At 66.0% G+C, this 228,155-nt stretch carries 209 protein-coding genes and 11 pseudogenes (2 of these 220 cut by a window edge); 105 read left to right on the top strand and 115 right to left on the bottom strand.

The window, feature by feature from the left end:
* The 6 genes from ACLIVD_RS22475 to ACLIVD_RS22450 all read left to right on the top strand — a co-directional run.
* Positions 1-276: the end of an MFS transporter gene (locus ACLIVD_RS22475; RefSeq protein WP_283335062.1), read on the top strand. The gene continues 366 nt to the left of window position 1, outside the view; the window shows 276 of its 642 coding nt (coding positions 367-642); its start codon lies off the left edge, out of view; its stop codon occupies positions 274-276.
* Between the two features lie 70 nt (positions 277-346).
* Positions 347-1,366: a fumarylacetoacetate hydrolase family protein gene (locus ACLIVD_RS22470; RefSeq protein WP_095869852.1), complete on the top strand. Its 1,020-nt coding sequence runs from the start codon at positions 347-349 to the stop codon at positions 1,364-1,366.
* A 174-nt stretch (positions 1,367-1,540) separates the two neighbouring features.
* Complete coding sequence (locus tag ACLIVD_RS22465; protein ID WP_283335061.1) at positions 1,541-2,734, top strand: thiolase family protein; 1,194 nt, start codon at positions 1,541-1,543, stop codon at positions 2,732-2,734.
* A 227-nt stretch (positions 2,735-2,961) separates the two neighbouring features.
* Positions 2,962-3,942, top strand: a complete 981-nt coding sequence (locus ACLIVD_RS22460) for an ornithine cyclodeaminase family protein (protein ID WP_283335060.1) — start codon at positions 2,962-2,964, stop codon at positions 3,940-3,942.
* Between the two features lie 10 nt (positions 3,943-3,952).
* Positions 3,953-5,437, top strand: coding sequence for an NAD-dependent succinate-semialdehyde dehydrogenase (locus tag ACLIVD_RS22455; protein ID WP_283335059.1), 1,485 nt, complete (start codon positions 3,953-3,955; stop codon positions 5,435-5,437).
* A gap of 69 nt (positions 5,438-5,506) precedes the next feature.
* Positions 5,507-6,526, top strand: a complete 1,020-nt coding sequence (locus tag ACLIVD_RS22450) for a dihydrodipicolinate synthase family protein (protein WP_283335058.1) — start codon at positions 5,507-5,509, stop codon at positions 6,524-6,526.
* Positions 6,527-7,802: 1,276 nt separating this feature from the next.
* Here the strand turns inward: ACLIVD_RS22450 and ACLIVD_RS22445 are convergent.
* Positions 7,803-8,597 (bottom strand): SDR family NAD(P)-dependent oxidoreductase, encoded by a 795-nt coding sequence (locus ACLIVD_RS22445; protein ID WP_491930706.1) that lies wholly within the window; start codon positions 8,595-8,597, stop codon positions 7,803-7,805.
* Between the two features lie 1,583 nt (positions 8,598-10,180).
* On the opposite strand from ACLIVD_RS22445, the gene ACLIVD_RS22440 reads away from it, so the two are divergent.
* Together ACLIVD_RS22440 and ACLIVD_RS22435 are read left to right on the top strand one after the other, a co-directional pair.
* A complete protein-coding gene (locus ACLIVD_RS22440; RefSeq protein WP_491930705.1) occupies positions 10,181-10,540 on the top strand; it encodes a 2Fe-2S iron-sulfur cluster-binding protein in 360 nt (119 codons plus the stop codon).
* The gene (locus tag ACLIVD_RS22435) at positions 10,540-10,974 is read left to right on the top strand and encodes an FAD-dependent oxidoreductase (RefSeq protein ID WP_491930704.1); all 435 of its coding nucleotides are present in this window, start codon (positions 10,540-10,542) and stop codon (positions 10,972-10,974) included. The genes ACLIVD_RS22440 and ACLIVD_RS22435 overlap by 1 nt, the downstream gene beginning before the upstream one ends.
* Before the next feature lie 420 nt (positions 10,975-11,394).
* Here the strand turns inward: ACLIVD_RS22435 and ACLIVD_RS22430 are convergent, their stop codons facing one another.
* Entirely contained in the window at positions 11,395-12,144 is a 750-nt protein-coding gene (locus ACLIVD_RS22430) for an IclR family transcriptional regulator (protein ID WP_283335053.1), read from the bottom strand.
* Between the two features lie 259 nt (positions 12,145-12,403).
* Here ACLIVD_RS22430 and ACLIVD_RS22425 point away from each other — a divergent pair, with 259 nt between their 5' ends.
* From ACLIVD_RS22425 to ACLIVD_RS22390, 8 genes are read left to right on the top strand one after another with little or no spacing between them, the layout of a single operon-like run.
* Positions 12,404-13,438 (top strand): NrtA/SsuA/CpmA family ABC transporter substrate-binding protein, encoded by a 1,035-nt coding sequence (locus ACLIVD_RS22425; RefSeq protein WP_280780093.1) that lies wholly within the window; start codon positions 12,404-12,406, stop codon positions 13,436-13,438.
* A complete protein-coding gene (locus tag ACLIVD_RS22420) occupies positions 13,435-14,295 on the top strand; it encodes an ABC transporter permease (protein WP_411194594.1) in 861 nt (286 codons plus the stop codon). The genes ACLIVD_RS22425 and ACLIVD_RS22420 overlap by 4 nt, the downstream gene beginning before the upstream one ends.
* Entirely contained in the window at positions 14,292-15,098 is an 807-nt protein-coding gene (locus ACLIVD_RS22415; protein WP_283335052.1) for an ABC transporter ATP-binding protein, read from the top strand. The genes ACLIVD_RS22420 and ACLIVD_RS22415 overlap by 4 nt, the downstream gene beginning before the upstream one ends.
* Positions 15,095-16,138 (top strand): ABC transporter substrate-binding protein, encoded by a 1,044-nt coding sequence (locus tag ACLIVD_RS22410; protein WP_491930703.1) that lies wholly within the window; start codon positions 15,095-15,097, stop codon positions 16,136-16,138. The genes ACLIVD_RS22415 and ACLIVD_RS22410 overlap by 4 nt, the downstream gene beginning before the upstream one ends.
* Positions 16,135-17,241 (top strand): LLM class flavin-dependent oxidoreductase, encoded by a 1,107-nt coding sequence (locus ACLIVD_RS22405; protein ID WP_491930702.1) that lies wholly within the window; start codon positions 16,135-16,137, stop codon positions 17,239-17,241. The genes ACLIVD_RS22410 and ACLIVD_RS22405 overlap by 4 nt, the downstream gene beginning before the upstream one ends.
* Positions 17,238-18,392, top strand: coding sequence for an LLM class flavin-dependent oxidoreductase (locus ACLIVD_RS22400; protein WP_491930701.1), 1,155 nt, complete (start codon positions 17,238-17,240; stop codon positions 18,390-18,392). The genes ACLIVD_RS22405 and ACLIVD_RS22400 overlap by 4 nt, the downstream gene beginning before the upstream one ends.
* Positions 18,389-19,096: a class II aldolase/adducin family protein gene (locus ACLIVD_RS22395; RefSeq protein ID WP_283335048.1), complete on the top strand. Its 708-nt coding sequence runs from the start codon at positions 18,389-18,391 to the stop codon at positions 19,094-19,096. The genes ACLIVD_RS22400 and ACLIVD_RS22395 overlap by 4 nt, the downstream gene beginning before the upstream one ends.
* A gap of 51 nt (positions 19,097-19,147) precedes the next feature.
* A complete protein-coding gene (locus ACLIVD_RS22390; RefSeq protein ID WP_491930700.1) occupies positions 19,148-20,089 on the top strand; it encodes an ABC transporter substrate-binding protein in 942 nt (313 codons plus the stop codon).
* A 678-nt stretch (positions 20,090-20,767) separates the two neighbouring features.
* Here the strand turns inward: ACLIVD_RS22390 and ACLIVD_RS22385 are convergent.
* From ACLIVD_RS22385 to ACLIVD_RS22370, 4 genes are all read right to left on the bottom strand, one after another.
* A complete protein-coding gene (locus tag ACLIVD_RS22385) occupies positions 20,768-21,715 on the bottom strand; it encodes a carbohydrate kinase family protein (RefSeq protein ID WP_491930699.1) in 948 nt (315 codons plus the stop codon).
* Positions 21,715-23,118, bottom strand: coding sequence for a sugar porter family MFS transporter (locus ACLIVD_RS22380; RefSeq protein WP_491930698.1), 1,404 nt, complete (start codon positions 23,116-23,118; stop codon positions 21,715-21,717). Before ACLIVD_RS22380 ends, ACLIVD_RS22385 begins: the two co-directional genes overlap by 1 nt.
* Positions 23,115-23,348, bottom strand: a complete 234-nt coding sequence (locus ACLIVD_RS22375) for a hypothetical protein (protein ID WP_477954350.1) — start codon at positions 23,346-23,348, stop codon at positions 23,115-23,117. The genes ACLIVD_RS22380 and ACLIVD_RS22375 overlap by 4 nt, the downstream gene beginning before the upstream one ends.
* Before the next feature lie 839 nt (positions 23,349-24,187).
* Positions 24,188-25,057 (bottom strand): LysR family transcriptional regulator, encoded by an 870-nt coding sequence (locus ACLIVD_RS22370; protein ID WP_283335045.1) that lies wholly within the window; start codon positions 25,055-25,057, stop codon positions 24,188-24,190.
* Between the two features lie 104 nt (positions 25,058-25,161).
* On the opposite strand from ACLIVD_RS22370, the gene ACLIVD_RS22365 reads away from it, so the two are divergent.
* From ACLIVD_RS22365 to ACLIVD_RS22350, 4 genes and pseudogenes are all read left to right on the top strand, one after another.
* Entirely contained in the window at positions 25,162-26,190 is a 1,029-nt protein-coding gene (locus ACLIVD_RS22365; protein WP_491930697.1) for an NAD(P)H-dependent flavin oxidoreductase, read from the top strand.
* Positions 26,191-26,195: 5 nt separating this feature from the next.
* Positions 26,196-26,639: pseudogene (locus tag ACLIVD_RS22360) on the top strand (LysR family transcriptional regulator); the annotation flags it as partial.
* Positions 26,640-26,736: 97 nt separating this feature from the next.
* Positions 26,737-27,096, top strand: coding sequence for a LysR substrate-binding domain-containing protein (locus tag ACLIVD_RS22355; RefSeq protein ID WP_491930696.1), 360 nt, complete (start codon positions 26,737-26,739; stop codon positions 27,094-27,096).
* 42 nt (positions 27,097-27,138) lie between these two features.
* Positions 27,139-28,329, top strand: coding sequence for a YbfB/YjiJ family MFS transporter (locus ACLIVD_RS22350; RefSeq protein ID WP_491930695.1), 1,191 nt, complete (start codon positions 27,139-27,141; stop codon positions 28,327-28,329).
* A 54-nt stretch (positions 28,330-28,383) separates the two neighbouring features.
* Here ACLIVD_RS22350 and ACLIVD_RS22345 read toward each other — a convergent pair whose 3' ends face one another.
* A complete protein-coding gene (locus tag ACLIVD_RS22345) occupies positions 28,384-28,701 on the bottom strand; it encodes a helix-turn-helix domain-containing protein (RefSeq protein ID WP_491930694.1) in 318 nt (105 codons plus the stop codon).
* A 637-nt stretch (positions 28,702-29,338) separates the two neighbouring features.
* Between ACLIVD_RS22345 and ACLIVD_RS22340 the strand changes: the two genes are divergently transcribed.
* Positions 29,339-30,589 (top strand): reverse transcriptase family protein, encoded by a 1,251-nt coding sequence (locus tag ACLIVD_RS22340; RefSeq protein ID WP_491930693.1) that lies wholly within the window; start codon positions 29,339-29,341, stop codon positions 30,587-30,589.
* A gap of 12 nt (positions 30,590-30,601) precedes the next feature.
* Here ACLIVD_RS22340 and ACLIVD_RS22335 read toward each other — a convergent pair whose 3' ends face one another.
* The 4 genes and pseudogenes from ACLIVD_RS22335 to ACLIVD_RS22320 all read right to left on the bottom strand — a co-directional run.
* Positions 30,602-31,228, bottom strand: a complete 627-nt coding sequence (locus ACLIVD_RS22335) for an SDR family oxidoreductase (RefSeq protein WP_491930692.1) — start codon at positions 31,226-31,228, stop codon at positions 30,602-30,604.
* A 127-nt stretch (positions 31,229-31,355) separates the two neighbouring features.
* Complete coding sequence (gene istB / locus ACLIVD_RS22330; protein ID WP_005241291.1) at positions 31,356-32,135, bottom strand: IS21-like element helper ATPase IstB; 780 nt, start codon at positions 32,133-32,135, stop codon at positions 31,356-31,358.
* An 89-nt stretch (positions 32,136-32,224) separates the two neighbouring features.
* Positions 32,225-33,760 (bottom strand): IS21 family transposase, encoded by a 1,536-nt coding sequence (istA, locus tag ACLIVD_RS22325; protein WP_491930691.1) that lies wholly within the window; start codon positions 33,758-33,760, stop codon positions 32,225-32,227.
* A 246-nt stretch (positions 33,761-34,006) separates the two neighbouring features.
* Positions 34,007-34,138: pseudogene (locus tag ACLIVD_RS22320) on the bottom strand (SDR family NAD(P)-dependent oxidoreductase); the annotation flags it as partial.
* A gap of 180 nt (positions 34,139-34,318) precedes the next feature.
* Here ACLIVD_RS22320 and ACLIVD_RS22315 point away from each other — a divergent pair.
* From ACLIVD_RS22315 to ACLIVD_RS22305, 3 genes are all read left to right on the top strand, one after another.
* Positions 34,319-35,146, top strand: coding sequence for an NADPH-dependent oxidoreductase (locus ACLIVD_RS22315; RefSeq protein WP_491932914.1), 828 nt, complete (start codon positions 34,319-34,321; stop codon positions 35,144-35,146).
* 155 nt (positions 35,147-35,301) lie between these two features.
* Positions 35,302-35,994 (top strand): MFS transporter, encoded by a 693-nt coding sequence (locus tag ACLIVD_RS22310; protein WP_491930690.1) that lies wholly within the window; start codon positions 35,302-35,304, stop codon positions 35,992-35,994.
* A gap of 309 nt (positions 35,995-36,303) precedes the next feature.
* A complete protein-coding gene (locus tag ACLIVD_RS22305) occupies positions 36,304-36,858 on the top strand; it encodes a TIGR03086 family metal-binding protein (RefSeq protein ID WP_283335037.1) in 555 nt (184 codons plus the stop codon).
* Between the two features lie 286 nt (positions 36,859-37,144).
* Here ACLIVD_RS22305 and ACLIVD_RS22300 read toward each other — a convergent pair whose 3' ends face one another.
* Complete coding sequence (locus ACLIVD_RS22300; protein WP_283335036.1) at positions 37,145-37,789, bottom strand: dihydrofolate reductase family protein; 645 nt, start codon at positions 37,787-37,789, stop codon at positions 37,145-37,147.
* A 292-nt stretch (positions 37,790-38,081) separates the two neighbouring features.
* Between ACLIVD_RS22300 and ACLIVD_RS22295 the strand changes: the two genes are divergently transcribed.
* On the top strand, positions 38,082-38,384 hold the full coding sequence (locus ACLIVD_RS22295; protein WP_283335035.1) for a hypothetical protein: 303 nt from the start codon (positions 38,082-38,084) through the stop codon (positions 38,382-38,384).
* 130 nt (positions 38,385-38,514) lie between these two features.
* On the opposite strand, the gene ACLIVD_RS22290 is transcribed toward ACLIVD_RS22295, so the two are convergent.
* Positions 38,515-39,600, bottom strand: a complete 1,086-nt coding sequence (locus tag ACLIVD_RS22290; protein WP_283335034.1) for an anti-sigma-D factor RsdA — start codon at positions 39,598-39,600, stop codon at positions 38,515-38,517.
* 637 nt (positions 39,601-40,237) lie between these two features.
* Between ACLIVD_RS22290 and ACLIVD_RS22285 the strand changes: the two genes are divergently transcribed.
* Positions 40,238-42,559, top strand: coding sequence for an ATP-binding protein (locus ACLIVD_RS22285; protein ID WP_283335033.1), 2,322 nt, complete (start codon positions 40,238-40,240; stop codon positions 42,557-42,559).
* Positions 42,560-43,068: 509 nt separating this feature from the next.
* Here ACLIVD_RS22285 and ACLIVD_RS22280 read toward each other — a convergent pair.
* The gene (locus ACLIVD_RS22280; RefSeq protein WP_283335087.1) at positions 43,069-43,602 is read right to left on the bottom strand and encodes a CGNR zinc finger domain-containing protein; all 534 of its coding nucleotides are present in this window, start codon (positions 43,600-43,602) and stop codon (positions 43,069-43,071) included.
* A gap of 212 nt (positions 43,603-43,814) precedes the next feature.
* On the opposite strand from ACLIVD_RS22280, the gene ACLIVD_RS22275 reads away from it, so the two are divergent.
* A complete protein-coding gene (locus ACLIVD_RS22275; protein WP_283335086.1) occupies positions 43,815-44,429 on the top strand; it encodes a maleylpyruvate isomerase family mycothiol-dependent enzyme in 615 nt (204 codons plus the stop codon).
* Positions 44,430-44,633: 204 nt separating this feature from the next.
* Here ACLIVD_RS22275 and ACLIVD_RS22270 read toward each other — a convergent pair whose 3' ends face one another.
* The 3 genes and pseudogenes from ACLIVD_RS22270 to ACLIVD_RS22260 form a co-directional block, all read right to left on the bottom strand.
* Positions 44,634-45,596, bottom strand: a complete 963-nt coding sequence (locus ACLIVD_RS22270) for an NADP-dependent oxidoreductase (protein WP_283335032.1) — start codon at positions 45,594-45,596, stop codon at positions 44,634-44,636.
* A gap of 308 nt (positions 45,597-45,904) precedes the next feature.
* Positions 45,905-46,411, bottom strand: coding sequence for a cupin domain-containing protein (locus ACLIVD_RS22265; RefSeq protein ID WP_283335031.1), 507 nt, complete (start codon positions 46,409-46,411; stop codon positions 45,905-45,907).
* Between the two features lie 315 nt (positions 46,412-46,726).
* Positions 46,727-46,984 (bottom strand): annotated as a pseudogene (locus ACLIVD_RS22260) (PLP-dependent transferase); the annotation flags it as partial.
* 162 nt (positions 46,985-47,146) lie between these two features.
* Here ACLIVD_RS22260 and ACLIVD_RS22255 point away from each other — a divergent pair.
* Positions 47,147-47,434: an AraC family transcriptional regulator gene (locus ACLIVD_RS22255; protein WP_283335030.1), complete on the top strand. Its 288-nt coding sequence runs from the start codon at positions 47,147-47,149 to the stop codon at positions 47,432-47,434.
* A 252-nt stretch (positions 47,435-47,686) separates the two neighbouring features.
* On the opposite strand, the gene ACLIVD_RS22250 is transcribed toward ACLIVD_RS22255, so the two are convergent.
* Positions 47,687-48,478, bottom strand: coding sequence for an HpcH/HpaI aldolase/citrate lyase family protein (locus tag ACLIVD_RS22250; RefSeq protein WP_491930688.1), 792 nt, complete (start codon positions 48,476-48,478; stop codon positions 47,687-47,689).
* Positions 48,478-49,749 carry a CaiB/BaiF CoA transferase family protein gene (locus tag ACLIVD_RS22245; protein ID WP_283335028.1) on the bottom strand — a complete coding sequence of 424 codons (1,272 nt, stop codon included), beginning with the start codon at positions 49,747-49,749 and terminating at the stop codon, positions 48,478-48,480. The genes ACLIVD_RS22250 and ACLIVD_RS22245 overlap by 1 nt, the downstream gene beginning before the upstream one ends.
* 213 nt (positions 49,750-49,962) lie before the next feature.
* Between ACLIVD_RS22245 and ACLIVD_RS22240 the strand changes: the two genes are divergently transcribed.
* Positions 49,963-50,883 (top strand): LysR family transcriptional regulator, encoded by a 921-nt coding sequence (locus ACLIVD_RS22240; protein WP_283335027.1) that lies wholly within the window; start codon positions 49,963-49,965, stop codon positions 50,881-50,883.
* Between the two features lie 6 nt (positions 50,884-50,889).
* Here ACLIVD_RS22240 and ACLIVD_RS22235 read toward each other — a convergent pair whose 3' ends face one another.
* The 3 genes from ACLIVD_RS22235 to ACLIVD_RS22225 all read right to left on the bottom strand — a co-directional run bounded on the left by ACLIVD_RS22235 (position 50,890) and on the right by ACLIVD_RS22225 (position 54,465).
* Positions 50,890-51,747, bottom strand: a complete 858-nt coding sequence (locus ACLIVD_RS22235; protein ID WP_491930687.1) for an HpcH/HpaI aldolase/citrate lyase family protein — start codon at positions 51,745-51,747, stop codon at positions 50,890-50,892.
* Positions 51,744-52,862: a PrpF domain-containing protein gene (locus ACLIVD_RS22230; RefSeq protein ID WP_283335085.1), complete on the bottom strand. Its 1,119-nt coding sequence runs from the start codon at positions 52,860-52,862 to the stop codon at positions 51,744-51,746. The genes ACLIVD_RS22235 and ACLIVD_RS22230 overlap by 4 nt, the downstream gene beginning before the upstream one ends.
* A 208-nt stretch (positions 52,863-53,070) precedes the next feature.
* Entirely contained in the window at positions 53,071-54,465 is a 1,395-nt protein-coding gene (locus ACLIVD_RS22225) for an SLC13 family permease (protein ID WP_283335025.1), read from the bottom strand.
* Positions 54,466-54,897: 432 nt separating this feature from the next.
* Here ACLIVD_RS22225 and ACLIVD_RS22220 point away from each other — a divergent pair, with 432 nt between their 5' ends.
* Positions 54,898-55,818, top strand: a complete 921-nt coding sequence (locus ACLIVD_RS22220; RefSeq protein ID WP_283335024.1) for a LysR family transcriptional regulator — start codon at positions 54,898-54,900, stop codon at positions 55,816-55,818.
* Between the two features lie 179 nt (positions 55,819-55,997).
* A pseudogene (locus ACLIVD_RS22215) lies at positions 55,998-56,165 on the top strand (ABC transporter ATP-binding protein); the annotation flags it as partial.
* Between the two features lie 5 nt (positions 56,166-56,170).
* On the opposite strand, the gene ACLIVD_RS22210 reads toward ACLIVD_RS22215, so the two are convergent.
* Complete coding sequence (locus ACLIVD_RS22210; protein WP_283335023.1) at positions 56,171-57,412, bottom strand: UPF0158 family protein; 1,242 nt, start codon at positions 57,410-57,412, stop codon at positions 56,171-56,173.
* Positions 57,413-57,636: 224 nt separating this feature from the next.
* On the opposite strand from ACLIVD_RS22210, the gene ACLIVD_RS22205 reads away from it, so the two are divergent.
* The 5 genes and pseudogenes from ACLIVD_RS22205 to ACLIVD_RS22185 form a co-directional block, all read left to right on the top strand.
* Positions 57,637-57,951, top strand: coding sequence for a hypothetical protein (locus tag ACLIVD_RS22205; RefSeq protein WP_283335022.1), 315 nt, complete (start codon positions 57,637-57,639; stop codon positions 57,949-57,951).
* 73 nt (positions 57,952-58,024) lie between these two features.
* Positions 58,025-58,882 carry a response regulator transcription factor gene (locus ACLIVD_RS22200; protein WP_283335021.1) on the top strand — a complete coding sequence of 286 codons (858 nt, stop codon included), beginning with the start codon at positions 58,025-58,027 and terminating at the stop codon, positions 58,880-58,882.
* Between the two features lie 106 nt (positions 58,883-58,988).
* The gene (locus ACLIVD_RS22195; RefSeq protein WP_164061463.1) at positions 58,989-60,260 is read left to right on the top strand and encodes an ATP-grasp domain-containing protein; all 1,272 of its coding nucleotides are present in this window, start codon (positions 58,989-58,991) and stop codon (positions 60,258-60,260) included.
* A 35-nt stretch (positions 60,261-60,295) separates the two neighbouring features.
* Complete coding sequence (locus ACLIVD_RS22190; protein ID WP_283335020.1) at positions 60,296-62,311, top strand: hypothetical protein; 2,016 nt, start codon at positions 60,296-60,298, stop codon at positions 62,309-62,311.
* A gap of 151 nt (positions 62,312-62,462) precedes the next feature.
* A pseudogene (locus ACLIVD_RS22185) lies at positions 62,463-62,636 on the top strand (YidH family protein); the annotation flags it as partial.
* A 157-nt stretch (positions 62,637-62,793) separates the two neighbouring features.
* Here the strand turns inward: ACLIVD_RS22185 and ACLIVD_RS22180 are convergent.
* On the bottom strand, positions 62,794-63,369 hold the full coding sequence (locus ACLIVD_RS22180) for a hypothetical protein (RefSeq protein ID WP_491930686.1): 576 nt from the start codon (positions 63,367-63,369) through the stop codon (positions 62,794-62,796).
* Positions 63,370-63,523: 154 nt separating this feature from the next.
* On the opposite strand from ACLIVD_RS22180, the gene ACLIVD_RS22175 reads away from it, so the two are divergent.
* A complete protein-coding gene (locus ACLIVD_RS22175) occupies positions 63,524-64,150 on the top strand; it encodes a hypothetical protein (RefSeq protein ID WP_491930685.1) in 627 nt (208 codons plus the stop codon).
* On the top strand, positions 64,151-64,795 hold the full coding sequence (locus ACLIVD_RS22170) for an RES family NAD+ phosphorylase (RefSeq protein WP_477956734.1): 645 nt from the start codon (positions 64,151-64,153) through the stop codon (positions 64,793-64,795).
* A 392-nt stretch (positions 64,796-65,187) separates the two neighbouring features.
* On the opposite strand, the gene ACLIVD_RS22165 is transcribed toward ACLIVD_RS22170, so the two are convergent.
* Positions 65,188-66,792 carry a carboxylesterase/lipase family protein gene (locus tag ACLIVD_RS22165; RefSeq protein WP_477956736.1) on the bottom strand — a complete coding sequence of 535 codons (1,605 nt, stop codon included), beginning with the start codon at positions 66,790-66,792 and terminating at the stop codon, positions 65,188-65,190.
* 532 nt (positions 66,793-67,324) lie between these two features.
* Here ACLIVD_RS22165 and ACLIVD_RS22160 point away from each other — a divergent pair.
* From ACLIVD_RS22160 to ACLIVD_RS22140, 5 genes are all read left to right on the top strand, one after another.
* The gene (locus tag ACLIVD_RS22160; protein WP_491930684.1) at positions 67,325-68,116 is read left to right on the top strand and encodes an enoyl-CoA hydratase/isomerase family protein; all 792 of its coding nucleotides are present in this window, start codon (positions 67,325-67,327) and stop codon (positions 68,114-68,116) included.
* A 31-nt stretch (positions 68,117-68,147) separates the two neighbouring features.
* Positions 68,148-69,128, top strand: a complete 981-nt coding sequence (locus ACLIVD_RS22155) for an ABC transporter substrate-binding protein (RefSeq protein WP_491930683.1) — start codon at positions 68,148-68,150, stop codon at positions 69,126-69,128.
* Between the two features lie 132 nt (positions 69,129-69,260).
* Positions 69,261-71,603, top strand: coding sequence for a CaiB/BaiF CoA-transferase family protein (locus ACLIVD_RS22150; RefSeq protein ID WP_491930682.1), 2,343 nt, complete (start codon positions 69,261-69,263; stop codon positions 71,601-71,603).
* Between the two features lie 54 nt (positions 71,604-71,657).
* Positions 71,658-72,602 carry a quinone oxidoreductase family protein gene (locus tag ACLIVD_RS22145; protein WP_317568894.1) on the top strand — a complete coding sequence of 315 codons (945 nt, stop codon included), beginning with the start codon at positions 71,658-71,660 and terminating at the stop codon, positions 72,600-72,602.
* Between the two features lie 40 nt (positions 72,603-72,642).
* Complete coding sequence (locus ACLIVD_RS22140; protein ID WP_491930680.1) at positions 72,643-74,187, top strand: AMP-binding protein; 1,545 nt, start codon at positions 72,643-72,645, stop codon at positions 74,185-74,187.
* Positions 74,188-74,211: 24 nt separating this feature from the next.
* On the opposite strand, the gene ACLIVD_RS22135 is transcribed toward ACLIVD_RS22140, so the two are convergent.
* The 13 genes from ACLIVD_RS22135 to ACLIVD_RS22075 form a co-directional block, all read right to left on the bottom strand.
* The gene (locus ACLIVD_RS22135; protein ID WP_283335011.1) at positions 74,212-75,105 is read right to left on the bottom strand and encodes an IclR family transcriptional regulator; all 894 of its coding nucleotides are present in this window, start codon (positions 75,103-75,105) and stop codon (positions 74,212-74,214) included.
* Positions 75,106-75,194: 89 nt separating this feature from the next.
* Complete coding sequence (locus tag ACLIVD_RS22130) at positions 75,195-76,034, bottom strand: alpha/beta fold hydrolase (protein WP_283335010.1); 840 nt, start codon at positions 76,032-76,034, stop codon at positions 75,195-75,197.
* A complete protein-coding gene (locus ACLIVD_RS22125; protein WP_280780158.1) occupies positions 76,034-76,354 on the bottom strand; it encodes a DUF362 domain-containing protein in 321 nt (106 codons plus the stop codon). The genes ACLIVD_RS22130 and ACLIVD_RS22125 overlap by 1 nt, the downstream gene beginning before the upstream one ends.
* Before the next feature lie 2 nt (positions 76,355-76,356).
* Positions 76,357-77,367, bottom strand: a complete 1,011-nt coding sequence (locus ACLIVD_RS22120) for an NAD(P)/FAD-dependent oxidoreductase (RefSeq protein WP_317568891.1) — start codon at positions 77,365-77,367, stop codon at positions 76,357-76,359.
* Positions 77,368-77,593: 226 nt separating this feature from the next.
* Positions 77,594-78,427, bottom strand: a complete 834-nt coding sequence (locus ACLIVD_RS22115) for an ABC transporter permease (RefSeq protein WP_491930679.1) — start codon at positions 78,425-78,427, stop codon at positions 77,594-77,596.
* On the bottom strand, positions 78,424-79,314 hold the full coding sequence (locus ACLIVD_RS22110) for an ABC transporter ATP-binding protein (RefSeq protein ID WP_280780161.1): 891 nt from the start codon (positions 79,312-79,314) through the stop codon (positions 78,424-78,426). The genes ACLIVD_RS22115 and ACLIVD_RS22110 overlap by 4 nt, the downstream gene beginning before the upstream one ends.
* Positions 79,311-80,291: an ABC transporter substrate-binding protein gene (locus ACLIVD_RS22105; RefSeq protein WP_491930678.1), complete on the bottom strand. Its 981-nt coding sequence runs from the start codon at positions 80,289-80,291 to the stop codon at positions 79,311-79,313. Before ACLIVD_RS22105 ends, ACLIVD_RS22110 begins: the two co-directional genes overlap by 4 nt.
* Before the next feature lie 332 nt (positions 80,292-80,623).
* A complete protein-coding gene (locus ACLIVD_RS22100; RefSeq protein ID WP_491930677.1) occupies positions 80,624-81,496 on the bottom strand; it encodes an alpha/beta fold hydrolase in 873 nt (290 codons plus the stop codon).
* Between the two features lie 36 nt (positions 81,497-81,532).
* Entirely contained in the window at positions 81,533-82,486 is a 954-nt protein-coding gene (locus tag ACLIVD_RS22095; protein ID WP_054246825.1) for a DODA-type extradiol aromatic ring-opening family dioxygenase, read from the bottom strand.
* Entirely contained in the window at positions 82,486-83,829 is a 1,344-nt protein-coding gene (locus ACLIVD_RS22090; RefSeq protein WP_491930676.1) for a M20 family metallopeptidase, read from the bottom strand. Before ACLIVD_RS22090 ends, ACLIVD_RS22095 begins: the two co-directional genes overlap by 1 nt.
* 125 nt (positions 83,830-83,954) lie before the next feature.
* Positions 83,955-85,271 (bottom strand): Rieske 2Fe-2S domain-containing protein, encoded by a 1,317-nt coding sequence (locus tag ACLIVD_RS22085; protein ID WP_491930675.1) that lies wholly within the window; start codon positions 85,269-85,271, stop codon positions 83,955-83,957.
* A 95-nt stretch (positions 85,272-85,366) separates the two neighbouring features.
* Positions 85,367-85,786 (bottom strand): hotdog family protein, encoded by a 420-nt coding sequence (locus ACLIVD_RS22080; protein ID WP_491930674.1) that lies wholly within the window; start codon positions 85,784-85,786, stop codon positions 85,367-85,369.
* Positions 85,783-86,172 (bottom strand): hypothetical protein, encoded by a 390-nt coding sequence (locus tag ACLIVD_RS22075; RefSeq protein WP_491930673.1) that lies wholly within the window; start codon positions 86,170-86,172, stop codon positions 85,783-85,785. Before ACLIVD_RS22075 ends, ACLIVD_RS22080 begins: the two co-directional genes overlap by 4 nt.
* 197 nt (positions 86,173-86,369) lie before the next feature.
* On the opposite strand from ACLIVD_RS22075, the gene ACLIVD_RS22070 reads away from it, so the two are divergent.
* Positions 86,370-87,221 carry an alpha/beta fold hydrolase gene (locus ACLIVD_RS22070; protein ID WP_477954870.1) on the top strand — a complete coding sequence of 284 codons (852 nt, stop codon included), beginning with the start codon at positions 86,370-86,372 and terminating at the stop codon, positions 87,219-87,221.
* Positions 87,218-88,462, top strand: coding sequence for a multidrug effflux MFS transporter (locus ACLIVD_RS22065; protein WP_491930672.1), 1,245 nt, complete (start codon positions 87,218-87,220; stop codon positions 88,460-88,462). Before ACLIVD_RS22070 ends, ACLIVD_RS22065 begins: the two co-directional genes overlap by 4 nt.
* Here the strand turns inward: ACLIVD_RS22065 and ACLIVD_RS22060 are convergent.
* Positions 88,425-89,168: an IclR family transcriptional regulator gene (locus ACLIVD_RS22060; protein ID WP_491930671.1), complete on the bottom strand. Its 744-nt coding sequence runs from the start codon at positions 89,166-89,168 to the stop codon at positions 88,425-88,427. The genes ACLIVD_RS22065 and ACLIVD_RS22060 overlap by 38 nt on opposite strands.
* A gap of 61 nt (positions 89,169-89,229) precedes the next feature.
* A complete protein-coding gene (locus ACLIVD_RS22055) occupies positions 89,230-89,997 on the bottom strand; it encodes an IclR family transcriptional regulator (RefSeq protein ID WP_283351905.1) in 768 nt (255 codons plus the stop codon).
* 147 nt (positions 89,998-90,144) lie between these two features.
* Between ACLIVD_RS22055 and ACLIVD_RS22050 the strand changes: the two genes are divergently transcribed.
* From ACLIVD_RS22050 to dmpG, 3 genes are read left to right on the top strand one after another with little or no spacing between them, the layout of a single operon-like run.
* Positions 90,145-90,975: a 2-keto-4-pentenoate hydratase gene (locus ACLIVD_RS22050; protein ID WP_491930669.1), complete on the top strand. Its 831-nt coding sequence runs from the start codon at positions 90,145-90,147 to the stop codon at positions 90,973-90,975.
* Between the two features lie 5 nt (positions 90,976-90,980).
* Entirely contained in the window at positions 90,981-91,964 is a 984-nt protein-coding gene (locus ACLIVD_RS22045; protein ID WP_491930668.1) for an acetaldehyde dehydrogenase (acetylating), read from the top strand.
* Positions 91,961-92,989 (top strand): 4-hydroxy-2-oxovalerate aldolase, encoded by a 1,029-nt coding sequence (gene dmpG, locus ACLIVD_RS22040; RefSeq protein ID WP_491930667.1) that lies wholly within the window; start codon positions 91,961-91,963, stop codon positions 92,987-92,989. The genes ACLIVD_RS22045 and dmpG overlap by 4 nt, the downstream gene beginning before the upstream one ends.
* Positions 92,990-93,237: 248 nt before the next feature.
* On the opposite strand, the gene ACLIVD_RS22035 is transcribed toward dmpG, so the two are convergent.
* Positions 93,238-94,401 (bottom strand): MFS transporter, encoded by a 1,164-nt coding sequence (locus ACLIVD_RS22035; protein ID WP_491930666.1) that lies wholly within the window; start codon positions 94,399-94,401, stop codon positions 93,238-93,240.
* A gap of 33 nt (positions 94,402-94,434) precedes the next feature.
* The gene (locus tag ACLIVD_RS22030; protein ID WP_491930665.1) at positions 94,435-95,142 is read right to left on the bottom strand and encodes a GntR family transcriptional regulator; all 708 of its coding nucleotides are present in this window, start codon (positions 95,140-95,142) and stop codon (positions 94,435-94,437) included.
* Positions 95,143-95,368: 226 nt separating this feature from the next.
* Between ACLIVD_RS22030 and ACLIVD_RS22025 the strand changes: the two genes are divergently transcribed.
* The 6 genes from ACLIVD_RS22025 to ACLIVD_RS22000 all read left to right on the top strand — a co-directional run bounded on the left by ACLIVD_RS22025 (position 95,369) and on the right by ACLIVD_RS22000 (position 104,173).
* Positions 95,369-96,757, top strand: coding sequence for an MmgE/PrpD family protein (locus ACLIVD_RS22025; RefSeq protein WP_491930664.1), 1,389 nt, complete (start codon positions 95,369-95,371; stop codon positions 96,755-96,757).
* Positions 96,758-96,800: 43 nt separating this feature from the next.
* Positions 96,801-97,931, top strand: coding sequence for an ABC transporter ATP-binding protein (locus ACLIVD_RS22020; RefSeq protein ID WP_491930663.1), 1,131 nt, complete (start codon positions 96,801-96,803; stop codon positions 97,929-97,931).
* Positions 97,928-99,703, top strand: coding sequence for an ABC transporter permease (locus ACLIVD_RS22015; protein WP_491930662.1), 1,776 nt, complete (start codon positions 97,928-97,930; stop codon positions 99,701-99,703). Before ACLIVD_RS22020 ends, ACLIVD_RS22015 begins: the two co-directional genes overlap by 4 nt.
* Positions 99,704-99,734: 31 nt before the next feature.
* On the top strand, positions 99,735-100,877 hold the full coding sequence (locus tag ACLIVD_RS22010; protein ID WP_491930661.1) for an ABC transporter substrate-binding protein: 1,143 nt from the start codon (positions 99,735-99,737) through the stop codon (positions 100,875-100,877).
* A 72-nt stretch (positions 100,878-100,949) separates the two neighbouring features.
* A complete protein-coding gene (locus ACLIVD_RS22005) occupies positions 100,950-102,092 on the top strand; it encodes an acyl-CoA dehydrogenase family protein (protein WP_491930660.1) in 1,143 nt (380 codons plus the stop codon).
* A 17-nt stretch (positions 102,093-102,109) separates the two neighbouring features.
* On the top strand, positions 102,110-104,173 hold the full coding sequence (locus ACLIVD_RS22000; RefSeq protein ID WP_491930659.1) for a 3-hydroxyacyl-CoA dehydrogenase NAD-binding domain-containing protein: 2,064 nt from the start codon (positions 102,110-102,112) through the stop codon (positions 104,171-104,173).
* Positions 104,174-104,715: 542 nt separating this feature from the next.
* Here ACLIVD_RS22000 and ACLIVD_RS21995 read toward each other — a convergent pair.
* The 5 genes and pseudogenes from ACLIVD_RS21995 to ACLIVD_RS21975 form a co-directional block, all read right to left on the bottom strand.
* Positions 104,716-106,224, bottom strand: a complete 1,509-nt coding sequence (locus ACLIVD_RS21995) for a tripartite tricarboxylate transporter permease (protein ID WP_491930658.1) — start codon at positions 106,222-106,224, stop codon at positions 104,716-104,718.
* Positions 106,224-106,844: a tripartite tricarboxylate transporter TctB family protein gene (locus ACLIVD_RS21990; RefSeq protein ID WP_491930657.1), complete on the bottom strand. Its 621-nt coding sequence runs from the start codon at positions 106,842-106,844 to the stop codon at positions 106,224-106,226. The genes ACLIVD_RS21995 and ACLIVD_RS21990 overlap by 1 nt, the downstream gene beginning before the upstream one ends.
* Positions 106,841-107,818, bottom strand: a complete 978-nt coding sequence (locus ACLIVD_RS21985; protein ID WP_491932913.1) for a Bug family tripartite tricarboxylate transporter substrate binding protein — start codon at positions 107,816-107,818, stop codon at positions 106,841-106,843. Before ACLIVD_RS21985 ends, ACLIVD_RS21990 begins: the two co-directional genes overlap by 4 nt.
* 77 nt (positions 107,819-107,895) lie before the next feature.
* Positions 107,896-108,342, bottom strand: coding sequence for an alpha/beta fold hydrolase (locus tag ACLIVD_RS21980; protein WP_491932977.1), 447 nt, complete (start codon positions 108,340-108,342; stop codon positions 107,896-107,898).
* Between the two features lie 67 nt (positions 108,343-108,409).
* Positions 108,410-108,628, bottom strand: a pseudogene (locus tag ACLIVD_RS21975) (alpha/beta fold hydrolase); the annotation flags it as partial.
* Between the two features lie 500 nt (positions 108,629-109,128).
* Here ACLIVD_RS21975 and ACLIVD_RS21970 point away from each other — a divergent pair.
* The 4 genes from ACLIVD_RS21970 to ACLIVD_RS21955 are packed head-to-tail and all read left to right on the top strand — an operon-like array spanning position 109,129 to position 112,783.
* A complete protein-coding gene (locus tag ACLIVD_RS21970) occupies positions 109,129-110,490 on the top strand; it encodes a cation:dicarboxylate symporter family transporter (RefSeq protein ID WP_491930656.1) in 1,362 nt (453 codons plus the stop codon).
* 46 nt (positions 110,491-110,536) lie between these two features.
* Positions 110,537-111,073 (top strand): carboxymuconolactone decarboxylase family protein, encoded by a 537-nt coding sequence (locus ACLIVD_RS21965; RefSeq protein ID WP_491930655.1) that lies wholly within the window; start codon positions 110,537-110,539, stop codon positions 111,071-111,073.
* Entirely contained in the window at positions 111,070-111,870 is an 801-nt protein-coding gene (locus ACLIVD_RS21960) for an SDR family NAD(P)-dependent oxidoreductase (RefSeq protein ID WP_491930654.1), read from the top strand. Before ACLIVD_RS21965 ends, ACLIVD_RS21960 begins: the two co-directional genes overlap by 4 nt.
* A 31-nt stretch (positions 111,871-111,901) precedes the next feature.
* The gene (locus tag ACLIVD_RS21955) at positions 111,902-112,783 is read left to right on the top strand and encodes an amidohydrolase family protein (RefSeq protein WP_491930652.1); all 882 of its coding nucleotides are present in this window, start codon (positions 111,902-111,904) and stop codon (positions 112,781-112,783) included.
* A gap of 67 nt (positions 112,784-112,850) precedes the next feature.
* Here ACLIVD_RS21955 and ACLIVD_RS21950 read toward each other — a convergent pair whose 3' ends face one another.
* Together ACLIVD_RS21950 and ACLIVD_RS21945 are read right to left on the bottom strand one after the other, a co-directional pair.
* Complete coding sequence (locus ACLIVD_RS21950; protein ID WP_491930651.1) at positions 112,851-113,642, bottom strand: IclR family transcriptional regulator domain-containing protein; 792 nt, start codon at positions 113,640-113,642, stop codon at positions 112,851-112,853.
* 176 nt (positions 113,643-113,818) lie between these two features.
* Entirely contained in the window at positions 113,819-115,963 is a 2,145-nt protein-coding gene (locus ACLIVD_RS21945; protein WP_491930650.1) for an acetate--CoA ligase family protein, read from the bottom strand.
* A 145-nt stretch (positions 115,964-116,108) separates the two neighbouring features.
* Between ACLIVD_RS21945 and ACLIVD_RS21940 the strand changes: the two genes are divergently transcribed.
* Entirely contained in the window at positions 116,109-117,050 is a 942-nt protein-coding gene (locus ACLIVD_RS21940; protein ID WP_491930649.1) for an acyl-CoA thioesterase, read from the top strand.
* Positions 117,051-117,347: 297 nt separating this feature from the next.
* Here the strand turns inward: ACLIVD_RS21940 and ACLIVD_RS21935 are convergent.
* The 3 genes and pseudogenes from ACLIVD_RS21935 to ACLIVD_RS21925 all read right to left on the bottom strand — a co-directional run.
* Positions 117,348-117,572 (bottom strand): annotated as a pseudogene (locus ACLIVD_RS21935) (RNA degradosome polyphosphate kinase); the annotation flags it as partial.
* Positions 117,569-118,006: an extracellular solute-binding protein gene (locus ACLIVD_RS21930; protein ID WP_491930648.1), complete on the bottom strand. Its 438-nt coding sequence runs from the start codon at positions 118,004-118,006 to the stop codon at positions 117,569-117,571. The gene ACLIVD_RS21930 and the pseudogene ACLIVD_RS21935, both read right to left, overlap by 4 nt.
* A 191-nt stretch (positions 118,007-118,197) precedes the next feature.
* Complete coding sequence (locus ACLIVD_RS21925) at positions 118,198-118,509, bottom strand: ATP-binding cassette domain-containing protein (RefSeq protein ID WP_491932912.1); 312 nt, start codon at positions 118,507-118,509, stop codon at positions 118,198-118,200.
* 612 nt (positions 118,510-119,121) lie between these two features.
* Here ACLIVD_RS21925 and ACLIVD_RS21920 point away from each other — a divergent pair.
* Entirely contained in the window at positions 119,122-119,292 is a 171-nt protein-coding gene (locus ACLIVD_RS21920) for a three-helix bundle dimerization domain-containing protein (protein ID WP_491930647.1), read from the top strand.
* Between the two features lie 78 nt (positions 119,293-119,370).
* Here the strand turns inward: ACLIVD_RS21920 and ACLIVD_RS21915 are convergent, their stop codons facing one another.
* The 7 genes from ACLIVD_RS21915 to ACLIVD_RS21885 form a co-directional block, all read right to left on the bottom strand.
* Positions 119,371-120,072: an MspA family porin gene (locus ACLIVD_RS21915; RefSeq protein WP_280780176.1), complete on the bottom strand. Its 702-nt coding sequence runs from the start codon at positions 120,070-120,072 to the stop codon at positions 119,371-119,373.
* A gap of 266 nt (positions 120,073-120,338) precedes the next feature.
* Entirely contained in the window at positions 120,339-121,574 is a 1,236-nt protein-coding gene (locus tag ACLIVD_RS21910) for a fatty acid desaturase family protein (RefSeq protein ID WP_491930646.1), read from the bottom strand.
* A 198-nt stretch (positions 121,575-121,772) separates the two neighbouring features.
* Positions 121,773-123,314: a bifunctional 3-(3-hydroxy-phenyl)propionate/3-hydroxycinnamic acid hydroxylase MhpA gene (mhpA, locus tag ACLIVD_RS21905; RefSeq protein ID WP_491930645.1), complete on the bottom strand. Its 1,542-nt coding sequence runs from the start codon at positions 123,312-123,314 to the stop codon at positions 121,773-121,775.
* A complete protein-coding gene (locus ACLIVD_RS21900) occupies positions 123,311-123,667 on the bottom strand; it encodes a DoxX family protein (protein WP_280780179.1) in 357 nt (118 codons plus the stop codon). The genes mhpA and ACLIVD_RS21900 overlap by 4 nt, the downstream gene beginning before the upstream one ends.
* On the bottom strand, positions 123,664-125,553 hold the full coding sequence (locus ACLIVD_RS21895) for an acyl-CoA synthetase (RefSeq protein ID WP_283351909.1): 1,890 nt from the start codon (positions 125,551-125,553) through the stop codon (positions 123,664-123,666). The genes ACLIVD_RS21900 and ACLIVD_RS21895 overlap by 4 nt, the downstream gene beginning before the upstream one ends.
* On the bottom strand, positions 125,550-126,488 hold the full coding sequence (locus tag ACLIVD_RS21890; RefSeq protein ID WP_283334989.1) for a fumarylacetoacetate hydrolase family protein: 939 nt from the start codon (positions 126,486-126,488) through the stop codon (positions 125,550-125,552). Before ACLIVD_RS21890 ends, ACLIVD_RS21895 begins: the two co-directional genes overlap by 4 nt.
* Positions 126,485-127,618 (bottom strand): VOC family protein, encoded by a 1,134-nt coding sequence (locus tag ACLIVD_RS21885; protein WP_283351911.1) that lies wholly within the window; start codon positions 127,616-127,618, stop codon positions 126,485-126,487. Before ACLIVD_RS21885 ends, ACLIVD_RS21890 begins: the two co-directional genes overlap by 4 nt.
* A 293-nt stretch (positions 127,619-127,911) precedes the next feature.
* Between ACLIVD_RS21885 and ACLIVD_RS21880 the strand changes: the two genes are divergently transcribed.
* The 3 genes from ACLIVD_RS21880 (at position 127,912) to ACLIVD_RS21870 (ending at position 130,905) form a co-directional block, all read left to right on the top strand.
* Positions 127,912-128,499, top strand: coding sequence for a hypothetical protein (locus ACLIVD_RS21880; RefSeq protein WP_491932911.1), 588 nt, complete (start codon positions 127,912-127,914; stop codon positions 128,497-128,499).
* Between the two features lie 125 nt (positions 128,500-128,624).
* The gene (locus ACLIVD_RS21875; protein WP_280780184.1) at positions 128,625-129,287 is read left to right on the top strand and encodes a TetR/AcrR family transcriptional regulator; all 663 of its coding nucleotides are present in this window, start codon (positions 128,625-128,627) and stop codon (positions 129,285-129,287) included.
* Between the two features lie 226 nt (positions 129,288-129,513).
* Positions 129,514-130,905: a DUF2252 domain-containing protein gene (locus tag ACLIVD_RS21870; RefSeq protein WP_283351912.1), complete on the top strand. Its 1,392-nt coding sequence runs from the start codon at positions 129,514-129,516 to the stop codon at positions 130,903-130,905.
* A 326-nt stretch (positions 130,906-131,231) separates the two neighbouring features.
* Here ACLIVD_RS21870 and ACLIVD_RS21865 read toward each other — a convergent pair whose 3' ends face one another.
* The 8 genes and pseudogenes from ACLIVD_RS21865 to ACLIVD_RS21830 all read right to left on the bottom strand — a co-directional run bounded on the left by ACLIVD_RS21865 (position 131,232) and on the right by ACLIVD_RS21830 (position 139,477).
* Entirely contained in the window at positions 131,232-131,345 is a 114-nt protein-coding gene (locus tag ACLIVD_RS21865; protein WP_280780186.1) for a carotenoid oxygenase family protein, read from the bottom strand.
* Positions 131,346-131,561: 216 nt separating this feature from the next.
* Positions 131,562-132,053, bottom strand: a complete 492-nt coding sequence (locus ACLIVD_RS21860; RefSeq protein WP_283351913.1) for an SRPBCC family protein — start codon at positions 132,051-132,053, stop codon at positions 131,562-131,564.
* A 1,811-nt stretch (positions 132,054-133,864) separates the two neighbouring features.
* Positions 133,865-134,583: pseudogene (locus ACLIVD_RS21855) on the bottom strand (cyclase family protein).
* Between the two features lie 69 nt (positions 134,584-134,652).
* Positions 134,653-135,501, bottom strand: a complete 849-nt coding sequence (locus ACLIVD_RS21850) for an HpcH/HpaI aldolase/citrate lyase family protein (protein WP_283351914.1) — start codon at positions 135,499-135,501, stop codon at positions 134,653-134,655.
* 28 nt (positions 135,502-135,529) lie between these two features.
* Positions 135,530-136,318: an SDR family oxidoreductase gene (locus ACLIVD_RS21845; RefSeq protein ID WP_280780189.1), complete on the bottom strand. Its 789-nt coding sequence runs from the start codon at positions 136,316-136,318 to the stop codon at positions 135,530-135,532.
* An 86-nt stretch (positions 136,319-136,404) separates the two neighbouring features.
* Positions 136,405-137,766, bottom strand: a complete 1,362-nt coding sequence (locus ACLIVD_RS21840; RefSeq protein ID WP_283351915.1) for an MFS transporter — start codon at positions 137,764-137,766, stop codon at positions 136,405-136,407.
* 38 nt (positions 137,767-137,804) lie between these two features.
* The gene (locus ACLIVD_RS21835) at positions 137,805-138,809 is read right to left on the bottom strand and encodes an alcohol dehydrogenase catalytic domain-containing protein (protein WP_283334984.1); all 1,005 of its coding nucleotides are present in this window, start codon (positions 138,807-138,809) and stop codon (positions 137,805-137,807) included.
* Between the two features lie 131 nt (positions 138,810-138,940).
* A complete protein-coding gene (locus tag ACLIVD_RS21830) occupies positions 138,941-139,477 on the bottom strand; it encodes a 2,4'-dihydroxyacetophenone dioxygenase family protein (protein WP_280780192.1) in 537 nt (178 codons plus the stop codon).
* Between the two features lie 250 nt (positions 139,478-139,727).
* Between ACLIVD_RS21830 and ACLIVD_RS21825 the strand changes: the two genes are divergently transcribed.
* On the top strand, positions 139,728-140,786 hold the full coding sequence (locus ACLIVD_RS21825) for a LacI family DNA-binding transcriptional regulator (protein ID WP_283351916.1): 1,059 nt from the start codon (positions 139,728-139,730) through the stop codon (positions 140,784-140,786).
* A gap of 183 nt (positions 140,787-140,969) precedes the next feature.
* Here the strand turns inward: ACLIVD_RS21825 and ACLIVD_RS21820 are convergent, their stop codons facing one another.
* From ACLIVD_RS21820 to ACLIVD_RS21790, 7 genes and pseudogenes are all read right to left on the bottom strand, one after another.
* Entirely contained in the window at positions 140,970-141,545 is a 576-nt protein-coding gene (locus ACLIVD_RS21820) for a gamma carbonic anhydrase family protein (protein ID WP_491930644.1), read from the bottom strand.
* Positions 141,542-143,088 (bottom strand): annotated as a pseudogene (gene pyk, locus ACLIVD_RS21815) (pyruvate kinase). Before pyk ends, ACLIVD_RS21820 begins: the two are co-directional and overlap by 4 nt.
* Before the next feature lie 21 nt (positions 143,089-143,109).
* Entirely contained in the window at positions 143,110-144,333 is a 1,224-nt protein-coding gene (locus ACLIVD_RS21810; protein ID WP_491930643.1) for a glycerate kinase, read from the bottom strand.
* Between the two features lie 43 nt (positions 144,334-144,376).
* On the bottom strand, positions 144,377-145,303 hold the full coding sequence (locus ACLIVD_RS21805; protein WP_491930642.1) for a beta-keto acid cleavage family enzyme: 927 nt from the start codon (positions 145,301-145,303) through the stop codon (positions 144,377-144,379).
* A gap of 52 nt (positions 145,304-145,355) precedes the next feature.
* Positions 145,356-146,369: a ketopantoate reductase family protein gene (locus ACLIVD_RS21800; RefSeq protein ID WP_491930641.1), complete on the bottom strand. Its 1,014-nt coding sequence runs from the start codon at positions 146,367-146,369 to the stop codon at positions 145,356-145,358.
* Entirely contained in the window at positions 146,366-147,700 is a 1,335-nt protein-coding gene (locus ACLIVD_RS21795; RefSeq protein ID WP_491930640.1) for an MFS transporter, read from the bottom strand. The genes ACLIVD_RS21800 and ACLIVD_RS21795 overlap by 4 nt, the downstream gene beginning before the upstream one ends.
* 152 nt (positions 147,701-147,852) lie before the next feature.
* Positions 147,853-148,920, bottom strand: a complete 1,068-nt coding sequence (locus tag ACLIVD_RS21790; RefSeq protein ID WP_283351923.1) for a LacI family DNA-binding transcriptional regulator — start codon at positions 148,918-148,920, stop codon at positions 147,853-147,855.
* A 333-nt stretch (positions 148,921-149,253) separates the two neighbouring features.
* Between ACLIVD_RS21790 and ACLIVD_RS21785 the strand changes: the two genes are divergently transcribed.
* The 5 genes from ACLIVD_RS21785 to ACLIVD_RS21765 all read left to right on the top strand — a co-directional run bounded on the left by ACLIVD_RS21785 (position 149,254) and on the right by ACLIVD_RS21765 (position 153,293).
* The gene (locus tag ACLIVD_RS21785) at positions 149,254-150,144 is read left to right on the top strand and encodes an SMP-30/gluconolactonase/LRE family protein (protein ID WP_491930639.1); all 891 of its coding nucleotides are present in this window, start codon (positions 149,254-149,256) and stop codon (positions 150,142-150,144) included.
* Positions 150,145-150,174: 30 nt separating this feature from the next.
* Entirely contained in the window at positions 150,175-151,086 is a 912-nt protein-coding gene (locus ACLIVD_RS21780; protein WP_491930638.1) for an MFS transporter, read from the top strand.
* 48 nt (positions 151,087-151,134) lie between these two features.
* On the top strand, positions 151,135-152,400 hold the full coding sequence (locus ACLIVD_RS21775) for an IS256 family transposase (protein ID WP_095870919.1): 1,266 nt from the start codon (positions 151,135-151,137) through the stop codon (positions 152,398-152,400).
* Between the two features lie 51 nt (positions 152,401-152,451).
* Positions 152,452-152,916 carry an MFS transporter gene (locus ACLIVD_RS21770; RefSeq protein ID WP_491932910.1) on the top strand — a complete coding sequence of 155 codons (465 nt, stop codon included), beginning with the start codon at positions 152,452-152,454 and terminating at the stop codon, positions 152,914-152,916.
* Positions 152,917-153,125: 209 nt separating this feature from the next.
* A complete protein-coding gene (locus ACLIVD_RS21765) occupies positions 153,126-153,293 on the top strand; it encodes a hypothetical protein (protein WP_283352186.1) in 168 nt (55 codons plus the stop codon).
* Between the two features lie 73 nt (positions 153,294-153,366).
* Here ACLIVD_RS21765 and ACLIVD_RS21760 read toward each other — a convergent pair whose 3' ends face one another.
* Positions 153,367-154,407 (bottom strand): NAD(P)-dependent alcohol dehydrogenase, encoded by a 1,041-nt coding sequence (locus tag ACLIVD_RS21760; RefSeq protein WP_283351926.1) that lies wholly within the window; start codon positions 154,405-154,407, stop codon positions 153,367-153,369.
* Positions 154,408-154,513: 106 nt separating this feature from the next.
* On the bottom strand, positions 154,514-154,975 hold the full coding sequence (locus ACLIVD_RS21755; RefSeq protein ID WP_491930637.1) for a MerR family transcriptional regulator: 462 nt from the start codon (positions 154,973-154,975) through the stop codon (positions 154,514-154,516).
* Between the two features lie 719 nt (positions 154,976-155,694).
* On the opposite strand from ACLIVD_RS21755, the gene ACLIVD_RS21750 reads away from it, so the two are divergent.
* From ACLIVD_RS21750 to ACLIVD_RS21740, 3 genes are all read left to right on the top strand, one after another.
* A complete protein-coding gene (locus ACLIVD_RS21750; protein ID WP_283334969.1) occupies positions 155,695-156,135 on the top strand; it encodes a VOC family protein in 441 nt (146 codons plus the stop codon).
* A gap of 108 nt (positions 156,136-156,243) precedes the next feature.
* A complete protein-coding gene (locus ACLIVD_RS21745) occupies positions 156,244-156,582 on the top strand; it encodes a YciI family protein (protein WP_283334968.1) in 339 nt (112 codons plus the stop codon).
* Positions 156,583-157,507: 925 nt separating this feature from the next.
* Complete coding sequence (locus tag ACLIVD_RS21740; protein WP_283336754.1) at positions 157,508-158,014, top strand: polyketide cyclase; 507 nt, start codon at positions 157,508-157,510, stop codon at positions 158,012-158,014.
* A 215-nt stretch (positions 158,015-158,229) separates the two neighbouring features.
* Here ACLIVD_RS21740 and ACLIVD_RS21735 read toward each other — a convergent pair whose 3' ends face one another.
* From ACLIVD_RS21735 to ACLIVD_RS21720, 4 genes are all read right to left on the bottom strand, one after another.
* On the bottom strand, positions 158,230-158,997 hold the full coding sequence (locus ACLIVD_RS21735; RefSeq protein WP_491930635.1) for an AraC family transcriptional regulator: 768 nt from the start codon (positions 158,995-158,997) through the stop codon (positions 158,230-158,232).
* A gap of 59 nt (positions 158,998-159,056) precedes the next feature.
* Positions 159,057-159,200, bottom strand: coding sequence for a cupin domain-containing protein (locus ACLIVD_RS21730; RefSeq protein ID WP_280780205.1), 144 nt, complete (start codon positions 159,198-159,200; stop codon positions 159,057-159,059).
* 537 nt (positions 159,201-159,737) lie between these two features.
* Positions 159,738-159,938: a hypothetical protein gene (locus ACLIVD_RS21725; RefSeq protein WP_349307468.1), complete on the bottom strand. Its 201-nt coding sequence runs from the start codon at positions 159,936-159,938 to the stop codon at positions 159,738-159,740.
* Positions 159,939-159,948: 10 nt separating this feature from the next.
* A complete protein-coding gene (locus ACLIVD_RS21720) occupies positions 159,949-161,409 on the bottom strand; it encodes an FAD-dependent oxidoreductase (RefSeq protein ID WP_283336756.1) in 1,461 nt (486 codons plus the stop codon).
* Between the two features lie 149 nt (positions 161,410-161,558).
* On the opposite strand from ACLIVD_RS21720, the gene ACLIVD_RS21715 reads away from it, so the two are divergent.
* Together ACLIVD_RS21715 and ACLIVD_RS21710 are read left to right on the top strand one after the other, a co-directional pair.
* On the top strand, positions 161,559-162,176 hold the full coding sequence (locus ACLIVD_RS21715; RefSeq protein ID WP_283336757.1) for a TetR/AcrR family transcriptional regulator: 618 nt from the start codon (positions 161,559-161,561) through the stop codon (positions 162,174-162,176).
* 336 nt (positions 162,177-162,512) lie between these two features.
* Positions 162,513-163,433, top strand: coding sequence for a S1C family serine protease (locus tag ACLIVD_RS21710; protein ID WP_283336758.1), 921 nt, complete (start codon positions 162,513-162,515; stop codon positions 163,431-163,433).
* Positions 163,434-163,466: 33 nt separating this feature from the next.
* Here ACLIVD_RS21710 and ACLIVD_RS21705 read toward each other — a convergent pair whose 3' ends face one another.
* The 3 genes from ACLIVD_RS21705 to ACLIVD_RS21695 form a co-directional block, all read right to left on the bottom strand.
* Positions 163,467-163,964, bottom strand: a complete 498-nt coding sequence (locus tag ACLIVD_RS21705) for a hypothetical protein (protein WP_283336759.1) — start codon at positions 163,962-163,964, stop codon at positions 163,467-163,469.
* Between the two features lie 70 nt (positions 163,965-164,034).
* Positions 164,035-165,507, bottom strand: coding sequence for an aldehyde dehydrogenase family protein (locus ACLIVD_RS21700; RefSeq protein ID WP_283336760.1), 1,473 nt, complete (start codon positions 165,505-165,507; stop codon positions 164,035-164,037).
* Positions 165,508-165,967: 460 nt separating this feature from the next.
* Positions 165,968-166,915 carry a hypothetical protein gene (locus tag ACLIVD_RS21695; protein ID WP_283336761.1) on the bottom strand — a complete coding sequence of 316 codons (948 nt, stop codon included), beginning with the start codon at positions 166,913-166,915 and terminating at the stop codon, positions 165,968-165,970.
* A gap of 475 nt (positions 166,916-167,390) precedes the next feature.
* Here ACLIVD_RS21695 and ACLIVD_RS21690 point away from each other — a divergent pair, with 475 nt between their 5' ends.
* The 3 genes from ACLIVD_RS21690 to ACLIVD_RS21680 all read left to right on the top strand — a co-directional run bounded on the left by ACLIVD_RS21690 (position 167,391) and on the right by ACLIVD_RS21680 (position 169,739).
* Positions 167,391-168,620, top strand: coding sequence for a DDE-type integrase/transposase/recombinase (locus tag ACLIVD_RS21690; protein WP_164060291.1), 1,230 nt, complete (start codon positions 167,391-167,393; stop codon positions 168,618-168,620).
* Positions 168,621-169,158: 538 nt separating this feature from the next.
* The gene (locus ACLIVD_RS21685; protein WP_283336762.1) at positions 169,159-169,299 is read left to right on the top strand and encodes a hypothetical protein; all 141 of its coding nucleotides are present in this window, start codon (positions 169,159-169,161) and stop codon (positions 169,297-169,299) included.
* A gap of 161 nt (positions 169,300-169,460) precedes the next feature.
* Positions 169,461-169,739 carry a hypothetical protein gene (locus ACLIVD_RS21680; protein WP_283335276.1) on the top strand — a complete coding sequence of 93 codons (279 nt, stop codon included), beginning with the start codon at positions 169,461-169,463 and terminating at the stop codon, positions 169,737-169,739.
* 448 nt (positions 169,740-170,187) lie between these two features.
* Here ACLIVD_RS21680 and ACLIVD_RS21675 read toward each other — a convergent pair whose 3' ends face one another.
* Positions 170,188-170,787, bottom strand: a complete 600-nt coding sequence (locus tag ACLIVD_RS21675) for a VOC family protein (protein WP_283335277.1) — start codon at positions 170,785-170,787, stop codon at positions 170,188-170,190.
* A gap of 512 nt (positions 170,788-171,299) precedes the next feature.
* Positions 171,300-171,827 (bottom strand): Rv2253 family sensor-like surface protein, encoded by a 528-nt coding sequence (locus ACLIVD_RS21670; RefSeq protein ID WP_283335279.1) that lies wholly within the window; start codon positions 171,825-171,827, stop codon positions 171,300-171,302.
* Between the two features lie 1,038 nt (positions 171,828-172,865).
* Between ACLIVD_RS21670 and ACLIVD_RS21665 the strand changes: the two genes are divergently transcribed.
* Together ACLIVD_RS21665 and ACLIVD_RS21660 are read left to right on the top strand one after the other, a co-directional pair.
* Positions 172,866-173,738 (top strand): LLM class F420-dependent oxidoreductase, encoded by an 873-nt coding sequence (locus tag ACLIVD_RS21665; RefSeq protein ID WP_283335280.1) that lies wholly within the window; start codon positions 172,866-172,868, stop codon positions 173,736-173,738.
* Positions 173,739-174,063: 325 nt separating this feature from the next.
* Positions 174,064-176,304: an NADP-dependent isocitrate dehydrogenase gene (locus tag ACLIVD_RS21660; RefSeq protein WP_283335282.1), complete on the top strand. Its 2,241-nt coding sequence runs from the start codon at positions 174,064-174,066 to the stop codon at positions 176,302-176,304.
* Between the two features lie 80 nt (positions 176,305-176,384).
* Here the strand turns inward: ACLIVD_RS21660 and ACLIVD_RS21655 are convergent, their stop codons facing one another.
* From ACLIVD_RS21655 to ACLIVD_RS21645, 3 genes are all read right to left on the bottom strand, one after another.
* The gene (locus ACLIVD_RS21655) at positions 176,385-177,017 is read right to left on the bottom strand and encodes a hypothetical protein (RefSeq protein WP_283335283.1); all 633 of its coding nucleotides are present in this window, start codon (positions 177,015-177,017) and stop codon (positions 176,385-176,387) included.
* Positions 177,018-177,444: 427 nt separating this feature from the next.
* A complete protein-coding gene (locus tag ACLIVD_RS21650; protein ID WP_491930634.1) occupies positions 177,445-177,726 on the bottom strand; it encodes a hypothetical protein in 282 nt (93 codons plus the stop codon).
* Between the two features lie 86 nt (positions 177,727-177,812).
* Positions 177,813-178,730 (bottom strand): helix-turn-helix transcriptional regulator, encoded by a 918-nt coding sequence (locus ACLIVD_RS21645; protein WP_491930633.1) that lies wholly within the window; start codon positions 178,728-178,730, stop codon positions 177,813-177,815.
* A gap of 169 nt (positions 178,731-178,899) precedes the next feature.
* Here ACLIVD_RS21645 and ACLIVD_RS21640 point away from each other — a divergent pair, with 169 nt between their 5' ends.
* Genes ACLIVD_RS21640 through ACLIVD_RS21625 form a run of 4 tightly spaced genes read left to right on the top strand, consistent with a single transcriptional unit; the run spans position 178,900 to position 182,949 of the window.
* Positions 178,900-180,165, top strand: a complete 1,266-nt coding sequence (locus ACLIVD_RS21640) for an MFS transporter (protein WP_491930632.1) — start codon at positions 178,900-178,902, stop codon at positions 180,163-180,165.
* 33 nt (positions 180,166-180,198) lie between these two features.
* Positions 180,199-180,717 carry a cyclophilin-like fold protein gene (locus ACLIVD_RS21635; protein ID WP_283351934.1) on the top strand — a complete coding sequence of 173 codons (519 nt, stop codon included), beginning with the start codon at positions 180,199-180,201 and terminating at the stop codon, positions 180,715-180,717.
* 27 nt (positions 180,718-180,744) lie between these two features.
* Positions 180,745-181,770, top strand: coding sequence for a zinc-dependent alcohol dehydrogenase family protein (locus ACLIVD_RS21630; protein WP_491930631.1), 1,026 nt, complete (start codon positions 180,745-180,747; stop codon positions 181,768-181,770).
* A gap of 42 nt (positions 181,771-181,812) precedes the next feature.
* The gene (locus ACLIVD_RS21625) at positions 181,813-182,949 is read left to right on the top strand and encodes an alpha/beta hydrolase (protein ID WP_491930630.1); all 1,137 of its coding nucleotides are present in this window, start codon (positions 181,813-181,815) and stop codon (positions 182,947-182,949) included.
* Positions 182,950-183,894: 945 nt separating this feature from the next.
* Here ACLIVD_RS21625 and ACLIVD_RS21620 read toward each other — a convergent pair.
* Positions 183,895-184,433 (bottom strand): annotated as a pseudogene (locus ACLIVD_RS21620) (hypothetical protein).
* Between the two features lie 258 nt (positions 184,434-184,691).
* Here ACLIVD_RS21620 and ACLIVD_RS21615 point away from each other — a divergent pair.
* Together ACLIVD_RS21615 and dapA are read left to right on the top strand one after the other, a co-directional pair.
* Positions 184,692-184,844 carry a hypothetical protein gene (locus ACLIVD_RS21615; RefSeq protein WP_280780224.1) on the top strand — a complete coding sequence of 51 codons (153 nt, stop codon included), beginning with the start codon at positions 184,692-184,694 and terminating at the stop codon, positions 184,842-184,844.
* A 54-nt stretch (positions 184,845-184,898) separates the two neighbouring features.
* On the top strand, positions 184,899-185,804 hold the full coding sequence (gene dapA, locus ACLIVD_RS21610; protein ID WP_491930629.1) for a 4-hydroxy-tetrahydrodipicolinate synthase: 906 nt from the start codon (positions 184,899-184,901) through the stop codon (positions 185,802-185,804).
* Between the two features lie 29 nt (positions 185,805-185,833).
* Here dapA and ACLIVD_RS21605 read toward each other — a convergent pair whose 3' ends face one another.
* The 5 genes from ACLIVD_RS21605 to ACLIVD_RS21585 all read right to left on the bottom strand — a co-directional run bounded on the left by ACLIVD_RS21605 (position 185,834) and on the right by ACLIVD_RS21585 (position 188,780).
* Positions 185,834-186,469, bottom strand: a complete 636-nt coding sequence (locus ACLIVD_RS21605; RefSeq protein ID WP_283335291.1) for a GyrI-like domain-containing protein — start codon at positions 186,467-186,469, stop codon at positions 185,834-185,836.
* 190 nt (positions 186,470-186,659) lie between these two features.
* On the bottom strand, positions 186,660-187,067 hold the full coding sequence (locus tag ACLIVD_RS21600; protein ID WP_280780227.1) for a YciI family protein: 408 nt from the start codon (positions 187,065-187,067) through the stop codon (positions 186,660-186,662).
* 178 nt (positions 187,068-187,245) lie between these two features.
* Positions 187,246-187,950, bottom strand: a complete 705-nt coding sequence (locus ACLIVD_RS21595) for a hypothetical protein (protein ID WP_283351940.1) — start codon at positions 187,948-187,950, stop codon at positions 187,246-187,248.
* Between the two features lie 94 nt (positions 187,951-188,044).
* Positions 188,045-188,437, bottom strand: coding sequence for an NAD(P)/FAD-dependent oxidoreductase (locus ACLIVD_RS21590; RefSeq protein ID WP_491930628.1), 393 nt, complete (start codon positions 188,435-188,437; stop codon positions 188,045-188,047).
* 193 nt (positions 188,438-188,630) lie between these two features.
* On the bottom strand, positions 188,631-188,780 hold the full coding sequence (locus ACLIVD_RS21585; protein ID WP_198602318.1) for a hypothetical protein: 150 nt from the start codon (positions 188,778-188,780) through the stop codon (positions 188,631-188,633).
* A 339-nt stretch (positions 188,781-189,119) separates the two neighbouring features.
* On the opposite strand from ACLIVD_RS21585, the gene ACLIVD_RS21580 reads away from it, so the two are divergent.
* A complete protein-coding gene (locus ACLIVD_RS21580) occupies positions 189,120-190,004 on the top strand; it encodes a class I SAM-dependent methyltransferase (RefSeq protein WP_317568858.1) in 885 nt (294 codons plus the stop codon).
* A gap of 55 nt (positions 190,005-190,059) precedes the next feature.
* Here the strand turns inward: ACLIVD_RS21580 and ACLIVD_RS21575 are convergent, their stop codons facing one another.
* The 4 genes from ACLIVD_RS21575 to ACLIVD_RS21560 all read right to left on the bottom strand — a co-directional run bounded on the left by ACLIVD_RS21575 (position 190,060) and on the right by ACLIVD_RS21560 (position 193,805).
* Positions 190,060-191,289 carry a DDE-type integrase/transposase/recombinase gene (locus ACLIVD_RS21575; protein ID WP_164060291.1) on the bottom strand — a complete coding sequence of 410 codons (1,230 nt, stop codon included), beginning with the start codon at positions 191,287-191,289 and terminating at the stop codon, positions 190,060-190,062.
* A gap of 342 nt (positions 191,290-191,631) precedes the next feature.
* On the bottom strand, positions 191,632-192,255 hold the full coding sequence (locus tag ACLIVD_RS21570) for a cytochrome b (RefSeq protein ID WP_477956772.1): 624 nt from the start codon (positions 192,253-192,255) through the stop codon (positions 191,632-191,634).
* Positions 192,245-193,351, bottom strand: coding sequence for a catalase family peroxidase (locus tag ACLIVD_RS21565; protein ID WP_491930627.1), 1,107 nt, complete (start codon positions 193,349-193,351; stop codon positions 192,245-192,247). The genes ACLIVD_RS21570 and ACLIVD_RS21565 overlap by 11 nt, the downstream gene beginning before the upstream one ends.
* On the bottom strand, positions 193,344-193,805 hold the full coding sequence (locus tag ACLIVD_RS21560) for a COG4315 family predicted lipoprotein (RefSeq protein WP_283335298.1): 462 nt from the start codon (positions 193,803-193,805) through the stop codon (positions 193,344-193,346). Before ACLIVD_RS21560 ends, ACLIVD_RS21565 begins: the two co-directional genes overlap by 8 nt.
* 199 nt (positions 193,806-194,004) lie before the next feature.
* Here ACLIVD_RS21560 and ACLIVD_RS21555 point away from each other — a divergent pair, with 199 nt between their 5' ends.
* Positions 194,005-194,562, top strand: a complete 558-nt coding sequence (locus tag ACLIVD_RS21555) for a sigma-70 family RNA polymerase sigma factor (protein ID WP_169695577.1) — start codon at positions 194,005-194,007, stop codon at positions 194,560-194,562.
* A complete protein-coding gene (locus ACLIVD_RS21550) occupies positions 194,549-195,217 on the top strand; it encodes a zf-HC2 domain-containing protein (protein ID WP_491930626.1) in 669 nt (222 codons plus the stop codon). Before ACLIVD_RS21555 ends, ACLIVD_RS21550 begins: the two co-directional genes overlap by 14 nt.
* A gap of 24 nt (positions 195,218-195,241) precedes the next feature.
* Here the strand turns inward: ACLIVD_RS21550 and ACLIVD_RS21545 are convergent, their stop codons facing one another.
* On the bottom strand, positions 195,242-195,622 hold the full coding sequence (locus tag ACLIVD_RS21545) for a hypothetical protein (protein WP_491930625.1): 381 nt from the start codon (positions 195,620-195,622) through the stop codon (positions 195,242-195,244).
* A gap of 141 nt (positions 195,623-195,763) precedes the next feature.
* Positions 195,764-196,024, bottom strand: a complete 261-nt coding sequence (locus tag ACLIVD_RS21540) for a WhiB family transcriptional regulator (protein WP_283335302.1) — start codon at positions 196,022-196,024, stop codon at positions 195,764-195,766.
* Between the two features lie 232 nt (positions 196,025-196,256).
* On the opposite strand from ACLIVD_RS21540, the gene ACLIVD_RS21535 reads away from it, so the two are divergent.
* Positions 196,257-197,669: a PLP-dependent cysteine synthase family protein gene (locus tag ACLIVD_RS21535; protein ID WP_491930624.1), complete on the top strand. Its 1,413-nt coding sequence runs from the start codon at positions 196,257-196,259 to the stop codon at positions 197,667-197,669.
* A 14-nt stretch (positions 197,670-197,683) separates the two neighbouring features.
* On the opposite strand, the gene ACLIVD_RS21530 is transcribed toward ACLIVD_RS21535, so the two are convergent.
* On the bottom strand, positions 197,684-198,193 hold the full coding sequence (locus ACLIVD_RS21530; RefSeq protein ID WP_283335304.1) for a GNAT family N-acetyltransferase: 510 nt from the start codon (positions 198,191-198,193) through the stop codon (positions 197,684-197,686).
* Between the two features lie 443 nt (positions 198,194-198,636).
* Between ACLIVD_RS21530 and ACLIVD_RS21525 the strand changes: the two genes are divergently transcribed.
* The gene (locus ACLIVD_RS21525) at positions 198,637-199,701 is read left to right on the top strand and encodes an LLM class flavin-dependent oxidoreductase (protein ID WP_491930623.1); all 1,065 of its coding nucleotides are present in this window, start codon (positions 198,637-198,639) and stop codon (positions 199,699-199,701) included.
* A gap of 95 nt (positions 199,702-199,796) precedes the next feature.
* On the opposite strand, the gene ACLIVD_RS21520 is transcribed toward ACLIVD_RS21525, so the two are convergent.
* Positions 199,797-200,828, bottom strand: coding sequence for an aldo/keto reductase (locus ACLIVD_RS21520; RefSeq protein WP_491930622.1), 1,032 nt, complete (start codon positions 200,826-200,828; stop codon positions 199,797-199,799).
* Positions 200,829-201,159: 331 nt separating this feature from the next.
* Here ACLIVD_RS21520 and ACLIVD_RS21515 point away from each other — a divergent pair, with 331 nt between their 5' ends.
* A complete protein-coding gene (locus ACLIVD_RS21515) occupies positions 201,160-201,954 on the top strand; it encodes a class I SAM-dependent methyltransferase (RefSeq protein WP_283351948.1) in 795 nt (264 codons plus the stop codon).
* Positions 201,955-202,121: 167 nt separating this feature from the next.
* Positions 202,122-202,325, top strand: a complete 204-nt coding sequence (locus ACLIVD_RS21510; RefSeq protein WP_005242781.1) for a cold-shock protein — start codon at positions 202,122-202,124, stop codon at positions 202,323-202,325.
* A 124-nt stretch (positions 202,326-202,449) separates the two neighbouring features.
* Here ACLIVD_RS21510 and ACLIVD_RS21505 read toward each other — a convergent pair whose 3' ends face one another.
* Complete coding sequence (locus ACLIVD_RS21505) at positions 202,450-203,793, bottom strand: NAD-dependent succinate-semialdehyde dehydrogenase (RefSeq protein ID WP_283335308.1); 1,344 nt, start codon at positions 203,791-203,793, stop codon at positions 202,450-202,452.
* A 540-nt stretch (positions 203,794-204,333) separates the two neighbouring features.
* Here ACLIVD_RS21505 and ACLIVD_RS21500 point away from each other — a divergent pair.
* On the top strand, positions 204,334-204,492 hold the full coding sequence (locus ACLIVD_RS21500) for a hypothetical protein (protein WP_016880869.1): 159 nt from the start codon (positions 204,334-204,336) through the stop codon (positions 204,490-204,492).
* A gap of 80 nt (positions 204,493-204,572) precedes the next feature.
* Here the strand turns inward: ACLIVD_RS21500 and ACLIVD_RS21495 are convergent, their stop codons facing one another.
* Positions 204,573-204,944, bottom strand: a complete 372-nt coding sequence (locus ACLIVD_RS21495) for a thioesterase family protein (protein ID WP_283335309.1) — start codon at positions 204,942-204,944, stop codon at positions 204,573-204,575.
* Between the two features lie 272 nt (positions 204,945-205,216).
* Here ACLIVD_RS21495 and ACLIVD_RS21490 point away from each other — a divergent pair, with 272 nt between their 5' ends.
* Both ACLIVD_RS21490 and ACLIVD_RS21485 read left to right on the top strand, forming a co-directional pair.
* Positions 205,217-206,863 carry an alpha/beta hydrolase gene (locus tag ACLIVD_RS21490; protein WP_349307440.1) on the top strand — a complete coding sequence of 549 codons (1,647 nt, stop codon included), beginning with the start codon at positions 205,217-205,219 and terminating at the stop codon, positions 206,861-206,863.
* 118 nt (positions 206,864-206,981) lie between these two features.
* Positions 206,982-208,274 (top strand): wax ester/triacylglycerol synthase domain-containing protein, encoded by a 1,293-nt coding sequence (locus ACLIVD_RS21485; protein ID WP_283351949.1) that lies wholly within the window; start codon positions 206,982-206,984, stop codon positions 208,272-208,274.
* A 53-nt stretch (positions 208,275-208,327) separates the two neighbouring features.
* On the opposite strand, the gene ACLIVD_RS21480 is transcribed toward ACLIVD_RS21485, so the two are convergent.
* The 3 genes from ACLIVD_RS21480 to ACLIVD_RS21470 form a co-directional block, all read right to left on the bottom strand.
* Positions 208,328-208,771: a DoxX family protein gene (locus ACLIVD_RS21480; RefSeq protein ID WP_317568843.1), complete on the bottom strand. Its 444-nt coding sequence runs from the start codon at positions 208,769-208,771 to the stop codon at positions 208,328-208,330.
* A 180-nt stretch (positions 208,772-208,951) separates the two neighbouring features.
* Complete coding sequence (locus ACLIVD_RS21475) at positions 208,952-209,506, bottom strand: alcohol dehydrogenase catalytic domain-containing protein (RefSeq protein WP_491930620.1); 555 nt, start codon at positions 209,504-209,506, stop codon at positions 208,952-208,954.
* A 181-nt stretch (positions 209,507-209,687) separates the two neighbouring features.
* Complete coding sequence (locus tag ACLIVD_RS21470) at positions 209,688-209,954, bottom strand: YdeI/OmpD-associated family protein (protein WP_083849701.1); 267 nt, start codon at positions 209,952-209,954, stop codon at positions 209,688-209,690.
* Positions 209,955-210,137: 183 nt separating this feature from the next.
* On the opposite strand from ACLIVD_RS21470, the gene ACLIVD_RS21465 reads away from it, so the two are divergent.
* Positions 210,138-210,575, top strand: a complete 438-nt coding sequence (locus tag ACLIVD_RS21465) for a hypothetical protein (RefSeq protein ID WP_491930619.1) — start codon at positions 210,138-210,140, stop codon at positions 210,573-210,575.
* Positions 210,576-210,873: 298 nt separating this feature from the next.
* Positions 210,874-211,215 (top strand): YciI family protein, encoded by a 342-nt coding sequence (locus ACLIVD_RS21460; RefSeq protein ID WP_283335316.1) that lies wholly within the window; start codon positions 210,874-210,876, stop codon positions 211,213-211,215.
* A 235-nt stretch (positions 211,216-211,450) separates the two neighbouring features.
* Here the strand turns inward: ACLIVD_RS21460 and ACLIVD_RS21455 are convergent, their stop codons facing one another.
* Together ACLIVD_RS21455 and ACLIVD_RS21450 are read right to left on the bottom strand one after the other, a co-directional pair.
* Positions 211,451-212,959 (bottom strand): protein adenylyltransferase SelO, encoded by a 1,509-nt coding sequence (locus ACLIVD_RS21455; RefSeq protein ID WP_491930618.1) that lies wholly within the window; start codon positions 212,957-212,959, stop codon positions 211,451-211,453.
* Between the two features lie 76 nt (positions 212,960-213,035).
* Positions 213,036-213,506, bottom strand: coding sequence for an NAD(P)/FAD-dependent oxidoreductase (locus ACLIVD_RS21450; protein WP_491930617.1), 471 nt, complete (start codon positions 213,504-213,506; stop codon positions 213,036-213,038).
* A gap of 15 nt (positions 213,507-213,521) precedes the next feature.
* Between ACLIVD_RS21450 and ACLIVD_RS21445 the strand changes: the two genes are divergently transcribed.
* Positions 213,522-214,103, top strand: coding sequence for an LLM class flavin-dependent oxidoreductase (locus ACLIVD_RS21445; protein WP_491930616.1), 582 nt, complete (start codon positions 213,522-213,524; stop codon positions 214,101-214,103).
* Positions 214,104-214,368: 265 nt separating this feature from the next.
* Here the strand turns inward: ACLIVD_RS21445 and ACLIVD_RS21440 are convergent, their stop codons facing one another.
* Positions 214,369-215,292, bottom strand: a complete 924-nt coding sequence (locus ACLIVD_RS21440; protein ID WP_491930615.1) for a LysR family transcriptional regulator — start codon at positions 215,290-215,292, stop codon at positions 214,369-214,371.
* Between the two features lie 186 nt (positions 215,293-215,478).
* On the opposite strand from ACLIVD_RS21440, the gene ACLIVD_RS21435 reads away from it, so the two are divergent.
* The 3 genes from ACLIVD_RS21435 (at position 215,479) to ACLIVD_RS21425 (ending at position 218,774) form a co-directional block, all read left to right on the top strand.
* On the top strand, positions 215,479-216,768 hold the full coding sequence (locus ACLIVD_RS21435) for a glutamate dehydrogenase (RefSeq protein ID WP_491930614.1): 1,290 nt from the start codon (positions 215,479-215,481) through the stop codon (positions 216,766-216,768).
* Between the two features lie 392 nt (positions 216,769-217,160).
* A complete protein-coding gene (lexA, locus tag ACLIVD_RS21430) occupies positions 217,161-217,823 on the top strand; it encodes a transcriptional repressor LexA (protein ID WP_283335321.1) in 663 nt (220 codons plus the stop codon).
* A 126-nt stretch (positions 217,824-217,949) separates the two neighbouring features.
* Positions 217,950-218,774 (top strand): bifunctional allantoicase/(S)-ureidoglycine aminohydrolase, encoded by an 825-nt coding sequence (locus ACLIVD_RS21425; protein ID WP_317568834.1) that lies wholly within the window; start codon positions 217,950-217,952, stop codon positions 218,772-218,774.
* Between the two features lie 73 nt (positions 218,775-218,847).
* Here the strand turns inward: ACLIVD_RS21425 and ACLIVD_RS21420 are convergent, their stop codons facing one another.
* Complete coding sequence (locus ACLIVD_RS21420) at positions 218,848-219,747, bottom strand: helix-turn-helix transcriptional regulator (RefSeq protein WP_283335323.1); 900 nt, start codon at positions 219,745-219,747, stop codon at positions 218,848-218,850.
* A 101-nt stretch (positions 219,748-219,848) separates the two neighbouring features.
* Here ACLIVD_RS21420 and ACLIVD_RS21415 point away from each other — a divergent pair, with 101 nt between their 5' ends.
* From ACLIVD_RS21415 to ACLIVD_RS21400, 4 genes are all read left to right on the top strand, one after another.
* Complete coding sequence (locus ACLIVD_RS21415) at positions 219,849-220,898, top strand: alcohol dehydrogenase catalytic domain-containing protein (RefSeq protein ID WP_491930613.1); 1,050 nt, start codon at positions 219,849-219,851, stop codon at positions 220,896-220,898.
* A complete protein-coding gene (locus tag ACLIVD_RS21410) occupies positions 220,895-222,301 on the top strand; it encodes an MFS transporter (protein WP_491930612.1) in 1,407 nt (468 codons plus the stop codon). Before ACLIVD_RS21415 ends, ACLIVD_RS21410 begins: the two co-directional genes overlap by 4 nt.
* An 83-nt stretch (positions 222,302-222,384) precedes the next feature.
* On the top strand, positions 222,385-223,269 hold the full coding sequence (locus ACLIVD_RS21405; RefSeq protein ID WP_283335327.1) for an aldo/keto reductase: 885 nt from the start codon (positions 222,385-222,387) through the stop codon (positions 223,267-223,269).
* Between the two features lie 11 nt (positions 223,270-223,280).
* Positions 223,281-223,682 (top strand): (R)-mandelonitrile lyase, encoded by a 402-nt coding sequence (locus tag ACLIVD_RS21400; protein WP_283335328.1) that lies wholly within the window; start codon positions 223,281-223,283, stop codon positions 223,680-223,682.
* 438 nt (positions 223,683-224,120) lie between these two features.
* Here ACLIVD_RS21400 and ACLIVD_RS21395 read toward each other — a convergent pair.
* The 4 genes and pseudogenes from ACLIVD_RS21395 to ACLIVD_RS21380 form a co-directional block, all read right to left on the bottom strand.
* Positions 224,121-224,549 (bottom strand): annotated as a pseudogene (locus tag ACLIVD_RS21395) (serine/threonine-protein kinase); the annotation flags it as partial.
* 533 nt (positions 224,550-225,082) lie between these two features.
* Positions 225,083-226,039 (bottom strand): ABC transporter substrate-binding protein, encoded by a 957-nt coding sequence (locus tag ACLIVD_RS21390; protein ID WP_491930611.1) that lies wholly within the window; start codon positions 226,037-226,039, stop codon positions 225,083-225,085.
* A 49-nt stretch (positions 226,040-226,088) separates the two neighbouring features.
* Positions 226,089-227,849 carry an ABC transporter permease gene (locus ACLIVD_RS21385; protein WP_182624954.1) on the bottom strand — a complete coding sequence of 587 codons (1,761 nt, stop codon included), beginning with the start codon at positions 227,847-227,849 and terminating at the stop codon, positions 226,089-226,091.
* On the bottom strand, positions 227,846-228,155 hold the 3' end of the coding sequence (locus ACLIVD_RS21380) for an ABC transporter ATP-binding protein (RefSeq protein WP_491930610.1). Its footprint extends 935 nt past the window's final position; 310 of the gene's 1,245 nt are visible here — the last part of the coding sequence; its start codon lies off the right edge, out of view — the gene reads right to left on this strand; the stop codon is at positions 227,846-227,848. Before ACLIVD_RS21380 ends, ACLIVD_RS21385 begins: the two co-directional genes overlap by 4 nt.

Below are 228,155 nucleotides of genomic sequence, written 5' to 3'. Positions count from 1 at the left end.
ATCGACATGATCGGCTTCTTCACCGCTCGGTACTTCGCACTCGCGGGATACGCCCGAGCATATTCCTGGATGTACACGGGCTTCGTCATCGCGGCAGGCATCTCGCCATTGCTCATCGGGATGTTGTTCGATGCCCTCGGCACGTACTCAGCAGCACTCATCCCGTGCGCAGCATTGGCCGCCATGTGTGCATGTGCCTTCGCCACACTGCCGACGCCCACTCCGCGGACTTCGCCGGCTTCTCTCATCCCGCAACCCGCCGAAACGGAGTTGTAGATGATGTCATCAAACCTATCGCGGTTCGAGACGTATCGTATAGAATTACGGAACAAACTAGGAGGCCACAATGAAGCTAGGCAGGGTGGTGCGACCGACCCCGGACGGTCCGCGCGCACGAATCGTCGCGGTGCAGCCCGATACCGAAAGGGTGATCGACCTGGCGCAGGCATATGCGCTGACGCTGCAACGCTCGGGTGCGGAGCCGGAGCGCGCGTCGAAGATTGCCCGCTCCATCTTTCCGTCCAGCATGGCCGCCGCGATCGGTGGCGGCGATGTCTTTCTGGATGCTGCGCACGAGGCACTCGGAGCCGCGGACGACGCATCACTGCCGTTACTCGAGGTCCAGTGGTGTGCAGCGGTGGATTCCCCGGTGATCCGGGATGGGCTGACCTTCAGTCAGCACATTGTCAACTTCAGTGAGAAGGTCGCACACGCGCTGCCCAATCCGAACATCTACAAAATTCCGGGGTACTTCAAGGGCTCGACCGCGACGGTGTACGGGCACAACGAAGAGATTCCCTACCCGGACTTCACGGACGCGTTCGATTACGAGCTCGAGATCGGCTACATCGTCGGCCGGAGAGGACGGAATCTGACGCCGGACGATGCGTTCGACCACGTCTTCGGCATCACGATCTTCAACGATTTCAGCGCGCGAGACGTGCAGGGCGCAGAGATGGCGATCGGCATGGGCCCGCAGAAATGTAAGGACTTCGCCTACGGCATCGGCCCATGGATCACCACCATGGATGAGGTCTCGTCCATCGAAGGATTGACGGGATCCGTGCGGGTCAACGGCGAACTATGGTCCTCCTGCGTCGCCGAGGACATGGTGTACACCCCCGCCGAATTGGTCGCATATGTCTCGATCGCCGACTACCTCCAGCCCGGCGACATAATCGGTTCCGGCACTCTGGGATTCGGGTCTGGACTCGAACTCGGCAAGACACTCTCACCCGGTGACGTAGTGGAACTCGAACTCGAATCCGTTGGCACATTGCGGTCACCGATCAGTAAGACCCGCGAGAAGGCCCCGTGGTGGCCTGAGCCGCGGCCGTATCCCTTCGAGGTCCAGGACGTCAACTAAACGACGTACGCGGTGCCGAGCCGGAGGCCGGGGTGCTGGCAGGGAGCGCGGTACCTTCCGCCAGACTCTTACGAGCCCTCGGCCTCCGGCAGGGCCCACGCCCAATCGGGGCACATGTCCCGGCCGACATCTATGCCGACGCCAACGCACGATTACGGCGCGAAAGGAAGTTTCATGACCAACGCTGTCATCGTGGACGTCGTCCGCCTCGCCTCCGGTAAGGGCAAGCCCGGCGGTGCGCTGTCCGGCACGCACCCGGTCGAACTGCTGGCACACGTGCTCCGCAGCATCGTCGAACGCAACGGCATCGACCCCGCACAGGTCGACGACGTCATCGGCGGCTGCGTCGGGCAGGCCGGCGAGCAGGCCCTCAACATCTCCCGGACAGCGGTGCTGTCGGCCGGATTCCCGGATTCGGTTCCGGCCACCACCGTCGACCGCCAGTGCGGCTCGAGCCAGCAGGCGGCGCACTTCGCCGCGCAGGGCGTGATCGCCGGCGCCTACGACATCGTGATCGCCTGCGGTGTGGAGTCGATGTCCCGCGTCCCGATGGGCACGACGACCATCGGTCAGGACGCGTCCGGCCCGGGCATCGCCGCCCGCTACCCCGAGGGACTCGTCAACCAGGGCATCTCCGCCGAACTGATCGCCGCCAAGTGGAAGTTCGACCGCGACACCCTCGACGCGTTCTCCGCGCAGTCGCATCAGCGTGCCGCCGACGCCCTGTCGAAGGGCCTGTTCGACAAGGAAATTGTCCCGATCTCGGTCACCAACGCCGCCGGTGAGACGGTGACCCACACCGCCGACGAGACCGTGCGCGCCTCCACCACCGCCGAGGGACTGTCCGGGCTGAAGTCGTCGTTCTACTCCGAGAAGTACGCGGCCCGGTTCCCCGAGGCGCAGTGGCACATCACCCCGGGCAACTCGTCGCCGCTGACCGACGGCGCGTCCGCGGCGCTGATCATGAGCGAGGAGATGGCGTCGAAGCTGGGGCTGACCCCGCGGGCACGGTTCCACTCGTTCGCCGTTGCCGGTGACGACCCGGTCTTCATGCTCACCGCGCCGATCCCGGCGACCAAGAAGATCCTCGCGAAGTCGGGGCTGAGCATCGACGACATCGACGCCTACGAGGTCAACGAGGCGTTCGCGCCGGTGCCGCTGGCGTGGGCGCACGAGTTCGGGGCCGACCCGGCCAAGCTCAACCCGTGGGGCGGCGCCATCGCGCTCGGGCACGCACTCGGCTCGTCGGGCACCCGCCTGCTGAGCACCCTGGTCAACAACCTCGAGGCCACCGGCGGACGCTACGGCCTGCAGACCATGTGCGAGGGCGCGGGCATGGCCAACACCACCATCATCGAACGCATCTGAGCCGAGCCGGGGACCACTCCCGCACCGTCCGATCCTCGACAGGGCTGTGCGCTACCACGGACAACTCCACCCCGAAGCCCGGTACCTCCTTGCTACGTCTCGGTCGGTGGACGTCTCGGGCCTCTCATAGTTCAGCGGACCGGGACGAGCTCTGGGCTAGAAACCCGCAACCCAATCCGATACGATCCGTATAGTATCGAAACCTTCTGGAAAGGAAGGGGAGAAGATTGACACTCCTGCTGGACGACGCCGCGGTGCAATCGGCCTTCGACTGGGCCCCGGCCATCGCCGCGTTGCGCGACGCCTATGCGGCGGCTCCCGACGATGCTCGATTCCCGGCCCGGACCATCGCGCGCGGCGGCACCTCGTTCCTGCGGTTGATGAGCGGCGCGCCGGGCAGCGGCGGCTTGATGGGCGTAAAGACCATCGCCGGCGCGATCGGCGTGCGCCAGTTCTCCTACCTCATCTCCCTGTTCGATCAGGAATCCGCGGAACTGGTGGCGCTGCTCGACGGCAATTCGATCACCGGCTACCGCACCGCGGCCACATCGGCGCTGGCGGTCGACCTGCTGGCTGCACCCGGACCGGTCACGGTTGCCGTCATCGGCTCGGGCTTCGAGGCGAAGAAACATGTTCGTGCCCTTGCGGCAGTGCGCAGGCTCGAAGCCGTGCGTGTGTACAGCCCGCGAGCGGAGAGTCGGGCGCGCTTCGCCGACGAACTCGCCGATCTGGACACGTCGATCATCGCCGCCGAGTCACCTCAGGCGGCGGTTGCAATCGCGTCAGTGGTGATCTGCGCGGCGCGATCTTATGACGAGTCGCCGATCTTGCTGGGCGCGTGGCTCGAACCGGGAATGACCGTCGTCTCGATCGGATCGACCGTGCGGGAGCAGCGCGAGGTCGATCCGGAGGTGATCGCGCGCGCCGACGTCGTCATCGCCGACGTCCTGGAAGAAGTACTGCACGACAGTGGCGATCTCATCGCCGCGACGCAGGCGGGCATCGACGTCACCGACCGGATTGCCGCGCTGTCCGACCTCGTGTCCGGAACGCACCCTGGGCGCACGACCACCGAACAGATCGTCGTGTACAAGTCCGTTGGCTCCGCCGTTCAGGACTTGGCCGTCGCCGCTATGTGCGCGGACGCCGCCCGCAAGTCCGGGCTCGGGTCCGAACTGCCCATCCGCATCCCACCGGTTCACAAGTAAAGGACCCACCATGAGCACTGCTGCCACCGAGAGCCGAACGGTCGCGGACCACACCCTGTTCCGCCACGCGGCGTACATCGACGGACAGTGGATCGAGAACGGCGAATCCGGGCGTTTCACTATCGCCAACCCATCGACCGGTGAACAGCTGGCCGATCTCCCGTCGCTCAGCCGCCCGCAGGTCGCCGCGGCCATCGACGCAGCACACCGCGCCCTGCCCGGCTGGCGGGCCAAGTCGGCCAAGCAACGCGCCCAGATCCTCCGGCGCTGGTTCGACCTCGTCAACGAGCACGCCGAGGATCTGGCGCGGTTGATCGTCCTTGAGGAGGGCAAGCCGGTAACCGAGGCGCGCGGTGAAATCGCATATGCAGCATCGTTCATCGAATGGTTCGCCGAAGAGGCTAAACGTGTGCGCGGCGATGTCTTCCCGGCACCCGATCCCGCGAACCGCGTCCTGGTGCTCAAGGAGCCGATCGGGGTGTGCGCCGCGATCACACCGTGGAACTTTCCCGCCGCGATGATCACCCGCAAGGTCGCACCTGCGCTGGCCGCGGGATGCACGATGGTCGTCAAGCCTGCCGGCCAGACCCCGCTCACCGCCCTGGCTCTCGCGGAGCTGGCCACTCGTGCCGGGGTGCCGGCGGGCGTGTTCAGTGTGGTGCTCGGGAAGGCGAGCGAAGTCGGCGCAGAACTCACCGGCAACCCGCTGGTGCGGAAGGTGAGCTTCACCGGTTCGACGGAGGTCGGGCGGCTGCTGCTCCAGCAGTCCGCGGCGACGGTGAAGAAGTCATCGATGGAACTCGGAGGGAACGCGGCGGTACTCGTCTTCGACGACGCGGATCTCGAGACCGCCGTGTCGGGTGTGGTCGCCGCGAAATACCGCAACACCGGACAGGCGTGCATCAGCGCCAACCGGGTATACGTGCAATCCGGCATCTACGAACGGTTCACCGCGGAGCTGGCCAACCGGGTCGCCGACCTTCCGGTCGGTGACGGTTTCGAGCCGGGCGTCATGCTGGGCCCGCTGATCGACCAGTCTGCTGTCGCCAAAGTCGAAGAACATGTGGCCGACGCCATCGGACAGGGCGCACGTGTGGTGTGCGGTGGTGCGCGACATGACCGGGGCGGGCAGTTCTACCAGCCGACGGTGTTGGCCGATGTCGGCGCCGGTATGAAGGTTACCCGCGAAGAGACCTTCGGCCCGATCACCCCGCTGATACCGTTCACCCACGAGGCGGATGCAATCCGGCAGGCAAACGACACCGAATTCGGCTTGGCCGCCTATGTTTTCAGCCGAGACGCCGAGAGAATCTGGCGTGTCGCGGCAGCTCTCGAGGCTGGCATGGTTGGAATCAACTCCGGCCTGATCTCCAACGAAACCGCGCCCTTCGGCGGCATCAAGCAGTCCGGCCTGGGACGGGAAGGGTCGATCTACGGGATCGACGAGTACATGGAGATGAAGTACCTCGCGTGGGCGGGCAGCGGCGCGAACTGACCGGAGCGATTCAACCGGCCAACACATCGAAACACGTCAACTAATCGAAAACCGAAAGGAACGCCCGTCATGGCTGTTTACACACGCTCCGAAGCCCGGGAATGGGCCCGCGAGAAGCTCGTCGGAGCCGTCAACTGCACCATTCCCTCATTCACGAACGACCTCCGCCGCATCAACGAAAAAGCAATTCGCCACGACATCCGCCTCGCCAAAGAACACGGATTCATCGGCAGCCTCGGAATCTCGGAAATCAGCATCACACTGCCGGAATACCTGGACTTCCTGCGGATATCCAAGGACGAGGCCGGCGACGACTTCTACATCGTCCACCACGCCAGCTGGAACGACCTCGAGCAGAACATCGAAGCCGTCCGGGGCGCAGAGGATGCCGGCGCCGATCTAGTCCTGCTGTCCTACCCGCCGAACTTCTACCCGGAGACCGAACAGGAGATCTTCGACTACACCAAGGCCGTCGCGGACGCGACGAACCTGGGTATCATCCTGTTCCCGATGGTGATCTGGGGTTTCAGCGGCCGCATTCACCCCTCCGATATCCCTACCCGTCTCATACGACGCATGATCGACGAGATCCCCAATGTCGCTGTGGTAAAAGCCGAAGGCGGATTCCCGAGTATCCAGAGCGCGATCGAATGCCATCGCCTCTTCGGTGAGGAGGTCGTCATCTCGATCCCCATCGAAGGCGAGTTGATCCCGCTCTCACAAGTGATCCCCATTCAGCTCTCGGCTACCAGTGATCACGAATACTTCGGCCCCGTGATTCCGCGTGTGATGCAGCTGCTGCGCGACGGCAAATACGATGACGCCACGGAAATTTACTGGCAGTTGCATCCGGCCCGCAAGATCAAGGCGGGACTGTTCAACGGAATGCACGGAGGATCTTTCCTCAACCGCCAGGCGTGGAAGTTCCAGGGCTGGTTGCAGGGCTACAATGGCGGGCCCCTGCGGCAACCTACTCAGCGTATCCATGACCACCAGATGGCCGCGCTGCGCAAGGGTTTGATCGACGCCGGACTGGAGCCGAGCATGGATCCGTTTCGAGAGTTCTTCATCGGCCGCAACCCAGCCTGAACGGAACCAACAAAGGAAGTGTCTCCTGGACAGTCCTGGATCAGCGTGGGTAGTAATTCGGCGCAGTCCGGGGCGATCGACTAGTCGCCTTGGTTGGATGAACAGCCTTTTGGCCGGCGATGGCGTCACCGTCCTGGTCGGTGACCTCATCGCCTGCAAGTTCACTCGACCGATCAGTTACATCCCAACCGCTAGCCGCACTGTTCACGAGGCGTTTCGGGTCCGGGCAGCACATCAGGTCCCTGGAAGATGCTCGAAACGAACATCCGCAGCTACCCAGCGTCGAGACCGATTTGCCCAGAATGGGTTTCACCCGACCTTAGAACTGTTGTTCCAGGCTTCATAGTGACTGGGAGTAGTCGACGTATCGAATCGGGAACTCGCGACCTTGAAGGTCTTCGAAATGCTCTTGCTTGTCATCCATTCTGCGATTGCATGCGTCAGCCGCACCGCATCGATCAAACAAATCCTCACGAGTATTGCCATCGCGCGAGCCAATGCGCGGTGGTTAGTCATCGCAGCGAGCGCGCAACAAGAGCCCTCTTGCCACTCCACTTGGGAGCAGGCTTAGCCGAGGCGAACGGCGTGACCCTCTCGTGGCGGCCCCGTAAGTCTCTGTTTGGGGGTAAGCCCAGCGGGCTCAACAAAGTGCGTAATCAGAAGTATGAGGTGTGTAACGGCATAGCAGCGTCGCCGCCCGGGCACCGCTCCTCCGAGCGTACGGACGGAAAGTGTTGCAGCAACTACAGATCGCCGAGTTGAGCAGACAGGATCTACACCCCAACTTTCAGGAAGGGAAGTTGACGAAGTCTCCCAACAGGTGTGGATTGTCAGAGGGTGGCCCCGATAGCTTTCTCGAGCCACCTTCGTCCGAAGATCGATAACAGCGCCATCGAGCGCCCGTCACGTTGTCGCGGCGCCGCTGCTTCGTCGATGAGACGCCCCGATCGCGTCGGTCGAAGGCGCTTAGCGTCGCCGACAACCCCGATCGCGGCCGGAGTAGGCGTTCCGAACTCGTTCCCGGCGTCGGCTGCGATCCTCGCGGACTAATCGTCGTCGAGGTCGACAAACGACTATCGCCGAGTCCTCTTCGGTTTATTGCCGGGTCGCACGCTGCCGTCCAGAAATAGTCTCCTAAGAAAGCTCCATGCCGGTGGCGCCAACGCCACGTCCTCGTACGACTGCCATGCACCAGGTCGCTCGTTCCCACCAGTGGCCCTGGGACGACGAGCCCGCACCTGCTGCCGAACTCGACGGCAGGCGCGGGACTTATGGGTTAGACGAGGCTGTAGCCGCCATCCACGACGAAGGTCTGGCCGATGATACCGGGAGCGGCATTCGAGACGGCGAAGACGGCAGCCGACGCGATCTCGTCCGGATGGACAATCCGCTTCTGCATACTGGTTTCAATCTGGCGCTGTGCCTCGGCATCGCGCGATTCCTCGTCTGGAAACAGCGAAAGCCAGCTGTTAAACATCCCGGTGGGCCCGGTGATCCCCGGCGCGACGCTATTCACGCGGATGTTCTCTGCCGCGAAGTCAGCGGCCATACAGCGGACCAGGTGGATCGCGGCGGCTTTGGCCGCACAATAGGCGGCGTTCCCCTTCTGTGCGACGATGCCGACCTGCGAGGTAAGGACCACGATCGCACCGCCACCGGACTTCCGAAGATGGGGAAGCGCCGCGCGAGCCGATGCGTAGGGGCCGAACGCGTTGACGGCAAACTGTCGGTTCCACTCCTCCGGCTCGGTTTCATCGATCGTCCCGAGACCATTGATACCAACGCAGCAGACGATCGCCTCAATACCGTCGAGCGCCTCGGCGGCCTCGTCGATCGCGCGTTTGATGTCCACGGCGTCCGTGACGTCACCCACTGTGTTGAACTCCGCAGGTGAATCGAGGACCACCTTGTTGATATCGACGCCGGCAACCCTGCGACCGCTCTCAAGCAACTTCCGAACCGTTGCGGAACCCATGCCGGTCGCGGCACCGATCACGACCACCTTCTGGGGGTCAATGAACGGACCAAGCGGTGGGAGGTTCATCTTTTCAGGGGAATACGCAGTGGTCACTTTCGCCTCGCAAATAGAGTCGGAATGGAAGTTGGGTGTTATGACAGGCGATGGCAACGCCCGGAATCACTCAACACCGGCAAGCATCCACAACGATTGGCGGATCGACCAGATCCACTCGTGCGGGCCGCGCGGTACCGGTGGACAGTAGGTGTCCGGTGCCGCGAGCTCAGTCGGGTCACAACGGAAATAGCGACGGAAGCCGCCCGGTCGCGTGCTGGAGGAGGGGCGGGAACGTCCCGCAGCAGAATCAGGCGTATGTCGCGAGAGGTGGAGTGGCGACGGTGTCCGTGCGGGTTCGATCGCCACTCAAACCCCAGGAACCGCAAAAACTAGCTGCGAGACCTTTATCCACCTCGAAGACCAGGTGGGCCGATATTCTGATCGATTCAGAAACATCCCTGGGTTGGGTGAGAGCAACCTTGAGTTCGGCGGAGTCCGTTCCGAAGTGGGCGCCCAGTAGTTGCATCTACCTGCTCGTGCGCGACGCGGGCGGGTCCGCTGGTCCGCGTGCGTGGTTCATAGATCCACCAGCAAGGGGGCGAGCGAGATCGTGGAGGCAATGATGCCTCCGATCCCGGCGACGACTCCCAGTAGGGCCCACAGCGACGCCGCTTCGTCCTCGGCTATATCGGACTGTGATGTGGCGAGGGTGCCATAGGCAACCGCACTCAACCCTAAGACAAACCCGACTCCGGACATCCAGAACGACGCGATTGACAAGGTTCCCATAATTATCGACGCGCGGGGAAGTCGCGAGCAGTGTGGTCGGCCTTGCGGCGCGGAGCCGGAGTAACCGGCGGCGTCCACTTCGCGAGGAATTGTGGCAGGCATGATCCTCCTCCGGGGTATCAATGGCACGCGGCGATGGGGACGGAGTTTCGCAGCGACATTATGAGCGCTGATCCTGACGTCATCGTATGAGCACCCCGGCACGTCGTCCTATGTCCTACGTGGACAACACTTCTGCATCAGCTGTCCACCTCGGCGATCTCGACGTGTCTCCCTCATCGACAGTGAGCGTCGGTCAGGAGGGACGAATTCAGTCACGGGCATCGCTACCGGTATTTCCCGTTGAATCCGACATAGGGTCAGGAGCCGAACCTCCGCGCTGCCCACCGGGTAGTCGCAGATGGGATGAATTCCTCACAACTATTTGTCCCTGATGCTGCGCGCGATGTCCTGCCCGTACCAACTCACGTGAGTTCCATGACCACATTGGGTGTCGAGTATGTCCTTGGCGATCGAAAGTATAGTGATTGTCCTTGCTGAACGCGTCGCGACGCCGCTTCGCTCTGACGCGTGTCGCGGCCAGTGTGTTCGGACCCTCTGGTGAATTCGGGACGACCATGCTCTTGCTGAGGTTTGACCCGCTTTGCGGCGTCGCTTCGTCGATCCTTTGATAACGAACGCGGTCCGGCATGCAGTGGACCACTAGCCCCCAGATCGAGGAACCACTGAACTTTGACGTCGAGGTTTGCATCCCGCAGCAAGTGGTTCCTCGGTATCGACGCGACCGGCACTTCAGCTCCGATCCGCAAAAGCCTAGCGTTCGGCAACTACGGACACGCTGGAGATCCCTGGTGCCCTTGAACGCGACAGAAAGAGTGAGACAGATGCCCAAAGTTACTTACGTCGGGGCTGACGGCGGCACAACAACCACGCTTGACGTCCAGGACGGGACCAGCGTCATGAAGGCCGCGGTACTCAATGGCGTCGACGGGATCGTGGGGGAGTGTGGCGGGAACCTGATGTGCGCCACTTGTCACGTGTATGTCGCTCCCGAATGGACCGGCCGACTGAGTGAGCGTGACGAAGTCGAGGAGGAGATGCTCGAGGAGGCGTCCGCACCGGTGAGGGAGGAAAGCCGCCTGTCGTGCCAGGTCTTGGCTAAGCAGGACCTCGATGGTCTGGTTGTGCACCTCCCGGAGAGCCAGATCTGATGACACGAACCGTGATCGTCGGTGCCGGCGTAGCGGGAGTCCAGACCGCTCTCGAGCTGCGGCACCGCGGGTATGCCGGCGATATCACCCTCATCAGCGAAGACATGGAAGAACCGTACGATCGGCCGGCACTGTCCAAGGAGTTTCTCAAAGGCTCGGTCGGCCGCGACACCCTCGGCCTGCTTCCGGCGCAGACCGCGAGCGAGCGAGCGATCACCATGCGCCTGGGAAGCCAGGTCAGCGACCTCCGGACCTCGGAGCAGCAGGTCGTACTCTCAGACGGTTCAAGCGCCAGTTACGACTACCTCGTTCTCGCGACGGGCGCACACAATCGCCCGTTGCCGGTACCAGGTGCGGACCTACCGGGCGTGTGGTCCCTTCGAGGGCTCGATGAGGCGGAAGGGCTACGCAGCGCACTCGCTGAAAGGGCATAGACCTCATCGAAGGAACTACCGACATGGAGGAAGAGCGCGATCCCATCGGCGCGTGATCGGGAAGAGATGGCCGAGTTCAGTGGGCGCCGGTGCACAGGTGGGCGGTCCCGCTTACGACGGGCGACTGATCTTCATCGACACCGAAGACTTGACAATCGATCCGAGCCCCCCGCTCCGATCCGGATCCGGATCCGGAAGTGCGCACACCCGGCAGACACCGGAGAGATAATCGGCGGCAGACGGCGCCGCCGCAGATGCGTGCCGACCTAAGTGATTTCGGGGCGCGGGGTCACTGTGTTGCGAGGAGTCCGGATACATCCGAGGCTCTCGGATCTATCGACGTGCCTAGATGCAGTGTCGGCGGTCACCCATGGGGCGCCGGGGTGGCCTCGTGTCCGAACACCACTAAGCTCGGTCGCCTCAGAGCAGGACTGCGGCGATCTCGTCGGCGGTGACGCGGGCGAGGTCGACGAAGAATGGAATGCGCGCGTCGATCATGAGTTCGGTGGGCCCGCGCAGGCCGAGTGCGAAGCGAACGACTCCGTCGGAGTCGCGGATCGGCAGTCCGATCGTGCGGAAGTCGGGAGTCAACTCCTCGTCGTTGAAACCGTATCCGCGTTCGCGGGTGCGGACGAGTTCTTCCCGGATGCCGGCCACGTCGGTGATGGCGCGTGGGGTGGTCGCCGCTCGGGGCAGTGATGCGATGTCTTCGTCGTCGGTGTCGGACCACGCGAGGAAGACCTTGCCGAGTGCGCTGGCGTGCAGCGGTAGCCGCACCCCTTGCAGTACGTGTCCGTCTGACTCTCTCCAGCGGCTGAACCCGAGGAGGACGACGTCGTGGCCGTGTCGCATGGCGAGCGACGCGGACGCACCCGTCGTCGCGGCCAGCTGCTCGAGATAGGGCTCGGAGAGGTAGATGCGGTGCTGGCGGTACGAGATCTGCCCGTAGGCGGCCAGCGCGCTGCCGAGCCGGTAGCGGTTGGACGTCTTGTCCTTGTCGAGGAAGCCGGCATCGACCAACGATTGGAGTAGGCGGTGGGTTGTGCTCACCGCCAGGTCCTGACGCTTGGCGATTTCCGATACGCCCAGCTCCTCGCCTCCGTCGAAGCAGGTGAGCATCGTCAGTGCCCGTGTCACCGTCTGCACTCCCGTGGCACGTGAGTCGGTCACGAGCAATCCTTCCTGTGGAGGCCGTCGGCCGAATGTGGGGGCGCTCTCACGCCCGGATGTTGGAGACCCTACTTTCCATCAACTGGAAAATGAAGGTCCGGTCCAACCGGGATTTTCGGGGAAAACTCGGCGAACTGCGTTTCTGTACGTTGTCAAGGTTTCCGATCTGCAGAAAACAAACCGGAGGAATTCGGACGCGGAGAACATAGCGTCAACGGTCGTCACAGCTGACGATTCATCCGTTGAAGGAGCTACCCACATGTCCCGCATTCGCCGATTGCCACGAGCCGCCGCAGCGCTCGCCCTGATCCCGCTTGCCGGGTTGGCGGTGGCGTGTGGATCCTCCGATTCCTCGGGAGGCGCCAGTTCCGGCGCCGAATTCACGCTGAAGGTTTTCGATCCGGGCAACTCCGGTGCGATCGCCGTCGGTAAGCGTGACGGAACCTATGACGAGGCGTTGGCTCCGCTGGGTGCCAAGATCGAATGGGTAAAGACCACACCGGGATTCAGTTCCAACCTCAAACTATTCAACACCGGTGAACTCGACATCCAGACCGGCGCCTACAGTCCTGTGGTCGGTGCCCTCTCCAAGGATGTCGGTGTCCGCATCTTCGCCACGTCCGACCCCTACAACAAGGATCAGGCAGGCATCATCGCCAGACCGGAGTCCGGGATCACGTCGGTGGCGGATCTGCCCGGCAAGCGGATCGCGGTCAACCCGGCCGGTAAGGGTGAGTACATCACCCTGAAGGCCTTGACCCAGGCCGGAATTCCTGTGGACTCCGTCGAGCGTGTGCCACTGCAGCAGGCGGATGCCGCCTCGGCGTTCTCCACCGGTCAGGTCGACGCCTGGGCGTCATTTTTGATCCCGTACCAGGAGGCGAAGGCGAAGGGCGCGGTCGAGATCGCCACCGAAGCGAGCATCGGTTCGGTGGACAGCACCATCATCGCCGGCCGAACGAAGGTCCTCGAGGAGCATCCTGACGTGGTCGAGAAGTTCCTCGAAGTGACGCAGCAGCTCACGGAAAAGCAGCAGCAGGATCCGGCCGCATTCGAGAACGTCTTCGAGAAGACCGGCCCCAGGGCACTGTCGGGTCAGCGACTCGACGACGCGATTGCGCTCGGTGGCCAGATCACGAACTTTCGGTACCCGACCGCAGCCGATGCCCTCGACCTGGAGTCCATCTCGGCGCTGTTCGCCGAGAACGGTGTGATTCAACAGCCGCTGAAGGGCAGTGACGTGATCTTCGATCTCCCGGCGGCGCTCGACACCACCTCGGCCGAGGGCAAGTGACTGCGGTGGTGACCCTGTCGAGTTCGGTGCGCAGCGACGCGCCCGCGGCTCCGAAGCTGGAGACGCCCCGCTATCGCCGAACCCGTGAGCGGCCTCGATGGATCTCGATTCCCCTGCGGTTCCTCGTACCTGCCTTGCTCGTCGCCGCCTGGTCGGTCGGGTCGTCGTCGGGGCTGTTGAGCCCGGAGATCCTCGCCGGGCCGCCCGCGGTGTGGCAGGCGTTCGTGGAGCTGTATCAGTCGGGTCAGTTGCTCGACTTCGGCCTCGCTTCGCTGCAGCGGGCCGCACTGGGCGTGGGATGCGGTGTCCTGATCGGGCTCGTCCTCGGTGTGTTGTCCGGCCTCTCCGCACTCGGGGAGGAGTTGATCGACTCGACGATGCAGATCAACCGCGCCGTACCCTTCCTGGCGCTCGTTCCGCTGTTCATCGCCTGGTTCGGTATCGACGAAACGTTCAAGGTTGTCCTCATCACGGTCGCCACCCTCGCCCCGATGTACGCGTACACCTACCTCGGAGTGCGGGGAGTCGACCGCAAGATGGTCGAGGCCGCCCGCGGGTTCGGGCTCATCGGCTGGCGACTGGTCTTCGGCGCGATCCTGCCGACCGCACTACCGGGGGTGTTGATGGGTCTGCGAATCTGCCTGTCGCTGAGCATCACCGGCCTGATCGCGGCAGAGCAGGTGGGTACCCGGGAAGGGATCGGTTACCTCGTGACGCTCGCGCAGGAGTACAACCGCACCGACTACATGGTCCTGTGCATCGTCATGTACGCGATCCTCGGCCTGGTCTTCGACGCGGTGGTTCGCGTGATCGAGAAGTTCGCGATGCCGTGGCGGCAGCTGTCGGTGACCCGATGAGCGCCGCAGAGGCACCGTTGCCACCGTTGGCGCCGCGCGAACGCACCGCGACGACCGCGGCGGAACGACGAACCGGGTCGCCCCTCGCGGTGTCGCTGTCGGGAGTGCGGAAGTCGTTCGGCGACAAGACCGTACTCTCCGGAATCGACCTGGAGATCACTCGCGGCGAGTTCGTCGTCCTGCTCGGCCCGAGCGGCACCGGAAAGACGACCCTGCTGCGACTGCTCTCGGGACTCGAACCGCCGGACGGCGGCGACGTCCTGGTCCCGAGACAACGCACGGTCGTGTACCAGGAGCCGAGGCTGATCCCGTCCAAGCGTGTTCTGGCGAATGTGTCGGTGGGGCAGAAGCGTGCACAGCTGACCCGCGACAACGCGCGGCGCGCGCTGGCCGAGGTGAACCTCGCGGACAAGGAACGTGCGTGGCCCGCCACCCTCTCCGGTGGCGAAGCGCAGCGGGTCGCGCTCGCCCGTGCGCTCGTTCGTGAACCGGAACTGCTGCTGCTGGACGAGCCGTTCGCGGCGCTGGACGCCCTCACGCGGCTGCAGATGCAAGATCTCGTCGGCGACCTCGTCGCCCGCCACCGCCCCGCCGTTCTGCTCGTCACCCACGACGTGGACGAAGCCGTCCGGCTGGCCGACCGCGTCCTGATCCTCGACAACGGCGGCTTCGCGGTGGATGTCGACATCGACCTCCCGCGCCCACGGGACCGCAACGACCCCGAGGCGCTGCGCTACCGAGCGACCTTCCTCGCCCAGCTGGGCGTAGGTCGCCATTCCTCTACCAGACAGGACATTTCATGACGGTGACAACTGGCAGTGCCATCGACACGCTCTGGTACACCCGCTGCCCGGTGCCCACCGCGAGCGGCCTCGCGAACAACCTCGGGTGGCTGGGGCGCACCGCGGAGACGGCCGGGGTGCAATTCGGTGTGCTGCAGGACGCGGGCCCCGAACTGGCAGTGCGGCATTTCGATCACCAGCTGCCGGGCCTGATCCGTGAAGGCGGCAACGTCCCCGCTCTCGCCGCGCGGGCGGAAGGATCCCCGACCCGGCTGATAGGTCTCACCTGGATCGACGAGGCCCAGGCCATCCTGGTGCGCGGCGATTCGGAGGTCCGCGACGCCACCGGGCTGCGAGGACTCCGCATCGGGATCCCCGCCTGGGCCGCCGATCGTGCACGCAGCTTCCCGCGCGCCATGGCGCTGCACGGTCTTGCCTCCGCTCTGCGACTCGGCGGTCTCACGTTCGCCGACGTGCGCCTCGTCGAGGTCCCGACGACGCCGGCCCCGCACGTACGCACCGCCAATCCCGACCGCAACACCACCTGGGGCGTCGAGCCGTTGCTGGCCGGTGACGTCGACGCGATCTACGTCAAGGGCGCCCGGGCGCAGGAGGTGGCACGACAGCATGGACTGGCGGTGGCCGTGGACCTCGATTCCACCGACGCCCTTCGCGACCGGGTCAACAATGGAACCCCGCGACCGGTCACCGTGCACGAAGACCTTCTTCAGCAGCGGCCGGACATCGTGATCGGGTTTCTCGCCGAGAGTCTGCGCGCCGCCGACTGGGCGGCCGCGAATGTCGAACAGGTCCGTGCGGTGTTCCAGACCGAAACCCAGTCCGGACCCGAAGGCGTCGTCGCCGCATACGGCGAGAACTTTCACACCGGCCTTCACTTGAGCCTGTCCGATGAGCGGGTGGATCTGCTGGGTGTGCAGAAGCAGTTCCTCTACGCCCACGGCTTCCTCGCCCACGATTTCGACCTCGCCTCGTGGGTTGCGCACGAACCGCTCCGGCAGGCGCGCGCGCAGCTCCACGCTGAGACGGCGGCAGCGCAGTGACCGACTTCTACTGGGAACTTCCGACTCGCGGTGACGGACGCAGGGTCGCCACCGAACTCGGCACCCGCGGTGGTTTCGGGGTCGGGACCGCGCACAGCGTCGCCACCGATCTGCGTCCCGGCAGATTCGGCCCCTTCGACGAACTCGCCCAGGTGATCCACGCCGCGGAACTGTCGGGCGTCGACGGTGTGGTCGCGGGATACGACCCCTCGGGCGAGGAATCCTGGATCGTGGCCGCGGCCGCACTCCGGCAGACACGTCACGCACGGGTCGCCGTGGAATTCCACCCCGCCTTCGGAACCCCGGTCTACGCGTCGAAGATGTCGGCCACTCTGCAACGGCTCTCGGGTGGACGGCTGGAGTGGCGCCTCGCGGTGGAGACGGATCCCGCAGACGCGCGCTCGCGCGGCGATCGGGTCACCGGCCGCGACCGCTACGCCCGCGCCGCCGAATTCCTCACGGTCGCCCGCGGGGTGTGGAACGACGAGGAGATCCTTCCTGGTGGGTTCGGAGGCACCGGGTACGAGTTCGCAGGCGACTACTACGACGTGATCGACGGCGGCTTCCGGGGGATCCTGTCCGGACTGCCGTTCCCCGTCGTTCATCTCACCGGGGACTCCGAGGACGCCCTCGCGTTGTCGGCCCGCCACGGTGACGTGCATCAGTTCGCGCTGACCGAATCCGGCTTCGAGGGTCCCGCGCGGACCCTGGCGGCCCTGGCACGTGAGCACGGGCGATCGGTGCGGACGCTGCTGCGGGTACCGGTCATCGCGCGGGAGACATCCGACGAGGCGTGGGCACGCGTCGAGCGCCTGTGGCGGGAAGTCCACCCCGGCCCAGGCATCGACGATCCCCGCGCCCTCGACCGGGGCGAGTCCCGGTGGGCGGGCTTCGACCGCCTCGGCCACCCGCAGAGCATCGGACTCGTCGGCAGCTACGAGGACGTCGCACGGCAACTGTCGTCGCTGCGCGAGCGCGGCGCCGACGGCTTCGTCCTGGTCGGACGCCCGCACATCGAGGAACTCCATCGCGCGGGTGAGCACCTTCTGCATCTGGTCGATCCCACCGGACGCACCCTCGCCACACAGGAGGCGCACTCATGAGCGTCGACTTCTACTGGCGCATCGGGATGGAAGGGGATCACGCGTCGTTGCGCACGCCGCGGCGCTACAACCGCGGCGACGCGGGTGGGCACCGACCCGGCAATATCGCTCCGGCGATCCGGGGCGGGGAACTCGACGGCTACGGGTACATCGACCACATGGCCGCGGTGGCGAAGGCGTCCGAGTCGGCCGGGTTCCTGGGCGGTCTGCTGCCGTCCTTCCCGATGACGGAAGACCCCTGGGCCACCGCGGCCGCGCTGGCCGCCGAGACCACCACGTACCGATTCATGGTCGCCTTCCAGCCCGGGTTCCTGCACCCGGTGCAGGCGGCCAGGATGTCCGCGAGCCTGCAACGCGCCACCGGAGGCCGGCTGGTCTACAACATCATCAGCGGCGGCGGCGGTGCCCCTCAGCTGTGGTGGGGAGACAAAGTCGATCACGACGACCGCTACGCCCGCACGTCCGAGTTCCTCGACGTCCTCCGAGGGGTCTGGGACGGAGAGCCATTCGACTTCGACGGCCGGTTCTTCCGCACCGCCGGTGCGGCCCTGGCTCCTGGTCTGGCCGGACAACCGTTCCCCGAGGTGTACTTCTCCGGCTCGTCCGCGGCAGCCGTCGCCGCCGCGGGCACGCACTCGGACTACTACCTGTCCTGGCTCGAGCCGTACGCAGACCTGCGGAAAAAATTCGACGGCGTACGAGAGCAGTCCGCGAAACTCGGGCGCACCCCCAAGTTCGCAGTGCGGATCGACATCGTCGCCCGCCACACCGAAGAAGCGGCCTGGGCGGAGATCGAGAAGGGCTGGGCCTTCGTCGACAAGGATGCCGCAAACCGGGCGGCGCAGGGCGATTCCGTCGGGGCGGCTCGCATCAAGGGCTGGGTACCCGAACACATCACCGGCTACCGGGACCTCGAAGTTCAGCCCAATGTCTGGTGCGGCTTCAGCCTGATCCGAGGCGGCCCCGCATTCGGCCTGGTCGGCAATTACGAGCAGGTCGCCGAACGTCTCGACGAACTACGCGCACTCGGCGTGGACGCCTTCGTCCTCGCCGGCAATCCCCACCTCGAGGGGGCGTACCGCGTCGGCGAAGAAGTACTTCCCCTGCTGCAACGCACATCACCCATCACCTCCGGACAGGACACGCTGTGACTACCACCGAGAACCGACTGGACCCGCAGATCGCCACGTTCGTCGACGCCGCGCGCCGCGACGCCGACAAGGCGTTCACCGTCTTCCGGAGCACCGGCACCGTGTCGGCCAACGGCACGGTCAACTTCGTCGAACGCGTGCCGGGCACCGAGATCGCGGTCGCGCTCAACGACCCCGGCCCGTGGGCAGACGATCCGGGTGTGTCACCAGTGGTCGCGACGTTCGACGGTGAGGTGCTCTCGGGCAACGGCTCTGCGGGATTCGTCACCGGTTACGCCGCCGTCTTCCGGCAGCACCCCGAGATCACCAGCGTCGTGCACATTCACACCCCGTGGCTGGGCGGGTGGGCGCAGACCCACCGCACTCTGCCGATCCGGTACGCGGCCTCGCAGCGCCTGACGCTCTCCCGCGAGATACACCCCCACATCGACCGGTCCCGGTCGGCGGGCGAGTTCATTCTCGAACGCCTGCAACACGACCCGGATCTGGTTGCCATCTTCGAAGCGAACGGCGGGGTCAACGTGATCGGCCGGAGCGGACTGCTGGACCTCGCGAAGTTCGTCGTACTGCTCGAGGAAGGCGCCCAGTTCCAGGCGATCGCGGAGTCGCTCGGCGGATCCGTCGAATTCGATCCGTCGAATCTCGCGGTGCAGTGGGGGCGCTCGGGTCTGGCCGACGAGGCACGCCGCCGCGGTCTCATCTAACACCATCGTCCCCCGTCCCCATAGGCAACCAAAACAGAACAGGTAGAGATCATGACAGTGCGCGTCGGATACTTCCCGCACAACAATTCGCTCTTCGTGCTCCGGCACACCGGAATACTCGAACGCCGGCTACCGGACATCGAATGGGTCGACCTTCGTGAACTCCCGTCGAAGCCGTCCGTCGATCCCGTCAATGCCCTTCCGACCCTGCATTCGGACTGGCTGTTCGACGACGGCGGATACGACGTGATCGGCACCGGTTTCACCCCGCCGATCACCGGCCTGGCCCAAGGTCGTGACGTCGTCTACATCGGCATCTCCGGTCCCCGCGTCGAGAACGGCCGACTCGTCGTGAAGGCGGACTCGGGCATCGAGTCCGCAGCCGATCTGCGGGGGAAACGGGTCGGGATCGCCCATGGGTCCTGGCAGACCACGCTGCTGCTGTTCGCGCTCGACCGGGTGGGACTGACCTGGTCCGACATCGTGCCCGTCGACACGGACGTGCGCGACGGCGGAGCCGAACTCGTCGGCGGCGCCATCGATGCCTGGGTCGGCGCCTACCCGGGACTGACGGAGATCGAAGCGGATACCGAGCTGCGCACTCTCGTCGAGACCGAGGGACTGTTCAGCCATCCATCGCTGTGGTTCACGCGCCGAGATTTCGCGGAGAACAACCCGGAACAACTGCGCGCGATCATCGAGGCGCTGCAGGAATCGGACGAACGGATCGAGCGGAATCCCCGCGCTGCCGCGCAGTACTTCGTCGACGACGTGGAGCGGCGAGGTGGCACAGCAAGTCTCGACGCGTGGGAGGCGGCGCTGCGCGGACGGCCGTTCGGCATCAACCCGGTCACCGACGAATTCCTGGATGAACAGCAACGCGCCGCCGACCTGCTGCTGTCGAACGGGTTGCTCGCACGACCGATTCAGGTGCGCGACGCGGTGGTTCCGTGGATCGGCGAGTTCGTCGGCACCGCACGCTCGACCGTCTAGGTAGCTCGCGGCGTCAGGTTCCGGGCGGCGAACTCGCCCGGCACCTCACGTGGCGCGACGCTCAAACCCGTACGAGGCGGCGGATCGACGGGTTGCGCTGACCTGGTTCGACTCGCCGACACTCAACCAGGAGCGGTGGAACAAAGCCTATGCCCTGTGGGTGTCGGGCATCGTGTACCTTCACCTCGGCGCACGGAGTTCGCGCTCGAAGTCGCGAAGTCCTCGCTCAGTATCCAACTCGCCGTCGAAGACAGAATCTGCACCGCACTCGCAATCGAAGTTCTTGCCTGAACCGCAGAGGCCATGGGCGATATCGTTCGCAGTTCTCGGGCGGTGACCCGGTCGTAGAGGGCCTTGCGTTGCGGGTTGGCCGCTGCCCATGAGTCGAATGCGAGTTGCCACTGCGCCCGTGCGACGGCGCCGCGCTCGCACGCGTTGCGGGTGTGGGCGATCACCTCAGATTCGACCTGCAAGGTCAGCTTCGGGGTCGACGCCGAGCTTCGCCTTGACTGCGGCCCCAGGCCGGGAACGTGGGTGCCGAGTTCGCCGCGGATGGTGGCGGGGGTGTGGCTGTGCCGGATAAACAGCCGTTGCACGTCGGGTGATTCCTCTCGTGAATAGGGTTGTGCATCAACGCCGGTGGCCACGCATGGTGTCCTCGGTGCCCGCGACAATCGTTCAGGTGAGGGCCGGGTCGAGCGTATGAAGGGCGTGCACTTCCGCCCGGGAGGGCGCGTACGCGCCGGAGCGGCTGACCGTCAACGCACTCGTGTGTATCGCGCGGAGCAGTGCGGGTTGGACATCGGGCCAGTCCACAGCCGCGAGTCGATCCCGTGCTTGGGGTGAGCCGAGCAGGCCCGTGTCGAGTAGTCCGGAGAGTAGTCCGGCCATGAAGGAGTCCCCGGCGCCGACGGTGTCGCCCACGGTGACCGGTGTCTGGTCGATGTGGAGCATGTCCCGGTTGTGAGCCAGTCGCGCGTAGGCGCCCCAGGATCCGCGGGTGACGACCACCATTGCTGGTCCTGTCTTCACCCACCGCCGCATGATGTTCTCGACCGGCACGCCCGGGTAGAGCCAGTCGAGGTCCTCGTCGCTGGTCTTTACCACGTCGGACAGTGAGACCAGGTGCTCGACGCGGTCGACGACGGTGTCGGGCGAATGCATCAGTGCGGGACGGATGTTCGGGTCGTATGACACGGTACCGAGGAGCCGCATCCGTTCGGCGGCGACGACCACCGTCGAGCCGCCTGGTTCGACGGTGGCGGCGATGCTGCCGGTGTGCAGATGCCCGAACGGTTCCAGGTCCGGCAGTTGCGGGACCGCCCAGTTCAGGTCGAACTCGTAGTTTGCGTGTCCGTCCGCGTCGATCCGGGCGAACGCGACCGACGTCTTGTGTGCGGAGTCGGTTCCGGGCGTGATCTGCACGCCGGCGGACTCTGCCCACTGTCTGAGCAGATTTCCCCGGGGGTCTTTGCCCCAGTGGGAGCAGATGCTGGCCGGGTGGCCGAGTGCGCCGAGTCCGACTGCGACGTTGAGCAGGCTGCCGCCGACGTGTTCCTGAGTGAATCCGGGCCTGGTGACGACGTCGATCAGTGCTTCGCCGAGGCTGAGTACGCGGCTGGTCATCAGTGCGCCCGTACCGCGGTCGGCTGGTCCGGGCCGTGGTCGAGTGCGACGCCGAGCTTGGCCTCCATCTCCTCGAGCGGCACACCCTTGGTCTCGGGCATCACCTTCAGCACCCAGATCAGCTGACCGACCATGGCGAGGAAGAAGATGCTGAACGCGGCGCCGGCACCGAGGGCACCGATGATCGGCGGGAAGGCGAACGAGGTGATCGCGGCGAACACCCAGTGGGTCAGGCTGCCCAGCGACTGCCCCTGACCACGGATCCGATTCGGGAAGATCTCCGAGAGGAATACCCAGATCACCGAGCCCTGGCCGACGGCGTGGGCGGCGATGAATCCCATCAGCCCGATCAGCACCAGTATCGACGAGGTAGAGGTGAACTCGCCACCGCGCGCATTTTCGTAGTAGAACATCACGGCGGCAAGGAATCCCAGGGACATCAGGTAGCCGATCGAGCCGACGATCATCAGCTTGCGCCGGCCGAGCCGGTCGATCAGGCTCAGCCCGACCATGGTGGCGACCAAGTTCATCGCGCCCACCCCGACGCTCATCAGGAACGCGGCGTTCGTGCTGGCGCCGGCCTCCTGCATGACCCGTGGCGCGTAGTACAGGACCGCGTTGATGCCCGACAACTGGTTGAAGACGGCGATCGCGACGGCGAGCAGGATCACCTTGCGGTGCCCGCGCGTGAAGAACGGCACCTTCGTCATGTTCGCGGTGGCCGCCAGCGACTCCCGGATCTCACTCATCTGGAAGTCGACGTCGGCTTGGGTGGCGCACAGGCGCTTGCTCGTTGCGGTCGCGTCGTCCCATCGACCGTTGGCGGCCAGCCAGCGTGGCGTTTCGGGAACGGTCGGCAGCATGAGGACGAATACCAGTGCCGGAACGATCATGACGCCGAGCATCCAGCGCCAAGCATTGTCGCCGGGGACCGCCGCGCGGATGACGGCGTTGGATGCATAGGCGATGAGGATGCCGAGCACGATGTTGAATTGCACCAACCCGACCAGGCGTCCTCGGTTGGCCGCGGGGGCGATCTCGGCGGTGTAGATCGGTGCACAGACGCTGGCACCACCCACGCCGATGCCACCAATGAACCGGAACAGCATCAGAATTTCGACGTTCGGGGCCAGGGCAGACCCGAGGGCGCCAAGAACGAAGAGGACGCCGATCACGTAGAGCGCCTTCTTGCGGCCGTACCGGTCTGCCGGCCGGCCGGCGACCAGAGCGCCGAGGATCGTCCCGATGAGTGCGGTGGTGACGGTGAAGCCCAGCTTGGCATCGCTGAGCGCGAACACCTGCTGGATCTGTTCCTCCGCACCGGAGATGACGGCGGTGTCGAATCCGAAGAGCAGCCCGCCGGTCGCGGCGACTATGGCACTGCGAACAACTATGGGTTTCACGAGATGTCTACTTCCTCTTGCGGTTGAAATATCTTGGAAAAGAAGGATTTCCGCGCACAGTGCGATGGGTTGGGCACCCACGCGCGGGGTCGAGTGGCTCGGAGCCAGAAGCGCCCTGCGTCTCGACGGATGTCGTGACCGCTGCGGGCGGCACCCTGCTCCAGCGATTCCGCCGCCAGGTATGTGTGTGCGATGCCCGTAGGGCACGAGGTTGTGGCTACGAACTTCATGTCACGCGCCTTTCCTAGCGGTTCGCTGTCGTAGCCGAGGCGGCGACCGATCGAGGCGGCCCTGCCTGATCCTGCGTCGCTGTATCGATGAGCCTGCGGACAGTTATAGCTGTGACGTGGCTCTCATGTCAACATATACGGGCCTAAACACATACATTCGGACACCAATAAGCAGATCAAAACAACACGCCGAAGTGGCTTGGCGGCCTGCAGTGCGATCACCTCCACGCCGGGGCGAGCCGGAGTTCCGGGCGCGCGCTGCCTGGAGGGACGGAGTCTGCGGGGGCGCGACTGTCTCCACGAAAGCGTCAGGCGTGCGCGTGAAACTGTTGGCCCGGAACTGGATGCGGCCGGCGGGGCGGCCACCACCCCACAGCCTCAGCCCGCACAACTCGTTGGTGTTGGCGACGGCACTCTCAGCGCGTCCCGATGCAGATCTCGCCGGTCGTGACGCCGTCTTCGAGCACCTCGAGGGAACGGCCCCGCGTTTCGGCACCTTCGTCCACACCAACACAAGCGCCGCCACGCCGACGACGAACGTGAACAACGACCCGGCGATGCCGATTTCCTTGACGAGCGACGGAAGCCGGACTGACGGTGCCTCTCGCGTCTGTCGTGCGGCGCGCTCTGATTCCCGCCCACTCGGGCAGGATGAGACAGTGGGCGATCGAACCGCAGCAGACCTCGAACGTGAACTCGCCATGCTCGTCTACGTACGCGGATGCAGGAGTCGCTCGCGTGGCCCGCAATGGTTTACGAAAGGAGATCGATGTCCTGCGATCCCGCAATGCAGAACTGGAGCGGGGAGTCGCCCGGCTTCGCCTGCTCACCGGCGACGGTCAGTCGTGTTGACCGACGGCGGCACTGCCGGGTGGCGGAGAGTGCCGGATCGCGGCGTCCCGCAGTGCCCGCAGCAGCGGTGTCACCCGGTTGCGGCGGTACACGAACCTCACGACCGCGGGCGGCGCACCGACCAGCGGGATGAACTGGACGTTCCGATGGGTTACCCGCCGGCGGGCAACTTCGGGAACCGTGCCGACACCCCGATCGGCGGCGATCAACTCGAGCCAGTCGTCGAAGTTCGAGCACGTCACCACCGGGCCGTCGTGGTTCGGCCACAGATCTTCGGATGTGGTGCCGCTGAGGGTATTGATGACCAGGGGAAGCGTTCCGAACTCAGCCCAGTCGATCGATTCTCGGGTCGCGAGCGGCGACGCCGTCGAGACCGCCGCAATCCGCTGCTCCTCGAACAGCGGATGCTGCACGAACTCGTCGCCGGGAACATCCCGGCGGACGACGGCGGCGTCCACGGTGGCGTTGTTCAGTGCGGCGATGGGGTCGTCGTAGCGACGCGGAACGACGGTGGCGCGGGAATTCTTCTCGACGTCGTCGATCACCTGCTGCGCCCACGGATCGGGCAGGAGCCAACTGAAGCCGAGGACGAGGGATCGGTTGGTGTACAGCGCAACCGCGGAATCGAGATCGCCGAGGATGACGCGTACCTTCTCGACGAACCCGGCACCGTCCTCGGTGAGGGCAAGTGCCCGCGAGGTCCGGTCGAACAATCGCACGCCGAGCGAGGTCTCGAGCTGCTGCACCGTCCGGGTGAGCGCCGGCTGAGTGATGTGGAGTGCGTTCGCCGCCGCGGTGAACGAGCCTGCCTCGGCGATCGCAACGGCCGCCCGCAGATGCCGCAGTTCGATGGACATAACTCCCAAGCATAGATCCGGCCGAAGAGGCATTTCCGCTCCGCAATGCGGCGGTGCACGATGAGAACGGAAAGACCACGCACACATCGACCGAAAGGATCCTGGTGTTCGATCTCGAGGACGGCCTCCGAATTCCCATCATCGGGGCGCCCATGGCAGGAGGACCGAGCACGCCCGAGCTCGTTGCCGCGGTCTCGTCCGCCGGTGGCCTCGGTTTCCTTGCGGCCGGGTACAAGACCGTCGACGCGGTTCGGCGTGAGGTCGACGCGGTCCGCGCGCTGACGAGCGCACCGTTCGGACTCAATATTTTCGTCCCCGGCCGCCCCCTGGCCGACCGTGCCGCGGTGGAGGCCTACCGGTCGTTGCTGCAGCCGCTCGCGGAGCGCAGGCAGGTGTCGCTGCCGGCGGTCGTCGACTTCGACGACGACGCCTTCGACGCCAAGGTCGACCTCGCGGTCGAGCGTACCGTTCCCGTGGTGTCGTTCACCTTCGGCCTTCCGCCGCGCGACGTCGTCGATCGGTTACACGAGGCCGGCAGCGCCGTGGTGGCCACGGTGTCCGATGTCGACGAGGCGCGCTCGGCCGCTCGGGTGGGCGTCGACGCGATAGGTCTGCAAGGAGTGGACGCGGGCGGGCACCGAGCGACGCTCGACCCCGACGCCGAGCCGGACCCACGTTCGACGAGGGACTTGGTCGAGGCGGCCCGCTCAGCGATCGACCTTCCGATCATCGCGGCGGGTGGGATAGCCACCGGATCCGACGTCGCGACGGCACTCGCGGCCGGTGCCACCGCCGTCCAGATCGGTACCGCTCTCCTCGACGCCGACGAGGCAGGGACCAAACCCGCGCACCGCGCCGCGTTGCACGACGCCCGCTTCACCGACACCGTCGTCACTCGCGCGTTCTCCGGTCGTCCCGCGCGTGGCCTGGTCAATGATTTCATCACCGACTTCGATGCTCACGCGGTGGCGGCATATCCGCAGGTACACCTGCTGACCAGTGGGTTGCGTGCCGCAGCAGGCGCAGCCGGTGACCCGCACGGCCTCGCCCTGTGGGCCGGTGTCGGCTATCGCAGTGCCCGTTCGGCCCCCGCAGGGGAGATCGTTCGGGACCTGTGGAGTGAAGCACGGTAATTCCCGTGGATATCGGCGATCTGAACTTCTTCCTGGCCGTGGCCCGCGCAGGCGGAATCTCCCGGGCATCGAAGGAGCTTCTGACGGTTCAGTCGAACATCAGCTCACGGATCCGCGCGCTCGAAGACGAACTGGGAGTGGAACTGTTCCGCCGCGATGCCCGTGGCGTGACCCTGACGAACTCCGGCGAACGTCTCCTGCCCTATGCCGAGCAGATCACTCAGCTCGTGCGGGAAGTGAGGCAGGTCGTCAGCGACGATCGAGATCCGGGCGGACGATTGGCGATCGGCTCCATGGAGACCACCGCGGGATCGCGGCTTCCCGGTGTGCTGGCAGCGTTCGGCGAAGAGTGTCCCCGAGTCGACTTCACCCTGGTGACCGACACCACGGACGCGCTGACCACCCAGGTGATCGAGCATCGACTCGACGGTGCGTTCGTCTGCGGGCCGGTGCGGCACCCGGACCTGGTGTCCGAGCAGGTCTTCATCGAGCAACTCGTGCTGGTGAGCGGCGTTCGCGTGGCCGATCTGGACTCCGTCATGACCGATGGCCGGCGGCACAGGGTTTCTCGTCTTCCGGGCCGGCTGCGCCTACCGGGCCCGCCGGGAGCGGCTCTTCGAGCAGCACGGAGTGCCGAGCCCGGATGTCCTCGAGTTCGGAACTCTCGAGGGCATCCGCGGGTGTGCGGCTGCGGGGATGGGCGTGACCCTGCTGCCGCTGGGCGTGGTGACCACGTCGCCGTTGGCGGCGGCCTTGAAGGTGCATCACCTCGCGCCGGCCGACTCGCGCGCAGAAACCCTGTTCATTCGCCGCACGGACTCCACCATGACCCCTGCCATGTCGCGATTCCTGTTCCATACTCACGAGTCCAGCCGCCCGGCCTCCCTGAAATCCGTGGCTCGTTAGCGGGGGCCTGCGCGCCAACCGAATGTTGTTGAAAGAGAATGCATGAACGCAATAGACAGCGCCGGCGAGCTGACCGCATACCGCACGCCGACATCGCCGTGGGTCACGGTCGGCCAGGTCGGGGCCGCATTGGCGGCCAGCATGGGCATCGGACGCTTCGTCTACACACCTGTGCTCCCACTGATGGAGGCCCAGGCAGGATTGACACCGTCGGCGGGCGCCGCTCTGGCGACGGCGAACTATCTCGGATACCTCGTCGGGGCACTGGCCGGAATCGTCCTACCCGCCTTGGTGCGCTCGGCGGCAGTCATGCGTGTCTCGCTGCTGATCCTGACCGCCACGCTGGCGCTCATGCCGGTGACGTCGAACGAAACCGCCTGGGCCGTACTGCGCTGTGTTGCGGGTGCTACCAGTGCGATGGTCTTCGTCATCGCTGTCAGCGCCATGCACTCCACTCTGAGTGGGCACGCGGCACACCTGTCGGGTTGGGCGTTCGGCGGAATCGGAGCAGGTATTGCCCTCTCCGGGCTCGTCGTCCTCGTCTTGCGATCGATGAGCACGTGGGGATCCGTGTGGTGGGCGGCCGCACTGCTGACCCTGATCTGCACCCTCGCGGCGTGGACTCTCACACCGGAACGCGCTCCGACGGCGCCGGCGGCCGAGCGCAGAAGATCGCACAAGCAGGGGCACCGCCGGTTCGGTGCGCTCTTCATCAGCTATTCCCTCGAGGGTGTCGGATACATCATCGCCGGCACCTTTCTCGTCGCAGCGATCGACCACACTGCAGGCAGCTTCGCCGGCAGTGGCGCCTGGGTGCTCGTCGGGCTGGCGGCGCTACCGTCCGGTCCACTCTGGGCGTCGCTCGGCCGACGATGGTCTCGCCCGATCCTGCTGGTGATCGCCCTCGTCGTTCAGGCCGCCGGCATCGCGCTGCCCGCGGTGGCAGACGGCCTCTGGCCCGCCCTGATCTCCGCATTTCTGTTCGGGGGAACATTCCTCGGCATCAGTCAGATGTCGCTGACGATCGGCGCTCACCTCCAGTTCCCACGCGCGGTCGCGATCCTGACAACCGGATACAGCCTCGGTCAGATCGCGGGCCCGCTCATCGTCGCGCCACTGCTTTCCGATGGCTACCACCTGGCATTGCTCGTCGCTTCGGGCATCGTCCTGGCGGCAGCACTCGCCGCCGCGTTACTGACCACCCGGTTTCGTCAGCGAGCGACGGTCGAATGAGCAGGGCGCCGAAAGCAGTTGTGCGAGGCGGGGACCCGGCCCGCATGCGTCCACTCACATCAGGTCTGTCGAAACGAGTCGGAGCCACAGCCATAGCCGCGTGGTCGGATTGTCGAAGTCGATCTGGAACTCTTCGGCGAGGCGGGTGATCCGGTACCGAATGGTATTGCCGTGGACATGCATTCGGTCCGCCGCTTTGGACACGTTCGCGTTGGAATCGAAGTACGCACGCAGGGTGATCAGAAAGTCGGTGTGATGGGTTGCGTCGTACGCCCGGATCGCATCGATGACGTCGAACTTGTCGAGATGCTTGTCGGCTATGTACCTGCCGATTTCGAGTAGGTTGAGCTCGGTCCAATAGTCTTCGAACACAGCCGCTGCCGGGGTGTCCGCTCCTGCAGGGTCAGAGTCGTCTCGCGCCGTAGGTCGTCGATCGGCTGGCCCGGCACCGTGGAGTATCCGAGGATGCGGCCCGAAGGATCGACGATGCTGGCGGCTCCATTGGCTATCGAGGCTACGGCGTTGGCGAAGGCGAACAGATCGCCCAGACGCACGCCCGATACCGAATCGACCGCAGCACCCGCGACCGCTGTGCGTGCCATCGCGATCAGTCGTGTCCAATCCGCGTCGTCGTCGCCGACGACGAGCACGGGAACGTCGTGACGACTGGACGCGGCCCGCAGGCCCTCGATCGGTGTTCCTCGTGTTTTGACGATCACGGCGGCAGCCTCGCTGACTGGGTCGATTGCGCACTCCGACCAGCGGAGTCGCTCGATTCGACCTCGCGACCGATAGGGCCCCGCACGGCAGAGATCATGTGGCATTCTCACGAGGTGCGACGGTGCAGAGGTGAGAGTGGTGTGGCCGGTTCGCCGGCCTCGACCACGTCAGGGGTAACCCCTGGCTCGACAGTGTTCATCGGAGACACCATCCGACGCGCGACCGTATGCTCCGCGTGCTTCGGCGCGCCGCAGACGACAGATATCGGTCACCTCGCACCGTCGCACACATGACAACCGGCCGGGCCCTGCGGCCTGAAATTGCCCGTCGCCTCGCGGAAGTGGCGACCGCCGGAGCGTGGACCAGGGCCGGCCTGATGCTCCGCTTCGAGGAAGCCGGTGCACCCGACGCCGGACGGATCGCGACACGGCTCCACGACCTGATGCCCACGCCGCCGGTCGACGGCGCCGACAGCGTCTATCGGCTGCTGTCGGATCTCCCGCAGATCGAGCCTACGGACACGGTCGTCGAGGTGTCCGGCAGTGACTGGAAGTTCGACGTCCCACGGTGGTCGCGCACGACGGGGGTCGCCGAGGCGGTCGGTCTCACCCCTGCCGAACTCGACTGGTTCGCAGACCCCGGCGGATGGCTGCGCACGAAAGCGACTCCGCTGCAGCACTACCGCTATCGGATCCGATCGGACCACCGGCTGCTCGAGGCACCCAAGGAACGCCTTCGAGAGGTGCAGCGCCGGATTCTGCGTTCGGTCCTCGACCGCGTCCCACCCCACGCCGCGGCGCACGGATTCGTCCGAGGTCGCAGCGTCCACACCTTCGCCGCTCCCCATGCCGGGCACGACGTCGTGGTGCGCATCGACCTCCGTGCCTTCTTTCCCTCCGTCTCCCAGACGCGGGTGAGGGCGGTCTTCGATGCCCTCGGCTACCCGACCCCGGTGTCACGCGTGCTCGCCGGACTCTGCACCACGGCCACCCCGCCGGGTGTCCTCGCGCAGCTTCCCTTCGATGCGGCCAGTCGACTCCGGGGTGCGCACCTGCCGCAGGGCGCACCGACCTCGCCGGCGCTCGCCAATCTCGTCGCCTACCGACTCGACCGCAGACTGACCGGCCTCGCGAGAACCCATCGGGCCTGCTACACGAGATATGCCGACGACCTTGCGTTCTCCGGCACGGAACTGGCGGTGGACCGACTGATCCACGCCGTCGGCCGGATCGTTGCGGACGAAGGCTTCTCGGTGCACCCGGCCAAGACCCGGATCATGCGGGCGCACCGACGCCAGCACCTGGCCGGGCTGGTGGTCAACACCCGTCCGCAGGCGGCGCGCGCCGACTACGACGACCTGAGAGCGCTGCTCTTCAATTGCGCTCGCTACGGACCCGATTCGCAGAATCGTGACGGCAGAACGCATTTCCGTGAATACGTCTACGGACGCATCGCCTGGGTCGGGGAATCCAACGCGAGCAGGAAACGGTCGCTGCACGCACTGGCCGCCCGGGTCGACTGGGCAGACCCGCGTCGCTGATCGGCCGCGCGGTCAGCCGCGGCCGATGTACGGCATGCCGGTGGCCATGATCGTCATCGTCGGCACGGTGACGTCCAAGGGGAGTTCGACCAGTCGGGTCACTGCGTCCGCGACGTACCGCGGGTCGAAGGTGGGTTCCGCTCGCATTGATCCGTCCGGTTGGCGGGCGGATTGACCGATGCCTTCGGTCATGGCGGTTGCGGCGTTCCCGATGTCGATCTGGGTGCAGCAGATGTCGTGGTGGCGTCCGTCGAGCGCGATCGACTTGGTCAACCCCGACACCCCGTGTTTGGTTGCCGTGTAGGCGACGCTCGCGGGTCGCGGCGTGTGGGCGGACAGTGAGCCGTTGTTGATGATGCGTCCGCCGCGCGGTGTCTGGGCTTTCATCATCCGCACGGCCTCCCGGGAGCAGAGGAAGACGCCGGTCAGATTTGTGGCGACTGTTCGGTCCCAGTCCTCCGGTTCGATCTCGTCCACCGCGCCGGAGGGGCCGAAGGTGCCCGCATTGTTGACGAGTACGTCGAGGCGGCCGAATCGTTCGGCCACGGCGGCGAAGAGGCTGTGCACCGACTGTGGTGACGAGACGTCGGCCGGCACCACGACGGCGTGTTCGTGACCGTGCGCTGTCTCGTCTGTCAACGGACATTCGTTCCCGCCCACTGACGGACACGAAACCTGCCCATAGGCGGACACGTTTCTGCCCACTGGCGGACATCCGTTTCTGCCCACTGGCGGACACGAAACTGCCCACGGTGTTGTGTTGTGGTCAGGTGAGTGGGTCGACGCCGGTGCCGGCGAGGGCTTGGCTCATCCGGATCGATTTACCGCTGGTCTGACACAGGTGGGCGTGGTGCATGAGCCGATCGACGGTGGCGGTGGCCAGAGTCTTGGGCATCAGCTCGTCGAATCCGGCCGGATGAAGATTCGACGACAGCGCCAGGGCGCGTTTCTCATAGGCGGCGTCGACCAGCCGGTAGAGGCCCTCGGCGGCGTCGGCGGCCACCGGCAACAGGCCGATGTCATCAATGACCACGAGATCGGCGCGCAGCAGCTTGGTCAGGGCACCCGAGACCGAGTCGTCGGCGCGGTGCCGGCGGATCAGCGCGCCGAGGTCTTCGAGGGTGAACCACAACACCTTCCGTCCTCGTTCGACGGCGTGCTGGCCGAGGGCCTCGAGGAAGAATGTCTTCCCGGTTCCCGAGGGTCCGCAGACCACGAGGTTCTCGCGCCGCTCGATCCATTCCAGGGTGCGTAGCGCCTGCTGGGTCGGGGCCGGGATGGACGACAGTTCCGGTTTCCAGGCGTCGAAGGTCTTGCCGGTGGGAAACGCGGCGGCGGCGCGGCGGGTGGCCAGTGCCGAGCGTTCCCGGCCGGCGGCCTCCTCGGTGAGCAGCGCCTTGAGGACCTCGGCGGGTTCCCACCGTTGGGCGCGGGCGGTGGCCAGCACGTCGGGAGCGGCGCGGCGGATGTGCGGCAGCCGCAGCCGGTGCAGCAGGGTTTCCAGGTCGGTCGGCAGCGGCGGCGCCGCCGGTGGTGCGGTGGTCACGAGGGTCTCCTTCGGGTGCCGGTTGAATCGGACGGTGAACTCGATTAGTCTGCGGTGCAGAGTTTTTCGCGTCAGCGTGGGCGGTGTTCCTAGAGTTCGGTGGCACCGTCGACGGGAACCTCGCCACCGAGGGCGGCCCAGCCGCTGGTGCCCTGGGCCAGGGACCGGGATTCGTCGGCCCGGTGGGTGCGATCCGAGGCGGCGCCGGCGGGGTGGGCGTCGAGGATCGCCATGAGGTCGCCCTCGGCGAAGCGGCCGTAGGCGGCGGCGTGCCCGAGCGCCCAGTCGACCCGGCCGGCGCCGAGCAGTTTCGCCAGCGACACCGCGTGGTCCATCTTTACGCGGATCTTCCCGGTGCCGGCCTCGGCGGCCTCACACAACCACAGCCGGGCACCGGCACCGATGTCGCAGAAGGCGCGTTCGGCGTCGGTTCGCGGGATCGGCTGACGGTCGAGGATCCCGGCCGGGGGCGGCGGGAAGTGCTCGTCGCAGATCTGCGGGGAGCCGGGGCGGGCCCGCCGGTGCCGGGCGACCTCGACCGGGCCGGTGTCGCCGTGGTGGACGAAGATGATCCGCTCACCGGCACCGGCGCCGTGTGCGCGGACGAACACCGTCTGCCCGCGCAGGGTGTGCGGCACCGAGTACTGGCCGTTCTCGAACGCGACCATCGGGGTGTTGTCCGGGACGATGCGGGTCACTCCCCAGGTGACGGTGTGTGCGGCGGCGGGAACCGGATGCAGGTGGAGGCGTTCTTCGGCGAGCATCTCGGCCGGGATGCGGCGGGTGGTGCGGTGGGTGCGGGTGTTGACCTGCTCGCAGAACTGCGTGCAGGCGGCCTCGAGGTCCTCGAAACTGTCGTACTCGGCGGCGAGGTTGTGGTCGGTGGGCACCAGGTCGGCCTTGGCCAGCTTGACGGTGTTCTCCACCCCGCCCTTGGTGGCCGGGTCCGCGGGCAGGCAGGTCTTGACGACCAGGCCGTAGAACCGGGCGAAGGAGACCACACCCGGGTTGCGGACGGCGACCGAGGCGATGTGTTCGGTGGTGACCATCTTCTCGTTGTCGGTGAGCAGATACGTCGGGACACCACCGATCCGCCGGAAGGTCCGGTCCAGGCCCGCGTAGACGGACGGGGCGGTGCGGTCGCGCAACGGGATCACCACCCGGTGCCGGCACCAGGCCAGCCACGCGCACAGCAGCACCGTCTTGGTGCCGTCGACGACCGGGCCGTCACCGAAGTCGTACTGCAACCAGAGGCCGGGTTCGGTGACCCACGGCCTGTGCACCCTGGTGTGGCCGAGCCGGTAGGCGCGTTTGATCCGGGCGACGGCGCGGCGGGTGGTGCGTTCGGTGCCGGTGAATCCGAGGGCCAGCAGCTTGTCGTGGGCGATGTCGGCGCGGACTCGGCCCTTCGAATGTTCGACCCATTCTTCGATTTTCGGTAGATATTCGTCGATCAGCATCGGTCTCTTCTCCCGCGGTGGGGTCGGCGCATCGGCGGTGTCGCGTTCGGCGACGAGGCGGGCGACGGTGTGATGGGAGCACCCCGCCAGTGCGGCGGCGGCACGGTAGGACTTCGTCAGGTCGTAGGCAGCAAGAATTTCCATGACTTCCTTGGCAGACTTCACGGTGGCCTCTCCTCGGTGGCTCGCATTTTCGGCGTGGTAGCACCGTCGAGCGAACCCGAGGAGAGGCCCCGATCCGGGGAGGCGATCGGGAAGAAAATCGAACGTGCCGTATCAGGCGGACAGACCCGGGTGGGCAGTTTCGTGTCCGCCAGTGGGCAGAAACCCGTGTCCGCCAGTGGGCAGTTTCACGTCCGCCTGTGGGCGTTTTCGTGTCCGCCTATGGGCAGTTTTTCATGTCCGCCGACACTCGTCCAGCTTTTCCCGCGCCCGCCCTGTCAGCACCACGTGATGCCCGGCGTCGAGCAGTCCGGTCGCCATGGACCGCCCGATTCCCGAACCGGCACCCGTCACCACGATCACCCGTTCCGTCACGTCCACTCCCTTGCATTACTAGTCCCGAACAGCTGTCGGTGGCCCCCGAATTGTCGCCGATCGGCGGCGTCGCTGCGGCTGTTCACCCGTTCCGTTCGCGGGCGTCGACGAGAACGCGGGGGGATCTCAGGAATCACGGTGCGCCTAACACTGGAGTGGGGGACGGCGGTCGGCTTTCCTGTCCGGGTGACCATCGCAGACATCGCACCCCGCACGGCGCTGCAGCAGCGCTACTGGGACCCCGCCCTCACCGAACCCGCGCAGTGGAATCCGGTTCTGGAAGCCCTGCACTCGCACCGGTCGGTCCGCCGCTACCTGCCCGATCCGCTGACCGACGAGACACTCGACGTGCTCGTGTCGGCTGCGCAGTCGGCCGCCACGTCGTCGAACCTCCAGGCGTGGAGTGTCGTCGCGGTCCGCGACCCCGACAGCAAGGCTCGTCTGGCCGCACTGGCGGGCGACCAGGCCCACATCATCGAGGCCCCCGTCCTGCTGGTCTGGCTCGCCGACTTCGCCCGTGTCCGCCAGCTCGCCGGCGACCGCGGCGCGCCGATCGAGGGCGCCGACTATCTCGAGAGCAGTTATATCGGGTTCATCGATGCCGCCCTGGCGGCGCAGAACGCCGTGACCGCGGCGGAGTCGCTCGGGCTGGGAACGGTGTTCATCGGGGCGCTGCGCAACAAGCCCGAGGAAGTCGCGGCGGAACTCGGCCTGCCGCCCCACGTGTTCGCGGTGTTCGGGCTCGTCGTCGGGCAGCCGCATCCGGACGCCGACGCCCAGATCAAGCCGCGCCTGCCCCGAGCTGCGGTATTGCACCACGAGAAGTACGACCTGCCTGCCCAGCGCGACCACGTCGACGCCTACGAGGGGCGGATCGCTGCCTTCTACTCGGCGCAGCAGCTCGAACATTCCTGGATCGACAGGGTTCTGGACCGACTCGCGTCCGCGACACGGTTGAACGGGCGGGATCGGCTGAAGGAATCGCTCATCCGTCTCGGGTTCCCCCTTCGCTAGAGGTGTGACGCGGCCACCGGTGCACGGTGGCCGTTCGAAGTCCGAAACCCGGTGAGTGGCTCTGCGGGACCACCCACCGGGTCTTCTGCCGCGGAGGCCCTTCGTGAGCGCTTCCACTGGAACTGACTTCATGGCGCGGATCCATAGGGGACGCCGTGGACAGTGCCCGGTTCGGTGACGTCGAACTGACCTATCAGCTGCGCGAGGGCGGTGAGCGCGTCGTGCTCGTACCCGCCAGTGCCTTCGTCTCGTGGTACGACCCACGCTCGTCGCGCTCCAGCTTGCGCTGGAAACGCCCGAGCGAGTCGGCTCGGTGGCACTGCTCGACCCGCTGTCCGTGGGATCAATTCAAAAGCTGGGTTCCGACGATCGTCGGCTTGCTGGGAGCACCGTCACGCGTCGTTATCGCCTCGACCGGCTTGACCACGATCGGCGGGATTCTGGCAGCAATCATCATCGGTCCCGCGGTGGACAAGACCAACCCGTTCCGCACTCTCGGCATTGTCTATCTCGGCGGTGCGGCCTTCGTCGCGGCATTGGGGTGGGTGATCGGTGGCGGCAGCACCTGGGCGCTTCTCGGAACTGCATTCCGGACGGGCACGTGTGTGACGGGCGGGCAGATGAGCGTCATCGCCCTGGCGACTGTGCTGTATCCACCCGGCATGCGGTCCACCGGAGTCGGCTGGGCCCTCGGGATCGGGCGCCTCGGTGGAATCGCAGGCCCGTTGATCGTCGGGTCTGCCCTCGGCACCGGCTTCCTCCCACGCGACGTCTTCTTCGCGCTGGCGGTGGTTCTGGTCGTGGCGAGTATCAGCGTCCTGATGCTCGAACGACGCTCTCGCGCCTGACGACGTGCGTGAGCGGGAGCCAGAGAATTTCGATCGACAGCGGGAAGCCACCGGCGCTTCCCGTTCCGCTCGACGGACGAGTCTGGATTAGTGATCCGGGTGCTGCAGGACGGGCGCGCCTGTCGACAGATTCAGTATGTCGTGGGGGCCGTGGCCGGGAACGCTCGGCGATCTGCGCCCACGACATGCCCGCCGCGAGAGACTCGGTCACCGCCCTGGTGAGGAGAATCGCCGTACGCCGTTCCCGAGAAGGGCATCCGCCACGACGTACCTGTCCGGAGCCAGTCCACGACCGCTACCGTGCGAGAGGTGGAACTCATTCTCGCTGCCTCGGCCGAATTCGAGCGCGTGGTGCGCCAACTGCCGGTGGACTCATGGGACCTGCCCACGCCGTCACAGATTTCGGTGCGCGACCTGGTCGAGCACGTCGTGGTGGGAAACCGCTTCACTGCGCTCCTGCTTGCCGGCGTCGGTCGTGAGCAGGCCCGGAACATGCTCTCGGATGACCAGCTCGGAGTCGACCCGGTTGCCGCGGTGGCCGAATCGTCACGACACCAGGCCGAGGCCTTCGCCGCCGCACCACCGGAACAGCCGGTTCCCGGCCCGAACGGCGACGTCCCCGCCGAGGCGTTCCTACGCTTCCGGCTCGTCGACCTGGTCGTCCACGCGTGGGACCTCCTCCGCGCGGCGGGTCTCGATGAAACTCTTGATCCGCCTGTGGTCGCCGGGCTGTCGCGCGTGGTGGAACCATATCTGGAGGACATGCTCGCCTTCGGTGCGTATGGCGAGGGCCCGAGTGGCACATTGCCTCCCGACGCTTCGCAGCAGGCCCGACTCCTCGACTGGTTCGGACGGCGGCCCTAGCGCAACGCCAAGCGATCGAGGGCCTCCCGCCGAGGATCCGCTTGCGGAACCGCCCGTCCCTCGGCGCGCTGTCGGCTACTCCAACGCGTCCCCGTCCTCATCGTCGATCCACTCCGGGACCGCTGAGGGTCAGACCTGCAACTTCGGTGAGGTTTTCGCCAACTATCCAGCGATCCTCGAACACCTTGCTCGTCAACGGCTCCTGCCGTGCTCCTTGTGTTCGACTCCGTGCCGCTCCACCTCGATCCCTTAGTAGGTGGATCCCCGACTGGCCGAAGAACCGGGTTCAGTCATGGCCGTTCTTGTTCCAGAGCTGATGGGTGAGACCGCTGGGTGAGGTGACGGTCTCGACGGTGAAGCGGTCTTCGATGCCGTTCAATCCCTCCCAGAGGGATACGCCTCGCCCGAGGGTGATGGGCACGATCACCAGGTGCATGAAGTCGATCAGGTCGGCTTGCAGAAACTGCCGCACGGTCGAGGGTCCTCCGCCGATACGGACGTCCTGGCCGTTCGCTGCTTCCTGGGCCCTGCGCAGCACCTCACGGGGTGGCGCGTCGACGAAGTGGAAGCTGGTTCCGTTGGCAAAGTCGATGCTCGGGTGTGGGTAGTGGCTCATGACGAACACTGGTGTGTGAAATGGCGGTTCGTCGCCCCACCAGCCCCGCCACCCGTCGTCGGGCCAATCGCCGCTGTGGGGCCCGAACTTGCGGCGCCCCATGATCTCCGCGCCGATGCCCTGGCCCCACAGGCTGGTCACGGCGCGGTCCAGAGTGATCGGGGCGTCTACCCGGTCCACCCCGTGGATGACGCGTCCGTCGAACCAGTCGAATAGCCGTTGCGCACCGCCGATCGGGGCGTCGAACGTCACGTGCTCGCCGGCGGCGTAGCCGTCGAGGGAGATGTTCATGTTGTGGATGCGGGTGCGGGGCATGGGCGCCTCCTCCAATGATCGGATGGACCGGGATACAAATAGACAGACCGGAAGAGATGGCTGGACTCATCGCGAACGTCGAAAATCGTGTTCCGTCGGCCGATCCGCTTCCGAATGGTGCAGTGCCGCCAAAGGCAGTAGTCCAGTCTGGCATTCCTGCACTCATGGATGACACCACTACGCACCAAACAGTCGCAGCCTAGTTCGACATCGACGTCGATATCGACAGCGCTGATCGGGGCGATCGCCGCGGTTCGCGCAGTAGACTGACGGCCCCGACAAGGAGGACTCGATGCTGGTCTTCGGCGAGCCGTACGAGGCGAGTAACGGCACGGTGATCATTACTGTGTCGCGGACAGCTTGGGGCCGACGAGGTGAGCGTCCGGTCGGTATATACACAGTCGGTGCGGAGGGTGCTACGTGGACGCCTGCCGTCGATGCGAGCTTGCACGCGTTGATCGGGGTCTGCACGGGTTTCGCGGCGGCCGTCATCGGCACGATCGCGGTGTTGCGGCGACCGCCATGGCCGGAAATGACCGAGCGGGTGATGACCGCGCTTGCTCAGGCGCGGATCGCCGAAAGCCGACATAAGTAGGAAATCGATCCGCCGCCGGTAGGGGAACAGCCGTTGTCCCCGACCCTGGGCGGTGGGGTACACGAACAGCTGGTACTCGTCGCCCAGGCCTCAGACGATCAGGATGTGGGTCAGCGTGATGCTGCCCGTCTCAGCTGGTCGGGGCGGGCGGCGGGAGCGGCGCAAAGGAAGGCTCCTGCGGCAGCTGCTGGATGGGCGGTTGCGTGGTCGGGTCGTCTGACGGCGGAGGTGGGGGTGGCTGTGTGGTCGGGATGTCGGACGGCGGGGGCGGGGGCGGTTGCGTGGTCGGGTTGTCCGACGGAACAGGCAGGGGCGGCTGCGGAGGCGGGACCATCGTGATGGTGGGGTCAGGGCTGGTGGACGGCAATGTCTCGGGCGGGACCGTGAGCGTCGTCGTGGGTAGCGGCGGCAGTGACGTGGGCGGCAGTCCCGGAAGCTGCAAATCCGGCGGCAGGGTTCCCGGCAACGGCTCGATTCCCGGTGCCGTCGTGGAACCGGGTGTGGCCGGCAGTTCGATGGTCTGCGTCGGCGTGTCGGTGGTGGTGGTACCGGGCGTCGTCGTCGCAGGCGGCGTGGTGGGAGCGATCTTCTCGAGTTCCGCGGCGAGCTTCGCCCGCCACACGTCGAGTTCGTTGCGCATGTCGGCGTCGCGTACCCCGCCGGAACGGTCGGCGGCGCCCTCGAGCAGGTTCTTCGCCGCCTCCGCGTCGCCCGCGGCGATCAGCCGCTCGGCCTCCTGCAGCTGCGACGCGGTGTCGATCTGCGCGACGGTCGAATCGGCCTGCTGGCTGAACACGACCGACTTGACGCTCCACAGCGGATCGCCGGGTGCGGCGTTGTACGAGAAGATGGTGGCGCCACCCATGACGACCGCGATCGCGGCGGCAGCGCCTGCGATGGGTCGCAACAAGCGGAGCTTGCTGCGGGCAGCGCTGCGTGCGGAACGGGCGTCCGAGGCGTCGATCGCCGCGATCACGTCGTCCAGCAGCGGCCCGGTCGGCATCGGCGTCGCCACGATGTCGGCGCGCCAATTGGTCAGCAGAAGCGCGAGCTCGTACTGCTCCGGCGAATCCGTTGCGACGGGACCGCCGCCGGCGATCGCGTCGATCAAAGCGTCGTCACGGCGCACTGCCGCGACGTCCACCGGTGCGTCGTCTCCTGGGAGATCGGCATCGGGATTGCCGTTGCGCTTGATGCCCCTAGCCAAACCTCTCACCTGCCCTCGTCACCCGCGCCGGCTCGTGTCGAGCCGCGCGGACAGCTCCCGTGGTACTACCCACGGCCGGGGCCGACCCACAGCCGGGGCCGTTTTCTCGGCTGACGTACCGACCACGAGGCGGTGGATCAAGCAGTTCGTTCATCTGCCTGCCCGCCTTTCGAGTCCAGCGCCCGCTGTTCGGGTCCGTCATCGTTGACTACGACATCTAGTACGTCGGTAACGGGCTCCGACTTGTTACCGCATGGCAGGGAAGAGCGACACAAAATCGGAACCATGCGCGTCGGTTGTGGGTTCCCCGGTGTTTCCGCACGCCGAAGGTTGCCGGACCACACCCGTCCTCTGCGGGCCGACCCCGGCGCACTCGGGCGGTCCTGAGGCCCTGGGCCGGGGTCGACGTTTCTGCAAGGACATCGTCTTCGGGGTGGACGATCCTCCTAGGTGGATTATCCCACCGGTGGCCGGTACTCGGCGAGGCCCAGCTCTCGGTGGCGAGGATCCCCTGGGGCGCTCAGCACGGTGATCACCCGTGCAGAGCCACGAGAGGGTAGCGAGGGGGTGGTCGCGGACCGGATCGCGTCGTGGCGGCGAAGGTACCGTGGTCGGCAAGGGGATGTGAGATGAAAGTGACGGTTTCATGCCTTCCGGCGGCACGGCGAACGTGGGGAACCTTCCCTACGAATTGACGAGTTTCGTCGGCCGCCGTCATGAGATCGCCGAGATCCGCCGCCTGCTTTCCGTGTCGCGGCTCGTGACGTTGACCGGTGTGGGGGGTGTGGGAAAGACCAGGCTCGCGCTGCGGGTCGCCGCCGATTCGTCTCGTGCGTTTGACGACGGTGTGTGGTCGGTCGGGTTGGGGGAACTGTACGACCCGGGCGCGGTCGTCGACGCGGTGCTGTCGGCGTTGAACCTGCGCGAGGGGCCCGGCGCCCCGGAAACGCAGCTCGTCGAGTATCTGACGGAGCGGAAGCTGTTGCTCGTGCTGGACAACTGCGAGCACCTCGTCGGTCCGGTCGCAAACCTCGCGGAAACCCTTCTGCGCAGTTGTCCGGACGTGCGGATTCTCGCGACCAGCCGGGAGCCGTTCGGAATCGGGGGAGAGGCCGTGCTGCGGGTGCCGCCACTGACGCTGCCGGAGGCGAGGCAGCGGTCGGTGGCCGGCGGGGGGCTCGGCCATTACGAGGCGATGACCCTGTTCACCGAACGCGCGGCGACGGCGGTGCCGGGCTTCGAGATCACCGAGAGCAACGAGGGCGTGGTCGCGGCGATCTGCCGGCGTCTGGACGGTCTGCCGCTGGCGATCGAGTTGGCGGCGGTGCGGCTGCGGGTGATGTCGGTCGAGCAGATCCTGCACCGATTGACCGACCGCTTCACCTTGCTGACGACGGGTAGCCGCGGGGCGCCGTCCCGCCAGCAGACTCTCCTGGGGAGTATCGACTGGAGCTACGACTTGTGCACCCGGGTGGAGCGGGAGATGTGGGGACGGCTGACGGTGTTTGCCGGCGGCTTCGAGCTCGACGCGGCGGAAGGGATCTGTTCCGGCGGTATGACGCCGGAACAGGTTGTCGACGTGGTGGCGTCGCTGATCGACAAATCGATCCTGCTCCGGGAGGAGACGGGAGGTGCGGCGCGGTACCGGATGCTCGAGACGCTGCGTGACTACGGGGTGGAACGGTTGCAGGAGACCGGCGAATTCGCATCGTTGCTGCGGCGGCACCGGGACTGGTACGCACACCTGGTGCTGCGGGCGGAGTCCGATTGGATCAGTTCGCGGCAGCTGTCCTGGACCCTGCGCCTCGACGCTGAGCAGTCCAACATCGTTGCGGGTCTGCAGTTCTGCCTGACCGGCCCGCACGAGGCGAACGCGGGGATTCGGATGGCGGGCGCGATGTACCCGTACTGGCGGGGGCGGGGCAAGCTGCGCGAGGGGATGCGGTGGCTGGCGCAGCTTCTCGCGGTGCGCGGCGACGAACCCGGGCTCGAACAGATCACGGCGTTGTACGTGCTCAGTGTGCTGTCCGGGCTGCACGGCGACGCGGACGCGTCGGCAATCTATGTTCAGCGCGGCAGTGCCCTGGCGGCGCAGCTCGGCGATCGCACCGCCGCGGCACTGATGGACGATGCCGCCGGCCAGCACGCACTGATCACCCTGGATGCCCGGGCAGCGTGTGAGCACTTCGAATCCTCGCTCGCAGTATTCCGAGACGACGGCAACGTGCTGTACATGATCTGGTCCCTGTCCGGGCTCGCGGCGGCCAGTGACGCGGCCGAAGACTGGGCGCGGAGCGAGGAGTGTCAGCGGGAGATGCTTGCGCTGACCGAATCGCGCGGCGAGTTCATGTACCGGGGCTGGGCGCTGTGGGGTGCCGGGATGGGGGCGTGGCGGCGCGGCGAGTATTCCGGGGCGAAAGAGCTTGTCATGCAGGGGCTGCAGCTCGCCCGGTCGGTGGATGACCGCACCGGCGGCGCGGGGTGCATCGAGGTCCTGTCGTGGATCGCGGTGGATGAGGGTGCTCCTCGGCGGGCGGCCACGCTGATGGGTGCCGCTGAGGGCCTCGCGCGGGCCGGCTGCAGCCCCAGCATCCTCTACCCGAGGCTGCTCGTCCACCACGACCGGTACGAGGAGAAGGCCCGCGGGGCGATCGGTGACCGCGCGTTCGAGGCGGAGTTCGGGCGCGGTCTCGGGATGCGGTTCGAGGAGGCCGCCGGGTACGCCCTCGACGAGAGAGGTACGACCGCCGCGGCGGTCGGACCGGGGTCGACGACTCTCACGCGGCGGGAGCGGCAGGTCGCCGAGCTCGTCGCCGAGGGACTGACCAACAGGGCGATCGCCGACAAACTCGTCATTTCCCAGCGCACCGCTCAGGGCCACGTCGAGCACATTCTGTCCAAACTGGGGTTCACCTCCCGGACTCAGATCGCGGCCTGGGTCATCGAGCGCAGGCAGGGCGAGCCCTGATCGTTCACGCCACCCGGGTCCACGGAACAGGTTCCGGCGCAGGTCGTTCGGCCTCGCATGGAGGGCGGGGTCTTACCGCGGGGCTCCGGTGGGGTGGGTCAGGGGTTGACGGGCTCGGGCTCGGGTGGAGCTGCTAGTGCGGTGCAGGGGAGCCGCCACTTTGGTAATCACGCGTAAGAGGGGCTTGCTTCTCACCACCCCGATTTCATTTGCCCGGGCACGTTGCGCACCACTGGCGAACGGTGGTGTTGCTGCAGATCGCTCTGGTGGGCGCTGAGCGTCACGAGTCGCGTTTTCATTTGGGTTCTCAATCCGACTGGCAGGGCCCGATGCGATAGCGCCCCAGCGCTGGGGCGCGAGTCGCCGGCTGTCGGACTCGCTGCGAACTTGGGATTGGCGGAGACGTGACACGGAGGGGCAGCGGACAGTATGTGACGGTTTGAGCATTGGCGACGCGGCTGGGCTTCCGGGCGAGTGCGACGGTGAGAACCGGATGCTGGACATACTCATCACGGGTGGGTGGAGCGGTAGCGGGCGGCTTTGGCTTGGTTGCCGCAGGTCTTCATGCTGCACCAGCGGTGACGGCGGCTGCGGGAGAAGTCGATGAAGAACCAGCCGCAGCTGTCGCAGGCGCGCACTCCTTGCGGTGGTGGGGCGAGTACGAGGGTGATGGCGCGCAGCGCCAGGATCGTGAACACGCCCTCAGCGGCCAGTGGAGTCATGGAGCCGTCAAACGAAACGGTGATGGTGTCGCTGCCGCGACGGGCGGTGCCGAGTAGCCGTGCGAAGGCGTCCGCGGGGATGTTGTGGCCGTCCTTCTGCGCGTCGAAGACTGTCCAGAACAGCGCACGCAAAGCGCGAGCCTCCTTCAGGGCGGCCGCGATGTCGGCGAAGGCGCGTTCCGGAGGACCCATCGCAGGTAGCAGGTGGGCCCGGTCGAGCCAGGTGGCGAGTGCTTCGGCGTTGGTGAATAGGTCGGCGCCGAGTTCGGGCGTGCGGCGGTAGACGGTGTTGGCGAAGTCGAGCGCGGCGTCACCGGCGATGAAGTGGTCCTCGACCCAGGCCGTGGCGGTGGTCGCGGCAGCTCGTAGCGCAGGACAGGGCGGTCGTGCTTAGGCCTGGCAACCTCGGTGAACCCGGCTGCGGTGAAGGCGCTGGCTATGCCGGTCATCGCCGCGTCCGGTCCCGCCCTGCGCCCGGCCAGGCGTCGGGCCCGATCCAGTCGGTGACGGGCAGAGTTTGTCACACTGGCTTCATGAATGATGTCTGGCCGATCGTCCACGCGGAGCGTGCGGCGCTGATCGATGACCTCACCGACCTCACCGACGACCAGTGGGACCACCCCTCACTCTGTGGTGACTGGACCGTGCACGACGTCGCCGCACACTTGATCAACAACGCGAAGACCACCCGCCTCGGCATCGTGCGCAACATGGCCCGGGCGCGCTTCAACTTCGATCGCCAAACCGCCCAAGGCGTCGAACGCGAACGCGGCGCCACACCCCGCCAAACGCTCGCCCGGCTTCAGCAGGTCGCAACACGTACGTCGACGCCGCCGGCACCGCTCGACAGCAGACTGGTCGAAGAGGTCGTCCATGGCGAAGACATCCGACGGCCGCTGGGCATCATCCGTGTATATCCGTTGGAGGCGGTCGTGAGACCGTTGCGGTATCAGGCGCGCACCCCGGTATCCCTGGGCGGTGCGAAGCAGCTCATTGCCCCGGTCCAGTTGCGGGCCACCGACGCAGACGTATCGATCGGTGATGGCCCAGAAGTCTGCGGCCCGGCACTATCACTGCTCATGGCGATATCGGGGCGCAAGTCGGCGTTGGGTGATCTCGACGGACCCGGAGTATCTGCGCTGAAGTGACGGTCTGGCCGACAGCGCCCCGATGGCCTGTGACAGGTCCGCGCTGCGGTCCGCGATCGCCTCCAGCGCCGAACGTGTCGACAGGCACGCATCAATTGTCTGTTGCTCGTCCCGCAGTTGTCCGCACGCCGAACCGTCACCGGGGCGAGACAGGCGCCCAGCGCATTGCGGGCAGCAGGCGGCGCCCGTCCCGTAGCACGCCGGTCAGGAAGCGACCGTGGTCGCGTCGAGGACCAGCTTCCCTCGGACGTGTCCTGCCCGGCCCTCTTCGTGGGCAGCTTGCGCCTCGGCGAGGGGATATACCGAGCTGACCGTGGGCCGCACCCTGCCGTCATCGATGAGCCGGGAGATCTTGGTGAGCGTGTCGGTGTTCGGTTCGACGCTGAAGTGTCGCGTTCGTATACCGCGTCGCTCGGCTTCGGCCTTGACGTCGTCCGGGACCTCTGCTGGCAGGGCGACGAGAACCCCGGCTCGCTTCAGCACGTCGAGGGACCGCTGTTGGACTTTGCCGCCGACCGTGTCGATCACGGCATGCACCGGAGCCACCGTCGTCTCGAACCGCTGCTCGCGGTAGTCGACGAACTCGTCTGCGCCGAGCGAGTTCACGTACTCCCGGTTGGAGCCGGACGCGGTTGCGACCACGTGCGCTCCCGCGGCCTTCGCAAATTGCACGGCCAGATGGCCGACACCGCCCGAGGCGGCATGGATCAACACGCGCTGCCCTCGTTGTAGACCGGCCTCGTCGAAGAGGGCACGCCACGCCGTCAATCCGGTCATCGGCACCGCCGCCGCGTGCATGTGGTCCAGGATGGGCGGCTTGGCGACGACCTGACTGGCGGGGACTGCCGTGTACTCGGCGTAGGCGTTGCCGGGTTCGGGCAGCCGAACCATTCCGTAGACGCTGTCGCCCTGCTGGAACCCGCTGACGCCGTTACCGACCACTTCCACTACTCCCGAGATGTCCCACCCCGGAATCCACGGCAGCGGAACATCGGGAAAGTGTTCAAACCCGCCTTCGCCCAGCAACCAGTCCAACACGTTGACTCCCGCGCCGTGCACCCGCACCACGAGTTCGTCCCCGGCAGGCTCCGGACGGGGCGCTTCCTCGTAGACCAGATTCTCCGGTCCGCCGTAGGCGTGGAGCCGCACCGCTTTCATTTCTTCCATGTTCCTCTACCTCTCCGGCCTCTGTCACGCCGGTGACGACAGAAGAGATGTCAGGAATTTCAGACAGAATGCGGTGGCCAAACCGTGAGACAAACCAGAACCACTTCCGACCCGCGGGCGCGCGTTGACCCTTCCTTGCGCACGACGAGAACGCCTCGACCACAAACGAATCCACTGTTCTCCGGTACCGGGCACCTTCAGGAGGCTGTGGCGGTCCTACTCCGAAGCTGTCTTCGGCTCACCGACTGGCCGAGCTGAGCCTCCCCGACCTGTGAACGACACCGCATGCGTCGAGGCTCGAGCGGGGCTCACGGCGGTGTCAGGGCGTATCGGGCGATCACGTCGGGCAACCAGTCGGGTTCGCCGAATTGCAGACCGTAGCGCTCGGCAACTGCGGCGATCTGGGTGACATCCGGTTCGCCGGCGGCGATCAGTTCGGACACTTCCAGGAAGCAATGTTCGAAGCCGGCCGGACTGATGATCTCGATCATGCGCGCGGGGACGGTGCCGGCGTTCCACATGGCGTGCATCTCACCCCGCGGCTTTGTGATGTATCCGCCGGGTTCGAGAACGGCCTCCCGGTCGCCGGAGCGGAATCCGATCACACCCTGCGTAACTATCGAGAATTCGTCCTCCCGCGTATGCAGGTGCGGCGGCACCAGCGCACCGACCGGGAACGGGTGCTCGACGACCGACAGCACCCCACCGGTGTCACGGCCCCAGAGCTTGAATTCGACCCCAATCGGGCCCAGGTCGCCGGTCTGCCCGGTCCCCGGCGGCACGACGACCAGCGGTGGGGGATCGGTTGCGCTCACGCCTCTCACCTACTCACCGACGTTGACAGATCAGGTCACAAGTTCCCTGCTCAACTTTCCGCCGACGGCGCACGCATTGTCAACGTTCTCGGGGCGCTCCATCGGGTGCGCTCAGCCCCAACGGTTGCGCGGCGATCCGTCTCGCTTCAGGCGCGAAGTCCGCCATCCATCACCAACCGGCGATCGGGTCCTCCGAACCGTCTCCACAGAATAAAAAGCTAGGTCGGACAGGGGTTTCGCTGGAGACGCTGCGTGGATGTTTTACGGCAGTCACCCCGCGCAAGTCATGAGTGACACGGACCTTCGCTCTGGACGGAACGCGCGACCGTAGGTGCCCGACTCGAGGGCGGCGAGGTTGGCCTCGAGCGGTCGTCGGGTGGGGGTGCCGGTGCGGGCGTATTCGAATCCGTTACGCATGCCGCCGACGCCGTCCTGCGCGAACGTCGAACTCGCGTAGATCGGGACGTTGACGGCACCCGTCTGCGGGTCCGGGTCGAATCCTGCGTGCACGGCCTTGGTGGAGAAGCCCTCCCAGCTACTGCTTTCCACAATTGTCTCCTCTTCTAACCGCATTCGTGTTGGGCAGGCGTGACCGGATTTGACATGCCGGATGAACGTCGACGAGCGACGGCTTCCGAAGCACGTTCTTCTCCTTGTTCACCGGCAATGCCGTGCAGATTCCTCCTCGTTCTTCGCGACGGACGAGGATCCGCTGGCTGATCGCGCGATTCCGGGATGAAAGAATTCGAACGACTACTTCTCAGTCAACTTATTGTGGCCCAACCCAATAACTACACAGAGGCGTTGCAGCGGCCAGTGCCGGCGGCGCCTCGAACTATTCGCCGCGCGGTCGAAATACTCGAACACCACGCTGACGAACTGCTCACTGTCGAGGATGTCGCATCGGCTACGGGGAAGTACTACGGCACCACTCCGATGGGCTATCTGCGCGAGGTCCGGATGAAAGCTGTACGCGCCTGGCTACTCGAAGCCGATCCGTCGATGAAGGTCGGCTGCCCGTAATTCACCGACGGCCTGAGGGCGCTGCACAATCTGTAGGAACAGTGCCCACCCAAGCCAAATCGACGAAGCTGTCCATGTCGCGGTGTTCGGCGTCACCGATGCTCCGGGATCGAGGTTCGGTACAGGGAGTCGGTGTGCACGATGCATCGCGGCGGGGCTGGTGATCCGACTCGGCCGCCGGGCTCACCTCAGCACACAATTTGTCCTGCCGTGAAGTCCGGCGGCACGCAGGCTGGGGTGCCGCCCGGTTCGTCAGGCGTGGGCGGAAGCAAGGATCTTCCGTGCCCGGTCCGCGACGGGGAGGTCGACGAACTCGCCACTGGGTAGTCGCACCGCAGCGCCGCCAGCGTGCTCGAATGCCTCGACGACCTTTCGAGCCCAGTCGATGTCGTTCTGTCGCGGACTGAAGGTGGTGTGGATGGCCGGAAGCTGAGCGGGGTGGATGGCGGACTTGCCGAACAGACCGAGGTCACGGCTGTGGGTGGCCTGGCGGACGAGTCCGTCGGTGTCGTGGATGTGCGGGTAGACGCTGTCGATCGGTGGTGCGATGCCCGCCGCGCGGGCGGCGACGACGAGGTGGGAGCGCACGTACTGCATGGGTGCGTCCCCTTCCCCGGTGCCGAGGTCTTTCTGCAGGTCGATACCGCCGAGGGCGATGTGCGTGACTGCGGGGTGCTCGGCGATCGCGAAGGCGTTGGCGACGCCTTTCGCGGTCTCGATAGCGCAGATCAAGGGCTTTCCGGGGGCCCGGTCCGTGACCCTGCGGATGTCGTCGAGTGTTTCGACCTTGGGGATGCGGATGCCGTGCGCGGATGTGGCGACGGCGCCTAGATCAGCGTCCGCCAATTCGGTCCCCGGCGCGTTGATCCGCACCCATGCGGTGTGGGTGGTGACGGCGGATGCGACATTGTCTCGGGCTGTGGCCTTCTCGGCGGGCGGCACTGCGTCTTCGAGGTCGAGGATGACGGCGTCCGCGCCGGCGTCGAATACCTTGCCGAGCAGTTTTCGGTTGTGGCCGGGCGCGAACAGGTAGCTGCGGTCCATCAGAGGACCCCCTTCTCGGTGAGTGCGGTCAGTCGGTCCGGGTCGATGCCGAGAGTGTCCTGGTAGAACTGCTCGTTGTCCTGGCCGAGTCGGCGGCCGGCGAAGTTGATCGCACCGGGTGTTCCGAGCATGCGGAGCATGAGGTTTTGCATCTTGATCGGGCCGAGGTCCTCGTCGTCGACGGTGGTGATGCAGTGGCGGTCGAGGACGTGCGGGTCGTTCATCAGTTGCGCGACGTCGTAGATCGGTGCCAGTGCGGCGCCGACGCGTTCGAATTCGGCCGTGACTTCGTGCAGCTGTCTGTCGGCGATCCATTTCGCGACCGCTTCGTCGAGCAGGTCACCGTTGCGGCTGCGTTCGCCGGCGGAGTCGAACCAGGGTTGTTCGACGATGTCGGGTCGGCCGACCAGGCGCATGACGCGCGCGGCGACGGAGGTGGCGCTCGCGGAGATGGCGACCCACTGCCCGTCCTTGGTGAGGTAGGTGTTGCGTGGGGCGTTGTTGGGGGAGCGGTTGCCGTTGCGGCCGGCGATGGTGCCGAGTTGGTCGTACGCGGTGGGTCCGGGACCGAGGATCCCCAGCAGCGGTTCGAGCAGAGATAGGTCGATGACCTGACCCTTGCCGTCGCCGGCCGGACTGTTGCGGTGCAGCAGCGCGGTTACCACGCCGAAGGCGCCGGCAAGTCCGGCGACACCGTCGGCGAGACCGAACGGCGGCAGCGTTGGCGGACCGTCCTCGCTTCCGGTTTGGTGGGCAAATCCGCTCATTGCCTCGGCGAGGGTGCCGAATGCTCGCCGTTCGGCGTAGGGTCCGGACTGACCGAAGCCGGTGACCCGCAGCATGACCAGTCCTGGGTTGAGGTCACGGAGCCGGTCCGGGCCGAGGCCCCACTTCTCGAGTACGCCGGGTCGGAAGTTCTCCACCAGCACGTCGGCATCGACGACGAGATCGCGGAGCATCTGCTGGCCCTCGGCCGTGCCGAGGTTGAGGGTGATGCATGTCTTGTTCCGGGAGATGACCTTCCACCACAGTCCGTGGCCATTCTTGCGTGCTCCGTGTGTGCGGGCGGGATCGCCGGTGGGGTGCTCGATCTTGATGACGTCGGCGCCGTAGTCACCGAGCATCATCGCAGTGATCGGTGCCGCATAGACGGTACTGATGTCGAGGACGCGGATGCCGTGCAAGGGACCGCGCGCCGGAGTAGAGCCGGCGCCCGTGCTCTCGTCGGCCTGGTCGTCGGGCGAGTGGATGTCGCTCGGGTGTGCAGTCATAGGCTGTCCTCGCGTGGTGGGGGGAGGCGATATGGGTGCGGCGCTCGCCGCGGACGAGTGCCGCCCGATAGGCGGGTGCCAGGTGTCCCGGCGCGGCCGAAAAATTGTCAGGGCGCCGCTTCCGCCACTTCAGACTGGCACCCACACGGTTCAACTACAATAGCGGGTATGTCGACAGGCATTAACTTCTTCTAAAGTCAGGAGGTGGGTCGGGTGCTGGACACGACCAGGATGTTCACGCTGCGCGAGGTCGCCGAGCACGGCTCGATCACCGCGGCAGCGGCGGCGCTTGGGTACACCACTTCGGCTGTCTCCCAACAAATCGCCAAGCTGGAGAAGGAGGCCGGGCAACCACTCCTCGAGCGGCACGCGCGCGGCATCGTGCTGACCGAGGCGGGGCGATCGGTGGTCAAGCACACCGAACGCATCCTGATCGAACTCGAGGCCGCCGATGCCGAACTCGCCGAGATCAAAGGACTGCGCGCGGGTGTGCTGGCGCTCGGCACGTTCCCCACGGCTGGGTCGTCACTGCTGCCACTCGTGGTCAAGGAGTTCAAGACCCGGCACCCGGGGGTCGAGCTGAAGGTGCTCAGTGGCCGGTTTGCGTATTTGGTCGATGCGCTTCGCCGCCGGGAGACCGAACTGTCGCTGCTGTGGGACTACGAGTGGAACCGGGTGGATGACCCCACGTTGACGTACCACCACGTGATGAACGATCCGACCGTGCTGCTGGTGTCGGAACGGCACCGACTGGCCGACCGCGACTCGATCCGGATCGCCGAATTGCGCGACGAGTCGTGGGTGGTCCGCGCCGACGATCATCCGGTCGCGCAAACCCTCGAAAAACTTTGTCAGCAAGGTGGTTTCACGCCACGCACGAGTGTCTTCGCGCACGACTACGGTGAGGTGCAGGCGATGGTCGCCGTCGACCTCGGCGTGGCTATTGCTCCGCGACTGGCCGTGCTCAACCTTCGGCCCGACGTCCGGTCGATTCCCCTCGCTACCCGTCCGCCGCAACGGCGGATCCTGGTCGCGCATCTGACCGAGCGGCGGCTGAGCCCGGCCGCGCAGGAAGGAATCGCGGTGTGCGCTGCCGCCGCCCACCAGCTGCAGGAGGGCTTCGAAACCGGATAGGACCGGTCAGCTTCGGCCGATTCCGAAACAGTCGGCAAGGTGGGTGATCTTCTCGGCGCGACCGAGCCGGGGCAGGTCGCTGCCGTCGCGAACAATCCGGCCGCGGGCTTCGAAATCAGCGAGAAACTCCCGCGCCCAGGTCACGTCCGAGGGGGTGGGGCTGACGGTTTCGTTAATTGCCGGCAGTTGTTCGGTGTCCAGACACAGCTTCCCGGTCAACCCGAGGGACACGGACACGGCGGACTGCTCGCGCAGCACGGTGTGACTGTTGCTGACGGTGGGGCCGTCGATCGGTCCGGGCAGGTTGCCGATTCGGCTGGCGACCACCAGCCGGGAGCGGGGGTAGGCCATGGCGAGGTCGTCGGCGCTGGTGCCGGTGTCGCGGCGATAGTCGCCGCTGCCGAAGGCGAGCCGGAAGACGCCGCGGGCGCGGGCGATATCACCGGCCTGGTCGATTCCGAGGGCGGATTCGACCAACGCGAGTACCGGGGTGGATCTGCCGAGTCGGTCGAAAGTTTCGGTGATATGTTCGGCGGCTTCGGTTTTCGCGAGCATCACGCCCGCCAGTCCGGGAAGCCCGGTGAGGCGATCGACGTCATCGCTCCAGTAGGCCGAGGAGCGGTCGTTGATCCGCACCCAGGCCGAGGTGTTCTCGAGCCAGGCGGCGACCTCTTCCCGTGCGTCGGACTTGAGTTGGGGGTCGACGGCGTCCTCGACGTCTAGGACGATTTGGTCCGCGCAGGAGCGGTAAGCCTGGTCGAACAGGTCGGTGCGGGTGCCGTTGACCAGGAGCCAGGATCGGGCGATCCGAGCATCGATTTCCCGACGTGCGATCGCCACGTTCTCCGGTGTTCGGATCCTCATCGCGCGGAGCCGACCAGTGCCGGGGCCGGCGCCGGGGCGGTGACGAACAGTTCCGCCGATGCGATGCGGCGGGCCGCCCGGTGCAGGGTGACCGATTCGAGTACCCCGTCGAGGGAAACGGAGAGGTCGACATCGAGTACCCCGGCGGGTGTTCCCACCCGAAGCGATCCCGGCCACCGGACCTGTGTGTTGTCGGTGACGACACCTCCGGTCACGGTGGAGGCCGCGGCGACAGCGACCGCGGAGGTGAGCCCAATCGCCGGGTGCGGGGCGAGCATCGACAGCATCCGGACCGAGATGTCGTAGTCCTCGGCGCGGATGTCGACGCCGGCGCTGGTGCGGTAGTCCGCCGGCGGACCCACGACACCGACTTTCGGAATCGCATGGGAGATAGGATCTCCCGGCTTGCTCAACCCCATCCGCAACGAGGACTCCCGACGTAGCGACAGCAGCAGCGGCAGGTGTTCGGCGATCGTCTGGTTGTCCTCCGCACCGGTGAGGCCGAGATCGGCGGCGTTGAACAACGCAGCCGGGGCTCCGGCGACGACCATCGTGGCGCGGTACGTGTGGTCGGCAATCGAGATCTGATCGGCGGCGGCGCCGGTGGGCAGCAGGGTGGCCGCACCGGCGGCGAGACCGGTGAAGGTGAGCCCCACCGGGACACCCAACGCGCTGGTACCGGGCACGGCCGCGTCGCCTTCGGTGGGGATCATCCCGCCCGGAGTGGCAATCTGGGCGTCCAGGATCGCGCCGGTGTTCTGGTTCCGCATCCGCACGGTCGTCGTCGCGGAGTCCACCGGAACGAACCCGGACTGCAGCGCGTACAGCCCGATCGCCGTGGCGCAGTTTCCGCAGTTGCTGCCCCATTCGACCTGGCGGTCACCAATCGCGACCTGAGCGAACAGGTAGTCGACGTCGATTTCGGGCGCGCTGGAGCGGCACACGATCGCCGCCTTCGAGGTGGTCGAGCTGCCGCCGCCGACACCGTCGAGCTGACGCGGATCACCCGAGCCGAATGCCGACGTCAAGATGGCATCGAGGCCGCCGGCCTGAGCAATGAGCGGATCGACGTCGAATGCGTTGAACAGCCAGCACTTGCTGGTTCCTCCCCGCATCCAGGTTCCATGAAGTGTGAACACGGTCCGGCCCACCTTTCGGGTTCGAAGAGTTTGTGAGGCACCGCTGGAGGCTCTGATCGGATGGGGAGCGTGCTTCCCAGCGGTGTCCCACTGCCCACCCTGACCTACATCAGGGTGGAGAACAATGGCGAATAAGTCGATGAGGGTTAACTTCAGTTAAACCCTCGCGGGTGCGGTCTGCGCGTCAGACCAGTGTCGGGACGGCCACCAGCACCAGCCAGCACAGGGCCGGCGCGATCGCGACCACGATGCCCGCGTTGAGGAGCAGTTGCCGGTAGAACCGGGGCCGCTCGATGTTCTGGGCGTTGGCGAGGACGAGTGCGCCGTTGGTCGAGAACGGGGAGACGTCGACCACGGTGGCGGAGATGGCGAGTGCTGCCACGACTCCGACGACCGGCAGCGCCCCGGTCTGCAGCAGAGGAAGCGCGAGCGGGATGACGGCGGTGAGTAGCGCCGTCGACGATGCGAACGCCGAGGTGACGCCGATGACGTAGCAGAGGACGACGGCGACCAGCAGCGGTGCGCCGATGGTGATCGCCATCTCGGCGAGGTGGTCGATCGTGCCGATCTCTTCCATGAGCGAGATGTAGGTGACCATGCCGGCGACGAGCAGCACGGTGGACCAGCTGATACCGGCGATAGCCTCACTCTGCTTGGACAGGTCGGTGAAGGCGAGGATCGCACCGGCAGCGATGGCGACGAAGCTGATCGGCATATGCAGCACCAGGACCAGCACCAACACCGCGGCAATCAGGACGAGGGTGAGCTTCTGGACCCCGGTGACCGGCTGCACGTCGTGGTCGGTGACGACCTCGGTGCGCGGCGTCCGGATGAGGACCTGAGTGCCGCCCCCACCGGACGATTCGCCGGCCGGCGTTCCCCCGGGTCCCGCGGTGGGGGTGCTCAGCGCGCTCCCACCACCGTCGGAGTCGATGCCGGCGCTCGAGCCGGTGGCGGAGAACTCGAGGTTCCGTACCCGGGCAAGGACGGCGTAGCCGACCACTGTGAGGACCGAGAGCAGCAAATTGATGCCGTAGCTGGCGAAGAACAGGGTCCAGGGGGCGATCGTCAGGCCGCTCGACTCGACGATGTCGCGGACGAGGACACCGGAGACCGAGATTGGGGAGAACGCTCCGGCGTGCGCGCCGTTGATGGTCATGATGCCCATTACCAGCGGACTCATCCGGGTCCGGGCGGCGAACGACATCGCCGCCGGGGAGATCAATGCGACGGCCGCCGGGCTGAACGTGCCCAGGGCCGTGAGCACGGAGGCGCAGAAGAAGAACACCCACGGGACGATCGTCACTCGTCCGCGAACGCCGCGTATGCAGGCGTTGACCAGGAGGTCGATGGTCCCGTTCTTCTTCGCCATACCGAAGAAGTAGGTGACGCCGATGATCGTCAGCACGATCGAACTGGGGAACTCGGCGAGGATTTCCTTGTCGTCGTAGCCGAGGAGGAACGCCCCCACGACGAAAGCGCCGATGAACCCCAATATGCCGATGTTGATGGGGAAGAAGGTGGCTATCACGAACATTGCCACCAACGCGATCAGTGGCAGTATCTCGATGGAAGTCATGGGCGTTCTTTCGGTTCGCTGCGGGGCGGATCGAACGGCGCCTGGTCGGCGGCCGGTCGCGACGGACAGACGTGAATATGGGGCGGAGTCACGCGATGTAGATCGGGAGTTGTCACTCCCGCAGGCGCTGTACGCGGTGCACGACGCCGCTCGAGGTGACTGTCGACGGCGTCGGCCGCCCACCCCGCACCGGGTTGCAGTACCTCATCGATGCCGGCCGACGGGAGCCGCAGTGAGCGCACTGGGCGACCGACGGGATCGACAGGGCGATTCGGTGCCGTGATCCCGGGTGGTGAGGGAGTTGCGATCGTCTGCATGTCACATCCTTCGCTTGATCATTACCCAGATCACACTATGAGCGGGTTATGTTTATGACAATGTCGTATTTCTACGGCGGGGTTTAGCAGGATTAAAGGCTTGTGAGAGGTATCGATGCGCAACTCGTTCGATGTGGTGACACTGTTCCTGCTCCTCGACATCGCCGAGGCCGGATCCCTCACCGGCGGCGCCGAACGCGCCAACGTCACGCCATCCGCCGCGTCGCAACGCATCGCCAGGTTGGAACAGGAGATCCGGCAGCCGGTACTGACCCGCCTGCCTCGCGGCGTCCGGTTGACGGAGGCCGGTGAAATTCTCGTCACGCGTGCGCGGCTGTTCCGTCAGGAAATGCGCGCTGCCCGTGGTGACTTGGAAGCTCTGCTGGGGCTCGAGCGCGGCACCGTCCGACTCGGCTCCTTCCCGACCGTCAGCGCCTCACTACTCTCGGACGCGCTGAAGGACTATCACGCCCACTGGCCCGGCATCGACGTGCGGGTCCAATCCGCGGTCCGCCCGCGACTGCTGGAAATGCTCCATTCGAGCGAGGTCGAAATGGCGTTGCTCTGGAGTTACGACTGGACCGAGGAGACCGAGAAATCCCTGGCCCTCATACCGCTGATGGAGGACGAAACGGTCCTGCTCGTCCCTCTCGACGGGCCATACATCGACAATGTCGCGGTGGCATCGCTGCGATCGGCGAAGTGGATCATCCGCAACGCAGACCACCCCGCCGCCGAAGTGCTCTACCGTAGCTGCGAGACGGCAGGGTTCACCCCGAACGTCGTCTACGAGGCCCATGACTACCAAGAGATCGAAGCGATGGTCGCCGCGGGGGTGGGCATCGCCATGGTTCCGCGTCTGGCCGTCGCACACCATCGCCCGGACGTCCGCGCTGTGCGGTTTCTTCCCACCGACCGGGTTCCGACACGATCGATTTACATCGCTTCGCTTGCGCGTCGGCAGTACACCCCGAGCATGCATGCCGTCTCCCGGGCGCTGCACGACGCCGCCGACACCATCACCGCGCGACGCTGACTTTCGTCTCCGCCCTGGAGTGAGGACAGCTATAGATGCAGCATCGACCAGCCGAGCCAGTCCAGCCGGGATCACCAGGACGTCGTCCGCGTTGTATACCTGCGCGCCAGCGCACGAGAATCTGGAGCGAACTCGCCCCTGCCCGAGATCCTACGAGTTCTCGCCCGATCTTGCGGACCGCCGCCGAGATCGACGAGACGATCCTGATCGTCTCGCACAACATCAACCTCGCGCGGACGGTGCCGGACAACATCGGCATGCTGTTCCGTCGTCATCTGGTGATGTTCGGTCCGCGGGAGGTGCTGCTCACCAGTGAGGAGCCGGTGGTCAAGCAGTTCCTGTGTGGTGCCCGTCAGCCCACGCGGATGCCGTTGTCGGCGAGGAACTCGCGGGCACGACCCAGTTGACGGTCGGTGGCGAAGGTGTACCACTGGTCGGTGAGGCTCTCCTGGTGGACGAGGTCGCGGAATAGGCCGAACGCGCCCTTGCCCTCGATCGCCCGCTCCAGCCGCTCCCGTAGCGCCGAATCGTGTTGCCGCTCGGCGAAGGCCGCCATGTCCCGCCAGCCATCCCGCGAGCCGGTGCGGTCGAACCGGAGCCAACGGTCGGGCTCGGTCTCCACGTCGACGGCGGCGTCCTCGCCGACCATCATCGGATCAGTGCTGCTGGCGTCGTACACCTGTCCGGTGCGCAGGTCGAGGTAGCCACCGGTGGACATGCCCAGATCCCCCTCCAATTCGGCACCGAGCATCTCGAGGTCGACTGGCACCACCCGCCCGGCCAGCGGCTCGCCGCGCAGACACGCGAGCAGGTCCTCGGCCAGCACCCCGTCACCCGCGCCGGCGCGCCAGGTCAGCCGGTTGATGACCGACACCGCCACCGGCTCGGCCTGCTCCCGTCGCTGCTTCAGTGCCATCGGTATTCCGGCCCCTACCTGTTGCAGCGCGTCGTCGACGTCATGTCCCCGCACCGCGGCGAGGAACCGGGCGGCATCTGCTGCCGCGATAGCGGCGCGCAGCTCGGACACATCGAGTGCGGGCACCTGGTCCTGTGCGGGCCACGCGTGCAGCAGCATCGGGTGCGGATGGCTCGGTCTGCGCGGTGCTCGGCTCTGCCCGTCGTCGTCGGACCACCGGCGCCCGTACTGATCCGGGATGGCGCCCCACCCCCAGTACGGCAGAGGCTTCCCTGGCGTGATCCCCAGCACTTCCAGGGGGTCGACCTTGTCGCCGCTGATCAGACAGCGGTGGGTCCAGTCATCACCCAGGTCGAAGGTGAACTGGAACTCCGCCCCGGGCTTCAGGAGCCGGGCGACTTTGGCCGACTCGATGTTCACCGCCTCGGTGATGGGCCCGCCGAGCGACTCCACCATCTCGGCCCCAGTCTCCGTGTCGGTGACCATTCGTCCATCGGCAAGGGTGAACATCGACAGGTGCGAGCGGTCCCACCGGGCGAAGGCGTCGTTGATCGCATTCGCGAGATCCAGGAAGGTATGCGACGGTCCGACCGCGAAGACGCGGCCGGGCCATGGCCACAATTCCTCGCCGCGCCCGCCGAGCAGCTCCACCGTCACCGACCACCACGTTCGTGCCATTCCTCGAGGATGCCATGCGGGCCGCGGCGCCGCCTGCTCACAGCCGCAAACCGCGCACAGCGCTTCACCGCTAACGGATCCGCTTACGGAACGAAGGCGGACTGCCGCCAGCATGCTCTGGGACGTCACTTCGTCCCGGTGCGGGTTCCTGCAAACACGTGTGGTGATTCGGCCGCCCGCGGAGACTGGCTGTATGGCAAGCGAATGGCAGGATTCGGAACGACATGCCAGCTGGGTACTGGGTTCGCGACGGAGTCGAGGTGATGCGGAAGACCACGGTGGTCTCACTCGTGCCCGCCCGGTTCGAAGCTTATGGCCGCGTGCTGCACCCGGTGCAGTCGGTCGACGACAGCGGGCATACGCGGTGGCTGCGCTGGTCGGACATCGCCCGTGTCACGGGCGCGATGGCTCATCCTTCGATGGAGCTGGAGACAACGCTCGAATTCGCCCCGAAGGGATACTTCCAGTCGACCCCCATCGTCCCGGAGTGTCGGTCGACGTGTGGCGACGCGGCGATCGTGAACGAGGCGTCCAGCTAGTCGAACAGGCGCTGCAAATCGACCTCAAAGTGAACGACCGGTTCAACGCAAGCCTGTGTCTGCAAGCGCTGGCATGGATCTGGCATCGGAGAAGCTCAGCTGGTCTGTGGGAAGCGCGATTGTCGTACTGCCCAATTTGAGTGAGTACCAGAAAGCCTGTGAAGGCGCGACGCAGCGTGCCTCGAGTACGGAGGCTTATGCATCTGCGCATCGTGACGGCGCGGCGTTAGGTTTCGACGCCGCGGTCGCCTACGCATTGGGTGAGCAACTTCATCCTCCGGAGTCGATCCCTTGCGGTCCCGCCGCACACCTGACAAAGCGTGAGCTGGAGGTTGCTGATCTGATTGCCGAGGGCCTGACGAATAAGGAGATCGCTGCTCGCTTGGAAACTTCCCCTCGCACCGCTCAGGGGCATGTCGAACACCTACTTACGAAGTTGGGATTCACTTCACACGCACAGGTCGCGGCATGGGTCGTCGAAACACGCAGAGAAAATTCTGTGCCCCACGTCGCGGCGTTGGTGGCGGTGATGATGGCCGCTGCCTCCTGCAGGACCGCACCGCAGTACACGGATGCGAACATCGAAACACTGCCCTCGAATGCAGTAGGAACCGTGTCGCTCGGCGACCGCGCGGTCGAAACCTTCCGTGGTCGGACCCTGGTGTTCGTCTTCGACGAGAGCGGAAACGTCCTCGGCCGTTGGAAAACGGACGCATCGGCGGCAACCAGGTGGTGCCTTACACCACAACGTAGTCACCGCCTGCTGCCATGCAGTGACCACACACACCGACACCGCCGCATCGATACCCCTCTCACCGAGCACACCCCGTGCATCGATCTGAAACAACCCAAACGACGTCTCGGCTGGTCAGGCCGGTGTGAGACGGCACTGAACCGGTGTGGGAACGGGCCGAAAACCGCCTGCAGGTAGCCTTCACTGCATGGATGCGGTGAAGATCGACGCAATCGAGCGTTACCGCGCTGTCAACGACGCTGCGGCCACGCCCGAATTTCGTCTGCCCGCTCATGCGTTCCGAATGCCTTTCGAGAGGAGCAGAGAGTTGTCGGTATCGAAGCCCGAATCGAAAACCAGAAACCCGGAGAAAGGGTATGTCGCCCTTCTGGGTTGGAGTTTGAATGCTATCGAAGCTGTTGACCGTTTCGACAGGCGATATCTCGTCGTCGCGCCCGATTGGGCCGAAGATTATTGCAAGGAACACGGAATTCCGTATGTGCCGTGGAATTTCGAGCGATTGAACGATCGTTCCATGGAGATCGCCGAGACGCTGAAGGCGAAAGGTGTCGACGTCGCGATCCCACTGTTCGAGGAGACCGTCGAGTGGGCGGGCGCGATCAACTCCGTTCTTCTCGACAATCCACGACTCTTCGGCCAGTCTCTGCTGCTGCGCGACAAGGCCTTGATGAAACGTCGCGCCCAACTCGGCGGCATCCGCGTGGGAATCTTCGAGGAAGCCCACGAACGCGACGACGTCATCCGATTCCTCAAGCGAGTCAACCAGACATTGCTCAAGTTGGACGGCGACCCGAACGATCCGATCCATCTCAAAGCCTTCGACAAGGCCGGCAGTCTCGGGCACCGGGTGATCCGCACCCCGGATGAGGTCGACACCATCCCGGACGAGGAGTTCCCGGTCTTGATGGAGTCTCATCTGGACGGGTGGGAGTTCGCAGTCGAGGCATGGATTCACAACGGAAAGATCCGCTTCCTCAACATCTCGGAGTACGTGACCCTCGGATACTCCGTGTTCGTCCCGGCCACACCGGAGTTGGAGAAGTACCGTCCGGAGATCACTCGTCAGATCGAGAAACTGATCAAGACCTTCGACATCGAATTCGGGTTCGTTCATCCCGAGTACTTCGTCACCAGCGACGGAGAGATGTACTTCGGAGAGGTCGCGTACCGTCCGCCGGGCTTCAAGGTGTTCGAGTTGCTGGAACGTGCCTACGGGTTCAACGCATATCAGGGCCTGGTGCTGGCATTCGATCCCAAGACGACGGAAGAAGAAATCGAGGACTTCTTCCCGAAGGAAGTGGTGGACGCCAAGGGGCATGCCGGCTGTTTCGGTGTCTATCCACGACGACGCGTCGTCAGCCAACTGTGTATGCCAGAGGAGACCGAGGACCACATCTATTTCGAATCCCACGAGCTCACAGCGCCATTGGAAGAGACGGTCACCAAGCGAACTGCATTCGGCACGCATTGGGGACTCCTCCACTTCTTCGGTGACGATCCCTACGAGATGCGTGATCTACTGAAGAAACAGGAAGAACTCGACTTCTACGTTTGAGTCGAGCAGGTCCGTTCATACGTGAGGATCCCCGGTTGAAATCGACCAGCAGCGATACGAATACCGACAGCACGACGTTGGAGAAACGTCTGGCCGGGCTCGACGATGCCACCCGATCGTTGGCAGTGACCCGCGATTTCGGTAAACACGTCAAGCTACGCCCGGTGCTGGACGCCCTGCGTCTGGTTCTATTGCAGCCGGGGGGCGCCGCAGCGGTGCAGGCCCGCGCGGCGGACCTGGACGAAGCGGGCCTGTTCGTCGGCACCGACTGGGCCGAACCACAGATTCTCATCCCGGCGCTGAGCACCGGAGCATTGAGCAGCGCCAATGCGGACACGGTGGTACTGGAGGCCGTCAACGAATTGCGCCTGCTGGCCGTCGCCAAGGGCGAGTATGCGCACCCGTTGATCTCCGCCGAGCAAGCCAGGCACCATCTTTCGCAAGTCCTGGCCGTCAACATGTCGCTGTTGTTGACGCCCCCCAGCGAAGCGGAGCGTGAACAACAGGGACGCCTGGCGCAGGCGACCCGGGCACTGTTCCGTCATCTGGGACAGGGCGTCGGGTACGACAACATCCTCGAACACCTCGTGGAGGAGATCTGGAGGATCCTGCGGCAGCGGCCAATACAGGTCGATCAGGTCAAGCAGATGATCACACAGATCGCCGTATACAGGAACAGTCCGGACATCGAACCGGGTGCCAGCGGGGTCGGCGCCGATCGTCTGATCAGCAGTCTTTTCGGCACAACGGATGCCTGCCGGGAAGACCCGGGCGTCGATGTCTACCGCAGTCGCCTGGAAGCAATGGACAGCAGCGGCCTCCAGTACGAAGCGGCCGGATTCGCGCGCGCAATGCACGACACCGGACTGGTCTCGCCGTACCACGCCGTACTGCTGCGGTACCTGCTCGAAAAAGGGGAGTACCTGATCGGGGAAGCCCTGGGGCTGTCCAGCACCGGCCGCGACTGCCTGCTCTGCTACCACGACCTGGTGCGCAGCCTCATCGACAATGCGGTCCATATCGAGACCGCCCAATGCATCTACGGTCTCGCGTTGATGCTGGAACGGGGCATTCTCTATCAACCGGCCGTCGCCCCCGCCATGTGGCGCCAACTGGCGCAACCACTGTCGGAGTATTCGCGGCAACGCCTGACCCGGACCTTCGGGCCGACGCTGGACGCTCGGGCTTGGCTGTTGTCCGGAATGCTGTCGATCCTGGGCTTGCCGCTGGGAGTGGGACAAGGCGACAACCCGACGTGCCAGTCGGCGAGGGCGCTGTCTATGTGGGCGTACAACGATCCGGACTACCTGCTCCAAACCCTGGTGTGGGCGGCACGGGACGACGAGATCGTCATGCATTTCGAAGGGCAACCGATTTCGTCTCGCGACAGTGCGTCCGGTGTTGCGACCGTGCTGCCAGTCGACCTCGACCCGGTATCGCTGCTCGTCGTGCCGCACCTCGACCGCATCTACGCGGAGATGGGGAGGCGGTGCGCCGACCGCGAAGGCGACCCGCACCGCTGGGTCAACCCGGAGTTCCACGGCTGGTGGTCGGGCCGCGGGTTCCGTATCAACGTGGACGTGCCAACCGGCAAACTGACCGAACTCGACGAGTTCCTTCGTCATTTTTATGCCAGCTATCACCCCTTCTACAACGGCAACCAACCGCTCATTCACCCCCAACCGGCCGGTATCGCTGTCACCGACAGCGCCGCCCGATTCATCGGCTGGCATGCGATCACCGTGCTGCGGGTCAATTTGGACCCGCAAGAGGTGATGCGCGTTTACTTCTACAACCCCAACAATGACAGCGGACAGGACTGGGGTGACGGCGTCGTCGTGAGCACCGCAGGTCAAGGCGAAAGATTCGGCGAATCTTCGCTACCGTTCGAGCAGTTTGCCTCCCGGCTGTACATATTCCACTTCGATCCACTGGAGCCAGGCGAAGTAGCTGGGGTCACCCGAGGCGAGCTCGATCGCGTGGTGGGGCACATCCACCGCAGTTGGGGTGCGGATCGGCTGCCGGAACTCGAGACACACGCAGACTGTTGACTCGACTTCACGCCGCAATCATGGTGCCGGTCCGGACGATGCCCGGGCGTGCACGGATCAGCCTCTTTGGCGTGCGCTCACCGGCCTGCTGACGCCGTGTCTGTTCTCGAGTTAGGTTCGTGCGGGCAGATGGCGACCCCGAGCCTTCCGCGTGGGTACAGATCCGGATCCACGTTTCACCCTCGCGAACGAGCGGACGTTTCTGGCCTGGATCCGGACGTCGCTAGGGCTTCTCGCGGCCGCCGTAGGGTTCCAAGCCTTTGGGGCCGAGTTGGTCGGCCCGACGGTCCACACGGTGCTGGTGATCGGAATGCTCGCGGGTTCCGCTGCGCACGGTGACGCATGGTCCGAGCAGGAGGATCGATGTCGCATCTGCTGGCGGTGCGGGGCGGCGGCTCCCACAGTTGGGTGGGCGCCGCCGGGTCCGCCGGCTCCCACAGTTGGGTGGGCGCCGCCGGGTCCGCCGGCTCGGGCAGGTGAGCTCAACTGCCGAAGAGGGTGCCTAGTTCGCTGAGGTCAGGGACGAGTGCGGCGGCGGGTGGTGCGGGGTCGACGCTGGGCACGGTGACGACGGTGGAGGCTTGTTGCACGGTGTAGGCGGTCATCGGGAACTGGACCAGGTATTGCTCGATGCCGGGGTAGTTGGAGACCCACATGGCGGGGTCGGTTCCTTCGCGTCCGCAGGAGGCGAGGGCGACGTAGGAGCCGTCGGGGACGTCGGTGACCGATTGGGTTGTGGTGCCAGGTGGTATGTCGTCCTGCTGGTATAGGGACTGCCCGCTGCGCATGATGTCGTCGAGCGGTGGGAGTACGCCGCCGGGTGCGGCGGCGAGGGAGGTGGTGCAGCCGATGGTGGCGCCGGTGTTGTTGGTGATTGTGTTGGTCACGGTCGATCCGGTGACGCTGAAGGCGTAGGTGACGTCGGTGGCTTCGGCCGCTGATGCCGGTGCGGCGGTTGCGATGGCGAGGGGGATGGCCGCGGCGGCGAGGAGTGTGGTGTGCGGGCGGTCGTGCGCATGTGGTGGTCCTGTTCGTCGGGTGGGTGGTGCTGGGTGCATCGTGCAGGAAAAACCGACTGATTGGCATTGTTTTGGTGACATCGGGTCGACTTCGTACCCGAGGGCTCCGCCGCGGGGCGCGGTAGCGACCCCAACCAGTTCCCGCTATCATGAATTTGTGCCCGATAATCGGTGAAAGTGAAGGGTGGGTGTGATGAACGAGCCCGCCGATGCCAGCACCGAAGCCCGCTACCTGCGCGGCGATCTCGGTTTCGAGGATGCGCTGCGGGAGGTGACCGGTACCGACCTCGGACGCCAGTTCTTCGCCCAGATACTGCACAGCCTGTCCGGCCGGAACCCGGCAGCACCGCCGCTGTCCGACCACGACACAGCCCTGCTCGATCGGGCCGGGTTCGTCGACGACCCGGCCGCGGCGACGACCGCACGGGTGGACCGCGACATTCGCATGCAGGAACTGGTCCGCCACTCCCTGTCGATCGCGGATGCCGCGGACCGTCTCGGGGTGACCGCGGCCCGGATCCGGCAACGCCTCGGCGAGGGCACCCTGTGGGCGTTCCAGTCGGGCCGCAACCGATTGCTGCCGCCCGCCCAGTTCACCGACACCGGTGCGGTGCCGCACCTCGACCGGGTGATGCCGTTGCTGGCGAAGGATCTGCACCCGCTGACCGTGCAGGCATTGCTGACCCTCCCGCAACCGTCCCTGACCGTGGAGGGCCGGCCGGTGTCGATCGTGGCGTGGCTGACCGGCAGCGCCGGAACCGCCGCCGATATCGAACAGGTTCAAGACGTGATCACCGCCGCCGAATGGGAATCGGCATAGATGGGGTCGATGCTGCCGACGCCCCCCACCATCGCCGACCTTCGTGATGCGGGCCTGCGCGGCGAGGAAGTGATCGACTGGCAACCGGCCGAGGTGGTGTGGCGGGTGCATCGCACCACCGGCACCCACGTGCTGCCGTGGAATGGATTGCGCACGTTCGGGCCGATCCTGCGGTTCGACCACCACCCACCCCCGCGGGCCGAGCATCCCGGTTACGGCATCTGGTACGGCGCCTCCAGTCCCCGCGGCGGGTTGGCCGAGGCGTTTCAGAGTTCCCGGGTGATCGACCGGCACCGCGGCGACCCGTATCTGACCGGGCTGCGATTTATCCGCCCGGTGAGACTGCTCGATGTGTCCGGCATCGGGGAGGGGGCGTGGGTGACCCGGGTCGGCGGCAACCACGCCCTCGACTCCGCCGCGCACGGCCGAACCCAGCACTGGGCCCGCACCATTCACCGGGCCCATGACGATCTCGATGGGATCGCCTACCGCGGCCGGTTCGCCGGCGGTGTCTGCATCGCGATCACCGAACGCGCCGCCGACGCGTTTCCTGCGCTGCCGGCGTTGTCGCTGCCGTTGTCGCATCCCGGGTTGTCCGGGCCGATCGACAGCGCGGCCTATCAGCTCGGCTACACCATCACCTGACGCTGCGACGCACGTGGGCGAACCGGTTGGGCACGCGGCGCATGTCCCGTGACGGAACGACATCGATTGCAGGACGCGCTTCCGTCGGCGGAGGGAAGTGATCGGTACACGTCCGGTCGGACTGTATGTCGGTGTCCCGTGTCGGTGTCCGCAACTCATCATTCGGATGGTGTATTGACAACCGGAAACCCTGCATCTGAGTCCACTACGGATGATGTGGGTTTCCGCCCCGGCCGCGCACGGTTGTAGCGGCCTCTATGAGGTGGATCCACCCGCCGGTGACCCACGACGACGCTCCCGGTGCTGGCCTGCGTCCTTCCATGGCAAGACCCGGTACGTGTGAGAACGCTGCGGGCCTCGGCGTGACGGTAACCAGAGTGTTGTTACGAACCTCAGGCGGTGGGAGTGGTGGGGAGCCAGTTGTAGTTCTGCTCGTTCCAGAATCCACACCGGTGGTCCGCTGCGTACTGCTCCGTGCTGACGGTGCGTGTGTTGGGGCCTGAATCCAGAACCATGATTTTGCCCTCACCGATCGCTGACCATTCGGGCTGAGTGGGAGCAGTGGGACTGCCGTGCGCGGCGAATCCTGCCCAATAGGCCATCATCGTTTGCGACAATTGCTGCTGTTCTGGAGTGAACCGCGTCGCCAATTCCCCGCCCCACAGGTACGGCAGCTGGGTGGAATGCGCTGCTCCTACGTTGAAATCGGGGAGTTTGGTTTCGCGTGTTGGCGCGTGCTCGTCGTCGAACCTGTAGAAGAAGACTCGTGGCTGGTGGACAGCCATTTCGTTCGCCAGCGTCAGGTATTGGCATCCTCCGAGCCCGTAGAACACACTGCTGTCATTCCATATCGTACTGAGTGCGTAGGCTGCACCGTACGGACTCGGGAATGACGAGTATGGGTACTGGTCGGCGACAGCGTGTGCAAGTGGTCCGAATTCTTCTTGCAGTTCCTGCTTGTATCGGTCCTCGGTCACGTCTGCGAAAGGGATTGCCCAGCCTCGGGTTTCATCACGTGTCTCTCCGATCATGATGGGGACGTTGTTGAACGAACCAGACTTGATCGCCGCGTCTGGTGCAATCGGAAGTTCGGGGCCCCCAACGATGGGCAGAGGGCCTGTGAGGATTCCCCCGAAATTCGTGCTCGCTGCGAGAAGTTCGTCACCAGATCTGGAACGTAGACACTGGGCCATGTCGCCGGGTTCGGAGCAGCCTGTCGAAACAGCGAACGAGGCGGCGTCGGCCTGGGCTTCTTCAGTTGAGTGGCTGGGGCATCCGCCGCTTTGGATGATCGCGCCCTGGAACAGACCGCTCGCTGTCGGCGACGCGAGTTGGGCGCAAACCGAGTGTCCTCCGGCAGATTGGCCCACAATTGTGACTTGACTGGGGTCGCCGCCAAAGCCTGCGATGTTCTCTTGAACCCAGTGCAGGGCTGCTTGCTGATCCAGGAGTCCGAAGTTGCCTGTGGTGCCGTCATCGGCCCCAGGTAGCTGGAGGAAGCCGAAGGCGCCGAGTCGGTAATTGATGGTGACAACGACTGTGTTGAACTTTTCCGCGATTCGTGACCCATCTGACTGGCTTCCCGAACCACTCATGAAGCCACCTCCGTGAATCCAGAACAGGACCGGGAGGGGCCCTCTAGTTCGTTCGGACGGTGTATATACGTTCAGATACAGACAATCTTCGCCATAAGACACATCGTTGCTGCCACTGCTCACCGGTTGATAGCACCTCGGGCCGAATTCCGCTGCTGAACGGATGTCGTCCCACGTCGGCGTCGGTGCGGGTGGCTCCCACCGCAGGGTGCCGACGGGTGGGGCCGCATAAGGCATGCCGAGGAACTGGTCCACCTGTCCAGCTGATATCCCCTCTACGTCACCAGTTTTCGTTGTGACGACCAACGAATGACTGTCCGATTCTGCTTGTGAGCGTGAAGCTGCATGCTCGGGCCCCGCATGTGTGCCGCAACCTGTCAGGGCCGCCGTCAATGCCAGCACGATAGTTGTTTTCGCGAACAGTCGCGTTCTAACGCTCACCCAAATCTCCTTGGATTGTCAGATGATTGCCTGGTCGAACGAAATGAAGGCGCCGATGTCGCCACGGGCGAGTAGGGCGGATTGCTCGGGAATGCTGGTACCGATCGTTTTCACGGCGGCAGGCTCACCCCGAGACTTCGCAGGTACAGGAAGGCTTGAAGCCCTCGCCGCTGGCAGCCAAGTATCTGCAGGTGGAGGCATACGGCGCAACAAGGCCGTCCCGGTAGACGGACCCGAAAGGCTGACCTGAATGAATGTGGGAGATCTGCGAAAGACATAGTCGGCGTTGACTACCGGACGCCAGCGCCCCGGCGACACATCCCCGTTTCTCAGGCGTCGAGACGGAGAGTCCATGCGATTCGGCGAAATGCTTCGCGTCCCCGGCCCGGTTTCGTGTTGCGGGTTCGCCTACCGGACCGTTGGAGGTGTGCCGGGGCGCGCGGGTACCGATACTCGAATTCTCAGTTCCAGTCGACCGACCCATGGAGTACAGATGACGCCTTCCTTCCCTCCGCTCGCCGCGTCGGTCCATGCCGCTGTGGCCGACGCCGTGGCGGTCGTGCGCATCGAGCGCCCGCCTGCCAACGCTTTCGATCCTGCGCTGATAGCGGAATTGCTCGACACCCTGAAGCCGCTGGCGGCGAACACCGACGTGCGGTGCATCGTGCTGCGCGGAACGGGACGCTTCTTCGTGGCCGGCGCCGACATCCGAGTGATGCGCGAACTGTCGGAGGAGACGCAGCACGCGATGCGGCCCTGGATCGAGGTGCAGCAGGTCCTCGAGACCGCTCCGAAACCCGTGCTGGCAGCCCTCAACGGGCACGCACTCGGCGGCGGAGCGGAGTTGTCACTGGCCTGTGACGTGCGGGTGATGGCGGCGTCGGCGTCGATCGGGTTCCCGGAAATCGGCCTCGGACTGTTTCCCGGGGCCGGCGGCAGTCAGCGCTTGCCCCGCTTGCTCGGCGCGCATCGAGCGAAGCTCCTCATGATGGAGGGTCGGCGCCTGTCCGCCGACGAGGCCAGGCGGATCGGCTTGGTGGACGAGGTGGTACCCGACGACGAATTCGACGCGCGAATAGACCGTCTCGCCGCCGAGTGGGCGGCGAGACCGACGGCCGCTGTCGGCCTGCTCAAGCGGGTGGTCGAAGCGGGGCGGACACTCCCACTCGATCAGGCACTGGACGCGGAGTTTGCGGGTGTTCTCGACCTCATTCGCACGGCCGACGCCGCCGAGGGTCTACAAGCCTTCCTCGACAAGCGACCGCCGCATTTCACTGGTCGCTGACCCTGCTCGTCACCTCACCCGAAGGATGCTCATGACACACTCGATCGGACGGCGAGCGTTTCTCGCCGTCGCGGCACTGGCGGCCCTCACCGTCGCCTCGACGTCCTGTACCCGGCCCGCGACCGAAGCAGCGCAGGGGAGCGGGCTGATCCGCATCTCCGTGGGCGTCGACCCGTCGTACGCGCCGATTTTCCTGGCCGACGCCGAGGGCATGTTCGACGACGCCGGACTGGACGTTCAGGTGATGCAGACCGAAGGCGGAGCGGCCGGCGCGCAGAACGTGGTGGCAGGGACTTCGGAATTGTCCGGAAACGCCGACTCCACGGCGCTCACCGTCATGGCCGCGAATCCGTCGCTGCGCGCGCTCGGTGTGTTCGAGGATTCCGACCGCTACTTCCAGGTGGTCCTGCGCGAGGGTGTGGAGCCGAAGGACATCGAGACGATGGGTGTGTTCCCCGGTATCGGGCTCTACTTCACCGACTTGTATCTGCGGAGCCTCGGACGAGATCCGGCATCGGTCAAGCTCGTGAACACCAGTCCACCCGAGCAACCGGCGCTGCTCGCTCGCGGTGACATCGACGGATTCCTGTCGTTCGATCCGTGGGTCGAGCAGGCCGTGGGGACAGGCGGTCGTGTCGTCGCGACGACCGGTGACTACGGCGCCAAGTATTCACAGTGGATCCTGGCGTCCGATTCGTGGTTGTCGGCGAACGAGGACGTCGCGGCCCGGGTCTTCGACGTGATCGCCGAGGCTGCTGCAATTACCGATGCCGACCCGGACCGGGCTGCCAAGGCGATCTCCGACTCGATCCAGATGGATCCGGCCGAGGCCCGTCGGACCGTCTCCCAGATCGATTTCGGAGTGCGCGACTTCACCGACGACGACGTGGCACGGGCGAATCAACTGGTCACCTTCTTCCGAGGCCAGGGCAAGATCACAGGAGAAGTCGATACCTCGCGCGTTCTGCTCCGTGGGTGGGTCACAGCCCACGTGAACCAACCCCCGGCATGACCCTCGGCGACGGCGCGTCCGTCCGGTTCGGTCAGCAGAACAGATCGATTCACTGGTACGAGAACGCGACGTAGGTTCGGTTCCAGTGAACGGGCGGACGCCCGCTGGGAACAATGAAACGGAGTCCTTCTGGTGGAAAGCGCAATTCGCGTGGTGGAGTTGTCCAGCCCGCTGAGCCGATTCGCCGGCCGCATCCTGGTCGGACTGGGATACGAGGTCGTTCTGATCGAACCGCCGGAGGGCGATCCGACCCGACGGGAACTGGACGGCCACGCATTCACGCACTGGCACGCCGGAAAGAAATCCGTCACGATCGACGTCGAGACAGCCGTGGGCCGTGCGGAACTGGCGCACCTGGTGGCCGGGGCGGACGTTTACCTCGATGGCAGCGCCGTCGGCGACGAGCCGATCGAGCTGGCACCGGGATCGGTCGTTCACGTACGAGTCACACCTTTCGGCGTCGACGGTCCGCGCCGCCAGTGGTGCGCCACCGACCTGACGCTCGCGGCCCTCGGCGGAATGCTCGCTCAAGTGGGTGAACCTGCTGGGCCCCCGCTGTCTCTACCTCAGGGCCAAGCCGAACAGCTGGCAGGGGTGAACGCCGCGATCGCGGTGTTGCTCGGACTCCGGTCGCGGCGTCAGGGCCCGGTCCCCCTGATCGACGTCTCCGCACAGGAATGTGTGGCGGCAGGCCTCGAGGCCGGCGCCCTGGCCTATCTCCACGAGGATCGCGTCCCGGACCGACCCGGCCGGGTGCACCCGTTGGTACCGCACGGCCTGTTCCGGGCCGCCGACGGCTATGTCGGTGGCGGGCTCGGCGGAAGTCCCCGAATGTGGGACGCGCTGGTCTCCTGGCTGGTCGAGGAGGGTGCCCAGGAGGATCTGGACGACCCGAAATGGGCTGACCCCGTCGAGCGGAAAGAGCACCAGGACCACATCTTCGCCGTGCTGCAGGGTTTCCTCGACAAGTGGCCGAAGGAGGACTTCGCGCGGGCGGCGCAACAACGCAAGCTGCCGTGGTCCGCCGTCGTCCGACCGGACGAACTGTTGTCCAACCCCCAACTCCAGGCCCGCGACTTCTTCGTCGACGTCGACGAGCCCGGGTCCACCGTACGAGATCTGGGCTTCTCCTTCCCCTTCCCGGAAGGAGGGAGGACCCGGGCCCTGCCGGTCCCGCCGATCGGTGCGCACCAGTTCCTCCTCTACGAGCCGGAACCCGAAGTCCTCGAACCGACCGTGACCGCATCCGGGCCTGACCTGCTGCCCCTGTCGGGCGTCCGGGTCCTGGACCTCACCTGGGTTCTCGCCGGTCCCTACTGCACTCAGATCCTGGCGGACCACGGCGCCGACGTCATCAAAGTCGAGTCGTCGGGCCGACCCGACCCGACACGGTTCGCGCCGTTCATGCACCTGTCCCGCGGACCACACGACGATCCGAACACCAGCGGGTACTTCAATGACGTCAACAGGAACAAGCGCAGCATCACCCTGGACACTCGTTCCGAGGCAGGACTGGCCGTGCTCGCCGACCTCGTGGCGCAGTCCGACGTGGTGGTCGAGAACTTCAGTTCCTCGGTGATGGAGAAGATGGGCTTCGGGTACGAACGACTGCGGTCCTTACGTCCGGACATCGTGTACGTCTCCATGTCGGGGACCGGCCACACCGGACCGCGACGCGATTGGGTCACCTACGCGGACATCGTCTCCGCGGCCACCGGACTGACCGCTCTCACCGGGTGGAGTGCCGATGACGTCGTGGGAGTGATCTACGGTCATGGCGACATCGTTGCAGGATTACACGGCGCCGCAGCGGTTCTCGCCGCCCTCGAGCACCGAGGCCGCACGGGCCGCGGTCAGCACGTCGATCTCTCCCAACTGGAGGCGATGGCGTCACACATGGGCACCAGTGTCGTGCAGGCGACGGGCGCCGGACAGCTTCCCGTTCCGCTCGGCAATGCTCATCCCGACATGTCACCGCACGGTGTCTTCCGCTGCCTCGGACCCGACCGCTGGTGCGCGGTCACCGTTCGTGACGACGCGGACTGGACCAGATTGTGCGCGGTGATCGGCCGCTCGCGATGGGCCACGGACGAGCGTTTCCGCACGCCCGGGGCGCGACGGGCGCACGAAGCCGACATCGCGGCAGCGATCACGGCATGGACGTCGCCGCGGCCTGCCGATCTCGTCGCTGAGCAACTCCAGCAGGCGGGCGTCCCCGCCGGGTCCGTGCAGAACGGGCGGGACCTCGTCGAAGCCGATCCGCATCTGCGTGCCCGCGGTTATTACGTGCCCGCAGTCCATCCCCGTGCGGGAGCCTTTCTCCACCAGGGCGCTCCGATCCGGGTCGGGAAAGCCGTCACGATCCGGCAACCGGCGCCGGTGCTGGGCGCGGACACCGATGCCGTGCTCCGCGAGGTCACCGGTTACTCCGCGGAGACCGTTGCGCGGCTGCGAGCCGACTCGGTCCTCACCTGAGCCGGTCACTTCGATCAGGCTTTTCCACTCGACAGCACTCCCGAAGGACAGAACATGCGTGCAGCCCGCTTTCACACATTCGGACACGACCCGATCATCGACGACGTCGAGGTGCCGACCCGGAAACCCGGACAGACCCTCGTCCGGATCGACGCGGCGGCGCTGGGGCACCTCGACCTCACCGTCGGCAGCGGGAACTTCGACATCAAGCCGGCCCTGCCACACGTCGGAGGCACCGACGGGGCCGGCACCGTGATCGAATCGGATACTTTCGACGCCGGTACTCGGGTGCTGGTCCGGGGTGGCGGAGTCGGCCTCTTCAAGCCCGGATGCTGGGCCGAATACCTCGTGGCCGCCGACAAGGTGTTCACCCCGTTCGATTCGGCCCTCGAACCGGCGATCGCGGCCACGTTCTTTCTCCCGAGCACAACCGGTTTCGTCGCGGTCCACGACATCGCCCGCGTCGCCGCCGGTGAGCGGGTCGTCGTGTCCGGCGCCGCCGGCGCGGTCGGGTCCATGGCTGCACAGTTCGCGCTCCTCGCCGGCGCCGACGTGATCGGTGTGGTGCCGCGAGCCGACCAGGTACCACTCGTCCCCGACGGCGTCCGACCGGTTGTCGGCCGTGGATCTGAACTGGCCGACACGCTGGGGCCCGATCCAGTGGCGGACGTGCTCGTCGATACCCTCGGCGGCGACTCGCTGCCGTACCTGCTCGAGCGCGTCGTACCTGGCGGGCGGGCCGCACTGATCGGCTACACGCTGGGGACCGAACTCACGATCGATTTGCCGAACTGGCTGCTCAAAGATGTACAGTTGCTGCCGGTCAACATGATTCGCAAGAGTGCGCGACAGGCAGAACTCGCACCCGACCTCATTCGGCGCCTCGTCGACGGCGAGATCGGCATGGCGGTTCAGGAGTTTCCGCTCGACGACATCGCGTTTGCGCTGCAGATGATGCGTGAAGGGAAGGTCGCCGGCCGCGCGGTCGTCGTACCGTGACCGGCCGCCATCGCTCGTTCGCCGAAAGAAGGTGACAACCGTGACGCCCGAATCCGATTCTCTGCCGCTGCCGGCGGCGATGACGATTCCGTCCCTGCTCGTTCAGCGTGCCACCGAGCGGGGCGATCATCTCGCCGTCCGGGCCGGGGACGTGGAGGTGTCCTATCGCGAACTCGTGCAGCGAGCCGCAACGTCGGCCGAGGCGCTGTCCAGACATGGGATCGGCCGGGGTGACGCGGTGGCCGCGATGTGCGCCAACCGCATCGAATTGATCGATCTGCTGCTCGGCTGTAGTTGGCTCGGAGCGGTCACGGTGCCATTGAACACAGCACTGCGTGGCGCCGCCCTCGACAGCGTGCTCGAGCAGTCCGGGGCGGGCCACCTGTTGATCGAGCCCACCTTTTTGCCCCGGCTCCGGCAGACGCGATTCACTGGTGAATCCTGGATACTCGGCACTTCGTCCGTTCCCGGGCCGGGAGACAGCCGAACCCCCGGACGAGCGGCCGACCCCGCGGTGACCGCGCTCGACACGGCGGCGGTGTTGTTCACATCCGGGACGACCGGGCAACCGAAAGGGGTCCGCTGCCCTCATGCTCAATCACTGTGGTGGGGCGCAGGAGTGGGAGCCTCCCTGGGGCTGGGACCCGACGACGTTCTGTACAACGGCCTTCCGCTGTTCCACACGAATGCGCTCAACACACTGTTCCAGGCGCTGGTTGCGGGAGGAACATTTGTGCTCGGTGAACATTTCTCGGTGCGGCGATACTGGGCGCAGGTGGCCGACAGCGACGCCACGGTGATCTACCTGCTCGGTGCGATGGTCGCGATGCTCACCGGCCGGGAACCCGCCGTGGAAGACAAGAAGCACCGCGCCACCCGCGCCCTGGCGCCGGCGACTCCGGCCCGCCTGTGGGCTCCCTTCCGTGAGCGTTTCGGCGTCGAACTCGTCGACGGCTACGGCACCACCGAGACGAATCTCGTTCTCGGAACTGTGCCCGGCGATCGCCGACCCGGCTATCTCGGAACGGTGCGCGACGGCTACGACGCGAAGGTCGTCGACGACGCCGGCGCCACCGTCCTGGACGGCCTGCCCGGCGAACTCGTCGTCCGCACAGACCTTCCCGGAGGATTTGCCACGGGATACCTGTCCGAGCCTCCCCGCATGGCGGGCGACTGGATCTACACCGGCGATCGGGTGGTCCGGGAACCCGACGGGTGGTATCGGTTCGTCGATCGGGTCCGCGACGTCATCCGGCGGCGCGGCGAGAACACCTCCTCCGCCGAGGTCGAGGAGGCCCTGGCGCGGCATCCGGCGGTCGCGCAGGTCGCGGTCTTTCCGGTGCCGTCGGAACTCGCCGAGGACGAAGTGATGGCCGCCGTGGTACTCCGGGAAGGAATGCAGTCGAGCCCCGAGGACCTACGGCACCATGCGGCAATACAACTGGCGTATTTTGCTCTGCCGCGGTTCATCGATTTCGTCAGTGAACTGCCGTTGACCGAGACCGGCAAGGTCCGCAAGGAGGTACTCCGTTCGCGTGGGGTCGGCCGCGGCACCTGGGATGCCGACGCCGTCCCGCCCCGGTGACCGGCAGCCGCCTCGAACCACCGGTTACCGGCCGCACCCGTTGAACGAGCACATCGCGGGCGTACATGCCTCGGCGCCGGCCATGTCGGTCGCCGAGTATGCGCAGCGCATCGCGTGAAGTGCTCGGGAGATCCCGATGCCCGCGGTTCGTAGGGCGCCGGCAACCCGGCTGACGTTGAGCCGCGCCGTCGGACCCGTTACCGACAGGGCTCCGGCGAGGGTCCGGGGTCCGCTGAACACCGGCACGGCAACACTCATGTAGCCGATGCGGGTCTCTTCGACTTCGACTGCGAGTTGCTCGTTGCGCATGCGGTGGAGTTGCTGGCGCAGGACGGCGACCGACATCGTGGTGCGGGCGGTGAGAGCGGTGAATCCTTGCTCGATCACTTCGTCGAACACCGCCTGCGGCGAGAACGCCAGGATCATCTTCCCGGTCGCGGTGCAGTACAGCGGCAACCGGCCCGCCACCCGCGACTGCTGTTGCAATCCGCGGTGACCGACGATCTTCTCGATGTAGAGCACGTCGATGCCGTCCCGAACCGCGAAGTGCACCGTCTCCTGCGTTGCAAGGAGCAGGTCTTCCATGAAGGGCAGGGCGGCGTCACGCAGGATGCGCTGCCGGGGGACGAGCTGCCCGAGTTCGAACAACCGCAGGCCCAAACGGTACTTCGTGCCCGCCCGCTCGAGGAGTCCCCATTCGACGAGTTCGCCGGCCAACCGGTGCACGGACGCCTTCGCGACACCACTTCGACGTGCGAGCTCGGTGAGCGAGAGGTCGCTGTGCTCGCTCCCGAACGCGTCGAGAATGAGCCGGGCCTTGCCGAGAACGGACGACATGTCCTGTCCCGCAACGCGGTGTGCCGGGGGGATCGGTACGACCGGGCCGAGGCCGGCCGAATGCTGCGCCTCTGTAGTCACTGCTGCCTCCTGGCTGTTGGCGGGGCATTCGTCCCGATCACAGCCACGCTAGGGCTGAACAATGGCGAGACGCACGCCACAGGGTTCGGTCACCGGACCCGTCCCAAATTTTCGGACGCGACCCGCACGGCCGGTGAGTTCAGAAAGGACTGGACCACCGCGGCTACCCGCGGTGCCTCTCGCTCGATCAACGCAACGGTCCCGTCCTCGATCACCTCCTCGAGCACCACCCGCGCTCCGGTGAACTGTTTCCTCAACGTCGGTAGGTGGGGCATCGAGAACGGGTCTGCGCCGGCAGCGAGCAGCAGCACCGGCGCCGTCACCGCTTCGATGCGGTCCGCCATGTGGTAACGAGCGCAGGCACGGTGTCCCTCGGCGGGGTCGACACCGTGCGCGAGGGCGTCGCGCAGGAAGCGGTCGAGCAAATCCGTTGCCGAGGAAGGGTAATACGGTCGTCTCAGGTTCCACAGGGTCTGCAGGTGGCTGCCGTCGGGTTCGCGGACGGCGCGGTCCACGACTCCCGAATCCGGTTCGCCGTTGCGGTTGTTACCCTCCGTCCACGGGCAGGAGGACAGCACCACAGCATCGACTTCACCGGGGCGGCCGGCGGCCATCTCCATCGCCACCGCGGCGCCGGTGTGATGTCCGAGGACCGCCACCGGTCCGGCGTTCACGGCGTCGAGGAACTCCCAGGCGGCGTCGGCGAACGACTCGATCGTCTGCGGCGGAGCGAGTGGCGCACTCGCTCCGAACCCCACCATGTCCAGGGCGAGAACCCGGAACTCGTCGTCCAGGAGCGGGATCAACTCGCGGAACTCGTCCCAGGACCGCGGGGTCTGATGCAGCAGGAGGAGCGGCCGGCCGCTGCCCGATTCCGCATAGTGCAGTTGTCCGAACGTCGTGTCGGCGTAGCCGAACCGTATCGCCATCAGTAGGCCGTGACCATGGGGGTGTCCACGCCGATGACGTCGATCTTCGCGGCGCCGCCCGGATTGCCGACCGGCTCCGCCCGGGTCGGCAGGACCTCGAGGAAGAAACGTTTCGCGTCCTCCTTGAAATCGGGGTCTGCCTTCCGATCCACCGTGATCGCCTCGACCGGGCAGGCGAGTTCGCAGGCGCCGCAGTCGATGCACTCGTTCGGATTGATGTAGAGCTTGCGCTCACCCTCGTAGATGCAGTCGACCGGGCACTCCTCCATGCAGGAGCGGTCCATGTAGTCGATGCACGCTTCGCCTATGACGAATGCCATTGTCAGCTCTCCTTTTCGGTGGAATGGCCCGGGAAGATTTCCGCATCCGGGTCGAGGACGGCCGCGGCGTTGTTGACCGCGGTCGCGGCCTCACCGAATCCGACGGCGATGAGCCGGACCTTTCCCGGGTAGTCGGTGATGTCGCCGGCCGCATATACGCGCGGCACGGTGGTCTCCATTCGGGTATTGACGACGATGTTGCGCGAATCGATCTCGAGTCCCCACTCGGTCATCGGCCCGAGGTCGGCGGTGAATCCTAGAGCGGCGATGATAGTTTGTGCCGGCAACGTCGTGGTGGTCTCGTCGAGTTTGTGCGCGACGTCCACCTCTGCGACCCAACCGTTGCCACGGACCTCGGCAATGTCCGCGTTGACCAGCATCCGCACAGTGCTCTCACGGACCTTCGTCACCGTCGCCGCGTGTGCACGGAACTTGTCGCGACGATGCACCAGGGTCACCGACGATGCGATCGGCTCGAGGTGGACCGCCCAGTCGAAGGCGCTGTCGCCGCCGCCCACGATTACCACGTCCTTACCGGTGTGCGCGGACAGGTCGGGCACGAAGTAGCTGAGACCGCGGTCGACGAAATCGAGCCCCTTCACCAGAGGGCGTGGCGTGAATGTCCCGATCCCACCGGTGATCACGACCGCGCCGGCGGTGACGGTGCGTCCCTTGCTCGTCCCGATCATGACACGTCCGTCCTCGGCGTGATCCAGCGTCCGGGCCTGCTCGCCGAGCAGATATGCCGGATCGAACGGTGCGGCTTGCGCCAGCAATCCATTCACGAGATCTCGCCCTTTCACGGATGGAAAACCCGCGATGTCGAGGATCGCCTTCTCCGGGTACATCGCGCTCACCTGGCCACCGGGCTCGGACAGAGCGTCGAGAACGGCGACCCGGAGCCCGCGGAATCCGGCGTAGTACGCAGCATAGAGACCGGCCGGGCCGGCACCGATAATGAGAATGTCGACGTCGAGGTCCGTGCCGGTCGACGCGTTGAGCGAAGCGTTCATGCCGGCAACGCTAATCATGTTGCCGCGACGGATAAATGAAACCGGTCCGGTCAGCAGACTGTGTTCATTCCTGCCGCTGACAGGAACGGACACGAACACGGAAAAGGCGGGTCCACCGGCGAAGGAGAAACGCCGGTGGACCCGCCTGTAGTTCTGTTCCATCGACGCCGGAGTTGTCCGACGACTCGTTACCCGGTGCTCTGTGCACAGGCAGGCACGAGGACTACTACTTGACGCCGTACCGCGCCAGGTACCGGCCCGACAACACCCTCAGGACACGGTCGAACAGAAAGCCCATGATCCCGAGCACGAAGATGCCCACGAATGTCCAGTCGATGCGCCCGTAGTTCCGGGCCTGCCAGATCATCGAGCCGATGCCGTGGTCGGCCGCCACGATCTCGGCGGAGACGATGGTCAGGAAGCTGTTGCCCATCGCAAGACGGGCGCCGGTGACGATGCCCGGCACCGACGACGGCAGCACCACGGTTTTCATGATCTGCAGTTTGCCTGCCCCCAGGTTGGCGGCGGCCTGCAGCTTGTTCTCGCTGATCGCGACGGTCGCGGCGATCGTGCTCACGGTGACGATGAACACCGACGTGTAGAAGATCAGCACTATCTTGGACGTCTCACCGATGCCGAACCACACCACCGCCAATGTCACGAACGCGATCGGGGGGATGAAACGGAAGAATTCGATATACGGGTCGAGCAGTTGACGCACGAGGTTGACGCGGCCCATGAGAATGCCGACGGGGGCACCGATCACGACGCCGAGACTCCACCCGACCAGAATGCGCTGGGCCGACGCCCAGATCGATGTCCAGAGGACACCGCTTTCCGCCAGTTCCCCTGCTGCTGTGACGACTTGAGCGGGGGAGGCGATGGTCGTCGGTCCGTACCACCAGGCGAGGAATGACCACACCCCTAGGCCGATGACCGCGGAAGCGACCCACAGCGCCGCCGTGCGCAGGGCGGCCCCACCTGCGCTCGAGCGTCTCGTTCGGGCCGGTTGCGCTCGTTCGCCGCGGGTGGGGACGGTGTTCTGTACCGCTGCGGTCATAGCTGGTCCTCCTCGATGCCCTGATTGCGGAGCGAGGCCACGACCTCGGCGCGGATGTCGTCACGCAACTTCTCGTACATATCGATCACGTCGGGGTGCGCCCTGTCCCGTGGGCGCTGTGCGTGCACCTCGTAGATGCTCTTGATTCGCGCCTTGGGTCCGGCCGACATCACAACGACACGGTCGGCGAGCGTCAAGGCCTCGTCGATGTCATGTGTGACGAACACGACGGTGCACCCGGTGTGCCGCCAGATTCGGTCGAGCTCGACCTGCAGGACCTGCCGGGTCTGGGCGTCGAGTGCGCCGAAGGGTTCGTCCATCAACACCAGAGACGGTTGGTTGGCCAGGACTCTCGCGATCTGTACGCGTTGCCGCATACCGCCCGACAGCTGTGCCGGAAATTTCTTGCCGGCGTGTGGGAGACCGACCATCGCGAGGTACTCGGCGGCGATGCGCGCCTGGTCGGCCTTGCCGGCCCCGTGCATCCGGGGTCCGTAGGCGACATTCTGGGTCACGGTCATCCACTCGAACAGGGCCTCGGAACTCTGGAAGACCATGCCGGCGTGTGGGTTGCTTCCGTTCACCTCGTCGCCGTCGCACCTGATCTCGCCGGCGCGGGGCTCGATGAAGCCGGCCATCGCGGACAACAGTGTCGACTTGCCGCACCCCGACGGGCCGAGCAGGCACACGAACTCGCCCGGTCGCACCTCGAGGTCGATTCCCGACACGATCTCGGCGGCTCCGAAACTGATGCCCAGATCGCGGATCTGGATAGGGACGCCGGTGACGGTTCTGGCCGGACTGGGCGCGGCGGCTGGGCCGCCCGATGCAACGGCGGTCGTGCCGCCGCTGGGGACGGCGGTTGTGCCGCGTGTGGGGACGGTCATTTATTTTCCTCCTGGTACCAATCGAGCAGCATGGCCGAGGCCAGATCCGGCTGCTCGGAGAGAACGCCGATCTTCTTGTAGAAGTCGACGATCGACTGTGCGGTCTCGATGCTCTTGTCGGTCAGGTTCTCGACGCCGAAGTTGATCTCGTCGACCGCGGTGACGGTCTGGTCGTCGGCTACGTTGACGGCAGTCCTGGTCGCGGCGGCTGCGGTTCGAGGATCGGACTCCACCCGCGCGGTGGCGTCGACGAGCACTCGGGCAACCGCACGGGCGGTGCCCTCGTTCTGGTCGAGCCAGGGCTCGGTCGTGATCGCCCAGTGGTGGTAGAACCAGTCGAAGTCACCGGTGACTGCTGTGATGTGCCCGCTGCCCTGCGCGAGCGCGGTGGCCGGCCACGGTTCCCACAGGACGTATCCGTCGATGTCACCCCGGTCGAGGAGCGCCGGCATGTCCGTGGGGGTGGCGGAGACCGTCTCGACCGACCCGGCAGGAACTCCGTTGGCCTGGAGGTATCTGTCGGTCGAGATCTGGCTCAGCCCCGGGACGATGCCCATCTTGCGGATGTCAGCGGCCGAGTCGACCCCGTTACGCAACACCACCTTGAGGTAGTCGCCGGACACCTCGTACGAGTACATCGCCCGCAGGGACGGATTCTGGCGTAGCTGCGCGATCGTCGTGGTGTCCGAACTGCCGGCCAGCTGGACCTGGCCGGTCGCGAGCGCGTCGACGGCTTCGCCACCCCGGCCGAACTGGACCAGCTCGACGTCGAGGCCGGCATCGGCGAACATGCCCTCCTGGTCAGCGACGAAGAAGGGCGCGTACGACGCGTCGATGCCCACGGCGATCCGGAGCGGACCGCCGGCGGAATCGGCGGTGGTCTGCGTGGCGGGGCGGCTGCACGCCCCGGTCGAAATCGTGAGAACCACCGCCGCTGAGGCAAGTGTCACCTTGCCGAGTATCGATCGCCAGGCCATGTTTGTACACCTCCTATTGTGATCTGGACCTCATTTGTGGGGTTGTGGTGAAAACTTAACGGCACCTCGGTGGGGCGTGAATCAACCGGGTCCACCGTGCGGACCAGGCCGCAGAACTTACCCGCGCGGGAACATCGTGGCTGGTAGGTGCGGCTTGTTCGAAACGCAAAGGAAACACATCGGCGTTTCCGGCGAGTGCGGTCGCCGGGCGGGGACTGAACTACATGGCACGGTCGGTCAGGCCGCCGAAGGCGCTGACCGACTTTCGATGCACGAAGCCGGCCGCGCTCGAGGACGCGGCCGGCTTCACGGTTTCGTGCTGTCGGCTCCGGTCAGACGACGCTCTTCACGCGCTCGGACGCCTTCGCCAGGAACTCCAGACTCAGCGGGTTGTACAGTGCCGCCTGCTCGTGCTGGGGCCAGTGGCCGCATTCCGGATACAGCTGCAGCTGCGCACCGGCGATGTCTGCGGCCATCTTCTCGGCCTCCGGCACGTCCCCGAAGGGGTTCTCGTGGCCCCATACGACCAGTGTCGGTGCCTGGATGCGTGCGAGCCGATCGGGCCGGAGCAGGTTTCGCTGACGCGTGTCCATGTCCTGCAGCGACAGCAGGTTGTGAATGTTGGCGACGAAATCGGGCTGGTGGTAGATCCGGTGCCGCGCCTCCACCAGTTCCTCGGTGGCGTTGACCGGGTCGTGCATCAGCAGGTGCAGCCGGGCACGGGTGAGTTCGATGTCCTTGCTCTGGACGGCCTTGGTGGTCGAAGTGCGAATGCGCTGCATCACGTCGGGGTTTGCGACGGTGCCTCCGGCGGCGAGCAGTTGCAGCGACAGCACTCGCTCGGGCTGCTCACTTGCGAGGTACGCGGCAACCCAGCCGCCCAGCGATTCTCCGACGAGGTGGACCTTGTCCAGCCCGACCGCATCGAGGTAATTCACGAGATGGTCTACATAGCGCGCAATTTCGTACGGGTAATCCGGTTTGCCCGTGTAGCCGTGGCCCAGCATGTCGATCGCGTGGCACTCGTAGTACGGAGCATGTGCGGCGATGTTACGCGCGAAGGCTTCCAGGTGACCGCTGGTGCCGTGGAGGAAGATCACTGCCTCCTCGCCCGCGCCGGCCTGTAGCGACCGGGTGGGAACTCCGGCTGCGTCCACCGTCTTGACCGCGAAGTCGAGTCCGGCGAGTTCGTTCCAGATTGTCATGTGTTCGTCCTTTGTCGGGTGTGAAGGGTTGACGAGTCACGGCGCGAGCGGCCGAGTGGTGGGATCGAGGACGACGACGCCCATCCCCGTGAGCCATTCCGGCATGGGCTCGTAGGCAAGGCGTTCCGCGGGAACGTAGTTCACCATCGCGGCCATCATGAGCCAGGTGCGGAGTTCCTGCGCACCGTTACCTGCCTCGGTGTCGACCTCGTCGGTCGAGAACTCCGCGAGTTCGGCCGCCTTGCCGGTCTCGAAAAGATCGAGGATCCGGTCGTCGAACTCCGGTGAGATGGCCGCCTCGGCTGCGCGGATGATCTCCCGCCGGCGCACGTCGTAGTCCGACCAGTTCTCGCGACCGTCGAGCCAGGCCTGCACCATGAAGTCGTCGTCCTCACCGTGCGGATCACGCCAGTCCGGCCATGGCAGCCGGTGCGACAGACCACCGGACGCGATCACGACCACCCGCTTGTCCTCCGGATACGAGTCGAGCGCCGCGCGGAGCGCGTGTGCGAGCGCCTCACAGCGCCCGAAGGTCGGCAGCGGTGGTGCGAAGACATTGACGACCAGAGGCACGATGGGCACGTCGAGGTCCGCCAGCAGGTACTGGATGGCATGCGACTGCCCGTGGTCGATCTGCAGGCGGGCGGAGAATGCGAGATCGAACCGTCCGCTCTCCACCACCTGCGCGGCGAGGTGGCCGGCCAGGTGCGCGTCGACACGCTGCGGGCCCTTCGGGGTACCCGACTCGCCGCTCGCGATGCACTCGCCCACGCCGAGCGTGAAGGGCGGAACGAGATCGAGCCAGAACCCTCTGAAGTGATTCGACCCCAGCAGGATCACCACGTCTGGCCGCGCCGCGGCGATCCGCTCCCGCGCAGTGACCAGCGCCTCCCGGAAGCGTTCCGCCTCGGCTTTGTGTGTCGTTTCCTCCCAATGGGTGTTCATGAGGGTGCTGTGCGACGCACCCACCCCCAAGACGATCTCGGCCATCAGCCTGCTCCTACTTCCTCGAGTGTGCGGGTCGCCGTATCGACGGCAACACGGATCAGGTATCGGGTCAGCTTCTCGGCCTCGGCCAGATCGACGGTGTTCATGCCCATGGCGAAGTCCACCTCGAACGGTGCGTCCACGACCTTGGGCATGCCGACCCGGACAGTCGGGATTCCCCGGTTGCGCAGGATGTTCGCGTCCGTGGCGCCGCTGCCGTCGCGGACCGGGCGGTGCGGTTGACCCTCGACCGCCTCCCAAGCCGCTACGGCGCTGCGGCAGAGCCACATCCGCTCGTCGGACGACTCGCCCGGGATCGATAGGATCTGCTCCACGTCGATGCGGGCGTCCAGTTCGGTGGCTATCCGCCGCACAGCGTCGACCAGCTCGCGTTTGGCGGCGGTCGGTGTGGTCCGTGGGCTCAGGCGCAGATCCACCATCATCCGCACCTGAGCAGGGGTGAACGAGGCGGTCCGCTCGCACCCACCCCGGATGTTCGCGACCATGCCCTGGGGAAGCACCAGGCCGTTCCGGTGCGCCTGCGAGTACTGCGGGAACCATTGCTCCAGGCGTACTGCCACCTCGCCCGCCAGCGCGACGGGGTTGCGGTACGGCAGTCGGTGCCGGGATCCGACGTAAGTGTGGGTGCCGTGCACGGTGACCTCGAACCAGGCCAGGCCCACCTCCTCCCAGGAGACCGTCCACCCGGGCTTGGCGATGAGCGCGAAATCTGCGCAGACTCCCTGTTCGAGGAGAAACGAACAGCCCACGCCCTGGCCGGTGTTGCGGCGCGGGTTTCCCACGCCCGGGCGAGGATTCGTCGGCATTCCGCCGGCCCCGAAAGCCGCGACCAGGTCACCGGTGAGCGGTATCCCCGCAGCATGCACTGCTTCGATCGCCGCCATTACGCAGGCGGCATGTCCCTTGGGATTCGACGCACCGAGGCCGATGACGTAGTCATCCTGGCTGTGGGCCCGCGGCGTCATGTCGGGACGGAGAGTCTCCGCCGCCCAGGGCAGGTCTTCCTCGCTGTTGCCACTGGTGACCGTGTCGATCGGGGCGTACAGCATGAGGTCCGGCCCCGACCCGTCACCGCGCAACCGTGCCCACGAGTTGGCTTGGCGGTCGTCGAGATCCATCGTGTGCGCTTCGATGCCGCTGGCCGTGAACGTCTCTGTGATGTGTTGTGCGAGTGGCGCTTCGTCGCCGGTCGGGCTGGCAATGTCCACCAGGCCGATGATCAACTCCCGCAATCGCGCACGATCGACCGTCGCCGACGCCTGTTCGGTCCAGGTACGGCGCTGCTCGTCGAGGCCCGCGAGCGGGGTTGCGGTTGCGGCCGTCACGAGTTGATCCGGTGAACCTGGGTGTTGCTGCGTGCGGCGACGAAACGCCATGCCCTCGGCACGCCGGTGGCGAGCAGGACGCCGAACGTCACGCCGGTCAGAGTCTTGAACATCGAAATTCTCCTCTAGTCGGCGTCGGCCGCAGTGGGTGCGCTCGCCCCATTGGCCGACTCGGTGGATGTCGCCGGCTGCGCAGTCTTCCGCGCCGCGGAGGCACGGCGCTCACGAACCGGTCGATCGGATGTTGCCGGCGCGAAAGCGACTGCAGCCGCGATCTTCTCCCCATATTCCTCTTCGGCGAGATTGCGCCACGTGGTGAGCGAGACGTCGGGTCGGTACAGCTTCTCCGGCGGAGCGTCGGTGACGCGGACCATCCACTCGTCCTGGCCCGAGAACTGGCCGTGGAACAGCCACCGCACGGCACCGAGGTATTTGGCGTGGAAGCCGAGCCTCCTCACCCCGGTCTCGAAGTTGGCCATGAGTCCCACGTACTGGTGGTGATCCTCGTCGACCGGAACATAGAACTCGTAGTGAATGAAGTTGGGATAGGCGATCCGCAGCACACCCGGCATCGACAACGAGGCAAAGCCCGGGAAGTTCTGGGCTGCGATCACCGGATTCACCTTCACGCCGGCGCCGACGTTGCCGATCTGCGAGATCTGGCTCTCGTCGGGCTTCTTCTTCCACCAGCGCTTGTTCGTCCACTTCCCGACGCCAGGAAATTCGGCCTCCCAGTAGACCTCCTCTTGGACCCGGTAGATCCACCGGCCTTCGGGGACGATGCTGGTGATGTTCCACGTCGGCATCGGCTTGAACAACCGCCACAACGCGGTGCGGTGCAGGTACTTCGCATGCCCTTCGTCGAATCCGTTCTCGCAGGCGAAGCGCCAATTGCCGCCCCGCGGTTGGATCCGGCCCCCGACGACACCTTCGTTCTCGACGAGCTCACGGGGCAACTGCTCGTCGATCGACGGCACGGGCTCGTTGCCGATCGGGATGTACACCCAGACCAGGCCCAGGCGTTCTTCCACCGAGTAGGTCTGCACGGACAGTTTGCCGCAGATCTTCGAATCCGGCCCGTCGGTGATGACGGCGGCCAGTTTGCCGTCGGTGAGCCGGAACGTCCACCCGTGATAGGGACAGCTGACGGTCCCCGGGAACTGTTGATCGCCCTCCGACAGCGGGACGCCACGATGGGGGCAGCGGTCATGCAGTGCGTAGACCTTGCCCGCGTCGCGAATGAGCGCGAGCTTCTCGCCGCAGATGGTGTAGCTCGTCGGCTCACCTGTTACATGGTTCGCCCACGTCACCGGGTACCAGTATCCGCGGTAACCACTGCCTGCCTCGTTGTATCGAGGCCAGGCGGTCCAGTCCTGCCGACCGGCCGCGCGCGGCCTCTCCGGGAGAACCTGCGAGTTCTCCGGCGCCTCGACACCAGTCATGTGAAGTCCTCTCGAGATGAGATCAAGTGATGCAGGAGATCTTCCGATCGATCGTCCCGCACCTCAACAAATCCGGTTCGCTCAGCAGACCGGGTTCACCGTCGTGACGATCGAGGTGTCGTGGTGATCACCGCGCTGCCCTCAGCGCACAATGCCCCGTCGTCGGCGTGTTCGACGAGGGTGACCTCGATCCGGTCACCCTCGATCCGGGTGACGGTTCCGCTGACCGTCAGGACACACCCCACGGGGGCGGGTGCTCGGTTGCGCCACGTCACGGACGTCACCGCACCGACCTCGCCGGCCAGGCGGGCGGCGGCCCGGAAGAACAGCGTCCCCTGCAGCTGAGCCATCACCACCGGGTCGGGAAGGCCCTCGGCACGGGCGTAGTCGGTGTCGTAGTGAATGCTGTGTGCATTGTGGGTGGTTGCACCGAAACGTAGAATCCGGACCAGATCGCACTGCAGCGCAACCTGTTCGAGAGCATCGCCGACCATCCATCCGCCACTGGGCGTCATCGGACGATGAACCGTTCCGTGACAATTGCCAGCGTGACCGATCCCGTGACGCGGTAGGTCTTGGACACGGTGATCAGAAGGAACTCACCGCCATCACTGTCCTTCCAGTCGACACCGTTCACGGTGCGTGTGACCTCGAGGGGCACGCCGAGCGGGGGAGTCGAACAAAACTCTATGGTCTGCCCTCCCGCCAACAGGCGCACGTCCAGCCCGGCCGTGCCGGGCACTTCATCGGCGAACATGCCGTCGGGGCGATACTCAGCGGTGTCGGCGCCGTCAGGTCCTCGCAGCAGGCTGGGCAGGTACATCGGGTGGACCCGGAAGTCTTCCCGGCCGGGGTCGAGGAATCGACGATCGTGCTCCGCCGACGCCCGCGCGAACGCCACGGACTCTGCTGCACGCACTTCCCCGAGGCGGCGGTGTGTGGTGGTGCCGATCATCCGGCACGCGCGTTCGAAGGCTGAATCTAGACCAGTTCGCATGGGCGAACGCTAGATCCGGTGTGGCGGCATCACCACGGTCCCGGACCGTCCAGCGGACCGAGATGCTTCCGCCACCGCCGCCGATCGGGTCAGGTGTGGTCATGGCACATCCACCGAACAGTCTGTACGTCACCGCCGCAGGTGTGAAATTCCACTACCACGACATGGGCGAGGGGTCTCCAACGATCTTCCTGCACGGCGGCGGCCCCGGCTGCACGGCGTGGTCCGATTTCGGACCCGTCGCACCACTCTTCGCCGACGATCGTCGAGCCGTGCTCGTCGACATCCTCCAGTACGGCAAGTCCGACAAATGCACCATCAGCGGACCGATGTGGGACTTCCACGCAGCCAAGATGGTCGCCCTCCTCGACGAACTCGGCATCGCCCGAGCTGATTTCGTCTGCAATTCCTGGGGCGGGACGATCGCACTGAATCTCGCGGCGAAATACCCCGACCGGGTGCGTGCTCTGGTGATCACCGGAAGTATGCCGGTCTTCTACGGACCGCTCGCCCCATTGCCGGAGGACGGCCGACGCGGCCGCAACGCCCGGGACGTGTACTACGGCGGCGACGGTCCCACCCGCGAGAAGATGCGGCAACTGATCACTCGCCTCGAATGGTTCGACGGAGACCATCTGCCGGACGACACGCTCGAGATGCGGTACCGGCAAAGTCTCGATCCCGACGAGATGGCGCTGGCCGCGGCATCGGACAATCCGCGGGGGGACTGGCAGGATCTGACGACCGAACTCGGGATGATCGAGGCACCGGTTCTGTTCGCGTGGGGAATGCACGACGCCTTCCTCACGCCGGACTATCCGCTGATGCTGGCCCGAATGATCAAGCACGGCCACCTCTACATAATGGACCGCGCGTCCCACCACCTGCAGGAGGAACGTCCGCACGACTACTACTCGCTCGTTACGGGATTCCTCGAACAGCGACACCCGTGACCACGAGCAGCGCTTGCTCGGAGCTGATCCCCGCACCACCCGTCGGGACGAAACGCATCCAGCTCGTCCTCGTCCTCGGTGTGCTCACCGCACTGGGCCCGTTCACCGTGGACATGTATCTACCGGCACTACCAGCCATCGCCGTCGACTTCGAGACCTCGGAGTCGACGGTGCAACTGACACTGACCGGGACGCTGATCGGTCTCGCTCTCGGACAACTGGTGATCGGCCCGGTCTCCGACCGCTACGGTCGGCGTCGCCCACTCCTGCTGGGCACGGCAGTCCATGTCGTCGCGTCCGTGGCGTGCTATTTCGCGCCGACCATCACGGTGCTCGAGGCGTTCCGGACTGTCCAGGGGGTGGGCGCCGCGGCGACTGCGGTCATCGCGACAGCCGTTGTCCGGGACCTCTTCTCGGGCCGCGCCGCTGCTGTCATGTTCTCCCATCTGATGCTGGTCATGGGTGTGGCCCCGATCCTGGCGCCGAGCATCGGCGGAATCCTCATGACCACCATGTCGTGGCACGGTGTGTTCCTCGTGCTGGCGGTGCTCGCGGCTCTGTTGATGCTGATCGGTGCCGTTGCACTGCCCGAAACGCTTCCGCCCTCGCGCCGGAGCCGACGCGGACTTGCCCCTGCACTCCGGACCTACACCCGGCTCGTCCGCGACGGCCGCTTCATGACGCTCGTCCTCGTGTGTGGACTGGGCCGTGCGGTCCTGTGGGCGTATATCGCCGGATCCTCGTTCGTCATGCAGAGGGAGTTCGAACTGGATCCGACCGTGTACGGAGTGGCGTTCGCGGTCGGCGGCGTGGTCCTGATCGGGGCGGCCCAGGTCAACGTGCGGCTGCTGGACCGCTGGTCTCCCGTGCGGATCTGTATCGTCGCGCTCGCCGTCAGCGTCGTCGTTGGAGTCATGTTCGTCGCCGTGGCTCTTCATGGCACTGTGGGATTCGCCGGATTCGCGGTGCCGGTGCTGGCCTTACTGTGTGCCACCGGATTCGTCATGCCGAATGCGCCGGCTCTGGCATTGACCCGGCACGGTGACGCGGCCGGGACCGCGGCGGCAATCGTCGGGTTCGCGCAGTTCGGTACGGCCGCCGTGGTGGCCCCGGTCGTCGGCGTCCTGGGGAACACCGCGCTCGCCGTGGCCGTCACGATGACCGGGTGCGCTGTCCTTGCCGTTCTCTCGCTCGGGTTCGGTGTCAGGCCGAACGCGCCACGCCATGGAGGGCACGACTGATGTTCGATCCCGCAGCCGTCAACGGCTTCGCCACCCGTCCGACATTCATCCGCGACGTCGTGGTGGTCACGCTTACCGCACCGACCACCATCGAACCGGTGAAGACGGGTACCGCGATACTGGTCATACCGATTCCGACCTCCTCGACCTCCAACGCGAAACCCTCTGTACGGACCCGATCGAGTTGCCGGCGAAGGCGGAGAGCCGAGGCAACGGTCCGAGTCGTCAGGGGGGCGAACCCACGAGCGACCACCTCGTCGAACACCCTCGATGGCGAGTACGCGAGAATTGCTTTACCGGTCGCCGTGGCCTCGATCGGCAATCGGCCGGCGATCCGAGATGGGAGCCGGGCGCTGCGGTGACCGGAGATCTTTTCCACGAACATGACGTCGAGGCCGTCCCGAATCGCCAGGTGCACCGTCTCGAGGGTGAGAGTATGCAGGTCCTGCATGAACGGAACCGCGGCATCCCGGATGATGCGTTGCGTCGGGACCAGCTGGCCGAGTTCGAAGAGGCGCAGTCCCAGCCGGTAGTCGGTTCCGACCCGCTCCAGGAGCCCGATCTGGACCATCTCCCCGGCAAGTCGGTACACGGTCGCCTTCGCCACCCCGCTCCGACGTGAGAGCTCGGTCAACGACAGCGCTCCCGACTCCGCATCGAAGCTGTCGAGTAGCAGTCGCACTTTTCCCAGCAACGACGCGTTCATGTACATCCTCCGACAGGCGGGTCCACTCAGCGGACCAGCCAGTCGAGCATACCCCCGGCCTTCATTTCCGAAGCAGGCTTGATCGCCGCGCTAAGGTGGCTCCGATTTCTTCTGCGGCTGCGCGGACCGAGCTGGTGTGGTTGTCCGGCCGGAAGCGGTGGGACGGGCCTGTCACGCTGATCGCGGCGACGACGTCCTCGCTCTCGCGGACAGGGGCGGCTACGCACACGATTCCGGTTGCGGATTCCTCGTATTCGTAGGCCATGCCCTCGGCGGCGATGCGGTCGAGCTGGGTGCGCAGCGGTCCGGGCAGGATGATGGTGCGCGGGGTGTAGCGGGGCAGTGGAGCGGAGAGCACCTGTTCTCGGAGGGCACTGTCGGCGTGGGCGAGCAGTACCTTGCCGATTGCGGTGCAGTGCACCGGCATCCGGCCCCCGATCCTCGAGGGTGCGCTGGCTTGCCGATGGCCGCCGATCTTCGACAGGTACACGACCTCCGTCCCGTCGAGGACGCCCAGGTGCACCGTTTCGTGGGTGCGGACATAGAGGTCCTCCATGAAGGGGATCGCCACCTCGAGCAGGCTGCGCTCGACCGACGCCCGCATGCCCAGCTCGAACAGGGAGCCGCCGAGCCGGTAACCGGCATCGGTGCGGTCCAGCATCCGCACCGCCACCATGTCGGTGAGCACCCGGTGCAGCGTGCCCTTCGGGATGGACGTCCGCCGGACCAGTTCGGCCAGCGACAGGGTCGAGTCGTCGATGGTGAACGCGTGCAGCACCATCATGACCTTGCCCAGCACCGTCGTGCGGTCGAACTCCTGATCGGACACTGCGAACATCACCTCCGTTGCCGCCGGCGCTCACGCCCACGATACGACCTGTGTTCGGCTCAGTGGAACGCAATGCTTGGCGGGTGGTCGCCCGGCGGCGACAGTGGAACCCACAGTCCATTCCCCACGATCACATCGGGAAGTCAGATGAGCACACCTCAGGGCACCAGCCTGCCCCCCACGGCGCGAGCCTCCGCCGACGCGGTCGCCGCGGCCGCCGAGCGGTTGAGCACCGCCGCCGCAACTTCCACGCCGTGCACCCCGGTCCGCGACCTGATCGGTACCGACGACGTCGCCGCCGCGTACGCCGTCCAGGAGCGGATCGTCGCCGACCGAATCGCCGCCGGCGCGAGCGTCGTCGGCCGCAAGATCGGCCTGACCTCCCCGGCGGTCCAGCAGCAGCTCGGCGTCGACCAACCGGACTTCGGTGTGTTGTTCGACGACATGCGCTGCCAGGAGACCACCTCGATCCCGCTGTCGCGGCTGCTGCAGCCGAAGGTGGAGGCGGAGATCGCGTTCGTCCTCGCACACGATCTGGTGGACGGGCCGCTCGACGACGCGCAGATCCGCGCCGCCGTCGACTACGCGGTGGCCGCCCTCGAGATCGTCGACAGCCGAATCGCCGGGTGGGACATCACCTTCGGAGACACCGTCGCCGACAACGGGTCGAGCGGGCTGTTCGTCCTCGGCGCCGACCGGCGCACCCTCGACTCCTTCGACCCGGTCGCCGCGCAGATGCAGATGTTCATCGACGACACCGAGGTGTCGACCGGAACCGGCGCCGCCTGCCTCGGTGACCCGGTGCGGGCGCTGGCCTGGCTCGCGCGCACCGCACGCGAGTTCGGTCAACCACTGCGCGCCGGGCAGGTGATCTTGTCCGGCGCCCTCGGGCCGATGGCCGTCATCGACACCGCCGGCACCGTCCGCGCCGACATCACCGGTCTCGGATCGGTCACCGCAACCTTCACCCAGGAGTGAGCACCATGAGCGTAAACACCCGTAAGGTCACCGTCGCGGTGATCGGATCCGGCAACATCGGCACCGACCTGATGATCAAGGTGATCCGCCACTCCGACGTCCTGCAGATGGGCGCGATGGTCGGCATCGACCCCGACTCCGACGGGCTCGCCCGCGCCCGCCGCCTCGGCGTCCCCACCACCTCGGACGGCGTCCACGGCCTCCTTCAGCTGCCGAACTTCGACGAGATCGACGTGATCTTCGACGCCACCTCCGCCAAGGCGCACGCCGCCAACGCCGCCCTGCTCGAACCGCTCGGCAAACGGCTGATCGATCTCACCCCGGCCGCCCTCGGCCCGTTCGTGGTGCCGGCGGTCAACCTCGACGAACACCGGGACGCCACCAACGTCAACATGGTCACCTGCGGCGGTCAGGCCACCATCCCGATCGTCGCCGCCGTCTCCCGCGTGACACCGGTCGCCTACGCCGAAATCGTCGCCTCCATCGCCTCGAAGTCCGCCGGACCGGGCACCCGCGCGAACATCGACGAGTTCACCGAAACCACCTCCCACGCCATCGAAACCGTCGGCGGCGCCCGCCGCGGCAAGGCCATCATCATCCTCAACCCGGCCGACCCGCCGCTGATCATGCGCGATACCGTCCTGTGCCTGATCGCCGCCCCCGACCCGGCCACCCACGACAAGGTGCGTGACTCGATCCAGACGATGGTCGACCACGTCGCGACCTACGTGCCCGGTTACCGACTCAAGCAACAGGTCCAGATCACCCCGGTCCCGGACGGCCAACCCGTGCACACCCTGCTCGCCTCCGGGGACACGGCCGCCCCCACCCACCAGGTGACGGTGTTCCTCGAGGTCGAAGGCGCCGCCCACTACCTGCCCGCCTACGCCGGAAACCTCGACATCATGACCTCGGCCGCGGTGCGCTACGCCGAGTCCGTCGCCGACACGATCGCCGCCCCGACGGCAACCCAGGGAGCCACCCGATGACCACCAGGCTGTTCATCCAAGACGTCACCCTCCGCGACGGCATGCACGCCGTCCGCCACCGCATCACCCCCGACGACGTCGGCAAGATCGTGGCCGCGCTCGACGCCGCCGGTGTCGACGGCATCGAGGTCGCCCACGGCGACGGACTCGCCGGCGGCTCGCTGAACTACGGCCCCGGCAGCAACACCGACTGGGAATGGATCGAAGCCGCTGCCGCCAACCTCACCCACGCCCGGCTGACCACCCTGCTGCTGCCCGGCATCGGCACCATCGCCGAACTCGAACACGCCTACCGACTGGGCGTGCGGTCCGTCCGCGTGGCGACTCATTGCACCGAAGCCGACGTCGCCGCCCAGCACATCGGCAAAGCCCGGGAATTCGGCATGGACGTCTCCGGCTTCCTCATGATGAGCCACATGACCACCGCACCCGAGCTCGCCGCCCAGGCCAAGCTCATGGAGTCCTACGGCGCGCACTGCGTCTACGTCACCGACTCCGGTGGCCGGTTGACCATGGACGGCGTCCGCGACCGGGTCCGCGCCTACCGGGACGTGCTCGACGAGGCCACCGAGATCGGCATCCACGCGCACGAGAACCTGTCACTGTCGGTCGCCAATTCCGTCGTCGCCGTCGAGGAGGGTGTCACCCGGGTCGACGCCTCGCTGGCCGGGCACGGCGCCGGCGCCGGCAACTGCCCGATCGAACCGTTCATCGCGGTCGCGGACCTGCAGGGCTGGAAGCACAACAGCGACCTGTTCGCCCTCCAGGACGCCGCCGACGACCTCGTCCGGCCGCTGCAGGACCGGCCCGTGCGCGTCGACCGGGAAACCCTCACCCTGGGCTACGCCGGCGTGTACTCGTCCTTCCTCCGGCACGCCGAAGCCGCATCCCAGCGGTACGGCATCGACGTGCGCACCATCCTCCTCGAGGTCGGCCGCCGCGGCCTCGTCGGCGGACAGGAAGACCTCATCGTCGATATCGCCCTCGACCTGCTCGCCACGAACCCTGAGCCCGCAGCGAGCTGAGTCCGGCTGCGGTGGAGGGAGATTCGGACTCTCACCGCCCAGTGAGCCGCCGGTTCGCACGAGCATGCAACGGCGACGCCGAGGTGCGCGCCATGACGTCGGAACGGGTACGCGGGCATCGCGCTCTGCTCGGTGACCCTCGTCGAGCCAGGACTGCCACAACCGTTCTGGAAACGCGGTTCGGTTGCGGCGCAACGATGAAGGCGAGCTGCTCGATCGACCGAGTGGGGTGGGCGAGAGAGCAAATGTCAGCCTCTCTCGAGCGCCAGCCAGGTCGAGATCGCCGCCCCGGCGAGGAGCCCGCCGGTCAGCACGAATACGGCGTCGGCGCCGGCGGAGCCTGCGATTGCGCTGGCGGTGAGCGGGATGAAGACTTGTCCGAGCCGGTTGCCGGTCAGCCGGATGGAGAGCGCGGAGGCGCGGTTCGGGGGCGGGACCAGTCCGGCGACCCAGGTCATGGTGAGGGGCTGGGCGAGGCCCCAGAAGAACCCGGCAACCGACATGAGGATGGCGACGACGATCGGTTGGGGCACAGCGGGGATGAGGGCGACGGGCAACGCGGAACACAGGGTGCCGGAGATCAGCAACCACCGGCGCGGAGCGAGATGGAGGAGCTGAGTCAGGAACATGCGGGAGACGATCGCGGCGATCGCGCGAGCGGTGAGGATCGCGGTCACGGTCAGCACGGAGAACCCGTACTGCTCCCCGAGCACGGGCAGGTACGCGGTGGTCAGGTCCATCGAGGTGAGCACGATCAGGCTGCTGAACACGGCGGGGCGCATGCCGGTGGTGGACAGCATGGACATCGTGGACTGCCGCGCGGGCGATGCGGATCTCCGGTGCGACGCGGTGGGGATACGAAAGTGCGGCGAGAGGCTCGCTGCGGCCGCGAGCGTGGCGAGCACCAGCATCGCGAGCAGGGAGCCGGTGGTGTCGACGTGTCCTTCGTGGCTGCGGGACGCGATGATGCCGGCCACCGGGATGCCGATGGACTGTCCGACGGAGATCCAGACCGTCAGCCCGCCGAATCGGCGGTCGTACTGGTCGGGTTCGGACATGAGCGGTACGTATCCCTGGCCGGATACCAGGGTCAGGATGTGGCCGAATCCGAGCAGGATGGCGCCGAGGGCGAGCACGACCAGGTCGGTGCTGAGGAGGATCGCGACGACCGCTGCGACGGAGATCGCCGCCCCGAGGCGCAATACCGCGGCGGCGTGCCTTCCGTCCACGGCCCGCCCGATGGGAATCGCTGCGACGAGTGGTACGAGCGAATACAAGGCGGTCAGGATCCCGACGGTCGCGCCGTCACCGCCGAGTTCGAGGGCGCGGTACGAGATCATCACTCGGACAGCCGCATAGACCGCCTGCAGGAGGGCGGTGACGAGGCAGAGGGAGACGAACCAGGACTTCACGAGTGAGAAGAAGGGACTCGGCGCCTCACGAACTCAGGCATTCCCGAAGTCTTCGCGCTCGTCCGATCCGGCTGCGCGTAGTTCGGGTTGGCTTTCCCGAATCTTGTAGGCGCGCTGGATGTGCTGTGCCATGAAGTCGCCGGCGGCCTGGGCGTCTTTCCGAACGAGGGCCTCGAGGATCTGGTCGTGATCCTTTTCCAGTTCGTGGGCGTCAGGCGGGTGCCGCCACACGGTGGTGCTGGGTGTAAGTCTCGACCACAGCAGCTCGATGTGTTGTACGACCAGCGGAGACGTCTGACTGTAGATGGCGAAGTGGAACGCGCGGTTCATCAGGGACAGCTCGGCCGCGCTCGCGGTGCCGTCGCGTTGTGCCCGGTCGAGGGCCGCGTGCTTTTCCTTGATCGCTTCAAGCCCTGCCGGCGTCATTCGCTCGACCGCCATCACGGTGGCTTCGCGTTCGGCGGCGGCCCGCAGACGGTACAGATCGCGGGCGGTCTCGGGCGTCATCTCCCGCACGGAGGCACCCTTGTGGGGGGAATAGGTCAGAACCCCGTCGGCTGCCAGGAGTCGCATCGCTTCCCGAACGGGGGTTGCGCTGACCCCGTACCGCTTCGCCAGGACGGTCTGCTTGATCAGTTCGCCCGGTTTGATCGCGCCGGAGGCGACATCCTGCTTCAGTCGCTCGGCGACGTACTCCGTCCGGCTCACCGGAGGAGCGGCTCCCATGTCACTCGACGTCATGACGGCTCCTTTCGGGAGCGAACCGAGCAGCGAAGAACCGCGACTCTATTTTCTGTACTCCATAGTGTCTATCAGCCCGAACCGGAATGTGCGCATTCAGGCGGTTCTATCGATAGTAGACAACACTCTATAGAGTATGTAACTTGAGTCACGCAGACACGCCGATGTGATCGGAGCCTCCACGGGGCTTCTCGGATCGCGGCCCGGACCTACTGATGGAGACCCCATGACCTCCTCTGATCGCCTGACCTGGAACATTGCCGAGTGGATCGTCGCCCAGCAGGGTCGTCCGCTGCCCGACGCGATGGATCACCACGTCAGGCGGCTTCTGCTCGATCACCTCGCCGGTGTTGTTGCCAGTTCGCCGGGTGCGGTGTCCGGGGCAGTCGGCGAGCACGTGCACCGCATGTACCCCGGCACCACGGCGACCGCCATCGGTCACGGCCGGAGCTCCGCCTTGGGTGCGGCCCTGATCAACGGCACCAACGGGCACGGCATCGAGACCGATGAGGGCTACACACCCGGCAGCATGCATCCCACCTCGGTGATCTTCCCAGCGGTATTCGCGGTCGCCCAGGAGAAGGGAATCAGCGGGGACCGTGTGCTGACCGCGGCGGCCATCGGGATGGAACTGTCCTGCCGGATCGCCGCGGCCGGTCACCCGGCCACCCGGAACCGGCATTTCCACAACACCGCCATCGCGGGTGTGTTCGGGGCCGCCGCCGCGGTCGCGATACTTCTCGAGCTCGACGTCACCGGAGTGGCGAACACCCTCGGTATCGCCGGCTCACACGCGAGCGGATTGTTCGAATTCCTCGGCCAGTCGGCGGAGATCAAACGATTCCATCCCGGCAAGGCCGCCCGTGACGGCATCACCAGCGCCGATCTCGCGCAGGCAGGGTTGACCGGCCCGACCACGATCCTCGAAGGCAAAGACGGATACTTCGCCGCCTACGCGGGAGTCGAGGGCGCCGATTGGGACCCTGAGATCCTCCTGGGAGGCCTGGGGGAGGAGTGGGTGCTGCTCGAGACCTACGTCAAGCCGTACCCGTGCTGCCGTCACCTGCACGGGGCGATCGACGCGGCCCTTCACCTGGTCAAAACCCACAGCATCGATCCAGCCGGCATCGCATCGGTCACCGTCGGCACGTTCGCCATCGCCACCCGGCATGCCGGACGAGAGCTCGACACCATCCTCCAAGCACAGTTGAGCCTTCCGTTCACTGTCGCCGTCGCGTTGCTCCGCGGCGGGGTGACCTTGACCGACTTCCGCGAAGACTCTCGTTCGAACATCGCGGTACAGGCCCTGATGACCAAGGTGGAGGTCATCCTCGACGACGCCGCCGACGCGGCATATCCGAAGTCCGGCCGCCCGGCCGATGTCACCGTCGTCATGAACGACGGCACTCGATACCAGCACCGGGTCGAACAGCCCTACGGCGAACCGTCGAACCCGCTGTCCGACAGCGACCTCGAAGGCAAGGCCCGTGCTCTGGTCGAGCCCGTCATCGGTGTCGACGGCGCCAAGAACCTGATCGAGTCGTCGTGGAACTTCGAGTCCCTCGAGTTCCTCGATTTCCTCGACGCCGCCGTCCGCAACGCCGACCCCCGATAACCCCACCGGCCCATTCACCCGCTCCACTAGGAAGGGACCTCTCATGGAGGTTGTAGTACAGGATCTCGAACTCGCCTACGGCGACTTCGTCGCGATCAAGAGACTCGATCTGACCATTCCGGACGGCGAATCGGTGGTCCTGCTCGGCCAGTCCGGGTGTGGAAAGACGAGCACCATGCGGTGCATCGCCGGACTCGAATCGCCCACCGGTGGAAGGATTTCCATCGGAGACCGCACCGTATTCGACGGCGCCAGCGGAAAAGTCGTCCCGGTGTTCAAACGCAACGTCGGCATGGTCTTCCAGTCGTACGCGGTCTGGCCCCACAAGACAGTCCTCGAAAACGTCTCGTTCCCCTTGAAGATGAAGGGCATCGCCCGGGCAGACCGCCGCCGCCAAGCCCTCGAAGTCCTCGAGATCGTCGGCCTGGCGCACCTCGCCGAACGCGGAGCCAGCATGCTGTCGGGCGGACAGATGCAACGAGTCGCGCTGGCGCGATCGATGGCAATGTCGCCGAGCGTGCTCCTGCTCGACGAACCACTGTCCAACCTCGATGCCCGCCTTCGCGACGACCTGCGCGTCGAACTGCGCCGCATCCAAACCGAACGCGGCCTGACCAGCCTGTATGTCACACACGATCAGCAGGAGGCGCTCGCGCTGGCCGATCGGATCGCGATCATGCAGGAAGGCCGCATCACCCAACTCGGCACCCCCGAGCAGATCTACGGATCTCCCGTGAGCGCATCGATCGCCGGCTTCCTCGGCGTGACCAACATCTTCCCCATTGCGCCCTCGTCCACCCCTCGCTCACTGGAGCTGACCGACCACGACATCACCCTGCGGAGCACCTACCCCGTTCCCCGCGCTGCTGCCAGCGTGTGCATCCGCCCCGAGGACATCGCGGTGACGCTCGAACAACCGACCGACCAGGTGCGTCACGGCGCCGACACCAACTACCTCAGCGGCACCGTCGAAGTTGCGGTGTTCCAGGGCGCATCCATCCGCTGCAAGGTGCGCACCGACAGCGGCCTGCCACTCGACGCCATCTGCGCACCGCCCGCCGTCGGGACCTTCGCACCCGGCGCCCGGGTGTCGATCTCTATCGATTCGGACCGGGTGAAGGTTCTCCCGAACGAGGCACCGGTCAGCGACATTCCGCAGGCGGTGGCGGCATGAGTTCGACCAGCGTGCTCGAGCCGGCACCACCGATCACACCCCGGCCGCCCGCACCCGCGCGGCGACGCGCCCGTCGCATCGGCCGGCGAGGAAAGGTGGCAAGCCTGCCACTGCTCGCGGTGGTTGCCTTCCTGGTGCTGGTCCCCGCCGGATTCGTCCTCCTCGCGGCATTCAGCAAAGAGGTACCGAGACCAGGCAGCATCGGCCTCGATCTGACTCTGCAGAACATCCGGGTTCTCACCGAAGCGGGCGTTATCGGCGCCACGATCAACTCACTCGTCATTGCGCTCTCGGCAACTCTGCTGGCCCTGGCGATCGGTGGATTCCTGGCCTTCGTGACCGCGCGCACCAATGTCCCCTGCAAGGGGTTCATCTTTCTGATCGGTCTCATGCCGCTGTTCCTGCCGTCCTACGTCGGCGCGCTGGCCTGGTCACTACTCGGCAGCCCCGGCGCCGGCCTGATCAACGTCGCCTTCCGCGACCTCGGCATGGGCAGCCCGGTCAACGTGTACTCCATCGGCGGCGTCGTCATGGTGATGGCGATGTACTACGCGCCCTACGCGTTCCTGCTGATGCACAGCTCGATGTCCCTGATGAATCCCGACCTCGAAGACGCCTCCAGCGTCCACGGCGGATCGACCTGGCACACCATCCGATCGGTCACCACACCCCTGGCCCTGCCGGCCATTCTGGGATCCGGCCTCCTGATGTTCATCCTCATCCTGGAGAACTTCCCCGTGGCGCAGGTCCTGGCCACGCCCGGACAAATTGACACCCTGCCGACGTTCATCTACCGACTGATGAACACCTCACCCTCACGCGGCAACGAAGCCTCCGTGATTGCCATCGTGCTGGTGGCCGCGGTCATCACCATCACCCTCGTGCAGCGGCGGATCCTCGCCAACCGCTCCTACACGACCGTCTCCGGCAAGGGCGTCAAGGCCCGCACCCTGCCCCTGGGACGATTCAAGGCACCCGTCGTCGCTGTGGCCCTTGTGTATTTCCTCCTCGCGATCGTGCTGCCGCTGCTGGCGCTGTTCCTCTCGGCGATCCGCAGCTCCCCGTACATGCAGTCCTTCGCCAGCCTGACCGAGCCCGGCGCCCTGGACACCACCTCCTTCGCCCACGTGTTCACCTCCGAGGTGTTCACCACCGCGGCGACCAACAGCGTGATCGTCTCCCTGCTCGCCGCGCTCGGCGGCACCATCCTCGCGTTCCTGGTCGGCTACACCGTCTACCGCACCAGCTCCTACGCCCGCGGCCTCCTCGAGGCTCTGTCGATGGTGCCCCTGGCAATTCCCGCGATCGTGCTGGGCATCGGTCTGCTGTGGACGTGGCTCGTCATGCCCGTCCCGGTCTACGGCACCCTGTGGGTGCTGATCATCGGCTTCGTCGCGGTGCAGATGCCTCAGGGCTTCCGCGGCATCGCCGCCGCCATCCAGGCCACCGACCGCGACCTCGAGGACAGCGCCGTGCTCCTCGGCGCCCGCCGCACCCGCGCCATCGGCTACGTCACAATCCCCCTGCTGCGCGTCGCGGTGTCCTCGACCTTCCTGATCCTGCTCATGCTGAGCATGCGCGAGCTGACCGTGCCGCTGTTCCTCTACACCACCGACACCCGCATCCTCTCGATCGCCATCTACGACCAGTTCGAGAACGGCGGCGCACTGCAGGAAGCGTCGGCGATGGCCCTGATCTACTGCGCCATCATGTTCATCCTCAGCTACCTGCCCCGCCGATTCGGCGCCAAGAACGGAGCCGGCGGTGCCTGAGCGAACCCCCTCGAACACCGAAAGGAACACCATGCGCCGCACCACACGCCCCGGTGTGCGCCGGTGGCTCACCACGGCCGCCCTGGCCGCCGCGACCATCCTGACCGTCACCAGCTGCGGCTCACCCGACGGCGGAAAAGACGACCAGGCGCGCGAACTCCTCCCGCCGTCCGCCGTCGACACCTCCGACGGCCTGCGCATCGACGGCGAACTCGTCGCCGACAAGCAGCTCTACGACGCCGCCAAGAACGACACCGTCATCTTGTACTCGGGCACCGGCAAGGAAGCCGAAGACCTCACCGCGGCCCGCTTCATGCAGGAAACCGGCATCAAGATCGAACTGACCCGCCTGCCCACCAACAAACTCGCCGAGCGAGCGCTCTCCGAACACGGAGCCGGCCAGCTGCCCGCCGAGATCATCCGCATCACCGACCCCAGGGTCGCCCGCGAGTTCGAGAAACAGAACGTGTTCGTGCCCTACCAGACACCGTTCCACGCCCTGCTCGTCCAACAGAACACCGGTGTCCGCGACACCTTCGTGAACTGCTACTACTTCGTCAACGCCATGGGCTACAACTCCGCGATGATCGAGGACGACCAGCCCACCAAGTGGGAGGACCTGACCGATCCACGCTATTCCGGCAAGCTCGGCGTCGTGTCGGTGACCACCGGCGGCACCTTGAACGCCCTCGCGCACTTCCAGATCGAGACCCTCGGCGAAGACTTCCTGACGGCGCAGGGCGCGCAGAACCCCCGCATCTTCGACTCCACCTCCACCGAAGTCGACGCCCTCGCCCGCGGCGAGATCGCGATCGGTTCACTGAGTTTCAACAACGCCTTCGCCGCCCAGCTCGCCGGCGCCCCGATCAAGCTGGTCATCCCGGACAAGGGTATCTCCGGGTCGGAGAACCTGATGGGAATGACCGCCAAGGGCGTGCAAAGCCCGGCCGCGAAGGTCTTCATGAACTGGACCATGTCGAAATCGGGCCAGAGCTTCGCCGCCGCACAGGGATTCGTTCCCGCCCGCACCGACATCGCACCGGTCAAGGCCGGTGAATACCAGCTGCCGCAGGCGAACTCACCGCAGTTTCACCTCTTCACCGAGGAGCAGTTCGCGCAGTATGCGGTCCGTGACGAAGAGATGTGGAAGAAAGCCTTCAACTACATGGGCTGACAAGGCCGTCCGCACGATTTTCCGCCGTTATCCCTACCACAATCTCTATAGAGTATTGACTTAGGAGTGATCATGACCGCCGTACTGACCGAACGTGAGGCCCTGCTCGACTCGGTGCGCTCGTTCGCCCAGCGCCATCTCGCCGACGGGGCGCTCGCACGGGCCCACGACCCGAACTACTCCTGGGATATCGCCCAACTCCTCGGCGCCCAGGGCCTGCTCGGGCTGACCATTTCCGCCGAGGACGGCGGCCAGGGCGCTGGACTGGCCGATGCGGTCGCCGTCATCCAGGAAGTGGCGATGGTCTGCCCGAAGAGCGCAGACATTCTGCAGGCCGGCAACTTCGGTGCCATCCGCACCTTCGCCGAGTTCGGAACACCGGAGCAGAAGGACAAGTACCTGGCCGATCTGATCGCGGGCCGGACCCTCATCGGTCTCGGGATGAGTGAGCCCGAGGCCGGGTCGGCGGCGACGGAGTTGACCACCAGCGCCACCGAGGACGGCGACGGGTACCGGATCAACGGCACCAAGATCTGGGGCACCCACAGCGTCGATGCCACCCTCTTTCTGGTGTACGTCCGATTCGGACCCGGCACCGGCAACATCGGCTCCATCCTCGTCGAACGCGGCACGAAGGGGCTGACCCTCGGAACCCCGTCGACGTACATGAGCGGTGAGCAGTGGGCGCAGCTGTACTTCGACGACTGCTGGGTGCCGAAGGGAAACGTCCTTCTCGGGCCGGGCGGATTCAAGAAGCAGATGAGCGGATTCAACGTCGAGCGCATCGGCAACGCCTCCCGCGCTCTCGCTCTCGGCCGTCTCGCGTTCAACCTCGCCCGCGACCACGTCAGCGAACGCACCCAGTTCGGCCGCACCCTCAACGAATTCCAGGGCTTGCAGTGGAAGTTCGCCGAGGTCGCGGTCGCTCTCGACTCGGCCGAGTTGCTCCTCGATCGGGCCGTGCGCAACGCCGCTGCCGGCCTGCCCTCGGCCTACGAGACCTCGGTGGCGAAGCTGGCCGCCAACGAAGCCGGGTTCAAGGCCGCCAACGAGGCCATGCAGGCCATGGGCGCCCTGGGCTACAGCACCGAGTCTCTGGTCGAATACTGCATGCGACGGACCCGCGGCTGGATGATCGCCGGCGGCTCCATCGAGATCCTGAAGAACCGGATCGCCGAGGAGATCTTCGGCCGCCGCTTCAGCCAGCGTCGATGAGCAGAAGGACACACTCCGTGACCCAGCAGGTGTCCACACCTTCCCTCGACACCATCCCGGTCACCTACACCGTCGAAGACCGGGTGGCGGTTCTGACCATCGACAACCCCCCGGTCAACGCCAGCAGCGCTGCGGTACGTGCGGGCCTGATGTCCGGACTCGAGGTGGCCGAAGCCGACGACGAGGTCGACGCGATCGTCCTCATCGGGGCCGGTACCAACTTCGTCTCCGGATCCGACCTGAGGGAGTTCAGCGGCTCGGTCCCCGAACCGCAACTGCCGACCGTCATCGCCGTCATCGAGGCCGGTGCCAAACCGGTCGTGGCGGCGCTGTCCGGCGCCACGCTCGGGGGCGGCTTCGAACTCGCGCTCGGATGCGATGGCCGGATCGCGCTCGCCGGTGGAGTGGTCGGGCTCCCCGAGATCACGCTCGGCATGATTCCCGGCGCCGGCGGCACGCAGCGGCCACTGCGCCTGATCAGCCCGGCACGCACACTCGAACTGGTCACCTCGGGGGAGCGGGTGCCCGTGGAGCAGGCGCACCGCGAAGGGCTGATCGACGAGGTGGTCACGGGATCTCTTCGCGCAGAGGCGATTCGTTACGCCCGTGCGCTGCGAGGCAAGCGCATCCTGCGGAATCTGCCCGTTCTCGGTGCCGATCCCGGTGAGGTCGAGCAGGTGGCAACGACGGCGCTGCGCAGTGCGGCCCGGCCGCAGACGGTCGCCGCCGTCGGCGCGATCCTCGTGGGTAGCTCCGCGCCGGCCGACCGGGCCTTTCAACACGAGCGCGCGGAGTTCAACAGGCTCCGGAACGGCACCGAATCGTCGGCGCTCCGTCACCTCTTCTTCGCGCGCCGGGCGGCCCTGAAAGCCAACCGGCCCGCGCTGCCGCGAGAACTGAAGTCGGTCGGCGTAGTCGGCGCCGGGACGATGGGTGCGGGCATCGCCCGCGCCTTCGTCGAGGCCGGTGTCCCGGTGGTCCTCGTCGACCAGCAGCGCCAGGCGGCCGCCGCGGCCGCCGAACGCCTGAAGCAGGCGTACCGGGGCATGGTCACTCGCGGTCGACTCACCGAATCCGACGCCCAGCATCATCTTTCCCTGCTCACTGCCGGGACAACGATCCGCGACCTCGAGGAAACCGATCTGGTGATCGAGGCCGTCTACGAGGACATGGAGGTCAAGCGAACGGTACTGCGCCAGCTCGAGACCGTCCTGCGCCCGCACGTGCCGCTGGCGACCAACACCTCGTACCTCGACGTCAACGAGATCGCCGCTGCGGTTGCCCGACCCACCCGGGTGCTGGGGATGCACTTCTTCAGCCCCGCCCACCGGGCCGCCGTGCTCGAAATCGTTCGCGGCGAGAAGACCTCGACAGAAGCACTGGACGTGGCACTGACCGCGGCGAAGGTACTGGAGAAGATGCCGATCCTCGCCGGTGTCTGTGACGGGTTCATCGGCAACCGGATCTACAACGCATACCGCCGCCAGTGCGAACTCATGCTCGAAGAAGGGGCGCTGCCGCAACAGATCGACGCGGCTCTCACCGAATTCGGTTTCGCCATGGGACCCTTCGCGGTCTCGGACATGTCGGGTCTCGACATCGCCTGGCGGATGCGCAAGAGCAAAGCGGGCACCCGCGACCCCCGGGAACGGTACCCGGACGTTGCCGACGCGCTGTGTGAACTGGGCCGATTCGGGCAGAAGACCGGGGACGGCTGGTTTCACTACGAGCCGGGGTCGCGCACGCCACACCCGGATAGCACGGTCGAGGCCCTCATCGAGCAGTCCTCGCAGCGCAAGGCCATCACACGAGCGGCGTTCACCTCTCAGGGAATCGTCACTCGCGCGTTGGTCACGATGGCGAACGAGGCCGCACTCCTGCTCGCGGACAAGATCGCCGACCGGCCCTCGGACATCGACCTGATGCTCACCCTCGGATACGGATTCCCCACCCACGAGGGCGGGATCACCCACTGGGTCGGGCGACAGGACCGCCGCTTCCTCGACCACGAACTCGACGCCCTGTCAGCCCGCACCGGGCACGGCTTCACCAAGGGAGATCTCGACCTGCTGCGTTCTTGAGAACGACGATCAGAGCCCGGTCCGACCCCGAATCATCGGGGCCGGACCGGGCTCTTTCGGGTTACGGCGGCAACGAGTTCATCCCCCACCGCGGGGATCGCTCTACCCGGGCTATGACCCGCCGCTTCACAGGGCTGTGCCGCACGAGGGCGCACCCGCGAGAGATCGCGGGTGCGCGCCACACGTACGCCAGTTTCGAATCGTGGCTACGGTTCGATCTGATAGACGCTGCGCGCGAACTCGGCGATGGCATCGCTCATCGCCTCGGGTTGTTCGGGGGCCATCGTGTGCCCCGCATCGGGAACAACGGCGGTGGTCACCCGGTCACCCAGCATCGGCTTGAAGACGTTGGGTACGACGACGGTGTCGTACTGTGCCTGCAGATCGAGGATCGGGACCGAGCCGCCGGCGAAGTAGGCATCGACGGGGGTTTCATTGCCCGATCCGTCGATTGCCAGATCTCACCAGCGCGCCCGTTCCCCCACTCATGAACGGGGCGAACGGGCGTCACATGCTGGAGAGCGGTGCGGAGGGTTGCGGGGTCAACGAACTTTCTGCGCGCGGTGCCGGAGATGCTGAACACCACTGACCGCGAGCGCGGTAGCCAACACCAGATACAGGGTGATGGTGATGGGACTGTCGACGAGGATGCCGAGGCTGCCTTCGGACACCGCCAGCGCCCGCCGCAGTTCCGTTTCGGCCATCGGCCCGAGGATCACCGCGATCAGGACCGGGGCCAGGGGAATGTTGAAGCGGCGCATGATGACACCGATCAACCCGATGCCCACCAGCAACCACAGGTCGATGACGGACGAGCTGATGGCGTAGACCCCGAGCATGGAGAACACGGTGATGCCGGCGTAGAGGTAGTGCCGGGGGATCGTCAAGAGTTTCGCCCAGACCCCTGCGAACGGCATATTGATCAGGACCAGAATGACCAGACCGATGAACAGCGAAGCCAGCAGGGTCCAGACGAGGTCGCCGCTACGCTCGAACAGCAGCGGGCCGGGCTGCATACCGTATTGCTGGAACGCGGCGAGCATGATGGCCGCCGTCGCCGAGGTCGGCAGACCCAGTGCCAGCAGTGCGCCCATCGCAGTACCCGCGGTCGCATTCGCTGCGGCCTCCGGAGCCGCCAGTCCCCGGATGGAACCGGTGGTGCCGAACTCGGTGTCGTTGTTCCGCTTGGCCAGGTGCTTTTCGGTGCCGTAGGCCATGAAGGTCGGCACCTCGGAACCGCCGGCCGGGATGAGGCCGAAGGGCGCCCCGAACGCCGTGCCGCGCAGCCAGGCGGGCAGCGCCCGGCGGAAGTCGGCGAGGGTGAGCCAGGCTCTACCGCTGGTCGGTGTCCGGGTGGCGACGGGGTCCCGATGAATGCGGGTGCAGACGTAGAAGACCTCGCCGAGGGCGAGCAGGCCGACGGTGATGACGACAACCGAGATTCCGTCGAACAGTTGTGGCATGCCAAGTGTGAAGCGGGCGGTACCACTCGGGCCGTCGATTCCGACCAGGGCGAGGGCAAGACCGATTCCGAGGGCGGCCAGACCGCGGATGACCGATTCGGATACCACCGCCGAGATGGCGAGGAACGCGAAGACCGCCAGGGCGAAGTACTCGGCCGGCCCGAAGACCGTGGCAAGTCGGACCAGGGTCGGGGCGAAGAACACCACCATCGTGGTGGCGATCATGCCGCCGATGAACGCCCCGATGGCGGCGGTCGCCAGAGCCTTGGCGGCCCGGCCGCTGCGGGCCATTCGGTGTCCCTCGAAGGTGGAGGCGATCGCCGAGGAGTTCCCGGGGGTGTTGAGAAGGATCCCGGACGTGGAGTCGCCGAAGAGGCCGCCGAAGTAGATGCCGGCGAACATGATGAACGCTGCGGTCGGTTCCAGGGAAAAGGTCACCGGCAGCAGCAAGGCGACGGCCATCGACGAGCCGAGGCCGGGCAGGACGCCCACGGCCGTGCCCAGAAGCGCCCCGATCAGCACCCACAGCAGGTTCATCGGAGTCAGGGCCTGCGCGAAACCCTCGAACAGCAACGGAAGCTGATCCATCAGAACATTCCTCCCACGAACCCGGACGGCAGCGGCAATCCCAGACCGGCACTGAATGCGAGCTGGATGACGGACGAGAACAACAGCGCGACACCGATGTCGAACACCGGGCGCGTACTGCCCAGGGCCCGGGCCACCACCCAGAACAACAATGCGGCGCAGAGGATCCACCCCACCGGGTTGAGCAGGACGATGAACACGATGGCGGCACCGAGCACCTGCGCGAAAGTGCGCCAGTCCGAGTACGTCTTCCAGCGCGGCGACATCGGTGTGGGCCTGGCGTCGGTGCGCTCGTCGCCGACGTCACCGAGGTCGCGGAGCATCTCGGCGGAGAAGTCGCCGTGTCCGGGATGCGGTTCGGCATCGGGCACGCGGGGGTGCCGCAGGATATCGACGGCCAGCGCGGTGGCTGTCGCGTACAGCAGTGCGCAGACGATGATGGGGAAGAATTGCGGTCCGGGGGCGGCGGTGCCGAGGACGTGCATGGAGACGGTGCCGATGGTGAAGCAGATGGCCAGCACGTAGAGCAGTGCGACGACCACGAATTCGCTGCGACCGGTCCAGAATCGTCGTCGCTGCGGAGTGCTGGTCGACGGGACGGGGCTGTGGGTGATACTCATTGTCCGAGGTCCTCGATGATGTCTTGGGCACGTGCGACCTCGAGTTCGATGAACTGCGCGAACTCGGTGTCGGTCGAGAAGGTGTCGGTCCAGTTGTTGCGGGCGATGGCCTCCCGCCATTGCGGTGAGTTCCGCATCTCGGTGACGATGTCGATGAGTTCTCGTTTGGCCTCAGCGGTGACGCCGGGGGCTGCAACGACCCCCAACCAGTTCGACATGGCCACATCCACGCCCTGTTCCCGGAACGTCGGCAGGTCGATTCCGTCGATGTGCTCGGGTGCGGAGATGGCCAGGGCACGCAAGGTACCGGCTTCGATCTGGTCACTGACCTCGTTGTAGCCGGACACTCCGGCCGTGGTGACGTGGGAGAGCAGTGCGGACAAGGCCTCTCCTCCTCCGGAATAGGGGATGTAGTTGACCTCTCGCGGATCGATGCCGGTTCGCTTGGCGAGCAAACCGCTCAGGATATGGTCGATGGAGCCGAGGGAGCCACCACTGACCGAGGTACCGCCAGGGTCGCGCCGCCACGCGGCGATGAAGTCGTCGAGGGTCTGAATCGGCGAGTCCGCGGGGACGACAAGGGCCGCGTAGTAGTCGGCCATGCGGGCGATCGGCACGACGTCGGCAAGCGACTCGGGATTGTCCGACAGTTCCACCGCGCCCACCATTACCCCGCCGGTGACCATCAGGGCATCCTCGCGGCCCGGATTCTGGACGAACTGGCTCAATCCGATGGTGCCGCCCGCACCGGGGACGTTGACGACCTGGGGATTGTTCACCGTTCCTTGACTGCGCAGTGCTTGCTGGGCCTCCCGGGCGAAGCCGTCCCACTGTCCTCCGGGGGCGGCAGGGGCCACCAGGGTGAGTTTGCTTCGTGCGGTGGCCGTTCCTCCCGAGCCGGCGGCGTTGACGAAGGCGAGGACGGTGATTGCGGCGACCAGGATGCCGAACAGGACGGTAGGGAGCGGCTTCATGGCGGGTCCTCTCCCCGGACGCGTCCGAGGTCGGCGGTGCTCGTCGGTCGGCGAGGTGCGTGCAGCGCGCGGCATGGCTAGCGACCGGTGCCGTACAGGCGGCGGGCGAAGTCGGCGACCGCTTCGCTCATCGCGGCGGGCTGCTCGGGCGCCAGTGCATGCCCGGCGTCGGGGATGACGGACACGGTGACGCGCTCGCCGAGCAACGGTTTGAAGATGTCGGGCACGACGACGGCGTCGAATTGGGCTTGCAGGTCGAGCATGGGGACCGTGCCACCGGCGAAGTAGGCGTCGACCGGGGTTACGTTGCGCGCGTGTGCTTGCGCGCGGTGGGTCTCGGGGAACCACCCGGTCAGCCACGGCCGGGGGTCGTGGCCGGGAGCGAAGAACGCCTGCTGCAGGTAGCGCAGGCGCTGCGCTTCCGGCAGCGACAGATCGCCGGCCCCGTCGATGGCCTCGCGCAACCTGCTGTAGGGCTTCTCGGTGGACTCGGGAGGTAGTTTGCCGGCCGATGCCGCGGCCATGACCAGCCCGGCGCACCAGGTCCGGCTGGTCCTGCGCCAGCATGCGCGCGGGCTGGCTGCCCCAGGCGTGACCGACGATGACCGCGGGCCCGGCCTGCTCGTGGTCGAGAACAGCCGCGACATCCGCCGCGAAGGCGTGCATATCGAGGTGGTCCATCGGCCCCTTACTCGCACCGATCCCGCGCGGTTGGGGGCGAAGAACCCGAAAACCGGCAGCCGTGAGGCGGGGTGCGACGTGGTCGTAGTCCTCGGCTGCGCGACCGAGGGACGGCAGGATGACGATCACGGGACCGTTGCCCTGGCTCAGGGTTTCTATCTGAACATCGTTGTAGGCGATGATCGTTCGTTCCACCTCCGCCGAGGTGCCGGCGGCCGATGCAGGTGTTGCCGTTGACGGCGCGGTCGCTGCGGCACGCAGTGGGCCGGGGGGATGATCGCTCGGGTTCACGGGATTCCCTTCATGCCGAATCGGCAGGTGTCGAGTTCTGGGGTGGGCGAGAGGAGAGATGTCCGGGGCCCACACGGCAGACGAGGGTGAAGCGGACTCACCGGCCGCTGAAATGTTCGTCAGACGTACATCCGTACGACTGGCGTATACGCTAAACGTGCTCCACGACACTGTCAACACCTCACCATGACTGTCATCACTGTACGTTGACCTGCTCCGACTTGATCTTGTGCGCTGCGGTCGATGCTCGGCGAGTGTTGACAGAGATTCACGCCACTCCGTATCGTCGTGAACGTCTTACGTACAAATGTACGTCCTGCGAACAAATGGACTTCGATATGTCTGGCTCGACCCCCGCGGCACCCGCGAAACGCCCGTCGCTCTTGCGCAAGGCCTTCACCACCCACCTGTACGTCACCGTCCTGGGCTCGATCGTCCTGGGCGCGGTTGTCGGGCTGATCTGGCCGAACGTGGGTACCGCCCTGCAACCGCTCGGTGACGGCTGGATCTCGTTGATCCGCATGCTCATCGGACCGGTGGTCTTCTGCGCGATCGTGACCGGCATCGCCTCGGCCGGCCAGCTCGCCGGAGTCGGTCGCATCGGCCTCAAGGCACTCGTCTACTTCGAGGTCGTCACGACGATCGCCCTGATCGTCGGCCTCGTCGTGGTGGACGTGATCAAACCCGGCGCCGGCGTCAACGCCGACCCGGACGACCTGGCGATCACCGGATCGGCGGAGAAATACATCTCCACCGCCGAGAACACGCACTGGTACTCGTTCCTGATCAACATCATTCCCGACACCGTGGTCAGCGCCTTCACCGGACACAGCATCCTGCAGGTGCTGCTCGTCGCGCTGCTGTTCGCGATCTCCCTGCGCGCGGTCGGTGCCCCGGCCGCACAGGTGGTCAAGGGAATCAAGATCGTCGGCGACATCTTCTTCGACATGGTCCGGCTGGTGCTGTACTTGGCACCGATCGGCGCCTTCGGTGCGATGGCCTACGCCACCGGTGCCTACGGCTGGTCCACCCTACAGAGCCTGGCCTCGCTGGTCGTGACGTTCTGGGTCACCGGAATCCTGTTCTGCCTGAGCGTCTTCGGCATCATCTGCCGGATGGCAGGCATCCGGGTGCTGCGCCTGTACAGCTACTTCAAGCCCGAGATCCTGGTGACCCTGGGAACCTCGAACTACGAGGCCGTCATGCCGCAGCTGATGGAAAAACTCATCAAGATCGGCTGCCCGCCCCGCATCGTCAACCTGGTCGTTCCCGCCGGATACGCCTTCAACTCCGACGGCGTCTGCCTCTACCTCGGGTTCTCCTCGTTGTTCCTGGCCCAGGCCTTCGGCATCGACATGAGTCTGACTCAGCAACTCGCCCTGCTCGCCGTCTTCCTCATCACCTCCAAGGGTGCGGCCGGGGTGGCCGGCGCAGGATTCGTCATCCTCGCCGCGACCTTGCCCACCACCGGGGTCATCCCGGTCGCCGGCATCATGCTCATCCTCGGCGTCGACCGCTTCATGTCCACCATGCGCGGCCTGGTCAGCCTGTCCGGGCAGATGCTCGGCAGCATCGTCGTCAGCCGCTGGGAGAAGCAGTTCGATCCCACCTACGCCACCGGGGTCATGAAAGGGCACACCACCCCGGCCGTGATCGACGCCGAACCGGCCATCGCCCCAAAAGAATTCGCCGCGAACTAACGCGCCGACCCCGACAGAACACCGATCGACCAAAGGACGAATAATCGTGGCAAGAGTCGTACCCGCGACGGGTACCGGAGAAGTCGCCGACCGAGTGCGCGCCCGCCGCGGCGGCAACCTCACCCCGCTCGACGAGGCGTTGCTGCACAGCGAGCCCTTCGCCGACGGTTGGAACACCCTGCTCGGTGCGGTCCGCAGCAACATGGACCTGCCGGGCGAATTGCGGGAGTTGGCGATCTGCCGAGTCGCCGACCTCAACGGCGCCGAGTACGAGTGGCGCGCACACGCCCCACTGGCACTGCGTGAGGGAATGTCCGCAGAACAGGTCGCCGCCCTACGGGAAGGCGCCGACGCAACACCGCTCACCCCACGACAGCTGCTGGTCCGCGACTACACCGATGCGATGACCCGGACGGTGTCGGTCGACGACGAACTCAGCGACCGACTGCACTCGGAACTGGGCACCCAGCAGTTCGTCGAACTCACCGGAACCATCGCCGCTTACAACATGGTGTCGAGGTTCCTCGTCGCCCTCCACGTCGGACAGCAACGACAGACCGAAGAAAGTGAAGTAACAGCATGAGTGCACGCCTGCAGGGCAAAGTCGCGATCGTCACCGGAGCCGGCAGCGTCGGCCCAGGCTGGGGCAACGGCCGGGCAGCTGCCGTCCGCTTCGCCGAAGAGGGCGCACGCGTCTTCGCCGTCGACCTCAACCGCGACGCCCTCGACGAAACCGTCGCCCGCTTCGACGGCCCCGACGGCGCCATCGTCCCGTTCCAGTGCGACGTCACCGACACCGACGCAGTGCGCGCCATGGTCGACGAATGCCGCAAAACACTCGGATCCATCGACGTCTTGGTCAACAACGTCGGCGGATCCCGCGCCGGGGGACCGGTGGAGATGAGCGAGGAGGACTGGAACCGTCAACTCGAATTCAACCTCACCACCACCTTTCTGACCTGCAAGCATGTGCTCCCGCACATGAAGGAAGCCGGGTCGGGCGCCATCGTCAACACCGCCTCCACCTCCGGCATCCGCTGGACCGGCGCCGCCCAGTCCGCCTACGCGGCCTCCAAGGCCGGCGTCATCGCCTTCACCCGCTCGATCGCCGTGCAGCACGCCCCGCTCGGCATCCGCGCGAACACCGTCGTTCCCGGCCAGCTGCACACCCCGATGGTCGAGGTCCGGCTCGCGGGCCAGCGGACCGGGGGAGACGTCGACAAACTCCTCGAGCAGCGCGTGGCCCGGATCCCGCTCGGCTTCATGGGCGACGGCCGCGACACCGCGAACGTCGCGCTGTTCCTCGCTTCGGACGAGGCACGGTTCATCACCGCCACCGAGATCGTCGTCGACGGCGGCATGTCCGCCCGCTGCGACTGACGACCCCGCCCGTCGCCCGACAGGAGATCCCATGACACTCAGACCCGAACCCACCATCCCCGGACCACTCGTACACCCCACACCGCCGACCTTCCGGCCCCCGCCGGGATCGTGTGACAGCCACTGCCACGTCTTCGGCCCGGCCGCGACGTTCCCCTTCGCCCCCGACCGCACCTTCACCCCACCCGACGTCCCCGAAGCCGCACTGGCACGGTTGCACAGGACGCTCGGGATCGACCGCGCGGTCATCGTCCAATCCGCCTCGCACGGAAGCGATCACGCGGTGCTGATCGATGCGCTGCGCACCGGCGGCGGCCGCTACCGCGGTGTCGCGCTGATCGGACTCGACACCCCGCGCAGCGAACTCGACCGACTGCACGCCGAGGGTGTGCGCGGGATCCGGCTGCAATTCATGCCGCACCTCGGGGCGGCACCGACGGACGAGGAGATTCTGCGGTACGCCGACCTGGTCGAGCCGCTCGGATGGCACGTCGAAATCCACGTCGCGGGCACCGGAGCCGTCGACCGCTTCGATGTCATCACCAAGATTCCCACCCGAGTGGTGATCGACCACCTCGGCCGGGTGGACTTGAACGACGGACTCCACAGCCCACCCGTGCAGGCACTGCGCCGACTGCTCGACACCGGCGTCGTCTGGCTCAAACTCAGCGGCACCTACCGCGTCACCCTCACCGGTGCGCCCTACGACGACGCCAACGCGCTCGCCGCATCCTTGGCGGCACACGCCCCCGAGCGGGTCGTGTGGGGGACCGACTTCCCCCACCCCAATCTGCACGGCCCGATGCCCGACGACGGGATTCTCCTCGACGGCATCCCGGACATCGCTCCCGACGAGAAAAACCGACACAAACTCCTGGTCGGCAACCCGACCGAACTGTTCGACTTCGCCTGACAACCAGCACCGTCCGAAATCAATACGGGCGCAGATCCTTTGCAGGGTCTGCGCCCGTATCGATGCGTCAGCCCGAGGCGGTGTGATGCCGCGAAAAGCGGCTGTGGCTCGAGATGGTTTCCGCGGTATGCAACAATTGCGGGACCACCTCCTCTTCCAGAGACTGCACCGTCACCCGTGCCGCATTGGCAGAGACGTTCAGCGCCATGATCGGGCGGCCCTGATGGTCGTGCACGGGCACGGCCGCCGAGCGCACCCCTTCCTCCCGCTCGCCGTCGATGATCGCGAAACCCTGCTTGCGGACGCGGGCCAGTTCCTCACGCAGCTCGTCCGGATCGCAGATCGTCGTGGGAGTCAATCGTCGTAGTTCGGTGCTCGCGAGATACTCGTCCAGCGCTTGCGGCGACAACGAGGCCAACAGCACCCGGCCCAGCGACGTGGGATACGCCGGAAGCCGTGCTCCCACGGTCAACGTGATCGTCATCGACCGGGCCGCGGGAACGCGGGCAACGTACACGATGTCGGGAGCATCCAGGACCGCCAAAGACACCGATTCGCGCACCGAATCGGCGAGATCCCGCATATAGGGCATCGCGTGATCCCACACCGGCGTCGACGACAGGTAGGCGTACCCGAGGCGCATCATCTGCGGCGTCAGAACAAACGTCTTGTTCTCCGCGGGCTGTGCGAAGCCCAGCCGCACCAACGTCAGCAGGATCCGCCGTACCGTGGGCCGGGTCAGCCCGGTCAGCGCCGACGCCTCCGAAATGGTGAGGGCGGGATTCTCGGCGCTGAACGCCTCGATCACCTGAAACGCCTTGCTGACCGACTCGATGTAGTCCGGATCGTCTCTCGGCATCTGCCTGTGCTCCTCCTCGCGTACGCACCCCGGTCGCACGCCGCTGCAGTCTCTGAGCACGCTGGGCACGGCCGAAACCCATCCTAACGTCCACTCGGCCGGTGCCCTCGACGCAACGCTGCCACCGGCCCCATCCCCAAAGGATGTGGCAGGTGGCAGCTGGCTGAAGAAGTTCGTCAGCTTCGTGCAGGCACCGCTACGGACTCGGTGGCCGCGGAGGCGCCGGCGGCCGGGATCCGACGAACGAGAGCGTCGAGCGCAACCACACCCGCGCCTGCGGCACAGATCGACAACGGGTTCACCTCGGCCTCGAGGACGTCGGGATCGTCGATCGCCAGCCGGGACAGGCCGACAATGGTCTCCGCCAGGGCCGCGACGTCACCCTCGGGCAGACCCCGGTATCCGGTGACGACCGACAGCCCCTTGACCTCGTCGATCATCTCCCGCGCGGTCGCGGCGTCCACCGGCGCCAACCGCACCGCCGAATCGGCGAAGATCTCGGCGAGCACGCCACCGGTCGACAGCACCACCATCGGCCCGACATCGGGCGAGACCCGGTACCCCACGAGAGCGTCGGCCAGACCCCGCGGTGCCATCTTTTGAACGAGCACCCGGTCGACCACCACGCCCGAGTCGTACCTGGCGACGTTGGCAACGATCTCCCGGGCCGCGCGCCGCACACCCTCGGGGTCGGCGACCCCGAGTGCCACACCGCCGGCATCGCTCTTGTGCGGCACCTTGTCCGAGAGCACTTTCACGACAACCGGATAGCCGAACGGAAGCGCGAGGTCGCCGTCGAGGTCGTCGACGGACACCGCCACCGACGGCGCGAACGCCACACCCTGGCGCGTCAGCAGATCCGCCGACGCTTTCTCGTCGAGGACTTCGGTGTTCGCGGCCGCATCGACGGCGAATCGAGCACCCTCACCGATGGTCGCCGACACGCGAGTGAACGCCGCCGCCACTACATCGGCGCACGACTCCGGAGTCCGGAACGCCGGAACACCGGAACGATTGAGGAGTTTGGCGGCCTCGGGCGCCTCGGGCAACGCGAACGCCACCACCGGGACCTCGTGCTCCCCGCTCTCGGAAATCGCCTGCACGGCCAGTTCCGGGTTCAAACGGGCGGAAGAACCGATGACGAAGACGATCAGATCGAACTCTCCGCTGTCCTGGAGCAACCGCAGGGCCGTGGTCACCACGTCGTGCCGGGCGCCTGCCAGGCCCAGGTCCGCGATCAAGCTGTGGGGGATCGGCGCGCCGGCCGCCACCATGTCGGCGACCAGTTGCTCACTCGGACCGGCGATCGTCATCCCTCGAATCGCCAACTGGTCCACCATGATCGCCGCACCGCCACCGGTGGTGGTGACGACACCGATCCGCGGTGTCCGCGGCTGGTCGGCCGTCCCGACCCGCCCGAGCAGAGCAGGCGCCTCGACCAGCGACTCGAAGTTGCTCACCCGCGCGAAACCGCAGGCCCGGAAGAACGCCTCCGACTCGCTGTCCTCACCGGCCAGCGCACCGGTGTGTGACACCGACAGTGCGGCAGCCTCTTCCGAACGGCCCAGCTTGTACACCGCAACCGGCTTACCGGCCTTCTGGGCGGCATGCGCGAACGACGCCAGGTCCTCGGAATGGCGCAGCGATTCGAGGAACAACGCATACGAGGTCACTCCGGGATCGTCGAAGGTGGCCTCGCAGATCGAGCCCAACGACAGGTCGGCCTCGCCGCCGGTCGACACCAGGCCGGCGAACCCGATTCCCCGACCGCGAGCCCGGCTGACCAGGGACCCGATCACGCTGCCGGACTGCGATGCCACGAAGATGCCGCCCTTCGGGATGTCTGGTTCGCCGAACGCGGCGTTACCCGTGAGCATCACACCGTTGCGGGGATTGACCACGCCCAGGCTGCTCGGACCCACGACCCGCACGGTGCCTTCCGCCGCAGCGGCCCGCAGGCGATCTTCCCGCTCCTGCCCCTCCGGGCCTTCCTCGGCGAAACCGGAAGAGAGCACCGTCGCCACGGCGACGCCCAGGCTCGCGCACTCGCGGACCGCCTCGATCGCGGCCTCCGCGCCGGTCATGATGTACACGTGCTCGGGAACCTCCGGCAGCGCAGACAAGCTCGGCCACGCCTTCACCCCCTGCACCGTCTCCCGCCGCGAATTGACGAAATAGGCCTGCCCCTCATATCCGGCCTGTGCCAGGAACTGCTGCGGCCGGGCCGTCGTCTTCGACGGATCATCCGAGGCGCCCACAATGGCCACACTCTTGGGCGCGAGCAGCGGTCGCGCGATAGCCGAATCTGACTGCTTCTGCATAACTGTCAACTCCTGTGCAGCGAATAGTGCGAAAGGGGTGATACACCCCAGGCCCGAAGCGGCACAGCGACCGGATTCGGAGTGCGCCGAATCACCGGCCTCCGTGCCTTGTGACCATAGTTACATACTCTATAGAGTACTGTCTATGGAGACAGGAACCAGCGGTCGACCAGCCGATGAGAACCCGACCGACCCCACCGATTGCTTAAGCGGCGACGACTCATCGATCCGCGGCATGGTGAACACGACCCCACTCGCCGACCGACTGACGCTGACTGCGCTCGCTACGGATCGCTTCATCGGACATCCACCAGACGGTTTCGATCAACGAGTCTTCGGCGGACACCTAATGGCCCAGGCGCTTCTCGCGGCCGCGGAAACCGTCGATCACTCCCGGCAAGCCAATTCCCTGCACGCATACTTCCTCCGCGCCGGCCACGCAGGGGAGCCGATCGACTATTCCGTCACCCGCATCCGCGACGGCAGATCCATCTCCGTCCGATCCGTCACCGCGCGCCAAGGCGAAAAAGAACTCATGACCCTCCAAACATCGTTCACCGAAGCGCGGCCTCTCAGCGACGTGATAGCCACCAAACCCCCGGCATCACCTCATCCGGAAACCGTGCAACCACTGCATCAGCGCCACGGCGATCCAGACTCCCCGCCGGATGGCATCAACTGGCCGACACGCACTCGGTGGTGGACAGGATCGAGGCCCCTGGACGTGCGATACATCGACGACACCGATGACGCGTCGACACGGCGATTCTGGTTCCGCGCCGAACCCCTCGGACCCGGGGCCTCACAAAACCTGCACCGGGCGATAATGGCGTTCGCCTCCGATCGATCGTTGCTTCCGGTGATCGCGAAAGCTCGGGGCGACCTGCGCCGCTCAGGCGAACAACGGGTCGCCAGCGTCGACCACGCGTTGTGGTTCCACCGCGACGTCCGAGCCGGGCAGTGGCTGCAGTACGTGCAAGACAGCCCTCACAGCGCATCGCGCGGACTCGGCACCGCCCGAGGACTGATCTACACCTCGGGCGGCGAGCTCGTTGCTTCCGTGGTCCAGCAAGGCTTCCGGCAGTAGTCAACCTTGCTGTCACCGATCTCGGGAAGGGTTCGGTTGTTTCATCGATCGCCATCCGCCGGACCTGAGTTGACGTAGGTCCGTTATCGGTCACTCAGGAAGTATTGTTTGGCAGCGCATTTGGCGGACGGCTCGGGTCCAGCCGCTGAGCCCGGGCTGGAAGCACTATGTGCTTTCACGAGGTTCATTGTTGCGCGCAGCGCCGGTGCATGCTCGGAGGAACCCAATGAACGATGCGAGCTCGGGACAGATTGCGGTCGCGTTGCTCACGATTGCACCACCGGGTTGTTCCCGTGGTCAGGACCCGCTGCCCGTTCGGGCCCCTATGAGGGCCCCCTGGTGGCCGCGGACTTCCTCGCCGTGGGCGGGGGAGGCCACCCAGCTGCTGTCGGACTGCAGTACCCAGCACCGGGTCCTCGGATCCAAGGCCGAATCGAACAGGTCGCCCAATTGTGCGGTGAGTCGGGGATCCTTCGCCTGGACTCCGGCCTCCACCCGGCGGTCGAGGATGCGGTGCATCATACGGCCTGCTCGAACAGTGTTGCACTGTAATAGAACACGGGAGTCGAGAAAACGAAGGGTACGCCGTAGGTGGCGCCTTCCCGGTCGCCGAGGGTGCGCGTCGTTGGGGCGTTAGAGTGCTTCGCGCCGTCGAAATTCTTCGGCACCTCATCTTTGCCGACGAGGTCGTCGAGCGAATGGGCGCCGAGCTGGTGGGTCGTGAAGTCCAGGTCGCTGAATCCGAGCTGCGCGACGTCCGGTGGCGATCCGGCCACGGTCTGGCTCTGGATACTCGAGATCGTGTCGGTCTCCGGGTTCGGGCTGTTGCCCTGCGGCTTCCGCGGTGACGTGGATGTTTCGGATTCTGCTTGGTGAAAGTCGTCGATCAGGGCGTTGAAGGTGTCGGTCCACGCTCCCGCCATACCGTAGTTGTAGCCTTCGAACACGATCGACACGTTCTGGTCCGGAGCGAGTTCCGGCACCGGATCGGTGCTGCTCGCCGAGGGATCCGTGGTTGTGGTGCCGACTCCGCCGCAGGCGGTCAGGTCCAACGCGCTGGTCACCAGCACGCCCTAGCCCGGGCAGGGTCTTCCTCACTGTCGTTCTTCTGTTGTTCGTGTGTGGGGCCCGTCAACTGTGCAGGTGCTCATGCGACCGACAGCGAGGCATCGTGTGGCAATGCCCGTGCTCGTGAGGAACGTGCCAGACCAGCCGGTGGCCGGTCTCGGAGTCGGACAGTTGAATGTCCTCGGGGCCGACACTCAACGCGGCGTCGTCGCCGACCTGCGCGGCAACTGGGCGTGGAGCGGGGACGCGAATGACGGTGCCGCCCACGGTGACGTGCAGGATCTCTTCGCTGCCCAGGTTCTCCGAGGCGGCCCGACGACGGACTCTCGATGCCGGCGATCAGACGCAGCAGCGTCGACTTCCCGCACCCGCTCGGGCTGAGAAGAATCATGAAGTCTCCGTCGGCGATGTCCAGGTCGACATCACGCACCACCCGCGCCGTGCCGAACTGCTTCGACACACCTTCGAGCCTGATCCGCGCCACCCGCATCTCCTCGGTTGTTCCGTATTTCCCGGAGAAACCACAGCAGTCAGGGGTGACCGTGCGGTGAACGCCGCACGCGAACCCCCGACCCGGGCCTACGCAGCGACGATAGGAGGAGTGGGCCCACGCGATAGGAAACTTCTCACGCCTGCTTCGCGGGGGTGATGGTCTAATCCGTCGAACGCGGCGAATAGGATTGCAGTTCAGTCATCTCCGAATGGCAATCCCGCGCTGACTGGATGAGTTCTGCTCGCGAGTCGAGGTGAGGGTCGAAAGCGGTAGGGGTCCCGCACCGCCGTCGCGCGCAGGTTGATCGTTCGACGATCCGCTCCGGCGATGCACTTCGTCACAGATTCGCTCGCGCCAGTAGTTGCATCCAACGTGTCGCGCACTGCCGATCGGGAGTGGTAGGCGCCGGCGTGCGGTGAGTTTTGCCCACGTCAGCGGCCCGGCCGGCGGTGTGAGCAGGGTCTCGGTTTGGGCGGGATCCGCCGAGTACGAGGCGAACCGGTTACTTCGTTGCGGTTTGACCCCATCGCCGAGTTCGGGCGGATGATCTCCCGGGAGGCCATCGAAGAGGTCGTGTGCTCCGCGCACAGCCACTTCGCGGACCGGAAGGTACGCGGCTTCGTGCCCCTGCTCGTCGAGCGGGCTGCCCGCGAGAAGATCCGGGAACTGGTGACGTCGTAGGCGTGGTCGCGTCGGGTCGCCATCCACGATCGAGATGGCGACCCGACGTGTTTCACCGAAACCTGTTCGGGTTCACTCTCAGTTGAGCTTCTGCGGCACACCGTAGGTCATGACGGTGTCGCCGTTGGCTGTGACGGCCTTCGCATACGGCCGGATGGTGACCGGTCCGATCGCTCCGGAGATGGAACCGTGAACGCCCTGCATCCGCACCAGCGCCTCGGGTCCGTCGAACTCCTGACCCTCGAGCAGCGGGACCTCGGTGATACCGCCCGGCTCCAGGTCGATGTCCAGTTCCTGCGACGGGATGATGTCACCCGCCAGCTCCACGTTGGTCCCCGCGCTCAGATCCAGCGTGAAGTCGGGGATAAGCCCCAGGTCGATGCCGGTGTCCGACCCGATCGCGAACCCCAGGCCGGGCGAATTGAGGACGATGGTCGCACCTGCCAGCGCAACCGGGTAGCCGATCTGGTATCCGACGGTCAGTTGTGTGCCCTCGAATTCCGCGGCGTCGGGGCCGCTGATGTTCACCCCGGCGTATCCGTTGTGGAAGAACTCGACGCTGGTCGGTACGCCGTCGAGCGGCGGAACGACCTGATACTGCGTGTCGCCCTGCAGGACCTCGATGCGGTTGCCGTCCGCGTCGATGACGGAACTGGAGTTGTCGACACCGGCCGCGGCGGTGCCGTTACCCATCACCATGGCAAGTACGGCGATACCTGCGACCGCCGCCAGGCGGGTGAAGGATCTGTGTCCGGGTGGAGCTGTGCTGATGTTCGTCATGCCGATCCCCATTCAGTACGTACTGCAACCGATACGAAAAAGCATGCGAAGCGTAACCATTCAAGCCCCTCGCCGTCTTCGTGTTGTTCAGAAGTTCACGAGCGTTTCGTGCGGTCCGCCACCGCTGACCTGGTTGTTCGTGGCACGATGGGCCGGTCGACGACGGCGAGCGTGCGGGGCAGGTCAGTCGTAGCGCGCGCCGGGCGTTCGACCACCGAGACTCCCGAGAACGTTCACCCAGCGCAGCAGCCCGGAATAGCTGCTGATCAGCGCATTCCGAGGATTCGGCGGACGGGACCGCGTTTGCGCGTCTTCGTGATCGTCGTCGCCAGGCCGATGCGGCGGCCGGTGAGTGGATCGGTGGCGGGAGGACCGCCGAACCCGGATTCGGACGCGGTCTCTGGTGCGGCGTCGCGGGTGTCGGTGAGGTACTTGTCGGGAAGCGAGAGTTTCGCGATGGTCCGCCACGACTTCCAGTACTGCACCGCGAGCGGGCCGGTCGTGTACGGCAGGTCGTACTTGTCACATAGCTGCTTCACGCGGATCGAGATCTCGTGGTAGCGGTTGGAGGGCAGGTCCGGGAAAATATGGTGCTCGATCTGGTAGCTCAGGTTGCCGGTCATGAAGTCCATGACGGGGCCGCCCGAGATGTTGGCGGAACCGAGCATCTGCCGCAGGTACCACTGGGCGTGCGTCTCGTTGTCGACGTCGGTCTTGGTGAATTTCTCGGCGCCGTCCGGGAAGTGGCCGCAGAAGATTACGGCGTTGGTCCACAGGTTGCGGACGAGGTTGGCGGTCGCGTTCGCCTTTGCGGTGGACTTCCATGCCTTGCCCGTCAGTGCCGGGTACACGACATAGTCCTTGAGTGTCTGCCTGCCGAGCTTGGCGAGCACTTCCTTGCCGCGCGTCTTGGTGAGTTCACGGTCGTCCCGGCCTCGGGTCACTTTGCCCAGTTCGAGCAATTGGATGGCGAGGCCGTATTGGAACAGCGCCGCGAGAATCGCGTTGTAGGCGAGGTTGCCGAGGTAGAAGGGCTTCCAGCGCTGGTCACGGGTGACGCGGAGCAGGCCGAAGCCCACGTCGTCGTCCATGCCGAGGACGTTGGTGTATTTGTGGTGCGCGTAGTTGTGGGTGATCTTCCAGTGCGCCGACGGATCGGCGTTGTCCCATTCCCAGTTCACGGAGTGCACCTCGGGATCGTTCATCCAGTCCCATTGCCCGTGCATCACGTTGTGCCCGAGCTCCATGTTCTCGATGATCTTCGACAACGAGAGCATCCCGGTGCCCAGCACCCACAGCGAGCGCTTGCGGGAACCGACGAGCACCGCCCGGCCGCCGAGTTCCAGGCCGCGTTGCAGCCGGATGGTGTTGCGGAGGTACCGGGCGTCGCGTGCACCGCGGGATTCCTCGATGTCTCGTCGGATCGCATCCAGGTCGCGGCCGATGGCCTCGACGTCGGCGCGTGTCAGGTGTGCATATTCCTCGATGTCCGATATCGCCATGCACCTACGGTACCGTAAGTTACGGTCCCGTAGGTTACGGGCGAGTATTTTATGATGCGAATCACTTCGACTGGTACGCAGCGATTTTCGATGTCGAGTGGCGGACTGGGTGAGTTGTTACCGCGCTCTCGGGCTGCGGCGACGACCGACCGCACCGTCCTGCAGGACAGTGGGGACGGTCGTATCGCTGTTAGGGGGTCACTGGGTGAGGAAGGTGGGCGTGCGGTGGGTGTGGAAGCGGGGGAGGGCGGGGCAGAGGGCGGACAGGTCGTTGCCGCTACTGAGGACGGTACCGTCGGGCCGGATGATGGCGGCGCGGGCGCGGGCGCGGCGTAGCCAGCGGTGCAGATCGGTGCCGGGTCGAGCCAGCAGGACTGTGCCACCGCGTTGTTCGATGTCGGTGCGTTGTGTCGGGGTCGGGGAGAGGGAGGTGACGACCGCGAACCGGCCGCCGACGACCTCGGCGAATCGGCGACCCTGGTCGAGGTCCGGATTCGGGATCAGGCGGCCCGCTCGGCTTCTGCGCAGTCGAGGTCGTTCTATCAGAGTGGAGCGGTGAAGGGCCGGGGTTTCGCCGTCCATGATCTTGTCGCCGAGACCCGGGATGCGGTGCAGCAGTGGTACGACGATGCGACGGATGAGGTTACCGAGTTCGCCGCCTTCGGTCATGGCCATTCCGATCAGCTTGGCGCGCCGGATCAGTGCGAGCGCGTGGGGCTTGCGTTCGATCTCGTAGGTGTCGAGTGCGCTTTCGGGCAGATCTCCGGTGAGTACGCCGGCAAGTTTCCAGGCGAGGTTCATCGCGTCGCGGATCCCGGCGCCCATCCCCTGTCCGATGAACGGGGGTGTGAGATGGGCGGCGTCGCCGAGTAGGAACACGCGCCGGTCGCGCCATCGGTCCGCGATTTGGGCTCGAAAGGTGTACTCGGCCACGCGGACAAGTGTCAATTTGTCGACCGGTGTGTTCCGTGTCCACGGCGAGATGAGGGGTTGCAGTCGAGCCATGTCGCGATAGTCGTCGGCGGTCTCGCCGGGTTCGAGCCGGAACTCCCAGCGGTAGCGAGTGTGTCCGATGCGCATGTATGTTGCCGCGCGCACCGGGTCGCACACCTGGTGGGCGCCCTCCCACACGCCGAGGTCGGCGGTGGTCGCGACGTCGACAACCAACCAGCGTTGGTCGAATTTCAGGTCCCGCATCGTTGCCTGAATCTGGTTTCTGACCAGGCTGTTGGCGCCGTCGCAGCCGAGGACGTATCTGGCCTGCACCGATTCCTGCACACCGGTGTTTCGGTCGGTGAAGTCGACGCGAACGCTGTCGGTCGTGTCGTCGGCCAGCCCGGTGACCTCTACGTTGCCGCGCACGGACGCCTTCGGGTGCCGGGTCAGGTTGGCGCGCAGGATCTCCTCGAACTGCGGCTGGTCGAACATGTTGGCCTCAGGGTAGCCGTGGACGCCCGGACCGGGGTCTCGGTGGAACTCGGTGAGAACGCGCATGTTCCGGTCGACAAGTCGCAACCCGAGGCACGGCCGGGAGATCGCAGCGAACTCTTCGGCGATCCCGAGGTGCGCCACTATCCGGTGGATCTCACCGTCGAGGTGGACTGCCCGCGGCTGCGCGTAGACGCCCTCCCAGCGCTCCAGTAGCAGGCACTCGACACCGTACTGAGCCAGCAGCGTGGCGGCGGTCAGTCCGGTGGGTCCGGCACCGACGATGACGACTGGGACGACCCGTTCGCTCATCGGATCGATCCGAACAGGACTACGAGGTAGGCCACGATCGCTACGCCGACGACGATGGCGGGTGCCATCTCACGCAGTCCGTCACCGTTCCGTACGTGTGTGACGACGGCACCTACCATCAGGAGCAGCAGCCCGATGCCGGCGGCTGCGCCGAGCGCCGGCACGAGTCCGCCGATCACGAGACCGACGGCACCGGCGACCTCGAGCGCACCGATGCCCCGATACGTGCTGACGGGCATACCGACGTGGGCTGCCCGTTCCCGCATCGGCGCGGTTGCCGCTATCTTGCCGACGCCGAGCAGGAGGTAGAAGACTGCGAGGCAGAGTGCCAGAACTAGTGATGCGGTGGTCATGTGCGCACCGTGACCTTCCAATTGATCGCATATCGGTTCAAGATCGCCTTGACCGCCGGTTCGCTGGCAGTTCCGTCGATCTCGACGGTGGCAAGGATCGAACCGTCCTGGACGGACGCCTGGATGCTGCCGATGCCTGCGAGGGTGGCGAGGGCATGCTCGAGCTCGCGCCGTGTCGCGTCGGCGCGCAGAGCGAGTTTGTAGAGCTTGCCTACCGCCGTGACGGGCAACGCCGGGAGGATGGTGACCGCCTTGGGTGCCGCGGCCCGTTCGGGAACGCGCTCGCCCGCCCAGGCTTGCAGCTCGTGCGCGGTGACACCGGCGTCTGCGACGACGGTGACGTAGGCAACGGGCACTTCGCCGGCGTGGGCATCGGGGCGTCCCACCGCGCTGGCCGCGGTGACCTGTGGATGGGCCAGGAGGGCGTCTTCGATGACCGCTGGATCGATGTTGTGCCCGCCCCGGATGATGATGTCCTTCGCGCGTCCGACCAGGTAGAGGAAACCGTCGCTGTCGATGCGCGCCAGGTCGCCGGTGTCGAGCCAGCCGTCGACCAGTTTGCCCATGCCGTCGAGAACGGGTCCGTGTTCGTCGTGGCCGGAAACATAGCCGGCGAACACCGTCGGACCGTTGATCGCCAGCACTCCGGTGGCTCCGGTGGGCAGGTCGTCCCAGGTGCCGTCTTCCCGGACGCGTACCACCTTGACCTGCTGATAGGGCATCCGTAGCCCGACCGAGCCAGGTCGTGGTGCATCGGGAAAGCTGCGTGCACTCGCGCAGGTTGCCTCGGTCAATCCGTAGCCTTCGAGAAGGGGCACACCCGTGTGGTCCCGGAACTTCGTGGCGACCGCGGTCGGTAGAGGCGACGCCCCCACCATGGCGAAGCGCAGACTACTGATGTCGGCATCGACCGGGCGCTGCGCGAGGGCCGCGTAGACGGTGGGCACCGCGCTCATCGACGCGATGCGGTAGTGCTCGACGACCTTCCAGAATTCGTTGGACAGTGCCGGGTCGCGATAGCCGAGCGGGCCGGCCCACACCACACCCTGGCCCTTGAACAGCGGCGCCAGCAGCGTGACCATCAAGGCATTGACATGGAACAGGGGCAGGGCGGCGAATACGACGGAGTCCGAGTCCCACGACGAGTTCGCGGCCAGCATCCAGGCATCGGCGACCTCGTTGTCGTGGGTGTGGGCGGCCAGCTTCGGAACACCGGTGGTACCACCGGTGTGAAACAGTGCGGCCACGTCGCACCCGCCGGGGGGATCACCGACGAAGTGGGAGGAATCGATATCGGCCGCCAGCGCACTGAGATAGCCGATCCGCACTCCGTCGACCTCGGGCAGGTCCGCAGGCGCGTCGGCGGCGCCGGTGGGCCGCAAGGCCAACACGGCATCCACCTTCCCGCTCACGGCAATCTGGTGCGCGGCCTCCCATGTCTCGGGCGCAAGTTCCGGTCCGGCCGCGACGAGTACCCGGGCACCTGAGCGGCGCAACAATTCAGCGATGTGCTGTTGCGACTGCGCGGCGTTGATGGGAGCTGCGATGCCGGCAAGCTGTGCGGCGAGAGTAGCGGGGATCAACTCGGCGCAGTTGGGCGCCATCAGGGCGACGGCGTCGTGACGCCGCACGCCCAGACGATGGAGCAGGTTCGCGTAACGATGAACATCGTCGAGTAGTTCGGAGAAACTGCGCTGCACCGGCTCCCGCCACCGTGCGCCGTCGGGGAGGACGGTGAGCGCGAGGCGATCCGGCCACATGCGGGCCGCTCGGGTGAGCAACGCATAGGTGGACTCCGGAAGCCCCCGATCGCGCAGCGGCACGGCCTCGATCGTCGCGAGATCCGTGGGCGCCGCGTAATGCGGCCACAGCAGGTCGGTGGTCATCGGGCGTACCTCACCACCGTGCGCTGGCGCCCCAAGTCGATGGTCCCGTCGTCTGTGAAGACGGTGGCTTCGATGAGGTCTCCATCCTGCAGATAGTTCGAATTCTTGGCCTGGCTCGCGAAGAAGAGCTTCCATTTGACTGCGGGCGGTAGCAGGGAGGAGAGGATTGCGATCGGCTTCGGTGGGGCGCTCAGTGCCGTCCCGACCGGCGTTCCGGTGAGTAGCAAGTCCCCGGCATCGAGGCGCTGAAACCGGGTCAGCGCCTGCAAAGTCTCGGTCGGTTGGTAGATCATGTCGGCAACGGTCATGTTCTGGCGCGGCTTGCCGTTGACCCAGAGCCGCAGACGCAGGTCGGTGAACCGCTTCAGTTCGTCGCCGTCCAGCAGTACCAGCGCGGGGCCGACCGGGGTGAACGTCGGGTATGACTTGCCTTCGTAGAACTGCGTTTTCGGAAGCTGAATGTCGCGCGCGGAGATGTCGTTGGTGACGACCAGCCCGGCAACGTAATCGGCGAGATTGTCTGCGGTGATCGCCGACCCGACCGGGATGTCGCGGGCGAGGACGAGCCCGATCTCCACCTCGTAGTCCAGTAGCCGGACATGGGCAGGACGGATCACGTCGTCGTTGGGGCCGCTGATCGATCCGGAGGTCTTTCGGAAGAAGGTCAACGGAATGGTGTCGGGGTTCATCCCGGAGTCCTCGACGTGCGAGGCGAAGTTCGTCATCTGTGCGACCACCCGGCAGGGGGCGGTGACCGGGGAGAGCAACGAGAGGGTCTCGACGGGCACGGCGCCCTTGCTGGACGCCGCGGCCTCGACGGCTGGTCGGTCGGCCAGCAGTTGGGCGGTGGTGGTGGCCTCGGTGTCTACCCGTGCGGCGCCCGTGGGTGTGTCGACCCACCAGGCGTCGGCGGTGCGGAGGACGGAGATGGTCATGAGCTGGCAACTTTCAGAAGGCCGCGGAGGCGGTGGAGGTCGAATTCGTTGTCGGCGCGCAGCGCGTTGACAATGGCGCGCAATTCCTGGAGTGATTCCCGACCGGGGTTCAATCCGAGGAAGTCTTTGGTGGCGGGCGGCCCCCACTGGGCGAGTCCGGACGCGGTCATCGGTGCCCAGCCCGCGTCGAGTGTGCTGTCGAAAAGATCGCCGTCGCTGAAGTGCTCGACCATGAATCCGTCGGGGTCGCGCCAGTAGTCGAAGATTTGGCTGCCCTGGATGTGCCGGCCGATGCCCCAGGACCGGCGGTAGCCCCGGTCGAGCAGGTATTCGCCTCCTGCAGCGAGGCAGTCGAGGTCGGCGACCTGATATGCCGAATGCACATAGCGGTTGGCCGGGCCGAGGACCATCGCGAGGGTGTGATGGTCGGTGGGCGTGGCGCCCCGGTCGCAGCGGATGAAGCTCATGGCCGGGCCCCGGGCCCGTTGACCGGGGTAGTACAGGAAGTCGCTGACGATCAGTCCGAGGTACTCGAGGTACCAGTTGAGTGTTTCGAGGTACGTCGTCGTCTGGAGCACGACGTGACCGAGCCGTTGCACGGTGGCCGGCGCACGGGGTGGCCGCTGAGGGGCGTTCACCCGCCCGCGGTCGTGTCCGAAATTCAGTGGGAGCGGGGCCTGATCGGACAGCGCCGGCAACTCGAACGTGTCGGACACAACGCGGACTCCCAAAGCGCTGGGATCTGTGAGATCGACCGTGATCCCGCCCAGACTCTCGGGGAGGGGCGCGACCGCACCTCCGACCGCGTCCGCCAGTCGCAGCACGTCGGTCGAGTCGGCTGCCCGGAAGGCTGGACCGACGAACCGCGACCGTGGGCCTCGGCGGATGAGCACGCAGGGCGAGCCGGGGTCTGTACCGCGCAACTGCAGTTCGTGTGCGGTGCGGAGCGCCGTCGTAAAACCGAAGGCATGGGCGAACGCCTCCGCCCGCTCGAGGTCGGGCTTCTCGAACTCCAGCCACGCGAGGTCATGCACCTTGATGATCGGCTCGGCGGCCCGCCCCCGGTGTTCGCCTGCCAGGGCGCCCTGCTCACTGTGCAGACCGGTATGCGGGTCATGGTGGACACTCATTGACCACTCCCTTCGATTTATGACGATATCGTCACTTACGACCATATCGTCAGTCAAGAGTATTTGAGGAATTCGTCAATATTGATGACGGGCGCTAGGGTGGGGCGAGGTCACGCGGATCAGGAGATGAGCGCGCAGGCCTGATCGAGCAGGTCGCCGAGCCACTGAAGCGCCTGGAACCGCGCGCGGCGCGAACCACTTCCGGGCCGAGGAGGAGCTCTTTCACGCGGTAGTGGAGGAGGCCCTCGACGGCCACGGGCAGACGCGTCGTCGACGGGATACGAATGGCTGGAATGGGATTGGTGCAAGGGTTGCTCGGACAAGGCAGATTCGAACCGATTCGCGTGGTGACTGAAGTGACTGGCGGGGCCGGCGAGACGAATCGGGAAGAGATTCCCGTGGAGCATGTCGTCGCGCTCCTGCGAGAGCGTGTGTACGGCGCGATGACGTGTTTGGCGACGCTCGCCGTCCTCGTCCGCTATACGGCTCCCGAGACGAGCCCATGGGCGCGGGTCATGGATGTCGCGGTGGCCACCGGCGGGCTCTGGGCGGCGAGCCTGCTGGCCGACTGGGTAGCACACCTCGGCGCGTACCACCGTGCTCCGCGCGGACGGGCAGCGCTGCGGATGCTCCAGGCGTCCGGCCAGATCGTGGAGGCCGCGGTCTTGCCCCTGCTGGCATTGGTCGCAGCCGCCTTCGGACTACTGAGCACATCCACAGCGATGTGGATAGCGATCTGGATCCTCGTCGTCGAGCTTGGCGTCATTGCTCTACTCGCCGTGCGAATGGCCCAATTACGTTGGTGGCAACAGCTGTTCACCGTCACAGGATTGGTCGGTGTGGGCGTTCTCGTGGTCGGGATCAAGATCCTCGGCCATTAGGCTGGATCGATGTGGCGACTGCTCGCGGAGTGGAGCAGTCGCCGAGTTTGAGGAATTCGTCAATATTGATGACGCGCGGGTAGTGTAGGGCAAGGTCGGACGGATCAGGAGAAGGGCACGCAGGCATGACCGAGCAGATCGCCGATGCACCGAACCGCCTGGAACGGCGCAAGGCGCGTACCCGCGCCGCACTCGTACGCGCAGCCCAGTCTTTCATGGCGGCAGGGAAACTGACCGCCCCGATTCTCGAGATCACCCAGGCCGCAGATGTCGGAATGGGGTCGTTCTACAACCACTTTCAGACCAAGGAGGAGCTCTTCCACGCGGCAGTGGAGGAGGCCCTCGACCGCCACGGCGCGGTGCTCGACGAACTGACCGCAGATCTGGACGACCCTGCCCAGATCTTTGCGCAGAGCTTTCGTCTGACCGGACGACTGCATCGCAGAAATCCCGAACTGAGCAAAGTTCTGCTCCGCGACGGGCCAAGTCTGGTCAACTCGGACAAAGGCCTCGCGCCGAGAGCCCGCCGCGACATCGAGGCAGCAGCCCGTGCGGGCCGGTTCAGCGTGCGCGATCCCGAACTGGCCCTGACGATCACAGCAGGGGCCGCACTCTGCCTGGGTCAACTGCTGCACGACCACCCCGAACGTGACGACGCGGAGGACACCGACCAAATCACCGAGGATCTGTTGCGCATGTTCGGCATCTCGGCCGACGAAGCCCACGAAATCTGCCGACGCCCCTTACCCGACACCGACGATCAACCCCAAGGCGCAACCGCCACATAGCGTGTCCGCGTCGTCACGATGCTCGCACCGGACCCGTCCCACAATGGGGTTGGGCCGATCCCGGCGAGGGGCCCGTCGATATGCTGCACGCATCCTTAATGCTCACAGCGAAGAGACGGTGATCGAGTTGTCTGATGCGCAACGTGGCCAACCCGGACAAGCTGCACGCCGTGGTGGTCGGCCCGATCCTCCACGTCGGCGCGCAGTAACCGCGGACGCGCACATCGTGTTGCCGACCATCGACGGGCAGTCGTTCGCGTCGTTGCGCCGCCGGGCCACGCCGAGGGCGGAGCGGTACGCGCTCGGCAAACGCCTGCGCAAGCAGACACCGCGGTCCGCGCTCGGCGAGTGGCGCGCACCGGACGATCGCCCCGATGTGGTGGATCAGATCGGTGTGTCGCACCAGGGTCGGGTGGAATCGCTCATACCGGTCAGGGTGGGGCGGATGGCGGCCTCGCCGTACGGTTTTCTGCGCGGCACCGCGATCGTGATGGCCCAGGACCTCGCCGGGCTGCCGGCGACCGGAATCCAGCCGGTGATCTGCGGGGACGCGCATCTGGGCAACTTCGGGTTCTACGCCTCGCCGGAGCGCGACCTGGTGCTGGATCTGAACGACTTCGACGAGGCGCATCCCGGCGGCTGGGAATGGGACCTGCGCCGCTTGACTGCGAGCATCTGGGTGGCGGGCCGGCAGAACTCGGCGACCGAGGGGCAGTGCGAGAGTGCAGTGCAGTCCTGCGTCGCCACCTATCGCGAGCATGTGCGCTGGCTCGCGGAACAACCATTGCTGGCGCGCTCGTTCGAGCGACTCGACCTCGACCGGCTGCAGACGACGGCGTCGGACGAGTCGCTGCGCCACGAGATCACCCGCGCCGCGGAGCGGGCTCGGCGCCGCGTCAGCGACCGGGCGCTGCCCCGATTCACCGAGCAGGACGAAACCGGCCGGCGCATCGTGGAGGAGCCGCCGCTGATCACCCGGGTGCCCGAGGCGGAGGCTGAGCAAATCGCCGCCGGGCTCGACGAATACGTCACCACGCTGCCCAGCCACTGGGCACGACTGCTCAGTGGCTACACCGTCGTCGACGTCGCGCACAAAGTGGTCGGCGTGGGCAGCGTCGGACTGCGTGCCTACGTCGTGCTGTGCGAAGGGAGCAGTGCCGACGACGTGGTGTTCCTGCAGCTCAAGCAGGCACGTCGATCCGTCGTGGCTCGCTTCGTACACGGCGAGTCCGCCTGGCACGACCACCAGGGCCGGCGCGTGGTCGAGTACCAGCAGGCCCTGCAGACCGTCAGCGATCCGTTGCTCGGCTGGACCACGGTGGAGGGTCGGCAGTACTACGTGCGGCAGTTCCGGAACATGAAGGGCGCGGTCCCGATCGACCACCTCAGCGCGGCAGCGCTGACCGACTACGCCGGCATCTGCGGGCGCCTGCTCGCGAAGGGCCACGCGCGGACCAGTGGTGCGTCGATGATCGGCGGCTACGTCGGGAAGTCGGACACGCTCGACGTCGCACTGAGCCGCTTCGCGCACGCCTACGCGGATCAGACCGAACGCGACCACGCGACTTTGGTCGACGCGGTGAAGCGGGGGAAGTTGCCGTGTGAGCCGCCGACGTGAATCGGTGCGTATTTGTCGTCCGGCTTCGCTGCGGCCACCCTCTGGTCGCCCGCCCGTTTCGGCTTGGTGCGGACTCGTAGGTGCTGCCGTCTTGTGGTGGTACTGCTGCCGTCTTGTGGTGGTACGCCCTCCAAGCCGTTCACGATCTGCACGGCCGGCTACCAGCCGAACGAGTTCCATTCGATACGGATCGACATGGTCTCGGTTTACCGATCATGATTGGACTGGTCGTTGGTGGCCTCTTTTCGGAGCCGCAATCGGGGCACTCGTTTCCATGACGGGTTGGAATCTCGTACCGAGAGAACGCACGCGCGCTTGTATCCAAATCATGAGGCTGTCACTCGACTGGTGAAGCTGCCGTGGAATCCGGGGAAGAAGTGCCGGTCCAACCTGGCGACGGCGATGGGTGCGCGGGAGGGGTCGCGGGCGTCGAGAACCACCAGGGCGGAGCGGTGCTCGGCAGCAGCCGGTCGGCCTGCACGAGCCCGCCCACGATAGTGAAGGCAGTTCGGTTCGCTGGCCGCTCGGCTTCGCTACACAGGCTCCGACATCGATCCTTTCCGCTCCACCCGCCCCGAGCACGTTCCCGACAGTGGTCGGCCGGCCGTCACGTCCGGCTTCTCCCCACTCTTCGGGAGACGAGCGCTGATCGTAGATCAGTCCTTCGCTTCGCGGACGTCCTTTCCCTGCTCGGCGAACGCCTTGAAGTCCTGCATGTGCTGTTGCGACTGCTTGCGGAAGGCGCCGGGCATCAGGAGCCCCACCAACCGCATCAGCAAGCCGCTGAACCGGTATTCGCTCTCGCTCACCCAGAGCGTCATCCCCGGACCGGCTTCGGTCAGCCGGTCGCGCACGGCGCTCCACATGCCCACGCCGACGATCTCGCGGTCGAAGTGAACGACGCTCCCCTTCGGAATCCCGCGCAGGTCTGCCGGTTCCCGACGCGTGATGGTCTCGGTGCACTCGATCTTCTGCTTCCCCATCTGCATCACGACCCGCGATGTGGTACCGACCTGCCCGTGCACCCCACTCAGCGGCTCGTGCAGCACCAGACCCCGCAGCCACCTCGGCAGGTGTGCCGAGTCGGCGAGCAGCTGTGCCACTGTCTCCCGCGGCAGGGCGATCTCGATCGAGACGGTGTTCTTCATGGCGGAGCGCTCCTGGGTCCCGAGTAAAGAGGCCCACGCTAGCAGCCTCGCTTCATATTATGAGGTCACGGCATGTTCAACGATCCCCCGGTGCGCGTGGTCGCGGCGGGTGTCGCCCTGTCAGCGGAGGGCGAGGGCGCGCTGCGGCCGGCGTCGCACACGGCGACGTGCGGCTCGCCGAAGCGGTTGTCCACCACGAAGTGGGGGCCCTGGGGCGGCACAGTTGCTCACCGCCGTGTCGTACGTCGGTTCCTGGCATCGGAAGCGCGGGCGGCGGCTCGTGGCGTTCTACGCGGTCATGTACCACGCCGCACTCCGACCGGCCGAAGCCGTGGGCCTACGCGAGAGTGACTGTCACCTGCCGTAAACCGGGTGGGGGCGCCTCACCCTGCGCGGGACGCGGCGCCCCGTCTCGGGGAAGCAGTGGACGGACTCCGGGGCACGACCCCACCGTAAGCGGGTGGGCGCATCGCGCAGATGACTCCAGCCACGCTGTTTCCGAAGACGTCTGCACAAGCGGCCGACTCCTCAGGAGTCCGTGCAGTGAACTATCGACACTGACAGCGGAGGCGAAGGTGCTCGTCGATCAGCGAAAGAGCCGGGATCTGCTCGCGGCCGGGTGTGTAGTGGTGCGGCTACGGGAAGACGCTTTGCCGTCCCTAAGCGTTCGACCATCCCCACTGCCGGGAAATACGGGTGCACTCGATGGTGCCGCGTCCCCGCAAGGTCATGGAAGACATCCGCGACTGGATGCGGGGACTACCAACCGGCCGATAACACGTGGATGGATGGATATGGATGGAGGGGTGTTCACCTATGGCGAGCGGTGATGTGGGGCTTGGTAGCTCCATGAACTGACTCGCCGGTAATCACGCGTACGAGGGGCTACTGATCACACCTGATTCCGCTTGCTGCGGGCACGTTCGCGCACTCCAGGCGAACGGGTGGTTGCTGCAGATGGTTCTGGTGGGCGCAGTGCCGGGGGAGTGGAGTGAGTGGAGTGACTGCTGAAAAAACCTTTCCAGCGTCTCGACCAAAAGGCCAGGTGAGCACACTTTTGCTCGGCAAAATCCCGTCCCAGTGCCTCGACCGTGGATTTCGTGCAGGTGAGGGCCGAAATGGCCGTGACGAACGGCGCCGGGGCCGCTCGATAACAGCACAGCCGGTGATCGCGAAGTTGATCTTGTGTGAACACTGATACTGATCGGAACGGCATTCGGGCTCGGCGCGGGCCTGGTGTGTACCAGTCTGTTTGCCCGGTGGTTGTCGCACCCGGTGCGCTTCACCACGGGGTACGTCGGGTCTAGCGCCTTGCACATGGAATCGGTTGATCCCATGCCGTTCCTGGTTGCCGGCCTGATTGTCAGTGCGTGCCTCGGCGCGTTCGCCGGTTACGCAGCCGCCCAACGCGGTTGGCGGCTGACCCGACACGGTGCCCGATGACGGAGTGCTCGGATGTTCCGGTCCCGGGTCCACGGGGTGAGAACACCGCCCGCGACCGCCGCCTACACCGGGCGTCGGCTCCTTTATGGACGGTGAGCAGCAGGTGATCGAACTGGGTGCGCAGACTCGCGCCGGAGTCAGACGCGGAGCCGGGTATTTGGTCTGCGGGGAGCGCCAAACGCGAACGTCGAACGCCCGGTCGCTGGGGATGCCGTAGACCAGCATCAACAACACCCTCGGCCTGCTCGCTCGACGCGGCAGCGAGAGGATCCTCCACTGAATGATGTTGAAATCCCGCCGCACTCAGCTGACAAATTCGGCTGGAACCTACAGAGGTCGCCCGATGGTGGGTCCTGCCCACGCGCGAGTCAGTGATTCCTCCATCGGGTGGACGGCTTCCTGATGACGATCGGATTGACCGGGGCGCCGGTTCCTTCGACAACCTTCAATGGTGCTGCGGTGTAGAGGAACGAGTACTGGCCGTCGCCGTTGCAGTCCTGGGCCAGTTCGTGCAGGGCGATGATCTCGGCGAAGGTGATTCCGAGGTTGCGCATCAGTGCGTTGTGCAGCGTCAGCCAGACGCCGGAGACCGGGTCGTGGGTGACTTCGTTGGCGATCGTGTCGGTGACGAGATTCGGGATTTCCAGGTCGTTGAACCACGCGACCAGCTCGGGTGAGTACGTCAGACCCGGCTCGTTGAAGTTGTCGTAGAACTCCTCGCGCGGGGTGTTGTAGAAGTATTCGAGCCATCCGGTGTGGACCACCAGGATGTCACGCTTGCGGATCTCGACGCCTTGCTGGGCGACCGGCACCGCCGAGATACACCACGGTCCATGATGTTGACCCGTCGCGCCGGTCCGCGAGGGCCGAGGAAGGTGGGATCCCCCTTGGGGTTGCCGATCTGCACCTGCAACGTGAACGTCTTTCCCTGCCTGACTTCGGCGACGCCGACGAGCGCTTCGCGGGAGCCGAGGTAGTTCAGTGCGCACACCTCGTCGTCGGACCCCCATTTGCCCCAGTTCTTTGGCTGGTCCTCGAGCAACTCGGTGGTGGTCGGAACCCTCGTCGTGCGTCCTGTGTCGGACATGATGGTGACACCTTGGAAGCGGGGAGAGAATCGGTCGGCATTCGGCGACAACTGGTGCTCGCTCTGCGGCTAGGCCATTGGTGCGGGTGCGAAGACGGTGGCGAGGCGGCTGATCGTCCGAGCTCGGGCGAGTTTCGGCAGGTCACTGCCGTTTTCGATGCGCGCACCGTCGACGCCGAGTCGGTCGATGATCTGGCGGGCCCAGTCGATGTCGGTGTCGGTGGGGCTCAGTGCGCGGTTGATGACGGGGGCTTGTCCGGGGTGCATGCACAGCTTGCCTGACATGCCCATGGTGCGGGTCACGGTGAGGGCGTCGGTGAGCGGATCCTCTGCGGTGGTGAGGGTGGGGCCGTCGATGGGGCCGGGCAGACCCGCTGCCCGGCTTGCCACCACCAGCCGTCCCCGGGCATAGGACAGGGCCGGCGCGAGGTCGGCGGCCCCGGTGTCACGGCGGAAGTCATTGCTGCCGAAGGCGATCCGGAAAGTCGGCTGTGCGGAGGCGATGTCGTAGGCGCGTTCGATGCCCAGTGCCGATTCGACGAGTGCCATAACGGGGGTCCGGGCGGGCAATCGGGCGGCGGTCTCGGTGACGTGTTCTGCCGACTCGCATTTGGCGAGCATCACACCCAAGAGCCCGGGTGTTGCCTCGAGTGCGTCGAGGTCGCGGCTCCAGTCCTCGCTTTCGGCCGGGTTGATGCGGACCCAGCCGGTGCCGCCGCGAGAGAACCAGAGGTGGAGGGCTTCTCGTGCCGTGGGTCTCGCGGAGGGGACGACACCGTCTTCGAGGTCATAGATGACGGCGTCGGCCGCTCCGGCGTTGGTCTCGGTGAAGTGTCTGCTGTGGGCGGCCGAGACGAGCAGCCACGATCGGGCATCGGCGGCGGGGATGTCGGTATGGTTCTGCTGTGTCGATGCCATGGGGGTCCTCCGGTGGGTCGTCGTTGTTCTATCGGGACAGCCATCCACCGTCGACGGACAGGGCGGTGCCGGTGACGTACGAGGACGCGGCCGAGGCGAGGAAGACCGCCGCGCCGGCAAGATCCTCCGGCCGTCCCCAGACGCCGGCGGGAATGCGGCGCAGCATGTTCTCCGCCCGGGCGGGGTCCTCGCGGTGCGCGGCGGTGAACTCGGTTTCCATATAGCCGGGGGCGATTGCGTTGACTCGGATGCGGTGTGCGGCCCACTCGTTCGCGAGAGCTCGGGTCAGTCCGAGGATGCCGTGCTTGGAGGCGGCGTAGGACGGGACCTCCATCCCGCCTTGGAAGGAGTTGATCGAGGCGATGTTGATGATGCTGGCGGCGGCGTTGTCGTCGAGGGCGGCCCGTGCGAAGGCCTGGCTGAGCAGGAATGGGGTGGTGAGGTTGAGGTCGAGCACGGCCGACCAGTCCGTGGGCGTGGTTTCGGTCGCCGGCCCACGGCGGATGATGCCGGCGTTGTTGACCAGGATCGTCGGATGCGGGAACTCGGTCCCCGCCCAGGACATCAGCTCTGTCGCGGTTTCCGGCGTCAGGTGACCGAGGTCGGCGGTGCGGGTCGAGCACCGGACTCCCCGGGCACGCACCTCCTTGGCGACCTGGTCGAGGTCGCCGATGTCGACGGCGACGATGTCGGCTCCTGCTTCCGCGAGAGCGATGGCCAGTGCACGGCCCAGGCCGCGCGAGGCCCCGGTCACGAGGGCGGCGTTGCCGTCCAGGCGGAACAGGTCCAGGACCGGGGTGTGGACAGGTGCGTTCATGCGAGAGCTCTTTCTACTCGGATCGGGAGACGACTGGTGGCCGGGCCGGTGTGCGGGGTGAGCACCGCACACCGGCCCGGCGGCTATCAGGTGCGGGTGGCCTCGTCGAGGACCCGGTCGTGTTCGAGGGAGGTGCGGGCGGTTTCCTTGGCGGCGATCACGGCGATGATGGTGATCACGGCCAGGACGGCGAGGTAGATGCTGACGGCGATGGTGTTCTTTTCCTCGACGGTGCCGAGCAGTGCGACCGCGATGACGGGGGCGAGGCCGCCGGCGAAGACGGACGCGAGCTGGTAGCCGAGGGAGGCGCCGCTGTAGCGGACGCTGGTGCCGAACAGTTCGGAGAACATCGCCGCCTGCGGCGCGTACATCAGGGTGGTGAAGATCAGCCCGATGAAGATGGCCGCCGCGATGACGGTTTGGTTTCCGGTGTCGATGAGGGGGAAGAACACGAAGCCCCAGATGCCGGCACCGACTGCGCCGGTGAAGTACAGCGGTCGCCGGCCGACCCGGTCGGACAGGGCGCCGATGATCGGGGTGAGGAAGAACTGCGCGACGGAGGCGATCAGCACACCGGCGATGGCGGCGCTCTTGGGCATATCCAGGTAGGTGACCATGTAGGTCATCACCACGACCGTGAAGATGTAGTACGAGGTGTTCTCCACCAGCCGCAGGCCCATCGCGATGAGGACCTCGCGGGGGTATTTGCGCAGGACCTCGATGATCGGTGCGTGCTCGGCCTTGTGGTTCTCGAGGGCTTTCTTGTTGGCGGCGAAGACCGGGGATTCTTCGATGCTCAGCCGGATCCACAACCCGATGAGAACGAGAACGGCGCTGAGCAGGAAGGGAATTCGCCAGCCCCAGGAATCGAAGGCTTCGTCGCTCTGGAACATGGCCAGCACCCACAGCACCACCGCGGAGAGCAGGTTCCCGAGGGGTACGCCGGCCTGGGTCCACGACGTCCAGAAGCCGCGGCGGTCGTTGTCGCCGTGTTCGGCGGCCATCAGGACCGCTCCGCCCCATTCGCCGCCGACGGCGAAGCCCTGCAGTAGTCGGCAGCCGATCAACAGCAGTGGTGCGGCCATACCGATGCTCGCGAAGGTCGGCAGCAGGCCGATGGCGAAGGTCGCGGCGCCCATCATGAGCAGGCTGACGACCAGCATTTTCTTGCGTCCGAGTTTGTCACCGTAGTGGCCGAAGACGATTCCGCCGAGCGGGCGGGCGAAGAAGCCCACCGCGAACGTGGCGAAGGCGAGCAGGGTGGCGGTGGCCGGTTCGCTGTCGGGGAAGAACAGGGGCCCGAAGACGAGCGCGGCGGCCGAGCCGTAGAGGAAGAAGTCATACCATTCGACGGCCGTGCCGATCATGCTGGCGAAGGCGACCTTGACGATCGAGGTGCGCCCGGCCGCGTGGGTAGCGGGTTCGGCCGCAATGTCGGGTGTGGACATGGCGTGTCCTTTCGGGACAGGGGTGGGGTCCGGTGTGGTCATGGGACGAGCACGACCTTCATGTCGTGGCCGGCCGCGGCGCGTTCGAGCGCCGAAGCCGCATCAGTGAGGGAAATTTCGGTCACCAGTTGTGGCCACGGTGTCGGGTCGGCGGCCATCGCGTCGGCTGCGGCCCGGTAGTCGACCTTGGTCGATCCGTAACTGCCCTGCAGGCGAATCTCCTTGCGGGTGACGGCGTTGAAGTCGACCGGTCCGGTGCGGGCGAACAGGCCGACGACGGAGATGGGGCTGCCGGGCAGGACCGCGGCGATGGCGGCGTCGAGCGCGGCCGTCGAACCGGAGGCGTCGACCCAGGCGGTGGGGATGAACGGTAGCTCGTCCCGGCCGGCGATCACGGTGCGTAGACCGAGCGCGCGGGCGAGCGGCAATCGCGCGTTCTCATCGTTGCCGACCCCGGAGAGCACGACGTCGTGGCCGCGCTGGGCGAGGACGAGGGCGGCCATTGTTCCGATCGGTCCGGGCCCGGACACCACCACCCTGGTGGGGCCGTCGGCGGCGTTCTCGATGTGCGCGACGGCGCGGCAGGCGACCGACAGTGGTTCGGTCAGCGCCAGGGTCGACGCCGGCAGATGCCGGTCGACCTCGACGAGGCGGACCTCGGGGACGACGAACGATTCGGCGGCCGCGCCGTCGAAGGACAATCCGAGCACGGTGCGCCGGGGGCAGATCTGCCGGAAACCACGCTCGCACAGATCGCACACGCCGCAGCCGTCGATGGCAACGGGGACAACGCGTTTGCCGAGCCAGGTCGGGTCGGCGCCCTCGCCGAGGGCTTCGACGTATCCGACCGCCTCGTGTCCGAGCACGACCGGGGGGCGGATCCATTCGTAGCCGGTGTCGTGACGCCAGGCGTGCACGTCGCTGCCGCACAGCCCGCAGGCCTCGGTGCGAACCCGCACCTGTCCCGGGCCCGGTTCGGGCTTGGGCAGATCCTGCACCAGGACGTCGTGGGGAGTGGCACTTCTCTTGGTCAGAGCTCGCATGGGGAACCTGCTAACTTTCGCCCGCTGCCGGGCTGACGGATGAAAGAGGGTGAGATGCCGGCGGACACCGCCCCTGAGTGCCGAGGGCACTCGGTGTGGTTGCGCCATGTCAGGCGGTGTCCGCCGCAGTGTCAGCGGATGAAGCGGTCGACGTAGTCGGCGCCGAGACCGATTTTCTCGTAGTGCGCGCGGGCTTTCTCGATCTTGCTGAACACATCCTCGATGCCGACGGTGTTGCCGTCGACGTCGACGTAGATGTACGCACCGCTCACGTGGAACAGGGTCGCCATCTCGGTCACGTCTTCGGGGACCTCGAGGGTGTGGATGTCGCCGGGCGGCTCGAACGCGTAGGTGCCCTCTTCTGCCCACCAGTCGTACTCGAGGTAATGCCAGCGGCCACGCAGGGTGAACGCGTGCACTGCCCCGGCGTGCCGGTGGCGGGACAGGATGCCCGAGCGGCGCACCCGCAGAATGTTCACGAAATAGCCCTGACTCGCCGACAACACCAGCGGGCGGAACTCGACATCCTGCGACTGCGGAACCCACAGCCGCTCGTCACAGTCCAGATCCAGTGCACCCGGAACGATCAGGTCGTCACTCATCCCGTACGGCTTCGGACCCGTGTAGGGCACAGCCTCTTCATTCTTCATCTCAACGGTGGAACTCACGATGCTCTCCTTTCGCTTAATCGCATAAGTGACGGTACATCGTTGTGTTCCAACGCACAAGCGGTGATGTTTCAGGGCTTCAGCGGGCCGTTAACTGGATAAATGAGCCAAGGCCGGGCAGTCGTCGGAGTTCTTAAGTAGTCATTGGCGGATTTACGGGTAACTTAAACGAATCAGTGCTGCCGCTTGTGCAGGACTCTTCGCGGCGTCACCTCCTGGAAGCATTACTTAACCGCGTAAGCTGGCACGCGTGACTGATACGTCCCGCGGCGCAGGCAGTACGTCCAACGGTGGCCGCTCCCGGCGAGTGACGATGAGCGATGTCGCCCGCAAGGCGGGGGTGTCTGCTGCCGCGGTCTCCTATGCACTCAGCGGGGCGCCCGGGGTCAGCGACGAGAGCCGCCAGCGGATCCTTGCCATCGCCGAGGAGATGGGGTTTCGACCCAGCAGGATCGCCCGGGAACTGCGCTCGGGAACCACGAAAGCAATCGGGTTACTCCTGGCGGACATCGCCAACCCGTTCTACACCGAGGTCGCCGGGGGAGTGGTCGCCGCCGCCGCCGAAGAAGGCTACGAGGTGTTCGTCTCCCACGTCGGCGTGGACGGTTCGCGGCAATCGGACGTCGCGTTCGCGCAGGTCGACCGGAACTGCAGCGGCCTGATCTTCACCTCGCTCGTCGCCGCCGACAAACCACTCCTCGACAAGCTCCGCCACGAGAACATCCCCGTCGTGCAGCTCTACCGGCAGATCGAAGACGAACCGTCCGACTGGGTCGGCATCGACGACTACTCCGCCTCCTTCGAAATGGCCTCCCACGTGGTTGCCACCGGGCGTCGCAAGGTCGCCATCCTCGGCGGCCCGGACACCTCGAGCGTGTCGGTCAACCGCATGAACGGATATCGTGACGCCTTGGCCAAAGCGGGTTTGCGCGCGGTCAACGAACCCGACGTGTGGGGGGAGTTGACCCGACCGGCCGGTGCATTGCGCGCCCGAGCACTCTTCGCCGAACACCCTGAGATAGAGGCCGTCGTCTGCGGTAACGACATGATCGCGCTCGGCGTTCTCGACGTCTCCCGCGAAATCGGCAAGCGCGTGCCGGAAGACCTGGCGCTGACCGGGTTCGACGACATGAGCTTTTCCAGCGCCGGCCCCCTCCAGTTGAGCACCGTGACCGTGCCGCGGGATCTGATGGGCCAACGCGCCGCACGCATGCTTCTTCAACGTCTCGCCGGCGACAAGGGACCCGCACGCAAAGAGCTACTGCCGTACGGGATTCAGGTGCGAGAGACCACCGCACGACGCGTATAGGGCGCGCTCGGCCGAGAAACATTCGAACGTCGGAAGACACGCATCGCACCGAACCGCCCAGGCCTGCGGACTGTCATCTCCCGAGGACGCGCACGGTGGAACCCGCCAGTCCTTTCACTGTGATGCGGTCGCCCCCACCCCGCCGATTCGTCGAGTGGACCCCCTCGTCGGCGGACTCATCGCTCAGATTCGAGGTGCACCGTGACGCCAGGCAGAGGTCGGTGATCCTGTGCCTGTGCCTGTGCCTGTGCCTGTCGCTGCCGCGTGACGTACACGAGCCTGCGCGTAGTGGTCCGCGTTGGTGCGTATGGCAGCCAGTTCCTGTGTTGTCAGAGCACGCCGGACCTTTCCGGGGATGCCGGCGACGAGCGTCCCGGGTGGAATCTGCATTCCCTCGGGGATCAGGGCGTTGGCGGCGATCAGGGTGCCCGCCCCGACGCGGGCGCCGTTCATCACCGTCGCACCCATTCCGACCAGGACGTCGTCGCCGATCGTGCAGCCGTGCAGGATCGCGTTGTGCCCCACCGACACCCCTCTGCCGATGACGAGCGGGAACCCGGGATCTGCGTGGAGGACGCAGCCGTCTTGGATGTTCGTCCGCTCACCGATGTCGATCCTCTCCGCATCGCCGCGGGCCACTGCGCCATACCAGATACCCACCCCCGACCGGATTCGCACAGTTCCTACGACGGTGGCGTTCGGCGCGATCCACACACCCTCTGCGATGTCCTGATCGCCTGGGGTCAGGGAAATCCTCACCGCTGCAGCTCCTCGGTGTCGAGTCGCCGATGATTCGTGCCGGGATAAGGCTGGGCGGATGTGAAGTCGTTCTCGCCGATGCGGTGGACGTGGATGAGGTTGGTGGATCCGACGGTGTGTGGGGGTGAGCCGGCGACGATGACGACGAGGTCGCCGCGCCGGTAGCGGCCCAGTCGGAGGAGGGCGGTGTCGACCTGGCGGATCATCTCGTCGGTCGATTCGAGACGAGGAAGGTTTCGGTTCCCCAGGTGAGGGCGAGTTCGTTGCGCACCTGGGGTACCGGGGTGAATGCCAGCAGCGGCAGCGGGGTGTGGAGCCGGGCGAGTCGTCGCACGGTGTCCCCGGACTGGGTGAACGCCACCAGCGCTGCGGCGTTCAGGCGTTCGCCGATGTCGCGGGCGGCGAACGAGATCACCCCGCCGTGGGTGCGGGGAGTGTGGGTGAGGGCGGGGACGGTGGTGGATTGGTGTTCGACGGCGGAGAGGATCCGCGCCATCGTCGCGACCGTCTCGGTCGGGTAGGCGCCGACGGAGGTTTCACCGGACAGCATCACCGCGTCGGCGCCGTCGAGGACCGCGTTGGCGACATCCGACGCCTCGGCCCGGGTGGGGCGGGAGTTGTCGATCATCGATTCGAGCATCTGGGTGGCGACGATCACCGGTCGGGCGTTCTCCCGGGCGATCTGCACGATGCGTTTCTGCACCAGCGGCACCTGTTCGAGGGGGAGTTCCACCCCGAGGTCGCCGCGCGCGACCATGACGGCGTCGAAGGCGCGCACGATCGCCTCGATGTCGTCGACGGCTTCGGGTTTCTCGATTTTCGCGATGACCGGGACCCGGCGGCCGATCCGGTCCATCACGTCGTGGACCCGGTCGATGTCGGTGGGGGCGCGCACGAAGGACAGGGCGATCAGGTCGACGCCGAGCCGCAGGGCGAATTCGAGGTCGTCGATGTCCTTGTCCGACAGCGCCGGGACGGAGACGTCCATTCCGGGGAGGGAGACGCCCTTGTTGTTGCTGATCGGGCCGCCCTCGGTCACCCGGCACACGACGTCGTTGCCGTCGATGTCGAGGACGGTCAGTGCGATCTTGCCGTCGTCGACGAGGAGTCGGTCACCGGGCCGGGCGTCCTGGGCGAGGTGGGTGTAGGTGGTCGAGACCCGGTGGTGGGTGCCCGCGCAGTCCTCGACGGTGATCCGGACCTGTTCGCCGGTCGCCCATACCGCCCCGCCGTCGGCGAAGCGGCCGAGGCGGATCTTCGGTCCCTGTAGGTCCGCGAGGATTCCGACGGCTCGGCCGGTGTTGTCGGCTGCGGCGCGGACGCGGCGGTAGTTGGCTTCGTGGTCGGTGTGGTCGCCGTGGCTGAAGTTCAGTCGGGCGATGTCCATCCCGGTTTCGACGAGTGTGCGGGTGCGCTCGTCCGTGGCGGTGGCGGGCCCGAGCGTGCACACGATCTTCGCGCGCCGCAGTGATGACAGGGCGGTGGCGTCGAGGTAAGGGGTGGTGCGGCGTTCCGCAACTGCCGAGTCGAGAGTGGTATCCATTGGTCTCCTTGGAAGTCGCGGCTAGGGCGTGGGGGTAGGGGCGGGTGCGGCGTCGGCGCCGATCGTGCCGAGTCTGCGGGCCGGTCGAGAAGACCACCGGCCGTGGGCGATGCCCGCACCGGCCTGCTCCAGAAGGCTTTCCGCATTGGCCATGCAGCGGCTTTCGTCGGGTTCGAGATCGGTGAGGGTGTACACAGCATCCAAGCCGGCGGCGCGGGCGTCGTCGGCGGTGACGACGCAACGGCCCGCCACGGCTACCGCTGGTACCCCGACCTGCCGGGCGGCCCGGGCGACGCCGACGGGGCCCTTGCCGCGCAGGCTCTGCCCATCGAGAGATCCCTCTCCCACGACGACGCACGCCGCCCCCCGCACCACCTCGGAGAACGAGGTCAGTTCCAGGAGGAGGTCGATACCCGAGGTCAGCCGCGCTCCGAGGATCGCGGCCATGGCGAACGCCAATCCGCCTGCCGCCCCCACACCGGGCCGGTCCCGAACATCCCGGCCGACAGCCTGCTCGACCACGTCGGCCCAGCGGCCCAGTGCGTGATCGAGTCGGGCCACGGTGTGCGGGTCGGCACCCTTTTGCAGCCCGTAGACCGCCGCCGCGCCGTGCCGCCCGGTGAGTGGGTTGTCGACGTCGCAGGCAACGATCACCTCGATGTCCCGCAGCCGCGGATCGAGCGAATCGACGTCGAGGACGTCCGCGGCGGCCAGGTCCTGGCCGCACGGGTAGAGCGGGTCCCCGTCGGCATCGAGGATGCGCGCCCCGAGCGCACTCAGCGCGCCGGCGCCGCCGTCGGTGGACGCACTGCCGCCGACGCCGAGGACGATCCGCTGCGCCCCTCGGTCGAGTGCATCCACCATCAGCTGCCCGACACCGCGGGTGGACGCCGTCCGTGCGGTGGTGGGGGTCGGCCCATGGTGACCGAGGTGGGACAGGCCCGCCGCTGAGGCCATCTCGATCACCGCGGTATCACCCCGCAGCGCATAGGTTGCGGTGAGCGTCTGCTGCAGTGGCCCAGTGACCGGGCACGTGACGGCTGTGTAGCCCTGCCTGATCATCACCTCGACCGTGCCCTCGCCGCCGTCGGCGATCGGGAACTCGACCACCGTCAAGTTCGGTGCGGCGGAACGCAACCCGCGCGCGACGGCGGCTGCGGCGCACGCTGCCGTAGCGGAGCCCTTGAACTTGTCGGGCGCCACCACCACATGGCCGGTGGCCCTTAGTACGGACGGAGTACTCACCCGTTCCCCTTCGGTGCTCGAGAAGACCTGCGACATTGAGGAATCAGAACGCCACTGAGGACGAACCCTTGAGACCCAGATGCGCACGTGCCTCATCCGGTGTCGCGGGGGTGCGGTCGAACATCGCGGCCAGGTCCGCCACCTTCGTCACCAATTGCGCATTGGAGGTGGCCTGCTCGCGCTTGCTCACGCGGAGGTTGTCCTCGAGACCGACTCGAACGTTGCCGCCGAGCATCAAGGACATTGCGGCAAGGTTGAACTCACCGCGGTAGCCCACTCCGGCGGCCGACCAGGTGAACGAATCCTTGCCGAGAACACGCTCGGCAGTGCGCAGCATGTGGATGAGCTGGTCGGGTTCGGCGGCATTCGCACCGAGGACGCCGAGCACGAACTGCAGGTTGAACGGCGCCTCGAGTACCCCGTCCTTGACCAACTGCTCGAGGTTGTAGATCTGGCCGACATCGTAGACCTCGATCTCCGGGCGGGTATCGGACTGGCGCATCTGCTCGGCCATGTAGGTCATGTCGGCAAAAGTGTTCCTGAAGATGTAATCGGTGGTGCCCCCCAGGTATTCGCGCTCCCAGTCGGCGAACGGCAAATCACGGGCGGCGACAGGGAACAAGCCGAAGTTGAAGCTGCCGGCGTTGAAGGTGGCCATCTCGGGGCGGAACTTCAGGACCGAGGCGCGCTCTTCGACGGTCATCCCGCGGCCACCGCCCGTGGTGGGCTGAAGGACGGCGTCGGTGTGCTTGCGCAGCTCGGACAGGGCGCGTTCGAACAAATCGAGGTCGGCGACGGGGCGTCCGGTCGTTTCTTCGCGCACGTGCACGTGCAGGACGGAGGCGCCGGCCTCGGCGGCCTTGACACCCTCCTCGACGATCTGGTCGACGGTGATCGGGATGGCCTTGCTCTGGGCGGGGACGGTCATGCCGCCGGTCAGCGCACAGGTGATGATGACTGTGTCGTTCATGATGTTTCGGCTCCTGGATAGGGATTGGGTAGGGCGGGTGGTGGCGGTGTTGTCAGGCGGGAACGGTGGCCAGCGCCGTCAGGGTGTCGCGGCCCGGCGTGCGGAGGCCGCGTTCGCAGTCGTGCACGAGCTCGACGATGCGGGTGTTCAGCGGGCTGGGAATACCGGCGGATGCGGCGGTCGCGGCGACGCCGCCGTTGATGACGTCGACCTCGGTAGCCGCGCCGCGTTCGAGGTCTTGGAGCATCGATGCCTTGGTCGCCCCGAGTCGGTTCATCAGGATGGCCAGTGCGGCGTCGGCGCGACTGAGGTCGTCGCCGGACCGGACCACGAGCTGCTCGGGCCGGACGCCCACGATCTCGTCGAGATCGACACCGATTGCGGTCGCGACGTCGTATGCCTCGGTCCACAGCCGGTAGGCGACTTCCCGCCCGAGCGGATCGGAAACGATGTCGCGGTAGAGCAGTCCGGTGACCGCACCGAGTCCGGAGAAGGTGCTGTTGAGCAGCAGCTTCGACCAGATCTGCCCGACGATGCGGTGGGAGATGTGCACCTCGGCCGCCGCGCCGAGGATACGAGCCAGGCGCTCGATGCGTTCGGTACTGCGGCCGTCGACCTCCCCCACGACGAACGGTGCGACGGTGGTCTGGGCGAGATGACCGGCGCCGAGGTTCGTCGCGCCCCACTCGGTAATACCGATGACCAACCGATCCGCGCCGACCATGGCCTGAACATTGTTCTGTACCAGCCCGTTTCCGAGAGAGACGTAGGTGTCGACCAGGCCGCCACGGACGAGTGGGGTCAGTGCCACATCCAGATAGGGCGCCTTGAGGGTGACGAGCGCGTAGTCGAAGCGTCCCTCGAGGTCGTCGGCGGTATCGACGGCAGCGATCGTGATGTGCGAGGTGACGCCGAGTTCGTCGAACCGGAGACCGGGGGAGTTCATCAGCTGGACGTGTTCGGTGTTGGCGTCGAGTACGACGACGTCGTGGCCGGCGCGGGCGAGATGGGCGGCGGTGACTCCGCCGATGGCCCCCGCGCCGACGATGAGAATGCGCTCATTCATGCTTTGACCTGGCTTTCTTTCTTGTTGCCGTTCATCTGGGGGTCCTGGATTTTGAGGTTGAGGCTGACCGCGGCGCCGACGGCGACGAGGGCGATGACGAACCACAGCCCTGCCGACGGGTTGTCGGTGGCCGTTTCGATGAGTCCCATCGCGAAGGGGCCCACGAAGCCGCCGAGGATGCCGAGGGTGTTGACCAAAGCCAATCCGCCCGCCAAGGCGGCGCCGGCGAGGCGGGACGCGGGCACGGCGAAGAGAATCGACTGGACGACGAAGAAGGTGGCGGCCGCGATACAGAATCCGACCAGGGCCAGTGCCGGGCTCGAGACGGCACCGATCGTGAATCCGACGACCATGGACGTCATTCCGCCGAAGAGGATCTTGCGGGAGCGTCGACCGTCGGTGGCGTACCGGGGCAGGACGAGGGTGCCGATCGCCGCCGCCACCCACGGGAGGGCGGTGAGCAACCCGATGGTCAGGTCCGACATCTCCCCCCACTCGCCGATGATGCTGGGTAGGAAGTAGGTGAGGCTGTAGACCGCGATCTGATGCGTGAAGTACACCGCGATGACCAGCAGAATCTGCTTGTCCTTGAAGACGCCGGCGAACGAGTGCGTGCCCGAGGCGGCGGCGCCCTCCTGTTGTTCCTTGGCCAGACGGGCGGTAAGGTCGCGGGCCTGCTTCGGGTCGAGCCACTTCGCGTCGAGAGGACCGTTGGGCAGGTATTTGAACACCACGACGGCAAGGATCACTGCCGGAATTCCCTCGAGGACGAACATCCACTGCCAGCCGTGCCAGCCGAACAGCCCATCCAATCCGAGCAGTGCGCCACCGATGGGCGCTCCCAGGATGTTTGCCAGGCAGACCGCGACCAGGAACGACCCGTTCGCGCGGGCACGTTGTTCCCGGCCGAACCAATAGGTGAGGTAGAGCATCACGCCGGGGAACAGCCCCGCCTCGGCCGCACCGAGAAGCACTCGCAGGATGTAGAAGGAGGTGGGACCTTCGACGAATGCCATCGCCGCCGAGAGCAGACCCCACGTGACCATGATGCGGGTGATCCACAGCCGGGCGCCGACTCGGTACATGATGAGGTTGCTCGGCACCTCGCACAGCGAATACGCGAGGAAAAACAATCCCGCACCCAAACCGTATGCGGCGGCGGAAATTCCCAGATCGGCTTCGAGATGATGTTTGGCCAGGCCGATGTTGGTGCGGTCGATGAACGCGATGATGTACGCGGCGATCAGCAGCGGCATCAGTTTGCGGAAGATGAGCCTGTTCAGTTCTTCACCGGGAGGCGCGGAGGCCGCCGGAGTGTGGTTTTCAGACATGGCAAAGCCCTTCTCAGGGTGTCGAGAGGTGGTCCCCGTGAGCGGAGCGCTCCGGAGAACTCGGTCGGGAGGACCCCCGGATGGTGTGAGAAACGACAGTCCGGGTGGGGAATGAAGTTGGTTCTGGCACGCTCGGGAGGCGGGCCCGGCCACTAGGGGGTGGCCGTGGGATCCTTTCGTGGGCATCCGCAGGTGATACCGATGCGGAGTTGGTGGGCGCGAAGAACGGACTGGTACGAGCCCCCGGCACCGTCGATCCGGCGGGTGAGAAGCTCGAGAGCCTGCTCGGCCATCTCTCGCCGCGGCTGGTTGACGGTGGTCAATTCGACCAACGGGGAGGCTCCGGGGAAGAGGCCGTCGAAACCGGTGACGGCGACATCACCGGGCACGGTGATCGAGTGCGCACGCAGGGCGCTGATCGCGCCGAGCGCAATAGCGTCGCTGCCACAGACGATCACCCTCGGGAGGGCCTTGTGCGCGAGGAGTTTTTCGACCGCCGCATAACCGCCCTGCTCACTGAGGTAGGTGCTGATGCGATGCGAGGCGATACTGCGAATGCCATGAGCTTCGGCAGTACGTGTAAACCCCTCCTCCCGGGCGGCAGACGCACTCGAGGTGCGCGGCCCTACAATCGTGACGATGTCCCGATACCCGTGCCCGACAACGTGTTCCATCATCTCCGACGCCGCAGCTCGGTCATCGATTCCGACGAAGTCGGCCTCGACCCGTTCGATGCGCCGGGACAGCTGGATCAGCGGGATACGGGCGCTGCGCAGCGACCGGACGACGTCACCGTCGTCGGGGTGCAGGACGGTGACCACGACACCGTCGACGTGCCGTGCGATCATCGCGTCCACGACGGACCGCAGCGTGTCGGGATCTTCCTGCGTGTGGGCAAGGAACACCTCGTACCCGCGGGCGCGGGCGGCGTCGATGGTCCCCGCCGCGATCTCGGTATAGAACGGGTTGGCGATATCGGTCAGCACGAGCCCGATCACCCGGGACTGATGCGAGCGGAGACGGTTCGCGCGGGCACTCGAGGTGTGTCCGAGCTCCTCCGCGACCTCGAGAACCCGTTCCCGAGTCTCCTCCGACACCCCCGATCGCCCGTTCATCACGTAGGAGACGGTGGCCGGCGAGACGCCGACCGCACGCGCGACATCGGCCGCGGACACCCGAGGGGGCCGCTGCCTGCCGCTGCCTACATTGGCTGTTCTCACTGGTTCACCTCCTCCTCACTGATCGGATACATCGACGTTAAGTGTGACCCGAATCATTAAGCAACGTTAAGTTGAAAGACTCCCTTGGCGCCCGTTGGAGGGGCCGTGACCGCGCATGCAGAGCGTGCCGAAGTGACGGCAAGGGTCAGACGGTTCGCGAATGATGCACGTCACAACTTAACGTTGCTGAACTTGACCGGTGCTTCTAGCGTTCTTCCCCGCGCCGCTCGTGGCGCACCGTCCGCGCCCTGCCTTTTTACCGCCCATGAAATGGAGCAGCCCATGCCCGACATCGCTACGGTCAGGACTCCGTCAGAGCCGAGGAGTACGACCATGCGCAGTAGTTTCAGCATCGACGTCGTCGCAGATCTGAAGACCACGCTTGGCGAGGGACCGCTGTGGGATGTCGAGCAGCAACTTCTCTATTGGATCGACAGCGCGGAGGGCAGAATCTTCCGCTCGACGGCACAGGGATCACACATCCGGGCATGGGAGGTCGGCCAGAAGATCGGGTCCATGGCAGTGTGCCAGGATGGCGCGAACGCGCTTGTCGCTCTGCAAAACGGGCTCTGGAACCTCGACCTGCAGACGGGCCACCTCGCCGCCCTGGTCGATCCCGAACCGGGCCTGCCGAACAACCGCCTCAACGACGGCAAGGTGGACCGGGCCGGCCGCTTCGTCTTCGGCTCGATGGACACCCTCGAAGATTCGCCCAGCGGCAGGCTCTACAGCTACAGCCCCGACGGATCCCTCGCTGTCCTGGACGAGGGCATCACCGTCTCCAACGGACCGTGCTGGAGCCCGGACGGCAGGACGCTCTACTTCTCCGACACCTGGACCGGCGAAATCTGGGCCTATGACTACGACCTCGCCACCGGTGAAGTCGCCAACCGCCGCACCTTCGCCCACGTCGACACCAGTTTCGGCGGCGCGGCGGACGGGGCGACCGTCGACGCGGACGGCTACCTCTGGCAAGCCCTGGTCTACGGCGGCAAAATCATCCGATACGCGCCGGATGGAACGGTCGACCGCACCATCGACTTCCCCGTACTCAAGCCGACCAGTGTCATGTTCGGTGGACCGAACCTCGACACCCTGTTCGTCACTTCGATGGCGAAACCGCCGCTGCCCAGATTCCCCGACGACGGACAACTGCGCGGATCCCTGTTCGCCATCCACGGCCTCGGCGTACGTGGCGTCCGGGAACACCGCTTCGGCGCATAGCGCCGAGCACGCACAGACCAAGGACACCTCATGGCACGCCCCTCACGACGCGGATCGCTGCGCAACACCCACAAATACTCCTGGATCTCACTAGCCGTGTGCTGGCTGATCTGGATCCTCAATGCGTACGACCGCGAGATCATTCTCCGCCTGGGACCCACGATCTCCGAGCAGTTCGACCTCAGCCCGGAAGCATGGGGCGTGATCGCCTCGCTGATCATGCTCTCTCTCGCCGTCTTGGCGATTCCCGGATCGACGCTGAGTGACAAGTACGGCGGCGGCTGGAGACGTGCCCGGTTCCAAGTACCTCTCGTCATTGGATACACGGCCCTGTCGTTCGTCTCCGGGTTCAAGGCGGCGAGCTCGCACCTCATCGCCTTCATCATCCTGCGGGTCGGCGTCAATCTCGGTGCAGGCTGGGGTGAGCCGGTGGGTATCAGCAACACCGCCGAATGGTGGCCGAAAGAACGCCGAGGCTTTGCTCTCGGCGTGCACCACACCGGATACCCGATCGGGTCGCTTCTCAGCGGCCTCTCCGCCGCCGCTGTGCTGGCCATGTTCGGTCCCGCGAATTGGTCGTACACGCTGTTTCTGGGCCTGATGATCGCAGTACCAGTGATGATTTTCTGGGGTCGGTACTCCACCGCAGACAAGATCGACACTCTCTACGAGCACATTTCCGCGCAGGGATTGACCCCGCCGGACCGCGACCAGGTTCAGGTACGCGCAAACGGCGAACGGGGACCTACCGCAGCGTGCTTCCGGAACCGGAACATCAACTTGACGGCACTCACCACAATGCTGACCCAGATCGTCTACATGGGCGTCAACGTTGTCCTCCCGGCGTATCTGTACAACGTCGTCGGACTGTCACTAGCCGAATCAGCCGGACTCAGTGTCGTATTCGCCCTCACCGGCAGGGACTGTCGGGATAACGGTTGAACTGGATCTGGCCGACACGCCGAGTTCTCTTGGCGAGAAGGCAAGACGATGACCGAAACACTGGATCCCATGGATCAGTCGAAGATTGACCACCAGAAGCTGGCCCAACAACTGTTGGCCCAGGCCAAAGCCGAGGGCGTCGAGTTGGTCGGCCCGAACGGACTGCTCAACCAGCTCACCGCGAACGTCCTCGAAACCGCACTCGAAGCCGAGATGGACGAGCATCTCGGCTACGAGAAACACCAGGTCGAGGGGAGAAACGGAGCGAACTCCCGCAACGGACGGCGGACAAAGACCGTGCTTACGGAGATCGGGCCGGTACAGATCCAGGTGCCACGGGACACCGACGCCTCGTTCGACCCGCAGATCGTCAAGAAACGGCAGCGACGCCTGACCGGGGTCGACGAAATCATCTTGTCCCTCTCGGCGAAAGGCCTGACCACAGGCGAAATCGCGGCCCACTTCGACGACGTCTACGGCGCTTCGGTCTCGAAGGAGACCATCAGCAAGATCACCGACAAGGTCCTCACGGAGATGACCGAATGGTCTGTCCGTCCCCTCGACCTGGTGTATCCGGTGCTGTTCATCGACGCCATCCACGTCAAGATCCGCGACGGCCAGGTCGCCAACCGACCCGTCTACGTCGCCATCGGCGTCACCACCGCAGGGGAACGCGAGATCCTCGGACTATGGGCAGGTGACGGCGGAGAGGGGGCCAAGTTCTGGCTCGCCGTCCTGACGGAAATCCGCAACCGCGGGGTCGCCGACGTGTGCATCGCCGTCTGCGACGGACTCAAGGGGCTGCCCGACGCGATCACGGCCGTTTGGCCACTCACGGTAGTGCAGACCTGCCTGATCCACCTCCTGCGCAACACCTTCCGCTATGCGTCCCGTCAATACTGGGACGAGATGTCACGGGACCTGCGACCGATATACACCGCAGTCAACGAGACCGCGGCCAAGGAGTGTTTCACCGAGTTCGCCGGCAAATGGGGACCGAGGTATCCGGCGATCGTCCGGCTGTGGGAAAGCGCCTGGAGCGAGTTCGTGCCATTCCTCGACTACGACCCCGAGATTCGCCGGGTCATTTGCTCGACGAACGCGATCGAGTCCCTCAACGCGCGCTACCGGCGGTCGGTGCGGGCGAGGGGCCACTTCCCCAGCGAGCAGGCCGCGCTCAAGTGTCTCTACCTCGCCACCCGGGCGCTGGACCCCACGGGTAAGGGAAGGGCACGATGGGTGACGAGGTGGAAGCCGGCCCTCAATGCGTTTGCTATCACATTCGAAGGCCGTATCACCCCAACTGTGATCTAGATTCATGCGCCAGAACTGGATCCACCGATGTTCTGACAGTCCCTCACCGGCATTCTTGGGCAGGTGCTGTGGCCGACCCTGTCCGATGTCATCGGCCGGCGTACCACCATCGTGGTGTGCGGTATGTGGATGGCTGTCAGCGTGGCCTGCTTCTACCTCGCCACATCCTCGCTCTTGGTTGTCCTCATCCAGTTGGCGTTTGGTCTGGTCGCTAACGCTGTGTGGCCGATCTACTACGCAGCCGCCTCTGATGCCGCACCAGAAGGCGCCGTGTCCACCGCAAACGGCATCATCACCACGGCAATGTTCGTCGGCGGAGGTATTGCACCGCTCTTCATGGGCAAACTGATCTCTCTCAGCGGTGGATGGGGTGAGCGTGGGGGGTACATCGTCTGCTTCTTCGTCATGTCTGGCTGCGCCCTGTTCGGGGTGCTGCTCCAGCTCTTCACCGAAAGGCCGAAACATGATTCGGCGCAGCATGATGAGAGTGCATCACAAGAATCGGTGGCCCAATGACCGGGATTCGCTTGTGCGCTGGCGACTTTCGAGATTCCCGCGCCAGCTGGTTGAGCGGACCAGGGGAGATGGTGCGGCGCAGTTGCTCGGCACAGGGCCGGAAAGTTGACAAGAGATCCGTTCTCGGCGCCGCGGGTGTTACCAGCTCTCCTCAACGCCGCCGTGGGGCAAGAATCCTGGTCGCAAACCGCTCGCCCCAGGATGAGGACGTGAGCGACGAACTGCAGCAATTCTCGTGCGTGACTCCCATGCCCGCCTACGTACGGGACCGCCTCCAGGCGTGGGAGGGCACAGACTTCCGGATCCTGACCACCGCCGTCGACCAGGCTCTCGATGAGCTCAACAGTCTCGAACAATCGCCGTGGGATCCGAACTGATTCCCGCCGTGCACTTTTGTGGTGTGGGTGAACGCCCGCCGGAACTTGTCTGCGGCGGGCGTTCACGGTGGGGTCAGTTCAGGGTGGCGGTGTCGATGACGAACCGGTATCGGACGTCCGAGGCGAGGACCCGCTCGTATGCCTCGTTGACTCGGTCGGCGGGGATCACCTCGACTTCGGATCCGATGCCGTGGGTGGCGCAGAAGTCGAGCATCTCCTGGGTGAGCGTGATGCCGCCGATCATCGATCCGGCGAAGTTGCGGCGGCCGCCGATCAGTGACATCACGTTCAGGCTGAGCGGTTCGGCTGGGGCGCCGACGTTGACCAGGGTGCCGTCGACGGCGAGCAGGCCGAGGTAGGCGTTGGGGTCGATGCTGGCGCTGACCGTGTTGATGATGAGGTCGAATCGGCCGGCGAGCTGCTCGAAGGTGTTGGGGTCGGAGGTGGCGTAGTAGGCGTCGGCGCCGAGGCGCAGTCCGTCCTCCTGCTTCTTCAGAGTTTGGGAGAGCACGGTGACCTCGGCGCCGAGGGCGTGGGCGATCTTGACGGCCATGTGCCCGAGCCCGCCGAGGCCGACGATGGCGACCTTCTTGCCGGGACCGGCACCCCAGCGGCGCAGCGGGGCGTACGTAGTGATGCCGGCGCACAGAAGCGGAGCTGCGGCGGCCGGGTCCAGGCTCTCCGGTACGGAAAGGACGTAATCGGCGTCGACGACGACATGAGTGGAGTAGCCGCCCTGGGTGGTGGTGCCGTCGCGGTCGACGCCGGCGTAGGTGGGGACCATGCCGTTGGCGCAGTACTGCTCGTCGCCACTCTGGCAGTTGGTGCAGTGACCGCAGGAGTTGACCAGACAGCCGACGCCGACGCGGTCCCCGACGTTGTGGCGGGTGACGTCGGCGCCGACCTCGGTGACGATGCCGACGATCTCGTGGCCGGGCACCACCGGGAAGGGCTGCGGGCCCCAGTCGCCGTTGACGGTGTGGATGTCGGAGTGGCAGATGCCGGCGTACTGGATCTCGATGAGGACGTCGTCAGGGCCGACGTCGCGGCGCTCGATGGTGGTGGGGACCAGCGGCTGGCCCGCGGCGGGGGCGGCGTACGCGTTGACACGCATGGCAGATCTTCCTTCTTCTCTGGGGGTCACAGTGGTGGTGAGCAGGGCAGGGCTGAGTAACCGGTGGCGCAGCAGTCGAGGGGCGCACCGGGCGAATTGGGTGGGGTTATCGCTTCTTGGTGTTGTGGAGTTCGTCGGCCAGTGCGCTCGCCTCGGCACCGAGGAGCGCGGCATGGTGCTCGTCGCCCGCGTCGATCGCGTGCCAGTAGTCGATTTTGAGGTCGACGTAGCGTTGACGAAGGGCGATCTGTTGGGCCTCGCGTGCAAGTTGCTGCCGGCGTTCGGTCAGCAACGCGACTTGTGCGGGGGCGGCCTCGGCCCCGAGTTGCCCGTTGGCGACGTACTCCTTCATATCGTTCACCGACATCCCGGTCGCTGCCAGGCATGCGACGGCCAACAGCTGGCCCAGGTCGTTCTCGTCGTAGACCCGGTGTTTACTGCTTTCCCCGCGGCTGATCGGCGCGATCACCCCGACCGACTCGTAGTAGCGCAGTGTGCTGGCCGGAAGTCCGGTCAGGGCGGCCGCGTCCTTGATCGTGTAGTCGCGTGGGGTGGTTTGTGCACTCACACCATCGACGCTAGGAACTTCAAGTACTTGAAGTCAAAGGTCGGATGAGTCACACCCGTCTTCCCCGACCTCGGCAGATCAGCGCGCTCGTTGCCAGGTACACGATCAGTTCGCTGGCGACCGGCCACCTTGCACGACGCCTACACCGGCACATACGGCATCGAACCGCTCCGACTGTGAAGGTGCAGCCAAGACTGCTGAGGGGTGGACAGCGCGGGAGCTGAGCTGAACCAGACCCGGGTCTGACCGGTTCTCTTCTGAGTCCGACCTCGTCATTGTCGAATTCTCGCGCACTACGAGCCACTTGTTCACAAGATGCCCACCGGTGACCCCGCTTTGCCGGTGACGGATCAACTACCGCGACTCACCCTTCTGCTCCGGCGGCACGGCCAGCGACACGCACGGTACTGGCGGGATCGGGCGTGTGGACCGATCGATTACGCGTCAGGACGGCATTTTGAGGATGGGCTTCGACCCTCAGATGCCAGTAGGGGACACGCACTCAACGAAAGGCCGCGAGAGGTTCACGGGGACCGTCACGCACCAGGGGCGTTCCCGCGTCTTCCAGCCGCGACAGCAACCTGTCGTCCCGAACGATCTTTCGAAACCCTGGGCTGACCGCAGCTTTGCGGCAAGAACATGTCGAGATCCCGGCACCGGCTCCGTCCCAGCATCGAATCGGCAAGACAACACAAGACAACAACCGGAGGATGGATCCCATGGCACACGTACAACGTTTCGACCACATCGGCATCACCGTCGCGGACCTCGACTCGGCAACGGCGTTCTTCGTCGGACTGGGCCTCGAGTTAGAGGGCACCGGATCCGTCGAGGGCGAGTTCGTGGAGACCGTCTGCGGTATCCCCGGCGCGCACTGTGAGATCGCGATGCTGCGGCCGCCCGACGGAGGGTCCCGGCTGGAGCTCGCGGCCTTCGTCACGCCCGACCACGAACCCGGATCGCCCACGGCGATGGCCAACGAGCTCGGGCTGCGCAACGTGTCCTTCGAGGTCGGCGACCTCCAGGCGGCCGTTGACGCGGTGGCTGCGGACGGGTACGGGCTCATCGGCGGCATCGGCGAGTACGAGAACAGCGTGCGGATGGCCTACGTGCGTGGGCCCGAAGGGATCATCGTGTCCCTTTTCGAGCAGATCGGCTGACGCGCGTGAGCGTGCCACGTGTGGCTGTTCGAGCACCGTACGGGCGAAATCAGGAGCGGGTCGTGGGTTTGATCGAGGTCGAACGCCAAAAGGTGGGAGGTGAACGAGATGAGCTCGGACGTGACTGACGACCAGATTCAAGCCCTGGCCGCGACCGCCAAGCCCTTTAGTCTGGTTCAGCTTCGTTGGAGCTCGGACCGATATCAGGACGGAGCCGGGGCGATTGAACTTGAACACCAACGTCGCATGGTGTCGTTACGCGCCGAAGGTGTGATCGCGATCCTCTGTCCCGTCATCTCTGACACCTTTGCCGGCGTGGCGATCATGACTGAGCCCCTTGAACGGGCGCGGCAGATCATGGCCGCCGACCCGTGTGTGCAGGCCGGAATCATGACCTGCGAGGTCCTCCCGTGCCTCGGCTTCCCGGGCGACACGCTGCCTGAGTAGCCGCACTCTCCGTCACGCAGGCAGCGGGACGGTCCTAGCTAGCCTTTCACGCGCGCTCCACGATCGCGGTTGTCGTGGTAGCCAGAGGTGTTTACGCCGACGCATTACAACCCCGATACGGAGGATCTACCCCTCATCGCAAAGTGGCCAGAGATCGGCCTCGGACCTGTCACTACGCCGGTTCCGATCGTCGGAGACATAAGTCGATACTGCATCATCGTCACGAACGTTTACCTGCCAATCTTCTACTCGGCCGGCCGGTGACGGAGTGATCCCGGTGAAGGATCGTGTCCGCTCACCGACGCACCACCCGGGACAGGTAGCGGGCATGAAGGCGGTGACGTTGACCGATCAACAGCCGGTTGAGAGGGTGAAGAATGGCTTCGAAAGAATCGCGACGACCCCCGTTGCATCCGTTGGCGACCCCATCATGGAACCTGAAACTCTGTGGCGAGGAAGACAACGCTGCTGGTGCACCTCCCCACTTCGTAAGCGCATGTCACGCCGTGGGGCGTGACACCCGCTGCTACGAGGAGCTGAGCTGGCTCGGTGAGATGAGCTGGCTTGTAGTCGACGAGACCAAAGTCTTTGGGGGCTGGTCAATTGGGCTCGAGACCGGACACGGAGGAAGCCATGGTTTCGGAACCCCGGTCGACGTCGATCTCGCCACGATCACCGCACGAGTTGCCGAAGCGGCGCAGGACTGGTTTACGGGGTGTGAACACATATTTTGGCCCGTTGCGAGCCGTAACCCGCTTCGATTGCCGAAGCCAGAGGTCCGGAACGGGTGCGGCGTCTGGGTTAGCCCCGGCGATGGCACGGTCATGTGCAGTATCGGAGACCTCTGCGAATAATCTGGACGGCCGAATCCGCTGCGTTGCTATGTGTTCCGGAGACGGATCTGCTTTCGACGGAAGGACTTGTGATGATCGGTGACCGATGGGGCGTGACCGATGACGAGGTTGCCCGTCGTTACCCGTGCGACGAGCTGGTCCCAGTGCCCGTGCTGCAGGCTTGGCGAGGCGTCACCGTGCACAGCACGCCCGACGGCCTGTGGCCGTGGGTGGCGCAGATCCGATTGGCGCCGTACTCCTACGACTGGATCGACAATTTCGGGCGCCGATCGCCACGGCAGCTGCGCGCATTGCCGGAACCCGCAGCTGGTCAGCACTTCACCGCCTCGGGGAATCGTCCCCTCGGGCGCATCCTCTCGGTCTCCACGGCGGAACAGCTCACCGGCGGGATCATGGGTGCGGTGATGTCGTACGTGCTCGTTCCGAACGGCGACTCGACGCGCCTGCTGCTGAAGGTCGTCATGGCGAAGGGCCGCTGGCTCGCGCCACTGATCTCCGTCGGCGACCTCGTCATGGCCCGCCGTCAACTGCTCAATCTCAAGCGGCTGGCCGAGCAGAACAGAGCCCCGTTGGCCTGACGGGGAACTGAAGCACTGTCACCGGCAGGGATCGGTCACCGGACGCAGTCGACCGTGGCTTCCGCTCCTATTCTGGATGTTGCCCTGGTCCCCGCTTGGCGGGTGCAGGAAGCCGAGCAAGTCGTCATCACGGGAGCGGCGATGTTCGATCCAATCAGCATCCGCAGCACGAGTGGTCGCGCCGGCCCTCAGGACAGCAGAACCCGCCGGTGGGGTCAGGCCGGGGCGAGGTGCGGGCTCTCGCGCAGTGTGTCGGGCGGTGACCGGCGAGCGGCGCCGGGGGAAATGCCGACGGCGCGCTTGAAGGCGCGGCTGAATGCCGCTTCGGAAGCGTAGCCCAGGCGGGCGGCGAGCACCGCGACGGGGACGTCGTCGGTCCGCAGCCAGTCCAGTGCCACCTGCATCCGCCACCGGGTCACGTACGCCATCACCGGCTCGCCCACCAGTTCGGTGAATCGGGCCGCGAAGGCTGACCGGGACATGGCCGTCTCCCGCGCCAGCGAGGCCACCGACCAGGGCTGGGCCGGATCGCGGTGCACGAGCGACATGGTCCGGCCGATGCGGGGATCCTGCAGGGCTCCCAACCAGCCGGTCTGCCCCGCCGGGTCGTCGGCGATCCACGAGCGGATGGCCTGGATCACCAGGATGTCCGACAGCCGGGTGAGCACTTCCTCGCCGCCCGGCCGCAGCTGCCGCCTCTCGGCGACGATGAGCCGGAGCGTGTTTCGCATCCAGTCAGCCCCGGGCGACGCCGACCCGGGCGATCCCTCGATGACGATCGTGCGGGGCAGCAGCGCCACCAGGTTGCGGGCTGCCGGGTGCCCGAAGCGGACGGTGCCGCACACGATGCTCGTGGGTGCCCCGCCGCCGCCGTGCCGCAAGATCGCATAACGATCGCTGGCGTAGTCGTATGCCAGCCCGTCGACCCGCGGGGCCGGAACCCCGGGCTCGCTGAGCAGCAGGTGCCCCTGGCCGTGCGGCACTGCCGGGGATCGTCGCCGTCCACCTCGAGCCGACAGCGTCCGGCGTTGACGACATGGAATCACATCGACTCGGGCTCGGGCGGCAGGTCCAGCCCCCATGGAGCGGTCAGCTCGGACCTGCAGTAGAAGGTGCCCGCCATGCGCAGGGCGTGCAGCGCCTCGCCCAGCGGATCGGGTGTGGTCCAGGGATCCACTCCTCGCATGGGCCCAGTCTGGCGCCCCGCACGTGCGCGCGTCCACGGACTCTGGACGAACGGGCATGAGTGAGCGACGGGCGAGCATTGTTCCACCGGCTCTGGTCCCGCAGAGTGGACGGCAGGTACATCACCCAATCACGACCGGGATCCGCCATGACCGAGATTGCACACAACGAACTGCCCACACCGGTGCTCTGGTGCTCGGCGTCGCGCTGCCGGCGATGGCCCTCGTCGCCGGGGTGGCCTACTCATTCTCGGTTGCGGTCATGCCCAACCAAGGTGCGCAACGTAATTCGAATGCTCCCTGCGCCCGAAGCCGGGCGAACCTCGTACACCACCACGTCCCTGCACCCGACTAGCTCGGAACCGCCGCGACTGAGACGTCGTCCGGACCTCGCCGGTGTCACTAGCCGAAGCCGGGACCAGTTCCCAATCCGACACGATGGGCAAGTGAGGCCGGTGACGGCGCTCGGCGACACTGTGACCGTGACCGGCGACATGCACGTCGCTGATTCGATCGTCGGCGTTGACGGCCAACGTGCCCTACACGTACGCGGCGAGGATCCAGTAGCCATCCAGGCTTGTATTCACCGCTGGTGCCTGCCCGCTCGATGAGGCCGGCGCCACGATAGCGGTCGTGAGCGCCCCTTTGGCGACCACGACGTGCCTTGCGCACTGCTCGGCGTTGCTGTATTCGGCTACCCGGACCAGCTTGTCGAAGTCGAAGCGATTGCCGCGCTTCAAGAGCGGAGCTTCATCGAGCTCGTTCCGCGTGGCGGAGGGCCGCGGCCGGTTCGGTGCCTGACGGCCACCATCCGGCGGGGGCCCCGTCCGGGCGCGCCAGGAGTGCCCCGCCGCGGGGGATGCCCATTCCGCGGGCGGTGATGGTGTCGAGGTCGTGGACGACGAGCGGAGGCCCGGGAACGGAGCGAGCTGCGCGCTGCCAGGTCGCGCTCGGGTCGGTGGTGAACAACGTCAGCCCGGGTCCGAGTAGATCGAGGGTGGACACAGTGTGGGCTCGGGAGCGCAACCAGACGTGCGGGATTCGGCCGCCGAGGTCCGCGGGCAGTTCGTGTGCGGCGAGTCGAGCCCCGCCGCGCGGGTCGGCCGATCGGGCCACGTTGTGTGCGGCCACCGGTCGACGTTCGGCCTCGTAGGTGTCCAGTAGCTGCGGTCCGCTCCAGCCGAGGAGCACCCAGGCGAGTTTCCACCCGAGGTCGTAGGCACTCTGGATGGCGGTGTTCATGCCGGTGCCCCCGCGTGGCGTGATCTGGTGCGCGGCGTCGCCGACGAGGAACGCGGCGCCCTCCCGCCAGCGGTCCGCGAGCTGCGCGGCGAAGGTGAACGTCCCGATGCGTTCGATTTTCGGCGCCAGGTCGGCTAGTCCGCTGCCGAGCCGGATGAGGCGGGCGGATTGGTCCCTCGTCGGCTTCGGCGAAGAGTACTGCGCGAGTTCGTGTTCCACGCCGTAGACCCATCGGTCACCGTGGCCGGCGGGGACGAAGACTCCCGCGGCTTCGGGGTGGGTGACGGCGTAGATGCAGTAGCGGCGGTCGCCGAGTAGTTCCCACAGTGGGGCACGGAACTCGGTCCCGATTGCCTGGGACAGACGCCCCGGCCCACGCATCACGATCCCGAGGGCATCGCGCACCGTGCTGCGCGCTCCGTCCGCCGCGACGAGGTAGCGGGCGTGGACGATTCGGGTTTCGCGGGTTTCGACGTCGCGCAGCGTCACCTGGACGTCATCGGACCGGTCCTCGAGGCCGACCACTTCGGTGCCCATCTCCACCCGCGCGGTGCCGAACGAGCGCAGATGGTCCAGCAGCACCGGCTCGAGCTGATCTTGCGGAACCGAGGCGGGAGCGGTCGGGCTGAGGACCGCGCTCTGCTCTCGGGTCGGGAAGCTGGTCAGGTGGGTGTCACCGGCAGCGTTGAGCGTGGGACCGACCCATTGCTTCCATTCGACCTCGACCCCGCCCGCGCGGACCTCCTGCTCCAGCCCCCAGGAACGCAACAGCTCCATCGTGCGGGTACTGATGGAGGCCGCCCGTGGTAGCCCCGACAGGGCGGGACGCCGCTCCACCACGATGACCTCGATCCCGTGGCGAGCCAGTGTGATTGCCGTGGTGAGACCCGCCGGGCCCGCTCCGACCACGAGTACAGGCGTGGACGCCCGGGGTGTCGGCGGACGGGTGGGTGTGGTCGGGCTGTTCATGACGTCAGCTCCTTCGTCCGAAGGCTCGTTGTCTCGACGTCAGGGGAGGGCGGCGGGCTCGTCTCGATTTCGCCGGACAATATGTCTCTCGATTAACAGTCTGAACTTCACGAGACGATGTGTCAAGTGAAAATGTTAAAGTGACGGCTGTGGCCACCAGGAAGTACGAGCAGCGCCTGCGCGCGGAGGCGGCCGAGGAAACGCGCCGCAGCATTATCGACGCGGTCTATGACCGGCTGCGACGAGCACCGTCCACACCGGTGAGTGTCGAGCAGGTGGCCCGGACGGCGGGTGTCTCCCGCTCCACCGTCTACCTCGTCTTCGGGTCACGAGCCGGGCTGTTCGACGCCCTCACCACGGACCTGTGGTGGCACCGGGCAGGGTTCCAGGCGGTGGTGGATGCGGTGGAGCACCCGGACGCGCGGGAGCACCTGCGCGGCGGGATCGACGCCGGTGTCCGGGTGTTCGCGGCCCACCGCGACGTCTTCCGGGCACTGTTCTCGATGGCCCAACTCGACGCGGATGCCGTCGGCGGGGCCATCGCGCGGATCGAGGAGAACCGGGCCGGCGGGATGGCGCACCTCGCCCAGCGACTGGCCGAACAGGAGGTTCTGCGGCCGGAGGTGACCGTCGACGAGGCTGCAGACCTGCTCTGGCTATTGGCGAGCTTCGACAGCTTCGACCAGCTGTACACCGGGCGGAATCTCCCCGTCGACGACGTCTCCCGCACCCTGATCGCCGCCGCCGAACGCAGCCTCTGCCGGTGAGTGGTCGGCCTCCTACCGCACGGTCACGCCGGGTCGGTGTTTCTGCGGGGCTGGCGGCGCCGGTGGAACCGTGCACGCTGGAGATCCAGGAGGATCGCGCCCTCGGCATCTACTCGCCGGTGTCGACGGGCGATTCCGGCCCGGACGGCAGTCGTATGTCGGTGCAGTTCGCAGTAATTGGTAATTGATTCGCAATAGTGTCATCGGCACGTCGCGCAGTGGTGTCACGATCGGGGATGTCAGCGCTCGTGGAGGAAACGGGCGGAGTGTTTCGTCGGGTGGTCAGCTGGGAGCGAACAGGGGCATAGGTGGTCGTGTGCCGGCGCTGTAGTGGGTATGGGCGAACTGGAGAAGTTGGACGGCTACTCGAGGACGGTGATCTCGGTTGCCGATACGGTGTTGCCGAGTGTGGCAAGCCTGGTTGTGCGGACGTCACGGGGGAGCGGTTCGGGCAGCGCGAGTGTGATCACCGATGACCGGCTGTTGCTGACGAGTGCGCACGTGGTGGCGGGAGCGAGCGGGGCCGAGGCGGCATTCACCGACGGAACTGTTGTCCGCACCGACGTGGTGGGGCGCGATCCGTTGTCCGATCTCGCTGTGCTGCGTGCTCGGGGTGATGTGCCGGCTCCGGTGGAATTGGGTGACGCCGCGTCGCTGCGGGTGGGGCAGTTGGTCGTCGCGTTGGGGAACCCGCTGGGTCTGGCGGGCAGTGTGACGGCGGGCATCGTGTCCGGGTTGGGCCGCTCGTTGCCGGTGGAGTCGGGGCGGGTGATCGATGAGGTGATCCAGACCGACGCGGCGCTGAATCCGGGGAACAGCGGTGGCGCGTTGGCCGACAGTGCGGGCCGGCTGGTCGGGGTGAACACCGCTGTGGCCGGAATGGGGGTGGGTCTGGCGGTGCCGATCAACTCGACGACGAGGCAGATCATCGCCGCGTTGGTATCGGCGGGGCGGGTGCGGAGGGCCTGGTTGGGGATCGCGGGCATGCAGGTTCCGCTGCCTCCGAAGCTGCAGGGGCGGATCGGGTCGAAGACCGGTTTGCAGGTTGCCGGTGTCTCCCCGCGCAGCCCGGCCGCCGAGGCGGGGCTGCGGCGCGGAGACATCATGGTCGAACTCGACGGCAAGCCGATCGTGACGACGACCGCCGTCCAGCGGTTGATGGTCGAGGATGCGATCGACCGGCAGATCGAGATCACGGTGTGGCGCAACGGTGCGCTGGTGGACGTGTTCGCACGTCCTCGTGAGCTCGCGGCCTGACGACCACACGGCGACGTGGGATCCGATCGACGGTCACCGATTCATCTCGTGCCGGATCGCGTCCTGGACTTTCCCGTGAGCCACCGCGATACCGCCCGCGATATCGGTCAGTGTTCTCCGATGCTGGAGGCGCAACGGGTCGTTCATTACGCCGTCGTGCAGGTGTTGCCGATAGGGGAAGGCCGGGCGCGATTCGGTCTTCACGAGGTGCCGGTTGAACGTCCCAGTGAGCTGCGACAGCTCGTTGAGTCGTCGGTAAACGTCATCGCTGGCGACGACCCGCGCCTGGCTGAGCAGGGAATCGAACTCGTCGCCGCCGATCTCGTCCGCGTCATTCGGGTGCGATGCAGCCGAAGTCGTTGCGGTTGCGGCGAGGCGGGCCGTCGCTCGCAGCAGGTCGGCGTAGATCGCGAGCCGCAATTTCACGAGTTGGTCTCGGCGCGCAGTCTTGCTGCGCATGCGTTCGGTTATCCACGGTGAGAGGGCCGTGCCCACGATTCCGGCCACGCCCATCCACATGATCGCATTCACGATCAGTCTCCCGTCTCTTCTTGCATTCGTGCCGGAGACCTGCGGTCACATCCCGCAGCCTCCGCGTTACTCATTCCCGGACACTCTGGCGGCCGCTGTTCACGGCCGGTCCTGGTTCGTCGTTGTCGCCGAAGATCGTCTTGGCCTCGAGGTATTCCATCAGGCCGAACTTGCCGAACTCCCGGCCGTTGCCTGACTGTTTGTAGCCGCCGAACGGCGCATCGAAGGCCAGCGGAGCACCATTGAGGTGAACCATTCCCGTCCGCAGCTGTCGGGCCACATTCCGCGCCCGCTCCGGATCGCTCGACGAGACCATCCCGGACAGCCCATACGCGGTGTCGTTCGCGATGCGGATTGCGTCGGCCTCGTCCTCGTAGCCGATGAGCATCATGACCGGGCCGAAGATCTCCTCGCGCGCGATGGTCATATCGTTCGTCACGTCCGCAAAGACGGTGGGCCGGACGAAGTAGCCGGTGGACAGTCCTGCCGGGCGACCGACTCCACCAGCGACGAGTGTGCCGCCCTCTTCGATGCCGGTCTGGATCAGGCGCTGCACCTTGTCGAACTGTGTCTGTGACACCAGCGGTCCCACGGTCGTCCCCTCGGCCTCGGGTTGTCCGACCACGATCGACGCGGTGGCGGCTTTCGCGATCGCGATCGCATCGTTCATGCGGTCGGACGGAACCAGAATGCGCGAGGCAGCATTGCAGGACTGGCCCGAATTGACCACCACACCCAGCACGTCTCGGGTGATGACCTTTTCGAAGTCCGCGTCGTCCAGCACAATGTTCGCCGACTTGCCGCCGAGCTCCTGTGCAACGCGTTTGACCGTTGTCGCAGCGTTCCGAGCGACCTCGACGCCGGCACGCGTCGATCCGGTGAACGAGACCATGTCGATGTCGGGGTGCATCGAGAGTGCGGCTCCGACGGTAGGTCCGTCACCGTGGACAAGGTTGAAAACTCCGGCAGGGACTCCTGCTTCATGAAGTATCTCCGCGAAGATGATCGCATTGAGGGGCGCGATCTCGGACGGCTTCAACACCATCGTGCAGCCTGCGGCCAGCGCGGGCGCAACCTTCGCGGCGATCTGATTGACGGGCCAGTTCCAGGGTGTGATGAACGCACACACGCCGACCGGCTCATGCACCACCGTCGTCGTGCCGATCCTCTCCTCGAATTCGACCGCGCGCAGCGCATCGACGGCCGCTGTGAGATGCACCAGGCCGGACGGTGCCTGAGCGGTCGTGGCCAATGAAGTGGGTGCCCCCACTTCCTGGGTGATCGTCGACGCCAGGTCCGCCATCCGTCGCCCGTAGACCTCGATTATCCGATCCAGTAACGCAATCCGGTCGGCACGTGTCGTCGACCCGTAACCGTCGAACGCTCTGCGGGCGGCCATGACGGCGCGGTCGACGTCCTTCTCGTCGCCCAGCGCGATGGTGGCGACGATCTCTTCTGTCGCAGGGTTGACGACGTCGAGCGTGTCGGTGCCGATCGGGTCGGTCCATTCGCCGTCGATGTAAAACCTCTGGGTGTTCTCCATGGTGCTCCTCTGGTCGGCTGCTGCAGAAGGTGGGAAGGGTTGGGTATCGGATTCGGCGGGTGGCCTTCGGGTTTGCGATGGCGTCCTGTGTTGCACCGCTCTCGCATCCCGGGTCCTGACTGGTTTGCGTCGGAACGTTTCCGGCGCCTGATAACAATGACTCGCCGCAGCTCAGCCGTCTGTCCGCCGGCCGGGCCCAGTGGAGGATGAATGCGTTGTCCCCCAACCGGAGGACAACGGCGATTTCGGGTCGAGCGTTAGGAATACGAGGTGGTCGATCCATCCCCGCTGCTCGGCGGACGATGTTCCCCGAGAACGGAATTACGGTGTCGAGCTGCTGGTTCCAGCGCCGAACGTGTCAGCTTCGTTCGGACGAATGACCGGTTGGGTCCGACGTCACGATGCGGGATATCGACGATCAGACCGTGAAGCGGAGCCCTGTGCGGCGGATGGCGCGGCGTTACCTCGACGCACTGACCGACGAGGACCGCGCGGGACGTCGGAGTGCGGCCGCCGCCATGGTGAGCGCCACAGCATCCTCGGCGAGCGCGGCCTGCCAGTCCGGCATCCGCCGGCCGGCCCACTGCCGCCACCACGCGCCGCCGTAGGAGCCGGCGAGGGCACCGACGGTTCCGATGATCAGGGCCGACGCCGTGTCGGCCCGGTCGCGGTGGGCCAGCGCCGCGGCGCCTCCGCCGCCTGCGATGAGGCGTCCGGTGAGCGCGGGCTGGGAGAGGCGCGACGGTACGTTCGGGTTCTTGTCGGCCACCAGTTCGCCGCCGACGAGCGCCGTCGCGCCAACGACGCGGGCCCGGTGCGCCGAGCCCGGGGCACCCGACAGCAGTGCCGCCGCGATGCCCGTGGAACTGCGGAGACCGCTGGCCACGCCGATCACGGCCGACCGGGCAGTGCTCGACCGTTCCGCCGCCCGGCCCCTCCGGTGCCCCGTCGCCTCGTCCTGTTGCCGCAGGACTGTGGTGACGGTGGCGCTGTAGACGAGATGCGGCACGAGGTCGCTGAGCCAGTCCTGGGCGGTCCACTGCCGCGGGTCGCTGATGCCGCGCAGGGCGATCGGGATGTCGGTGGCTGCCATCGCGGCGAGACCGATCCCGATCGTTCCGGCGGCCGGGGTCAGGTGGGCGCCGGCGCGGCGGACGAGGGACGCGGCCACGCCGAGTCCTGTGCCGACGGCTATCCCACCGAGCGCACCGAACGCCGACCGCCGCGCCGCGAGCGTGTCACCGCGTCCCGGTATCGCGACGCCCAGAGCGGTCGCAACGGACTCGACCGTCTTCTCCGGAACGGTGCTTGCGGGGCGGCCGCGGATCGCCATGTCCAGGTAAGTGACGGCGTCGAGCATCGTGGTGCCTGCGGCACCTGCAACGATGCCGGTCGTGACAGCGTTCATCGAACTGCCTCTCTCGCGTGATTCGACGACGGGGTCGCCCTTCCCGGGAGCATCCCCCGGCGGCGTACCGGGCAAACGTGGACGGGTGTTGGGCGCGAGGCACGGCGGTATGCGGGCAGGAGTGAGCAGGACGCGATTGCGGGCGACGGTGACTGGTTCGGTGGCCGGGAACGTTGGCCAGGATCGTGCCGGCAATGGGGAGTCCGCGAGCGTGGCGACGCCGGATATCTTGTGGCGCAGCCAAGCGCAGCCCCCGCCAACGATCGGTGTCAGCTGGCAGGGGCGCTACACGGACAAACCGCGCGTAGTAACGAGCGGCGCATTAGTGATCTTCGTGAGCCGGGGCGCGGAAGTCCAGGGAGCGCGTTGACTCATCCAAAATGCCCGCGTAAGCCCCTTCGTTGCCTCACGTGAGAACGCCCGCGTAGCGGCGTGTCGATCACGTCGGTGTGGTGGTCGAGGGTAGGGCCGGAGGATGGGACTGACCATGGCTGAACGCAGAGCCGTCACCACGGCGATCGCGACCCGCTACAAGCGCGCCGACAAGCCGGGCAAAGCGAAGATCCTAGACGAACTGTGCGCCACGACCGGCTGGCATCGCGACCACGCCCGCAAGGCATTGCGGGCAGCGTTGATTCCGAAGGTGGTCCGTCCCCGAACCGGGCGCCCACCGACGTACGGGCCGAACGTTGTTGCAGCGTTGATCTTCTGCTGGGCGGTGCTGGGGATGCCTGCCGGGAAGCGGCTTGCGCCGGCACTGCCAGACCTCGTGCCCATTCTGCGTGCGTTCGGTGAACTCGACATCGACGACGCTACCGCACTGTTGCTGGTCGGCATGTCTGCAGCCACCATCGACCGACGGCTGGCGCCCGAACGCAAGAACCATGAACTCAAGGGCCGATCACATACCAAGCCCGGTTCCCTGCTCAAGTCCCAGATCCCGATCCGCACCTGGGCGCAGTGGGATGATGCGGCGCCGGGGTTCGTCGAGATCGACCTGGTCGGCCACGAGGGCGGCAACGCCGTCGGTGAGCACGCTTACACGCTGACGGTCACCGACATCGCCACCGGTTGGACCGAGAACCGCAGTGTGCGCAACAAGGCCCGCAAATGGGTCATCGCCGCACTCGACGAGATCGCTGCCATCATGCCGTTCCCACTCCTCGGCGTCGACTCCGACAACGGCAGCGAGTTCATCAACCACCACCTGCTCGACTGGTGCAACAGACAGCAGATCACCTTCACCCGCTCGCGTCCCGGAAACTCCAACGACGGGGCACACGTCGAGCAGAAGAACTGGGCCGTAGTACGCACCATCGTCGGCTATCTCCGCTATGACACCTCTGCAGAGTTGTTGCTGCTCAATCAGATCTGGGTTCTGCAGTCGCAGCTAACGAACTACTTCTACCCACAGCAGAAATTGGTGTCGAAAGAACGTGACGGCGCGAAGGTGACCAAGAAGTACGACATCGCCACCACTCCGCATCGGCGTGCAGACCAGCACGAGGCCGTCACCGGAGAGGACAAGGCCATCCTCGCCGACACGTACTCGACCATCAACCCCGCCGCCGTCCAGCGTCAGATCCAGGCATTGACCACCGAGCTCATCGCCCTCGCCACCGCCAAGAACACACCCACGAGGAGAGCCCCTCTCACGCGGGCACTTCTCGATGAGTCAACGAATCAGACTTCGCGGGCATCTTGACATGAGGCAACAGGGGGAGTGTGATCCACGCCATTGCACAAATTTCTTCACTCAGTATTACCGACCAGTAAGTGTATTTTTCGGGGTCGCACAAGGCGCGTGCGTGAATTGATCGGCACCGCCGAGTTCCAATCGGCCGGAGTCGAGGCGGGGATGAAATTTTCAAATCCATCAGTTGGGAGTTCAACATATCTGTCCGCCGATCCTGCTGTGCCGCAGAATGTCCGGCCGTCGCTCGGAGCTGTTCTGCGGAATCGAGGCACGCGGCGAGTTGCTCGCGGACCATTCGGTGCCTGCGCAGCGTAATGCTCGGTATGCAAAGAACAGGCACTGCGGTGTGACGTAGAACACGGCACATTCTCTCGGGAAGCATGGTGATCGGGAATGAGGTGTGGTTACACCCCTGCGTGGGACCCAAAAGCGGGTATGGGTGTAGGTGATTCGGCCGTTGTGCAGGTGTCGACGTCGGACGATTGTGTGTAGTGCACCGTCATCGACGTGGCGGTCGGGAATCTCTGCACGTGAAGGAAGAGTCGTAATGGCACGGATCAGCAAGAAACTGGGAGTCGATTTACTGGATGCGTTGCGTGTCAGTGTCGTTGGCACTGTGGTGTGTGCCGGACTGGTCATGGGTGTGATCGTCCTGGCGATGTGGAAGTTCCCGATACCGGGCGTGTAGACGCCTGTGGCTTACGGACCTTCGCCGGCCCCGGTAGGCCGGAGTGCAACACCGGGCGGCAGTTCGGCGATATAGCTGACGGGGGATTGGTTGTGCTCGTGGGTCCGGTGGTCGATGACCGGCACCTGTGACGGGCGTCGTGTGGAGTGGAAGGAATGAGAATGCTCGGGACGGGTACGGGTGCGATGGTTGGCCTACTGGTGGTTGCGCTGCTGGTGGTCCCCGTCTCGTTCGCTGTGGCGGCACGGGCGGATGCAAAGGCCCGCCGCCTCTCGGAGGCGCAGCCGTCCGACGCGGACCTGGGGCGAGCGGTCGCGGTCGCGGAAGTGGCTGGTCGGTTTGATCAGTGGCGGCAGCTCGCAACGCGCGCGTGGCTGATCTGCGGCGGCGCCTCGCTGGTTGCAGTCGTGGTCGTGGGTGTACTCGTCTGTATCGGGTAAGGGCGGCGCGGACCGGACTGCGCGATTCCGGTTCGGGGCTGTCCAGCTTCCGTGTCTCCGGAACCTCTCGACTGCCGTGACATGCGCGTCCCGGGATCGTCCGGGAGTGCGGTGGGCCCTCTGTAAGCCGAAGCGGCCCGGTCGGAGTGTTCTCCGCTCCGGCCGGGCCTCGCCGGGACGTGCAACAGGACGCCACCGCGCTCTGCATCGGACGACTGGGTCCGCGCCGGTGTGCCTGGTGGTTTGCCTGGCTGCCAATGCCTTCTCGGGCGTCGGAGATGGCATCGGCGACCGGTACTCGGTCTGTACTGGCGTGAGGAAATGCTAGATCGGCCGGCCGGTCGCATCGCGGGGATGTGATCCACGCCACACAGTTTTCCGTGTCGACCGAACTGGGCCGGTGACGATGAGGCACCGGCCCCAACTCGCGCCCGAGGACTTCTCCGATTCACACTGTTTGCCAAGTGAAGCCGTCGGGGTCAGTGAAGGGTTCGGCGTCGCCGCTGATGACGATCCGGTGGGCGCCGGTGCCGTCGGGGGAGACGCCGGCGTCCTTCGCGAGGGCGCGGCGCCCGTAGAGCGCGAGCTTGACGTTCGGGCCGGTGGCGAACTCGACGTACTTGCGACCGAAGCTTCTTGTCACTTCCAGTCCGTGGTCGAGGTAGAACTGCTTGCTTGCTTTGACGTCTTCGACGCCGAGCAGCAGGACGAGGTCCTCGATGTGCCGGGTCGCCGGCCCCGTGTTCTTCTTCGACGATGTCGCGACCTTCCAGAGCGCTCCGTCGGGACCCTGCAGGACACCGCCGTACCCCCACAGGCTCTTCTTGACTGGTTTGATTGTGGTGCCGCCATTTTCGAGGGCAGCCCCGACGTAGGCGTCGACGATGTTCGGCTGGGACATGACGAGCGAGAGGGTGTAACCGCGGAAGCCGGTGGTCGGTGCGTCCGTGTCGCGGGCACTGATGTGTTCATCGAGGCCGAGGGCCGCGTGGAAGGCTTTCGCGGTGGTGGGGTCGGGGGTTTCGAGGGCGAGGGATTCGATGTTCATGCGAGTGACGTTAATGTCGCCCGCGGGCAGTCGCTTCTCGATTCCTGATCAGTCTGCTCCATGGTTGCTCTGTGCGTGAGTGCACTACGGGTGCGTGCGCGACTCCGTCTTCCTGGCGCAGGCGAAGTGGCGGCCGTAGCGGAAGTGGAGTACTTGCGGACCGTCTCGAACTCGGCAGGTCCCACAGGCCCGGCATGCGAAGGCAGTCAGGCGACGCGGGAAACGAAAAATGTAACGCATCTGCGTGTGAATCAGATCACATGTGTGCGTGGTTGCTGAAACTGCGCGACCGCTCACGGCGGCGCCCCATTAGAAGCGACGAAGGCAGAATTCTCATGGCGACACCCTCGACTCCGACGATTTCCGTGTCCACACCTCGCACGCTGAGGCGGCCCAGCGCGATGAGCACCGCCGAAATCAAGGCGAGAATCGAAGCCATGTACGCCGACGATCGCCGGCCCGACACTCCGACTGCTCGCTGACACACTTCCGGTGGAGCACGGTCGCGGCGGCTATGAACTGCTGCCGAATGGTCCGGGCGGCGTCGCGACGGGGTAGGCCGCGACGTCCATGATCACCGAGCCCTCGCACGGGCCACTGTCGATGTCGGTACGCCAGGAACCGGTCAGCGTTCCGTCTGGTTGCGGTGTGTAGTACGCAACCGAGTGCGCCGGTGCCCACACCTTCGGCACCCCCTCGCCCTGGTAGCAGTCCCACTCCCAGTCGTAGGTGTGGACCCAGCTGGTCCCGTCCCAGGTGTACTGCGGCGGTAGCGGCAGTGTCGGGTTGGCTGGTGTGGGCCCATCTGTCACGGTGGCCACGCAGGTGTCGTCCGCGCAACTGGTCTCGAATGTGTACGTATCGGCGAAGTCGGGCTCCCACTGCCGCGCGGCCAAGCTCGTACCGTCCTTCGTCGCGGCGAAGCGCTTCACCGAGTACTCGCCCGACCAGGACGGCTGCGTCGGTGCCGCCCCCGCGGGCATGGCCGCGAAGACCGTCCCGGACGCAATCAACGCGACAACCAGCAGTGATTTGCGCATGACGAGATTGAATCACAGGTATCGGCGGTGTCCGGGGTGATAGACGGCTCGGGTCTGTCGTATGTGAATGCAAGGATGGGTGCATGAGTTCTTGTGGATGGCGACGCCCGCTTCGGCGGGCGAGGGATGCGGTGCTCCAATCGCCGCCCCGGTCCGTCCTCAATCGGGGGTAGCGGGCTGGGGCGCATGAGCGCTGAAAGCCACCGCCTTGTCCCGTACCGATGCACATTCTCCTGTCTGGGTTCGTCTTCGCCGTGGCGAACTTGCCGTTGAACCGTGGCACGCCGACTGCCATGACGTCTGCGACCTCCCTGAGCGGATTCAGGGAGGTCGGGCCTGGTTGCTCGCAACGAAGTGCTTCTGGGCTTTCGCGTACACGGGCACCGGGATTTGCTCGTGCACGCTGTGCCACGACGGTGAGGGCCATGCTCGTGATCTGCGTCGCGAGCGTCGCCGTACCGCTCGCAACCTCGCGGAGGGGTATCGCCGGTGGGATGCCGGTGACACTACGGCTTTCGACGACATCGTTGTCGCGCATCGCAGACGGGATTGGTGGAAGTGATCACTAGCGCAGTCGTGTTCGGTGCTGGTGCCGGCGCGGGCCTGGACGCAGCCCGGACGGGTGTTAGTCGTTGGCGCACGGCTGTTTCGCGTTCGTGATCGGCTCGACGCATCCGTATCCAGGACTGTGCGGCGGCCCGGGCGCAGTCGTTGCGGGCGGCGAGGGCGACAATGCGGTGGGCTCGATCCCGAGGATCTGTCGAACAGGGCGCGGATCGCTCGACATTCTTCCAATACGGTCGAATTCGCCTGCAGGTGGACGCCATTCGGGGTGGTAGCGAGGAGGAGATCCTTGTGGATAGGAGATCCGCGCCCCTCATCCGTGCAACTCGCTGCGAGAGTACAAGATCGAGCACGTCGCACACCGCGGACCGTCCACAGCCACAGGACACCGCGACCCTCTACCAGTCGGTCAGGTGGCCAAGGTGGTACTGACGATCCCTGGGTAGTCGTAGGCAACAAGCCTAACGTGGGGCTATGGAACTTGGACTGCACATCGCCGACTTCACCTTTCCGGACGGACCGTCGACCCTCGCGCACGACTTGTCTCGCATTGCCGTCACCGCCGAGGACGTGGGTTTCGCCAAGATCAGCGTCATGGATCATCTCTGGCAGATCGAACCGGTAGGACCGATCGACACCGAGATGCTCGAGGCCTACACCACTCTCGGCTACCTCGCTGCCGTCACGAAGAAGGTGGACTTGCTGGCCTGGGTCACCGCGACTGTCTACCGCGAGCCAGGCCTTCTCGCCAAGGCTGTGACCACGCTCGACGTCCTGTCCAAGGGTCGGGCATACCTGGGAATCGGCGCCGCCTGGAACGAGGACGAGAGTGTGGGACTCGGGCTCCACTTCCCGCCCACGGCCGAACGCTTCGAACGACTGGAGGAAACTCTGCAGATCTGCCTGCAGATGTGGAGCGAGAACGACGGACCGTTCGAGGGAGCGCACTACCAGCTCGGCCGCACGCTGAATGTGCCGCAGCCGCTGCGGCGCCCACACCCGCCGATTTTGATCGGCGGCGGGGGTGAGAAGAAGACGCTTCGGCTGGTCGCGCAGTACGCACAGGCCTGCAACCTGTTCGGTGGACCCGAGGTCGCGCACAAGCTGGAGGTGTTGAAGAGCCACTGCGACGCTCTCGGAACCGACTATGACGCCATCGAGAAGACCGTGATGTTCCCACTCGACCCGGGTGCGGGCGGACAGAACGTGGACACACTGTTGGGTCAGCTCGAGGACTTGTCGAAGCTGGGAGTCACCCACGTTCACGGATGGGTGCCGGACGTCGCGTCGATCACGCCCCTCGAGATCTTGGGCGAGCGCGTGGTTCCGGTGATCGCGGACTGGTGATCCCTCCGGCGCACGGATCGCCTGATCCGGTCGTCCGCGGTAGCGCCGCCAGGCCTCGGTGGAGTGCATGGTGGCGAAGCTTCGGAGAGGCCGATGGTGGACGGAAACTGGACGTCGAGGCGCGCAGCCTGGTCCCGGCGAACGCGACCGATGGGCACGTGAACCGCGGAGTGTTCGCATGGTGAACCAAAGTGGTCGAAGTGAATCAAAATCGGGCGCTTGAATATGCTCTGATGATGTCGCACCTAACCTGGACTCGACGCGAGACCGATAGCCTCACGAGGAGCCTATCGACCTCGGAACGAACTGACGCGGGAGAACAACCATGAGCGCCGATAAGCATCCAACCATCATCTACACGCTGACCGACGAGGCGCCGTTACTCGCGACCTACGCCTTCCTGCCGATCGTGCGCACCTTCGCCGGTGCCGCAGGCATCGAGGTCGAGTCCAGCGACATTTCGGTACCGGCGCGGATCCTGGCCGAGTTCCCCGACCGCCTCACCGAAGAGCAGCGCGTCCCGGACAACTTGGCTGAGCTGGGTCGGCTGACGCAACTGCCCGAGACCAACATCATCAAGCTGCCGAACATCAGCGCGTCTGTGCCGCAGCTCCTGGCCGCCATCAAGGAACTGCAGGGCAAGGGCTACCAGATTCCGGACTTTCCGGAAGCCCCCAAGACCGACGAGGAACGCGATATCCGGCAGCGCTACGGCAGGATCCTCGGCAGTGCGGTCAACCCGGTCCTGCGTGAGGGCAACTCCGACCGCCGCGCACCCCGGGCGGTGAAGGAGTACGTCCGCAAGCACCCGCACAGCATGGGTGAGTGGTCGATGGCCTCGCGCAGCCACGTCGCGCACATGCGGCACGGCGACTTCTACCACGGCGAGAAGTCGATGACACTGGACCGGCAGCGCACGGTCCGGATGGAGTTGGTGACCAAGAGCGGCGAGACGATCGTCCTCAAGGAGGGGCTGACCCTGGGCGAGGGCGACATCATGGACAGCATGTTCATGAGCAAGAAGGCCTTGCTCGACTTCTACGAGGAGCAGATGGAGGATGCGCGCAAGACGGGCGTGATGTTCTCCCTCCACGTCAAGGCGACGATGATGAAGGTTTCACACCCCATCGTCTTCGGTCACGCGGTGAAGACCTTCTACAAGGACGCCTTCGCCAAGCATCAGAAGCTGTTCGACGAACTGGGCGTGAACGTCAACAACGGCCTCGTCGATCTCTACGACAAGATCGAGACACTGCCGAGCACGCAGCGCGAGGAGATCATTCAGGACCTGCACGACTGCCATGAGCACCGTCCGGAGTTGGCCATGGTCGACTCCGCTCGCGGCATCTCGAACTTCCATTCGCCCAGCGACGTCATCGTGGACGCCTCGATGCCCGCGATGATCCGCTCGGGCGGCATGATGTACGGCGCAGACGGGCGACTCAAGGATGCCAAGGCGGTGATGCCGGAGTCCACGTTCGCGCGCATCTATCAGGAGATCATCAACTTCTGTAAGACCAACGGCGCGTTCGACCCGACGACCATGGGCACCGTCCCCAACGTCGGGCTCATGGCGCAGAAGGCCGAGGAGTACGGCTCGCACGACAAGACCTTCGAGATTCCGGAGGACGGCGACGCCAACTTCGTGGATGTCGAGACCGGTGAGGTGCTTCTCACCCAGCACGTCGAGGCTGGTGACATCTGGCGCATGTGCACCGTCAAGGACGCGCCGATCCGCGACTGGGTCAAGCTCGCGGTCACCCGGGCACGCAACTCCGGCATGCCGGTCCTGTTCTGGCTCGACCCGTACCGCCCGCACGAGAACGAGCTGATCAAGAAGGTCGAGCTGTACCTGCAGGACCATGACACCGAGGGCCTCGACATCCAGATCATGTCGCAGGTGCGCTCGATGCGGTACACGCTGGAGCGGCTGATCCGCGGGATGGACACCATCGCCGCGACCGGCAACATCCTGCGCGACTACCTCACCGACCTGTTCCCGATCCTGGAACTCGGCACGAGCGCCAAGATGCTGTCGATCGTGCCGCTGATGGCCGGCGGTGGCATGTACGAGACGGGCGCCGGTGGGTCGGCGCCCAAGCACGTCAAGCAGCTTGTGGAGGAGAATCACCTGCGATGGGATTCGCTCGGTGAGTTCCTGGCGCTGGCCGTCAGCCTCGAGGACCTCGGCATCAAGACCGGCAACGAGCACGCCAAGATCCTGGCCAAGACGCTCGACGCGGCGACCGGCAAGCTGCTGGACGAGAACAAGAACCCGTCGCGCAAGACCGGCGAGCTCGACAACCGGGGCAGCCAGTTCTACCTCGCGTTGTACTGGGCACAGGAACTCGCCGCGCAGACCGAGGACAAGGAACTGGCGGAACGTTTCGCCACGCTTGCCGAGGCGTTGACCGAAAACGAGGAGACCATCGTGCGGGAGCTCATTGAGGTGCAGGGCTCGCCGGTTGACATCGGCGGCTACTACCAGCCGGACAGCGAGAAGGCCGACGCCGCGATGAGGCCGAGCAAGACTTTGAACACCACGCTGGCGGCCGCGCAACAGTGAGCCCGAACCGCTGAACCGCCGGTTCGGCACCTGTGCACGGGTCGAACACTGGTGCGGGGCAGGGCCCTGGCCCTTGTGGGTCAGGGCCGCCCCTCCAGCGACCCTGTGACCGCCAGGTCGTCGAGCAGCCCCAAAAATGCCCGGGCACAGGGGAGGTCGGCAGTGGCCCCCGCCACGGTGGGCCAGTCGACCTGCTCGCGCAATGCGCGGGCGACCGGCAGCATCGGCACGAAATCACACCGATGGGAACCGAGACGACGGAGTTTGTCGATCATCAGATCGGTTCCGCTGAGGACCGGTGCCCAGATCTGCCCGATCCGCATCGTCTCGGCACGCTCGAGGAGTCCCTCCCCGGTCCCGGTGGTAGAGGCCGGATGCAGCAGGGTGACCCGGAGGTCACTGCCGACGAGCCGTCGTGACCCGAGTCGGGAGGAAACGATGGACCGCATCCCACCCGCAGCCAACGCGGTCCGTGCCTCGGTCAGGTGTTCGTCCGAGGCGATGATGGTCACCTGGTGCTCGGCTGGCGGTCCGCCGCGAGCGTGGACGGCGCAGTCCCCGCCGACCGCGAACGGCACGTCAGCGGCCGAGAGGATGTTCACCGCCCGCCCCAGCGTCCGCATCAGCTGGGCTTCGCGGGCCGCGACTATCCGAACGGTGGGGTAATCCTCCGCCCGTGGGGAACACTGGCGCGGCGGATGCTCGGTGGTCATGACCGGTGGATACCCGGCGTCGCAGACCTCAACCGTGCCATGGGTCGTCTCGCTTCACGGAGAGCGGCCACGGGAAGTAGATCGACGGATCTTCGTGAGGGGCGCGTCCGCCTGCGAGCTTGTCACCGCAGGTGGCGATAGGGTTCCTGCCGATGGCTACGTCGGTGGCGCGGTTCTTCGCCTCCACCGAAGCTGCTAGTCGGATTGGTTGAGGGTGTCCATGATGCGGTCGTGAATCCAGGTTTCGAGCTTTTGGCCGGCGGCGTGGGCGGCATCGTGGGCGCGGGCTTGGAGAAAGCTGACGCAACGGTGTCACGACGGCATCGTTGGCCGAGGTACCTGCGCCGTAATCGACACCTTTGCCGGAGCCAGCGCAACGTGTTGATGAGGTGGATGGGGTCCGGCCGTGTCCCCTTGCACCCACTGGTTACGCCGAGTCTGCGCCGACGGTGGTGCGGAACGGGCCGGGTCGGGCATGGATGTTCCAGAGCCGATCGGCCAGGGCGTCGGGGGCGTAGAGCGGGTCGCCACCACCGATCGCGCCGGGGATAGTGAGCTGTTTGACGTGAGTGTTCTGGGGTGTGAGGGCCTCGTGGAGCATTGCGCCGTAGTCGGTTTCATCGGCGAGTGCGGTCGAGGTGCCCGCGACGTCGCCGTTCGGTGTTGCGGCGCTGGAACCGTTACCGTGAATCCCTCCCGCCCGAAGCATCGGGCCGTCGCCGCGCCGAGCCCGGGTCCGGGGCCGGGGCCGATGATTGCAATGGTCGTTTTCGACAGGATGGAGTCGCCGAAGCGTTATTCGCCGGTGGTGTGGGCCGGGTGGTCGGCTGCGGTGGTGACGGCGAGGTTGGCGGCGGCCCAGTTGGCGAGCAGAGTCATGGCGTCGGCTGACGGGCTGCCGCGTTCGACGCTGTAGAGGGTCAGGACCAGGCCCGGGTCGGCGGGCAGCGGCATCGTTTCGTAGTCGATGGTGATGTCACCGACGACGGGGTGGTGGAAGGTCTTGGTGCCGGTGTAGTGCAGGCGCACATTGTGCTTGGCCCAGCGGACCCGGAATTCATCGCTGCGGGTGGATAATTCACCGACGAGGTCGGAGATGCCGCGGTCGTACGGGTCGCGGCCGGCGTCGGTGCGCAACAGATTGACCGCGCCGTCGGCCATCTGGTCCCAATCGGGATAGAACTCGCGGGCACGGGGGTCGAGGAAGCAGAAGCGGACGAAGTTGACCGCCTTGCTGGGATCGGGGTGCAGTTGGTCCGGGTAGAGGGGCGAATAGAAGGCGTAGGCGAGCTGGTTCGCGGCGACGAGGTCGTGGCGGGCGTTGCGTACGAATGCGGGCCCGGTGTAGCCGTCGAGGAGTCGCTGCACCATCGGCCGCACCGCCTTGGTGCGGCGTGAGCGGACTCGTTGCGGGCTGCTGAGGGCGCTGCGGTGCAGGTCGAACAGATGGGAGCGTTCGGCGTCGTCGAGTTCGAGGGCACGCGCGATGGCGTCGAGCACGGATTCGGAGATGCCGTTGACCTTGCCGCGTTCGATCTGGGTGTAGTAGTCGACCGACAGCCCGGCCAGGGTGGCGACCTCTTGGCGGCGCAGCCCGGGGACACGGCGCTTGGCGGCGTCGTAGACCGGCAGACCGACGTGCTCGGGGGTGATCTTGGCCCGCCGTGACGAAAGGAATTGGCCGATCTCGGCGACTCGGTTGGTGGACTCCATACAACCGAGGCTACGACCTGCGCGTCGGCGGTTGCCAGGTGCTGTGAGGGGGGTGCTGCTAGCACCCCCCCTAATCTTCGCCTCCCACGCGAGCGGTTAGCGGCGTTGCATGGATGCTGCGAGCACGGAGGTGCTCTGCGACCGAATCCTTCGATATCGACGAGGTGACATGACCACGCAAACGCCTGTTCAACCGAGCACCAGCACCAGCACTGGCCTACCTGTGCTGGTGTATGTGCTGGCGGCCGGGATCTTCCTGATGGGCACGACCGAGTTCATGGTCGCCGGACTGTTGCCCGACGTCGCCGCGGATCTGGGTGTGGATATCGCCCGGGCCGGGTTGCTGGTCACGGCGTTTGCGGTCGGCATGATCATCGGCCCGCCGGTGATGGCGCTTGCCACGCTGCGGTTGCCCGCCCGGGCGACCTTGATTGGGGCGCTGGCGGTGTTCTCCGCCGGGCACGTGGTGGCGGCGGTCAGCGACTCGTTCACCGTCGTCACCGCCTCCCGCGTCCTCACCGCGCTGGCGACGGGCACGTTCTGGGCGACCGGTGCGGTGGTGGCGGCCGCGGTCGCCGGACCGGGGGCGAGCGCGCGGGCATTGGCGGTGCTCTCGGGTGGGTTGAGCCTGGCCGTGGTCGCCGGTGTCCCGTTGGGCACCTTCGCCGGTCAGTTCACCGGGTGGCGGGGCCCGTTCTGGATGCTGGCAGTGCTGGCGGTTCCGGCGATCGTCGCTGTTCTTCGGTTCGCTCCGGGCACCGCGACCGGGGACACGGTGAGTGTGTCGGCGGATTCGGAGATCTCGGCAGTGCGGCCGTGGCGGGTGTGGGCGGTGCTGGGGGCGATCATGCTGGCGCAGGCCGGGTTCCTCGGCGCCTACAGCTTCATCAGCCCGCTGCTGACCGACCGCGCCGGCATCTCCGCCGCGCTGGTGCCGCTGGTACTTGTCGGTTTCGGTGTCGGCGCCCTGGTGGGGACCGCGCTGGCCGGTCGGATCGGCGACCGGTGGCCGCTGGCGACCATCGCCGCGGCGGTGGCACTGACCTCGGTTCTGCTGCTCGTCCTGGCAGCGACCGCAGGCCACGGGGCGATCGTGGTGGGTCTGATCATCGTCCTGGGTGCCTCCGGGCTCGGGGCGAACCCGGTGCTGATTGCCCAGACCATGCGATTCGCCGGACATGGCTCCCGGCTGGCGTCGTCGCTGGCGACCGCGGCCTTCAACCTCGGCACCGCCGCCGGAACGGCGTTAGCCGCGACCACCTTGTCGACGTCACTGGGTGTGGTCGGGCCGGCGGTCCTCGGCGCCGCGATCACGGCCACCGCGCTGATACCGATCGCACTGCTGGCGACCACCCGGGCGCGTCCTGCCGCCGGCAACCCGCCGCCCCGACCCACCCACGAGGAGACGCTGCGGGTCCCCACGTCCGTGAGCTAGAGCGTGGCTGAACACCGCTACAGGAGAAAAACCATGCGCCCCATGATCACCGGGCTGGTCGTCCTCGCGACAGCCGTCACCGCCGTCGCCGGGCTCACCGCCTGCGCGAGCACAACGGACTCGGCAGAAAACAGTGCGCCGTCGGCGTCACCGACCGCGCAACCTGCGACGTCGCAACCTGGTCAGGAAGGACCGTTCACGCAGATTCGGTTGAGGATCGGCGCCTCGGAGGCGACCGCACGACTCTACGACAACGCCACGGCACGAGACTTCGCATCCCTGATACCGGTGACGATCACCCTGCACGACCTCGGCGGCCGCGAGAAGGCCGGACCGCTGCCTCGCGAGCTCGCCGACGGTGCGGGCCAGAGCAGCTACCGGACCGGGCAACTCGGCTACTGGCCACCCACCAATGACCTGGCCATCTACTACCGCGACGACGGTTTCACGATTCCCGATCCCGGGATCGTGATGATCGGCGAGATCGACACCGGACTCGACGCCATCACCGACGCCGACGGCAACGGCACCCTCACCATCACCGCCGCCTGATCACCCCAACGACCGAAGAGGACCACCATGCGTGGAGTAGTGATGTATGCCCCCGGCGATGTTCGCGTCGTCGAGCGGGAAGACCCGAAGATCATCGAGCCGACCGACGCGATCATCCGGATCACCGCGACCTGCATCTGCGGATCCGACCTGTGGCCGTACCGGGGTGTGGAACCGGTCGATCACACCCTGATGGGACACGAGTACGTCGGCGTCGTGGAGGAAATCGGTGCCGCCGTGCAGACCGTGTCGGTCGGTGATTTCGTCGTCGGGTCGTTCGCCGTCTCCGACAACACCTGCGAGATCTGCCGCGCCGGCTACCAATCCCGTTGCCTGCACGGCTCCTTCGTCGCCGGAGACATCGGCACCCAGGCAGAGAAGGCCCGCATCCCGTACGCCGACGGAACGCTGGTGGCGACGCCCGGTCAGCCGGAGATGGACCTGGTTCCCTCGCTGCTGGCGGCCTCGGATGTCCTTGGGACGGGCTGGTTCGCCGCCGTCGCCGCCGAGGCCGGACCCGGTAAGACCGTGGCCGTGGTCGGTGACGGTGCCGTCGGCCTGATGGGTGTGCTCGCCGCCCAACAGCTCGGCGCCGAACGGATCATCGCCATGTCCCGGCACGCCGACCGCCAAGGGTTGGCCCGCCAGTTCGGTGCCACCGACATCGTGGCATCCCGCGGCGACGAGGGTGTCGCCGCGATCAAGGAACTCACCGGCGGGCTCGGCGCCCACAGCGTCATCGAAGCCGTCGGAACCGAGGAGTCGATGCTGCAGGCCATCCGCTCGACCCGGCCCGGCGGGCACGTCGGCTACGTCGGCGTCTCCCACGACGGTGTGACCCTGCCCGCCAACCAACTGTTCTTCGCCGAAGTGCACTTGATGGGCGGCCCCGCACCGGTCCGCCGCTTCCTGCCGGAGCTGATCGACCTGATCTGGCGCCGCGAGATCGATCCCGGCAAGGTCTTCGACCTCGCCCTCCCGCTGGACCAGGCGGCCGAGGGCTACCAGGCGATGCACGAGCGCCGCGCCATCAAAACCCTGCTCACCCTCTGACCTCCCGCCCCCAACTCACTCACACACACCAGGAGTGCCGCAATGACCAACACCAGAACCACCGCGCGGCGAGGCCATAGCCGCTGGAGCAGGATCGCCGGCGCCGGGGTTGCCACGCTCGCCGTCCTGGCCGCCTCAGCCTGCTCCGCCACCGACTCGAACACCTCCTCGGCGGCTCCTGCCTCGCCGGTCGCGAACCCGGCCTCCGGGGATCTGTCTAACGGTGCCGACAACTTCTACACCAGTGACCAGGTCACCATGCAGCCGGTGACGTTCACGAACCAGTACCAGATGGACGTCTCCGGCAACCTGTTCGTCCCCAAGAACCTCGCCGCCGGCACCCTCGCAGCCGCCATGGTCGTCGGCCACCCCATGGGCGCGGTCAAGGAGCAGAGCGCCAACCTCTACGCCACCAAAATGGCCGAGCAAGGTTTCGTGACGCTCTCGCTGGACCTGGCGTTCTGGGGCGGCAGCGCGGGTGAACCCCGCAACGCCGTCGCCCCCGACCTCTACACCGAAAACTTCTCCGCCGACGTGGACTTCCTGCGCACCCAGGACACCGTCGATCCCGAACGCATCGGCGCGCTCGGCATCTGCGGCATCGGCAGCTTCGTCATCTCCGCCGCCAAGATCGACCCCCGCATCAAGGCCGTCGCCACGGTCAGCATGTACGACATGGGCGGCGCCAACCGCAACGGGCTGGGCCACTCCGTCACCCCCGAGCAGCGCCAGGCGATCCTCGCCCAAGCCGCTACGCAGCGTGATGTCGAATTCACCGGCGGCCCTGTCGAATACACCAGCGGAACCGTCCGCGAACTGGCCGCGGACTCGACTCCCATCGAACGCGAGTTCTACGACTTCTACCGCACCCAGCGCGGCGCATTCACCCCCGAAGGCACCACCCCGGACCTGACTACGCACCCGACGCTGTCGAGCAACGCGAAGTTCATGAATTTCTACCCCTTCAACGACATCGAGACCATCTCGCCGCGCCCGATGCTGTTCGTCACCGGCGAAAACGCCCACTCCCGCGAGTTCAGCGAAGAGGCCTACCGCCTCGCCGGTGACCGCAAGGAACTGGTGATCGTGCCCGGCGCCGGGCACGTCGACCTCTACGACCGCACTGAACTGATCCCGTTCGACAAGCTGACCGAGTTCTACACCCAGAACCTCACCTAACGGCATGCGGGCAGCGACCGGCAACCCGGTTTGAGTGTTCTTACCCCACAAGAGGACCCACGGGTATGCCAGCGGTGCACCGACTATGCACGCCGGCATACCCGGTTCAACTGTCAACCTCGACGAGCGATGCCCGGACACCACGACAGCCAAGAGGGCGTAACACAACTCCGCGCTCTCGCGGCGACAAGGCCGCACAGCGCCGCGAGCATGCGAAACCGCATAGGAGGGCACCGACGGAAGGACACCGATGATCGGGAACAGTAGTCACGACAACCACGATCGAGCAGGAACCATCGCGATCGGGCTCGCCATCGCGATCACCGCCATCCTGACCTACCTGGATTCACTGATCTATTGACCGCTCGGAACCGCCCCCGTCACGACGCGAGCCGTAACGGAGGATGGTGTCCGTCTACTGGAAGTACGTCCCAACCTCCCGCGCTCCCTTAGCGTTGATGGTTGGAGCAGCAACACGAGATCGGAGCGTTGCTAGACAGCAGGCGTGCAATGCCCGAGCGCATCTACGACCGCACAATCGCCGAGGACCTGAATCCAGTGTTCGACGGCGACGGTGCCTCGGAGCTGGTCTGCGGGCTGGTCCGGTTCACCCCGGGCGCTCGCACCAACTGGCACGCCCACGGCAACGGGCAGCTGCCACCACGTGGCTGGAGCCGGTCACCGCGGAGCAGTACGCCGCTGCGCACACTGCTGCAGGGGTGGAGTGATAGCGATCAGCGACGACACGAAGCGCATCCACGATCAGTTGGCGGGCTTGATCGGAAAATTTCTCGAACGTCATTGACGCTCCTTCGCGGACTGCATCCCGTGACTGACGGGAGTGGGTTCACTGGATCGGTCAATGTGTGGAGAGGTGGCAGGTTCCCGGGCGGCCCCGTCCCTGTCTGCGCCGCGTTCGGGTGTGTTGTGTTGTGCTGATGGCGGTTAGCTGCCGAAGATGGTGCCGAGATCGTCGACGTCGGGGGCGTCGCCGGCGGCGGGGGCGCGGGATCCTCGCCGGCGACGGCAACGGTGACGACCGTGGAGGCTTGTTGGACGGTGAACTCCGTGCCGGGCCATTGTGCCAGGTAGTCCTCGATTCCGGGGTAGTCGGAGATCCACATGGCCGGGTCGGTATCGGTGCGCGAGCAAGAGGCCAGTGCGACGTAGGAGCCGTCCGGAACGTCCATCACCGACTGGGTTGTCGTCCCCGGTTGAACCTCGCCTGTCTCGTACAGTGATTGACCGGCGCTGAGGACGTCGCGGACGGGTGGCAGCACCCTGTCGGGGGCAGGTGCGAGAGAAGTTCCGCAGCCGATGATGGTGCCGCTGTTGTTGGTGATGGTGTTGGTGACGGTCGATCCGTCAACGGTGAAGGCGAAGATGACGTCGGTGGTTTCGGCCGCTGATGCCGGCGCGGCCGCTGCGACTGCCAGTGGGATGGTGGCCGCGGCAAGGAGGGTGGTACGGGCACTCATGGGCATGCGGTGTCCTATTCGTCGGTGTGATGAGTAGTGATGTGTGCATCCTGCAGCAGAAACCGACCGACTGGCATTGTTTCCGTGAGTTTGGTGAACCGGTGGACTTCGTTGTTGTCGACGGTCACCGCCCGGTTGTGCTGGCGACATCAATGTCTCATTGGCTCTGCGTAATTCGGAATTGCCGATGGTGCTGGAATCAGGACGGACCGCGGGACGCATGAATGGGTCACCCGGTGCGGATTTCCTGGAGACTGTTCAGTCATGACCGATCAACTGCACGCCGACCTCATAGAACGTCTGGGTCGGGCTGTCGCCCGTGCCGCGATGGATGGTGACCCCCTGTTCGGCACCGTCGAGGTCACCATCGCCGAGCTGACTGAGCTGCTCGAACGCCGAATCCCTCCCGGTGAATGACCGGGGGAGATCTGGTCTGGGCTGACGCGCGTTCGTCGCGCATACACTAGGGCGATGACCGATTCGTCAGCGCCGGTGGCTCCGTTCGGGCGCGTTCTTACAGCGATGGCTACGGCGTTCACCGTGGATGGCGAGATCGATGAGGAGGCGACTGCTCGGATCGCCCTACATCTGGTCGATCATGGGCACGACGGCCTTGTCGTCTCGGGGACGACCGGTGAGGCGGCCACTACTACCACCGCCGAGGACGGTCGGATCTTGCAAGTGGTCAAGGATGCGGTGGGCGACCGCGCAAAAATCGTTGCCGGAGTAGGAACGAACGACACACGGCACACACTGGAATTGGCGAGGCAGGCTGTCATGCACGGGGCTGACGGGCTGCTGCTGGTGACGCCGTATTACAACAAGCCGAGCCAGGGCGGTGTACTGCAGCACTTTCGGTACGTCGTGGAGGCAGTCGATGCTCCGGTCATGGTCTACGACATTCCCGGCCGGGCCGGTACCAAGCTGGCGCCGTCGACGTTCGAGACGATGGCGGAGTGGCCGTCCGTGGTGGCGGTGAAGGATGCCGCTGGAGATCCCACTCAGGCGATCATGTTGCGCGAATTGGGCTATGCGGTCTACTCGGGAGACGACAGCCTCACGCTGGGTTTCCTGGCGTATGGGGCGTGCGGGGTCGTCTCGGTTCTCGGTCACGTGGCAGGTGACGAGATCCGCACGATGATCGACGCCTTCTTCTCGGGGGAGGTCGAAACCGCACGGGAGATCAATACCCGCCTGCAGCCGGCGTTGCGTGCGGTCATGGGTGTCCCCAATTACGGCGCGACGACGGTCAAGGGGGCACTGCAGTTGCTCGGTGTGCTGCAGAACAGAACCGTGCGGTCCCCGCTCCTTGCCCTCGACGACGGCGAGTACGAGGCGTTGCGGACGGGGCTGCTCGCTTCGGGTTTGCTGCACTGACCGAGCAGTGCACGGGGTCGCCGTGGTTGTCAGGTGCCGGAGGCGGCACGGGTGGCGACTGGTTGTCTGAGGATGGTGCGTTGCTTCTCGGGCGCGATCCTGCGGAAGTCGTTGAGGTAAATCTCGTGGTGCTTGCCGGACACACGTAGTCCGTTGCTGGGGATGAAATCGTCATGCAGTTGTGCGAGCACGGCTGCTTCGTCGTCGAAGGAGCCGGCGTGCAGTGTCTGCACACACCGCCCTTCGCTCAGATCCGCGAGTCGGACGTCGTCGAGGCGTACCGGGCGGTTCTTGGCACCGGCCTGGTCGACCGCGGTGGCAAACATGGCCTGGTCGACCCACTTCGGGGTCATGATCATCATCGTCCAGTCCCATCGCGACTTGTCTCGCACCGTGGTGAAGGAGTCCATGTCATCGGCCCACCACAAGCCCTCCAGCGGAGGAACGACATAGTCGCGGCCGAGGTCACGCTTGCTGGCGAACTTCAGCTTGTATGCGAGGGGGTAGAGAGCTTCGACGGCGTCGCTGAATGCCGGTGAGGTGTTGGGGTCGCCGTGACCGTCGATCATGAGGTATTGCAGGTCGGGCACATCCACGATCCGGAACTCGCCTCGGGGGGACTGGTAGGCGGCGAGGGTCTTCTTGAAGTCGGTCTTGTCCGTCATCGGGCACCTGGACTCGCGTAGCGAGCCACCACCTTTCTGCCTCCAAGAGGCTCGACGAAGAGAAGAACACCTCACGCGCCGAGCTGCGAGGGTGTGCGGTTCCGTCTCGCCCAACCTCGGCCGCCGCGGGGCGGAGTCCGCGGCGGCCGAGGTTGTGCGAGCACCTTCGGGGTACTGGCGGAGGAGGGGGTCAGTCGGTGATCGTGGGCGGCTCGGTGAGGAAAGGGCGCACTTCGAGCCACTCATGGATCGGCTTCCCTCCCGCCCCCGGAGCAGCGGAGAGCTCTCCTGCCAGCTCGATGGCGCGTTCGTAGCTGTCGACGTCGATCATCATCCAGCCGGCGATGAGGTCCTTGGTCTCGGCGAAGGGGCCGTCGGTGACCGGTGGCCGCCCCTCGCCGTCGTAGCGGACGAACATTCCGTCTGGGGCGAGCGCTTGACCGTCGACGAACTCGCCCGTGCCTTCGAGTCGGTCTGCGAAGTCTTGCATGTACTGGATGTGGGCCGAGATCTCCTCCGGCGTCCACTGGTCCATCGGCACATCGTTGACCGCAGCCGGGGCGCCGCGGTAGTGCTTGAGCAGAAGATACTTACCCATTGTGTTTCTCCTCGGTGGTGGTGCGGCCCATTCTGGTCGCGTTCACTGTGGAGACGGAGCCAGTCAGGATTTCTCGACACGCCGCCCGAAGAATCTTTTGGGTCTCGTCCGAACCGGGGGCGGAGGCCTGTAGTTGCGTAGCCGGGCGCGTCGTGCACAGCGCTCGCGGCACAGGACCTCACAGTGTCGGCCGGTCGAGCGGACGTCGCAGTGGCGCGAGTGCGCCGGCGTCCCGTAACCGGCCGTACACGCGGACAATCGTGTCGATGTCGCCCGGTGCTGCAATGTGCAGCAGCACGCCGCCGTCCAGCGTGTCCTGACGGACCGCCCCCGGGCCGTCGGGTACCAGGACTGCGCGGGCCGCGGACAGATAGCCGAACCGGCCGACGACAGGATCGCCGACGGTGAACCCGGCGCCGTCTTCGAGCGCATCGAGAATGTCGTCGTCGCTGACGTCACCGAAGTCCGGTTCCCACACCGACGCAAGCATTGCGAGCAGTTCGGATTCGGGGACGATGGCGCCGTCGGGCGCGTCGACCGTCATCACCAGTGACTGCAGGAGAAACTGTGGGGCACCACCCGCAACGCCGGACAGTTCGACCGCCCACCCGTCCGCACCGGTGTGTATCAGTCGCAATCCGGTCCCCGTCAGATCCGACCACGCCTCAGCGCCCTGCGCGTCCAGGAGTACCGCTGTCAGGTCGTCCGGCGCACAGGCGGTGTCCGGTCCCGACGCGTGAACCTGCCGCCACTCGCCTCGCACCGGTGGCGCAGCCGCCGGCAGCAGTTCCGTGACGTGCTCCAACGTCTGCCGCCACCGTCCTGCCAGCGTTTCGACCGGCTCCGGCCGCGGCCCCCAGAAGGCCCGCACGACGCGTCGCATTCGAATATGTCCTCCCTCTCGACCCCTACGGTCATCCGTGCGTCCCGGGCGGGATCAGCGTCCGCAACGAACCGTGGTGCAGCTGATTCTGTCATCAGATGCGTCCTGCCAACTGGAACGGAAGCATCGATTCCGGGATGCGACGGCTGGTGACCATGTCGGCGATCCCTTCAGCCGTGGCAGGTGCCACGGTGACACCCAACATGCCGTGGCCGGCGGCGATGTAGAGGCCGCGGTGACCGGGAACCGGGCCGATGAACGGCAGGCTGTCGGGTGTGGCGGGTCGTAATCCGGCTCTGCCGGAACGAATGTAGACATTCGTGTCGGGGGCCCATCCTGCCAAGTGCGGGTGCACCTGGCCCACGAGGCGTCGGATCCGCCGCTCGGGGACCCGTTCGTCGCGGGCAGGTAATTCGAATGCGCCGACGATGCGTATCGCGTCGTGGTATGGGCTCAGTGCGGACCCTCGACGTACCGGCACTGGCACCGCGCCCCCGTAGCCTGCCGGTCGTCTTCCGAGGTGCGGCGCCCCGACGTATCCGTAGTGCGTGACAACTGGTCGGCCGGTTGTTCTATGGCTGCCAGTGCTGCACGTTTTCGAGTGCGACGCGCGGCGGGGGATCGGACGGACAGGTCATGCTGTGTTCATCCGATCCCCTCGTCGGCGGGGGCGAGCTTCGTCAGTTCGTGACTGCGGGGCGGGTGGGCCTGCGGTCGTCGGCGAACATGGCCTCGATCCTCGACTTGATCTCCGCGGTGCTCATGGTGCCGCTGCGCCGGGGCGTCTGCCGTCCGGTGGGAGTCGTCGGGGCAATCGAGGGTGTCGCCATGTGTCCTGCTTTCGTCGGATACCGATATGTGTGCCTCGCGGTCACGGTTGTGATCTGGTTCACATCGTGGCCGACTATGTTGTACACCACATGTTAGGTCCCGTGCCACTCGGCCTGGTCACCTCGGCGGTGGCCGGGAACGCGACCGAGCGGGTGCGAGGTCGGCGAATCGGCTCCGGCTGACTGCGATGGCCCGAGCGTAGAATTGCGCGGGTTCGGTCGATCACGCTGGGCCCGGATTTCGGTGAGGCCTTACCGAACTTCTCCGGCCTCGTCGCCGATCTGCTCTGCTCGGTAGTCGGCTCCGAATTGCGACGAGATCGGGAGGGTACTTCAGCGATGCGAACCGATGGAGACAGTTGGGACATCGTCAGTAGCGTGGGCCTGACCGCGTTGGGAGTGGCGACATTTCGGGCGTTGGAGACAGTCCGCCCCGACGCGTTGATTCAGGACGACTACGCGCGGTTGTTCGTCGAAGCGGCGGGTGAACCACATTTCACCGGGCTGTTGGCCGACCCGTCGTTACTCGGGGACATGCCGTTCTCGGGCTTCATGGGTGCTCGGACCAGATTCTTCGATGAGTTCTTCTCGTCAGCCACGGGCGCGGGGGTTTCGCAGGCGGTGATCCTCGCGGCCGGGTTGGACGCACGGGCATATCGCTTGGACTGGCCGACCGGCACGACGGTCTTCGAGGTCGACCAACCGCAGGTGCTGGAATTCAAAGAGGATGTCCTCGCCGATCATGGGGCCAGGGCGACGGCTGATCGTCGCCCGGTGGCCGTCGATCTGCGAGACGACTGGCCTGCCGCCCTCGAAGCCGCAGGCTTCGACCCTGGTAAGCCGACCGCGTGGTCGGTGGAGGGCCTGCTGGCTTACCTCCCGGGCGCGGCGCACGACGCGCTGTTCGAGCGGATCGACCAACTGTCCAGCTCCGGCAGCCACCTTGCCGTGGACAACTTCGCGGCGGGAACCGATATGCAACGCTTCGACGCCATCAGAGCGAAGTATTTCGCCGAGAATCCGTTCGGCGACCTCGACATCTCCGAGCTGTTCTACGGTGACGAGCGGGCCGATCCGGTGCAGTGGTTGACCGGGCACGGCTGGTCGGTGCGGCGGTCCAATTCGCTCGAGCTGGCGGCCGCCTACGGGCGGCCGGTTCCGGATCTCCCTGAAGAACTTGTCGATCTGTCGAAGCGATCGACGTACCTGACGGCGGTCAAGTAGCCACTGCCCAGCTTGCAGCGATGAACCGCGGGGGCGAGCCACCTGTTGCCTCATGTCAAGATGCCCGCGAAGTCTGATTCGTTGACTCATCGAGAAGTGCCCGCGTGAGAGGGGCTCTCCTCGTGGGTGTGTTCTTGGCGGTGGCGAGGGCGATGAGCTCGGTGGTCAATGCCTGGATCTGACGCTGGACGGCGGCGGGGTTGATGGTCGAGTACGTGTCGGCGAGGATGGCCTTGTCCTCTCCGGTGACGGCCTCGTGCTGGTCTGCACGCCGATGCGGAGTGGTGGCGATGTCGTACTTCTTGGTCACCTTCGCGCCGTCACGTTCTTTCGACACCAATTTCTGCTGTGGGTAGAAGTAGTTCGTTAGCTGCGACTGCAGAACCCAGATCTGATTGAGCAGCAACAACTCTGCAGAGGTGTCATAGCGGAGATAGCCGACGATGGTGCGTACTACGGCCCAGTTCTTCTGCTCGACGTGTGCCCCGTCGTTGGAGTTTCCGGGACGCGAGCGGGTGAAGGTGATCTGCTGTCTGTTGCACCAGTCGAGCAGGTGGTGGTTGATGAACTCGCTGCCGTTGTCGGAGTCGACGCCGAGGAGTGGGAACGGCATGATGGCAGCGATCTCGTCGAGTGCGGCGATGACCCATTTGCGGGCCTTGTTGCGCACACTGCGGTTCTCGGTCCAACCGGTGGCGATGTCGGTGACCGTCAGCGTGTAAGCGTGCTCACCGACGGCGTTGCCGCCCTCGTGGCCGACCAGGTCGATCTCGACGAACCCCGGCGCCGCATCATCCCACTGCGCCCAGGTGCGGATCGGGATCTGGGACTTGAGCAGGGAACCGGGCTTGGTATGTGATCGGCCCTTGAGTTCATGGTTCTTGCGTTCGGGCGCCAGCCGTCGGTCGATGGTGGCTGCAGACATGCCGACCAGCAACAGTGCGGTAGCGTCGTCGATGTCGAGTTCACCGAACGCACGCAGAATGGGCACGAGGTCTGGCAGTGCCGGCGCAAGCCGCTTCCCGGCAGGCATCCCCAGCACCGCCCAGCAGAAGATCAACGCTGCAACAACGTTCGGCCCGTACGTCGGTGGGCGCCCGGTTCGGGGACGGACCACCTTCGGAATCAACGCTGCCCGCAATGCCTTGCGGGCGTGGTCGCGATGCCAGCCGGTCGTGGCGCACAATTCGTCTAGGATCTTCGCTTTGCCCGGCTTGTCGGCGCGCTTGTAGCGGGTCGCGATCGCCGTGGTGACGGCTCTGCGTTCAGCCATGGTCAGTCCCATCCTCCGGCCCTACCCTCGACCACCACACCGACGTGATCGACACGCCGCTACGCGGGCGTTCTCACGTGAGGCAACGAAGGGGCTTACGCGGGCATTTTGGATGAGTCAACGCGAGCCATTGCGGTGGACCGCCATCCGCGCGTACATTGGTAGTTGCGGATCGAGAGAGTAATCGGCAACGGTGAAACACTCGAGAAGCAGAGATCCGGCCGAGAATGTGAGAGCATTCCCGGCCGAACCCCTGTCTGGGGCATTTTCCCGCTCACCGACCTGGTGCTTTATCACGCGGTCGGCACGAGTCGCACGCCGGTCTCAGCACCGGTGCTGTGAGCATCACTATTCTCAATCCTGCTCTGCAGCAACGTCATCGACGATCCGCGCCGATGCCGGTCGGGAAGTGGTAGGCGAAGACTTTCGGCGAGTGCGCCACGGCGCCATCCGGTCGAGGAGCCTGTCGTTCAGGACCAGCACATGGAAGAGGACGGCGGACATGTGTGCGGTGAAGGTGAAGAACAGCAGGTAGGCGAATGCAGTGTGAGCTTGTCTCGACAACGCGTAGACGCGGGGATCTGGTGCAAGCAGCGTGGGCAGGTGCAGATGCTGGTAGAGGATGATCGGGTAGCCACCGGCCGAGAGCATGGCCCACCCGGTGAGCGGCTGGATCACGAGCAGCCCGTAGAGCAGGTACTCCGACGCGGTTGCGACCCGGCGCTCGACCGGTCCCATGGAGGCGGGTGGTGCGGGCGTGCGGCACACCAGCCGGTTGCCGATGCGGACGATCACCAGCGCGAGGATTGCGGCGCCCAACGGGACGTGCACCGAGCGCAGCAGGTGGTAGCGGTCGAGGGTCGTCACCATGACGGCGCCGATGAGCAGTTGTGCGATCACCATGACCGCCATCGCCCAATGCAGCACCCGGACGGTCGCCGCGAACCGGAGTGGGCGGTCGGTCGGGTCAGCGGTCATCGCGCACCCCATCCACGTCAACGAGCGCCGGTGTTTTCGGCTCCCCGGACCGGCGGGTGAACGATTCGGTGTAGACCGCGGACCGGGCGCTGAGCAGGGGATCGTCCGAGGGTGCAATGCCCGTTGGGAGGATAAGCGGGTCGAAGTTGAGGTCCCGCGCGTTGTGCGGCGCTTCGGTCCGGACCGCCTCGATGGTCACGGTGCCGACGTCGAGGACCTGCCGGGTCGGCGGCCACGGCCGGGTGGCGTCGTCGGTCCGATCGCCTGGTTGACCGATCGTGAGCAACATCCGCCACCGCAGCGGCCCACGCGAGACTGCCGCGGTGAGGGCGTCGAAGAGGTGATCGCGCCCCGGCAGCGGCGGCAGGCCGGGGGAGCGGACCGGTTGCGCGGGGACCAGTGTCCACCGCACCGCAACCGTGACTCCGGTGTCGTTGGTGCAATGGAAGGCATTGAGACCGTAGAAGGTGCTGTTGTCGAACCCGGAGGTCGGTGGATGCTGTCGGATGAGGTTCATCGCCGCCGCGGTCTCGGGACGGCGGGAAAGAAACGCCGCCATGCGATCCGGATCGGGCTTGCCGGTGGCCGGGTCCGTTTTCGATGCGAGCAACCGCTCGTAGAAGCCGTCTGGTGTCCGGTCGGGGAACACCGGGGTGTTGATCATCGCGGTGCGCCACTGCTCGCCATCGGGGAGGTCGAACGCCAACCCCAGCCCGCGGACCGTGGCGTCGGCGTCCGGAGTGGACGGATTCCCGCCCGAGAGTGAGAACCGGCCGGTCACCGGGATCCGGCCGGCCCGGAAAACGCTGGCCGTGGAAACTCCGGACCCGGCACCGGTGGCGGTGAAGTATCCGGTCGCGCTGACTCCTTTGGCGTGATTGCGCCGGAATCCGTCGTGATGCCCGGCGACCTCCTCGAACCGGTCGGTCAGCCGTGCCGGGGTCAGCGCGTCGGCGTCCAGTGTCCCCGCCGCGCAGAGGAACCCGCCGACGTCCACTGCCGCGATGGCGCCCACCGCGGCCAGGCCGAGCAGCGCACTGCGGCGACTGACGGCCGGGCGCGGCGCCTGATCCGGGGGTGTGGTGGCGTCATCCATGGGCGGAGTCGACCGTCACCACGTGCCAGGTTCCCTTGACGCCGTCGCCGCCCGTCTGCCCGGGGGCGGTGTCTTTCGCGAACCGGTACAGCGGGTGGCCGTCGTAGGTGATCTGCTCGGTTCCGTCCGGCCGCGTCGTGGCACCCGCGCGGGCGGCGAGGGTGGCGTCGGGGCGGGGTGCACCGACGAGCGAGGGCGGCCAGATCTCGGCGCACGGGCCGGTGCACCGGATGGTGCCCGGGGTGTCCTCGTCGAATCGGTAAAGCGTGAATCCGTCTCCGTCGGTGAGCACGGTGCCGAGAGCGGTCTCCCGGGTGCCGAGTTCCACCTGCCCCGCGGTGGACGCAGACGGCTGCACCTGGGGCGGAGTGTCGTCGGTGGCGGTGCCGCACGCCGACATCATCGCGATCGTGCCGGCGGCGCCGGCCGCCGCAAGAATCGATTTCTTCAGCATCGTTTTGGGTCTCCATTCGTTCGTTCCGTATGCCGGTTCGTTCGGCGCTGGGGAGTACGGATGGTCGGCGACCCACGTTCAGCTACCCCCGCGCACCCGAGTGGCAGAATTCGAGATGAACGCCGCGCCGCCCACGCCCGTACTCCTCGGTGGGTGTCGGGCGGGCCGACGCCGTATCCGGTGTTTCGGGAGGTGAGTGGTGCGGCTTCGTATCGTGCGCACACGCGGGGACCAGTCCGAGGGGGGCTTGGATGACGAGACGGTGTTGCGGGCCGCCTACGACGAACACGGGAGGGAACTGTTCGCCCTCGCCTACCGCTCCCTCGGAGACCGGGGTCGCGCGGAGGAGGCGGTACAGGAGACGTTTCTTCGGGCGTGGCGGCGCGCGGACCGGTTCGACCCGCGACGCGCTACGCTCCGGACCTGGCTGTATGCGATCTGCCGCAACGTGGTGATCGACGCGATCCGGGCTCGTGCCGCCCGACCCGAGCTGGCCGACGCTGCACCACCCGAGCTGCCCGCACCCGAGCGTCCCCTCGAACAACTGCTGGTGGGGCTCGAGATGGAGGAGGCGCTGCGGCGGCTGTCCGATCAGCACCGCTGCGTCCTGGTCGAGATTCACCTGCGTGACCGGCCCGCCGCCGAGGTGGCCGCACAGCTCGGCATTCCCGTGGGCACCGTCCGCAGTCGTGTGTACTACGCGCTGAAGGCTCTCCGACTCGTACTCGAAGAAATGGGGTGGCATGGTGACCACTGACCGCTGCCAGCAGATGCGCACCATGTTGGGGATGTACACGCTCGGTCGCCTCGACGACCGCGAGATGATCACGCTTCGCGCCCACCTGGACGGCTGCCCGGAGTGCCGCACCGAGTTGCGTCTGCTGACGCCGGTCGCGGCTGCCCTGTCGGCGGCGGACCCGGACCGGATCACCGAACCTGCGCCCCGGCCGTCGTCGACGCTGCCCGACGCGATCTTCGGGGCGGTCGACCGCGAACGCGGACGGAAGCGGTACCACCGGATCGCAGTCGCCGCCGCGGCCGTCGTGATCGCCGTCGGCCTGGTGGCCGGCGGGTTCTTCCTGCGAGGGGGCACCTCGACAGCCCCGCCCGGGCAGCCGGTGGCATTCACGGTGCTCGCCGCAGGTGTGGACGCCTCCGCGCGGGTGGAGAACCGGGCGTGGGGAACCGGAATCAGCCTCGACGTCGCCGGACTCCCGCAGGGCCGCACGTACAACGTCTGGCTCCAACGCTCCGACGGAAGTCGCATGAATGCTGGCAGTTTCATCGCCGGCGGCGACAAGACGATGTCGATGCAGTTGGCGGTGGGGCTGCCGATGTCGGATGCGGCGATGCTCGGGGTGAGTGCCCCGGGCGACGACCGGCCCCTGCTACAAGCGCCACTGCGGTCCTGACCGACGCCAATCCTCGTGGACGACTCAGAGGAGCCGGCCGTCGCGAGCCACGACCCGGCCCGCCCGCACCACCGTGTCCCGACGGGGGACGTCGACGACGATCTGCGGCACGCATTCTCCGTCCAGCAACATGAAGTCGGCGGGTGAACCCGGTTGCAGGTCGGCCCGCGGCAGCCCCATGGCGGCAGCACCGCCGTCGGCGGCGAGTTCGAAACACGCCTCGAGATCCTCGTCGAGGCGTGCGTCGAGTGCCCAGGCGAGTAGCCACGCGAAGGCACGAGACCCGGACGGAGCGGAAGAACTGGCCCGCCGACACGTCGTGGGTACCCGGGTTGAAGCCGTCCGCTCCCTGGCCGCCGAGACCGGGACGACCTGAGGCGCCCCAGGTAGCACGCGGGCGACCACGGTCTCTCCTACGACTGCGAGATTCGAACGTACCTGGCTACCCGATCAGGGCCACCAAATCTACTCGTCGCGAATGTTTCGCATCCGCCGACGACGCTCGTGCCGAGTCGCTCGTGTGAGAATGCCGGCGCGGGTATTCGCTCACCGGCCGAGACGTGCCAGCCGTTCGCCCGGTGTCGTCGCACCCCAGACGCCGTGCTGTTGGCCGGTGTGGAGGGCATACTCGAGGCATTCCTCCACCACCGCGCAGCCGCGGCAGAACTCCTTGGCGAGATCTTCCCGCTCGGAGCGAGCGTTCCTGCGTTCGGCGTCCGCCGGGAAGAAGATCTCCGCGTCCGCTTCATGGCAACGCGCAGACAATCGCCACTGCCACAACTCGGTGTCGTGAGGGTGCAGTGTCATCACCGGTGTCGACATCTTTCGACTACCCCCTTCGCTCTCGGTCGCCCCGAATTACAGCCCATTCGGCAACACACGAGAAGAATTCGAATCTCCAGGATTTCGGGGTGAACGCGCCGCGCCGTTCTTGTTGAGCCACTGAAGATCTGATCGGCGTGACGCGAATCCTGTTGTTCGACGACTGCTCTTGCGATGCTGACCGGGTGACACCCGGGCGGCCTCGAAAGGCAGACGCATGACCATCCTCGATCCCCCGACAGTCGACGCCGCGAGCCTCGGAGTCTACGACTCGATCACCGACGCCATCGGCAACACACCCCTCGTCCGGTTGAACCGGGTAACCGGAAGTATCTCCGCGACGGTGTATGCCAAGCTCGAGTTCCTCAACCCCGGCGGAAGTGTGAAGGATCGCGTCGCCCTGGCCATGATCCACGCGGCCGAGGAATCCGGGGAACTACTGCCCGGAGGCACCGTCGTGGAGGGCACGTCGGGCAATACCGGAGTCGGGCTGACGTTGGTCGCCGCCGCTCGGGGATACCGTTCCGTAGTCGTGGTCCCCGACAAGACGAGCGTCGAGAAGATCGCGTTGCTGCGGGCGCACGGGGCGCAGGTGCATGTGACACCGGGCGGCAGGCCCAGCCACCATCGCGAGTTCGTGCGCAACGTGGCCACTCGTCTCGCGTCGGAGATCCCCGGCGGCTGGCTCGCCGGCCAGTACGACAACCCGGCCAATCCCCACGCGCACCGCACCACGACAGGTCCGGAGATCTGGCGTCAGACCCAGGGCCGAGTCACTCATCTCGTCGCCGGTGTCGGAACCGGTGGGACCATCACGGGGACGGGCGAGTTCCTGACGAAGGTCTCCGGCGGGGCCGTGCAGATCATCGGCGCGGATCCTGATACCTCCGTATACGGTGGGGGAGACGGACGGGCCTGGTACATCGAATCCGTGGGCCATTTTCTGCACCCGCAGACCGAGCACGACGAGTGGCCGGATTCCTATCACCCGGACGTCGTCGACCGACTCGAGCGGATCCCGGACATCGAGGCGCTCACGGTGCTGCACCGCCTCGCCCGGGAGGAAGGACTCCTCGTCGGAGGTTCCGCCGGTACCGCGGTGGCCGCCGCCCTGCGGGTCGCGCGGACCCTCGGTCCGGACGACGTCGTGGTCGTGATCGTCCCGGACTCGGGCCGGGCCTACCTGTCGAAGTACTTCGACAACGAGTGGCTGGGACGGCTGGGCTTCCCGCTCTACCACGCAGCGACCGGACCCGTTGTCGGTGACGCACTGGGCGGCCGGGGGAGCGCACCCCGGGCCGTGCCGTCCACCGCGACCGTTGCGGAGGCGCGTGACGTGCTCGCGGACACCCCGGCCCTGCCCGTCGTGCTGGCACGCCCGATCACCGGTCCGGTCGTGGTCGCGGAGATCCAGGGGTCCGTCAGTGCCGCGGCGCTGTCACACGCTCCGGAAGACGACCCGATCGGTGTGCACGTCGATCAGCCGTTGCCCGTCGTGGGAGTCACCGAGGAGTTGTCGGTGGCAATGCGACGAATCGGGGGGCACCGGGGGCCGGTCGTCGTGTCCGAGAACGGGCGAGCCGTGGCGTTGGTGGACGCTGACGTCGTCCTGACCTCGCCTGTCGCGTGAAGTGCGGTGATTCGTCATCCTTGATCGAACACCTTCTCGAAGCAATTCGAGAAGGGCAAGATCTCGTATGGGGAGAAGATCGGAATCCGTGAGTAGCCGCTCTTCTCGTACAACCTGACCGCATCGGGTTGCCGGTCGCCCGTCTGGAGAATCAGGCGTGGGCGCCCCGCCTTCCTGGCGGCATCCTCGACCGCGCTCAACAACGCTGTCGACACCCCGGTTCCGCGATGTTCCACTGTGACGAACATCCGTTTCAACTCCAGGTCGTCGCCGTTCCACCTGAGCGCGGCGTGACCGACCGCTTCTCGAGTGTCGGTTGCCCCCGCGGCGGTGTACACCACCACTGTGAGGAAAACGGACGTCGAGTCAACCGCATTGGTGGCGGCGCGGTCTGCAGTCGATACTCGGTCGGAGTATCGCGGCCCCACTTCGCGGGCCATGGCCTCTCGCAATGCCTCCGCGTCGGGGTCGAACCAAGACACCGCGGTTACGTGAAGGTGCGAGAGTGCTAATTCAGAGGTCATTCACATCCTCCGTCGATGAAAATGCAGTTTCGGTAGATGCTTCCCGGTCTTCATCCGGGATTCGAGGGTTGAAATCACCTTGACGCCAACGGTGTCCAGAAATCTCTGTTCGCTACCGATGAAAGTGCAAGGTGGTTCGACATTTCCGATCTGGAGGAATCTATGTCCAGTTGTGTCGAACTGTCGCACGTCAGGCCCTGTTTCTCATCGTGGAGGACGCAGGGCATGGACGTTCAACGGTGACAACCGGGGTTAGTATCGCGATGTCCGGATGCTGGTCACGTCGTCCAGTCGGGTGATGAGGCGTCCCTCGGGGGGCGGAAGTAGGGGATGGACGCAATCGCGGCGGCGCACACGGCCGTCAGTCCGGACGCGCTCTCCGCCCAATCGTTGGAGACGGCACGATTCGCCGATCACCGACGTCGAACAGGAATCACCACCTCATGAGTCTCGAATTCCTCTGGTACATCCCGAATCAGGTCACCCCGGGACACCGCGGCGACGCCGTCACGGTTGACCACAACAGTCTGGACACCCTCACGAGCCAGGCGAAGGCCCTCGAGGACCACGGCTGGAAAGGGGCCTTGATCGGCACCGGTTGGGGTCGACCGGACACCCTCACCGTCGCCGCCGCCCTTGCGGCCAGGACGGCGACATTCGAGCCGCTCATCGCGATCCGGCTCGGCTACTGGCGACCGGCTCACTTCGCCTCCGCCGTCGCTACTCTCGACCATCTGACCGGCGGCCGGGTCCGGATCAACATCGTGTCCGGGAAGGACAACCTCGGAGCCTACGGCGAACACGAGAGCGACCAGGCCCACCGTTACGCCCGCACCAAGGAGTTCCTCCAGCTCGTCCGCAAGCTGTGGTTGGAGCAGAACGTCAGCTACCGGGGTGAGCACTTCCAGGTCACCGATTCCACAGTGCTGCCCCGGATCTCACCACGCGGAGATCGACCCCACCCGACGCTCTACTTCGGTGGCGCGTCCGATGCCGCCGAGCGTGTTGCGGCGACCGAGGCCGACGTTCAGCTCTTCTGGGGTGAGCCGCTCGCGGGTGTGCAGGAGCGGATCGAACGGTTGCGGTCACTGAGCGAGGAACTCGGCCGAGCGCATGCGCCGCTCGAGTTCGGCCTGCGGATCACCACCTTCGTCCGGGACACGACCGAGCAGGCCTGGGCCGAGGCAGAGGAGAAGGTAACGGAGATGGCGAAGAATCAGGGTGCGCCGCCGCAGAACCCGCATCGCCAAACCGCCGTGGGACAGCAGCGACTCCTCGCCCTGGCTACCCGTGGCGACGTGCTCGACGACAACCTGTACACCGCACCCGGGAAGTTCGGTGGCGGCGGCGCCGGCACCACGTGGCTCGTCGGCTCCCCGGAGGACGTCGCGAAGTCGCTGCGCAAGTACCAGGACCTCGGCATCACCCACTTCGTACTCTCGGACACCCCGTATCTGCCGGAAATCGAGCGTCAGGGCAACCAGCTGCTGCCGTTGCTGCGGGAATGAGCGGGGGAGCGCTACCTGCGCTTCCCCGCAACAGGTTTGCGCACACGGTGACAGTCACCCGCCCGCGCTGTCGGGCACGAGCGGGTGACTGGTTGTCAGAGTCTGAGTCCGGTTCCGTGCACGCCGTGTTCCTCGATGAGCGCGAGTTCTTCGTCGGTGAGCGGCGGGAAGTTCAGGGCCGCGATGTTGTGGTCGAGTTGCTCGGTGGAACTCGCTCCGATCAGCGCCGAGGTGACCTCCTGCCGCCGCAGCACCCACTGCAGCGCGAGCTGTGCAAGTGACTGGCCGCGGGCCTCGGCAATCTTGTTGAGCTCGGCGGTGCGTTGCCGGTAGGTCTCGTCGATCACATCCGGCGTCAGGAACGTGCTGTTCTGTGCTCGTGCGTGTTCGGGAATCGACTCGAGGTACTTGTCCGTCAGCAGACCCTGCGCGAGGGGTGAATACACGATCAGCCCGAATCCGTCCTGCCGGGCGATGTCCAGCAAGCCGTTCTGTTCGGGACGGCGGTCGTAGATCGAGTAACGCGCCTGGTGGATGAGCAGCGGAACGCCGGCCGCGCGTAGCAGTTCGGCGGCTTCGTGTGTGCGATCGGGTAGGTAGTTGGAGATTCCGACGTAGAGCGCCTTGCCCTGCTCCACTGCGCTGACCAGAGCCCCGACGGATTCCTCCAGTGGCGTGCTGAGGTCGGGGCTGTGATGGTAGAAGATGTCGACGTAGTCGGTGCCGAGGTCGCGCAGACTGTGGTCGAGCGAGGTCAGGATCGACTTGCGCGAGCCGCCTTTGAGATACGGGCTCGGACCGATCGGGTTGCCTGCCTTGGTCGACAGGATGAGTTCGTCCCGGTAAGGCGCGAGGTCCTTGGCGAGCACGGCGCCGAAGTTCTTCTGGGCTGCGCGATGCGGGGGGCCGTAGCGGTCGGCGTTGTCGAAGTGGGTAATGCCTAGGTCGAACGCGTGGAGGATGATCTCCCGCTGAGTCGCGAAAGCGTAGTCGCTACCGAACTTCTGCCACAGGCCGAACGAGAAGGCAGGCAGATCGAGTCCGGAGTTTCCGGTGCGGTGGTACGGGACCTTCTCGTAGCGGTCTCCGGCCGCGGCGTAGGTGAGATCGAAGGGGCTGTCGGTCATCGGTGTCGTCTCTTCCGGTCTGTTCGGTTGTTGTCGTGGGTCGGTCACAGACTGGCGCGCGGTGTCGGCCCGGTGCAGGAGAGACGGCGCAACATCGAGTCTGCTCCATACAAACACTGTCACCGGACGACGATGGAAAGTGAACCGTTGAGATCGTGCAGATTCTCTGAAAAGACTGTCGAGCCCGCACCACATTCGCGACGAGACACAGCAGAAGCGGGGGCAGAGTGCGGATCGTTCGACCCGATCTCGAATCTCTCCGATCGATTATGGGGACAAAGGCCCGACGTCCCGCCCATCGTCGAGAACTTCGAATCACTATCTTGGGGCTGTGGGCGATGACACCTGGGCCAGTGTGGCCGACCAATTTGCCGACGAGGCGTATACCTCGGTGAAGGGGCTCGTGCGCACCTATGTGCTGCACCAGCATCTGTTGGAGCATTTGCCGGCGCCCCCAGCCCCTGTGCTCGATGTCGGCGGCGGCGCGGGCCATCAATCGTTCCCGCTGGCGCAAGCCGGTTACGACGTGACGGTGCTCGACCCGTCGTCGGCGATGCTGGACAAGGCTCGACAGCGACTCCAGCGGCTGCCTGGTGAGGTCCAGCGACGGGTGACGCTCGTGGAGGCCGACGGCGAGGACGCCGATGAGGCGGTGAATGGTCAACGCTTTGCCGCCGTGTTGTGTCATGGCGTGCTCGGGTACCTGGAGCATCCGGAGGCGCTCGTCGACCAGCTGTGCCGGTGCACTGCTGCCGGTGGCGTCGTATCGATCATGACGGGCAACGCGAAGGCGATGGCAGTGCGCCCGGCGTTGGAACAACGGTGGGACGACGCTCTGGCGTCGTTTGACACCAGGGGCGAGATCGGGGTGCTGGGAGTGCCGACTCGAGCCGACACGGTGGAGGAACTCAGCGAACTCGTGCGGATCCGCGGCGTGGAGCCGGTGCGCTGGTACGGGGTATGGCTGTTCGTCGACTGGCTCGACTTCGGTGGTGCCGAGTTGGACCCGAACGATTCGAAGCAGGTGGCGGCGGCGGCCGCCGTCGAACTCGAGGCCAGCCGACGAGACCCCTACCGTCAACTCAGCCGCGTCTTTCATCTCGTGGGACGCAAAGGCCCGGGCTGACGGGACAACGGCGCTGGGTGGTGGTCCGCAGACCGCGCTTGGTGTGTGTAAAAACGTCGACCCGCAGGTGACCGGTTCTTCGCGACTACATCGAGGATGGCAGGATCAGGTCATCGAGATCGGAACCTCGATGTGAGGGTCCGGATCGAGATTGAGGGAGTATCGGCATGGCGCAGGGCATTGTGAAGTGGTTCAACGGTGAGAAGGGCTTCGGTTTCATCGCACCCGACGACGGAACTCCGGACGTATTCGTGCACTACTCGGAGATCTCGGGCAGCGGTTTCAAGTCGCTCGACGAGAACCAGCGTGTGGAGTTCGAGGTTGGCCAGGGGCAGAAGGGCCCGCAGGCCACGAACGTGCGCTCTGTCTGACCAGTGCAACGTGGGGACCGCATCCGGTGGGTGCGGTCCCCATTTCTGTTGCCGGATGGGTATCCGGTGAGGGCGCCGGTATCGAACTGCACGCCGAGGGCGCTGAAATACTGGAATTGTCGGCTCAGCTGACGCGGATGAGTTTCTTGTTCACGAATTCGTCGATCCCGTATTTGCCGAGCTCGCGACCGAAACCGGAGCGCTTCACGCCGCCGAACGGCAGCTCGACTCCTTCGGCGCCAACGGCATTGACGAACACCATCCCGGCCTCCAGTGAGTCGGCGACGCGGTAGGCCTGATCGGGGTCGGTGGTGAAGACATACGAGCCGAGACCGAACGGAGTGTCGTTTGCCAGCTCGACGGCCTCGTCCTCGGAACGCACCTTGTAAATCGTCGCAACCGGCCCGAACAGTTCCTCCCGGTAGGTTCGTGAATCCCGTGACACATTCGTCAGCACGGCCGGTGGGAAGAAGGCACCCTTCCGATCGCCCTCCGACACCAGCGTGGCGCCCTCGGCGATCGCCTGCTGCACCTGCTCGGACAACCGGTCGGCGGCGGCCACCGACGACAGCGGCGCGAGTCCGTCTGCGGTGGCGAGCACCTCCGCGGTGAATCTACCGACGAAGTCGTCGTAGAGGTCCTCGGCGACGATGAATCGCTTCGCGGCGTTGCACGCCTGCCCGGTGTTCTCGAAACGACCTTCTATTGCCGCTTTGACGGTGGCGTCGAGGTCATCTGAACTGAGCACGATGAACGGATCGGAACCCCCGAGTTCCAGTACCACCTTCTTGAGGTTGCGGCCTGCGATCTCGGCGACCGCTGCGCCCGCACGCTCGGACCCGGTCAACGACACGCCCTGGACCCGTGGGTCGGCGATCGCGTCGGCGACCTGCTCATTGGTGGCGTAGACGTTGACGTAGGCGCCCTCCGGATATCCGGCGTCGGTGAAGATCTGGTGAAGTGCCGCCGCCGATTCCGGACACTGCGGTGCGTGTTTGAGCACGATGGTGTTGCCCAGCGCCAGATTCGGACCCGCGAACCGGGCGACCTGGTAGTAGGGGTAGTTCCACGGCATGATCCCGATCAGCACGCCGATCGAGTTGCGGCGGATCAGCGCGGTACCCTCACCCTCGACCAGGTCGATCGGCTCGTCAGCCAGGAACTTCTGGGCGTTGTCGGCGTAGTACTGATAGATCGCGGCGCTGAAGTCGACTTCCCCCAACGACTGGTCCAGTGGCTTGCCCATCTCCCTCTGGATGATCTTGGCCAGTTCGTCGCGGCGTTCGGTGTGCAACTCGGCCACCTTCCTGAGCAGTTCGGCGCGCTCAACCACCGTCGAGCCGCGCGACCACTCACGGTGCGCCTTTTCCGCCGCGGACAACGCCGCCTGCATCTGCTCGTCGGTCGCGGTCGGATATTCGCGCACCGTCTGTCCGGTGGCGGGGTCCACAACTGCGTACAGGCTCATGTTCACGTCTCCTCGGAGGGTGGGGCATTCCAGTATCGCTTGCGACGGGCGCCTGGGGTGTGGTCCTCGCGAGTAGATCGCCCGATCATCACCTGGAATGGTCGGCAACAGGCCGCGCGAGGTGGGGGCGGCGCTGCCCCAGCAGGTCGCTTATTCGCGGCGGCCGCGCAGTGAGATCGTTCACTGCTCAGCAGGAGGATCGTATGGGGGTATAGGCTTGATACATCGGAATGGTCGTCGCATCGAGCGAGTCGCTCAGGCGTTCCCGATTCGAAAGAATGCCGGCCGATTCGCGGCCGATGCGAGGAGCGTCCATTTGATGCCAATGGCTACAGGCACGCACGCCCAGGCGCCGCGCAGATCCGCACCGCGCGAACACTTCCCGGGGTGGGCGCGCCGTCCCGGATTCGATGCCGACACCACGCCTGATGGCGAGCTGCCTACGACGTCATGCGGACCGCGACACATTTCGACCATGATCTACCCGGTCGCCATCACCCCAACCGGCCGCGCCCACATACACCTGAAGCAAGGAACAGAATGACCATCGATCACGACAAATCCGAACTCCCACTCTTCTCTGCGCAGCGAACGCTGACCCACAGCACCCCCGAGCCCGTCTCCGACGCGCCGCGCACCGGTGATTCACCCACGCAAACATCCGCCGAGATCCACCGGTCACTATTCAGCGACGAGTGAGCAACGGTGCCCACCGTCAGGGCTAGGGGATCGGGCTGGTCGTGACGTGGCGATCAGCGGTCAGTGCGCGACAAGCTCGGTCAGCGATCAGGCTTCGCGCGTGACGTCGCCGCGAGAAACCGGTCCCGGTCGACGATCGCCCGGTCGATCTCGCCCGACGCGACAACCTTCCCCGAGCTATCGGTCGCCCGCACGGCGAAGGTAAGGCGGTGGCCGACAGCGGCGGCTGGTGGCTCGGCCGCGATCTCGACGCTGGCACCGACCGGTGTCGGGCTGCGGTGCTCGATTCGGACAGCGGTCCCCACTGTCGTCTGGCCCGCACTGATGAATGATGCAGCGCAGGCGACGGTGGCCGCCTCCATCCACGCAATCAGCCGTGGGGTCGACAGCACCGGAACGTCACCGCTGCCCAATGCGGTCGCGGTATCGGACTCAACTACCTCGTAGCGCACGCCAATATCGCCAATACAGTACGTCAGGCGCGGCCGATCCCTTGGTACAGCACTTCCGGTTCGGGCTTTGACGGTCCCGCCGGTGGTGCACGCTGGCGCAGCACCGCAAAGGCGTGTGCACCCGGACATTCCGTGCGACATCTTCGTTTCCGGGGTTACCGGTCGTCGCGATGGTGCGTCTGAGACACTGGCTGCTGAGGCGGTAGCGGGCGGGCTGCGGCCCAGGCGCCACTGTCGTCACGACACGGGACTACGAGGGGGATCGCGAGAGTATGCCGGGGATCGATGGGCACTTGGACTCGAGGCAGCGCGCGGGCGCGAGGTTTGCACGGCGGACTCGGTTTGTCGCCCTGATCGGCGGCCTCACCGCCACACTCGCCCTGGGGGCGGTACCGCTCGCCACCGCACAGCCGGCACCGGGTGACGATCTTCGCTGGGGGTCCTGCCCGGCCGAATACGAGCTGGACCCGGCATCCGATCAGTGCGCCTCGGTCACCGTTCCCCGCAACTACGCGGACCCCGCCGCCGGCACGATCGACGTGCTCGTCACCCGCCACCGCGCCGAGGATCCCAGCTCGCGCCGCGGCGTGCTGTTCACCAATCCCGGTGGGCCGGGCGGAGACGCGATCGGCTCGAACAGCATGTTCGTCGAGATCCTGCCCGACGCGGTCCGCGCACAGTGGGACGTGATCGGTATCCAACCGCGCGGTCTTCCCTACGCCGGCGCGGTCGAGTGCGTGCTGGCCCCTGAACAGACGACGGCGATGAGCCTCGGCTTCGGCGGTGCTGCGACGCGCAACGCATGCGAGTCCGCTGCGCCAGGCACCACGGCGCACCTGACGACCGAGAACACCGCGAAGGACTGGGAGCAGGTCAGGATCGCACTCGGCGAGGACGTCATCGACATCTACGGCCTCTCGTACGGCACGATTCTCGGATCCACCTATGCGACGCTCTTCCCTCAGCACACCGGTCGCATGGTCCTCGATTCCGCGGTCGACCAGAAGTGGCTGTGGAACGACGTGTTGTGGCAGCAGAACGACGGCTACAAGGATCGCTTCTACGACCTCATGGACTGGATCACGGCCCACGACGACACGTACGGGCTCGGTGACACCCCACTGAAGGTGTATCAGCGGTGGTCGGACCGGATCGTCGAGGAAGCCGGCGGGAACCCGACCCTCGCGCCACCGCCCGCCCAGATCGGTGACGTACCGCCCGGCCTGCAGGCCGTTGCGGATGCTTATCGCGGTGGGGTCGATCTCACCGGACCGGCACGCGTTCAGTTCGAGGCCTTCATCCGTAGCCTCGCCGACCCGTCGCACACCCAGATGTCGTCCAGCATCTACGTGATGACGCGGCAGGTGCTTCCCGCCCGCAACAGCTGGCCACTCATGGCCCGGGTGATCCGGGACGGGCGAGACGCGATTCCCGACGGCACCGCGATGGACGACCTGACGGAGCAAGAGTACGAGCGGATTGCCCAGGCCCAGGTGATGCAGTCACTGGTCCTGTGCAACGAGAACAATGTCGCCGCTCGGCCGGACCGCATTCCGGGTTGGCTCTTCTCCACCTTCGTCACCGGAGATCTCTTCGACCTCATCGGGTACAGCTACAGCGCCGGGCCCGAATGTGCCGGTGCGCCGCCCGTTGTCGCGCTGCCCACGTTGAGCAATCGAGGACTGGCGACGGCCCCGCTCGTCCTGCAGGGAATGCGCGACCCACAGACCCCCTATCAGGGCGGAGTTCAGCTCGCCCACGACATGGGGGCGCACCTCGTCACCGTCGAGGGAGGAGATCACGGTGCGGGGATCCAGGGTGGCAACGCCGTCGTCGACCAGGCCGTCACCGAGTACCTCGAGACCGGGCGCACCACTGTCACGCACGCCCCTGAGGCGCCGATCACCGCACCGCTGTGAAGTCCGGGGCCGGGCCGCGGACGAAGTGATCTAGGCAAGCAACACTCCGGGTCCGTGCTGAGCTGCGGGACCGACGTTCCTGGTTCGAAAAGGAGCAGATCCGAATAGACTTGCCGAGGTGAGCCGCGAGGATCCCGATCGGCTGTCCGCCGACGACGCACATATCCTGGGGCTCGAATCGGCGGTGATCACCGGCCACACGCTCAAGCTCGTCGTTCTCGGGCCGGCCACCTCCCCGCTCGACGTCGAGGCTCTGCGAACTGCCGTGGCGGAGCGGCTTTCGAGCCAGCCGCGAGCGACGCAACGGATCGATACCTCGGGACCGGAGCCGCGCTGGACCGAGGCGACGGCGTTCGAGATCAGTGACCACGTCCGGCGCCGAGAAGAGCCTGGGTGTGCCTCGCGCGACGATCTGTGGCGGGCCGTCAGCAAGCTGATGTCCGAGCACCTCGACCACGAGCGACCACTGTGGACGTTCGATCTGTTCGGTCCACTCGGCGACGGGCGCGAGGCGATCGCGGTCCGGATCCATCACGCGATGGCCGACGGGATCAGCGCGGTTCGCTTCCTCGACGACGTGCTCTGGGATCGGCACCCCGAACCGCCCCCGAGAGGAACGCGGCCGGGCCTTCGCGCCGCTTCGCCGCAGCGTTCGCGGGTCGACGAGGCACTGCGGATGCCCGCGGCTGTGCGTCGCGAACTCGGCCACCGCGGTTCACACTCGCCTTTCGACCGCCCGATCAGTGCCGCCCGCGAGCTCGCCTTCACCGTCGCCCCGCTCCCGGAGCTGAAGGCAATCGGCGCCTCACGTCCCGCGCGCGCAACCGTCAACGACGTACTCCTCGCGATCGTCGCAGGCGGCCTGCGCAGCTGGCTCGGCGCCGGCGAGACGGCCCTGCCGCGTCTTCGTGCTCAAGTTCCGGTTAGCCTGCACCACCGGGACGAGAGAGCGGGCAAGCTGGGAAACCGCGATTCCTTCCTGAACGTCGATCTGCCGCTCGCCGAGGCGGATCCGCTCACCCGACTCGACCGGATCAACGCCGAGACCAGCAAGCGCAAGCTCCTCGACGACGCCGAAGAGCTGTTCGATCTCTTCCACGCTCTCGGACGCGTGAAACGCGTCGAGGAAGCCGCAAAGCGACTCGCCGGCAGCGCGCGCGAGTTCAGCCTGTCGATCTCGAACGTCCCCGGCCCGCCCGTGCCGGTCAGCGTTTCCGGACGTCGGGTCGAGCGGCTCTTCTCCTCCTCCGAGCCCGCAGCGCACCACGCGCTGCGGATCTCGGCGATCTCCTGCGCCGGGATCGTCGGTATCGGGCTCTGCACAGACCCCGAGGCGCTGCCCGACGTTGCCCGGCTGGCGGTGGCGATGGACGATTCATACGCCGAATTGCGTGACGCCGCGATCACATGACGTCGAATCCGTCCTGTGTCAATGGCATTCGCTGCCAGGCGGGGGTTGGTGGCTCAGGCGCGTCGGACAGGCATGATCGAACGCACCCGCGCGTCCCGCAGGTACAGACCGCCCCACACGAAGATGCCGACGTAAATCGGGAACAGGGTGGTGCTGACGATCGGCTGCTCGGTGAGCATGTTGGTAGCGACGGCTCCACCGAGGTATCCGGTCAGCAGCACCGCGCCCAGAATCGCCGTGGCGGGCACGATGTAGAGAATCAGGCATACCAAGAGAACGATTCCGATGACACGGTTGAGGTTCTCGGCAAAACCCAGCTCGGCCATCGCCTCGCGCACCATTTGCGTGTTTGCGATGTGGATGAGCGAGTCGAACAGGAGAAACAGCACCACGAGGGCGCTGACGACCAGTCCGGCGATTCTGGCCTTCTTCGTGGTTCCGCCCGTCGGCGCCGGTGTCGAGTTGGTGGTTCCCGTGGAGGGTGGTGTCGATGTCATGAGACTTTCTCCTTGCTGTTCATGGAGCGGTACACCGCTGACCGGTGGCACCTGCCCGACGGCGTCACGCGGGCAAATCGACTGCTCCCGCACGCTCCGCGTCTACTCACACCAGTACAGACCAGAGGCGACGGGAAAACTCACCGCGGCGCTGGAAGGCTCTCCGTTCGGGTGATCCTCCTAGGTCGGCAACCCCGCAGGCAGGACGTCGAGGACCACCTTGCCCGGCACGCCCCGCCGTTTGGACGGGAACGCTACCCGTGTCTCGGCGAGCGGGTGGACGGCGTCGACGTGTGGGCGCAGGTACCCCTGCGAGGTGAGCTGTGCGAGCTTCACGAGCACTGACCGGTCGGGTTCGACGATGAAGTAGACTGCTCGTCCGCCGCGTGGCGTCACCGGGGCGGCGCACTGATCGAGACCAGCACGCCGCCCGGCTTGACGATCGCGGCCGATCGGGCGAGCACGTCGCCGCCGATGGTGTCGAACACCAGTGGTGCCGTAGCCAACTTCGGTGACAACGCCGGCCACCTCGTGTGCGGGGATGGAGGGCGTGCGGTCGCGGCCGGCCCGATCCGTCCAGGTTCCTGGCCAGTCGAGCTCGTCGGGGACGAAGGATGCGGCGTGCACTCGGACGATCACGTCACCGGTGGCGGCCTGCGGGTCGGGGGCATCCTCGAACACGAGTAGCTCCGGGTTCGCTGGCCCTCGATTCTCATGGATGCGAACGGCTTTCATGTGATGCTCCTCGAGTCGTATACGACTACATCCAGCTTCCATGCGCTGAAGCTATGTCGATTGTCCGCTGCGTCGAATATGCGCGCGACCTCGTTGTCTCCGGAAACAAGGTCGCGCGGACGACCACGCGAGGCCGAAGGTTCCGGATAGGACAAGTCGGCTGCCGCTGTGTAGGAGGGTTCTACTTACCGGTCTTTTCCCGGTGGCTACAACCAGGCCAGCAGCATGGGCGGCGCTTGCCTTCAGCCAGTTCGGTATGCGTCCGCTTGATTCGACGCGCTCTCGTTTCGTCGAGCTTGGCATCCTCGACCCAGCAGATCCACTCATTGCGTGCCAATGGTGTGATGTCATTCCACGCTTTCAGCGCTGGCCCGTCATCGGCCAACGCCGTCCGTAGGTCTGCCGGCACTCTATGCACCGTGCCACTCGGGACCGTGCGCTTGCCCATGTTTGGAGTCTACCGACTGTCGCAGAGGTAGGGCGGGTCGTAGCCACCGGAGTCTTGGTGTTGATTCAGGGGCGGGCCCGCTCTATTTTCGCGCGGTCGCTGCAAGCGAGACCGCGCGATGATGAGTCTCATCTGCAATCGTGGACGGCCGGGTGAACCCGACGTCTGGTCTAGGTTGATGCGATGAAGATATCCACGAGCGCATCGGTCGTCTCGGTGCTGTGCGCTGTGTCGGTGTGGTTGTTCGTAGTGCCGCAACTGGTCACCACCGGGTTAATCGAGCCTGGACCGCTTCTCGGTCTGATGGTGCTGCTCCCGACCCCGGTCGGTTTGATCGCCGCCTTGGTGGGGGCGGTCGCGGGCACGATCGGGCTCGTCCGACGCGCTGATCGGACGTGGGCCGGCGCGTTGATGACGCTGGGGCAGGCTTTGACGTGGATTTTGGCCATCGTGATCGTGGTGTGGTCGCAGGCATATGGTTCGACGGGGTGGGAGTTGTTGATACTGCCGGCGTCGCTGATGCTGGGGCAGGTTGTGGTCGCATCGGGCTTGATATCGGCCATGGTGAGTCGTCGCAGAGCCATCCACGCCACAGTCGGGGAAAAATGGCAGGGCGTGTGACAGGGCGAATTGGGTGGGGAACGGCCGACCACGATCGTCTCCAGCCCTTGGGCGGCAGTCCGCAGATATTTCGCTGTGCAGTGGCTCGCCACAACACGACCGTCACACTACTTACCCCACGCGCACTCGGGCGTGTTGATCAAGTGCTTGATGCCGGCCGTGTCGCGGCCGCGGTGAGTGCGGTGGTGGAGACGGCCTGTTCCGACCGTTTGGGGGAGGGCGGGCGAATCTTGTGCGCGCCGGCCCGTGTCGGCGAGGATGGGTCCGATCCCCGACATGCGAAGAAGGAGTCGACGCGATGACGAAGTACCTGATCTCTTTCCCAAGTGGTGCCATGGTCCTTCCCGACGAGGATTTACAGGCAGTGTCGGATGCGTCGCACGCGGTGGTGGAGGAGGCGAAGGACGCCGGCGTCTGGGTGTTCGGCGGTGGAATCGACGAGAGCGTTCCGCCTGTCCTGGTCGATGGGGATGGCACGGTGACCGAGGGCACGTACCCGCAGACGAAGCAGCTCGAAGGCGGCTACACGGTACTGGAGTTGCCTTCCCGCGAGGCGGCACTGGAATGGGCTGCGAAGATCGCGGTTGCCTGCCGGTGCGCGCAGGAGCTGCGCGCGTTCCACTACGATCCCGCCAGCTGACAGGGGTCGACGTCTCGGGCAATCGCATTCGGCTTCGCCCAGATTGAAATAACGTTCGACGGAGTTACTGCCCTTGCAGCGCTCCTTTTCCTCGTCGCGGAAGTCGATCGGTCGGACGCGAACTGCGCACGACGGCATCCCGTCGCGGCGACACCAGCCGAAGTCGTTCTGGCGACGAATCGTCGGCGAGAAGTTTCCTCGACACGAACGTCGCCGTGCAAGTCCGTCCTGGAAGTTAAGTGCCGCAGAAGGTTTGGAAGGACTTGCTGAATGATGGTGGAGCGGGTGTGGTGTAGTCCGACCACTCGTCGCGGCGGTCGAACGGATGCGTGACGACCTCCAGTAGCTTTTCGAACGGAGCGAGCTCCCCGTCGGTCGCGGCGCGCAACGCAGCATCGAGCTGATGATTCCGCGGGATGTACAGCGGGTTGACGCTGTCCATCGCGTCGGCGGTCTCCGCTGCCCCGTGCCCATGTTTGGTCAGGTTGCCGCGCCAGCGTTCCAGCCATGGCCCGATGTGCTCGCGCGGAACGAGGCCGTCGAGAGGCGTCGAATGTCCGCGTAGTTCGTCCGCGAGAGCACGGAAGGTGCCCGTCCAGTCGGCACCGTGTTCCTCCATCAGCGTCAGCAGGTCGTCGACCAGCGCTCGATCGACGAGTTCGCCGGCCAAACCGAGCTTTGCCGCCATCCCGGCCGCGAAGTGGCCGTCGTACCGGTCGTCGAAGGTGTCGAGGACTGCCGACACCGCGGTAATCGCGTCATCCGGCGTGGAATCGAACAGCGTCAGTAGCGTTTCCGCGAGGCGCGCCAAATTCCACTTCAGGACAACGGGCTGGTTGCCGAACGCATACCGGCCGCCGTGGTCGATCGAACTGAACACTGCAGCCGGGTCGAACGCGTCGAGGAAGGCGCACGGACCGTAGTCGATGGTCTCGCCCGAAATGGTCGTGTTGTCGGTGTTCATCACCCCGTGCACGAAACCGGTGAGCATCCATTTCGCCACCAGAGAGGCCTGCGCCTCCACCACCGCCTCGAAGAACGTCAGGTAGCGATTGCCGTCACGCCCCGGCGCCGGTTCGGTCAGCTCCGGGTAGTGGCGGGCGATCGCGTAGTCGGCGAGCGGCTGCAACACCTCACCCTGCCGCACCGCGTATTCGAAGGTGCCCACCCGCAGGTGACTGGCCGCGACCCGTGCGAGCACGGCCCCGGGCTCGGCGCCGTATCGATGAACGTGCTGGCCCGTCGCGACCACCGACAGCGCGCGCGTGGTGGGGATGCCGAGGGCGTACATGGCCTCGCTGACAAGGTATTCGCGCAGCATCGGGCCGATTACCGCGAACCCGTCGCCGCCCCGGGAGAACGGCGTGGGCCCCGAGCCCTTGAGGTGTAGATCCACCCGCTGCCCATCACTGCTGGTCAGCTCGCCGAGCAGTAACGCCCGGCCATCGCCGAGGAGCGGTGCGTATCCGCCGAACTGATGGCCCGAATATGCCATCGCCACCGGCTTGGCCCCGGCCGGCGCCGTCGATCCGGACAGGACGCCGACCCCGTCCTCGCTTCGCAGTGCCCGGACTTCCAACCGCAGCGACGCCGCGAGCTGCTCGTTGAGCACGAGCAACGTGGGGTCAGGCGCATGCGCACCCTGCCAGGGGACCGTCAGGGCGCCCAGCTCGTCGGCAAAGGTGCTTTCGAGGCCGGCCACCGCTGTGTTCGTGCCCACCGTGGAATCCGGAATTGCAGTCATCCTGCGAGGGTAACCACCACACGGAACGCCGCGCACGCGATGGCACCGGTGTGCGCACGCGCAAGGGAATGTGCATTCAAGGGTGGGCTTGTGTGAGGACCGACGCGATGTTCGGCACGGAGTAGACGTCTCGGATGGGCACCGACCCGCCGAGGACGCCGAAGATCCGCGCGACTACCTCCGGTTGGGCCGCGGCCGCCCTATAGAACGCCGTGAGTCGGTTCGACAGCGGCGCGAGGCGGGCCGTGCTGAGCGCGAGTTCGAACCCGTCGGCGGTGAGCTGGTCGCGCTGACGTTGGTAGTCGCCGAGAGCGTCGTCGACGGGACGGCCGGCGCGCGTGCTGTGGATGGCCTCCGCGAGCAGGTCGGCGCTGAGGACCGCATCGGCGATGCCCATCCCCGTGGAGGGGTCCTTGTGGTGGCCGGCATCGCCGAGGAGTGCCCAGCCCGGTCCGACCGATGTTCGGTATTGATTGGGCAGGTCGGCGGTACCGACGAAACGTTGTTCGCGGTGGCCGGAGGCGACCGTGTCACGCAGTCCTGGCACCAGATCGAGGGCGGCGTGAAAGCTTCGGTCGAGGTCTGTGCGGCCGGTGTGCTCAGCGTCTGGGGCCGCACCGCCGGCACTCTCGCGATGCTCGCCACCAGCCTCGACCAGGTCTCCCACGCCCGTTTCGTCCTCGGGTTGGGTGCACGCAGTCCGCAGCTCGTCGAAGGACTGCACGACCAATCGTTCACCGCGCCGGTGGCCAAGCTACGCGCGGTCACCGCACAGGTCCGTCGACTACTCGACGGCGACCGGGTCCGCCCGACGGCGACCCGCGACCACCGGCCCCTGCGGCTGGGTGTCGCCGCGCGCACCGGCCTGCCGATCTACCTCGCCGGACTCGGCAACAAATCCATCCAACTCGCCGGCGAAGTGGCCGACGGCTGGATGCCCTTCCTAGCCCTCGGTCGTGGCTGCCCTGCGGAATCGACCTGCTCCAGGAGGCGGGCGCCCGATCCGGCCGCACCACACGCTCCTCGGTGTGCCCGGCCGTCCCCACCGCCGTCGCGGCCGATCACGCAACCGCTCGTGAGATCGCGTCCTGGTGGGTCGCGTTCTACCTCACCAGCATGGGTTCGCTCTACCGCCGCTCGCTGAGCGAACGGGGATACCGCGAGCAGGTGGAGGCCGTGCTCGCCGGCAACCCGACCCACGACACCACCGACGTGCCGGCCCTTGTTCCGAGCTCGCCGTCTGGGGCACACCCGACACCGCTCACGCCCAACTCCAGCACTGGTACACCGCAGGTGCCGAGATGCCGATCCTCACACTCCCACTCGACCGCGCCATCGCCGAACTCGACTACATGCTCGAAATCATGAGCCCACACCCCTGACGTTTCGTCCTGCGGGGGTGAACGCGCTTACGGGTACGGCGTCCGCGCGGCGAGCCCCCGTGCGGCCGCCGCGGCCCGCACTGCGTCGATCACCAGTTGCAGCGGCGGTCGGTGCGCTTCCGTTCCTCGATGGGCGATGGAGATCGTCCGCATGAGCGGTTCGGTCAGCGCGACGACGTCCATTCCCGGCGGGCGCAGCGTCAGCCCGAGATCGGAGACAAGTGTGACTCCCAGGCCCGCGGCAACCATCGCGAGTGCCGTAGCCTGCTCGCCGACCTCATGGTTGATCCTGGGTTCGAATCCGCAACGCTGACAGGCCAACCGCACCGCGCGGCCGAAATGCGACGTGGGTCCCGCAAGGATCCAGGGATGCTCGGCGAGATCCGCCAGCGCCATCGTTCTGGCGGAAACCGTTCCCGGAGGCAGCGCTGCGTGCAGTCGCTCCACTGCGATCACCACCCTGGTCAACTCCGGGTCCCACTGCATCGGGTAGTCGGAATAGTCGATCACGAACGAGAAGTCCAGCGACCCGTCCTGAACCGCGACCGCGGTGTCCTCCGGCGCAAGCTCCTTCGTTCGCACCTCGATGCCGGGATGTTCGGCGGCCAGCAACGTCAGCGCATCCGGCACCAGGCTCGACGCGACGGACGCCCACACGCCGATGGTCAATCGAGCGGTGACCCCGTCCTGCGTTTGCTCGAGGGCAGTCGTCGCACGTTCCACCGATCGAATGATGTCCTCAGCGTGCTCGGCGAGGAGCATGCCGATCTCGGTGAGCTGTACCCGCCGACCGCGCCGCTCGAATAGTTTTGCGCCGACATCGCGTTCGAGCTGGGTGAGCTGTTGCGATACCGCGGATGTGGTGTAGTGCAAGGCCAGTGCCGCGGCTGTCACGGTGCCTCGGCGGTTCAGTTCCCGAAGCATCCGCAACCGGCGCAAAGACAGCTCCATGCCGCCAGCCTATGCATCCATTCCGAACCGTCCAACCGGACCACGCGTTGCGCTGTGTAGAAAGCGTGAACTCAATCCTTCAAGATTCTTAACTGGACGCCTGGTCACCAGCGCGCGCACTCTGGCGTCATCGGCTGAGTGGTCGTGGAGGCGAAGATTTTCTGAGGACGATTGGGGTAACTCGAGGTGACCACGACAACGGAATGCGGGTTCGGGCGCACCCCCGAGCACCGAGAGTCTGACTACCGTGAGAACACTGCGACGCAACATCGGGTCGATGTGGCGACCGTGCGCGGCGGTGAGCCCCTGTTACGTGTGACGTGGTCTGATCCGGTCACCGGTGCTCGTGGTTACCTCGTCGTGCACACGTTGGTGTCCGACCTGGCAACCGGGGGCACCCGAATGCGGGCAGGCTGCACGATGTCGGAGGTGGAGGATCTGGCCCGAGGCATGGCTGCCAAGACCGCGGTTTTCGACCTTCCGGTCGGCGGCGCGAAGGGTGGCATCGACTTCGACCCGAAGGACCCCCGCGCCGTCGGTGTTCTGGAGCGGTTCTGTCAGGCGATGCGCCCGTGGCTGGCCGCGCACTGGGTGACCGCGGAGGATCTGGGGGTGCCGCAGCATCTGCTCGACGACGTCTTCGCGCGGCTCGGCCTTCAGCAGTCCTACCATGCGGCGATCAGCCGCGCGGAAGATCCGCAGAGGACTCTGCGCCGGGTACGGGCCGCGTTGAACGCCCCGGTGCCCAGCGGTTTTCTGCTGGGGGATGTGATCGGCGGTTACGGAGTCGCGCAGGCCTGCATCGGTACGGTGAACGCATATGGCTGGGTTCCGGCCGACACAACGGTGGCAATCCAGGGCATCGGCACCATGGGGGGCGGCGCGGCCTGGTATCTGTACGAGGCCGGTATGCGCGTGACTGCTGTCGCCGACGCCTTCGGCACGCTGTACTGCCCCGACGGCCTGGACGTTCCCGCGCTGCTCGACCTGCGGGACTGCTACGGCGAGATCGACCGCTCCCGCGTCCCCTCGCATGTTCAGCGGTTGCCGAGCACGGCTGTGATCGCCACTGCGGCAGACATCCTCGTCCCGGCCGCGATCTCGTATGCGATCACGGCGGATAACGTCGACCAGGTCGCAGCGAAAGTCGTGATCGAAGCGGCGAATGCCGCGACGACCCCGCGGGCCGAGGCGGTGCTCACCGGCCGGGGCATTCCGGTGGTCCCAGATTTCGTTGCCAATGCCGGAGCAGTCGCCTGGGCCTGGTGGGTACTCTTGAGTCAGGTCGGCACCGACCCGGAGGACTCGTTCCTGCGGCTGCGTACCGAGATGCTGGCCAAGGTCGCGTTGCTGCTCGGGCAATGGAAACTGGACGGCGTGGCGCCACGGCAGACCGCGTGGGATCTCGTCGGGGCCAACCGCCGCGCGCCGGCTCCCACCGACCCTCTGGCAGTGCCGGCGCTCACCATCCCGTGAAGGTCGGCGATCGGCGAGAGAACACCGGGCCGGCGGCTACGGGACCGTCACGTGCTCGTCTGTCTGGCCTTGCGGTGAGCCAACAGTGCTCGCGCGTCGGGGTGGCAGCGGCCCGAGTGAGCGCGGTGCGGTGCGGTGCATTGCGGTATTGAACTGACGGTTCCCGTTGTGCGAGAGTCGATGTCGGGCACGGCTCGACGGTGCGTAGAGGCGTCGAGCCGCGGGCAGTGAGATTCAAGTCCATGGGGAAGATCACCCTCAACTGTGGTTCCGGGTGGTGGCGCATCGACTGAGGTCGACATTTCCGTGACGTGGAACGGGACAGGCTCCGCTTCTGGTCGCGCGCGTACGCCGTGCTCGAGGGGGCTGTCGTGACCACCTACGATTCTTCGGTGACCGATTACGACGATCTCGACATGTTCGGTGGCCTCGATGCCTCCACCCTGCCATCCCGCCAGCAGCGGATTCTGGCAGCGATCCGGGACTGGGTGGCTGCACACGGATGCACGCCGAGCACCCGACAGATCGGGGACGCGGTGGGCCTGCGCTCCGCGTCGTCGGTGTCCCAGCATCTGAAGAGCCTCGAGGAAAAGGGCTTTCTCCGACGGGGCACGGCCATGGCTCGGCAATTGGACGTGCGCCCGTTCCTCTCCGAGGGGAAGCAGGGTCGCTCGTCCGAAAACAATGTGACGGTACCGGTGGTCGGCGACATCGCAGCCGGCGCACCGATCCTCGCGGAGGAGCACGCCGATGAGATGCTGACGCTCCCTCGCGAACTCGTCGGCTCCGGCACCGTGTTCGGGCTGCGGGTGCGCGGTGAGTCGATGATCGACGCCGCGATCTGCGATGGCGACGTCGTTGTGGTGCGCCGCCAGGACGAAGCCCATTCCGGCGAGATCGTCGCTGCGATGATTGATGGCGAGGCCACGGTGAAGGTGCTCCGGCGCCGCGATGGCCACGTCTTCCTCGAGCCCCGTAATCCCGCGTATGCCGTGATCGATGGTGACGACGCAGTTGTCCTGGGCAAGGTGGTATCGGTGATGCGGCGGATCTGAGGGCCCGGACTCGGCTGCCGCCGACACCCTCCCCACGAATATTCTCGTGTGGGATCCACAGGCGGAAGATCGACATCACCGGTGGCTCGCCACCGCCGCTGTCCCGACAACCCGATGAGGAAAAGCATGAACTACTTCGTTCCGCGAGGCGGCCTGCCGCCGCAAACCGACCTGACCACCGACCGCGCGGTCTTCACGGAGTCCTACGCGGTCCTGCCGCGTCGCACGATGAGCGATATCACCGCCAGTCTGCTGCCGCACTGGAACGGGACCAGGGCGTGGGTGCTGGCGCGGCCTTTGTCCGGATTCGCGGAGACCTTCTCGCAGTACATCGTCGAGGTCTCGCCTGGTGGCGGTAGTGACCGTCCCGATGCCGATCCGGGCGCCGAGGCGGTCGTGTTCGTTGTCGACGGTGCGCTCACTCTCACACTCGACGGGGTCGAGCATGTGCTGGATGCGGGCGGCTACGCCTTCCTCGCTCCCGGCGCCCGGTGGACCCTGCACAACCACGGTCCGGCCACCGCGACGTTCCACTGGATCCGCAAGACCTATCAGCAGGTCGACGGCATCGAGATACCCGAGTCCTTTGTGACCCGGGAGGAGGATATCGAGGGTGCCGAGATGCCCGACACGAATGGCGCATGGAAGACCCAGCGGTTCGTCGATCCGACCGACATCCGCCACGACATGCATGTCAACATCGTGTCCTTCGAACCGGGAGGTGCGATTCCGTTCCCCGAGACGCATGTCATGGAACACGGCCTGTACATCCTCGAGGGTAAGGCGGTGTATCTGCTCAACAAGGATTGGGTCGAGGTGCAAGCGGGCGACTTCCTATGGTTGCGGGCCTTCTGCCCTCAGGCGTGCTACGCGGGCGGGCCGAGTCGCTTCCGCTATCTGCTCTACAAAGACACCAACCGGCACGCCGGCCTCCAACTCGGACTCTCTTGAATCTGGTCATGATCCTGTGTGCCGCTGCCGTTGTCGCAAGGGTGGCGGCTCACGGATCGCCTGTGCGCGGGAGTCAATGTGGTCTGCTGGGAGCGTCGTGTTCGGTGCCGAGCTGATCCTGGCTGGCGGCCCAGGAGGCGAGGAGTTTGAGGGCGTCGGCGGTGGGTGTGCCGGCGGCTGCGGTGTAGATGTTGAGGTGCAGGCCGGGTTCGGAGGGCAGTTCGAGTGCTTCGAAGTCGAGGTCGAGTTGGCCGACGGCGGGGTGGCGCAGGCGTTTTCGGCCGCTGCGGTGGAATCGGACGTCCTGTGACGCCCAGCGTTGGCGGAAGAGTTCGCTTTGGGTGGACAGTTCCCCGACCAGCGCGATGAGCGCCTTGTCGTGGGGGTTGCGGCCTGCTTCGAGTCGGAGCATGGCGGCGGCGTCCCTGGCGATGGTGTCGTAGTCGACGAAGAATTCTTCGGCTGCCTGGGGGTGGAGGTAGACGAATCGGGTGGTGTTGGCGGGGCGGCGGGGGTCGGCGAGCACAGGGGAGTAGAGGGCGCGCGCGAGGTCGTTCATCGCGATGATGTCGTGGCGGCCGTTGCGGACCCAGGCCGGTGCGTCCGTGATGGCATCGAGTACTTGCTGGATTGCCGGGCGGACGGTCACCGGCGGAGTGCGGGGGCGGCGGGTGGTGCTTGCCTGTGCTTGCCGGGCGAGGGCGAAGAGGTGGTCGCGTTCGGCGTCGTCGAGTTGCAGGGCGACGACGAGGGCGTCGAGGACGCTGTCGGAGGCGCCGGCGAGGTTGCCGCGTTCCATGCGGACGTAGTAGTCGACCGAGACACCGGCGAGCATGGCGACCTCTTCGCGGCGCAGGCCTTTGACACGGCGGTTGCCGCCGTACACGGGTAGTCCGCTCTGCTCCGGGGTGATGCGTGCGCGCCGTGTGCTGAGGAACTCGCGGATTTCGGTGCGCAGGTCGGTCGAACTCATGAGTCCACGGTAGGCAGTGGCCGCCGGTTGTGGGAGGTACTGGCAGTACCCGGAACGTCCGTGACTCCCCGGGCGGCCTGAATGGAGGTCAACTGGGTGGCATGAAAGCGACGTACATGTTCGGCGCGGGCGATGTCCGCGTCATCGATGTTCCTGATCACACCATCCAGTCGTCCACCGACGCCCTGGTACGGATCGTGCGGGCCTGCGTGTGTGGCAGCGACCTGCATCCCTATCACTCCATGGAGGTCGATCCTGCGGGCAGATCGATGGGCCACGAGTTCATCGGTGTCGTCGAAGCGATCGGTACGGATGTGAGGACGTTGCGGGTCGGCGACTTCGTCATCGCACCGTTCGCGGTCTCGTGTGGCACGTGCGTGTTCTGCGCTGCGGGTCTGCAGACGTCGTGCGTGCGTGGCGGGTTCTGGAATGACGCCTCGCTGGGTACGGCGGGTGGTCAGGCCGAGGCGGTCCGGGTGCCGCTGGCCGACGGCACGCTGGTGAAGGTGCCGGTGGGCGAGGACGCCGACGATGCGCTGCTCAACTCCGTGCTGACGTTGTCGGATGTGTACGGCACCGGCTGGCATGCCGCGGTCCGCGGCGGCGTCGGCGCGGGCAGTGTCGTGACCGTGATCGGTGACGGTGCGGTGGGATTGTTGGCCGTGCTGTCGGCTCGCCTGCTCGGTGCCGAGCAGATCGTGTTGATGGGGCGGCACCAGGGGCGGACCGATCTCGGTCGCGAGTTCGGTGCGACCGATGTGGTTGCCGAGCGTGGCGAGGAGGGGATCGCGAAGGTTCGTGAGCTGACCGGCGGACTGGGCAGCGCGGTCGTCCTCGAGGCGGTCGGTTACCGGCCGGCCTACGACCAGGCGGTGGGCGTCGTCCGCGCGGGTGGAGTGATCAGTCGGGTGGGGGTGCCCCAGTACGAGGACGCGCCCGTCGGGTTCGGGAGCCTGTTCGGGCCGAACGTCACGCTGACCGGTGGTCCGGCGCCGGTGCGCGCCTACATCGAGCAGCTGCTTCCGGCAGTCCTGGACGGCACTGTCCAGCCGGGGAAGGTGTTCGACCGCACCGTCGGTCTCGGCCAGACGCCGGAGGGCTACGCCGCGATGGATGCCCGCGATGCGCTCAAGGTCGCGGTCCGGCCGTGACCACCGCTGTTTCCGGTCGGGCCACGGCCACCCCGGCCGCGATTCTGGGGATCATCCTGGCAAGCTATTTCATGGTGTTGCTGGACAACTCGGTGATCTTCACCGGATTGCCGAGCATCCGATCCGGGCTCGACCTGTCACCGGCGGCGCTGTCGTGGGTTCAGGACGCTTACACCCTCGTCTTCGGTGGTCTGCTCCTGTTGGCTGCCCGCGCGGGGGACATCGTGGGGCGGCGCCGACTGTTCAGGATCGGTCTCGCGATCTTCGGTACCGCATCCTTGCTCGTCGGAATCGCGCCCGCGGGATGGTGGATGATCGCCGCCCGCGCCGTGCAGGGAATCGGTGCGGCGATCGTCGCACCGACCTCGTTGGCGTTGATCACGACCTATTTCGACGGCGAGGCCCGCAACAAGGCCGTTGCCTGGTACGCAGCAACAGCCGGTATCGGCGCCAGCCTCGGCCTTCTGGTCGGAGGCGCGCTCACCGAATGGATATCCTGGCGAGCGGCCTTCCTGGTCAATGTCCCGATCGCGGTCGCCTTGATCGTCTGGTCCGGCACAGTGCTCGTCGAAACACCACGGCGAACCGGACGGTTCGACGTGATCGGTGCTCTCGGTGCGACACTCGGCATGGGCGCCGTGATCTTCGGAATCATCGAATCCGCCGAGGCAGGTTGGGGATCGGCACGGGTACAGGCCGCTCTGGCACTCGGGGCTCGCCTGCTGGTCGGGCTGGTCGTTCACGAGGGTCGGGTGCAGCAACCGATCCTGCCGCTGCGGTTGTTCCGCAGTCGCGAACGCGCCGGCGCCTATTCGGCTCGGCTGCTGTACCTCGGGGCGATGATCGGATTCTTTTACTTCACCACCCAACTGCTCCAGGACGGGTTCGGCTTCTCCCCACTGCAAGCCGGACTCGGCTTCCTCCCGATGACCCTCGTCAACTTCGTCGTCGCACTCATGGTGCCCCGCCTGAGCGCCCGGCTGTCGAACGGGACTCTGCTCGCGACCGGGACGGCGCTGACCCTGGCCGGCATGGCATGGCTGAGCCGCATCGGCCCACTCGATACGTATCTCATGGACGTTGCACTACCGATGGTCCTGGTGGGTGCCGGGCAAGGCCTGGCGTTCGGACCGCTGACCAACGCAGGAATAGCCGGTGTCGATTCGGCGGACGCCGGCGCGGCATCCGGACTGGTCAACACGGCGCACCAACTCGGAATGGCACTCGGTTTGGGCATTCTCGTCGCACTCGCGGCCGACGCAGGCGCCAACCTCGACGGACCAGCAGCGGTGACCGAGCACGTCGGCGCCGCGCTCACCGGCGGCACCGTACTGCTCGCCCTCGCGCTGGTCGTCGTCCTCACGGTGATCGTGCCCGCTGCACGACACCGGCCCGTCGCATGACATCCGCTGGTCGAACCAGGTACTGCCGGTACCTGGTTCGACAGGCACTCCCAGCGCGCGCTGACCGAACCTAAGGTTGAAACATGACGATCCCCGTATTGACGTTGAACAACGAAATCACGATGCCGGCACTGGGTTTCGGTGTGTACCAGACGCCGCCCGATGACACCGTTGCAGCGGTCGAGGCCGCATTGGAGACCGGATACCGGCACATCGACACCGCCGCTGCTTATCAGAACGAACGCGAGGTCGGCGAAGCCATACGCCGTTCGGGTATCGATCGCTCGGACATCTTCATCGAGACCAAGGTCTGGATCACCGACTACGGCTACGACGCGACGCTGCACGCCTTCGACAAGAGCGCCCGCAAACTCGGAATCGATCAGATCGACCTGCTGATACTGCACCAGGCTCTCCCTGGCGAGTTCACCCTCACCGTCGAGGCCTACAAGGCGCTCGAGACGCTGCTCGCGGACGGCCGCGTCCGCGCCATCGGTGTCAGCAACTTCATGTCCGACCACCTCACGCGACTGCGGGACGAGACATCGGTGGTGCCGGCGGTCAACCAAATCGAGGTACACCCGTCCTTCCGCCAATCCGACGTGCTCACGGCCAACGCCGAACACGGGATCGTGTCCCAGGCATGGTCCCCGATCGGTGGCATCACTTTCTACCGCGACGGCTCGCACGGCTCCACGCTCGACGATCCCACCCTCCAGTCGATCGCAGCGGCACACGGCAAGACGCCGGCCCAGACGATGCTGAGATGGCACCTGCAGCAGGGCCGCCAGGTGATCCCGAAATCGGTCACCCCGTCCCGGATCACCGAAAACTTCAACGTCTTCGACTTCGATCTCACCGCCGATCAACTCGCCGCGATCGACGCTCTCGACACCGGTGTGCGCGGCGGCCCGGAACCGGACGACATCACCCGCGAGACATTCGGCCTCGAAATCCCCGAACCCTGAGGAGTACAGCAATGCAGATTGATCCCCACACTCCGACGACGAAGAACCCGCCCGAGCAATTCACCGGTGACGTCTGGCTCGACCGCATCGCCTTTCCCCGAGAACCCGGTCAGCGAATGGTAGTGGCGAAAGTGCGTTTCGCACCCGGCGCCCGCACCGCGTGGCACTCGCACGCCCACGGTCAGACCCTGCACATCACCCAAGGAACTGCCTGGGTACAGTCCCGTGGCGGCCAGAAGGTCGAAGCACACGCCGGTCAAACCCTCTACTGCCCACCGAACGAACATCATTGGCACGGAGCAAGCGCCGACTCGTTCATGGAACACCTCGCCATGCTCGACAACGCCGACGACCCGGCCACCACCACGACCTGGCTCGAACACGTCACCGACGAGGAATACCTGACGGGGTAGTGACCCCTCGCCACCCTCCGAACCTTACCGAGGCCACAAATTATCCATGATCTGTGCGACGTCCTGGGCGCTCATCGGCGCCGCGTCGAGGTTGTCCGCGCCGGGCCACAATCCCGCGATCATGACCGCGAGGATTCTGCGCCAGCCGGTGTCGGTGCCTCCGCGGTGTCGTCGCGACGACGCCGCGGAGGGACCAGAAGATGAGGTCCAGGTCGGCGTCGGTGGCGTCCTCACGGATACGGCCCTGCTGCATGGCTTGCGCCAACAGCTCGAACAGGATCCGCCGATACTCGTTCCTCAGAACTGTGGTCTGATCGTCGTTCCACATGCGAGACAAACATCCGCGGTTCGACGCCAGGATGGCACCGCTGCCGTAGAGCACCTGCTCCAGCCCCTCGCCCTCCGGTGTGGAAAGGGCCTCTTCGGCCAGGGCCGTGCCGGCTCTCCGTAATCAGTGAGCAAGATGTTCGCCGGTTTGATGTCGCGATGGAGAATGTCGAGTCGGTGTGCTGTCTCCACCGCGCCGGCCACCTTCACACCAAGCCGCAACGCCTCAGGCAACGGCAGCGGACCGTGGTCGCGGATCCGGACGTCGGGAGAATCCTGCTGATGGTATGGCATCACGATGTAGGAAAGGCCGCTGTTGGTGGCACCGACCTGCAGGACGGTGACGATGTTCGGGTGCCCGGTCAGACGGCCCATCGCCCGTTGTTCCCGGAAGAATCGCTCCCGATTCTCCTCGTCGAGCTCGACGAGGAGAACCTTCACCGCCACCGTGCGATCTAATGGGGTCTGGATGCAGCGCTAGACAACACCAAAACCGCCGCGCCCAATTTCCCGGGCATCATCGAACCCGGTCGCCCTCAGCTCGGCGACCGGGGGAGTCGACTACGACTCTGTGTCGAGCGGATCACCTGTGCCCATCACATGGTCTATTCACGACGCCGCTGTCGTTCCTGTGCACTGGTCCCGACGGCACGACCAGTAAGGGAGGATCGACCTTTCGCTCACTTCTCGATGACGTCTTCTCAAGGATATCGCTGCTGTCGGTTGTGACCGATTAGGGCACCTGCCAACCGCCGACCTTGCATGCTGAGACTCCGACGCATCTGGCGTTGCATGGAGATTTCGACGGCTGGCGTGCCCGACGCCCGCGAGCTTGCGACCAAGCCCGAGTTCGGCGATGACGATGTCACACTGCCACGGGACTGAGTGCACGACCCATACACCCTGCTTCAGTCCACAGGCCCACCCCATGCCTACATCGCACAAAGGGGCCCCTACCGACTGAACTCGACGGCACCTATCTCAGTTGCCACCTCAGAACGCGACTGACGGTGGACGATCGTGGGTCGAGCGGAGCCTTTGTGGCGAGGCGTCCGGCGGGGAGGCGCGCGGGTTTAGCCGCGGTTGAAGATCTCACGCAGCCGGACGGCCCACTCCGCGATCACTTTGGGAGGGGTGTCCTTCTCGGACAGGACTCGCATCTGTGTGGTGTCGATCGTGCCGTCGAGTCCCTCGATCGGACTGCCGGCGTCGCCACTTCCGTTGAATACCCCCTGGCCTGCAGGTGAGAGAAGGTAGTCCATTACGATCTGGGCATCGTCCTGGCGTGGAGACTTTTTGAGGATGCCGGCAATGAACGGAGATGCCCAGCCGTCCTTGATGAGCACAGAGTCGATCGGCGCTCCTCTGCTCTCGAGGTCGTGCACGACGGCAGGGCTGGCGGTGTAGGCGACGCCGATCTCGCCGGAGGCCACAGCCTGCGCCATCGGGATGAGCGAGGGGTAGAACTTCGGATTCTGCTCCGCCAACTCAGGCAGATAATTGGGACCGTTCTTGTCCTGGAGGTACTGCAGATAGGAAGCGAGCACAGCGCTCATCGTGTCTCGCACGCCCAGCCGATTCTTGACCTCTGGCGCGAGCAGATCGTCCCAGGTTTCGAAGCCGTCAGGAAAGGCGTCGGTGTTCCACAAGATCATGCTGAACGGTGAGTAGGACACGATCGGCGCGTGGCCGTCGACTCCCCAGTCCGGGTAGGTCTTGGCGGCATCAGCGGTCACGGGGGCCAGGTTGTCCTTGTTACGCAGGAACCATGAATCGCCGGACATGATGAAGATGTCGGCGCCGTCCGCACCGGTTGCGATCTCTGCGTCGACCTTGGGGACCAAGTCCGATGCACCCCTGGTGATTTCGAGGGTGATATCGGGGTGGGAGGCGTTGAAGGCGTCTTCGAGCCTTTTGTTCTGCGAGGGTGCCGCCACGCTGTAGACGTGGACCGTTCGCCCGCCGTCGCCGAAGAACCCGGCTGCCGGGACGCAGGCAGCGAGCAAGGTGGTCGCGAGCGCGGCCGCCAACACGGCGACGCACTTGGTCAGATGTCTCATGTTCTGGTCCTTCTGCCTATCAGAGCTTCTCGAGAGCACGGCTACCTCCGAACAGCAGGGCCAAGAAGACGCCGATTGCGGTGATTGCGGTCATCGCAATCGCGATGACCGCGACTTGCGGGTAGCCCCCTGCGTCGTATTGTTCGAACAGGGCCACGGACATCACGTTGACTTCGGCGGAACGGATGAGCAGCGAGACGCCGAACTCGTGGATCAAGAGGACGAACATGATGGCCGCCGACGAGGCCATTCCGGCGCGCCCGAGCGGCAAGATGACGCGGATGAACGTTCGGAGGGGACCGGCACCGCTGACCCTCGAAGACTCGACGGTCGTGCGGCCGAGCGCTACGAGCGTGGCGAGCTGGTAGCGCACTGCATACGGCACCATGATCGTGACGTAGGCGAGGATGAGTCCTGTTTTGGTGGCGTAGAGCCCGATCGACGGATTGGAGTAAGCGAAGAGGAAGCCGAAGCCGAGCAGTGCTCCGGGCATTGTGAGTGGGATGTTGGCGAGGACGTCGAGGATCACTGACAGTGGGCGCCAGAGACGGTCTCGGTTATAGATCCCGAGGGCGATCAAGGTGCCGAGTGGGAGGACGATTGCGACGGCGGTGACGGAGGCGAACGTGCTGTTGAAGATGGACTCGACGAACACCCTGTCCTGGAACACCGAGGAGAAGTTTTGAGTCGTCAGCGCATCGAAGGAAACCGACCCGCTCCAGAACGGCGAGAGCGCCACGAATGCAAGTGCCACCAGCGGCGCCAGCGCTGACAAGACTGTGAAGAGCAGCACCACCAACGTGGCGCCGATGTTTCCCCATCGGCTGGTGCTCGCTGGCGATGCTGCGCTCACGGTTCCGACGAACCGGTCCTGTTTGCCGATCAGGCCCCGTTGCACCATCACCATGACGAGGGCGAGGACCATGAGGGGTGTGCCGAGCGCGGCGACGACCGAGTAATCGATCGGGTACTGCGCGGATAGCTCGAACATGCGCACCGTGATCACGTCGAGCCCCTCACGACGGCCCAGGATGAGGGGGCCGGTGAACTGACCGAGTGCGAGGAGGAAGCACACGACGCCGGCGTAGACGAACACCGGTCGCAGCAGGGGAAGCGTCACGGTCAGGAGGATGCGCAGTGGCCCGGCGCCGTTGACACGGGCCGCCAGGGCGTAGTCACCACCCAAGTTGCGCAAGCCGGCGTACACGAACAGGTATACGAACGCTGCTAGGTGAATGCCGGTGTAGACGATGATCCAGAACTCGCTGTAGACGTTGATCGGGCCGGCGTCGCCGTCGAAAAAGGGTGTGGCGCGCAGCAGGGTGTTCACGTACCCGTTCTCCGGGGAGAAGAGAAACACGAATCCGACGACATGAGCGACGCCAGGAATGATCATCGGCAGAACTGGCATGAACGCCAGGTACTTTCGTGTTCGCGGCGATGTTGCGTGCATGCACAGCGCCAGGCCAGTGCCCACGATCAACGCGACGATCAAGGATCCGACGCCGAGGACGAGCGTCGTGGCGAACATCTTGCCGACTCCGTCGAGCTCGAGTACGCCGCGCAGGCCGGCCGCGCCGTCGGCGAAGGCCTTTTGTTGCAGCGGGACGACTGGCAGCAGGACCAAACCGCCGACCAGGACGGTGAGGGCAAGCCACGGTAGTTGACGTTTGAATCGACGCGCGAACGCGATCGGGGACGCCCCTCTTCCCGGTGCCGGCGTCTGGTCGATGACGACGTCGTCTGTTGTGGCATCGCGGGTGGCAACGTCAGTGGTCATGACGACACTCCGGCGACCTGGTGGGTGCGATCCGTCCGGTCGGCCCAGTCGGGAACGAGCCGGCCATGGTCCTGGCTGTAGCAGCGGGCTTTGTCGATCGGAAATCCGACCTCTACCGACTGGCCCGGTCGTAGGTCCATCGCCCCTGTCGGGATCCGGGCGAACAGTCGGAGGTCACCGATCTCGACGACGCACTCGCTGGTTTCGATGCCCGGCAATAGTTCGACGATGCGGCCGTCGGCGAGCCAGGCAGTCGCGGTGGCCGTAGTGGCATGCGACGCGGGAGATGAGATGTCGTCTGCTGTG

Source organism: Rhodococcus sp. G6(2025) (assembly GCF_058628105.1).
This window is presented reverse-complemented; position numbering and strand designations above follow the sequence as displayed.

Bases quoted from the DNA above. Each gene is read 5' to 3' on its own strand.
- ACLIVD_RS22470 (WP_095869852.1), top strand. From the start codon at position 347: ATGAAGCTAGGCAGGGTGGTGCGACCGACCCCGGACGGTCCGCGCGCA.
- ACLIVD_RS22465 (WP_283335061.1), top strand. From the start codon at position 1,541: ATGACCAACGCTGTCATCGTGGACGTCGTCCGCCTCGCCTCCGGTAAG.
- ACLIVD_RS22455 (WP_283335059.1), top strand. From the start codon at position 3,953: ATGAGCACTGCTGCCACCGAGAGCCGAACGGTCGCGGACCACACCCTG.
- ACLIVD_RS22450 (WP_283335058.1), top strand. From the start codon at position 5,507: ATGGCTGTTTACACACGCTCCGAAGCCCGGGAATGGGCCCGCGAGAAG.
- ACLIVD_RS22435 (WP_491930704.1), top strand. From the start codon at position 10,540: ATGACACGAACCGTGATCGTCGGTGCCGGCGTAGCGGGAGTCCAGACC.
- ACLIVD_RS22425 (WP_280780093.1), top strand. From the start codon at position 12,404: ATGTCCCGCATTCGCCGATTGCCACGAGCCGCCGCAGCGCTCGCCCTG.
- ACLIVD_RS22415 (WP_283335052.1), top strand. From the start codon at position 14,292: ATGAGCGCCGCAGAGGCACCGTTGCCACCGTTGGCGCCGCGCGAACGC.
- ACLIVD_RS22410 (WP_491930703.1), top strand. From the start codon at position 15,095: ATGACGGTGACAACTGGCAGTGCCATCGACACGCTCTGGTACACCCGC.
- ACLIVD_RS22400 (WP_491930701.1), top strand. From the start codon at position 17,238: ATGAGCGTCGACTTCTACTGGCGCATCGGGATGGAAGGGGATCACGCG.
- ACLIVD_RS22390 (WP_491930700.1), top strand. From the start codon at position 19,148: ATGACAGTGCGCGTCGGATACTTCCCGCACAACAATTCGCTCTTCGTG.
- ACLIVD_RS22385 (WP_491930699.1), bottom strand. From the start codon at position 21,715: ATGACCAGCCGCGTACTCAGCCTCGGCGAAGCACTGATCGACGTCGTC.
- ACLIVD_RS22375 (WP_477954350.1), bottom strand. From the start codon at position 23,348: ATGAAGTTCGTAGCCACAACCTCGTGCCCTACGGGCATCGCACACACA.
- ACLIVD_RS22370 (WP_283335045.1), bottom strand. From the start codon at position 25,057: ATGTCCATCGAACTGCGGCATCTGCGGGCGGCCGTTGCGATCGCCGAG.
- ACLIVD_RS22355 (WP_491930696.1), top strand. From the start codon at position 26,737: ATGGCCGGCGGCACAGGGTTTCTCGTCTTCCGGGCCGGCTGCGCCTAC.
- ACLIVD_RS22350 (WP_491930695.1), top strand. From the start codon at position 27,139: ATGAACGCAATAGACAGCGCCGGCGAGCTGACCGCATACCGCACGCCG.
- ACLIVD_RS22340 (WP_491930693.1), top strand. From the start codon at position 29,339: ATGACAACCGGCCGGGCCCTGCGGCCTGAAATTGCCCGTCGCCTCGCG.
- ACLIVD_RS22300 (WP_283335036.1), bottom strand. From the start codon at position 37,789: ATGCCCCGCACCCGCATCCACAACATGAACATCTCCCTCGACGGCTAC.
- ACLIVD_RS22295 (WP_283335035.1), top strand. From the start codon at position 38,082: ATGCTGGTCTTCGGCGAGCCGTACGAGGCGAGTAACGGCACGGTGATC.
- ACLIVD_RS22285 (WP_283335033.1), top strand. From the start codon at position 40,238: ATGCCTTCCGGCGGCACGGCGAACGTGGGGAACCTTCCCTACGAATTG.
- ACLIVD_RS22275 (WP_283335086.1), top strand. From the start codon at position 43,815: ATGAATGATGTCTGGCCGATCGTCCACGCGGAGCGTGCGGCGCTGATC.
- ACLIVD_RS22270 (WP_283335032.1), bottom strand. From the start codon at position 45,596: ATGGAAGAAATGAAAGCGGTGCGGCTCCACGCCTACGGCGGACCGGAG.
- ACLIVD_RS22255 (WP_283335030.1), top strand. From the start codon at position 47,147: ATGAAAGAATTCGAACGACTACTTCTCAGTCAACTTATTGTGGCCCAA.
- ACLIVD_RS22250 (WP_491930688.1), bottom strand. From the start codon at position 48,478: ATGGACCGCAGCTACCTGTTCGCGCCCGGCCACAACCGAAAACTGCTC.
- ACLIVD_RS22245 (WP_283335028.1), bottom strand. From the start codon at position 49,749: ATGACTGCACACCCGAGCGACATCCACTCGCCCGACGACCAGGCCGAC.
- ACLIVD_RS22235 (WP_491930687.1), bottom strand. From the start codon at position 51,747: ATGAGGATCCGAACACCGGAGAACGTGGCGATCGCACGTCGGGAAATC.
- ACLIVD_RS22230 (WP_283335085.1), bottom strand. From the start codon at position 52,862: ATGCGGGGAGGAACCAGCAAGTGCTGGCTGTTCAACGCATTCGACGTC.
- ACLIVD_RS22225 (WP_283335025.1), bottom strand. From the start codon at position 54,465: ATGACTTCCATCGAGATACTGCCACTGATCGCGTTGGTGGCAATGTTC.
- ACLIVD_RS22220 (WP_283335024.1), top strand. From the start codon at position 54,898: ATGCGCAACTCGTTCGATGTGGTGACACTGTTCCTGCTCCTCGACATC.
- ACLIVD_RS22210 (WP_283335023.1), bottom strand. From the start codon at position 57,412: ATGGCACGAACGTGGTGGTCGGTGACGGTGGAGCTGCTCGGCGGGCGC.
- ACLIVD_RS22205 (WP_283335022.1), top strand. From the start codon at position 57,637: ATGCCAGCTGGGTACTGGGTTCGCGACGGAGTCGAGGTGATGCGGAAG.
- ACLIVD_RS22200 (WP_283335021.1), top strand. From the start codon at position 58,025: ATGGATCTGGCATCGGAGAAGCTCAGCTGGTCTGTGGGAAGCGCGATT.
- ACLIVD_RS22195 (WP_164061463.1), top strand. From the start codon at position 58,989: ATGCCTTTCGAGAGGAGCAGAGAGTTGTCGGTATCGAAGCCCGAATCG.
- ACLIVD_RS22180 (WP_491930686.1), bottom strand. From the start codon at position 63,369: ATGCACCCAGCACCACCCACCCGACGAACAGGACCACCACATGCGCAC.
- ACLIVD_RS22175 (WP_491930685.1), top strand. From the start codon at position 63,524: ATGAACGAGCCCGCCGATGCCAGCACCGAAGCCCGCTACCTGCGCGGC.
- ACLIVD_RS22170 (WP_477956734.1), top strand. From the start codon at position 64,151: ATGGGGTCGATGCTGCCGACGCCCCCCACCATCGCCGACCTTCGTGAT.
- ACLIVD_RS22160 (WP_491930684.1), top strand. From the start codon at position 67,325: ATGACGCCTTCCTTCCCTCCGCTCGCCGCGTCGGTCCATGCCGCTGTG.
- ACLIVD_RS22155 (WP_491930683.1), top strand. From the start codon at position 68,148: ATGACACACTCGATCGGACGGCGAGCGTTTCTCGCCGTCGCGGCACTG.
- ACLIVD_RS22145 (WP_317568894.1), top strand. From the start codon at position 71,658: ATGCGTGCAGCCCGCTTTCACACATTCGGACACGACCCGATCATCGAC.
- ACLIVD_RS22130 (WP_283335010.1), bottom strand. From the start codon at position 76,034: ATGGCGATACGGTTCGGCTACGCCGACACGACGTTCGGACAACTGCAC.
- ACLIVD_RS22125 (WP_280780158.1), bottom strand. From the start codon at position 76,354: ATGGCATTCGTCATAGGCGAAGCGTGCATCGACTACATGGACCGCTCC.
- ACLIVD_RS22120 (WP_317568891.1), bottom strand. From the start codon at position 77,367: ATGAACGCTTCGCTCAACGCGTCGACCGGCACGGACCTCGACGTCGAC.
- ACLIVD_RS22115 (WP_491930679.1), bottom strand. From the start codon at position 78,427: ATGACCGCAGCGGTACAGAACACCGTCCCCACCCGCGGCGAACGAGCG.
- ACLIVD_RS22110 (WP_280780161.1), bottom strand. From the start codon at position 79,314: ATGACCGTCCCCACACGCGGCACAACCGCCGTCCCCAGCGGCGGCACG.
- ACLIVD_RS22105 (WP_491930678.1), bottom strand. From the start codon at position 80,291: ATGGCCTGGCGATCGATACTCGGCAAGGTGACACTTGCCTCAGCGGCG.
- ACLIVD_RS22100 (WP_491930677.1), bottom strand. From the start codon at position 81,496: ATGACAATCTGGAACGAACTCGCCGGACTCGACTTCGCGGTCAAGACG.
- ACLIVD_RS22095 (WP_054246825.1), bottom strand. From the start codon at position 82,486: ATGGCCGAGATCGTCTTGGGGGTGGGTGCGTCGCACAGCACCCTCATG.
- ACLIVD_RS22085 (WP_491930675.1), bottom strand. From the start codon at position 85,271: ATGACTGGTGTCGAGGCGCCGGAGAACTCGCAGGTTCTCCCGGAGAGG.
- ACLIVD_RS22080 (WP_491930674.1), bottom strand. From the start codon at position 85,786: ATGACGCCCAGTGGCGGATGGATGGTCGGCGATGCTCTCGAACAGGTT.
- ACLIVD_RS22070 (WP_477954870.1), top strand. From the start codon at position 86,370: ATGGCACATCCACCGAACAGTCTGTACGTCACCGCCGCAGGTGTGAAA.
- ACLIVD_RS22060 (WP_491930671.1), bottom strand. From the start codon at position 89,168: ATGAACGCGTCGTTGCTGGGAAAAGTGCGACTGCTACTCGACAGCTTC.
- ACLIVD_RS22050 (WP_491930669.1), top strand. From the start codon at position 90,145: ATGAGCACACCTCAGGGCACCAGCCTGCCCCCCACGGCGCGAGCCTCC.
- ACLIVD_RS22045 (WP_491930668.1), top strand. From the start codon at position 90,981: ATGAGCGTAAACACCCGTAAGGTCACCGTCGCGGTGATCGGATCCGGC.
- dmpG (WP_491930667.1), top strand. From the start codon at position 91,961: ATGACCACCAGGCTGTTCATCCAAGACGTCACCCTCCGCGACGGCATG.
- ACLIVD_RS22030 (WP_491930665.1), bottom strand. From the start codon at position 95,142: ATGACGTCGAGTGACATGGGAGCCGCTCCTCCGGTGAGCCGGACGGAG.
- ACLIVD_RS22025 (WP_491930664.1), top strand. From the start codon at position 95,369: ATGACCTCCTCTGATCGCCTGACCTGGAACATTGCCGAGTGGATCGTC.
- ACLIVD_RS22020 (WP_491930663.1), top strand. From the start codon at position 96,801: ATGGAGGTTGTAGTACAGGATCTCGAACTCGCCTACGGCGACTTCGTC.
- ACLIVD_RS22015 (WP_491930662.1), top strand. From the start codon at position 97,928: ATGAGTTCGACCAGCGTGCTCGAGCCGGCACCACCGATCACACCCCGG.
- ACLIVD_RS22010 (WP_491930661.1), top strand. From the start codon at position 99,735: ATGCGCCGCACCACACGCCCCGGTGTGCGCCGGTGGCTCACCACGGCC.
- ACLIVD_RS22005 (WP_491930660.1), top strand. From the start codon at position 100,950: ATGACCGCCGTACTGACCGAACGTGAGGCCCTGCTCGACTCGGTGCGC.
- ACLIVD_RS21995 (WP_491930658.1), bottom strand. From the start codon at position 106,224: ATGGATCAGCTTCCGTTGCTGTTCGAGGGTTTCGCGCAGGCCCTGACT.
- ACLIVD_RS21990 (WP_491930657.1), bottom strand. From the start codon at position 106,844: ATGAGTATCACCCACAGCCCCGTCCCGTCGACCAGCACTCCGCAGCGA.
- ACLIVD_RS21985 (WP_491932913.1), bottom strand. From the start codon at position 107,818: ATGAAGCCGCTCCCTACCGTCCTGTTCGGCATCCTGGTCGCCGCAATC.
- ACLIVD_RS21980 (WP_491932977.1), bottom strand. From the start codon at position 108,342: ATGGCCGCGGCATCGGCCGGCAAACTACCTCCCGAGTCCACCGAGAAG.
- ACLIVD_RS21970 (WP_491930656.1), top strand. From the start codon at position 109,129: ATGTCTGGCTCGACCCCCGCGGCACCCGCGAAACGCCCGTCGCTCTTG.
- ACLIVD_RS21960 (WP_491930654.1), top strand. From the start codon at position 111,070: ATGAGTGCACGCCTGCAGGGCAAAGTCGCGATCGTCACCGGAGCCGGC.
- ACLIVD_RS21955 (WP_491930652.1), top strand. From the start codon at position 111,902: ATGACACTCAGACCCGAACCCACCATCCCCGGACCACTCGTACACCCC.
- ACLIVD_RS21950 (WP_491930651.1), bottom strand. From the start codon at position 113,642: ATGCCGAGAGACGATCCGGACTACATCGAGTCGGTCAGCAAGGCGTTT.
- ACLIVD_RS21945 (WP_491930650.1), bottom strand. From the start codon at position 115,963: ATGCAGAAGCAGTCAGATTCGGCTATCGCGCGACCGCTGCTCGCGCCC.
- ACLIVD_RS21940 (WP_491930649.1), top strand. From the start codon at position 116,109: ATGGAGACAGGAACCAGCGGTCGACCAGCCGATGAGAACCCGACCGAC.
- ACLIVD_RS21925 (WP_491932912.1), bottom strand. From the start codon at position 118,509: ATGATTCTTCTCAGCCCGAGCGGGTGCGGGAAGTCGACGCTGCTGCGT.
- ACLIVD_RS21915 (WP_280780176.1), bottom strand. From the start codon at position 120,072: ATGACGAACATCAGCACAGCTCCACCCGGACACAGATCCTTCACCCGC.
- ACLIVD_RS21910 (WP_491930646.1), bottom strand. From the start codon at position 121,574: ATGGCGATATCGGACATCGAGGAATATGCACACCTGACACGCGCCGAC.
- mhpA (WP_491930645.1), bottom strand. From the start codon at position 123,314: ATGAGCGAACGGGTCGTCCCAGTCGTCATCGTCGGTGCCGGACCCACC.
- ACLIVD_RS21900 (WP_280780179.1), bottom strand. From the start codon at position 123,667: ATGACCACCGCATCACTAGTTCTGGCACTCTGCCTCGCAGTCTTCTAC.
- ACLIVD_RS21895 (WP_283351909.1), bottom strand. From the start codon at position 125,553: ATGACCACCGACCTGCTGTGGCCGCATTACGCGGCGCCCACGGATCTC.
- ACLIVD_RS21890 (WP_283334989.1), bottom strand. From the start codon at position 126,488: ATGACCATCTCCGTCCTCCGCACCGCCGACGCCTGGTGGGTCGACACA.
- ACLIVD_RS21885 (WP_283351911.1), bottom strand. From the start codon at position 127,618: ATGAGTGTCCACCATGACCCGCATACCGGTCTGCACAGTGAGCAGGGC.
- ACLIVD_RS21880 (WP_491932911.1), top strand. From the start codon at position 127,912: ATGGGATTGGTGCAAGGGTTGCTCGGACAAGGCAGATTCGAACCGATT.
- ACLIVD_RS21875 (WP_280780184.1), top strand. From the start codon at position 128,625: ATGACCGAGCAGATCGCCGATGCACCGAACCGCCTGGAACGGCGCAAG.
- ACLIVD_RS21860 (WP_283351913.1), bottom strand. From the start codon at position 132,053: ATGAAGAACACCGTCTCGATCGAGATCGCCCTGCCGCGGGAGACAGTG.
- ACLIVD_RS21850 (WP_283351914.1), bottom strand. From the start codon at position 135,501: ATGGCATCGACACAGCAGAACCATACCGACATCCCCGCCGCCGATGCC.
- ACLIVD_RS21845 (WP_280780189.1), bottom strand. From the start codon at position 136,318: ATGAACGCACCTGTCCACACCCCGGTCCTGGACCTGTTCCGCCTGGAC.
- ACLIVD_RS21840 (WP_283351915.1), bottom strand. From the start codon at position 137,766: ATGTCCACACCCGACATTGCGGCCGAACCCGCTACCCACGCGGCCGGG.
- ACLIVD_RS21835 (WP_283334984.1), bottom strand. From the start codon at position 138,809: ATGCGAGCTCTGACCAAGAGAAGTGCCACTCCCCACGACGTCCTGGTG.
- ACLIVD_RS21805 (WP_491930642.1), bottom strand. From the start codon at position 145,303: ATGAACGACACAGTCATCATCACCTGTGCGCTGACCGGCGGCATGACC.
- ACLIVD_RS21800 (WP_491930641.1), bottom strand. From the start codon at position 146,369: ATGAATGAGCGCATTCTCATCGTCGGCGCGGGGGCCATCGGCGGAGTC.
- ACLIVD_RS21795 (WP_491930640.1), bottom strand. From the start codon at position 147,700: ATGTCTGAAAACCACACTCCGGCGGCCTCCGCGCCTCCCGGTGAAGAA.
- ACLIVD_RS21785 (WP_491930639.1), top strand. From the start codon at position 149,254: ATGCGCAGTAGTTTCAGCATCGACGTCGTCGCAGATCTGAAGACCACG.
- ACLIVD_RS21780 (WP_491930638.1), top strand. From the start codon at position 150,175: ATGGCACGCCCCTCACGACGCGGATCGCTGCGCAACACCCACAAATAC.
- ACLIVD_RS21775 (WP_095870919.1), top strand. From the start codon at position 151,135: ATGACCGAAACACTGGATCCCATGGATCAGTCGAAGATTGACCACCAG.
- ACLIVD_RS21760 (WP_283351926.1), bottom strand. From the start codon at position 154,407: ATGCGTGTCAACGCGTACGCCGCCCCCGCCGCGGGCCAGCCGCTGGTC.
- ACLIVD_RS21750 (WP_283334969.1), top strand. From the start codon at position 155,695: ATGGCACACGTACAACGTTTCGACCACATCGGCATCACCGTCGCGGAC.
- ACLIVD_RS21745 (WP_283334968.1), top strand. From the start codon at position 156,244: ATGAGCTCGGACGTGACTGACGACCAGATTCAAGCCCTGGCCGCGACC.
- ACLIVD_RS21740 (WP_283336754.1), top strand. From the start codon at position 157,508: ATGATCGGTGACCGATGGGGCGTGACCGATGACGAGGTTGCCCGTCGT.
- ACLIVD_RS21730 (WP_280780205.1), bottom strand. From the start codon at position 159,200: ATGCGAGGAGTGGATCCCTGGACCACACCCGATCCGCTGGGCGAGGCG.
- ACLIVD_RS21720 (WP_283336756.1), bottom strand. From the start codon at position 161,409: ATGAACAGCCCGACCACACCCACCCGTCCGCCGACACCCCGGGCGTCC.
- ACLIVD_RS21710 (WP_283336758.1), top strand. From the start codon at position 162,513: ATGGGCGAACTGGAGAAGTTGGACGGCTACTCGAGGACGGTGATCTCG.
- ACLIVD_RS21700 (WP_283336760.1), bottom strand. From the start codon at position 165,507: ATGGAGAACACCCAGAGGTTTTACATCGACGGCGAATGGACCGACCCG.
- ACLIVD_RS21695 (WP_283336761.1), bottom strand. From the start codon at position 166,915: ATGAACGCTGTCACGACCGGCATCGTTGCAGGTGCCGCAGGCACCACG.
- ACLIVD_RS21690 (WP_164060291.1), top strand. From the start codon at position 167,391: ATGGGACTGACCATGGCTGAACGCAGAGCCGTCACCACGGCGATCGCG.
- ACLIVD_RS21685 (WP_283336762.1), top strand. From the start codon at position 169,159: ATGGCACGGATCAGCAAGAAACTGGGAGTCGATTTACTGGATGCGTTG.
- ACLIVD_RS21680 (WP_283335276.1), top strand. From the start codon at position 169,461: ATGCTCGGGACGGGTACGGGTGCGATGGTTGGCCTACTGGTGGTTGCG.
- ACLIVD_RS21675 (WP_283335277.1), bottom strand. From the start codon at position 170,787: ATGAACATCGAATCCCTCGCCCTCGAAACCCCCGACCCCACCACCGCG.
- ACLIVD_RS21670 (WP_283335279.1), bottom strand. From the start codon at position 171,827: ATGCGCAAATCACTGCTGGTTGTCGCGTTGATTGCGTCCGGGACGGTC.
- ACLIVD_RS21665 (WP_283335280.1), top strand. From the start codon at position 172,866: ATGGAACTTGGACTGCACATCGCCGACTTCACCTTTCCGGACGGACCG.
- ACLIVD_RS21660 (WP_283335282.1), top strand. From the start codon at position 174,064: ATGAGCGCCGATAAGCATCCAACCATCATCTACACGCTGACCGACGAG.
- ACLIVD_RS21655 (WP_283335283.1), bottom strand. From the start codon at position 177,017: ATGACCACCGAGCATCCGCCGCGCCAGTGTTCCCCACGGGCGGAGGAT.
- ACLIVD_RS21650 (WP_491930634.1), bottom strand. From the start codon at position 177,726: ATGCTTCGGGCGGGAGGGATTCACGGTAACGGTTCCAGCGCCGCAACA.
- ACLIVD_RS21645 (WP_491930633.1), bottom strand. From the start codon at position 178,730: ATGGAGTCCACCAACCGAGTCGCCGAGATCGGCCAATTCCTTTCGTCA.
- ACLIVD_RS21640 (WP_491930632.1), top strand. From the start codon at position 178,900: ATGACCACGCAAACGCCTGTTCAACCGAGCACCAGCACCAGCACTGGC.
- ACLIVD_RS21635 (WP_283351934.1), top strand. From the start codon at position 180,199: ATGCGCCCCATGATCACCGGGCTGGTCGTCCTCGCGACAGCCGTCACC.
- ACLIVD_RS21630 (WP_491930631.1), top strand. From the start codon at position 180,745: ATGCGTGGAGTAGTGATGTATGCCCCCGGCGATGTTCGCGTCGTCGAG.
- ACLIVD_RS21625 (WP_491930630.1), top strand. From the start codon at position 181,813: ATGACCAACACCAGAACCACCGCGCGGCGAGGCCATAGCCGCTGGAGC.
- ACLIVD_RS21615 (WP_280780224.1), top strand. From the start codon at position 184,692: ATGACCGATCAACTGCACGCCGACCTCATAGAACGTCTGGGTCGGGCT.
- dapA (WP_491930629.1), top strand. From the start codon at position 184,899: ATGACCGATTCGTCAGCGCCGGTGGCTCCGTTCGGGCGCGTTCTTACA.
- ACLIVD_RS21605 (WP_283335291.1), bottom strand. From the start codon at position 186,469: ATGACGGACAAGACCGACTTCAAGAAGACCCTCGCCGCCTACCAGTCC.
- ACLIVD_RS21600 (WP_280780227.1), bottom strand. From the start codon at position 187,067: ATGGGTAAGTATCTTCTGCTCAAGCACTACCGCGGCGCCCCGGCTGCG.
- ACLIVD_RS21595 (WP_283351940.1), bottom strand. From the start codon at position 187,950: ATGCGACGCGTCGTGCGGGCCTTCTGGGGGCCGCGGCCGGAGCCGGTC.
- ACLIVD_RS21585 (WP_198602318.1), bottom strand. From the start codon at position 188,780: ATGGCGACACCCTCGATTGCCCCGACGACTCCCACCGGACGGCAGACG.
- ACLIVD_RS21580 (WP_317568858.1), top strand. From the start codon at position 189,120: ATGCGAACCGATGGAGACAGTTGGGACATCGTCAGTAGCGTGGGCCTG.
- ACLIVD_RS21575 (WP_164060291.1), bottom strand. From the start codon at position 191,289: ATGGGACTGACCATGGCTGAACGCAGAGCCGTCACCACGGCGATCGCG.
- ACLIVD_RS21570 (WP_477956772.1), bottom strand. From the start codon at position 192,255: ATGACCGCTGACCCGACCGACCGCCCACTCCGGTTCGCGGCGACCGTC.
- ACLIVD_RS21565 (WP_491930627.1), bottom strand. From the start codon at position 193,351: ATGGATGACGCCACCACACCCCCGGATCAGGCGCCGCGCCCGGCCGTC.
- ACLIVD_RS21560 (WP_283335298.1), bottom strand. From the start codon at position 193,805: ATGCTGAAGAAATCGATTCTTGCGGCGGCCGGCGCCGCCGGCACGATC.
- ACLIVD_RS21550 (WP_491930626.1), top strand. From the start codon at position 194,549: ATGGTGACCACTGACCGCTGCCAGCAGATGCGCACCATGTTGGGGATG.
- ACLIVD_RS21540 (WP_283335302.1), bottom strand. From the start codon at position 196,024: ATGACACTGCACCCTCACGACACCGAGTTGTGGCAGTGGCGATTGTCT.
- ACLIVD_RS21535 (WP_491930624.1), top strand. From the start codon at position 196,257: ATGACCATCCTCGATCCCCCGACAGTCGACGCCGCGAGCCTCGGAGTC.
- ACLIVD_RS21530 (WP_283335304.1), bottom strand. From the start codon at position 198,193: ATGACCTCTGAATTAGCACTCTCGCACCTTCACGTAACCGCGGTGTCT.
- ACLIVD_RS21525 (WP_491930623.1), top strand. From the start codon at position 198,637: ATGAGTCTCGAATTCCTCTGGTACATCCCGAATCAGGTCACCCCGGGA.
- ACLIVD_RS21520 (WP_491930622.1), bottom strand. From the start codon at position 200,828: ATGACCGACAGCCCCTTCGATCTCACCTACGCCGCGGCCGGAGACCGC.
- ACLIVD_RS21510 (WP_005242781.1), top strand. From the start codon at position 202,122: ATGGCGCAGGGCATTGTGAAGTGGTTCAACGGTGAGAAGGGCTTCGGT.
- ACLIVD_RS21505 (WP_283335308.1), bottom strand. From the start codon at position 203,793: ATGAGCCTGTACGCAGTTGTGGACCCCGCCACCGGACAGACGGTGCGC.
- ACLIVD_RS21500 (WP_016880869.1), top strand. From the start codon at position 204,334: ATGACCATCGATCACGACAAATCCGAACTCCCACTCTTCTCTGCGCAG.
- ACLIVD_RS21490 (WP_349307440.1), top strand. From the start codon at position 205,217: ATGCCGGGGATCGATGGGCACTTGGACTCGAGGCAGCGCGCGGGCGCG.
- ACLIVD_RS21480 (WP_317568843.1), bottom strand. From the start codon at position 208,771: ATGACATCGACACCACCCTCCACGGGAACCACCAACTCGACACCGGCG.
- ACLIVD_RS21475 (WP_491930620.1), bottom strand. From the start codon at position 209,506: ATGAAAGCCGTTCGCATCCATGAGAATCGAGGGCCAGCGAACCCGGAG.
- ACLIVD_RS21470 (WP_083849701.1), bottom strand. From the start codon at position 209,954: ATGGGCAAGCGCACGGTCCCGAGTGGCACGGTGCATAGAGTGCCGGCA.
- ACLIVD_RS21465 (WP_491930619.1), top strand. From the start codon at position 210,138: ATGAAGATATCCACGAGCGCATCGGTCGTCTCGGTGCTGTGCGCTGTG.
- ACLIVD_RS21460 (WP_283335316.1), top strand. From the start codon at position 210,874: ATGACGAAGTACCTGATCTCTTTCCCAAGTGGTGCCATGGTCCTTCCC.
- ACLIVD_RS21455 (WP_491930618.1), bottom strand. From the start codon at position 212,959: ATGACTGCAATTCCGGATTCCACGGTGGGCACGAACACAGCGGTGGCC.
- ACLIVD_RS21440 (WP_491930615.1), bottom strand. From the start codon at position 215,292: ATGGAGCTGTCTTTGCGCCGGTTGCGGATGCTTCGGGAACTGAACCGC.
- ACLIVD_RS21425 (WP_317568834.1), top strand. From the start codon at position 217,950: ATGAACTACTTCGTTCCGCGAGGCGGCCTGCCGCCGCAAACCGACCTG.
- ACLIVD_RS21420 (WP_283335323.1), bottom strand. From the start codon at position 219,747: ATGAGTTCGACCGACCTGCGCACCGAAATCCGCGAGTTCCTCAGCACA.
- ACLIVD_RS21415 (WP_491930613.1), top strand. From the start codon at position 219,849: ATGAAAGCGACGTACATGTTCGGCGCGGGCGATGTCCGCGTCATCGAT.
- ACLIVD_RS21405 (WP_283335327.1), top strand. From the start codon at position 222,385: ATGACGATCCCCGTATTGACGTTGAACAACGAAATCACGATGCCGGCA.
- ACLIVD_RS21400 (WP_283335328.1), top strand. From the start codon at position 223,281: ATGCAGATTGATCCCCACACTCCGACGACGAAGAACCCGCCCGAGCAA.
- ACLIVD_RS21385 (WP_182624954.1), bottom strand. From the start codon at position 227,849: ATGACCACTGACGTTGCCACCCGCGATGCCACAACAGACGACGTCGTC.